Annotated in this window: 215 protein-coding genes, 1 other RNA gene, 1 pseudogene and 1 riboswitch (2 of these 218 running past the window's edge); of the genes and pseudogenes, 86 read left to right on the plus strand and 131 right to left on the minus strand. The window is 35.0% G+C overall.

From position 1 onward, the window contains the following. The 3 genes in view from P164_RS03425 to P164_RS03435 are tightly spaced (at most 2 nt apart) and all read right to left on the minus strand, a layout consistent with a single transcriptional unit that may run on beyond the window. Window positions 1–543, minus strand: partial view of a hypothetical protein gene (locus tag P164_RS03425; RefSeq protein ID WP_028375072.1) — the 5' end (the start) only. The gene continues 1,533 nt to the left of window position 1, outside the view; only the first 543 of its 2,076 coding nucleotides appear in the window; the start codon lies at window positions 541–543; its stop codon lies off the left edge, out of view. Window positions 544–545: 2 nt separating this feature from the next. Further along, window positions 546–4,583 (minus strand): DEAD/DEAH box helicase, encoded by a 4,038-nt coding sequence (locus P164_RS03430; RefSeq protein ID WP_028375073.1) that lies wholly within the window; start codon window positions 4,581–4,583, stop codon window positions 546–548. A gap of 2 nt (window positions 4,584–4,585) precedes the next feature. Continuing rightward, entirely contained in the window at window positions 4,586–4,828 is a 243-nt protein-coding gene (locus P164_RS03435; protein ID WP_028375074.1) for a hypothetical protein, read from the minus strand. Between the two features lie 765 nt (window positions 4,829–5,593). Here P164_RS03435 and P164_RS03440 point away from each other — a divergent pair. Next, window positions 5,594–6,565 (plus strand): IS110 family transposase, encoded by a 972-nt coding sequence (locus P164_RS03440; RefSeq protein ID WP_028375075.1) that lies wholly within the window; start codon window positions 5,594–5,596, stop codon window positions 6,563–6,565. Window positions 6,566–6,639: 74 nt separating this feature from the next. Here P164_RS03440 and P164_RS03445 read toward each other — a convergent pair whose 3' ends face one another. From P164_RS03445 to P164_RS03575, 27 genes are all read right to left on the minus strand, one after another. Further along, entirely contained in the window at window positions 6,640–7,101 is a 462-nt protein-coding gene (locus tag P164_RS03445) for a hypothetical protein (protein ID WP_028375076.1), read from the minus strand. Window positions 7,102–7,253: 152 nt separating this feature from the next. Continuing rightward, window positions 7,254–7,877, minus strand: a complete 624-nt coding sequence (locus tag P164_RS03450) for a hypothetical protein (protein WP_028375077.1) — start codon at window positions 7,875–7,877, stop codon at window positions 7,254–7,256. Between the two features lie 161 nt (window positions 7,878–8,038). After that, a complete protein-coding gene (locus P164_RS03455) occupies window positions 8,039–8,587 on the minus strand; it encodes a PH domain-containing protein (RefSeq protein WP_028375078.1) in 549 nt (182 codons plus the stop codon). Between the two features lie 507 nt (window positions 8,588–9,094). Next, window positions 9,095–9,394 carry a hypothetical protein gene (locus P164_RS03460; RefSeq protein WP_028374945.1) on the minus strand — a complete coding sequence of 100 codons (300 nt, stop codon included), beginning with the start codon at window positions 9,392–9,394 and terminating at the stop codon, window positions 9,095–9,097. Window positions 9,395–9,539: 145 nt separating this feature from the next. Next, entirely contained in the window at window positions 9,540–10,067 is a 528-nt protein-coding gene (locus P164_RS03465) for a DMP19 family protein (protein WP_051621177.1), read from the minus strand. 156 nt (window positions 10,068–10,223) lie between these two features. Continuing rightward, entirely contained in the window at window positions 10,224–11,009 is a 786-nt protein-coding gene (locus P164_RS03470) for a hypothetical protein (protein WP_028375080.1), read from the minus strand. Window positions 11,010–11,247: 238 nt separating this feature from the next. Continuing rightward, complete coding sequence (locus P164_RS03475; protein WP_125411740.1) at window positions 11,248–11,475, minus strand: hypothetical protein; 228 nt, start codon at window positions 11,473–11,475, stop codon at window positions 11,248–11,250. Between the two features lie 38 nt (window positions 11,476–11,513). After that, window positions 11,514–11,924 carry a hypothetical protein gene (locus P164_RS03480; protein ID WP_028375082.1) on the minus strand — a complete coding sequence of 137 codons (411 nt, stop codon included), beginning with the start codon at window positions 11,922–11,924 and terminating at the stop codon, window positions 11,514–11,516. A gap of 173 nt (window positions 11,925–12,097) precedes the next feature. Next, a complete protein-coding gene (locus tag P164_RS18560) occupies window positions 12,098–12,757 on the minus strand; it encodes a hypothetical protein (protein ID WP_028375083.1) in 660 nt (219 codons plus the stop codon). 215 nt (window positions 12,758–12,972) lie between these two features. Next, window positions 12,973–13,419 carry a hypothetical protein gene (locus tag P164_RS03490; protein ID WP_028375084.1) on the minus strand — a complete coding sequence of 149 codons (447 nt, stop codon included), beginning with the start codon at window positions 13,417–13,419 and terminating at the stop codon, window positions 12,973–12,975. Window positions 13,420–13,570: 151 nt separating this feature from the next. Next, window positions 13,571–13,984: a hypothetical protein gene (locus P164_RS03495; protein ID WP_125411741.1), complete on the minus strand. Its 414-nt coding sequence runs from the start codon at window positions 13,982–13,984 to the stop codon at window positions 13,571–13,573. A gap of 168 nt (window positions 13,985–14,152) precedes the next feature. Continuing rightward, a complete protein-coding gene (locus P164_RS03500) occupies window positions 14,153–14,950 on the minus strand; it encodes a hypothetical protein (protein ID WP_159106003.1) in 798 nt (265 codons plus the stop codon). A 160-nt stretch (window positions 14,951–15,110) separates the two neighbouring features. Beyond that, the gene (locus P164_RS03505) at window positions 15,111–15,716 is read right to left on the minus strand and encodes a tetratricopeptide repeat protein (RefSeq protein WP_028375087.1); all 606 of its coding nucleotides are present in this window, start codon (window positions 15,714–15,716) and stop codon (window positions 15,111–15,113) included. A gap of 165 nt (window positions 15,717–15,881) precedes the next feature. Continuing rightward, window positions 15,882–16,466, minus strand: a complete 585-nt coding sequence (locus P164_RS03510) for a hypothetical protein (RefSeq protein WP_125411743.1) — start codon at window positions 16,464–16,466, stop codon at window positions 15,882–15,884. Between the two features lie 146 nt (window positions 16,467–16,612). Further along, on the minus strand, window positions 16,613–17,218 hold the full coding sequence (locus P164_RS03515) for a hypothetical protein (RefSeq protein ID WP_028375089.1): 606 nt from the start codon (window positions 17,216–17,218) through the stop codon (window positions 16,613–16,615). A 127-nt stretch (window positions 17,219–17,345) separates the two neighbouring features. Further along, the gene (locus P164_RS03520; protein WP_028375090.1) at window positions 17,346–18,098 is read right to left on the minus strand and encodes a hypothetical protein; all 753 of its coding nucleotides are present in this window, start codon (window positions 18,096–18,098) and stop codon (window positions 17,346–17,348) included. A 153-nt stretch (window positions 18,099–18,251) separates the two neighbouring features. Then, entirely contained in the window at window positions 18,252–18,809 is a 558-nt protein-coding gene (locus P164_RS03525) for a hypothetical protein (protein ID WP_028375091.1), read from the minus strand. Between the two features lie 156 nt (window positions 18,810–18,965). Then, window positions 18,966–19,772 (minus strand): DUF4241 domain-containing protein, encoded by an 807-nt coding sequence (locus tag P164_RS03530; RefSeq protein WP_081817310.1) that lies wholly within the window; start codon window positions 19,770–19,772, stop codon window positions 18,966–18,968. Window positions 19,773–20,323: 551 nt separating this feature from the next. Beyond that, a complete protein-coding gene (locus P164_RS03535; protein ID WP_028375093.1) occupies window positions 20,324–20,791 on the minus strand; it encodes a hypothetical protein in 468 nt (155 codons plus the stop codon). A 138-nt stretch (window positions 20,792–20,929) separates the two neighbouring features. After that, window positions 20,930–21,541, minus strand: coding sequence for a hypothetical protein (locus P164_RS03540; protein ID WP_159106004.1), 612 nt, complete (start codon window positions 21,539–21,541; stop codon window positions 20,930–20,932). A 155-nt stretch (window positions 21,542–21,696) separates the two neighbouring features. After that, window positions 21,697–22,197: a hypothetical protein gene (locus P164_RS03545; RefSeq protein ID WP_028375095.1), complete on the minus strand. Its 501-nt coding sequence runs from the start codon at window positions 22,195–22,197 to the stop codon at window positions 21,697–21,699. A 535-nt stretch (window positions 22,198–22,732) separates the two neighbouring features. Then, a complete protein-coding gene (locus tag P164_RS03550) occupies window positions 22,733–23,518 on the minus strand; it encodes a tetratricopeptide repeat protein (protein WP_028374956.1) in 786 nt (261 codons plus the stop codon). A gap of 232 nt (window positions 23,519–23,750) precedes the next feature. Next, complete coding sequence (locus tag P164_RS03555) at window positions 23,751–24,137, minus strand: DUF695 domain-containing protein (protein ID WP_316930196.1); 387 nt, start codon at window positions 24,135–24,137, stop codon at window positions 23,751–23,753. Window positions 24,138–24,212: 75 nt separating this feature from the next. Beyond that, window positions 24,213–25,223 (minus strand): tyrosine-type recombinase/integrase, encoded by a 1,011-nt coding sequence (locus tag P164_RS03560; protein WP_051621179.1) that lies wholly within the window; start codon window positions 25,221–25,223, stop codon window positions 24,213–24,215. A gap of 258 nt (window positions 25,224–25,481) precedes the next feature. Then, complete coding sequence (locus P164_RS03565) at window positions 25,482–28,004, minus strand: M14 family metallopeptidase (RefSeq protein WP_028375098.1); 2,523 nt, start codon at window positions 28,002–28,004, stop codon at window positions 25,482–25,484. 281 nt (window positions 28,005–28,285) lie between these two features. Beyond that, window positions 28,286–28,660 (minus strand): PUR family DNA/RNA-binding protein, encoded by a 375-nt coding sequence (locus tag P164_RS03570; protein ID WP_028375099.1) that lies wholly within the window; start codon window positions 28,658–28,660, stop codon window positions 28,286–28,288. A gap of 68 nt (window positions 28,661–28,728) precedes the next feature. Continuing rightward, entirely contained in the window at window positions 28,729–30,486 is a 1,758-nt protein-coding gene (locus P164_RS03575) for an ABC transporter ATP-binding protein (protein WP_028375100.1), read from the minus strand. Window positions 30,487–30,732: 246 nt separating this feature from the next. Here P164_RS03575 and nusB point away from each other — a divergent pair, with 246 nt between their 5' ends. Genes nusB through yajC form a run of 3 tightly spaced genes read left to right on the plus strand, consistent with a single transcriptional unit; the run spans window position 30,733 to window position 32,501 of the window. Then, window positions 30,733–31,680 (plus strand): transcription antitermination factor NusB, encoded by a 948-nt coding sequence (gene nusB / locus P164_RS03580; RefSeq protein WP_199907767.1) that lies wholly within the window; start codon window positions 30,733–30,735, stop codon window positions 31,678–31,680. Between the two features lie 46 nt (window positions 31,681–31,726). Continuing rightward, window positions 31,727–32,191: a DUF1573 domain-containing protein gene (locus tag P164_RS03585; RefSeq protein ID WP_028375102.1), complete on the plus strand. Its 465-nt coding sequence runs from the start codon at window positions 31,727–31,729 to the stop codon at window positions 32,189–32,191. Window positions 32,192–32,201: 10 nt separating this feature from the next. After that, on the plus strand, window positions 32,202–32,501 hold the full coding sequence (gene yajC / locus P164_RS03590) for a preprotein translocase subunit YajC (RefSeq protein WP_028375103.1): 300 nt from the start codon (window positions 32,202–32,204) through the stop codon (window positions 32,499–32,501). A gap of 118 nt (window positions 32,502–32,619) precedes the next feature. On the opposite strand, the gene P164_RS03595 is transcribed toward yajC, so the two are convergent. The 5 genes from P164_RS03595 to P164_RS03615 form a co-directional block, all read right to left on the minus strand. After that, a complete protein-coding gene (locus P164_RS03595) occupies window positions 32,620–33,474 on the minus strand; it encodes a ferritin-like domain-containing protein (RefSeq protein ID WP_028375104.1) in 855 nt (284 codons plus the stop codon). 25 nt (window positions 33,475–33,499) lie between these two features. Beyond that, on the minus strand, window positions 33,500–34,222 hold the full coding sequence (locus P164_RS03600) for a ferritin-like domain-containing protein (protein ID WP_028375105.1): 723 nt from the start codon (window positions 34,220–34,222) through the stop codon (window positions 33,500–33,502). Window positions 34,223–34,544: 322 nt separating this feature from the next. Then, window positions 34,545–35,156: a M15 family metallopeptidase gene (locus tag P164_RS03605; protein WP_028375106.1), complete on the minus strand. Its 612-nt coding sequence runs from the start codon at window positions 35,154–35,156 to the stop codon at window positions 34,545–34,547. Window positions 35,157–35,217: 61 nt separating this feature from the next. Continuing rightward, entirely contained in the window at window positions 35,218–35,499 is a 282-nt protein-coding gene (locus P164_RS03610; protein WP_028375107.1) for a DUF3817 domain-containing protein, read from the minus strand. Beyond that, window positions 35,496–36,116 carry a YqaA family protein gene (locus P164_RS03615; protein ID WP_028375108.1) on the minus strand — a complete coding sequence of 207 codons (621 nt, stop codon included), beginning with the start codon at window positions 36,114–36,116 and terminating at the stop codon, window positions 35,496–35,498. Before P164_RS03615 ends, P164_RS03610 begins: the two co-directional genes overlap by 4 nt. A gap of 142 nt (window positions 36,117–36,258) precedes the next feature. Between P164_RS03615 and P164_RS03620 the strand changes: the two genes are divergently transcribed. Further along, the gene (locus P164_RS03620) at window positions 36,259–36,984 is read left to right on the plus strand and encodes an SDR family oxidoreductase (RefSeq protein ID WP_028375109.1); all 726 of its coding nucleotides are present in this window, start codon (window positions 36,259–36,261) and stop codon (window positions 36,982–36,984) included. Window positions 36,985–37,057: 73 nt separating this feature from the next. Here the strand turns inward: P164_RS03620 and P164_RS03625 are convergent, their stop codons facing one another. Next, window positions 37,058–37,438 carry a hypothetical protein gene (locus tag P164_RS03625; protein WP_028375110.1) on the minus strand — a complete coding sequence of 127 codons (381 nt, stop codon included), beginning with the start codon at window positions 37,436–37,438 and terminating at the stop codon, window positions 37,058–37,060. 250 nt (window positions 37,439–37,688) lie between these two features. Here P164_RS03625 and P164_RS03630 point away from each other — a divergent pair, with 250 nt between their 5' ends. The 5 genes from P164_RS03630 to P164_RS03650 all read left to right on the plus strand — a co-directional run bounded on the left by P164_RS03630 (window position 37,689) and on the right by P164_RS03650 (window position 43,535). Then, the gene (locus P164_RS03630) at window positions 37,689–39,221 is read left to right on the plus strand and encodes a DEAD/DEAH box helicase (protein WP_028375111.1); all 1,533 of its coding nucleotides are present in this window, start codon (window positions 37,689–37,691) and stop codon (window positions 39,219–39,221) included. 6 nt (window positions 39,222–39,227) lie between these two features. Further along, complete coding sequence (locus P164_RS03635) at window positions 39,228–39,929, plus strand: DUF2490 domain-containing protein (RefSeq protein WP_028375112.1); 702 nt, start codon at window positions 39,228–39,230, stop codon at window positions 39,927–39,929. 45 nt (window positions 39,930–39,974) lie between these two features. Then, a complete protein-coding gene (locus tag P164_RS03640; RefSeq protein ID WP_125411744.1) occupies window positions 39,975–40,292 on the plus strand; it encodes a hypothetical protein in 318 nt (105 codons plus the stop codon). A gap of 228 nt (window positions 40,293–40,520) precedes the next feature. Then, window positions 40,521–42,929, plus strand: coding sequence for a TonB-dependent receptor domain-containing protein (locus P164_RS03645; protein WP_028375114.1), 2,409 nt, complete (start codon window positions 40,521–40,523; stop codon window positions 42,927–42,929). An 18-nt stretch (window positions 42,930–42,947) separates the two neighbouring features. Continuing rightward, window positions 42,948–43,535, plus strand: a complete 588-nt coding sequence (locus P164_RS03650) for a hypothetical protein (protein ID WP_028375115.1) — start codon at window positions 42,948–42,950, stop codon at window positions 43,533–43,535. A 76-nt stretch (window positions 43,536–43,611) separates the two neighbouring features. Here P164_RS03650 and P164_RS03655 read toward each other — a convergent pair whose 3' ends face one another. From P164_RS03655 to P164_RS03665, 3 genes are all read right to left on the minus strand, one after another. After that, window positions 43,612–44,478, minus strand: a complete 867-nt coding sequence (locus P164_RS03655; protein WP_028375116.1) for an RNA polymerase sigma factor RpoD/SigA — start codon at window positions 44,476–44,478, stop codon at window positions 43,612–43,614. Between the two features lie 138 nt (window positions 44,479–44,616). Further along, window positions 44,617–47,031, minus strand: coding sequence for a transglycosylase domain-containing protein (locus tag P164_RS03660; RefSeq protein ID WP_234405814.1), 2,415 nt, complete (start codon window positions 47,029–47,031; stop codon window positions 44,617–44,619). Window positions 47,032–47,462: 431 nt separating this feature from the next. Next, window positions 47,463–49,301: an SLC13 family permease gene (locus tag P164_RS03665; RefSeq protein ID WP_028375118.1), complete on the minus strand. Its 1,839-nt coding sequence runs from the start codon at window positions 49,299–49,301 to the stop codon at window positions 47,463–47,465. Window positions 49,302–49,424: 123 nt separating this feature from the next. Between P164_RS03665 and P164_RS03670 the strand changes: the two genes are divergently transcribed. Continuing rightward, on the plus strand, window positions 49,425–50,012 hold the full coding sequence (locus P164_RS03670; protein WP_028375119.1) for a Crp/Fnr family transcriptional regulator: 588 nt from the start codon (window positions 49,425–49,427) through the stop codon (window positions 50,010–50,012). A 111-nt stretch (window positions 50,013–50,123) separates the two neighbouring features. Then, the gene (locus P164_RS03675) at window positions 50,124–50,867 is read left to right on the plus strand and encodes an SDR family oxidoreductase (RefSeq protein WP_028375120.1); all 744 of its coding nucleotides are present in this window, start codon (window positions 50,124–50,126) and stop codon (window positions 50,865–50,867) included. Window positions 50,868–50,993: 126 nt separating this feature from the next. Here P164_RS03675 and P164_RS03680 read toward each other — a convergent pair whose 3' ends face one another. The 8 genes from P164_RS03680 to P164_RS03715 all read right to left on the minus strand — a co-directional run bounded on the left by P164_RS03680 (window position 50,994) and on the right by P164_RS03715 (window position 57,724). After that, window positions 50,994–51,434, minus strand: coding sequence for a hypothetical protein (locus P164_RS03680; RefSeq protein ID WP_028375121.1), 441 nt, complete (start codon window positions 51,432–51,434; stop codon window positions 50,994–50,996). Between the two features lie 147 nt (window positions 51,435–51,581). Beyond that, on the minus strand, window positions 51,582–52,421 hold the full coding sequence (locus P164_RS03685; RefSeq protein ID WP_028375122.1) for a flagellar motor protein MotB: 840 nt from the start codon (window positions 52,419–52,421) through the stop codon (window positions 51,582–51,584). A 158-nt stretch (window positions 52,422–52,579) separates the two neighbouring features. Continuing rightward, window positions 52,580–53,032 carry a peptidylprolyl isomerase gene (locus tag P164_RS03690; RefSeq protein ID WP_028375123.1) on the minus strand — a complete coding sequence of 151 codons (453 nt, stop codon included), beginning with the start codon at window positions 53,030–53,032 and terminating at the stop codon, window positions 52,580–52,582. 131 nt (window positions 53,033–53,163) lie between these two features. Further along, window positions 53,164–54,735, minus strand: a complete 1,572-nt coding sequence (gene lepB, locus P164_RS03695; RefSeq protein WP_028375124.1) for a signal peptidase I — start codon at window positions 54,733–54,735, stop codon at window positions 53,164–53,166. 31 nt (window positions 54,736–54,766) lie between these two features. Beyond that, the gene (gene dapB / locus P164_RS03700) at window positions 54,767–55,468 is read right to left on the minus strand and encodes a 4-hydroxy-tetrahydrodipicolinate reductase (RefSeq protein ID WP_028375125.1); all 702 of its coding nucleotides are present in this window, start codon (window positions 55,466–55,468) and stop codon (window positions 54,767–54,769) included. Between the two features lie 3 nt (window positions 55,469–55,471). Beyond that, window positions 55,472–56,065: a DUF5683 domain-containing protein gene (locus P164_RS03705; protein ID WP_028375126.1), complete on the minus strand. Its 594-nt coding sequence runs from the start codon at window positions 56,063–56,065 to the stop codon at window positions 55,472–55,474. Continuing rightward, on the minus strand, window positions 56,055–56,954 hold the full coding sequence (locus tag P164_RS03710; RefSeq protein WP_028375127.1) for a ParB/RepB/Spo0J family partition protein: 900 nt from the start codon (window positions 56,952–56,954) through the stop codon (window positions 56,055–56,057). The genes P164_RS03705 and P164_RS03710 overlap by 11 nt, the downstream gene beginning before the upstream one ends. A 2-nt stretch (window positions 56,955–56,956) precedes the next feature. Continuing rightward, a complete protein-coding gene (locus P164_RS03715; protein ID WP_028375128.1) occupies window positions 56,957–57,724 on the minus strand; it encodes a ParA family protein in 768 nt (255 codons plus the stop codon). A 274-nt stretch (window positions 57,725–57,998) separates the two neighbouring features. On the opposite strand from P164_RS03715, the gene P164_RS18565 reads away from it, so the two are divergent. The 3 genes from P164_RS18565 (at window position 57,999) to P164_RS03725 (ending at window position 60,229) form a co-directional block, all read left to right on the plus strand. Then, window positions 57,999–58,178 (plus strand): hypothetical protein, encoded by a 180-nt coding sequence (locus tag P164_RS18565; RefSeq protein WP_125411745.1) that lies wholly within the window; start codon window positions 57,999–58,001, stop codon window positions 58,176–58,178. Between the two features lie 82 nt (window positions 58,179–58,260). Further along, the gene (locus tag P164_RS03720) at window positions 58,261–59,073 is read left to right on the plus strand and encodes a hypothetical protein (protein WP_028375129.1); all 813 of its coding nucleotides are present in this window, start codon (window positions 58,261–58,263) and stop codon (window positions 59,071–59,073) included. Window position 59,074: 1 nt separating this feature from the next. Next, the gene (locus tag P164_RS03725) at window positions 59,075–60,229 is read left to right on the plus strand and encodes a hypothetical protein (RefSeq protein WP_028375130.1); all 1,155 of its coding nucleotides are present in this window, start codon (window positions 59,075–59,077) and stop codon (window positions 60,227–60,229) included. Window positions 60,230–60,289: 60 nt separating this feature from the next. Here P164_RS03725 and P164_RS03730 read toward each other — a convergent pair whose 3' ends face one another. The 7 genes and pseudogenes from P164_RS03730 to P164_RS03760 form a co-directional block, all read right to left on the minus strand. Next, entirely contained in the window at window positions 60,290–61,171 is an 882-nt protein-coding gene (locus tag P164_RS03730; protein ID WP_028375131.1) for an SDR family oxidoreductase, read from the minus strand. A 99-nt stretch (window positions 61,172–61,270) separates the two neighbouring features. Beyond that, on the minus strand, window positions 61,271–63,403 hold the full coding sequence (scpA, locus tag P164_RS03735) for a methylmalonyl-CoA mutase (RefSeq protein ID WP_028375132.1): 2,133 nt from the start codon (window positions 63,401–63,403) through the stop codon (window positions 61,271–61,273). Next, window positions 63,396–64,757 carry a methylmalonyl-CoA mutase subunit beta gene (locus P164_RS03740; RefSeq protein ID WP_028375133.1) on the minus strand — a complete coding sequence of 454 codons (1,362 nt, stop codon included), beginning with the start codon at window positions 64,755–64,757 and terminating at the stop codon, window positions 63,396–63,398. The genes scpA and P164_RS03740 overlap by 8 nt, the downstream gene beginning before the upstream one ends. After that, entirely contained in the window at window positions 64,750–65,043 is a 294-nt protein-coding gene (locus tag P164_RS03745) for an FtsB family cell division protein (protein ID WP_051621281.1), read from the minus strand. The genes P164_RS03740 and P164_RS03745 overlap by 8 nt, the downstream gene beginning before the upstream one ends. A gap of 61 nt (window positions 65,044–65,104) precedes the next feature. Further along, on the minus strand, window positions 65,105–65,713 hold the full coding sequence (udk, locus tag P164_RS03750) for a uridine kinase (protein ID WP_028375135.1): 609 nt from the start codon (window positions 65,711–65,713) through the stop codon (window positions 65,105–65,107). A gap of 159 nt (window positions 65,714–65,872) precedes the next feature. After that, a pseudogene (locus P164_RS03755) lies at window positions 65,873–66,285 on the minus strand (DUF6691 family protein). Continuing rightward, window positions 66,285–66,842, minus strand: a complete 558-nt coding sequence (locus P164_RS03760) for a YeeE/YedE family protein (RefSeq protein ID WP_028375136.1) — start codon at window positions 66,840–66,842, stop codon at window positions 66,285–66,287. The pseudogene P164_RS03755 and the gene P164_RS03760 overlap by 1 nt, the downstream one beginning before the upstream one ends. Before the next feature lie 286 nt (window positions 66,843–67,128). Here P164_RS03760 and P164_RS03765 point away from each other — a divergent pair, with 286 nt between their 5' ends. After that, window positions 67,129–67,920, plus strand: a complete 792-nt coding sequence (locus P164_RS03765; RefSeq protein WP_028375137.1) for a transglutaminase-like domain-containing protein — start codon at window positions 67,129–67,131, stop codon at window positions 67,918–67,920. Window positions 67,921–67,999: 79 nt separating this feature from the next. Here P164_RS03765 and P164_RS03770 read toward each other — a convergent pair whose 3' ends face one another. The 9 genes from P164_RS03770 to P164_RS03810 form a co-directional block, all read right to left on the minus strand. Continuing rightward, on the minus strand, window positions 68,000–69,226 hold the full coding sequence (locus P164_RS03770) for an outer membrane beta-barrel protein (protein WP_028375138.1): 1,227 nt from the start codon (window positions 69,224–69,226) through the stop codon (window positions 68,000–68,002). Window positions 69,227–69,719: 493 nt separating this feature from the next. After that, on the minus strand, window positions 69,720–70,127 hold the full coding sequence (locus P164_RS03775) for a DoxX family protein (protein WP_028375139.1): 408 nt from the start codon (window positions 70,125–70,127) through the stop codon (window positions 69,720–69,722). An 87-nt stretch (window positions 70,128–70,214) separates the two neighbouring features. Next, window positions 70,215–70,733, minus strand: coding sequence for a Crp/Fnr family transcriptional regulator (locus P164_RS03780; RefSeq protein WP_051621180.1), 519 nt, complete (start codon window positions 70,731–70,733; stop codon window positions 70,215–70,217). Between the two features lie 201 nt (window positions 70,734–70,934). Then, on the minus strand, window positions 70,935–72,272 hold the full coding sequence (locus P164_RS03785; RefSeq protein WP_028375141.1) for an MBL fold metallo-hydrolase: 1,338 nt from the start codon (window positions 72,270–72,272) through the stop codon (window positions 70,935–70,937). 295 nt (window positions 72,273–72,567) lie between these two features. Further along, complete coding sequence (locus P164_RS03790) at window positions 72,568–73,437, minus strand: sterol desaturase family protein (RefSeq protein ID WP_028375142.1); 870 nt, start codon at window positions 73,435–73,437, stop codon at window positions 72,568–72,570. 52 nt (window positions 73,438–73,489) lie between these two features. Beyond that, window positions 73,490–74,245: a DUF3307 domain-containing protein gene (locus tag P164_RS03795; RefSeq protein ID WP_028375143.1), complete on the minus strand. Its 756-nt coding sequence runs from the start codon at window positions 74,243–74,245 to the stop codon at window positions 73,490–73,492. After that, a complete protein-coding gene (locus P164_RS03800; protein ID WP_028375144.1) occupies window positions 74,245–74,838 on the minus strand; it encodes a hypothetical protein in 594 nt (197 codons plus the stop codon). The genes P164_RS03795 and P164_RS03800 overlap by 1 nt, the downstream gene beginning before the upstream one ends. Before the next feature lie 158 nt (window positions 74,839–74,996). Beyond that, window positions 74,997–76,751: a gamma-glutamyltransferase gene (ggt, locus tag P164_RS03805; protein ID WP_051621182.1), complete on the minus strand. Its 1,755-nt coding sequence runs from the start codon at window positions 76,749–76,751 to the stop codon at window positions 74,997–74,999. Between the two features lie 8 nt (window positions 76,752–76,759). Continuing rightward, the gene (locus tag P164_RS03810) at window positions 76,760–77,368 is read right to left on the minus strand and encodes an ACP phosphodiesterase (protein ID WP_028375146.1); all 609 of its coding nucleotides are present in this window, start codon (window positions 77,366–77,368) and stop codon (window positions 76,760–76,762) included. A 127-nt stretch (window positions 77,369–77,495) separates the two neighbouring features. Here P164_RS03810 and glmM point away from each other — a divergent pair, with 127 nt between their 5' ends. Next, entirely contained in the window at window positions 77,496–78,884 is a 1,389-nt protein-coding gene (glmM, locus tag P164_RS03815; protein ID WP_028375147.1) for a phosphoglucosamine mutase, read from the plus strand. 60 nt (window positions 78,885–78,944) lie between these two features. Here glmM and P164_RS03820 read toward each other — a convergent pair whose 3' ends face one another. Then, on the minus strand, window positions 78,945–79,814 hold the full coding sequence (locus P164_RS03820) for a lysophospholipid acyltransferase family protein (protein WP_028375148.1): 870 nt from the start codon (window positions 79,812–79,814) through the stop codon (window positions 78,945–78,947). A gap of 54 nt (window positions 79,815–79,868) precedes the next feature. On the opposite strand from P164_RS03820, the gene P164_RS03825 reads away from it, so the two are divergent. Both P164_RS03825 and P164_RS03830 read left to right on the plus strand, forming a co-directional pair. Continuing rightward, entirely contained in the window at window positions 79,869–80,519 is a 651-nt protein-coding gene (locus P164_RS03825) for a rhomboid family intramembrane serine protease (protein WP_028375149.1), read from the plus strand. 47 nt (window positions 80,520–80,566) lie between these two features. Further along, entirely contained in the window at window positions 80,567–81,250 is a 684-nt protein-coding gene (locus P164_RS03830; protein WP_028375150.1) for an SIMPL domain-containing protein, read from the plus strand. Window positions 81,251–81,281: 31 nt separating this feature from the next. Here P164_RS03830 and P164_RS03835 read toward each other — a convergent pair whose 3' ends face one another. Both P164_RS03835 and P164_RS03840 read right to left on the minus strand, forming a co-directional pair. Further along, window positions 81,282–82,400 carry a GNAT family N-acetyltransferase gene (locus P164_RS03835; protein ID WP_028375151.1) on the minus strand — a complete coding sequence of 373 codons (1,119 nt, stop codon included), beginning with the start codon at window positions 82,398–82,400 and terminating at the stop codon, window positions 81,282–81,284. A gap of 37 nt (window positions 82,401–82,437) precedes the next feature. Continuing rightward, complete coding sequence (locus P164_RS03840; RefSeq protein ID WP_028375152.1) at window positions 82,438–83,328, minus strand: transporter; 891 nt, start codon at window positions 83,326–83,328, stop codon at window positions 82,438–82,440. 175 nt (window positions 83,329–83,503) lie between these two features. On the opposite strand from P164_RS03840, the gene P164_RS03845 reads away from it, so the two are divergent. The 4 genes from P164_RS03845 to P164_RS03860 are packed head-to-tail and all read left to right on the plus strand — an operon-like array spanning window position 83,504 to window position 89,038. Next, window positions 83,504–83,764, plus strand: coding sequence for a DUF4834 family protein (locus tag P164_RS03845; protein WP_028375153.1), 261 nt, complete (start codon window positions 83,504–83,506; stop codon window positions 83,762–83,764). A 29-nt stretch (window positions 83,765–83,793) separates the two neighbouring features. Beyond that, on the plus strand, window positions 83,794–86,241 hold the full coding sequence (locus P164_RS03850) for a YfhO family protein (RefSeq protein WP_028375154.1): 2,448 nt from the start codon (window positions 83,794–83,796) through the stop codon (window positions 86,239–86,241). Between the two features lie 31 nt (window positions 86,242–86,272). After that, on the plus strand, window positions 86,273–87,556 hold the full coding sequence (locus P164_RS03855) for a glycosyltransferase family 4 protein (RefSeq protein WP_028375155.1): 1,284 nt from the start codon (window positions 86,273–86,275) through the stop codon (window positions 87,554–87,556). Between the two features lie 12 nt (window positions 87,557–87,568). After that, complete coding sequence (locus P164_RS03860) at window positions 87,569–89,038, plus strand: lipopolysaccharide biosynthesis protein (RefSeq protein ID WP_028375156.1); 1,470 nt, start codon at window positions 87,569–87,571, stop codon at window positions 89,036–89,038. Window positions 89,039–89,075: 37 nt separating this feature from the next. On the opposite strand, the gene P164_RS03865 is transcribed toward P164_RS03860, so the two are convergent. After that, entirely contained in the window at window positions 89,076–90,383 is a 1,308-nt protein-coding gene (locus tag P164_RS03865; protein WP_028375157.1) for a hypothetical protein, read from the minus strand. Window positions 90,384–90,544: 161 nt separating this feature from the next. On the opposite strand from P164_RS03865, the gene P164_RS03870 reads away from it, so the two are divergent. Then, window positions 90,545–90,889, plus strand: a complete 345-nt coding sequence (locus tag P164_RS03870) for a DUF4870 domain-containing protein (protein WP_035899325.1) — start codon at window positions 90,545–90,547, stop codon at window positions 90,887–90,889. Window positions 90,890–90,949: 60 nt separating this feature from the next. On the opposite strand, the gene P164_RS03875 is transcribed toward P164_RS03870, so the two are convergent. The 3 genes from P164_RS03875 to P164_RS03885 are packed head-to-tail and all read right to left on the minus strand — an operon-like array spanning window position 90,950 to window position 93,706. Further along, window positions 90,950–92,188, minus strand: a complete 1,239-nt coding sequence (locus P164_RS03875) for an ammonium transporter (RefSeq protein ID WP_028375159.1) — start codon at window positions 92,186–92,188, stop codon at window positions 90,950–90,952. 31 nt (window positions 92,189–92,219) lie between these two features. Then, a complete protein-coding gene (locus P164_RS03880; RefSeq protein ID WP_028375160.1) occupies window positions 92,220–92,558 on the minus strand; it encodes a P-II family nitrogen regulator in 339 nt (112 codons plus the stop codon). A 20-nt stretch (window positions 92,559–92,578) separates the two neighbouring features. After that, window positions 92,579–93,706, minus strand: coding sequence for a porin (locus tag P164_RS03885; RefSeq protein ID WP_028375161.1), 1,128 nt, complete (start codon window positions 93,704–93,706; stop codon window positions 92,579–92,581). A gap of 472 nt (window positions 93,707–94,178) precedes the next feature. On the opposite strand from P164_RS03885, the gene gltB reads away from it, so the two are divergent. The 3 genes from gltB to P164_RS03900 all read left to right on the plus strand — a co-directional run bounded on the left by gltB (window position 94,179) and on the right by P164_RS03900 (window position 100,711). Then, window positions 94,179–98,687 (plus strand): glutamate synthase large subunit, encoded by a 4,509-nt coding sequence (gltB, locus tag P164_RS03890; RefSeq protein WP_028375162.1) that lies wholly within the window; start codon window positions 94,179–94,181, stop codon window positions 98,685–98,687. A 7-nt stretch (window positions 98,688–98,694) separates the two neighbouring features. Next, window positions 98,695–100,161, plus strand: a complete 1,467-nt coding sequence (locus P164_RS03895) for a glutamate synthase subunit beta (RefSeq protein ID WP_028375163.1) — start codon at window positions 98,695–98,697, stop codon at window positions 100,159–100,161. A gap of 109 nt (window positions 100,162–100,270) precedes the next feature. Continuing rightward, on the plus strand, window positions 100,271–100,711 hold the full coding sequence (locus P164_RS03900) for a hypothetical protein (RefSeq protein WP_028375164.1): 441 nt from the start codon (window positions 100,271–100,273) through the stop codon (window positions 100,709–100,711). A gap of 116 nt (window positions 100,712–100,827) precedes the next feature. Here the strand turns inward: P164_RS03900 and dnaN are convergent, their stop codons facing one another. From dnaN to P164_RS03920, 4 genes are all read right to left on the minus strand, one after another. After that, window positions 100,828–101,946, minus strand: a complete 1,119-nt coding sequence (gene dnaN, locus P164_RS03905; protein ID WP_028375165.1) for a DNA polymerase III subunit beta — start codon at window positions 101,944–101,946, stop codon at window positions 100,828–100,830. A 141-nt stretch (window positions 101,947–102,087) separates the two neighbouring features. Beyond that, window positions 102,088–103,761, minus strand: a complete 1,674-nt coding sequence (gene gldG, locus P164_RS03910; protein WP_028375166.1) for a gliding motility-associated ABC transporter substrate-binding protein GldG — start codon at window positions 103,759–103,761, stop codon at window positions 102,088–102,090. A 1-nt stretch (window position 103,762) separates the two neighbouring features. Beyond that, window positions 103,763–104,479: a gliding motility-associated ABC transporter permease subunit GldF gene (gene gldF / locus P164_RS03915; protein ID WP_028375167.1), complete on the minus strand. Its 717-nt coding sequence runs from the start codon at window positions 104,477–104,479 to the stop codon at window positions 103,763–103,765. Between the two features lie 27 nt (window positions 104,480–104,506). Beyond that, entirely contained in the window at window positions 104,507–105,466 is a 960-nt protein-coding gene (locus tag P164_RS03920; protein ID WP_028375168.1) for a Gfo/Idh/MocA family protein, read from the minus strand. Window positions 105,467–105,585: 119 nt separating this feature from the next. Between P164_RS03920 and P164_RS03925 the strand changes: the two genes are divergently transcribed. Next, window positions 105,586–106,227, plus strand: coding sequence for a protein-L-isoaspartate(D-aspartate) O-methyltransferase (locus tag P164_RS03925; RefSeq protein ID WP_028375169.1), 642 nt, complete (start codon window positions 105,586–105,588; stop codon window positions 106,225–106,227). Here the strand turns inward: P164_RS03925 and P164_RS03930 are convergent. From P164_RS03930 to P164_RS03940, 3 genes are all read right to left on the minus strand, one after another. After that, window positions 106,224–106,457, minus strand: a complete 234-nt coding sequence (locus P164_RS03930; RefSeq protein ID WP_028375170.1) for a hypothetical protein — start codon at window positions 106,455–106,457, stop codon at window positions 106,224–106,226. The two genes, P164_RS03925 and P164_RS03930, sit on opposite strands and share 4 nt — an antisense overlap. Window positions 106,458–106,619: 162 nt before the next feature. Continuing rightward, a complete protein-coding gene (locus P164_RS03935; protein WP_028375171.1) occupies window positions 106,620–109,667 on the minus strand; it encodes a WD40/YVTN/BNR-like repeat-containing protein in 3,048 nt (1,015 codons plus the stop codon). A 92-nt stretch (window positions 109,668–109,759) separates the two neighbouring features. Beyond that, the gene (locus P164_RS03940; RefSeq protein ID WP_028375172.1) at window positions 109,760–110,479 is read right to left on the minus strand and encodes a hypothetical protein; all 720 of its coding nucleotides are present in this window, start codon (window positions 110,477–110,479) and stop codon (window positions 109,760–109,762) included. Window positions 110,480–110,681: 202 nt separating this feature from the next. Here P164_RS03940 and P164_RS03945 point away from each other — a divergent pair, with 202 nt between their 5' ends. From P164_RS03945 to P164_RS03955, 3 genes are read left to right on the plus strand one after another with little or no spacing between them, the layout of a single operon-like run. Then, entirely contained in the window at window positions 110,682–111,575 is an 894-nt protein-coding gene (locus tag P164_RS03945; protein WP_028375173.1) for a DUF72 domain-containing protein, read from the plus strand. Beyond that, a complete protein-coding gene (locus P164_RS03950) occupies window positions 111,572–112,057 on the plus strand; it encodes a gluconokinase (protein WP_028375174.1) in 486 nt (161 codons plus the stop codon). The genes P164_RS03945 and P164_RS03950 overlap by 4 nt, the downstream gene beginning before the upstream one ends. A gap of 3 nt (window positions 112,058–112,060) precedes the next feature. Next, window positions 112,061–113,407, plus strand: a complete 1,347-nt coding sequence (locus P164_RS03955; protein WP_028375175.1) for a GntP family permease — start codon at window positions 112,061–112,063, stop codon at window positions 113,405–113,407. Here the strand turns inward: P164_RS03955 and P164_RS03960 are convergent. From P164_RS03960 to P164_RS03975, 4 genes are all read right to left on the minus strand, one after another. Then, on the minus strand, window positions 113,404–114,354 hold the full coding sequence (locus P164_RS03960) for a mechanosensitive ion channel family protein (protein WP_035899327.1): 951 nt from the start codon (window positions 114,352–114,354) through the stop codon (window positions 113,404–113,406). The two genes, P164_RS03955 and P164_RS03960, sit on opposite strands and share 4 nt — an antisense overlap. Window positions 114,355–114,377: 23 nt before the next feature. Continuing rightward, window positions 114,378–115,463, minus strand: a complete 1,086-nt coding sequence (locus tag P164_RS03965) for an endonuclease/exonuclease/phosphatase family protein (RefSeq protein WP_028375177.1) — start codon at window positions 115,461–115,463, stop codon at window positions 114,378–114,380. A 35-nt stretch (window positions 115,464–115,498) separates the two neighbouring features. Beyond that, window positions 115,499–116,776, minus strand: coding sequence for a mechanosensitive ion channel family protein (locus tag P164_RS03970; protein ID WP_028375178.1), 1,278 nt, complete (start codon window positions 116,774–116,776; stop codon window positions 115,499–115,501). 178 nt (window positions 116,777–116,954) lie between these two features. Then, the gene (locus P164_RS03975) at window positions 116,955–119,051 is read right to left on the minus strand and encodes a T9SS type A sorting domain-containing protein (RefSeq protein ID WP_028375179.1); all 2,097 of its coding nucleotides are present in this window, start codon (window positions 119,049–119,051) and stop codon (window positions 116,955–116,957) included. A 96-nt stretch (window positions 119,052–119,147) separates the two neighbouring features. On the opposite strand from P164_RS03975, the gene P164_RS03980 reads away from it, so the two are divergent. Then, a complete protein-coding gene (locus tag P164_RS03980) occupies window positions 119,148–119,690 on the plus strand; it encodes a Smr/MutS family protein (protein WP_028375180.1) in 543 nt (180 codons plus the stop codon). Between the two features lie 12 nt (window positions 119,691–119,702). Here P164_RS03980 and P164_RS03985 read toward each other — a convergent pair whose 3' ends face one another. Beyond that, entirely contained in the window at window positions 119,703–120,665 is a 963-nt protein-coding gene (locus tag P164_RS03985; protein ID WP_028375181.1) for a hypothetical protein, read from the minus strand. Between the two features lie 105 nt (window positions 120,666–120,770). Here P164_RS03985 and P164_RS03990 point away from each other — a divergent pair, with 105 nt between their 5' ends. Then, window positions 120,771–121,916, plus strand: a complete 1,146-nt coding sequence (locus P164_RS03990) for a cysteine desulfurase family protein (RefSeq protein ID WP_028375182.1) — start codon at window positions 120,771–120,773, stop codon at window positions 121,914–121,916. Here the strand turns inward: P164_RS03990 and P164_RS03995 are convergent, their stop codons facing one another. Together P164_RS03995 and P164_RS04000 are read right to left on the minus strand one after the other, a co-directional pair. Beyond that, window positions 121,917–124,373, minus strand: coding sequence for a carboxypeptidase-like regulatory domain-containing protein (locus P164_RS03995; RefSeq protein ID WP_028375183.1), 2,457 nt, complete (start codon window positions 124,371–124,373; stop codon window positions 121,917–121,919). 5 nt (window positions 124,374–124,378) lie between these two features. After that, window positions 124,379–126,070: a M23 family metallopeptidase gene (locus P164_RS04000; protein ID WP_028375184.1), complete on the minus strand. Its 1,692-nt coding sequence runs from the start codon at window positions 126,068–126,070 to the stop codon at window positions 124,379–124,381. A 283-nt stretch (window positions 126,071–126,353) separates the two neighbouring features. On the opposite strand from P164_RS04000, the gene P164_RS04005 reads away from it, so the two are divergent. The 4 genes from P164_RS04005 (at window position 126,354) to rny (ending at window position 128,719) form a co-directional block, all read left to right on the plus strand. After that, the gene (locus P164_RS04005) at window positions 126,354–126,644 is read left to right on the plus strand and encodes a hypothetical protein (RefSeq protein ID WP_028375185.1); all 291 of its coding nucleotides are present in this window, start codon (window positions 126,354–126,356) and stop codon (window positions 126,642–126,644) included. Window positions 126,645–126,652: 8 nt separating this feature from the next. Further along, window positions 126,653–126,943 carry a cell division protein ZapA gene (locus P164_RS04010; protein ID WP_028375186.1) on the plus strand — a complete coding sequence of 97 codons (291 nt, stop codon included), beginning with the start codon at window positions 126,653–126,655 and terminating at the stop codon, window positions 126,941–126,943. 51 nt (window positions 126,944–126,994) lie between these two features. After that, a non-coding RNA gene (ssrS, locus tag P164_RS04015) (6S RNA) lies at window positions 126,995–127,102 on the plus strand. Window positions 127,103–127,150: 48 nt separating this feature from the next. Next, entirely contained in the window at window positions 127,151–128,719 is a 1,569-nt protein-coding gene (rny, locus tag P164_RS04020; RefSeq protein WP_028375187.1) for a ribonuclease Y, read from the plus strand. A 140-nt stretch (window positions 128,720–128,859) separates the two neighbouring features. Here rny and P164_RS04025 read toward each other — a convergent pair whose 3' ends face one another. Both P164_RS04025 and P164_RS04030 read right to left on the minus strand, forming a co-directional pair. After that, the gene (locus P164_RS04025) at window positions 128,860–129,591 is read right to left on the minus strand and encodes a YebC/PmpR family DNA-binding transcriptional regulator (RefSeq protein WP_028375188.1); all 732 of its coding nucleotides are present in this window, start codon (window positions 129,589–129,591) and stop codon (window positions 128,860–128,862) included. Between the two features lie 100 nt (window positions 129,592–129,691). Beyond that, window positions 129,692–129,976: a 4a-hydroxytetrahydrobiopterin dehydratase gene (locus P164_RS04030; protein WP_028375189.1), complete on the minus strand. Its 285-nt coding sequence runs from the start codon at window positions 129,974–129,976 to the stop codon at window positions 129,692–129,694. Between the two features lie 134 nt (window positions 129,977–130,110). Here P164_RS04030 and P164_RS04035 point away from each other — a divergent pair, with 134 nt between their 5' ends. After that, window positions 130,111–131,574: an aminoacyl-histidine dipeptidase gene (locus P164_RS04035; RefSeq protein WP_028375190.1), complete on the plus strand. Its 1,464-nt coding sequence runs from the start codon at window positions 130,111–130,113 to the stop codon at window positions 131,572–131,574. 76 nt (window positions 131,575–131,650) lie between these two features. On the opposite strand, the gene P164_RS04040 is transcribed toward P164_RS04035, so the two are convergent. From P164_RS04040 to P164_RS04055, 4 genes are all read right to left on the minus strand, one after another. Beyond that, on the minus strand, window positions 131,651–132,151 hold the full coding sequence (locus tag P164_RS04040) for a DUF4168 domain-containing protein (RefSeq protein WP_051621183.1): 501 nt from the start codon (window positions 132,149–132,151) through the stop codon (window positions 131,651–131,653). Window positions 132,152–132,354: 203 nt separating this feature from the next. Beyond that, the gene (locus P164_RS04045) at window positions 132,355–133,530 is read right to left on the minus strand and encodes a peptidylprolyl isomerase (protein WP_028375191.1); all 1,176 of its coding nucleotides are present in this window, start codon (window positions 133,528–133,530) and stop codon (window positions 132,355–132,357) included. A gap of 2 nt (window positions 133,531–133,532) precedes the next feature. Then, window positions 133,533–134,087 carry a gliding motility-associated peptidyl-prolyl isomerase GldI gene (gldI, locus tag P164_RS04050; protein WP_028375192.1) on the minus strand — a complete coding sequence of 185 codons (555 nt, stop codon included), beginning with the start codon at window positions 134,085–134,087 and terminating at the stop codon, window positions 133,533–133,535. Beyond that, complete coding sequence (locus P164_RS04055) at window positions 134,080–135,096, minus strand: DHH family phosphoesterase (protein WP_028375193.1); 1,017 nt, start codon at window positions 135,094–135,096, stop codon at window positions 134,080–134,082. Before P164_RS04055 ends, gldI begins: the two co-directional genes overlap by 8 nt. A 76-nt stretch (window positions 135,097–135,172) precedes the next feature. Between P164_RS04055 and P164_RS04060 the strand changes: the two genes are divergently transcribed. Both P164_RS04060 and P164_RS04065 read left to right on the plus strand, forming a co-directional pair. Next, on the plus strand, window positions 135,173–136,198 hold the full coding sequence (locus tag P164_RS04060) for an alkaline phosphatase D family protein (RefSeq protein ID WP_051621185.1): 1,026 nt from the start codon (window positions 135,173–135,175) through the stop codon (window positions 136,196–136,198). A 112-nt stretch (window positions 136,199–136,310) separates the two neighbouring features. Further along, window positions 136,311–136,730: a nucleoside-diphosphate kinase gene (locus P164_RS04065; RefSeq protein ID WP_028375195.1), complete on the plus strand. Its 420-nt coding sequence runs from the start codon at window positions 136,311–136,313 to the stop codon at window positions 136,728–136,730. 69 nt (window positions 136,731–136,799) lie between these two features. On the opposite strand, the gene P164_RS04070 is transcribed toward P164_RS04065, so the two are convergent. The 3 genes from P164_RS04070 to recF are packed head-to-tail and all read right to left on the minus strand — an operon-like array spanning window position 136,800 to window position 138,594. After that, window positions 136,800–137,096, minus strand: a complete 297-nt coding sequence (locus P164_RS04070) for a DUF721 domain-containing protein (RefSeq protein WP_028375196.1) — start codon at window positions 137,094–137,096, stop codon at window positions 136,800–136,802. After that, a complete protein-coding gene (locus tag P164_RS04075; RefSeq protein ID WP_035899328.1) occupies window positions 137,096–137,518 on the minus strand; it encodes a lipocalin family protein in 423 nt (140 codons plus the stop codon). Before P164_RS04075 ends, P164_RS04070 begins: the two co-directional genes overlap by 1 nt. After that, window positions 137,515–138,594 carry a DNA replication/repair protein RecF gene (gene recF, locus P164_RS04080; protein ID WP_028375198.1) on the minus strand — a complete coding sequence of 360 codons (1,080 nt, stop codon included), beginning with the start codon at window positions 138,592–138,594 and terminating at the stop codon, window positions 137,515–137,517. The genes P164_RS04075 and recF overlap by 4 nt, the downstream gene beginning before the upstream one ends. Before the next feature lie 152 nt (window positions 138,595–138,746). Here recF and P164_RS04085 point away from each other — a divergent pair, with 152 nt between their 5' ends. From P164_RS04085 to P164_RS04115, 7 genes are all read left to right on the plus strand, one after another. After that, a complete protein-coding gene (locus P164_RS04085; RefSeq protein ID WP_028375199.1) occupies window positions 138,747–139,511 on the plus strand; it encodes a tetratricopeptide repeat protein in 765 nt (254 codons plus the stop codon). 12 nt (window positions 139,512–139,523) lie between these two features. Continuing rightward, window positions 139,524–140,015, plus strand: a complete 492-nt coding sequence (ribH, locus tag P164_RS04090; protein ID WP_028375200.1) for a 6,7-dimethyl-8-ribityllumazine synthase — start codon at window positions 139,524–139,526, stop codon at window positions 140,013–140,015. A gap of 192 nt (window positions 140,016–140,207) precedes the next feature. Further along, the gene (locus P164_RS04095) at window positions 140,208–140,489 is read left to right on the plus strand and encodes a hypothetical protein (protein WP_028375201.1); all 282 of its coding nucleotides are present in this window, start codon (window positions 140,208–140,210) and stop codon (window positions 140,487–140,489) included. A 3-nt stretch (window positions 140,490–140,492) separates the two neighbouring features. Continuing rightward, window positions 140,493–142,376, plus strand: a complete 1,884-nt coding sequence (gene mutL, locus P164_RS04100; protein ID WP_028375202.1) for a DNA mismatch repair endonuclease MutL — start codon at window positions 140,493–140,495, stop codon at window positions 142,374–142,376. Window positions 142,377–142,417: 41 nt separating this feature from the next. Next, entirely contained in the window at window positions 142,418–143,185 is a 768-nt protein-coding gene (locus tag P164_RS04105; protein ID WP_028375203.1) for a rhomboid family intramembrane serine protease, read from the plus strand. Between the two features lie 2 nt (window positions 143,186–143,187). Further along, window positions 143,188–144,078 (plus strand): rhomboid family protein, encoded by an 891-nt coding sequence (locus tag P164_RS04110; RefSeq protein WP_028375204.1) that lies wholly within the window; start codon window positions 143,188–143,190, stop codon window positions 144,076–144,078. After that, window positions 144,078–145,103 (plus strand): endonuclease/exonuclease/phosphatase family protein, encoded by a 1,026-nt coding sequence (locus P164_RS04115; protein WP_028375205.1) that lies wholly within the window; start codon window positions 144,078–144,080, stop codon window positions 145,101–145,103. Before P164_RS04110 ends, P164_RS04115 begins: the two co-directional genes overlap by 1 nt. Window positions 145,104–145,108: 5 nt before the next feature. Here the strand turns inward: P164_RS04115 and P164_RS04120 are convergent, their stop codons facing one another. Then, entirely contained in the window at window positions 145,109–145,735 is a 627-nt protein-coding gene (locus P164_RS04120) for a WbqC family protein (RefSeq protein ID WP_028375206.1), read from the minus strand. 223 nt (window positions 145,736–145,958) lie between these two features. Between P164_RS04120 and P164_RS04125 the strand changes: the two genes are divergently transcribed. After that, on the plus strand, window positions 145,959–148,229 hold the full coding sequence (locus P164_RS04125) for a response regulator (protein ID WP_028375207.1): 2,271 nt from the start codon (window positions 145,959–145,961) through the stop codon (window positions 148,227–148,229). 5 nt (window positions 148,230–148,234) lie between these two features. Here P164_RS04125 and P164_RS04130 read toward each other — a convergent pair whose 3' ends face one another. After that, window positions 148,235–149,521 (minus strand): carboxypeptidase-like regulatory domain-containing protein, encoded by a 1,287-nt coding sequence (locus P164_RS04130; RefSeq protein ID WP_028375208.1) that lies wholly within the window; start codon window positions 149,519–149,521, stop codon window positions 148,235–148,237. 165 nt (window positions 149,522–149,686) lie between these two features. Between P164_RS04130 and P164_RS04135 the strand changes: the two genes are divergently transcribed. Then, window positions 149,687–150,418 carry a hypothetical protein gene (locus tag P164_RS04135; protein ID WP_125411746.1) on the plus strand — a complete coding sequence of 244 codons (732 nt, stop codon included), beginning with the start codon at window positions 149,687–149,689 and terminating at the stop codon, window positions 150,416–150,418. A 57-nt stretch (window positions 150,419–150,475) separates the two neighbouring features. On the opposite strand, the gene P164_RS04140 is transcribed toward P164_RS04135, so the two are convergent. Further along, entirely contained in the window at window positions 150,476–150,754 is a 279-nt protein-coding gene (locus P164_RS04140) for a hypothetical protein (RefSeq protein ID WP_028375209.1), read from the minus strand. A 176-nt stretch (window positions 150,755–150,930) separates the two neighbouring features. Between P164_RS04140 and P164_RS04145 the strand changes: the two genes are divergently transcribed. After that, window positions 150,931–155,913: a translocation/assembly module TamB domain-containing protein gene (locus P164_RS04145; RefSeq protein ID WP_035899329.1), complete on the plus strand. Its 4,983-nt coding sequence runs from the start codon at window positions 150,931–150,933 to the stop codon at window positions 155,911–155,913. Beyond that, the gene (locus P164_RS04150) at window positions 155,906–158,203 is read left to right on the plus strand and encodes a BamA/TamA family outer membrane protein (RefSeq protein ID WP_035899330.1); all 2,298 of its coding nucleotides are present in this window, start codon (window positions 155,906–155,908) and stop codon (window positions 158,201–158,203) included. Before P164_RS04145 ends, P164_RS04150 begins: the two co-directional genes overlap by 8 nt. Before the next feature lie 19 nt (window positions 158,204–158,222). Here P164_RS04150 and P164_RS04155 read toward each other — a convergent pair whose 3' ends face one another. The 4 genes from P164_RS04155 to P164_RS18780 form a co-directional block, all read right to left on the minus strand. Beyond that, entirely contained in the window at window positions 158,223–158,951 is a 729-nt protein-coding gene (locus tag P164_RS04155; RefSeq protein ID WP_028375211.1) for a phosphatase PAP2 family protein, read from the minus strand. Window positions 158,952–159,061: 110 nt separating this feature from the next. After that, window positions 159,062–160,021: an ion channel gene (locus tag P164_RS04160; protein WP_028375212.1), complete on the minus strand. Its 960-nt coding sequence runs from the start codon at window positions 160,019–160,021 to the stop codon at window positions 159,062–159,064. Between the two features lie 158 nt (window positions 160,022–160,179). After that, on the minus strand, window positions 160,180–162,321 hold the full coding sequence (locus tag P164_RS04165; protein WP_035899331.1) for a cation:proton antiporter: 2,142 nt from the start codon (window positions 162,319–162,321) through the stop codon (window positions 160,180–160,182). A gap of 295 nt (window positions 162,322–162,616) precedes the next feature. Continuing rightward, a complete protein-coding gene (locus P164_RS18780; RefSeq protein WP_199907768.1) occupies window positions 162,617–162,754 on the minus strand; it encodes a hypothetical protein in 138 nt (45 codons plus the stop codon). Window positions 162,755–162,940: 186 nt separating this feature from the next. On the opposite strand from P164_RS18780, the gene P164_RS04170 reads away from it, so the two are divergent. The 3 genes from P164_RS04170 to P164_RS04180 all read left to right on the plus strand — a co-directional run bounded on the left by P164_RS04170 (window position 162,941) and on the right by P164_RS04180 (window position 167,632). After that, on the plus strand, window positions 162,941–163,888 hold the full coding sequence (locus P164_RS04170) for an aldo/keto reductase (RefSeq protein WP_028375214.1): 948 nt from the start codon (window positions 162,941–162,943) through the stop codon (window positions 163,886–163,888). Window positions 163,889–163,912: 24 nt separating this feature from the next. Next, complete coding sequence (locus tag P164_RS04175) at window positions 163,913–164,911, plus strand: MBL fold metallo-hydrolase (RefSeq protein WP_051621189.1); 999 nt, start codon at window positions 163,913–163,915, stop codon at window positions 164,909–164,911. A gap of 261 nt (window positions 164,912–165,172) precedes the next feature. Further along, a complete protein-coding gene (locus tag P164_RS04180; protein ID WP_035899332.1) occupies window positions 165,173–167,632 on the plus strand; it encodes a zinc-dependent metalloprotease in 2,460 nt (819 codons plus the stop codon). A gap of 144 nt (window positions 167,633–167,776) precedes the next feature. Here P164_RS04180 and P164_RS04185 read toward each other — a convergent pair whose 3' ends face one another. From P164_RS04185 to P164_RS04195, 3 genes are all read right to left on the minus strand, one after another. Then, window positions 167,777–168,928: a hypothetical protein gene (locus P164_RS04185; protein ID WP_028375216.1), complete on the minus strand. Its 1,152-nt coding sequence runs from the start codon at window positions 168,926–168,928 to the stop codon at window positions 167,777–167,779. 1 nt (window position 168,929) lies between these two features. Next, complete coding sequence (locus tag P164_RS04190) at window positions 168,930–170,120, minus strand: pyridoxal phosphate-dependent aminotransferase (protein WP_028375217.1); 1,191 nt, start codon at window positions 170,118–170,120, stop codon at window positions 168,930–168,932. 271 nt (window positions 170,121–170,391) lie between these two features. After that, a complete protein-coding gene (locus P164_RS04195; protein WP_035899335.1) occupies window positions 170,392–170,862 on the minus strand; it encodes a ferritin-like domain-containing protein in 471 nt (156 codons plus the stop codon). Window positions 170,863–171,039: 177 nt separating this feature from the next. On the opposite strand from P164_RS04195, the gene P164_RS04200 reads away from it, so the two are divergent. The 4 genes from P164_RS04200 (at window position 171,040) to P164_RS04215 (ending at window position 173,822) form a co-directional block, all read left to right on the plus strand. Then, on the plus strand, window positions 171,040–171,375 hold the full coding sequence (locus P164_RS04200; RefSeq protein ID WP_028375219.1) for an ArsR/SmtB family transcription factor: 336 nt from the start codon (window positions 171,040–171,042) through the stop codon (window positions 171,373–171,375). Window positions 171,376–171,385: 10 nt separating this feature from the next. Then, the gene (locus tag P164_RS04205; protein ID WP_028375220.1) at window positions 171,386–171,847 is read left to right on the plus strand and encodes a DUF6428 family protein; all 462 of its coding nucleotides are present in this window, start codon (window positions 171,386–171,388) and stop codon (window positions 171,845–171,847) included. A gap of 4 nt (window positions 171,848–171,851) precedes the next feature. Continuing rightward, a complete protein-coding gene (locus tag P164_RS04210; protein ID WP_051621282.1) occupies window positions 171,852–172,457 on the plus strand; it encodes a protein-tyrosine-phosphatase in 606 nt (201 codons plus the stop codon). Window positions 172,458–172,553: 96 nt separating this feature from the next. Next, window positions 172,554–173,822, plus strand: coding sequence for an MFS transporter (locus P164_RS04215; protein ID WP_028375222.1), 1,269 nt, complete (start codon window positions 172,554–172,556; stop codon window positions 173,820–173,822). Between the two features lie 2 nt (window positions 173,823–173,824). Here P164_RS04215 and P164_RS04220 read toward each other — a convergent pair whose 3' ends face one another. From P164_RS04220 to P164_RS04230, 3 genes are read right to left on the minus strand one after another with little or no spacing between them, the layout of a single operon-like run. Continuing rightward, window positions 173,825–174,481 (minus strand): hypothetical protein, encoded by a 657-nt coding sequence (locus P164_RS04220; RefSeq protein WP_028375223.1) that lies wholly within the window; start codon window positions 174,479–174,481, stop codon window positions 173,825–173,827. Then, window positions 174,482–175,117, minus strand: a complete 636-nt coding sequence (locus P164_RS04225) for a hypothetical protein (protein ID WP_028375224.1) — start codon at window positions 175,115–175,117, stop codon at window positions 174,482–174,484. A 6-nt stretch (window positions 175,118–175,123) separates the two neighbouring features. After that, on the minus strand, window positions 175,124–175,741 hold the full coding sequence (locus P164_RS04230) for a hypothetical protein (protein ID WP_125411747.1): 618 nt from the start codon (window positions 175,739–175,741) through the stop codon (window positions 175,124–175,126). Between the two features lie 409 nt (window positions 175,742–176,150). Here P164_RS04230 and P164_RS04235 point away from each other — a divergent pair, with 409 nt between their 5' ends. Then, a complete protein-coding gene (locus P164_RS04235) occupies window positions 176,151–176,615 on the plus strand; it encodes a cold-shock protein (RefSeq protein ID WP_028375226.1) in 465 nt (154 codons plus the stop codon). Here P164_RS04235 and P164_RS04240 read toward each other — a convergent pair whose 3' ends face one another. The 3 genes from P164_RS04240 to epsC are packed head-to-tail and all read right to left on the minus strand — an operon-like array spanning window position 176,616 to window position 179,145. Next, a complete protein-coding gene (locus P164_RS04240; RefSeq protein WP_051621190.1) occupies window positions 176,616–177,443 on the minus strand; it encodes a DUF1853 family protein in 828 nt (275 codons plus the stop codon). Further along, complete coding sequence (cysM, locus tag P164_RS04245) at window positions 177,443–178,327, minus strand: cysteine synthase CysM (protein WP_028375227.1); 885 nt, start codon at window positions 178,325–178,327, stop codon at window positions 177,443–177,445. Before cysM ends, P164_RS04240 begins: the two co-directional genes overlap by 1 nt. 23 nt (window positions 178,328–178,350) lie before the next feature. After that, a complete protein-coding gene (gene epsC, locus P164_RS04250; RefSeq protein ID WP_028375228.1) occupies window positions 178,351–179,145 on the minus strand; it encodes a serine O-acetyltransferase EpsC in 795 nt (264 codons plus the stop codon). Window positions 179,146–179,266: 121 nt separating this feature from the next. On the opposite strand from epsC, the gene P164_RS04255 reads away from it, so the two are divergent. From P164_RS04255 to P164_RS04290, 8 genes are all read left to right on the plus strand, one after another. After that, window positions 179,267–180,052: a pseudouridine synthase gene (locus P164_RS04255; protein ID WP_028375229.1), complete on the plus strand. Its 786-nt coding sequence runs from the start codon at window positions 179,267–179,269 to the stop codon at window positions 180,050–180,052. A gap of 146 nt (window positions 180,053–180,198) precedes the next feature. Next, the gene (locus P164_RS04260) at window positions 180,199–180,744 is read left to right on the plus strand and encodes a type 1 glutamine amidotransferase domain-containing protein (RefSeq protein ID WP_051621193.1); all 546 of its coding nucleotides are present in this window, start codon (window positions 180,199–180,201) and stop codon (window positions 180,742–180,744) included. Between the two features lie 81 nt (window positions 180,745–180,825). Continuing rightward, the gene (gene corA, locus P164_RS04265; protein ID WP_028375231.1) at window positions 180,826–181,932 is read left to right on the plus strand and encodes a magnesium/cobalt transporter CorA; all 1,107 of its coding nucleotides are present in this window, start codon (window positions 180,826–180,828) and stop codon (window positions 181,930–181,932) included. A 158-nt stretch (window positions 181,933–182,090) separates the two neighbouring features. Next, window positions 182,091–182,768 (plus strand): DUF2461 domain-containing protein, encoded by a 678-nt coding sequence (locus P164_RS04270; protein WP_028375232.1) that lies wholly within the window; start codon window positions 182,091–182,093, stop codon window positions 182,766–182,768. Window positions 182,769–182,883: 115 nt separating this feature from the next. Beyond that, window positions 182,884–184,740, plus strand: coding sequence for a DNA topoisomerase IV subunit B (locus tag P164_RS04275; protein ID WP_028375233.1), 1,857 nt, complete (start codon window positions 182,884–182,886; stop codon window positions 184,738–184,740). A gap of 50 nt (window positions 184,741–184,790) precedes the next feature. Next, window positions 184,791–187,415 carry a DNA gyrase/topoisomerase IV subunit A gene (locus tag P164_RS04280; RefSeq protein ID WP_028375234.1) on the plus strand — a complete coding sequence of 875 codons (2,625 nt, stop codon included), beginning with the start codon at window positions 184,791–184,793 and terminating at the stop codon, window positions 187,413–187,415. Between the two features lie 3 nt (window positions 187,416–187,418). Continuing rightward, window positions 187,419–187,871 carry a large conductance mechanosensitive channel protein MscL gene (mscL, locus tag P164_RS04285; protein WP_028375235.1) on the plus strand — a complete coding sequence of 151 codons (453 nt, stop codon included), beginning with the start codon at window positions 187,419–187,421 and terminating at the stop codon, window positions 187,869–187,871. A 134-nt stretch (window positions 187,872–188,005) separates the two neighbouring features. After that, window positions 188,006–188,440 (plus strand): response regulator, encoded by a 435-nt coding sequence (locus tag P164_RS04290; protein WP_081817311.1) that lies wholly within the window; start codon window positions 188,006–188,008, stop codon window positions 188,438–188,440. On the opposite strand, the gene P164_RS04295 is transcribed toward P164_RS04290, so the two are convergent. The 3 genes from P164_RS04295 to P164_RS04305 all read right to left on the minus strand — a co-directional run bounded on the left by P164_RS04295 (window position 188,437) and on the right by P164_RS04305 (window position 191,398). Then, window positions 188,437–190,377, minus strand: coding sequence for a tetratricopeptide repeat protein (locus P164_RS04295; RefSeq protein ID WP_035899337.1), 1,941 nt, complete (start codon window positions 190,375–190,377; stop codon window positions 188,437–188,439). The genes P164_RS04290 and P164_RS04295 overlap by 4 nt on opposite strands. Before the next feature lie 157 nt (window positions 190,378–190,534). Continuing rightward, window positions 190,535–190,912 carry a hypothetical protein gene (locus P164_RS04300; RefSeq protein WP_028375237.1) on the minus strand — a complete coding sequence of 126 codons (378 nt, stop codon included), beginning with the start codon at window positions 190,910–190,912 and terminating at the stop codon, window positions 190,535–190,537. A 42-nt stretch (window positions 190,913–190,954) separates the two neighbouring features. After that, a complete protein-coding gene (locus P164_RS04305; protein ID WP_028375238.1) occupies window positions 190,955–191,398 on the minus strand; it encodes a helix-turn-helix domain-containing protein in 444 nt (147 codons plus the stop codon). A 288-nt stretch (window positions 191,399–191,686) separates the two neighbouring features. Here P164_RS04305 and P164_RS04310 point away from each other — a divergent pair, with 288 nt between their 5' ends. The 5 genes from P164_RS04310 (at window position 191,687) to P164_RS04330 (ending at window position 197,412) form a co-directional block, all read left to right on the plus strand. Beyond that, window positions 191,687–192,865 (plus strand): M14 family zinc carboxypeptidase, encoded by a 1,179-nt coding sequence (locus P164_RS04310; RefSeq protein ID WP_234405815.1) that lies wholly within the window; start codon window positions 191,687–191,689, stop codon window positions 192,863–192,865. A gap of 55 nt (window positions 192,866–192,920) precedes the next feature. After that, window positions 192,921–193,400 (plus strand): Lrp/AsnC family transcriptional regulator, encoded by a 480-nt coding sequence (locus tag P164_RS04315; protein WP_028375239.1) that lies wholly within the window; start codon window positions 192,921–192,923, stop codon window positions 193,398–193,400. A gap of 79 nt (window positions 193,401–193,479) precedes the next feature. Then, window positions 193,480–196,065: a phosphoenolpyruvate carboxylase gene (locus tag P164_RS04320; RefSeq protein WP_028375240.1), complete on the plus strand. Its 2,586-nt coding sequence runs from the start codon at window positions 193,480–193,482 to the stop codon at window positions 196,063–196,065. Between the two features lie 2 nt (window positions 196,066–196,067). Further along, window positions 196,068–196,589 carry a DinB family protein gene (locus P164_RS04325; RefSeq protein WP_028375241.1) on the plus strand — a complete coding sequence of 174 codons (522 nt, stop codon included), beginning with the start codon at window positions 196,068–196,070 and terminating at the stop codon, window positions 196,587–196,589. Between the two features lie 181 nt (window positions 196,590–196,770). Continuing rightward, window positions 196,771–197,412 (plus strand): DUF1801 domain-containing protein, encoded by a 642-nt coding sequence (locus tag P164_RS04330; protein WP_081817312.1) that lies wholly within the window; start codon window positions 196,771–196,773, stop codon window positions 197,410–197,412. A gap of 73 nt (window positions 197,413–197,485) precedes the next feature. On the opposite strand, the gene P164_RS04335 is transcribed toward P164_RS04330, so the two are convergent. Together P164_RS04335 and P164_RS04340 are read right to left on the minus strand one after the other, a co-directional pair. Further along, complete coding sequence (locus P164_RS04335; protein WP_028375242.1) at window positions 197,486–198,019, minus strand: KdsC family phosphatase; 534 nt, start codon at window positions 198,017–198,019, stop codon at window positions 197,486–197,488. Beyond that, window positions 198,009–198,767 carry a Rossmann-like and DUF2520 domain-containing protein gene (locus P164_RS04340; RefSeq protein WP_028375243.1) on the minus strand — a complete coding sequence of 253 codons (759 nt, stop codon included), beginning with the start codon at window positions 198,765–198,767 and terminating at the stop codon, window positions 198,009–198,011. The genes P164_RS04335 and P164_RS04340 overlap by 11 nt, the downstream gene beginning before the upstream one ends. A gap of 113 nt (window positions 198,768–198,880) precedes the next feature. On the opposite strand from P164_RS04340, the gene ccsA reads away from it, so the two are divergent. Next, window positions 198,881–202,123 (plus strand): cytochrome c biogenesis protein CcsA, encoded by a 3,243-nt coding sequence (gene ccsA, locus P164_RS04345; RefSeq protein ID WP_028375244.1) that lies wholly within the window; start codon window positions 198,881–198,883, stop codon window positions 202,121–202,123. Window positions 202,124–202,225: 102 nt separating this feature from the next. Here ccsA and fumC read toward each other — a convergent pair whose 3' ends face one another. Beyond that, the gene (gene fumC / locus P164_RS04350; RefSeq protein WP_028375245.1) at window positions 202,226–203,620 is read right to left on the minus strand and encodes a class II fumarate hydratase; all 1,395 of its coding nucleotides are present in this window, start codon (window positions 203,618–203,620) and stop codon (window positions 202,226–202,228) included. Between the two features lie 147 nt (window positions 203,621–203,767). Here fumC and P164_RS18785 point away from each other — a divergent pair, with 147 nt between their 5' ends. Continuing rightward, window positions 203,768–203,938, plus strand: a complete 171-nt coding sequence (locus tag P164_RS18785) for a hypothetical protein (protein ID WP_028375246.1) — start codon at window positions 203,768–203,770, stop codon at window positions 203,936–203,938. A gap of 76 nt (window positions 203,939–204,014) precedes the next feature. Here P164_RS18785 and P164_RS04355 read toward each other — a convergent pair whose 3' ends face one another. The 7 genes from P164_RS04355 to P164_RS04385 form a co-directional block, all read right to left on the minus strand. Beyond that, window positions 204,015–204,929 (minus strand): hypothetical protein, encoded by a 915-nt coding sequence (locus tag P164_RS04355; RefSeq protein WP_028375247.1) that lies wholly within the window; start codon window positions 204,927–204,929, stop codon window positions 204,015–204,017. Between the two features lie 116 nt (window positions 204,930–205,045). After that, window positions 205,046–207,553 (minus strand): outer membrane beta-barrel family protein, encoded by a 2,508-nt coding sequence (locus tag P164_RS04360; RefSeq protein ID WP_028375248.1) that lies wholly within the window; start codon window positions 207,551–207,553, stop codon window positions 205,046–205,048. Window positions 207,554–207,641: 88 nt separating this feature from the next. After that, window positions 207,642–207,986 carry an arsenate reductase (glutaredoxin) gene (gene arsC / locus P164_RS04365; protein ID WP_028375249.1) on the minus strand — a complete coding sequence of 115 codons (345 nt, stop codon included), beginning with the start codon at window positions 207,984–207,986 and terminating at the stop codon, window positions 207,642–207,644. Between the two features lies 1 nt (window position 207,987). After that, a complete protein-coding gene (gene prfB, locus P164_RS04370; protein ID WP_028375250.1) occupies window positions 207,988–209,094 on the minus strand; it encodes a peptide chain release factor 2 in 1,107 nt (368 codons plus the stop codon). Between the two features lie 57 nt (window positions 209,095–209,151). Beyond that, window positions 209,152–210,141: a transglutaminase-like domain-containing protein gene (locus P164_RS04375; RefSeq protein ID WP_028375251.1), complete on the minus strand. Its 990-nt coding sequence runs from the start codon at window positions 210,139–210,141 to the stop codon at window positions 209,152–209,154. Between the two features lie 60 nt (window positions 210,142–210,201). Then, the gene (locus P164_RS04380; RefSeq protein WP_028375252.1) at window positions 210,202–211,146 is read right to left on the minus strand and encodes an alpha-E domain-containing protein; all 945 of its coding nucleotides are present in this window, start codon (window positions 211,144–211,146) and stop codon (window positions 210,202–210,204) included. Between the two features lie 53 nt (window positions 211,147–211,199). Further along, window positions 211,200–212,663 carry a circularly permuted type 2 ATP-grasp protein gene (locus P164_RS04385; protein ID WP_028375253.1) on the minus strand — a complete coding sequence of 488 codons (1,464 nt, stop codon included), beginning with the start codon at window positions 212,661–212,663 and terminating at the stop codon, window positions 211,200–211,202. A 192-nt stretch (window positions 212,664–212,855) separates the two neighbouring features. Between P164_RS04385 and P164_RS04390 the strand changes: the two genes are divergently transcribed. The 5 genes from P164_RS04390 (at window position 212,856) to P164_RS04410 (ending at window position 217,938) form a co-directional block, all read left to right on the plus strand. Next, on the plus strand, window positions 212,856–215,258 hold the full coding sequence (locus tag P164_RS04390; RefSeq protein WP_028375254.1) for a zinc-dependent metalloprotease: 2,403 nt from the start codon (window positions 212,856–212,858) through the stop codon (window positions 215,256–215,258). Window positions 215,259–215,262: 4 nt separating this feature from the next. After that, window positions 215,263–215,706, plus strand: coding sequence for a 3-hydroxyacyl-ACP dehydratase FabZ family protein (locus tag P164_RS04395; RefSeq protein WP_028375255.1), 444 nt, complete (start codon window positions 215,263–215,265; stop codon window positions 215,704–215,706). Beyond that, window positions 215,706–216,974, plus strand: coding sequence for a beta-ketoacyl-[acyl-carrier-protein] synthase family protein (locus P164_RS04400; protein WP_028375256.1), 1,269 nt, complete (start codon window positions 215,706–215,708; stop codon window positions 216,972–216,974). Before P164_RS04395 ends, P164_RS04400 begins: the two co-directional genes overlap by 1 nt. Window positions 216,975–217,002: 28 nt before the next feature. Further along, window positions 217,003–217,254 (plus strand): acyl carrier protein, encoded by a 252-nt coding sequence (locus P164_RS04405; RefSeq protein WP_028375257.1) that lies wholly within the window; start codon window positions 217,003–217,005, stop codon window positions 217,252–217,254. A gap of 81 nt (window positions 217,255–217,335) precedes the next feature. Further along, the gene (locus P164_RS04410) at window positions 217,336–217,938 is read left to right on the plus strand and encodes a nitroreductase family protein (RefSeq protein ID WP_028375258.1); all 603 of its coding nucleotides are present in this window, start codon (window positions 217,336–217,338) and stop codon (window positions 217,936–217,938) included. Window positions 217,939–218,013: 75 nt separating this feature from the next. Here the strand turns inward: P164_RS04410 and P164_RS04415 are convergent, their stop codons facing one another. From P164_RS04415 to P164_RS04425, 3 genes are all read right to left on the minus strand, one after another. Then, on the minus strand, window positions 218,014–218,496 hold the full coding sequence (locus P164_RS04415; RefSeq protein WP_051621195.1) for an arsenate reductase family protein: 483 nt from the start codon (window positions 218,494–218,496) through the stop codon (window positions 218,014–218,016). 11 nt (window positions 218,497–218,507) lie between these two features. Next, window positions 218,508–218,810, minus strand: coding sequence for a ribosome hibernation-promoting factor, HPF/YfiA family (gene hpf / locus P164_RS04420; protein ID WP_028375259.1), 303 nt, complete (start codon window positions 218,808–218,810; stop codon window positions 218,508–218,510). A gap of 121 nt (window positions 218,811–218,931) precedes the next feature. Beyond that, a complete protein-coding gene (locus P164_RS04425) occupies window positions 218,932–219,885 on the minus strand; it encodes a TerC family protein (RefSeq protein WP_028375260.1) in 954 nt (317 codons plus the stop codon). A 302-nt stretch (window positions 219,886–220,187) separates the two neighbouring features. On the opposite strand from P164_RS04425, the gene P164_RS04430 reads away from it, so the two are divergent. The 3 genes from P164_RS04430 to P164_RS04440 are packed head-to-tail and all read left to right on the plus strand — an operon-like array spanning window position 220,188 to window position 222,078. Beyond that, window positions 220,188–220,637: a nucleoside deaminase gene (locus P164_RS04430; protein ID WP_028375261.1), complete on the plus strand. Its 450-nt coding sequence runs from the start codon at window positions 220,188–220,190 to the stop codon at window positions 220,635–220,637. 3 nt (window positions 220,638–220,640) lie between these two features. Continuing rightward, window positions 220,641–221,489: a formate/nitrite transporter family protein gene (locus P164_RS04435; protein WP_028375262.1), complete on the plus strand. Its 849-nt coding sequence runs from the start codon at window positions 220,641–220,643 to the stop codon at window positions 221,487–221,489. A gap of 34 nt (window positions 221,490–221,523) precedes the next feature. After that, entirely contained in the window at window positions 221,524–222,078 is a 555-nt protein-coding gene (locus tag P164_RS04440) for a DUF4251 domain-containing protein (protein WP_028375263.1), read from the plus strand. Window positions 222,079–222,602: 524 nt separating this feature from the next. Here the strand turns inward: P164_RS04440 and P164_RS04445 are convergent. Further along, the gene (locus tag P164_RS04445) at window positions 222,603–223,073 is read right to left on the minus strand and encodes a nucleoside deaminase (protein WP_028375264.1); all 471 of its coding nucleotides are present in this window, start codon (window positions 223,071–223,073) and stop codon (window positions 222,603–222,605) included. A gap of 234 nt (window positions 223,074–223,307) precedes the next feature. Next, window positions 223,308–223,406: riboswitch (SAM-I-IV-variant riboswitch) on the plus strand. Between the two features lie 48 nt (window positions 223,407–223,454). Here P164_RS04445 and P164_RS04450 point away from each other — a divergent pair. Next, window positions 223,455–224,759 carry a Na+/H+ antiporter NhaC family protein gene (locus P164_RS04450; protein ID WP_028375265.1) on the plus strand — a complete coding sequence of 435 codons (1,305 nt, stop codon included), beginning with the start codon at window positions 223,455–223,457 and terminating at the stop codon, window positions 224,757–224,759. Window positions 224,760–224,876: 117 nt separating this feature from the next. Here P164_RS04450 and P164_RS04455 read toward each other — a convergent pair whose 3' ends face one another. Then, entirely contained in the window at window positions 224,877–225,476 is a 600-nt protein-coding gene (locus tag P164_RS04455) for a DUF6642 family protein (protein ID WP_028375266.1), read from the minus strand. A 218-nt stretch (window positions 225,477–225,694) separates the two neighbouring features. Between P164_RS04455 and P164_RS04460 the strand changes: the two genes are divergently transcribed. Further along, window positions 225,695–226,255, plus strand: coding sequence for a DUF4494 domain-containing protein (locus tag P164_RS04460; protein WP_028375267.1), 561 nt, complete (start codon window positions 225,695–225,697; stop codon window positions 226,253–226,255). A gap of 342 nt (window positions 226,256–226,597) precedes the next feature. Further along, entirely contained in the window at window positions 226,598–227,245 is a 648-nt protein-coding gene (locus P164_RS04465) for a thiamine phosphate synthase (protein WP_035899339.1), read from the plus strand. An 82-nt stretch (window positions 227,246–227,327) separates the two neighbouring features. Here the strand turns inward: P164_RS04465 and P164_RS04470 are convergent, their stop codons facing one another. Further along, window positions 227,328–227,519 (minus strand): cold-shock protein, encoded by a 192-nt coding sequence (locus P164_RS04470; RefSeq protein ID WP_028375269.1) that lies wholly within the window; start codon window positions 227,517–227,519, stop codon window positions 227,328–227,330. A gap of 166 nt (window positions 227,520–227,685) precedes the next feature. On the opposite strand from P164_RS04470, the gene P164_RS04475 reads away from it, so the two are divergent. Continuing rightward, window positions 227,686–228,585, plus strand: coding sequence for an EamA family transporter (locus P164_RS04475; protein ID WP_028375270.1), 900 nt, complete (start codon window positions 227,686–227,688; stop codon window positions 228,583–228,585). A 114-nt stretch (window positions 228,586–228,699) separates the two neighbouring features. Here the strand turns inward: P164_RS04475 and P164_RS04480 are convergent, their stop codons facing one another. From P164_RS04480 to P164_RS04490, 3 genes are all read right to left on the minus strand, one after another. Then, complete coding sequence (locus tag P164_RS04480) at window positions 228,700–229,536, minus strand: hypothetical protein (protein WP_028375271.1); 837 nt, start codon at window positions 229,534–229,536, stop codon at window positions 228,700–228,702. 58 nt (window positions 229,537–229,594) lie between these two features. Next, window positions 229,595–230,518 (minus strand): EamA family transporter, encoded by a 924-nt coding sequence (locus tag P164_RS04485; RefSeq protein ID WP_028375272.1) that lies wholly within the window; start codon window positions 230,516–230,518, stop codon window positions 229,595–229,597. Window positions 230,519–230,670: 152 nt separating this feature from the next. Further along, on the minus strand, window positions 230,671–230,686 hold the end of the coding sequence (locus tag P164_RS04490; protein WP_028375273.1) for a membrane protein. Its footprint extends 500 nt past the window's final position; the window shows 16 of its 516 coding nt (coding positions 501–516); the start codon falls outside the window, past its right edge — the gene reads right to left on this strand; its stop codon occupies window positions 230,671–230,673.

Consider the following 230,686-nt stretch of genomic DNA (forward strand, 5'->3'; position numbering starts at 1 on the left):
ATCTCCGTCAAGCATTTTGTCAGCTTTCAAATCTTTAATTGCCTTTAAAAGAATATCATTTTCTGCAGGGTCTTTTTCAATGTCAAAACCAAGAATGTTTCCAATTTTTTCAGCCGACATTTGTTCTGTTAAAAGCAAATCGCAAAGCACTTCATCAAACAAATTGAAATCAACAGGCTGTGAGCAAGTACCTTTAAATTTTGCAATAGTGTAATGCCAATCAAACTCTGTAAAACCAATAATTCGCTCAATCAGTTTTTTTTCTTTGCTAGCAGAATCAATAATCTTTAATTCCAAAGGAACCTGTTCGCTTGGAATAGTATCGGTGTTTTTTTCTTTCTTTTTCGGTACTTGACTTAGATTTTCTTTGTAACGTTCAGAAAGAAATGCAGGGAAGTTGTTTTCAATAAATTCAGCTACTTCACTTGAAAATTCTACTTCGGGGTCTTCCTCACATTCGTAGCCATTTACACGTAAAAATTCAACAACTTCCGAAATGTGGCTTTTAAAATCTCTTGCTATTTTTGATAATCGTGTCTTCACTACTATGTAAGATTTTGAATTTGTGCAATGTCAATTCTGTGCATTTTTTGAATTGCTTGTTGGTATTCGGGTTTATGCGAAAAATGTTTTTCATTTCCGACTACAATCAGCAATCTTTTTGCCCTTGAAAAACCAACATTGATACGTTGTAATTCCCTTGCAAAACCTAATGCAAAAGGATATTTATTATTATCAATAGGGATTTTCTTTCCCCTTTCTTCTCTGTATTGTTTGTTACTTCTTACCGTTGAAACGATAATAATATTTCGTTCCATTCCTTGAAAACGGTCAACTGTGTTTATTCTAAATGGAAGTTGAAATTCATTTTCAAATTTATGTTGCTCAAAATTTCGCCACTCATTTTTTGAAAATTGTGGATACATTGCTTTTCTTATGTTTTGCATTTGTGGCATATAGTAAGTTATGATTCCAATTTCTTTGTCCTCGTCTTTTTTGAAATGATTTTGATATTGTTCAAATCCTTCGGCTTTGGTTAATGCTCTCAAAACAGTCTGAATGGCTTTAATTTCGCCTTCATTTTTGTAAGATGTACCAACTTTATCTTCTGGTGTTTCAACGTTTACCCAAATAGCGTGGTGTTTTTGCTCAATGAAAGGAACTGATGAAAGTCCGTGCCAGCGACTTGCTTTTACATTGAAGTCACGAATATTCATTTCGCCTTTAATTCCACAAATCAAACCGTTTTCCAATTCTTCTTGGTCTGAATAGAATTCAGAAATACAATTCATAATTTGTTCGTGCATTCTGAATTGAGTGTCCAAACTTGCAACAAAGTTTTTCGGTGCATTTTTGAATAATTTTTCAAATTGTGAAACTTTGTAATCGTCTTTTGTCCAATCTTCAATCAGTCTTTTTGCTCCAACGGCTTCTAAGGCTTCGCCAAATTCTTTTTCGTCAATCATTGGTGGCAACTGTTTGTGGTCGCCAATTATCACAACTTTTTTTCCTAACGTTAAAGGCAAAACCAATTCGGGCGGTGTGGCTTTACTCGCCTCATCCATTATTACCAAATCAAATTCAGGTTCGCTTTTTCTTTCTGAATTTTGGTTGAATGTCATTTGATAGGTTTCGCCAAAATTACGACTGCCACATTCGCTACACGTTGCGGCAAATACGTTTACATATTCGTAGTAGGCACGTGAAAAAGTTGATTTAATCAATACATCTTTTTCATCTAAACCTTTTTTCCATTTAGAAACTGCCTTTGCGTATTTTTCTTCTTTACTGCATTTGTCTTTTACATTTTCAATCCATTGGCAAACGGCATTATCAGAATATTGCTTTTCTTCCTTTGAGCCTGTTTTTGCTTGAATCCAACTTTTAATTCTATCGTTGGAATATACTTTTCCTTCATCTTCAAACTTGTCAATGTTTCCAACACGAATTGGTCGAACTAATTTTTTACCTTTAATACGTTCCAAAGCATTATCAACAGCAAGGTTCGTTTGCGATGTAATCAACAATTTTGCTTTTGGTTCTCGCAAAAGTGTTTGCCAAATTATTTCTGCAATTACGGTTGTTTTTCCCGTTCCGGGCGGTCCTTGAATAAGTGCCAAATCTTTTGCTATAAGCGTTTTTGCAACCGCTTCAAGTTGTTTTTGTTGGTCTTTGAGCAAGGGTTCGTTCAGGTTCTGAACAACTTTTTGTTTTTCACCTTCAAGGTCGGTTATTGATTGCCTTGCTTCGTTCGGGTCAAACAAAAAGTTGGGCAAATTTTGATTGATAGGAAAACCATTTCGGGTATTTGGTTCGGTAACTTTTTTCATTGCCCGAATCATTCTACCAATGTTTGTTAGTTCGCCTGGAAAAATAGGTTTTAAAAAGCCTTTTCGAATTTCGCTTAATTCAATACGGTCTTGTTCTCTTCCGTTAATGATTTCATCAAAAGCATCAGTTATTTTGAATTTTAATCTGTCTTTTTCCTTTTTTACCAATCTGCCTATTTGTATTCCTTCTCGAAATACCGCTTCTTCTCCGTACTGTTCAATTTTCTCGGCTAAATTTTTTCTTTGTTCAGGATTTAGATAAATAAAAGTAGCTTGACTAATGTTTCGTCTTACTTTTTTTTCCTTTTCAAGTTCAAGTGTTTCATTTTTAATAAGTTCGTAGGTTGTTCTTCCTAAGGGGTTTTCAAAAGTACAATTCAAAATATGACGATGTTCTGAACAAGCTGTGCTAACCGCTTGTTTAAAAATATCTCTGTCGTCATCTGTTTTGAATTTATAAGAAAATAAAATTCTTCTATGATTTTTTATAGCGTCAAAATCGACTGATTTGCCAATTTCTTTTCTGATTTCGTTTTGAATTTTGTTGATTATGTTTTGTCGTTTTGATTCAACATCTGTGTCGAACAAAATTTGAAATACTGGGTGAAACGGCTTTTCTTCAACAGTTGCACTTGGAAACTGTTGTTTGATACGTTTTAATTGGTTTTCGTAATCTGTATTGTTTTCTGCTGAAATTTTAAGCATAGAACTTGCTAAAACAAATTCCGTTTTTCCTTGTAAATCACTTTGTGTTTTAAAATTACGAAGCGTTTCAGTGTTTATTTTTTCGATTGCTTTGAAATAGTATTGAGTTGGCAACCTGCGAAAAGAAGAACCCGAAAAATTTTGTTTAATCAATGAAAGTGTATTGTCAATATCTTTTTTACTTGCGTTTTTAATTTGATAAACATTCCCGACAAGCTCAATTCCTTTTATTGGTTTTACTTTAATCGGTTTCATAGCTTGAAATCTTGATACAGATTCAACGAAACCTAACCCCTCTGAATTGAATTTATTATTTGGAATAAATGCACCAACTTTTATAAGTAAATTGTTGTCTTGCGTTATTAAAATTCTTGCCCTGTCTAATCCTTCCGAATTTAGTTTCTGCTTAATCGGTTGAATTAGTTGTTGCAATCCATTGTCCGTTCTGAATTTAACTTTTAGCTGTACAATATTATCTTTGTGAACCGAAAGAATATGCGAATAATTGTCAGCAACGATTTTTTGCAAATGCAGAATATCATTTTCGTTTAGGTCAATGTAACCGTCATTGCTGATTGAACATTCAAGTTCATATTCGGTTTGCAATTTGTCTTGTATTTCGGAATAAATATCTTCTTTTGAAACATTGTCGGTATACTTGAAATCAATTTTTCCAGAAATGGTATGAAATGGGGAACTATTTGAAATTTCGTAAAACAATTCATCTCCCAATTCTTTGAGTTGACTCAATTCTTCTTGACCTAATTCTCTGTAATTTTTGAACTCAACAAACGCTTTGTTTTCACCCACGCCATAATCTTCTAATTCACTTTCATTGAACAAACCTAAAATATCATTTTCTAATTGTTCTCTTAGTTCTGTTTCATTGATGTAAATATCAATGTAAGTTGCTCTTTCCGCTTCGCCTTGTCGTGCTTCCGCATAAGGCATTTTAATGTTTTGGATTTTCCAAACTTGTTCTTTTTGCTTAACCAACTTCTTCAAAGCATCAACGTAACTTTGCCAAATTTTTTTGTCTTTTTCTTTGTTGATGTCAATTAATGGAATTTCGCTTGATTCAACTGCCGAGTATAGTTCTTTAAAACTATGGGCGTTTGTGCCGTCTTTTTTATCAATTTCGATAAATCGAAATTGGCAATTTCGTATAATTGTGTTTTTTGTAGGTTCGTTGAAAAAGCCAACTTCTTTAAATTTTGCAACTCGGTATGAGTACAGTTCTGTGAAAGTATCAATTTTGACTGTCGATAAACTCGCAACAAATTCAACTGCTCTCTCATTACCAACAGGAACAATAATTTTATGTCGAGAACGATTATTATAGTTGTCTGCTTTTTGCTTTTGAAAGTAGCAGACTCTGTTTTCATTTATGAGAAGTTCTCTTAGCTGCTCTGCTCTTAGTTTGTTTTCAGGATTGCGATTATAGCGGCCATTGAAGTCGTCTTTAACTTTCAAAAAGACGTCAATGACTTCATCAGAAGTTCCTTCAAATAGGTTGTTTGTTTCTGGTCTTCGATTAAATTCTGCCATAGTTAAACTCCTGAATTAGTATGGTGAAAATTAATTGCGTTGGCAAAAAATGGCTCTTTTGGTTTTGCGAAGGGTTGCCTTGTGTGTCGGGCAAAACAAAATGTGCCATTTGTGCGGCTGGCTAAAATTGTTTTTAAAAAATGTACGGTGGGAAAAAATAAAAATACAGAAGCTTTGGCTTTTAGGTCGGCTGTCTGATGTTTCATTTGTCCCTTCACTATTTTATCTTTTATTCTGTCGTTCATTTAATGCTTTGTCGTTTTTTTAGGCTTGCAGGTAACGGTCCCGTATAAAAGCTTTAACGGGTTTCCGGCTTTTTTTGTGTTTTGGTTTTATTAGCGTTGGCAGAAAAAAGCCGAGTTACTTACTTTTCACCAACAGCACTAAAATACTATAATCCATTAATAAACGAACAACAAAAGCGCCCTTATTGCTTTTATGCATTGTTGTTAAATGTATTATCGGTCTTAGATCGACTAAAACAGAAAAATGATTTTTTCTTTAGGGTAGCTTTTGCGAACTGCTTAGATACAGTTTTGAAAATCATTTTTTTCATCCGTGATCTTAGCAAAAAAAGCGACACTAGGGAAGGAGTAAGACTGGTAAGTTTAGTAGAAAGTGAGGTATGAAACTCAATATATTTTATTCATTATAGATCTGAACAAATTTTATATTTTACAACGGTCTAGTATAACCGTCAGTTACGGGTTAATATGCGTTAATTTTCGGTTTAGCACTGACTTTAGCAATTCCGAGTGGATTCGGACGTAGTCGAATCCGCCGTAATTGCGGTTATACATCTTAAGTTTGATTCTCTTTAAATTGATAGTATAAATCAGAAAGAACAAAGAGAAGATTAAGGTTATGTTATACGCTGAAGCGTTAGACTTCGTCAACATTGATAATCCCCTCTCTTTTACTACTTCAACCACGTTCAGTTCTGTGAGGCTCGACCTCGTTTTCAAGTTGTTGTGATTAAGGTAGTATGCTCTTTCATAAAATCAGTTCTTATGAATAAATATAAAGAAACTTTTGGAGTTGATATCAGTAAGGATGTCTTTGATGTTTATGGTAGTGAAAGCAGTCATTCTCAATATAAGAATGATGAGCAGGGTTTTAAATTATTTGTCAAAACACTAGCCTCAGATTCTTTGGTAGTTATGGAAGCTACCGGCTATTACCATTATCGGCTTGCACATTTTCTTTACAAAAAAGATTTTACAGTATCTGTAGTAAACCCATTGTCAGTCAAGCGCTTTATTCAGATGAAACTTTCAAAGATAAAGACAGATAAGAGCGATGCCAAAGCTATTTGTGAGTATGCTTTATTCAACGAGGTTACTGTTTACAATGCCCTTAGTGATGTACAGGCAGAATGCCTACAGCTCTTTAGGTTAATGGATAGTTATTTAAAGAAGCGTACGGCAACTAAAAACAAACTTCACGGGGAAGAAGTGCTGGGCACGCCATCTAAATATGTTTACAGGTCTTTAAAGCGTGATCTTAAACATTTAAATAAAGAAGTGAAAGGTATCGAAGATCGTTTGTTAGAGCTTGTTAAACAAGATCAACAGCAACAACTAACTTTATTAACTAGTATACCTGGTATCGGTATTAAAACGGCCTTATTTCTAGTTGTGATAACAGATGGCTTCTCTAAGTTTGAGAAGGCCTCTCAACTGTGCAGTTATGTAGGGGTCACCCCGACAATACGGGAATCTGGGAGTAGTGTAAGAGGTAGAAGCAGGATCAGTAAGATGGGAAACAAAAAGCTAAGGAACCTATTGTTTTTATGCGCGTTCAATGCATGTAAATACAACAAAGGTTGCAAGGAAATTTATGATCGAATCGTAGCTAAGGGTAAGAGTAAAAAACTGGCATTGATTGCAGTGGCTAATAAACTTTTAAAGCAGGCTTTTGCTATCGCTAAATCAGGATTACCCTACGATGAAAATTATGTTTCTGTTCTACATAAAGGATAGCTACAAGATGAAATAAGTGAAACAGTTAAGATCTGTAGTTACAGATTTTAGCAAAGGATACTTATGTCTCAAATTTAATATAGAAAAGAGTTGTTTTTTACCTCAGTTCTTCTTAAGGAATCATAATCTTTCGACAATAAGTATTCTTTGTTTCTCCATTCAAATATTTGATAATCAGTATTTATTTTTAAAGAATCAGCTCCATATTCCAATATTTCCTTTCTATCTTTTTCTTCTGGAAAACTTGAATAAACAATTAGCTCAACCTTATTAGGATTTAGTTGAAGAGTAGAATCAGTCATTGTGTATTTTCCGAAATGCTTTTCAATTCTAGCATCTCCAAAACAACTCGCTACACTTTCAAACCTGATAAACTCCTTGTTGCTTAATAAATCTAATTTCCGATGATGATTAAATCCGTGATAAGAGTATAAAATAGTATCAATTTTTATCGCACTTTCTTTTGTTTCCGATGATTGTTTGTTAGAACAACTGAAAATTAAAAGTAGAATTAATGTTTTTAGTACGATTTTCATCTAATGTTTGCTAACTGTTTTGTGTATGATTAGTGGCGTGTTTAAGTACCTAATTTGGCAAATAAAAACAGAATAGGAAATCCGCGAGGATTTTCGTAAACAAGCTAAAACTAGCCATTAATTATACACGGTGTTGGCACACGTATTTTTTTTTATTTTCCAGTTCTATAATCAGTATTCGCATAGTCAAAATCGGAAAAGTCCTTAAAGAGTAAAATCCGTTTTTCACTAGTCAAATAGTTTTTTATTATTTCATAATTTCCTTTCGGAAAACTAATTCGGTCGCCTTTTGTTAAATAAGTGTCGCCACCAAATTCGCACTCACATAATTTTCCTCGAACTGTTGTTGCGTAAACAGTTACTTTTTCTTTGTATCCGTCTTTCCATTCTTTTTTGATTACTTGGATTTTCTGTCTGTTGTCTTTAACTAATTCACGCAATTCAGTCAGATATTCGCTATAATTTTCAGGGAAATTAAATTCCGTTCCGGTTGTCATTGCGTAAGGATAAGATACCTTTCCTAAACAACAAGATTCTAATTGTTCGCTACCATAAAATTCGTGTAAAAAAAGAGAATAGATTTTCGGTTCTTTATATTCATCTACTTTGTCATATTTTTTTAATTCCGCAACCCAATAGTAAATAAAAGTTCCGTGAGAATCTTTATTTCTTTCCATTTCAAAAGTCAGAATTACGAACTCTTTTTCAGTCAGATTTTGAGTAAATCCGCTGAATGAAATTAGAAGTAGAATTATTAAAATTACCTTATTTTTCAATTTAGAAACGTGTTTTTTATATGTGTGCCAACGGTTTTGTATAAGAATAGTTGCGTGTTTGCGTGCGAGGAATTTCCGAAGGAAATTCAGATGTAGCAAACACGCAACGACCTTTATTTAAGCACAAAATAGCAATTATTTTTATACGTTGTTACCACACGTTATTTTTGCTTTTGTAATTCTATTATTTGATTATAAACCTTTCTAACATTAGATATCAAATCGAGTTGCGGGTTGGCTTTCATTCCAGGCCACCAATTCATTCCATTTCCCCATATCATCATAGGGTTTTTAGGTCCGATTGAAATAGTTCCGCTTCCATCATTTTTTTCATTGTATTCGATATCAGATAAAGTCCTAATATTTAAAGATTTCACATTTTTAGAAAATATTCCACTTTTTATAATTATTCTATCCTCTGTTAATCCGTAATAAGTATTTTCTCGTTGTTTTGAGTCAATTATAAATCTGCCGAACACAAATATCAGCCCTATGATTACAAAAGGAATTCCGAATAAAGCAAAAATTCCGCCACCTTGCGAAGCCATAAACATCCAAAATATTGCAAATCCGCACCATAATAGACTGAAAGGTATTAGGAAAATATCTGCTGTTCTAAATACAATACCTTTTTTTGGTTGACCTGTCCAAAGCAAAGTTTCTTTATTGTCTAAATGTTGTCTTAATTCCGATTGTATATCTCCTCTCATTCAGTTTTTTAATGTGTGGTAACGGTTTGTGTATGTTTAGTTGCGTGGTTAAGCACTTAATTTAGCAAATAAATCACAGATAAAATATTCCGCAGGAATGTTCGTAAGTCGGCAGTGACCAAGCAATTAATTATACACGGTGTTACCACACGTTTTTATTATTCATTTCAGAAAATCAGTCTTTCAATTTAACTTCTGATTGAGAATAGAAAAATCAAAATCAAAAGTGTAATTAAATTCGTTTTGAATTTCACATATTCTTGTTTTCTATTTTTTTTATTATTATTTAAATTAAAAATCCACCAACAATTAAAATCGGCAAATAATTTAAAATTATGTCAACATGCCATAATTCCGAAATTCGACTCGCAGTTGCTCCTTCTCCATAAATTCCCCAAAAAGCAAATATCTCAATCAAAATAAGAAGTAATAGAATTCCGAAAAACAGAACTGACCTAATTCCAATTCAGATATAATTGGTTTTAATTTTAAAAAATTCAGACGTATTCATCCAGAAAAAGTTTCAGTTGTTAAGTTCAAACAGACAATTGCTAAAATTATATGAATTCCAATTAAGTAAAATTTCCATTTCGGTTTTTTAGTCAGAATTAGAGCATAGATTGGAATTTGTACAATCGCAATTATGGTCGGCAAAATTCCAATTCCGTTTTTTGTTAAAATAGCAATCATCATTGTAATTGGATAAACAACTTTTGCAAGCAAATAAGTTCCGTGTCCACCACCCATTGAAAATACGACAATGACTAATAAAATTAATGTTATAAAAATGGTAGTTCCGATTTTCATCAAATGTGTGGTAACGTGTTTGTGTATGATTTCGTTGCGTATTTCAGCAACTAATTTAGCAAATACAAACCGAATAGAAAATCCGCGAGGATTTTCGTAAGTAGGCAGTGAACTAGCAATTAATTATACACGGTGTTGTAACACGTTATTTTTTAAATTCCGATTTGTTCTTAATTACGAATGCAATTAATAATTCGGTCAAATTATCTTGATATTCATAAAATTCCGAATCGCATTTGTTCCAGTTTTCCTCCGCTTTTTCTTCAATTAATTCCAGTTCATTTTGTCTTTCAGTTCTTTCTTTGGGAACAGTTCCGTTTTTAAATTCAGAGTTTGCCTTTTTTACAATTTCCGCTGTTTTTTCCGCTCCAATTTCCAAAAGAGCATTTACAGTTTCTTGACTAAAATCTCCACTTGAATTAAAATAGAATTGGTTAAATCCGCCGTTATTTATTTCACGCTCTAAATTTTCCACAAAGAGAAAAGTCCTTTGGGTAGAATTCAGTTTCTCGATATTCTCGCCATATTCAGATTTTGAATTCAGATATGTGTCAATTTTCATAACAATCATATCTCGTCTTTCGATTTTCAAAACTTTTTCTAAATCAAATTCAGTTTGCGCATTTGTGTTGGAAAAGAATAATGACGATATAAATACTAAAATTTTCTTCAATGCACGATTTTTTAATGTGTTACAACGTGTTTGTGTATGATTTCGTTGCGTATTTCAGCAACTAATTTAGCAAATACAAACCGAATAGAAAATCCGCGAGGATTTTCGTAAGTAGGCAGTGAACTAGCAATTAATTATACACGGTGTTGCCACCAGTTATTTTTTCACTAACCATTCATAATTCGGTTTATATTTAAATTCAGATATTTTTAAAATTCCTCTTCTCATTGCTATGTAAATATCATTCGAATCAACAACTGCTGAAGAAGGATAAAACATTCCCCAATAAAAAGGTGCGTTTAAAATTTCGGTCAGTTTCTCGTTTTTGTCAAAACTTAATATATGTTCTGAAGTAAGAATTAAAATATTGTCTTCTTCGTGTAAAACGAAGTTTGGCGCTCCTGGTAATTTAAAAGACTTTGAAACTTTCCATTTCTTCTCTTTTTTCAGTTCAAATATGCTTCCATAACTTGAGCCTAAATGCGCAAGTCCTCTGATGACATATAATTTGTTGTTATAAAGAAATATATCTTTAACTCTGATGTAAGATGTAATTTCATAAGATTTCTTTCCATTTGTAGATAAAAACCACAGTCCACCTCCAAATTCTCCACTATTGAAACCTATAATATATCCATCACTCACCTTTTTAACTGCTCTAATTGAATAGTGATTCTTTATTTTTTTTGCAATTTGTTTTTGACTAAATGGAAGTGAGTCACCTTTGAAATAGTTGTAATCATTTTGACGAATTTTTATAGAATCGCTTATTTTCTCAATAATCCAATGAGTCTTTGAGTTTTTACCTTTCCAATTGTTTTGTTGTGTTGGGATTGAATCTGTTTCAAAATCTTCCAATCCATAATCTTGTCCGAATAACAGAACTGTAGAGAATAGAAATATCAAATTCAATAGTTTTCGATTAATCAGATATTTTGTCATATTTCTTTCAGTTTTCTCAAAACTATACTTTAAAATCAAATTCAGAAACACTGAATGAGTGAACGAACCATTTGGTTGAGGAAATGCGTTTTTTTAATTGGTGGCAACGGTTTGTGTATGATTAGTGGCGTGTTTAAGCACCTAATTTAGCAAATAAAAACCAAATAGAAAATCCGCGAGGATTTTCGTAAGTAGGCGAGAACCAGCCATTATTTTTACACGGTGTTGTGTGCAGTTTTTATTCGCGAGTTCCATAGGAAATTCGCTCTGTTTCTAAATTGTAAATATTAAAATCTCTTGTGCCATTCATAATCCCGTATGATATGCGTTTTCCATTCAAATCATAGATTGAGAAATTTTCATTGCTGTTAAAAATCCCATAAGCAATATAAATTCCGTCATTATTGTAAACAGAAAATCGTTCAGAATCAGTCATATTCCCGTAAGAAATACGTTCTCCATTCAAATTGTATATATTAAATCTGTCGTTTTCTTTCATAAGTATTATATTCTCCTACGTTGTCCTTTGTCTGAAAAAATGGTCAATTCAAAAATCTTATAGATTATTTCTGTTGTTCCATATCCACTCCATTCGTCAAATTCCAAATTTTTATTTTCGTGAAAATATTTTAAATAAAGTGTTGGCATTCCTTTGTAAAAGTCCAGAAAAAGATAAGAGGTGTAATCATAAATTCCTAAATCAGCAAATTCATTCAATACAGAGGTGTTCCAAACAGTACATTGTCCTGTTTTAGATTCGTAGCCAGACATATCAAATCTTTTATGCTGTTTGTCAACTTGTTCAGATTCCAAATATCTCATTGAACTTGATATTCCTTCATCAAAGTTTAATCTTTTTCTAATAAAGTTCATTACTTCTTCTTTAGACCTGTTTTGTAGCTCTTCTGCTGTCATATTTTGGTTTTTTGTAGTTAGTTTGTCAAATTGCACACAACGGTCTCGGCTATGAGTAGTTGCGTGGTTTAGCGGTTAACTTTGCAAGTACACACCAAACTGAAAATCCAGGAGGATTTTCAGAAGTAGGCGAGAAAAAGCAATTACTTATAGCCAATGTTGTGCATAGTTTTTTATTCATTCCAAAGTCGATTCATATAATCTTTGTCAGAATCATTTGTTATAAAATACGTCCAATTCGATTCGTCCGCGATTAAAAAATTAAATGTAACAAACTCTTTCTTGTTTCCGTTTTCGAATACTTTTAATTTATACTGATAAGTCGGGTGAAATATTGAGTCCAAAATTCCATCTCGATAATCAGAAACTTTGCTTTTGTTCCAGTCTTTTATAAATCGTTCAGTTTTAATTCGGTTGAGTTTTTTCCTTTTGTTTAGGTTAATTCCAGAAATCATTATAATTGAATCAACTTTTTGTATATCAATTTTAGTCTTTTGAGATTTTAATTTCGCTATTTTTTTATCACAGATATTAATTATCAAATATTGCCCATTTTTAGGCTCAAATCGAATGCTACAAGAGTCAAATTTATAACCGCTACTGGCAATATATTCTCCGTTCTTTTTCAAGTCAAGAGGGTAATAGTGTGGTCCAGCCCAACCAAGACACTTATTTTCAATTATTTCATATTCGTTGATTGTCCAAGTATTACTTACCTCGCAGTCAGCTCCAAAAGCCTCTCCGATTGTTTTTAAAGCAAAATATCCTCCACCAATAATTAGGACTATCAAAATTGAAATTATTATTAAGGCTATTTTTAATCCTTTGCTCATTTCTCAAATTATGCACAACGGTTTGGCTATGAACAGTACGGGAGCAAACTAGCATTTGCTTTCCACCACGCACATAGCAAAATCTTTTTGTTTTGTTTTTTCTTTTACTTGTTTAAAGCAAAATCCCAAAGATTTTGCGGACTTCATAAATATACACAAACCCAGCAATTAAGCCCGAAGCCCGTATTGTTTATAGGTTGTGTTGTACACAGTTTTTACTGCGCTTCGTTGTTCCATAATTCTTGAAACACATACTTTTTAAGTTTCTGCATAATGGATTCAAATGATTCAGATTCTGATATTTCTTTTTTTAAATCATCCGATTCAATGAATTGTGTTAAAATGTCATCATCATCGTCAATACAATCAGAAATTTCTTTTTTTAATTCCTCAAGAGTATACCTGTCCATTAGTGTCCAATGAGTTTTTATATCAACAATTGGATTGTAAAAAGTATTAGCCAATAACCTAGTCAGAAACTTGTCACTCACTTTATCAGAAGTAAACTCATAAGTCCATTTTTGTCCATTTCCGTCAAACGCATAAGTATTTTCACTTCCATTTAGAACAGCTAGGGCAGTAGCTTTTGTCAAATTAGCATCTGAAGGAATAATGTCTAATCCTTTATTATAAATAGATATGATTGGAAAGTGAGGCTTCATTTAAATTGTGTACAACGTTAATGTATATGGAAAGTTGCGGTTTTGTGTGCGAGGATTTTCCGAAGGAAAATCAGACGTAACAAAACAAGCAACGACCTTTATTTAAGCACAACACCAGCAATTTTTTATATACTGTGTTGTAAACAGTTTTTTATTCAGTTTTTTTCATTTCAAGCGTTATTCCGCTTTCATCAAGATGAAATATTTTCTTGCCATTATTTTCTTTAACTGAAATTCCCATTATTGAATATCCGTCTTCTTGATTTCCAATTTTAACATACTGTTTATTTTGTTCCACTTTCCATTTAGTTCCGTTGGTCATTTCGGTTATCATTCCGAACAATTCAGATTTGGAAGTAGTTGTCAGTTTAAAATTCCCATTCTGATTAAAAAAGAAAGTAGCGTTCTCAAATCCATCTATTAGGGTTTCGAATTGAGGGTTTGTCGGTTTTTTTATGATTTTTTCCACCTTCCATTTTCCATAAATTTCCTTTTCGGATAGTGTTTGTCCAAATACAGTCGAACTTATAGTCAATAGAAATATCAGTGTAAATATCTTCTTCATTTTTTGTATGTTTCTTGGTTTTCGTAAATTGTTTACAACGTTAATGTATATGAGCTGTGGCGTGTTTCGGTACAGACCTTTCTTGATAAAAACTGGCATTGGAAAATCCGTAGGATTTTCCAAGTGAGGACTGACCAAGCCATAGCTTATATACTGTGTTAGCAATAGTTATTTCTTCCGAATTGGTTTTATTTTTTGCGTAATAAATAGGCTTTCAAAATTTGAAATTGTTAGTTTTTCAACGTAATCTACATCTTCTTGGTCAACACCTCCAACAAAAATCATTGTACTTCCGTCAACTTGATAATCTAAAATACTATCAAGTTTAATATTTAATATTCCATTTTCTTTTTCGGTTATAATTAACGAAAGATTAATTTCGGCTTTCTTTTCAGGGATTTCCAACTTGGACAAATACTTGTTATTTTTTAGAGAAAGATAATACAAATTTGATTTTTTAATAATTTCGTGTGTTGTTTGTATATCTATTTGATAATCCGCTTTTTGATTAATTACTCCAGCTTTGCTCGGAACTGAAGTTGCAACAAAAGCAAAACAGCAAATTCCAATTATGACAGGTTTAAAGGCTTTATTTGGACTAATAAATTGCTTAAAGTTTGATTTCCAGTAAATGAAAGAAATTGGTAAAATCGTAAGAGAAATTAAATCTGAATAATCAATTGTTCGGTCAATTCCAATTCCGTAAGAGTGAGCAAAATCAAACATAGGTTGCGAAAATTCCGATTTCCAAAACACAAACAAAAGTCCGCTCAATATATAAATTGGTTTTCCTTTCTTTGGCAATAAACAACTGAAAAAATATGGAAAAGCAAATAGCCCAGCAAAATCCGATAATTTTCCAGTCAGATAGTTATGATATTCATATTTTAGGTATAAATCATTAGTCAGCAATAGGAATATCGAGGCAAGAAATAAAATCCTATATAAGTGTTTTTCTTTCGTCACGATTTTTTTATAATTATTGCTAACGTTTATGTGTAAGGAACGTTGCGTGTTTGTGTGCGAGGATTTTCCGAAGGAAAATCAGATGCTAGCAAACAAAGCAACGACCAAACGGCTTAACTAAAATAAGCAATGTTTTTTACACGGTGTTGTGGTTAGTGTTTTATTCAACGATAAGGTTTTTCCAGTTTTCGATTTGTCCTTTTCTTGTCAAAGTGTCATTTTTAATGTAGTAATCTAGAATTTGCATTTGATTTTTAGTTTTATAGTCCGTTTGCATTTTTTTTAAAATACTATCAGCACTTTTATTTTTATTCACTGTCCTTAAGGCTGTGACAAATTCCAATTTTAAATTAAAATCAGTAGAGTCCACTTTAAGGATGTTTTTGTATTGATTTACACTTTCTTTGTAAAGTTTTAGTGCATTTATACTGTCTTTTTTTAAGTCAAAAACAAATCCTTTAATTAATTTCCAATAAGGTTGGTTTGGTCTAAGTTCGACCATTTTGTTAACGCAACTAAACATTCCATTTATGTCTTTTTTTTGGCTTAATAAACCATATTTGTTTTCATAAGCCTTGAAGTTATTTTTATCTAATTCGATAGCTAAGTTTAGAAGAGTTAGTGAACTATCAATACGAGTTTCATTGTCCAACTTATATTCCGTAAAGACTGCCATAGCTTGTTTAGTAAGTTCGGTAGATTTTTCTTTTTTATTACAGCTTGTTGCTGTGAATATCAGAATTATAATGAGTAAAATTTTATTCATTTAGTAGGTTTTTTGGACATTAACCACAACGTTTATGTGTAAGGAACGTTGCGTGTTTGAGTGCGAGGATTTTTCGAAGGAAAATCAGAAGCTAGCAAACAAAGCAACGACCAAACGATTGAACTAAAATAAGCAATGTTTTTTACACGGTGTTAGCCACTGTATTTATTTTTTAATAATTGTAATTATAGTATCGGTTTCTATATTTCGTTCAGTTCCGTAAATATTTTTTTTATACTTAATTTTTAATTCCGTCTTTTCGTTAATTGATTTAATCGAAACATTTTCAAAACCGATTACTTCTTCGAGATTTATTTCCGCTATTTTTTTTTCCAGCAACAAGTATTTTTTTTCAGTCACATTATATGTACAACAGCGTCCCAAAAATCCTTGATGTTTTGTGTGAATAACAATTTTTCCATTCTCCGCTTTTATTTCATTAGGATAAATTGGGTAGAGAACTATCGAAGCCAAAATAGCAAGAAATATTCCGCCAAACAACCAAAAAAGCAAAGTAAAAATTGGTGTGATTATATAGATTGAAAAATAAATCGCTATTTTTTTAAAAGGTCGTAAACTCAAGAAAAACATTAAAAATCCACTAATATAAATCAGAATAGTTATGAAATAAGCTAAACTGTAATTTAGACTTATTTCAATTATGCTTTTCAGTGCGAAATTCAACAGACCAAAACCCAAAAGGTAGAAATGAATTTTCTTAGTTAAATTTATCATTTGGGTTTTGGTCATATTGTGGCTAACGGTTTTGTGTATGATTAGTGGCGTGTTCCACACACCTAACTTAGCAAATAAAAACCGAATAGAAAATCCGCGAGGATTTTCGTAAGTAGGCGTGAACCAACCATTAATTATACACGTTGTTGGCAAATCGTTTTTTATTTCCAGTAATAATATAATCGGATTCTATATGTTGATGCTCCGAAAATCATATTTAATTTCATAAATCTTTTGTCCGATTCCCATATTGTATTCCGAGACAAATAATCTGGTCCACCATAATCAGATTTCGTTTCTTGTGGTCCATTGTCTTGTTTAATCGGTTGATTGAATTCTTTAATCAGTTGCTTTTTAATTCGTTCATATTCCGAATTATATTCAATCAGTTTAGTACTTTGTTTTTCCCAATCTTTTTTCTTGTCGTTGTAGTTCCCGTAACGATTATTTTCCCAATCGTAACTAATATATCTCAAGATTGAGTCAGATTTTGAGTAAAAATATTCCGCATAAATTGGTAGTAAACTTGTTTTTTCTCTGCGAACAATTAGGGGTTTTGACATATCAAACTCCTTTACTCTCGGAAATATACTTTCCGACAGACTAACGTTCATTTCTATAAATTCTAAATCGGGATTTAATTCAGATTCAAACTTTTTTACTTCTCCGATTTTAGATTGTTTTGTCCATAAGTTCAGTTTTTTCGAACTTGAACATCCTATTAGAACAAAAGTGAATAAAATCAGAAGTGTAAATTGTCTTGTCATAGGTTTTTCTCAAATGTTTGCCAACGTGTTTGTGTATGATTTGTGGCGTGTATCAGCACCTGATTTAGCAAATAAAAACCGAATAGAAAATCCGCAAGGATTTTCGTAATTAGTCGAGAACCAGCCATTAATTATACACGGTGTTGGCAGTAGGCTTTATTTTTCTCACAAAATCGTATTCAAAATGTCCCTTTTGTAATTCTAATAAAACTCTATCTCCAACTTTTAATTTATTCCACAAGTTCGGTTTTATTTCAAACCTTCTTTCAGATTCTTTTATTTTAATAAAAATCCAATGTGACCTATTCTTTTTTCCACCAGTACTTTTTCGATTAATAGTAAATTCAGTAAGCACTGTTTGTTTTTCGGCATTTTTTTTATTCAGAAAACTTGTAGTTGAAATAGTTAATCCTGTTAAGCCAAAAACAAAACCAAAAATGACCGAATATCTCCTTCCGCTTTCACTAAATACTGAAGGTTGAAATTTATAAAGAAAAAACAAGCCAATTAAACTGAAACTAAATCCTAAAAAGCCAAAATTTTTCCAAAAACTTGACTCCTCAATTATATTTTCAATATTGCCCATTTGAAATATTAAAAATACTAGCCCGGAAAAAAATAAAACCATTGATAGGTGACTCCAAATTTTATCTTTTAGTTTTGGTTTTTTCTCACGAATTGTTTTCGTTGGAAAAATATAAAATAGGATTTCTTCAGAGTTAGAAATAAACCAAATTAAACTTCTCAATATTATTAAGATAGCTAAAATGTTAAAATATCTCAACCAAGAAGTTTCATTTCCAAATACTATGATAATTAAAATTCCAATTAAAATAATTATGGAATGATTCCGAATTTGTCTTTTATGCGTTTCGTTCATTTCAGCTTACTGCCAACGGTCTCGGCTATGTGTCCGTAGCGTGGTTTTATAAACTAAGATAATAAAAAGAAACTGGCTAGAGAAAATCCGTAGGATTTTCCAAAAGTTCAGGGAAGCAGCTATGGCATATAGCCAATGTTGTGCAACATTGTTTTATTCAAGGAACATTTTAGCAAACTTCCCACTTAACTTATAAGTAGAACACTGATTAGTATGAATAACATAATTTCTATCTGCTATTTTATTCCATTTTTTCAAAGTTCGTTTATCCGACGAAAAACAGTCCATTATAGAATTATGAATTTCATTTGAGGGCGGTGGTTGCAAATGTTCACTGTCTGATTTGTCAGATTTATTTTGAGCTTTCAAAGCCTTAAATCCCTTTATGTGAATACCAAGCACTAAATATTCTTTGTCAAGTTCAAATAATTCTTGGCAATTTCCAGTAGAAAATTGATTTATAACAAGATTTTCAAGATCGTTCGGCCCTTTTATAATTGAATCAATTTTGAAATATCCGTTCAAATTCGATTCTTGATCGTATCTGTCAACTGGTATTCGTTGAGTGAATTTTCCGATTACAATTACGTCACTATTTTTTTTCATTTCCGCTACATTTTTATTATCCAATTTTGAACAAACACAGAAATTTGGTGAAGAAGATTTAAAAGGGAGAAATAACAGGATTACAATTGCAATTATAAGTTTCATCGCGGTTTGTTAATGTTGCACAACGTTGATGTGTATGATTAGTGGCGTGTTTAAGCAACTAATTTAGCAAATAAACACCAGATAGAAAATCCGCGAGGATTTTCGCAAGTAGGCGAGAACTAGCTATTAATTATACACGGTGTTGCCATTAGTTTTTTATTCATCGTCTTCTGGTAAAAGCACAACAAAAAAATCAATTACCAATGAAGTTATTTCTCCGTTTTTATCAATTCCCCAAAATGCAGGATACATTCCATCTCCGTAACCTGATTGAAACATTGTAATATTTAAGTTAGAATTCGGAAGTTTAAAGTTTATCCAATTACCATAATCCTTTGGGTCATTTTGGTCTTTTGCACTTTTCTTAAATTCCATTGCAAAAATTTCGTCATAAATATTCCCATTTGGGTTTGACTTCATAAAGTCGTCTTGAAATTTCAAATATTCCACTCCAGCTTGAATGTCAAAAAATCCACCTAATCCAGCGTCAACAGGAAATCCAAAAAAATCTCCTTCGTCAATCAATTCGTTAATGTCTTCTCCGTCTCTTAAGGCTAAAACCCATTTTATTGCTTTTTTTTGATTAAATTCCAACTTTGCGATGGCATATCTGTCTCCAGATTTTTCTGTTTTAACTTCATAAATCTTTATAGGAAATTCCCCTGTTTTAACCTCTCTAGTTAGTGGTTTCATATCAGGTGTAACAAGTGGGTCGCACACTACTATTTTACCTGTTGGGACTTTTAATTTCCCAATTTCAATTACTGAAATCGGCATTCCTTCGATTGTGTCATTTTCAAAAATCTGGTTGTAATCTGCGTGCGAGAGAACTTCTGATTTCTTTTGGCTTTTCTTTTTAAATATGTTGAACATTTCTTGGTCTTTTTCCGAGTTATTTTTCTGTTGTGAATTACAAGCTGAAAAGCTTAAAATCAAAAGATAAATTATTATTAGGTTTTTCATTCTCAAATTAATGGCAACGGTCCCGTATAAAAGCTTTAACGGGTTTCCGGCTTTTTATGTGTTTTGGCTTTATTAGCGTTGGCAGAAAAAGCCGAGTTACTTACTTTTCATCAACAGCACTAAAATACTATAATCCTTTAACAAACGAACAACAAAAGCGCCGTTATTGCTTTTATGCATTGTTGTTAAATGTATTATCGGTCTAAGATCGACTAAAACAGAAAAATGATTTTTTCCTTTAGGGTTGCTTTTGCGAACTGCTTAGATACAGTTTTGAAAATCATTTTTTCCATCCGCAACCTTAGCAAAAAAGCGACACTAGGGAAGGAGTAAGACTTGTAAGTTTAGTAGAAAGTGAGGTATGAAACTCAATATATTTCGTTCATTATAGATCTAAACAAAATTTATATTTTACAACGTTGATGTATAAGGAAAGTTGCGTGTTTGTGTGCGAGGATTTTCCGAAGGAAAATCAGAAGCTAGCAAACGAGCAACTAACTTTGGTTTGGCTAAAACTAGCAATTTTTTTTATACGGTGTTAGCCATAGTTTTTATTCGGTTCTTAATTCAGTTTTAAATTCCAACCAAATAGTCAAAATATTTTCCGCATTATCAATTTCGATATCGTCAGTTGTATTTATAATTGTTAGCGATAAATTATCTGTCAGCTTTATTTCCGCTCGTTTTGTATTCCGCCAAATCGGTCCAGAGTTTTCTCGGTCCAATTCTTTTTCATTCAAGTATGATTTTCCGATAACATAATATGGAATCACGTATAAATGGTGATTGTCATAATCGTGAGGCATTAATTCGTCCATTCCTTGTCCGACAGCTTTAGTCAAATCAATTCCTAGTTTTTTGTCAAGACCATTTAATTCAGATTGAACATCGGAAATTTTACTTACATAATCCACGCAATCAGGACAATCGCAAATAAATCCATTTTGAGTTGCATAGAATTTTTCCGTTTCTATTCGGTTAATTTCTAATTTTATATTTCCTAATTCTATGGTTGTCATAAATTATGGCTAACGTGTTTGGCTATGGTTTCGTTGCGGAATGGTTCGGCAGAACTATTCCGCCGTAAACCAAAGTTAGTAAATACGCAGGAATTTCCGAGAGGAAATTCGGCCGCAATGAACTATAGCCGGTGTTAGCTACTGTGCTTTTTTTCTTTTTGACTCAATAAATATTTTTCCGTTCAAAGGTGTCCAAATTCCAATAGCATTGTCATTTTCAGTTCGGATTTTTTGTAATTCGTACACTTTGTCGCTTGTCAAGTCTCCCCAATATTTGAGAGGTATTTCTTTTATGATTCCAAATAGTAACTTGTCTCCGCCTTCACAGGTTGTGTCAATATGAAGTTCAGTCGGTTCAAAATTCAGTTCATATTTCAATTGACCCTCGTCATCATAAATTTTCCAAATTCCAGTTCGGTAATAATGAAAAGCACGAAACGCTCCTCCTGCACCACAGCCTATATAAGAGCCCAATTTGTAGTTCCCTTCCATTTTTAAGGTTCCGCTTTTAGAGTATTCTTTCCAATATCCAACTTTTAGGTCACTAACTCCGTATTTGCTAACAGCGAGAGCTCCTTTCCCTGAAATTATTCCGTTATTTTTTAATTCAATGATTGTATCTTTTTCAGGAATTCCATTTTCTAATTCTCCATATAGCTTATTATCAGAAATATAAATTCCTAAATCTTCCTGTCCAATTATTGTTTGATACTGAAATAATGTAACTAATATTATAATTGTGATTCTCATTTTCGGCATTGTAGCTAACGGTCTTGGCTATGGTTTCGTTACGGAATGGTACGCGAGTATCATTCCGCTGTAACCATAAATTTAGCAAAAAGGCTTGAAATTCCGATTAGGAATTTCAGCCGTAATGAACTATAGCCGTTGTTGTGTGTAGTGTTTTATTCGTTATTAAATAATTCGATTTCACTTTTATTGTTGTCAAACTTTTCTTTGGCCTTAAAGATAAATCCAAGGATAAAAATTGCCACAAAATTTATATTTATGTATGTCAAATCAGGGTCAGAATTCCAATTCATTTTCCAAGTTGTCACATTAAAATTCAGACCAATTATAAAATCATTTGTCAAGTCAACTTTAAGTCCAGCGAGTATTCCAGATGTATATTTAAATCCATAACCTAAAACTCCAAATCCTATTACTTGCAATGCTTGGTTTATCATTGAAAAGTTTATTCCCTTTTCATATTGCTTTTTGATTAGTAAAAATCCACAATAGATTGTATATATCATTAAACCTATGGCAATTAAATATATAACCATTAACGGTCCATTCAGAACAGGTTGATTCATTAGAATATATAAAGTAAATAACAGTCCGATTATTCCACCAATTAATTGATAGTATCCGAGTATATTCAGCTTTTTTAGGGTGCTATTCATTCGTTATTTTGGTTTTGGACATTACACACAACGGTCCCGCATAAAAGCTTTAACGGGTTTTCGGCTTTTTATGTGTTTTGGCTTTATTAGCGTTGGCAGAAAAAAGCCGAGTTATTTACTTTTCACCAACAGCACTAAAATACTATAATCCTTTAATAAACGAACAACAAAAGCTCCGTTATTGCTTTTATGCATTGTTGTTAAATGTATAATCGGTCTTAGATCGACTAAAACAGAAAAATGATTTTTTCCTTTAGGGTAGCTTTTGCGAACGGCTTATATACAGTTTTGAAAATCATTTTTTTCATCCGTGACCTTAGTAAAAAATCCACACTAGGGAAGGAGTAAGACTGGTAAGTTTAATAGAAAGTGAGGTATGAAACTCAATATATTTCGTTCATTAGAGATCTGAATAAATTTTATATTTTACAACGGTCTCGGCTATGAGTAGTTGCGTGGGTTAGCGGTTAACTTTGCAAGTACACACCAAACTGAAAATCCGCGAGGATTTTCAGAAGTAGGCGAGAACAAGCAATTACTTATAGCCATTGTTAGGGTGCGTTTTTATATTCAGTTTATTTATTCCAGTTCGATATTTTTCCGATAAATAAATTTCGGTTGTATCATTTCCATTACTCGAACTACTTCCCGAAATGTTTATATGATTTTTTCTTAAAACTAATTCAAGACTATCTGAATTTGTTGTTTTTATTATAATATCTCTTTTTGGGTCAAATTCTAAAGTTCCGTTTCCTTGATAAAATTCAAATTCGTTTCTGAAAGTTTTGAGATATTCTTTATTGCTTTCAGTTAGCCAATCCAAGTCTAAAGTTTCATTTAGTCTACTTACGGCTTGCTCTTTTTTTCCAGCTAAGGTTTCGAGCATTGCGTAGTTGACCAAAGGACTTAAATCCATTTCATCTTTAACTTTTGGATTATCCGTTAATTCAAGAGCTTTTTTATAGTTTTCAATTGCTTGTTCTTTTTGTCCATTAAATTCATAAAGTCCGCCTTTTACTTGGTAGTAATATTCGGTTTCTTTTTGTTCAGCTGGTATTTTTTCTAAAAGTTCGAATGCTTTTTCCAGACTATCTTGCTCAACATAAACTCCAATTAGTTCATATCGGATAAAAGTATTGGATTGGTCAATTTCGATAGCTTTTGAATAATTTCTTTTTGCGTTTTCCAAATCTCCATTCATTCTGTATTCAACTGCTTTTTCGTTTAATTCAGTCACACGTTTTTTGTCCGCTTCCGAAATCGAATTTTTGCAACTACTTACAATGAAAAGCAATAATATGATGTATGTGATTTTTTTCATTTCAAATGCACCCTAACGTTGATGTGTATGGTTAGTTGCGTGGTTAAGCAACTAATTTAACAAATAAATCACAGATAGAATATTCCGCAGGAATGTTCGTAAGTCGGCAGTGACCTAGCAATTAATTATACACGGTGTTGGCGTTAGTTTTTTTATTTAAACGATTTATAAGTATTCCAATTTTGGTCAGTTTTGTTATAAGTCGTTAGCTCATATTTCGGATATTTCTTTTTTAATTTTCCAATCTCACATTAAATTCCGCTAAATCTTTTGTGTAAATCACAAATTCTCGAAATCCAGAAGTCGTAATAGTGATTGGAACAATTGAATTAAAGTCGGATTCTAAAAAGTCAAATATATCGTCTTCGAGATTATCCAATTCAGGTTCGTTTTCAATGTCAGGTAATCCGTCAGCATTTGGCGATAACATTTTGAAAGCAATTCCGCAATTCGTTGAATAATTTTTATTTCCAGCAATTTTGTCGCACGCAACGTTTTTCCGCACAAACATTGGTTTTCCATTATTTTCTCCAGTCGAAACACTCCAACTTTCGGGAATTTCAGTTATTAATTCCGATGAATTTGATTCGTTTTTTTTCTTAAATATATTGTCAAAAATCCCATAATTTTAATTTCTGTTCGGTTTTCTCAAATTAACGCCAACTGGTTATATCAAAACTAAATATACGCTTTATCAGTGTAAGTTGCGTGATAACAGTATATTTTCATTGCTTTTAGCAGTTTCAGATAATCGCTTAACTACAAGGTCAAGAGGGCTGGCAATTGACTGTAAATCTTTTTTACCTACGTGTGTATATATCATTGTGGTTTCCGTTCTACTATGTCCCAGAAGTTCTTGTATATAACGTATGTCTACTCCGTTTTCTAGTAAATGAGTGGCGTAACTGTGTCTTAAAGTATGTGGCGTGACGTGTTTTGTTATTTTGGCCAGCTTGCAAGAACGCTTTAAAAATGCCCGAATGCTTTCTGGACTATATTTTTCGCCGTGTACTCCTTCTACAAAGTATCGTTTAGGAGTGTATGAGGTAAGATAATTATAAAGAAGGGGTTTAAAGCTTTCTGCCATCCCTACATACCGGTCTTTACGACCTTTTCCCTGGCGTATATGAAGTTGGTTTCGGTCTATGTCTAGATCACGCAATTCAAGATTTAAAAGCTCTCCTATACGTAAGCCACAGGAGTATATGAGTGCCAGAAGTGCGCGATGTTTAAGATTGCGTGTGGCTCTCAATAAATCAAGTATTTCTTGTGCACTTAAAACTTCAGGAAGCTTTTTTGACTTCTTAGGTTGTTGTAATGCTAAGTCTTCAATGCTTAGCTTTGGCGTAAAATGTATGAGGTGCTTAAATGCGCTTGTCATTTGACGGTGTGTACTTACAGAATAGTTATAGTTTTTTACACAGCTTCGTATATATAAACTTAGATCATCAAGCTGTGCATCTGCTAGTGATTTCTTAGATAAGTAAATGGCAAAGCCCAAAACAAAACTATAATACGTACGTAATGTACTTTCACTAAAACGCTTCCCTCTCAAATACGTCACATATTTTTTAAGAATAGGAATATTTATAGGTTCTACATGATCTTTACTTAAATTCTGGCGTTTCGTTTTTACAATATCTTTTGGTATAGGCTTCGATATATTAAATGCGGAATAGTCTACAAAAAAGTCAAAGTCACGCAAATTTTTATATAAGGTATGTAAAGAGGTAAAACGCTCAAATATGTAAAAACAACTGTGAGTTTTACTATAGCTAACGTGGACTATACGTTTTATCTTACTGCGATTAATATAGTTGTTTTCAAATTGAAGACTATATGCGGCTTCGTTTCTATGTATAAGAGGTTCTCAAACTACAGTATTCATAAAAAATGGCTTTACAGGTATGTAAAGCCATTAAATTAATGAAATTGAATTATATACGTGTTTTTTTAACTAATACTACATAGCCTTACTGAAAAATAACGCGTTCATCATCAGTTTATTAGTACCGTACCAGAAGGCTCTAAAGTTGGTATTATCTGTAAAGATGAGAACATCACCACGACCTGCAGACTGGTATACAAATGGGCGGGATTCTTTAAGAGCATCTAGATTTATAGAACTTATATAGCCACTTACCAATGGGTCATCAGTATATTGTATTGGGTTTTTGTAACTGGTTTCATCAGCTTCAATAAATAGTGTGGTATCTCTAAATAGATTAATATAATCAGACTCATAACCAAAGGCAATAGGGTGAGAGCGATCTAACTTAGCTTTAAAAATAGCACCACCTATTACCTGCGCACCGTTAAAATCGCTACGCTGTTCAAAAGATATACCCTCAGCAGGATTTTCGGTTTCTTTAGTGCTAAAATCAATAAGTCCTTGTCTTTTAATCCATTTTGCTGAATTTTTAAAACCGACTAATGTACCACCATTGCGAACCCAGGTTGATATTTTTTCAGATTCTTCATCGCTTATAGTTGACCCCCACGAGCTGGGCATAATGAGGGTTGTATAGCTGCTCAAATCTGTGCTGCCTAAATTACGGGTGTCTATCTTTGTTACTGAGATAGCGAAGCGGGTATCTAATACGTGCCAGATTTCACCGGCATCAAGTGAACTTATTCCTTCGCCTACCAGCAAAGCAATCTTTAAAGGTTTTAACGCTTCAAACTGGCGGCTTCCTAAGTCTATTCCCTGAGTTGAACCGGTCTTTACAGGATCTATATGTAAATGAGATGCTTTAGCAATTCCATCTAAAAAAGCATTCAACTCTTCATTTGTCAACTCTTGATTTTGTACCGGTATTAAAATGGTACCATAGTCATAGCGTTTACTGTTTAAAGTAAATGGTTGCATTGCCACTTTTGCGCGTATTCCTTTATTTAAAATACTATTAAGTGCCTTAGGTGCATAATAATTTGACCAGGGTAATAAATAGGCATAGTCACTGGTTGCTAGTGTAAGAGCAGCTTCAAATTGTACCGAATCTATTTTAGAGCCGGCAAGTGCTGCCGGCGCGGTCTCACTAAAATCAAGATTAAAAGCAAGGGGTAAACTCCACGCAGAAATATCATAAAACAAGCTGTCTTCAAAAGTGGTGCGCTTTTCAAACATCGCATTCAACAAGCGGCTGTGTTTTTGATTTTTAGGAACTACATAGCTGGTTTCGGTAGTAAAAGAAAGTTCTTTAGCAGTGTAATTTTCTTTTGCCTTATATATGGCAATGTGATGACGTTCTAATAATTGTGCGAGAAGTGTTGCGCGTGCAGGATCTGTTTTACTGCCAAATATATAGGCATCTCCTGCTACTTCAGCTCTAGACTTAGCATAAAAATCGCGTTGATAATCTAGCAGTTTTGTACGCATTGCCTGTGCTGCCTCTAGCGTAGATAAGAATGCTGTAAACTGGTTACGTACTGTAAACGGAAACGTTAATATTCCATTTTCAGTTTCCTGTAAATGACCCCGAGAACTGGCCTGTTCAAATAAAATACCTATGCTTCCATTTATATCTGGGAAGGTAGAACCTTTTCCGTAGTAAAAGTCGTCATAGTCTTCTTCAGTATAATAAAGCGATCCTATTTTATCAAAAGCTTTAGCGTGGTAGGTTCCTATTTCTGCAGTTAATTCCTGATTCAATTTTGGGGTTAGCGGGTGTGTTCTACTGGGTATTCCCGGTTGAAAGAAAAATGAAGAATTGCTGCCCATCTCGTGATGATCTGTTAAGATATTAGGATGCCAGTCGTGAAAGGTTTGAATACGGGCCTGAGATTCGGGCAATTGTGCCGGTAACCAGTCGCGGTTAAGGTCAAACCAGTAATGATTAGAACGCGCGCCAGGCCATACTTCGTCATATTCTCGGTCTTGAGGGTCTGCGGTAAGCGTTACATTTTTATTAGTGTTTGCCCAGTAAGAGAAGCGCTGCAACCCATCAGGATTAAAAGAAGGATCAAATAAAATAACGGTATTTTTTAAAAGCGCATCTATTTTAGGGCCTTGTGCAGCCGCTAAATAGTAAACAGCAAGTAATCCCGCATTAGAACCACTGGCCTCGTTACCATGTATGCTCATACCTTGATAAGTCACTATGGGCATCTTCTCAGTATCTAAATTTTTTGCATCAGCTTCTGTAAGCGCAAGATGTTGTTGTTTTATGCTTTCTATATTGGCGTGATTTTCTGGCGAAGTGATGGTCAAAAGTAGTAGCGGTCTGCCTTCAAAAGTGACACCGCGACGCGCTAATGTGATGCGGGGAGAGGCAGCTGCCATTTTCTCCATATAATTTACAAGTAAGTCGTGACTCACGTGCCAGGTACCCGGTACATAACCTAAGATATCCTGAGGTTTAGGTATCGCTGCATCGTAAGTAACATCATTAGGAAGGTAATAGTCGAGCGTAGGCGAAGTTACCTGAGCACTGCAAAAAGGGAAAATAACTAAAAGGAGCACTAATCTGAGTACATATTGCTGCATAAAGAGAGAGTTTTTTAATATCGCTTCCGCGGAAAATTTTAAGATTAAACGTCGTGTTTAAATATATTAATTAAAATACAATTACATCGTGAGTAGCTTTAAATGCTTGGGTTTAAATGGAGTTGTTAGGAATAAAATCTAAATTGTAATAACGGAAGCATTGATTTTAATTTAATAAATGAGCATATATAAGTTATTGGGATTAAAGAATTAGTTCAGGGTATGACATAAAAAAAGCCGCAAATAATGCGGCTTTAAACTGTTTTAGATTAGGCTATGCTTTAAATATCATCAAAACTTACATCTGTAAAAGCTTTGGCTGACTGTGCTTCTACAAGAATTTCTAAATCTTCATCTTTAGTGTAATCGCTTTGGTGACGCTCACTTATTACTTCTTCTCCTTTTTCATTAAGAATGTAACCGGTCATCTCATTTAAAATTTCTGAAAACCCTTCAAAATCTTCTTTATATAAATAGATTTTGTGTTTTTTGTAGTGAAAAGAGCCATCGTCATTTGTAAACTTTTTACTTTCGGTAATGGTCAGGTAATAATCTCCTGCACGTGTAGATCGCACGTCAAAAAAGTACGTGCGTCTTCCTGCTCTTAATACTTTCGAGAATATCTCATCATTCCCCTTCATTTCATTATTGCTCATAATCTTGGTTTAATTGATACGCTTTATGCACTCAAAAATGGAAAAAAATTAAATGGTGTACAAAATTTTTATTCCATTTCTTTTTCGTCAAGTTGTTTTCGGTAAAGTTCTTGATAATATCCCGGTTGTTTTACAAGGTCATTATGAGTCCCTCGCTGTATAATTTCACCTTCTTCAAGAATAATTATTTTGTCTGCATTTTTTGCAGAAGAGATTCTGTGGCTTACTAAAATAGTGGTCTTTTGAGAAGAGATGCGTTTTAGGTTTGCTAAAATTTCTTCTTCGGTTTCTGTATCTACAGCAGATAAACTATCATCAAATAGCAATATCTGTGGATCTTTTATAATCGCTCGGGCAATAGATACACGTTGTTTTTGACCACCACTTAAGGTAATTCCACGTTCGCCTAAAATAGTATCATAGCCTTTAGAAAATTCGACAATGTTTTTATCTACCACGGCATTTTTTGCGGCTTCAACTACCTCGGCATCGGTCGCTTTACTGTTACCAAATTTTATATTTTCTTTGATACTATCACTAAATAAAAAGGCTTCCTGCGGCACATAGCCTATACTGGTGCGCAGGTCTTTTAGATTAAATGATTCTATAGGTTTTTGATCTATTAGAATTACACCGCCATTAGTATCGTATAAGCGGGCTATAAGCTCAAGAATGGTAGATTTACCAGAGCCTGTTTTACCTATTATTGCAAGTGTTTCACCTTCTTCTACTTCAAAAGATACATTTTTTAAAGCCGTAATATTAGTATCATCATAAGTGAACGTTACATTATCAAATGTAATTCTTCCGGTAACGGGGGTATGTTCTTTTGTATTATTTACAATTTCAGGTTGCTCTTTTAAAAACTCGTTAATTCGTTTTTGAGAAGCTTCCGCTTGTTGCACCAGAGAAGTGATCCACCCTACAGATGCCACAGGCCAGGTTAGCATATTTACGTAGATTAAAAACTCTACAATTACGCCCAGATCAGGTATTGTTCCGTCTATATATTGTTTGCCACCTATATAAAGCACCAGTAAATTACTTGCGCCGATAAGGGCAATCATTAGCGGGAAGAAAAACGCCTGTACTTTTACGAGATCCAGGTTTTTCTGTTTGCTGGTTTCAGATAACTCTGTAAAATTTTCAAAAGTTTGAGATTCGAGTCCGTAGGCTTTAATTACACCTATTCCACTAAAAGATTCCTGAGTAAACGTGCTCAAATGGGATAAATATTGCTGAACCACAGTACTGCGTGCGTGAATTAATTTACTCAATTGATAAATTGCCACAGATAATATAGGTAACGGTATAATTACATAAAGCGTTAGGGTAGGAGCGGTATAGTACATATAGGGGATTACCGTCGCAAATAAAATTACGGTGGTAACACCGTACATAATCGCGGGGCCTAAATACATACGTACTTTGCTCACATCCTCACTTATACGGTTCATAAGATCCCCGGTTCGGTTTTTCTTATAAAAATTTAAAGATAAATTCTGGTATTGGTTATACACCTCATTTTTTAAATCGGCTTCCATGTATCTGGAAACCACAATAAACATCTGTCGCATTAAAAAAGTAAAAAATGCAGAAAGTAATGCAGCTCCAAGCAACATCAGCAAAGTCATCATTAATTGATGTTTTAATTCGCTGATTTGGCCTCCGTTAGTCATATAATTTTCGACATATTTTACCATATCGCCAGAAAATTTAGGCGTAAGTATGGCAAAAATGCGGGCTATAACAACAATGAAAAAGCCTAATATGAGCTTCCATTTATATTTATTAAAATATTTATTAAGGTGTTGCAGTTCTTTCATAGCGTATTTTAATCTGCTGCGTACAATCTATTTTTTAATGTTAAAAATAAGGTGCAATCAACAGCGGCGCAAAGATAAACGATTAGACTGTATTTGAGGGCTTGAGTTTTTTGAGATAAAAAACAAAATACCTTGCTAAGAACTCTTAGATATCATGTATTTTTGCAGCGTTTTTGAAGAGAACCATCCTATTGATGCTCATCTTCAAAAAATTGATATATCAAACATCAAAAGTTCTTTAAAGCTATGCTCAATAGACGGCACATTCGCATAAAGGTAATGCAAGCGCTTTACGCCTTAAGTCAATCTGAAAACCAAGATTTGATTAAAGAAGAAAAATTTATGAATGCGAGTACGGCACAGATGTACGACTTGTATCTTGTAATGGTAGATTTACTGGTAGAAATTCACGCTCACGCGAAAGATTTTTTAGAGAAATCTCAACAAAAAATGTTAGCGACAGAGTCTGACAAAAATCCCAATCTAAAGTTTGTAAACAATAAGGTACTCGTAAGCCTTGCCGAAAATGAACTTCTTCAAAAAGAACTTAAAAAAGCAAAACTTAACAACTGGCGTTTAGATAGCGAGTATGTAGTTCTTATTTATGAGAGTCTTATAGAAAGTGAGTTCTTTGAAGAATATATGCTGAAGCCTGAAACCGACTTTAAAGAAGATCGGGATTTCGTTATTCAATTTTTTACAGAACTGGTAGCGCCTAACGATAAGTTATACGAGTATCTTGAAGATTACAGAATCACATGGATAGATGATTTACCAGTGGTAAATACGACGATCATTAAGCGACTTTCAAAATTAAAACCAAACTCTCCCGAATCTACTATCTTACCTAAATTGTATAAAGATGAAGAAGATCGCCAGTACGCAAAAGATTTGTTGCTGCGTACCTCTCGTAATGATGCGGAGTTTGAAGCAGAGATTTTAGGAAATACCCCAAACTGGGATCAGGATCGTATCGCAACACTGGATAAGATTTTAATAAAAATGGCATTGTGTGAATTTTTAAAATTTGCCTCAATACCGGTAAAGGTTACAATTAATGAATATTTAGAGCTTTCTAAAGAATATTCAACCCCTAAGAGTAGTATATTTATTAACGGTGTTTTAGATCGTCTTGTAAAAAAATACAAATTAGAAGGAAGGCTTAACAAAGCTGGCCGCGGGCTAATTGAGTAATAAATAAAATCGTATTTTTGAGACCCTTTTAAAAAATGATATCAATATGAAAAAAGTATTTCTGGCAGCTGGTTTAATAGCTGCATTAGCATTTACAGGTTGTAAAGACAACGCATCTGAAAAAGTTAAAGGCGAAAACGTAGAAATGGCAGCTAATCGTGATGCTAATGCTACTGCATTTCCTAAAATGGAATTTGAAGAGAGTGAGTATGATTTTGGTAATATAGAACGTGGTACGGGTGTAGAACATGTTTTTAAATTTAAAAACACAGGTGATGCACCTTTGGTAATAGTTGACGCTACAAGTACTTGTGGGTGTACTGTTCCTAGTTTTCCTGAAGAGCCTATCGCTCCCGGTGAAACAGGAGAACTTCTAGTTAAGTATAATGGAAGTGGTATGAACGCAGTAACTAAAATTGTAACTGTAAAATCTAATACTCAAAAAGGAACTGAAACTGTAAAAATTACCGCATTTGTTAAGTCTGAACAAGGACCTACAAACAACGGATAAGCACCACTAAATGGAACAAATAACAAGTTTTTTACCTATACTCCTTATGATTGCCGTCGTGTATCTTTTTATGATACGCCCGCAAATGAAACGTCAAAAAGATGAAAAGAAATTTGGCGAAGCATTAAAAAGGGGAGACCGGGTAATTACAAAAAGTGGTCTTCACGGAAAGATATTAGAACTTAATGAAAGTACAGTAGTACTGGAGAGCGGAGCCGGCAAAATGATTTTTGAACGTTCTGCACTCTCATTAGAATTAACTAAAAAACTTAATGAGCCTGCTAAACCTGCGGTTGTTAAGAAAAAGTAATTTTACAAACTTCTTTATAAAAAAAATCCCGATGCATTTGCATCGGGATTTTTTGTTTTATTCAGATTAACAATGACCCTAAATACTTAAAATTTAGAACCATTAATTATTTTCGATATTATTGTACGATAAATAAGCTTGCAATTGCAACAGCATCATCACCAGTTAGAATCTCATCATAAGCTTCTGTAGCAGATGCCATTGAAAATGGGCGGGTATCGTTGTTATTTTTAGGATCAGGACCTATATCTGTCATAACATTTACACCTCCCTGATTAAGATTATCTTCACCGTTATATACTGCCTGAGTAGCTTCTGGCATACCTGCACCTCTTTGATTTCCGGTGATCCAACCATTTAGACCGCGTAATCTGCGAATTTCAGAAGCATGTCTTGCCTCAACAGAATGAATCTGTAATGCTGCCGTTAAAACACCAGGATTGCCTATTAAGTTAGCAGCCTGCCCTTTATAAGCACGTACTCCTGTATCTTCAAAGGCTTGAGCTAAGGCTAATAATTGAGCATATGCTGTAGCATTACCAGAATTATTATCATTAAATGGATCAAATGCACCACCTACAGTAAAATCAAAAGTTGGTTTAGTTACTGGTGTTGCACCCTGAGCCTCTATTGCTCCTCTTAAAAAGTCTACATGCTGAGACTCATGCTTAGAAATTTGCATATATATAGCTTCAGCTTTTGCATTTCCAGATAAAACTCCAGAATCTAAAGCTTTTGCATAGAATTCATCTTCTAAATATTCTAGGGTTAAAGCCAAGTTTAAAACTCCGGTAACATCACCAGTAGCCTGAGCATATGATTTATTTCCTACGGTAGCTAAACCAAAAGGTACAGCTAACATTGCAGCTTTCTTACTTATACTTCCTAATTGACCAAAAATTGCACGTCTTGATGACATTGGAGCTTGAAGTTGATCAGTTGTAAATTCGTCTAAAAATTTTATAATATTCATTTTAAATGTCTTTGATAGTTAGTAATTAGGCTTGTGGATTTTTATATGTAAATGGTGTCACGAAAAATCCTCCGGCTGCTGTGATAACTTCAGCAGGACTTTTAGCTAAGTCAAGACCGTTTGAATCTATGATGTCATCTCCAGCAAAAGCAGTATAATCTGCAGATCCACTAATTAATGACCGTATTGCTGCAGCATGACGCGCTTCTACAGATACGATTTTTCCTGCAAGGGTTAGATAGGCGGCAGTTTGTATATATTGCCCTGCGCCATTATATGCGCTAACGCCCGTATCTTCTAAAACTTTTGCAGTACCAAGAACAGAATCTCTATCTGAAAAATCTACTGTACTAAAATCAAATTCTAAATTTGCAGTTAATCGAGCATTTGGATCTGGCACATTTGCATCAATTGCAGCTTTAAACCACTCTCTATGATTAACCTCATGATTATATAAAGCTAATAGAATTGCTTTTTCATCTTCATTTGCACTTGCATAGAATGAGCCATTTACAACATTAGTATAAAATGCTGCTTCTAATTGTTCTAATGCGTAAGCATAATTTAATACACCAACATCTCCTGTACCTAAGTCAAAAGTACCTCCCATCATATTGCCATTATCATCATCATCACTACAAGATGCGAGTAATAGTCCAGAACCTACAACAGCTAGGCCGCTCACTTTTAAAAAGTTTCTGCGGTTTCTACCTACAGTTTGAGTTTTTACCTCAATCGATTTTTTCATTTTCATAACGTTTGAATTTCTTTGGTTATTAATACTTATAGAAACCTACGATGAAAATGTAATTAGGGTTTTGAGAGAAGTCTGTTTAACAAATGTTTAAGATATAATGACATTTTAGGTCATTATTTAACAGTAATTATCAAAAATAGTTAATGATAATATGATAAAATATTTAGAAATAAATTTTTAGAATGCGTTTATTATTCTTTAATAAATGAGATTTTTCTAATAAAAAACCCTAATTTGTCTCAAAAGGGTAATTTGTGAACACAAAAACCTGTCAACACGATTGGAAAAAAGTAGAATTTATTATTGTGAATGATTAATCACAGGTAAAATTGAAATCGATTATTTTATAAGAATAATTTTTCTTGTAATTAAAATGCCACCATTCTGTACGTATGGTTTCAAAGCCAAAAAGCGTCATCCCATCTTGTAGAATCCGTCTGTTCTCAAGAACTTTTTTTGGCAAATTTGTATTATCTATATGAGCTTCTCTTCCAAAAAAATCGTGATCTGTTCCCATATTTACCGGCGTACCATCTAATTTTTCAAGACTTATATCTACTGCGGCACCTCTATTATGTACAGAACCACTTTTGTAGGGATTAGCAACATACTGCGCATTGGGAAAAGCAGCCCACATTTTTTTCTGAGCACTTACGGGTCTGTAGCAATCAAAGAGTACAATACGATAACCCTTCTCACAAAAGTAATGATTAGCAGCTTTTAAAGCTTTTGCAACCTCGGGACGTAAATAACAGGCTGCACAGTCATAGAAAGCTTCTTTTAAAAAATTATTACTACTAGCGTAGCGTATATCATAAGTGAAACCGTCTTTTAGCGTATCTAAAAGAATTAGTTGGGTTTTAGTCTCTTGTGCTTTTGTAAAGCTGAAAATAAATAAGCTAACGCAGAGGAAGTAGAATTTCATTTATTAAAATTGAATTGCTTCAGCTTCAAAAAACTGAAATTTAAAGATAAAAATAAACCGGTTATGCCTTGCCTGCCAGGTATTTTTTATCCATCCAGAAAGTCCCAAATGGGATAATTGAACACGCCAAAACTATTAGTAATGTTTTAAAATTCCAGTTTAATTCGGTTTTAAATACTATAGCCATAACCACGTAAACTAAAAATAAAACACCGTGAGCCATTCCTATAATTTGATTAGGCATACCCATTTCAAAAATATACTTAAGAGGCATGGTTACAAATAAAATAAGCAATAGCGATATTCCTTCAAGTATGCTTATAATCTGAAAAGCTTTAATCATGAAACTAAATTAAAAATTGCTGCACCATAAATTGCAAAACGCACAAAGCGTAATAAACCAAAAAGGAGGTAGTTTACAAATGGATATTTAATCATTCCTGCTGCCAAACTACTTACTGCAAAAGGAACCGGTAAAATTGCACCCACAACAATTAGGAAACCACCCCATTTACGGGCATTTTTTAAGTGTTTAGCCATTTTTACCTCCAGATATTCATGTACTGCATGAATACGTGTAGATGCGCGCCCTGTGAAATAACTAATAATTCCGCCGGCGTAAGATAAAATTGCTATAAGTGACAGGTACAAAATAGGATCTGGCATTTTATCACTCCACGCAATAAAAATTTCAGGTGGTATAAGTCCCAATATACTTTCCGAAACAAAGAAAACAAACAGCACCCAAAAAGGAGGGAAGGTGTCTGTCATTTTAATTAATAAATCATTTATATCAATTACAAAATAATGAATACATACGAGTGCTATTACAAATACTAAAAGGGGGGTAAGGGCTTTTTTGAGACTACTGCCCACAAATGAATAGAACCCCGTATACTTGTAATACTGGTGTAACAATTGAAGTCTGGACTTTTTCTCTTTTTTATGTTCTGAAGTCATCCAATTAATTTTTTGCAAAGATACTTCTTGAAATACAGGATAACAACGTTGTTCGCCTTTATATTATTTTCTTAATACAGTTTTGGGAAAACTTTAAAATATGAGTTTTTCTTCTGCGTATATTTAAAGTTAATTTTAGCCTATGGATAAATTTAAAGACAAAGTAGCTCTAATTACAGGAGGTACAAAAGGAATAGGTAGAGGAGTTGCTGAAGCACTTCTTGAACTGGGAATGAATGTAGCGATTACGAGTAGAACACTTAGTAGTGCTGAAGAAGTTGCCGCAGATTTAAATGAAAAGTTTAAAGGTAAAGGCAGAGCATTAGGATTGAAAGCCGATGTACGAAATTTTGAAAGTCAGGTGCAGGCCGTAAACAATTTAATTGCAGAATTTGGTAAGCTAGATGTTCTGGTTGCTAACGCCGGTTTAGGTCATTTTGGTAATATTAAAGACTTAACTGTTGAGGAGTGGCAAGAGACTATAGATACTAATTTGACAGGTGTTTTCTATAGTGTTAAAGCTTCGTTAGCACATTTAAAACAAGCTAAAGGGTATATATTTACCATATCAAGCCTTGCAGGAACTAATTTCTTTGCAGGTGGTACTGCTTATAACGCCAGCAAATTTGGTTTAACCGGTTTTACACAGGCGATGATGTTAGATCTTAGGGACGATGATATAAAAGTCTCTACGATTATGCCGGGTTCGGTAGCCACTCATTTTAATGATCACGAGCCTTCTGAAAAAGATAGCTGGAAAATTCAGAGTGAAGATATAGGGGAGCTTGTAGTTGATTTGATAAAGATGAATCCGCGTACATTGCCAAGTAAAATTGAAGTACGACCATCTAAGCCACCTAAAAGTTAGAGACTTTAGCTTTAAGCATAAAAAAACACCCATTAAAATGGGTGTTTTTTTATGTAATATTATAGTAGAACTTTTAGTTCTCTTCAGCGTAGATCTGCATCGCTTCAACGTAAGCTCTTAAATCTAGTCGGTTTGTTTTATTTTCAGGTTCAGCTAATAGGTTTAAAAGGTATAAAAGACTTTCAGCAGGTTCTGAATTATTATCCTGCTCATCTAATAACTCTTCATAACCTTCAATAGGCTCTTCTTCAGGAATAGGAATATCAAAAGTCTGGTAAGCCTCAATATGTTCAAAAACTAATCGTATAGTTTTAGCTATTAACGGGCGTTCTTCTTCAACAGCATACGGTCTTAGATTTTGTAAATCTTCAACAACAGTATTGGTAATGATACCATTTTGCTCAACATCTGAAATGAGCTTGTTTAATAGTTTTATCGCTTTTTGATTCTTCAAAATGAATTTTTTAATGTTGTTACAAAGGTAACAGATTAGGTATTTTTTTGTTATCTCGAGAGCTACTTTTTTTATGTTTTAATGAACATTATTTTTTTTAGTGGTAACCGCTTGAAAATAGAGCAATTCTATTTTTTTTATTTTAGAAAAATATTTAACCCTTATAAATAATTTAATTCCTTATTTAAACTTGTGAGAAGCCCTTTAAATGCCTTATTTTTGCAAGATTCATTACAAAACAAAGCTACTTTTGAGCGATAAGGCAATAGGACAGGACACAGACAGCGGCAAAGAACTATACAGTTATCAAGAAAATGATCTTGATCGAATTTTTACTTGTATAGAAGAATCTCCAGATGATTTTAATCTTTTATATCAACTTCCTACGGGTGGAGGTAAAACTGTTATTTTTTCGGAAATAGTACGTAGATACATTAGGGAAAAACAGAAAAAGGTGGTTATTCTAACACACCGGATAGAACTTTCTGCGCAAACTTCTAAGATGCTTAAAACATTTAATGTACCTAATATGGTCATTAATAGTAAAGTTAAAACCTTAGAAGGTAATGAAGATTATATGTGTTACGTTGCGATGGTTGAGACGTTAAATAACCGTTTGCAAGATGAACAAATAGACATAAAAGATATAGGTCTTGTCATTATAGATGAGGCGCATTACAATTCATTTAGAAAACTGTTTAGTTATTTTAAAGATGCATTTATATTAGGTGTTACGGCAACTCCTTTAAGTTCTAATGTGAAGTTACCTATGAAAGATAACTACCGCAAACTTATTATAGGAGAAAGCATAGGATCTTTAATAGAAAAAGGTTTTTTAGCGAAAGCTAACATGCATACCTATGATGTAGGACTTAAAACACTACAGGTAGGTATAAATGGAGATTATACCGTAAAATCTTCTGAAATTTTATATACCAATCAAAGCATGCAGGAAAAATTACTTGCAGCTTATGAAGAACAGGCAAAAGGTACTAAAACCCTAATCTTTAATAATGGTATTAATACCTCACGCTATGTCTATGAGACGTTTAAGGAAGCAGGGTATGATGTGAGGCATCTTGACAATACGCATACTAATAAAGAGCGAAAACAAATTTTAAAGTGGTTTAAGCATACACCAGATGCTATATTAACTTCTGTAAGTATATTAACGACCGGCTTTGATGAGCCATCTGTAGAAACGATTATCTTAAACAGAGCAACACGATCGCTTACCCTATATTTTCAAATGATAGGTAGGGGTTCACGTGTTCTACCCGATAAAAAGAAGTTTGAAGTTATTGATTTAGGAAATAATATGGCGCGTTTTGGTCTATGGGATGCACCTATGGACTGGAATGATATTTTCTTATATCCAGATTTTTATTTAGAAAATTTAGTAAGTGACGAAGAAATAGAGCGCAATTTTGAATATGTAATGCCTCCTGAGTTACGTGCAGAATTTAGTAAAAGTGCTGATATTTCTTTCGATATAAAGAAAGAATACGAAGATGTTTTTGCAAAAGGCTTAAAATCTAAGGAAGCTTTAGAACGTTCTATAGATCAACATGCAAAAATTGTTTTTGAGAATTCTGAAGACATTTTTGATGCTCGTATTCTGGCTCGTGAGCTTAAAGACGAAATACAATATAGAATACGCCTGTATTCTTACTGTATTATGAAAAATACAAAAAACTATAAAAATTGGTTAGAAGAAGATTACAACCGCAAGTTACGTTTGAAATTAAGTCAAATGTATGCCAGTGTTACAGCTACTAACTAACTTTTTATGAGCAAATTTAAAATCGCCTTATTAGCAATTCTGTTTTATTCATTTTCTAACAGTGCTGCATTATATGCCCAGGTTGGTAATAGTGAACTTGGAGCCTGGTATAGTTATTTTTTTAGTACTGGCTTTGGTGAAAGTGGTTTTGGTGTGATGGGTGATGTACAGCATCGAAATTATAAGGTAGCTAGTGACTTTCAGCAATTAATATTAAGAGCGGGACTTACTTATAAGATCAAAGAAACACCTTTAAAACTTGTTGCCGGTTACTCGTATTTTAATTCTGGAACCCCGGGTGAAGATAATTCTCAAACAATAGAAAATAGATATTATCAAGACGTATTGTGGAGCCAAAAAATAGGAACTCGTATTTCCTTTAATCATCGTATTCGGTTTGAAGAGCGTTTTATTCAAAATCAAGATTTTAGAACGCGCTATCGTTACGCTTTGAATGTAAGAGCACCCTTAAATAATAAGGAGCTTGTGCCTAATACGCTCTATTTGTGGGCTGCCGGAGAGGTTTTTATAAATGGTCAAAAACAGACGGGTTCTGGCACTGTAAATCTATATGACCGAACCTGGTTGTTTAGCGGTTTAGGGTATGAAATAAATAAGCCTTTACGTTTAGAGCTCGCTTATATGCGTGAAGTTACTAATACAGCTACTAAGGGTCAGTTAATTATGAGTTTATTCCATAATTTTTAATTTTTTTAACAACTAGTCCTGTTCATTTATAAGTAAATTTGAAGCGTGATTAAGAAAAGTAACATATTAAAATCGGGCATCAGTTTAATGCTGGTTTTGGCGTTCTTTTCATTTAAGATTCTTGATCTTCATAAGTATTCTCATACAAATGATTCAGCTAAAGGTAGCCACTGTGAACTTTGTTTGCTCACGCAGCATTCTAAAAAAAGCTTAGATTTAGATTTACCGGTTGTATTTGAGTTTAATGCTCACGAGCCTATTTTAGTAGATAAAGTTTCCGTTTTTTATACTGAATTTATTAAAGTTACCCGATTTCCGTTCGGAAGATCACTCAACAAAGCACCACCCGTTTTATCAGTTTAATCCCTTCTCGGGGTTTTTAGAAGTTTCTGACTTCATTTGAGGTATTAGATTAGACTTTAATGTTTACAATCTAATTGCCTACTATTTATTTGATTTTAAGAATATACTGAATTATTCAGCCTATTGAAACTAGGAATTAAAATCAAGTAAAAGCTTCGTAAACTCTGGTTTATGGTAGCTAATTTAAACTGATAACAATCCTTTACTAGGGTTATTCAATTCCAAAATATGAAATTATTCTGTCTTGGGTTATTGCTGATTTGTACATTAAATCTGCAAGCTCAAAAATGCAACTATAGCATTAGCGGAGCCGTACGTGATTTTCACGATGGTAATGTATTAGTAAACGCTACTCTTAGTGTAAATGGTTATGATATTTATTCGGTTTCTGATTTTGATGGTAATTATAAATTAAATGGCCTTTGTGCAGGATCCTACACGATTACCATTACACATCCTGAGTGTGAAGTTGCAGAATTTACAATTCGGCTTTCGGGTGATGTAAAACGCGATTTTAAATTGGAGCATCATACCGAAGAGCTCAATGCTGTTACGGTAAGAGGCGAGAATATAAATAAAGGGTCTGCGTCTGCAACAGAAGCTGTTTTACATACTGAAACACTAGAAAATTATAGTAATGCCAGTTTAGGAGATGCGCTGCGCGAAATTCCCGGTGTATCCTCGCTCAATACAGGTAGTACTGTGGTAAAGCCAGTAATACAAGGTTTACACAGTAGTCGTGTGCTTATTATTAATAACGGTACCCGTATGGAAGATCAGGAGTGGGGCGTAGAACACGCACCTAATCTTGATTTAAATACAGCTTCATCGATTACAGTAGTTAAAGGTGCAGGTGCACTGCGATATGGTGGTGATGCCGTAGGTGGTGTAATTGTTACTGACGTTCCTAAAGCTCCTGTTAAAGACACGCTTTTTGGAAAAACTATTCTTAGTGGGGCTACAAATGGTCGGAGCTTAGGGGTTACTACAAGCTTATTAAAAGCTTTTAAATCTGGATTTTATATTTTGGGTCAGGGGACTACAAAATTTGCCGGGGATTTAGAAAGTCCTGATTATGTTTTGTCTAATACCGGTTTGCGGGAACATGACTTTTCGGTTGGTTTTGGGCTTAATAAGTTTACCTATGGTTTTGATGCTTACTATAGCTTTTATAATTCTGAAGTTGGAATTTTACGAGCCAGTCATATAGGAAATGTAAGTGATCTGGTACGGGCTATAAATAGTGGTGTGCCTAATTTAGTTTCTGAATTCACCTATGGCATAAATGCTCCTAAGCAAGATGTGCAGCATCACCTGGCTAAATTTAGTTTCTTTAAGCGATTTGAAAATGCAGGGAAATTGAGTCTAGATTATTCTTTTCAGCAGAATAACAGAAAGGAATTTGATATTCGACGAGGAGATGATAGAGATAAAGCATCACTAGATTTGCAGCTAACTACACATACACTTGCAACAAATTTTCTGTACGATGCTATAACCGGCTTTAAAGCTAATCTAGGGGCAGAGGGTTCGTATCAGGAGAATTATCCCAATCCTAATACCGGAATCCGTAGGTTAATTCCAGATTATGAGATGTATACCTTTGGGGCATATATTTCAGCAGATTTTGATGTAACAGACCAGTTGCGTATAGACGGTGGTGTGCGGTATGACTATAGTGAGGTAGATGCTCAAAAATACTATCAAAACAGTAGGTGGGAGGAGCGCGGTTATGAGACAGATTTTGGTAATCTGGTAGTTGACCGCTTAGATAACCAGTTGTTAGTTAACCCTGTTTTTGATTATAATAATTTTTCAGGAACCCTGGGAGTGCGATATAATCTAGCTACAAATTGGGATCTAAAACTTAATCTAAGCACAGCTTCTAGAGCTCCTAATCCTGCAGAACTATTTAGTGATGGGTTACATCATTCTGCGGCAATTATCGAATTAGGAGATCTAAGATTAGAGAAAGAGCAGTCGTATAAGGCGAGCTTAGAGCTTAATGGTCAAACAGGTGGCTTTTCCTTCGGAATAAATCCGTTTTACAACCGTATCAATGATTTTATAATTTTGGAGCCAAACGGACTTCAGTTTACAAATCGTGGTGCTTTTCCTGTTTATCAATATGCTCAGGTAGACGCGCGTCTTTATGGTATTGATATTCAAGCTGGCTATGCTATAAGTTCTAATTTTAATTTAACCTCGGCATTTGCTTATGTGAATGGTCAGGATTTAAAGCGAAATCGCGCATTGATAGATATGCCTGCTCCGAATTTGAATACGACGCTTTCTTTTACAAAACCTGAATGGAATAATTTAAATCTATCTATAAGAAATCAAGGTGTCTTTAAACAAACGCGCTTTCCAGATAATGATTTTGAGGTGACCTATATAAATGATGGAGGCCAACAAACAACTGAAACGGTTGCAGTAAGTAAACCTCCCGCCGGCTATAGTTTATTTCATTTTGCATCTTCAGTAGATTTAAATGTGTTTAAACAATCCCAATTGACCTTAGGTTTATACGTGGATAATGTTTTAAATATAGCGTACCGAGATTACCTGAATCGTCAGCGTTATTTTGCTGATGATCTGGGTAGAAATTTTAGAATACAATTAAAACTCAACTATTAAATTAAATACAAACATTTTATGAAAACCATTAAATATTCAATCTTAGCTTTAGTCGCGTTAATCAACTTAAACTCTTGCTCGTCTGATGATGACACAATACCTGCGGTTATTAATGAAGAGGAAGTAATTACGACGCTTAACGTAACACTGGTTCCTCAAACCGGAGAAACCATTGTTTTAACTTCTAGAGATCTTGATGGCGATGGGCCTAATGCTCCTGTATTAACTGTTTCAGGACCTTTACAGGCGGGAATGCGTTACAGTGGGTCACTTACTTTACAAAATGAAACCGTATCACCTGCAGAATTAATTAATGAAGAAATTGAAGAGGAAGCAGATGAGCATCAATTCTTCTACCGTTTAACTGGTGGTCTTGATGCTACCGTTACTTATACTGATTCTGAAAATGATTATTTATCTAACGGTAGTACTAATCCTGTAGGACTTCAATTTTCTTTACAGGCGAATACAGCATCTTCAGGAGGATTAACTATTACCTTAATTCACGAACCTGCAAAAGATGCAACTGGTGTGGTGAATGGCGATATAACAAATGCAGCCGGAGAAACAGATGTTGAGCAAACCTTCAATTTAAGTATTGAATAGTTACAAAGTAAGGTTAACAAAAAACGGGCTTCGATTATATCGAAGCCCGTTTTTTATTTTAACAGTAAGCTATCGCTTATCCCAAGTAAGTCTTAAGCACTTTACTTCTTGAGGTATGACGTAATCTACGAATTCCTTTTTCACGAATTTGACGTACGCGTTCACGGCTTAAATCAAACATTTCTCCAATTTCCTGAAGCGTATGTGGTTGCTCGCCACCTAAACCATAATTTAATTTAATAACATCAGACTCACGAGGAGAAAGTGTTTCTAAAGCACGTTCGATTTCTGTTCCTAATGATTCCTGCATTAAGTCTGCATCAGGATTAGGTGATTCACCAGATTTCAATACATCATATAGGTTTGAGTCGTTCTCACCTTCTTTAAAAGGTGCATCCATTGAAAGATTACGACCTGAGTTCTTCATAGCTAATTTTACTTTAGCTACAGTCATATCAAGTTCTTTTGCAATCTCATCTGCAGATGGTGGGCGCTCTAAACTTTGCTCTAAGTAAGAAAACGCTTTGTTAATCTTACTAATAGTACCAATTTTGTTAAGAGGTAAACGCACAGTTCTTGAGTGTTCTGAAATGGCCTGTAAAATAGACTGGCGAATCCACCAAACCGCGTAGGAGATAAATTTAAATCCACGGGTTTCGTCAAATCGTTTAGCTGCTTTTACAAGTCCTACATTACCTTCGTTAATTAAATCTGGTAATTTTAAACCCTGGTTTTGGTATTGTTTAGCAACAGATACCACAAAACGCAAATTAGCCTTCGTCAATCGTTCTAAAGCTATCTGATCGCCTTCCCGAATGCGTTGTGCCAACTCGACCTCCTCATCAGCTGTAATCATATCGAGCTTACTTACATCTTGTAAATAGGTATTTAAAGATTTTGATTCCCGATTGGTTACCTGCTTGGTGATTTTGAGTTGTCTCATATTAAAAATTTAGTTTTTAAATGTAAATAGGATGTAGTATAACATGGATTATTGTCAAATCAAAATTATAAGGCAATTTTATGATGTAATTAGCATTATTGTTTGATTTTCTTCTTATCACTTACAATGAGAATCATCCTAATTATCCTCATTCTTGTTTTTTCTTTTTAAAAACGAAAAGAATCCTTTTTTAGTGTCATCTTTTCCTGATTCCGGTTTATTGTTATCTTCTGTAAATTCTAGATCTTCATCTGGGTTTACAGATTCATTTTCGGTTCTAATTATTGTACCATTACCATCTAGGTAAACCTGTTTCTTAGTATTTACTTCTTCCTTTCCGCCGCCAAAAATGTTTGCAAGAAAAGATTGAACCTGAGAAGTACTGTCTCTAACAATAGGCGGGCAACTTAAAGCTTCAGAAACCGAACCTGAAGGAGCCGCAAAACGTTGCTTTGTAAGTTTAGTATAGGTGGTGTCTGCGTTCATACGCTGCATAAACTTCGCATAAATGGGTAATGCGGAATTTGCTCCTGCACCTATTCCCGTGCTGCTAAAACCTATTCTATAATCATCGTTACCTACCCAGGTTACTGCAACCATATAGGGTGTAAGTCCTACAAACCACCCATCTTTATTATCTTGAGTTGTTCCTGTCTTACCTGCAATGTCATTTTTTAATTTATACTTATACCTTAGTCGGGATGCAGTACCTTCACTTACAGTACCGCGCATCATTTGTACCATAGCTTCTCTGGTAAAGTTGCGCATAACCGACTTTTCTGGAGTAACGGGTTTAAAATCAGCAATAGTCTTACCGGCTTTATCTGTAATTTTAGTGATATAATAAGTTTTCATGGGTTTTCCTTTATTTAAAAAGGATGTATACGCCGAAGCCAGATCTCGTATTTTTATCTGCGCAGTACCTAAAGCTAACGAAGGTACGCGAGGTAGTTTTGAGGTAATACCCATTCTTTTTGCCTGTGCAATTACATTGTCTATACCAACATCTAATAAAACTTTTACAGCAACCGTATTTACAGAGTTACTCAAAGCTCCTTTTAGAGAATAGGACACACTCGTACTATCAGATCCTCCTGAGTTTGCAGGAGACCAACTTTTATTATTAAAATAATACACTTCCTGATCTGCACTATAATATGTGCAGGGAGCAATATCTTTTTCTAATGCAGTTGTGTAAACAAAGGGTTTAAAAGTAGACCCCACCATACGTTCACTTTGACTTACGTGATCGTATTTAAAATTATTAAAATCTATACCACCTATGTAAGCTAATACACCACCGGTTTCTGGTTCTAATGCCAGAAAACCACAATTTAAAAGTGATAAATAATGAGCAATACTGTCTCTTGTAGATATATTTTGAGTAGTTTTCTTAAGATCCCAGTCAAAAACAGTGCGTTCTGACTTAACACTTAGAGAATCATAAATTTGATCTTCAGTAAGTCCCGCTTTTTCAAGACGCTTATAAATGTCTAATTTCTTTAAATTAGGCTCCAGAATGGCATCTTTTTTCCAGGGAGCATAATTACCATAAGCTTTCTCGTATTGTGCCTGCAGCTCGGCCATATGCTCTTTCATAGCTTCTTCTGCATATACCTGTAAATTTTTATCTAAGGTAGTATGTATTGTAAGACCATCCTGATACAAATCATATGGAGAACCATCTTCTTTCTTGTAATTTTTAAGAATTTCACGAGCTTCTTTACGTATAAGTTCTCTAAAGTAGGGGGCTATTCCTAAATCTGAATGTTTTTGATAATTAAGACGAATGGTGTCACGTTCCATTCCCACAGTATCCTGAGGTTTTAAGTAGTTATAACGTAACATTTGTTTTAAAACTACATCCCTTCTGCGTTTTGCATTTTCTGGATACAGTCTTGGATTGTAGCTATTATTTGCCTTCAGCGTACCCACGAGAATTGCAGATTCGCTTAAAGTCAATTCTTCGGTACTTTTATTAAAGAATTTTTGACTGGCGCTTTCTATTCCGAATGTATTATCAGGAAAGGGTACTGTATTGAGATATAGATTTAGAATTTCATTCTTACTATAGACGTCTTCGAGACGCTGCGCTAATATAAATTCTTTAAACTTAGAAACCACAAGGCTCAAAGCACCACCTTCGCGGCGGTCATAAATATTCTTAACTAGCTGTTGAGTTAAAGTACTACCGCCACCTGCAGAATCATCCTGCATTAATAGGGTTTTAAAAAAAACTCTAAATAGGCTCCGCTTATCTATACCGTCGTGCTTGTAAAAACGTACATCCTCTGTAGCGACAAGAGCGTCTTTAAGATGTTTAGGAATTTCATTAAAAGCAATAGGTCTTCTATCAAAGATGTAATACTTTCCTATTTCTTCACCATTACGGTCAACTAGTTGAGTAGCCAATGATTGCTCTAAGTGAGTTAACTCATACCTTGAAGGAAGAGAGCCCCAGGCACCTAGATAAATGCTAAAGAAAAATAGTGAGAATACAAGGAATAAACCACTAACAGCGATTGCAGGGTAACGCACCCATTTAATCTTCATTAACGAATTAAACTTTATAGATAAGAACCGGGAAAAAACTAATGCCTTTTTTACCGATTTCTTTTCAGACAATTTTAAAACAAGTTCTTTAAAATTGTTATTTAACCTATTTAGTAGCGGGGTCTTCATACAGACCGCAAAGGTACATGTATTATTTTCTTACAGGCTAATAGCTTTACATTTGTTTAACAACAATTTTAAATTATTTAAGCTACTAAAATTTCTTATCTATAAGAGTAAAATCTAGACTGTTGCATTTATAAGATGCTGAAAAACAGATGTCAATAAGAAAACAGTAATAATAATTCGAAATTTAATTTACAAGCTCTGTGATTGTGTAGCTTCAATTTAATGCAAGTGAGACCTTAATGGTAGAGCGTAAATGTGATATTTAGGCGCAATTTTCAGCATAAATTTTAATAATTATTAAGTTAAAAGAGTGTTGAAAGTAAAAGAGTTCCCAACACGCAAAGTACTATAGATAAAATACCTCCTATAAAGAGAAAATGCTTGAATCTGTAAATGCCTAAATTATAAATAAGGGTATTGGTTTGATAACCTACAGGAGTAAAAAAGCTGAAATTTGCAGCAAACATTACTGCAAGTAAAAACGGTTTTGCAGGTAACTCTAAGCCGGCTGCAACAGAAATTGCAATAGGCGCCATAATAACAGCCGTGGCGTTATTAGAAACACTACCACTCATTATCATGGTTATTAAAAAAATAGCTCCTAAAATAAAAAGTTTATCTTTTCCTTCAAATAAAATAAGTAACTGGTCTGATAACCATATATCTGCACCACTATTTGTCATGGCAACTCCTAACGGAATCATACCTGCAAGTAAGAAGAATATCTGCCAATCTACTTTAGTGTAAATTTTATTCATTTCTAGACAGTTTGTGGCGAGTAACAGCGCCATACCCGTTAGTGAACTGGCTAAAATACTTAATACGCCACTAGCTGCTAATCCTATAACAGCGAGTAAGACTGCAGTTGCAATATATTTTTTAGTTTTATTTTTTGGCTGAAAAGGTTCGTGTGTTTTTAGAATTACAACTCCTTCAAGATTATTGAGTTCATTAATACTCGATTTATCAGTTTCTAGAAGTATACGATCTCCCGGTTTTATACGTATTTGATCAAGATTTTTACGTATGAGACGTTCTTTAGTATTTCTAAGGTTTTTTCTTTTTTTTATTGCAATGGGTAAAATACCCTGTAGATTAAATCTTTTAAGATCACTAAGTGTACTTCCTAAAAATACAGATCCCGGCAAAATTAGGATTTCTAATAATTGAATGGCAATGGGTTCTTTTTTATCTTTTTCAGATTCTATCTTAATGTCTTTAGGTAAACCTGCAAGTTGATCTGATGTTTCTGCAGGTTTCTCTTCTTTATGCGCTCCATCAGTCATTATGCGTTCTAGATTATCAATATCTGCCATAACAACAAGTTCGTCTCCAGATTGTAGAGTAATATATTTTCCCGGGGCGTTTGTTGTTACACCATTACGTACTAATTTTAGTAAGGTTACATCACTGGCTTCTTTTAAAAAAGTATCGTTTATGGTTTTGCCTACTAATGGTGAAGAGGGCTTTATGTTTATAGTAGTTATGAGTTCGTCAATTTCATAAGCCAACTCTAAACTTTCAGAAGGATCTTTTTTAGGTAAGAAACGTGAAGCTATAGTCACTATGATAATACCTGCAACTAGAAATATACCACCCATCCAGGCAAACTCAAAAAAGCCCAATTTATCAACGCCCCGATTCTGAGCAATTGAATTAACGATTAGGTTTGTAGAGGTTCCCATAAGTGTGCAGCTTCCGCCTAAAATACCTGCAAAAGAAACCGGTAAGAGTAACTTTCCGGCAGGAATACCAAAACGTTCAGAAAGTTGAAAAATAATTTTAATGAAAACAATTACAACTGCAGTCGTGCTTATAAATGCAGAAATACCTGCGGTAATAAACATAAATGTAGGTATCAATATCAGTAACGGCAAGATACTGAGACGTTGCAGACCCTGAGCAAACCAGGCAATTACTCCATTATCTTCTAGCGCAATGGCTATTATCATTAAGGAGAGTACGGTAATAGTTGCCGAGTTAGAAAAACCGCTTATAGCCTCTTCTGGTGTCACCAGTCCTAGCAAGACCAGTGAGACAATAATAAAAATAGCAATCTTATCTACTGGAAATAATTCTGTGACAAAAAAGAAGATGGTTAAACCAAGTATGATAAAAACTTCTAATATTGCTATATCCATAAATTGAGCTCTTAAAAAGTTTAAATTTATATTGAAACTCCTTACGTAGTTCATAAATATTACTTAATAATAAATATACGTTAGCTAATTATTCAACTAACATTTTAGTAAATTTTTCTTCAGATGTATACTGCTATCAGAGAACATATCGAAAAAATAGTCCCACTTACAGATCTCGAATTTGAAGAGTTTAAGAGCATACTCAGTATTCATAAACTGCGGAAAAAGGAAACACTTATAATTCCGGGAAATCGGGTAGATACTGAATTTTATGTCGTAAAAGGTTGTTTAAAAGCCTATCATACTTCTGAGAGCGGTGATCGATCTATTGTTCAATTTGCTATTGAAGACTGGTGGATTAGTGACTTTAAGGCATTTTTTAACGAGACTACGGCAAAATTAACTGTAGAGTGTATTGAAGATTCTGTAGTATTAGGTTTAAAAAAAGCGGCCTTAGAAGAACTGTATATGCGCATTCCTAAGTTTGAACGTTTTTTTAGAATTAAGACAACCCGAGCGTTTATAAGTTTAACTGGTCGCATTCAGAATGCATTAGAAAAGGAAAGTAGTGATTTGTATATTGATTTTTGTAAATCGTATCCTAATATTGAGCAGCGCGTTCCTAATTATGAGATAGCAAGTTATCTGGGCATAAAGCCAGAATCGCTTAGTCGTATTCGCAAAGAGATTACATTAAATAGTTTGCAATAGCTATTTAACAAGGCTTAACAGTATTTTGCGCAACTTAACATTTAGCACTAACATACCTCAATTAGATTCGTTACTTACCGTAATACCTTTGTAACTTAAAATATACAAATTATGAGTTTACAAAATAAAACAGTTATAGTTACAGGTGCTTCAAGTGGAATAGGTGAGGCTACAGCAAAAACATTAGCAAAAGCAGGCGCAAATGTAGTACTGTCTGCAAGACGTACAGATCGCTTAAAAGATTTAAAAGAGACTATTGAAAAAGAGGGTGGGAAAGCACATGTTATTACAGCAGATGTAACCAGCAAAGAGGATTGGAAAAGGGTTATTGAAGAAACTCACAAAACTTATGGCAAAGTTGATATTCTTGTAAATAATGCCGGTTTAATGCCTTTATCCTTTATTGAAAATCTAAAAGTAGATGAATGGGATAAAATGGTTGATGTAAACATTAAGGGTGTTCTTAATGGTGTTGCTAGTGTTGTACCCGATATGAAAGAAAGTAAATCTGGACATATTATTAATATTTCTTCTGTAGCAGGTAGAAAAATTATGCCAGCGGGAGCAGTGTATTGTGCAACTAAATATGCCGTACGCGCCTTAAGTGAAGGAATACGTTTAGAAATGGGACCTAAGTACAATACTAAAGTAACTTCTATTGAACCAGGTTTTGTGGCTACCGAGTTAACCAACACGATTACTGATGATGATGTTAAAGATATGATGTCTCAATATGAAGATTTAACTATGTTACAATCACAGGATATTGCAGATTCTATTTACTATGCCTTGACACAACCAGGTCACAGTAGTGTAAATGAAATTTTAATACGCCCTACTAATCAGGAGTTGTAATAAAAACCAATATATGTATATAAAAAACAGAGCCTTGCTAATGCATGGCTCTGTTTTTTTTTTGATTTGAAATTTTCTAGAATTTCTAATTAATTACCTTATTAAAGGTATTGATAAATATAAATCTTAACCCGTTTGTCGGTTTTCAATAGCAATATTTAAATTTTCCTGGAGATTTAAATACATAAATGCCTCGGTTAAACTCTCATAACATTTAATAGAATTTTTATAAAAGAATTGTTCAATTTCAACATTTGTAGTTGCTGTTTCTCTATATGTAACGATTATATAAGCTTTAAAACATTGATAAGTTTGTTGAAATCGTATCCAGTCTTGTGGCATAAGTGCATAATTATTGACTCTGTTTGAAATAAAGTAGAGATTTTCATTTGATTTACCATAAAAGTGTTCTTTACAAGTAATCATCGTAGCTACCATATCCCAGTTGAAAAGAACACCTTCATTAATTTCTGAAATAATAATGTTCTCTAAAAAATATAGCTTTCCAAAACTGAAACTATGTTCCTCGATTACATACTTCATTAAATGGGTATCCTTGATTTTCATAATTAGGGGAGTGGTTTATTTGAACTTTGGGTATACTTAAATATACATAATAAGAATTCGTTTGCTGCTTTTTAAATTTGGTTATTCGTTTTACTAAAACAAAAAACCCACCATTATGGTGGGTTTTGACTTGTATATTATAAAATGCTAGTCGTTACTACCTACAAGTGATAAAAATTTATCAAGATTGGGAAGTATTACAATACGCGTACGTCTGTTTTTCGCTCTGTCTTCCTTTGAAGCGTTATCCACAAGGGGAAGGTAGCTACTACGACCTGCGGCAATTAATTTTTTAGGATCTACACCATAATTGTCCTGTAATTCTCTAATAATTGCAGTAGAACGCTCTACACTTAATTCCCAGTTATCTTTAATATATGCACCCGGTTTTACAGTTTGATCATCTGTGTGACCTTCAACCATAACTTCAATAGCCGGTTCTGAGTTAATCACATCTGCAAGACGTTTTAGTAAATTATCTGCTTTATTACTTACGCGGTAGCTTCCGCTGTTAAACAATAATTTGTCAGATACATTAATCATAACCACAGTCTCATCAATATCTACCTGAATGTCATCGTCTGATGATACCGTCATATCCAGGTTTTTCTTTAAATTATAAGAGATTGCAAGGTTCATAGAATCTTCAAGAGTTTTAGCTCCTGATAATTCTTGTTGATTAGTATTCTTAAGTGTTGCACGCATTTTGTCTTTTGTGCTTTCTGATATAGCCGCGATATTCTCTACAAGATCAAGCTTGTTGTAATTCTCATCTCTAAGTGAATTAATCTTAGTATTATAATCTGCTACACGATTTTCTATTGCGCTATACTTAGCCTCAAGTTCTTCTTTTTCGACCTGAGTTTTAGTTAATGTAGATACGGTATTATCGTATTGTCCTTGTAATTCTGTGTATTTCTTTTTTGATACACACGATACGGTAAGTAGTGTAGCTCCCACAAGAGCGACGGTATTAAATATTCTCATAGTTATTAATTTAGTTAGACAGACATAACCACCGATAATTCAATTTATTTTTTTGGAATCTTATAATTGTGTTAAAAACAACTATTGCGATTTTTTCTAAAATGATAAAAGCCCGTAAACAAAGGGCTTACGGGCTTTTTAAAAATTTTATAAAATAATTACTTAATCTCTACTAACTCTAAGTCAAATGTCAAATCCTGACCTGCAAGAGGGTGATTTGCATCTATTACAATGCTCTCATTGCGTACTTCTGCAACACGCAATTGGCGCTCAGTACCATCAGGGTTCTTTGCAACTAATCCCATCCCTACCTGAGGATCAATTTCTGGTGGTAAATCTGCCTTAGGCACTTCCTGAAATAAGTCTTTGCGTACTTCACCGTAAGCTTCAGCTTCGGGTATTGTTACACTTTTCTTCTCATTTACAGTCATATCAATTAATCCCTTTTCAAAACCTGGAATTATTTGACCCTGACCCATTTGAAATTCTAAAGGTTCTTTATCTACAGAGCTGTCAAATATCTGACCATTAGCCAGTTTACCTGTATAATGCACAGCTACAGTATCGTTATCTTTTACTTTACGTTCTATATTTCTATCTGTTGTTTCCATAGGTGACAAGCTAAAAAACACAACAAGCAATACCGAAGAAAAAGTGTTAAAATCTGAATTTTTACAGTATTAAAAATAAAAAGCATCAGATCCCGAAAGATTGATGCTTTTATATCTTAAATAGATGAAGATTATGATTTTAACTTCCTATTCTTTACAATTTTTGAAATAACGATGTATGCTACCAGAGCGATAACAAAATATAGGAAATAGGATACCGGTTTACCATTACCACCTACAGTTGTAAATAGGCGGTCAAAACGTATTTTTTCCATTATACCGTTACCATTGCTATCCCAACTAAACCAAATGAATACCGGCTTTCCTACAACGTGGTTTTCAGGTACAAAACCCCAGAACCTGCTGTCTTCACTATTATGACGGTTATCACCCATCATCCAGTAATAATCCTGTTTAAACGTATACTCCGTTAAAGGTTGATTGTCTAATAGTACCTGATTTCCAGAAATGGTTATAGTCTGAGGGTGCCCCATTTCAATACCTTCATACACTTCGATTAAGCGTTTGTAGAGTGGGATGTTCTCTGTGGTAATAGGAGTTGATGTTCCTTTCTTCGGAATATATAGCGTAGAAATTTGGTCGCGGTTTCCTAAACTTGCAGTTCCTTTAGGAAAAATAGAAGGATCTTTTTGATCTGCCGGAGCGATGATCTTTTCTAAAGAAGCTACATTGGGATGATTTCTAAAGCGTTCTGCATTCTCATCGGTTATAGATTGAGTAGCAAATTGTGTACTATTAAAAAACTGAAGGTTTGTTATCTTATAACTATCATACAGGTTTTTAGCATTAAATCCACTTCCTTTTGATAGACCTTGATAACTGTATTGCAGTTGGGCACGATCTGGTAATTCGAGAGGTTTATTGTTAACATAAACCTTTCCATCTACAACTTTAAGGCTATCGCCGGGAATACCCACCGCACGCTTAACGTAGTTTGATTTTTTATCTATCGGTTTTTGATAGTATTTACCATCATCTAAGCCATAAAAACGGTTTACAGTATCTACAGGCCAACTAAAAACAACAATATCACTACGCTCTATTTTCTGAAAACCGGGCAATCTAAAATAGGGGAGTTGTGGTTTATCTAAATAGGATTTTATACCAAGACCGGGAATTGTGTCGTGTACCATAGGAAAACTCACAGTAGTCATAGGAGTTCTGGCACCATAATGAAATTTGCTAACAAACAGAAAGTCACCTATGAGAAGAGTGCGTTCTAGCGAACCTGTAGGTATCGTAAAAGGTTGCATTACATAAGTATGAACTATGGTAGCAGCAACTACAGCAAAAAGTATAGAACTCGTCCATTCACCAGAAGCACTTTTAGGTACGAGCGATCGCTCAGTCTTGTAAGTTACCGGCGCAACATAATTAAGATAATACAGGTAAAACCCTAAGGTTACGATAACCAGAGCGGTATCTGTAGTTGTATTTTTGCCAAAGCTGCGTGCGGTTTCTACCCAGATAACCGGAAACATTATCAGGTTTACAATGGGTATAAAAAGTAAAATCGACCACCACCAGGGGCGACCAATTATTTTCATCAAAATTACCGCGTTATAAACCGGAACGATTGCTTCCCAGGGTTGGCGTCCTGCCTTTTTGTAAAGTTTCCAGGTGCCCAAAAAATGAATTACCTGAACAGCCAGAAAAAATATAAACCACTGCATCATAGTCATAGGTTTCTCGTTTTAAAATTTTTAGATACGTTTATTCAGAAAGATTTAAAACATCTTTCATGGTATGTACACCTTTTTTATCTTTTAACCATTCTGCTGCTATGATTGCTCCTAAAGCAAAACCATGACGGTTATGTGCTTTGTGTTCTATCACAAGTTCGTCTACCTGGCTTTTGTAGGTAATCGTGTGCGTGCCGGGTACTTCTCCTTCACGTAAGGCTTTAATGGTTATTTTATGTTCTTCTTCGGCATCTAGAATCCAGTCAGTATTATCTGTTTCCTTGATAATACCCTCGGCAAGTGTGATTGCAGTACCGCTGGGTGCATCTAACTTGTGTATATGATGCACTTCAGTCATACTTACCTGGTAATCTTTAAGTGTTTTCATCATTTTAGCTAATTTTTTATTCAGCTCAAAAAAGATGTTTACACCTACACTAAAATTAGAAGCATAGATAAAGGCTCCGTTTTCTTTTTCGCAAAGTGCAACCATTTCAGAATAATTATCTAACCAGCCGGTAGTACCTGAAACAACGGGAACACCAGATTTAATTGCAGAACTTATGTTTGCTACGGCAGCGTCAGGAACACTAAAATCAATGGCAACGTCTGCAGCATTAAAATCATAGCTGTCATTTTGGTCTATTTTAGCAACAATTGTGTGACCACGTTCAATGGCTAGTTTTTCTATGGTTTTTCCCATGCGGCCGTAACCAAGAAGGGCAATTTTCATAATTTAAAATGTATAAGTTATGCGCATACCTACGGTATTTGAAAAGTCAAAATCACTGCGCTGTAAAAATGGGGTAAAACTGAGACGGTCTTCAACCTCATATTGAGAAAGATGCGAATCTACGTTTGCTTCAATAATCTGCAGAACATAAATACCCGCAGTAATTAGTATAGAAAGCTCTTTATTTCTTCTGTAGAAATCCTGAGCACTTATAAGTTGATCTTCGGTAAAAATTTGTGTGGCATTACCATTTTCATCAATAACCGTAAACTCATCAATGCGTCCTGCAATTCGATCTTTGTAAGCCGTTCTGTATTGCTGAAAAAGGTCGTGATTGTAAATTGCAATACCTACACCGGTACCTACAGCGCCGTAAACTAGTGGTATTTTCCAGTAATCACCGTTGTACGCCTGACCCAAACCTGGTAAAATACCCGAATAAAAAGCTGCTTTAGCTGGTCTTAAGGGGTCATATTCTTCAAATACAGGATCTATTTCCTGAGCTGTAATTTCGGGTTCATCTTTTTCTTCTACAGTTTGAGCAAAACCAAAGCTGTAGAGGAATAGAAATAAAATTAGGACAGGTTTATTGTGCACCGGAAATTAGTTTTTTTAATCGCTCAAAGTCTTCTTGTGATGAAAACGGAATAATAAGTTTTCCATTGCCCTTTTGTGCAACTTTTACATCTACTTTAGCGCCAAAATAGGATGCAAACTGCTCTTTTCCTTCTTTAATAAATTCTGGAACACTAGTTTTTACAGGTGTTGCTTTTCCTTTACCCTCTTTGTAGTTTTTTACTAAACTTTCAGTAGCACGTACAGACAGTGCATTTTCAATAATCTTCTCGTAAATATCAAGTTGATCTGAGGTACTTTCAATATTTATTAATGCTCTTCCGTGGCCCATAGAGAGAAACCCATCGCGCATTCCTGTTTGAATAATAGGATCTAATTTTAATAGACGCAGGTAATTGGCAATGGTAGATCTGTTTTTACCTACGCGATCGCTCATTTGCTCTTGCGTAAGGTTAATCTCTTCAATTAAACGCTGATAGGATAATGCAATTTCGATAGGGTCAAGATCTTCTCGCTGAATATTTTCAACAAGAGCCATCTCTAATGATTCCTGATCATTTGCAATACGTATATATGCAGGAATGGTCTCTAAGCCTACTAATTTTGAAGCTCTAAATCGACGTTCACCAGATACCAGTTGATATTGACCAAAACTTATTTTACGTACAGTTATGGGTTGTATTACGCCTAGCTCACGTATAGAAGAGGCTAACTCTTTTAATGCATCTTCATTAAAACTACTTCTGGGCTGAAAGGGGTTAACCTCAATTTGCTCCAGTTCTAATTCTACAATATTCCCTACAACTTTATCTGCTCCTTTATCTCCGGCAGTCTTTATATCATTGTCAGGATCTTTAAGCAATGCAGAAAGACCGCGACCTAATGCTTGTTTTTTTACTGCTTTAGCCATTATTATGCGTCATTTTTTGTGATTATCTCCTGGGCTAAACTTAAGTAATTTGCCGCACCTTTACTGCCTGCATCATAATTAATAATGCTTTCGCCATAACTAGGAGCTTCACTTAATCGCACATTACGTTGTATAATGGTGTCAAAAACCATCTCGTCAAAATGCTTCTGAACCTCCTCAACAACTTGATTAGATAGTCGCAGTCGAGAATCAAACATCGTCAATAAAAGACCTTCAATATCTAAAGCCGAATTATGTATTTTTTGAACACTTTTTATCGTGTTTAATAGTTTTCCTAAACCTTCTAGCGCAAAATATTCACACTGTATAGGTATTATGACAGAATCTGCTGCGGTAAGTGCATTTAAGGTTAATAAACCTAGAGAAGGAGCACAGTCTATTATAACATAATCATAACTGTCTTTAAGATGACGTATGGCTTTGCGCATCATATACTCGCGTTCTTCCATATCTACCAGTTCTATTTCTATAGCGACCAAATCTATATGAGCTGGTATGATGTCGAGATTGGGAGATTCTGTCTTCATTATAGCATCTTCAGCAGGGCTGGAATGCTCTAATAATTGATAAGTACCTAGTTCAATACTTTCTACATCAAGCCCTAATCCCGAAGTAGCATTTGCCTGAGGATCTGCATCAATGAGAAGTACTTTCTTATCTAAAACACCCAGGGATGCGGCAAGGTTTACCGATGTAGTTGTTTTTCCTACACCTCCTTTTTGATTAGCAACAGCTATTATTTTACCCATAGAAATCTTAAAAATTGAAGTGCGAAAGTACGATTTATAACCCGCAATTAAAATGCTTTTTGTTAACAGCTTTTAATCGTTCTCGACAATTGCTCTATCCCAATCATAAACATTAAATAGGCAATTAATAAAATATATTGTAAACCGTAATAAGTATTAATGGAGAGAGATAATTTTAATCTATGAATACCATACTTTGACCGAAAATTATTTTTTGGTAGCTATTGAAACTGTAAGTTCGAAAGATAATTAAACAAACTTAATTTTATTAGTTATGAAGAATTTTACCAATCAATTAGAAGCTTTCTCTTTTGAAAAATTAGAGGAGCGTAAAGAGTTTACATTTTATTTCCACAGTCACTACAGAGGTTGTGGCCATAACACACACAGCTGTAACCCATGTGACCCTTGTGCACCAAAATCTTGTCCTAACACAGGAGGTACTCCAGTTTAATTTTTTAACTTAGAATTTTCTAAGTTTTTAATAATAAAAAAGCTCAAATTTTATGGTTTGAGCTTTTTTTTATTTTTAAAGTATGTCAAAACCTTCTGTATCTGCTTTATTCTTTGAGCAATTAGTACCTTATTTAAGTCCGCTTTTTAGCATTGATAATGAGGAAAAATTTAGTTCTTTTCAAAAATCTGTGAATAAATACATCTTTTATGTCTTTACGTTAGATCGTATTATAGATCAGGAAATTAATTGGGTTGAAGATTTTGACACAGCGACAGAAACACTTAAACGTGCACAAGACTATAGCACAACTGCTATTTTAGGCCTGGGACAGCTCTTTGAACCTGAGAATAATTTCTGGAAGCACTTTAATAGTTATATGAATAGCTATTATGAAGGCCTGGTGCTCGAAATGAAAAATTCTGCCCTGCAAATTAACCATACTATAGAATCTTTTGAAGCTTATAGTTTTAGCAAGCATGCACCTGCTTTTATACCGGTTGAAGGTCTTTTTATTCTTTTTAAAAGTGATGTAGATTCTAAAAAAGTAATAGAACTGTTCAATCAATTATTTTATGGTATGCAAATGCTAGACGATATTGAAGATTTTAATGAAGATGTTCTTAAAAATCAACATACTTACTGTATAAGTGCTGTTAATGAATTTATATTAGAACATAAAATTGAAGAAAAGCCTGGTTTAGATCGTTTTAAAGAACGAGTTTTCTACGTTTCTGGTCTAGCTGAAAAATGCAATTCTTATGCGACACGTCAATTTAAAATAGCTCAGGGTACTGCACGGAAACTTAATTTAAACGAACTTGTAATTTGGATTGATACTATGCTTCAAATGCTTGAGCACAACAGAAATATTATAAACGAGCTTACAAAATAAAATGGCTGTTATCGTAAAACCATATGAACTCTCGAGTTATAATGCTAATACCTGGGTTCTGGAAACTCCTGAAGGACATTTTAATATAAATCAACAGTCTAAACAATTATTAGATCTTTTATCGCGCTCCCATTCTTTTGAAGATGCGCACAACAGGTTTATATCAGAATTTGATATAGAGCTAACTAAAGAAAATTTTGATGCTTTTATTAATTCTCAGCTCGCTTCAACTGGTCTTCTAGGAGACCTACAACAGGAAGATAAAAAAAAGGAAAAGAGTTTTATAAAACTTGAATTTACCATTTTTAAAGAAGCGACAGCAAAGAAGCTGGCGACACCTTTAAAACCTTTATTTCAACCTGTATTTTTTTGGATAGCATTTACATCATTATTCGTACTGGCATTATATACCGTGTTTTTTAGGAGTTTTGAAGAAACAGAAGTTTCTGCTCTGGCAGTAGCTGTACTATATTTTGTAACCATAATTTTTCACGAGTTAGGACACATCGCTGCCTGTTCAAGATTTACGGGACGTAATGGTGAAATAGGAGGCGGGTTTTACGTTATTTTCCCAGTATTATATTCTAGTATCTCTTCGATGTGGCATGCTACTAAAGGCGAGCGTGTAATAGGTAATCTTGCCGGGGTTTATATGCAATTATGGTGTTTACTCATAAGTTTAGTGCTATTTTCTCTGTTTCCAGATCAGGGAATATTTGCAGAAATCGCTTTTATGGTGGGTATTTATAGCCTAATTCAATTGGTTCCTTTCATTCGTTCTGATGGGTATTGGTTACTATCAGATCTTACAGACACACCTAATTTACTCAGCAAATCTTCTCAGGCAATTAAAGATTTATTTACAAAGCCACAAACCTTATTTGTAAAACAAGAACGTTTAAAAAATACAGGTCTTATTCTTTACGGAAGTTTTAATACCCTTATTGTAATCTATTTTGTAGGATATCAATTGTTTTATAATTGGGAAGAGATTATTCATTTTCCGTTACACCTATGGGATATGCTCAAACAAATACTACAATTACAAATCCCAGATTTTGAAGCGGAATTTATTATCGTGATTCTATTTTATGTTATTCTGTTCAATTATTTAAAACGAGGATATACAGCTATTTTTAAACCGAAACTTAATTAATTAATTAAAAAATCCCTTTAAGCAGACTTAAAGGGATTTTTTAGTTTCTATTGAAGAAAACTAACTTTTACGTTTTGCTCTTACAGCAGCTTCAAGTTGGTCCCAAAGCTCTTCAGGGATGTCTTTTAATAAATTGAATTGTCCTGCGCCTTCAAGCCACTCACCACCATCAATAGTTACAACTTCACCATTTACATAAGCAGAAAAGTCTGAAACTAAGTAAGCTGCCAGATTTGCCAATTCCTGATGATTACCTACGCGGCGCAAGGGTACTTTTTTAGAAAGATCAAATTTTTCGGCCAGATCACCGGGCAATAAACGTTCCCAGGCACCTTTAGTAGGAAATGGTCCCGGTGCAATGGCATTAGAACGTATGCCGTATTTAGCCCATTCTACAGCCAGAGACCGCGTCATTGCCAGTACTCCGGCTTTTGCTGTTGCACTGGGTACAACGTATGAAGAACCCGTCCAAGCGTAGGTTGTTACTATGTTTAAAATAGTTTTGTTTTTTTCGCCAGCATCAATCCAATGTTTTCCGAAGGCAAGCGTGCAGTTTTTGCTTCCTTTTAAAACAATATCAATTACTACATCAAAAGCATTTGCCGAAAGCCGCTCTGTTGGAGAGATAAAGTTTCCTGCTGCATTATTGAGTAAAACATCTACACTACCAAATTTCTCAACAACAGCATCGCGCATTGCTTCTACCTGCTCATAATCACGTACATCACATTGCACTGCAAAGCAGTTTCCGCCGGTTTCTTCTTCTAGTGCTGAAGCTGTAGTTTTTAATTTATCAAGGTCACGCGAACTAATAGCTACGTTGGCACCTAATTCAAGAAAATATTTAGTCATAGATTTACCCAAACCGCTTCCGCCGCCTGTAACTACTACTGTTTTTCCTTTAAGCGCATCGTCGCGCAACATTTTATCGGTATAGCTCATTTTATAGTATTTAATTCTTTATGCCTGTTTAAAAGGCTTAGATTGAATAGTTAAGTTCAATTAATTTTAATTTTCGCACAGAAACCCTATATCTATAACTTAGTCTTCAAAACTTTGCATCAAAACTTCTAAGATAGAAATGGCGGCTTCACTTATTTTTGAGCCGGGACCAAAAATAGCTACAGCACCGGCATCAAATAAAAATTGATAATCTTTCCGCGGAATAACACCACCTACAATGACCATAATATCTTCACGATCTAATCGCTTTAATTCCTGAATTACTTGCGGCACTAATGTTTTATGACCTGCCGCGAGCGAACTTATGCCCAGAATATGTACATCATTTTCTACAGCTTGTTTTGCTGCTTCTTTTGGTGTTTGGAATAAAGGACCAATATCAACGTCAAAACCTACATCTGCATAGCCGGTTGCAACCACTTTAGCACCACGATCGTGACCATCCTGACCCATTTTTGCAATCATAATACGCGGGCGTCTTCCCTCTAATTCGGCAAAACGATTTGCGAGTTCACGGGCTTTTGCAAAAGCAGGGTCCTTTTTAACTTCTTTACTATACACGCCTGTAAATGATTTTATTTCTGCTTTATATCTCCCAAATACCGATTCTAAGGCTGTCGAAATTTCACCTAAAGTCGCTCTGTTACGAGCAGCCTCTACGGCTAAATTTAATAAATTACCGCTTCCTTTTTCTGCAGATTCAGTTAAAGCTGCTAAAGCCTGAGTAACTAATTGTGTATTCCGATCTTCTTTTACCTGAGCCAGACGTTCTAGTTGTGATTTACGCACGGCATCGTTATCTACTTCAAGAGTGACAATATCATCTTCAGTCTCGAGTTGGTATTTATTAATTCCCACAATTACATCACGACCACTATCTATGCGCGCTTGTTTGCGTGCTGCAGCTTCTTCAATTCGTAATTTTGGTATTCCTTTTTCTATTGCTTTAGTCATTCCGCCCAGTGCTTCAACCTCTTCAATAAGTTTCCAGGCTTTTTCTGCTATTTCATGTGTCAGTGATTCTACATAATAACTACCGGCCCAAGGGTCTACGGTGCGGGTGATTTCGGTTTCTTTTTGTAGATAGATTTGTGTATTACGTGCAATACGTGCAGAAAAATCTGTAGGTAATGCGATCGCCTCATCTAGTGCATTTGTATGTAAACTTTGAGTACCGCCAAAAACAGCGGCAGCAGCTTCAATTGTCGTGCGCGCAACATTATTAAATGGGTCCTGTTCGGTTAAACTCCATCCACTAGTTTGGCAGTGGGTACGTAGCGAAAGAGATTTTTCATTTTTAGGATTGAATTGCTTCACGATTTTTGCCCAAAGCATTCGGGCAGCACGCATTTTTGCAATTTCCATAAAGTGATTCATCCCAATACCCCAAAAGAAGGATAAGCGAGGTGCAAAACTGTCTATAGTCATTCCCGCAGCTAAGCCAGTTTTTAAATATTCGAGACCGTCTGCAAGCGTATAGGCCAGTTCAATATCTGCGGTAGCACCGGCTTCCTGCATGTGGTAACCCGAAATAGAAATCGTATTAAATTTGGGCATTTTTGCCGAAGCATATTCAAAAATATCTGAAATGATACGCATTGAAGGAGTAGGTGGGTAGATGTAGGTATTTCTAACCATAAACTCCTTTAAAATATCATTTTGTATGGTGCCTTGAAGTTGTTCGGGTTTAATGCCCTGCTCTTCTGCGGCAACAATGTAAAACGCCATTATAGGTAGCACCGCACCGTTCATCGTCATCGATACGCTCATTTTATCTAACGGAATCTGATCGAAGAGAATCTTCATATCTTCAACCGTATCAATAGCTACACCGGCCTTACCTACATCACCTTCTACACGCTCGTGATCACTATCATAACCACGATGTGTAGCAAGGTCAAAAGCCACCGAAAGTCCTTTTTGACCGGCCTTTAAATTACGTCTATAAAAGGCATTGCTTTCTTCGGCAGTAGAGAATCCTGCATATTGTCTAATTGTCCACGGTTTACGCACATACATGGTGCTGTAAGGGCCCCGTAAAAAAGGTGGTATTCCTGCAGCAAAATCAAGATGCTTTAAATCACTAATGTCGTTAGAAGTATAGCGCTTTTTAATGTGTATTTCTTCTGCAGTAACATTTGATTCTGCAGTAACAGATATGGTTTTATGGTCTGTTTTTAGTTTAAGATGTTGAAGGTTTTTTCTACTCATCCTTTAATCGTTTTTGCTCAACTTCTTCTGCAAGACGTTTTGTAATAACCGGTTCAATTAATGTTTTACGCGGGTTCATTTTTAGAAAAGGATAAAGATCAAGATCGTGCTTCATACGATCATCAGGGTTTTGGTACGTATTTGTACCTACTAAAAGTTTTTCGCCTTTATCAAAAGCTTCTTGCTCTTTAGCTGCAGAAGTTTTTATCTTTTTCTGAATTTTTCCTTCTATTAACTGGGTTACAAAACCACCACCGGCTTCAATATCTTTAAATAGACTTAAGGCTTGTTCAGCAAATTGCTGCGTGAGATTTTCTATATAATAAGTACCGTCTGCAGGATTTGAGACCAGGTCAAAATAACTCTCGTGCTTTAGGAGCAATAATTGATTGCGTGCAATACGCTGCCCAAAATCATTAGTTTTATGGTAAATCGCATCGTAAGCGAGATTGCAAATACTGTCTGCACCTCCCAAAACGGCACTCATACATTCGGTGGTTGTGCGTAACATATTGGTATTATAATCATACAAAACCTTATTACGTAATGCCGGTTTAGCAATAATGTGACAGGTTTCGGGTAAACCATATTCGCTTGCCAGTGTTGCATAAAGCAAGCGTAGCGCTCTTATTTTTGCAATCTCAAAGAAATAATTAGAACCTATTGCAACTCTAAATGTGAAGCGTTGACTTTGTAATAAATCTCCATAATGATTAAAGTACTCATTTGTTTGGGCAAGAATATAAGCCAATTCCTGAACAATAGTAGCCCCGGCGTTATGGTATACAGAAGAATCTATACCTACAACTTTATCGTTTTTTGCGTTTAAAAGAAGTTCTTTAAGCTGGTAGCGATCTTGTTTTAAATCTGAAAACCAATTGCCATTAGCAGCGAGATTTCCTATAATATCAATATTTAGAAAACAAGTAAATCCTTTATCTTGGGTTTTTTCTGAAAGTGCTGTAAAAAAAGAAACATCTAAAAAAGAAAAAATAAAATAGAGGTTCAGGTTTTGCTGCGGAAGATTTTCTAGTAATTGATCAATGTTGAACTTATGATCTGCCTTAAACTGAAACGCTTCAACTCCTTTTGAAAGCAGTTCTAGTACCTTAAGAGCTGCAGTTTCTGGCTTCTTAATGTAAATTTCTTCTGCAATAGACCAGCTTGTAGGATGACCGGGAATCGATAAGGAATTCAAATCTTCACGGTGGTAAAAGGGTTTAATATGTATCCCTTCTGGACTTGACCACAACAGCGTTTCATTATAATCTGCACCAGCCAGATCATATTGTATTTTCTGTTTAAAGGCTTTAGCCGTAACCGGATTAAATTCTGAAAATAAAGCGTTATCCATCGTTCTCTTCTGTTTTTAGGCTGTCTTCATATTCAATGATAAAAATCTCTTCCTTATCTTTTTTCATATAATATTCTTCACGCGCAAATCGCTCAAGTTCTTCGCTGTCTTTGAGTTTGTTAATTTGCTCGCGATCATTTTTTATTTCTTGTTTAAAATAGGCGCGGTTGCCCTCAAGCTTATCTATCTCATCATTTAATTCTTTATGAATAAACCATGAATTGGTGTCAAAAAACACCATCCAGATTGTAAAAATCAATAAAATAAGCACGTATTTGTTTCCCAAAATACGGAACCACTTTTGTTGACGGAGTTTTTTTAATAAAGACACGTTACAGCTAATTTAATTAAACCAATCGTTGATTTATAATACTGCGAACGATATCTATCGCCACGTTGTTGTATCGGTTATAAGGTATGATAATATCTGCATACTCTTTAGTAGGTTCTATAAATTGCTGATGCATAGGTTTTAATGTAGTCTGATAACGGGTAAGCACTTCTTCTAAATCTCTGCCACGCTCAGCAATATCACGCTTTAAACGACGTATTAATCGCTCATCTGAGTCTGCGTGAACATATATTTTTATATCAAAAAGGTCGCGTATTTCGGGGTGGGTAAGTATAAGAATACCTTCTACGATAACTACTTTACGCGGGTGTGTGATAACCTTGTCACTGGTACGATTATGTTTTACAAAAGAATAAACAGGTTGTTCTATTGTTTCACCTTGTTTCAACTGTTCAAGATGCTGACATAGCAATTCAAAATCAATAGACTTAGGGTGGTCAAAATTTATTTTTACACGCTCATCATAGCTTAAATGAGACGTATCTCTATAATACGAATCCTGAGAGATTACGGTTACCTCGCCTTCCGGTAGTTCCTGAACAATTTGATTTACCACGGTTGTTTTACCGCTACCGGTACCGCCGGCTATTCCTATAATAAGCATAAAAAATAATTTAGCGCAAAAATAGGAAACTTAACGCACTAAGTGCATCATAGTATTTACCGCTTATTCACAAAATAAAAAAGCACCTTCAAATAGGGATTAGAAGATGCTTAATACTTTATATTTAGATTAATATCGCTTGAGGATCTATTATAAATATTAATGCGGAAGTTTATGTTTTACAATTCCGTAGATAAAGGTGCCCAGAAGGGCTCCTAAAATCACAATTAAAATCGATAGATAACCTGCGCCGGCAAGTACATACATTGGTCCGGGCAGGCACCTGCCAATGCCCATCCTAAACCAAATAATATTCCGCCAATAGCATAGCGAGCAACACTTTTATTTTTGGGCTTCAGGTGCATATCCTGTCCTTTAATTGCTTTTATGTCAAAGCGTTTTATGATTTGTACTCCTATTACGCCCAGAACTAATGCAGATCCTATAATACCATACATATGGAAAGAACCAAATTCAAACATTTCAAAAATGCGAAACCAGGACGCCGCCTCAGATTTATACATTACGATACCAAAAAAAGTACCTATTATTAGATAAACTATTGTTTTCATTATGCGAAAATTAGGGGATAAATAAAATGAATCATTATAAGGCCGCCTGTAAAAAAACCTATAACTGCAATAAGCGAGGGTAATTGTAAATTACTCAATCCTGAAATGGCATGACCACTGGTACAGCCTCCTGCATAGCGGGCTCCAAAGCCCACAAGAAACCCACCAATGATTAAAATAAACCAGTTCACAGGATTACTTAATGCTTCTAGACTAAAAATTTCGGTAGGGAGGTAGGCTTCCCCTGCGCTGTTGATCCCGTATCCCTTTAAAGTAGTGATAACATCTGGAGCAAGTTCAACCGTGTTGTTAGACATAAATTGTGAAGCAAGAAAGCCACCTAGAACAGCACCTACCATTACGGTAAGATTCCATTTTTCATTTTTCCAATTAAACTTAAAAAAGTCTGATGCTTTACCTGCACCTGTAGCAGAACATAAGGTTCTAAGATTTGAAGACATCCCAAATTGTTTACCTGCATAAAGAAGTATAAACATTGTAAGGGCGATTAAAGGGCCGGCAACATACCAGGGCCAGGGATTATAAATCCAATTCATATTTAGGGTTTAATAGGGTTTATTATATAACTGTCTATAAGTCGAGCAAAGAACTACAAACTTGCATGAGATGTACGTAACCTGAGTTACACAGATTGATTAAAATGAAGAATTAGAGTACTCTATTTTGCAAAAAGTTCAATTAAAATACTTCTAATTGCTAATGCGCTAATTGTGTTAAACAAATCTGATTTTTAGGTATTAACCTATTAAATTAATCGAAATTGGACTAAGCAAATACTTAAGTAAACAGTTGTTAATCATTAATGCATTTATAATTTAAACTATGCGACTACGTATTACCTGTAATTTGAAGTTTGAAATTGTAGTACCTACCCCATTTATTCTCATGCTCAGACCACGCAGCGGAAGTCAGCAGTGGGTAGAACGTCAGGAGTATGAATTAACGCCTAGCACTGCTGTAAGCGAGTTTACAGATAATTATGGTAATTTGTGTCAGCGATTAACAGCTCAAGAGGGTTTGTTTTCTATAGCTACAACCTCAGACGTTGTCACTTCAGAATATAGTGACCAAAATTTTGGAGCTCCTTTTGTTGAAATTCAAAATTTACCAGATTCAATATTGAGTTATTTATTACCCAGTAGGTATTGCGAGTCTGATTATTTTAACGATCTCGCTGTTACAATCACTCAAGGTCAATTACCTGGTTATAATCAAGTGGCAGCAATAACAGAATGGGTGCGTACTACTATAAGTTATATACCCGGCAGTAATAATGAACCCTTATCTGCGGTACAGGTAAACAATAAACGCTATGGTGTATGTAGAGATCTTGCACATTTAGGAATTGCACTATGCCGCAGTTTAAGCATTCCTGCACGTATTGTAGTGGGGTATTTATACAATTTACAACCTATGGATATGCACGCCTGGTTTGAAGCCTATATAGGGAACAGATGGTACACCTTTGATGCTACACAGCGAGGAGCACAAGGAGGTTACGTTATTCTGGGTTTAGGACGCGATGCCGCAGATGTGGCTGTTTTTAACCAATTTGGACCATCTGTATTTCCCTATGAACAGCTTGTAAAAGTTGAGCGTATTGCTGAATTTTAATGAGATAAGTTTACTTACCATATAGATTGAGCATACGCTGAACTCCATTCATTTTTTGTCTAAAAATTGTCAATATTTATTAATTAAATATAGAATAGCCAAATATTAGAGAAGTACCTCTAAAGTTGGAATCCCAATTTGGATAAATACCTAAAAGGTTTCGTTTTAAATCATGTCTTAATTCTATACTGTATCTATCTCTAAATTTATAACCTAATCCCAAAGCTAAATTGGGATTACTTCTAATATCTAACGATGTTTTATTTCTACCTTCACTTCGTTCAAAATCTACTGAAGAACCAAAATCTATACTAAACTGATACAGTACGTTTACAAATAATTTTGAATTATTATTTATAAATAAATAATGTCTTAAACCTAAAGGTATTTCAATACTTTGATAATCGACAGTACTTGTCAACTCTGTATTAAAACCTTCATTGGGATCAAAATATTTAGTTTTATAAGATTGATAGGTAGGCTCTAGCGTTAATGCCCATTTATTATTATTGAATGGAAGAATAAATTCGGCTTCAATACCTAGTCTTAATGAGAGTTCACTTTCAAAATCGGTATCTCTGTCATTTCTAGAAGAATTTTCAATAGATAACGCGCTCGATTTTAATCCCGGTCTAAAGGTTAAATTAAATATATCGCGCTCAGGCTCCAGTTCTGCAACTTGAAAATCTGGGTTTATACATTTATTGTAATCAACAAAGTAATTTATAAGATCACGCTTGCCATACTCTATACTTTCTAAATCTGAATTCTTTTTGTTATCACAATTTACCTCGTTAAAGAGTTGTTGTAAATAATAGTTGTTTGATCCTAATTTACTATTTGAGGTTAGGTATTGCTTATAAATTAACTGCTTGATTTCTGAATTCTTGGTACTGAAAAAATAACGACTTAGTTGTCCCTCACGATAAAAGTAAAGATTCGCATCACCTTCAACCAGTATTTTTAATAATACGGTCTCATTAATAAATTCAGGTTCGCGGTTTTCATCAAGATCTTTAATTTTATTACTTGTTTTATCAATATCTACAGTGGCTTTGACATATTTAGATTTATTAATAACTGAAAATTCTTGGATATTAGCAATTACAGCCTTTTGAATATCACCATTATCGGTAAGCATATATTCAATTTCTGTAGGATTATTGTTCCAATCATAGTTCTTGATTAAGCATTCAATTTTATTTCCAGAATTATTTATAAAGTATCCTTTTTCAAACGACGTTTGAGCAAAACATTGGACTCCTATAGTCATTAAAATAAATACGAAAAAAGTAATTTTTGACATGTGTTGTTAATTTACAGTTGATTATTAGAAATAATAATTACGAAAATAGAATTAATTATAATTTAATATTTACTGAATTCTGTAAAATTTAAAATTTATGGAGTTATACAAATCGTATTGTTATTTATTATAATTCTAATAATTACTCTGAAAATCTATTAAACCTTATCTTCTCTACAAATAATAGAGTACACAGAGTCTTTTAAACTTAAAAAGGCAACGGAAAAATGAAATATCAATTTCCGTTGCCTAAGCTCATAAATAGATTGCTTAATGATTTTACTTTAGCATTAAGAGTATCTAACTTTTCTAATTATAGGGATATATTAAAGTAAGTAATTACTTTTTATGAACTGTTTCTGCATGTGTTGCAGTATTCATTATGAATTTTTTTAGCTCAAAGCAGGAGATTAATCAAGCTTTTTAAAACATTACTAAATGAAAATATTAATTTTCAAAATTTAGCGTAGTGTGAGCTAATGATAATAGTACTTTAGTTCTTTACGAGAACGGATGATTTTTTTCTTCTACCCCAAATAATAAATAAAGCGATGCCCAATAAAAAAATATTCATTCCTATAGCTGTAAATTCACCTCTTGATGCGTGAAATATTGCGGCAAAAACCATCACCAGCGCTAAGCCCATAGCTGCCCAGATAGTAAGAACAGGTTTTAACTTAAATACCGCAGGTAGAACTAAACCAAGACCTCCTAAAATCTCCGTGAAGCCTATAAACCTTACTAAACTGAGTGGAGTAGAAGTAACCCAGGGTAACGAATCTGCTAAGACTTCAACAGGTTGTGAGATTTTCATCATTCCTGCCATAATAAACATTGCGGCTAATAGCCCTTGCGCTATCCATAATATAATGTTTAATGCTTTGTTTTTTTGATTTGCCATTTTAAAATTCTTTTAGATTAGTAGCGCACAAAATTGAAGCAGAAAAGATTATCTAAACTTAAGATATCTTAAGAAATGGAAATTGCATTATTTTTTAGCCAGTTTACGTCTTATTTCGCTTAAATATTCTGGAGTAATTCCTATATAAGAAGCTATTAATTTTAGAGGAAGTCGTTGAATTAATGTAGGATACGTATTTGTAAAATCAAGATAGCGCTGTTCTGCAGTAGAACTTAATAAGCCTATAACCCTTTTATTAGTAGCAATTAGATTATTGCGCAATTTAGTAGCCATCTCTACAATACTGTCTTTGTCTAAATCGCTAAATTCTTTAAAATCAGATTTGTTCATTTCTGAAATTTCAGAATCTTCTACAGCCTCGATACACACAATCGCTGGTATTTGATTTGTAAAACTATCTAAATCTGTAATTAACCAGGATTCCGGTGCAAATTGTAGAATGTGCTCTTTTCCGGTATTATCAAGTGTGTAACTTTTTAGACAGCCTTTTTTTACCAAATATCCTTGAGTTGCTATAGACCCTTGCTTTAGCAATATTGTTCCCTTAGAAACGAGAATATGATTTTCACTTTCTAAATTTTTCATTTTGAATATTTCATATCGATACAATCGCTAAAACTAAAAGAAAAAAATAAATAAGAAGATATTTACGATTTTCAAAGCTGACAGTTTTTGTATGCTGTTACATCTTCTATTTCAACTAATTTATTTACCATAAATGCTGCTGTTTATTTACCCACAACTTTACTGCTAACCGTAGAACATATTAGGCTTTCTGTAGCTAAATTATTTAAAGTCATTAACAGCATCACCTAAATCGTAAACCAAAACCTCTCTTATATGATTAGCGACAATACTACTTCCGGCAGCGCTGCGATATCCGCCCGCACAATGTACTACAATAGGTTTATCTGTAGGTATTTCAGCAATACGCTCTCTTAACTCGTGTAGCGGTATGGTAAGTGCTTTATCAAAAAATTTACCAGCTTCCGTTTCGCTTTGATTTCTAATATCAATAATTGTATATGCTTCTAAATTTTCTTGGAATTTATTCAAATCTAATACTGAAGATTTTATCCAACTCTGCTCTCCAAGTGTATAAATTTGTTTGACCTGACTTTCGTAGCCAATTTTAGCAACTCGACTTAGTAATTCTTCAGCGTGATTGTAATCTTTAGCAACCATACTAAATTCTTCTTCAGGTTTTACAATAGAGCCCAACCACGTCTCAAATTTGTGGTTTTCTTCTAATGCCATAATATTAAAACTATTTCGTTTATGACCATTTTTAAAATCCTGTTCATTGCGTGTATCTATTACTAAACCATCACCGTTTAGATGTTCGTCCTTAAGTTTTAGCGGAATATCAGCAATGCTGCCTTTTAGATTAGCTGCACCATTTTTATTGATGTCTACATTATAACCAAAGTAATGCGGAATAAAGGGCTGTGAGTCGAGTAAGTGGTCTACAAACGCACTTTCGGTATGTGTATTAAATGCCCAGTTTGTCTCACGTTGTTCTCCTAATTTACTACTCCCTTCGCTACTCATGTTTTTTCCGCATAAAGAGCCCGCTCCATGAGCAGGATACACGATAGCATCATTAGGTAAGGAATTAAATACTTGAGTAATGGTCTTGAACATTGATTTTGCAAGATCAAGGCGTTTTGCTTTTGTGTTTCCGGCATTTTCCCGTAAATCGGGTCTGCCAACATCTCCTATAAATAAGGTGTCACCTGTAAATAGTGCGGTATTTTCATCTTCTGTAGCTACAATTGTAATACTATCTGGGGAGTGACCCGGTGTATTCAAGGCTGTAAAAGTTACGTTTCCTATTTTAACAACATCGCCGTCATCAAAGGTTTTATGGGTATAATCTGCACCAACGAGTTTACTTGCATAAAGTATAGCGCCGGTTTCTTTATGTATTTGTAAATGCGAACTCACAAAATCTGCGTGAGGATGTGTTTCAAAAACGGCAACTATAGTCGCATTATGTTCTTCTGCAAACGTATAATACTGAGCAGGATCGCGCTCGGGATCAACTAAGGCAATTTTATTACCGCATAGTATCGCATAAGAAAAGTGAGAAAGGGGCTTATATTCAAATTGTTTAATAGTCATGAGTCATTAATTTTTGGTAAAAATAATTTAGAAGTTATTAGGAGGCTGTAACCTAGGATACATAACATATAGGCTTATAGAAATTTTAAAAATATACTTAGCTTAATTTGTACAGCGATTAGGCTTGTAAAAATTTAATTAAAGAACGGTTCTAATTTTAAGGAAAAGCTATTTTTAGAGATTACGCGAGAAGGATTAACAAGGCGATGCTATAGGTACTCAGGATTTATTTATAGTTTATTAAACTATAATGAAAATTATTATAAATGGTTCTTTTGATTAAATATAATGCACACTAATTCTTAAAAGGATAGAGGGTTTGATCTTTAAAGTTAGAAGGAAAATGCTCATCTCCCTTAAAACCTATTTCCAGATTTTTTCCGCTCTTCGGAACATATGCAGTACCAAAAAGATAATCCCAGATGCTTAACGTTAGACCAAAGTTCATACCGTACCGGTGCTGAGGTGGTAGTTGTTTTGCGTGGTGCCAGATGTGCATACGCGGATTGTTGAAGATATATCCAAGCTTGCCATAACTCCAATCTAAATTTGCATGGTTGAGGTGACCTACAAATACTGAAAACATGTGCACAATAAAAAACTGTTCAATACCAAAACCTATCATCGCCAGCGGAATGTATTGGACGCTTTTGTAAACTAATGTTTCCATAAAATGAAAGCGAAACTGTGCTGCAAAACCCATCTCTTTTACACTATGATGTATTTGATGAAACTTCCAGAGCCAGGGAACACGGTGTAGCATACGATGCACATTCCACTGTATAAAATCTGCTATTATAAACATAATGAGCAATTGTGCCCATACGGGAAGATTATCTACCTCAACAGCCACTAAATTTTCAATATTAAAAATGCCCAGAAAGTCATTAAAGAGTTCAACACCTACATTAGATAGTGCATTGTAGCCTATTAAGGAAAACAGAAAAAAATTGAAAAGAATATAAAACGCATCGAGCCAAAACCCTTTTCTAATAATGGGTTGCTTTTTACGCCAGGGTATACTAATCTCTAATGCAAAGACGAGAAGAGATAAACCTATTAGCCAATAGAAATAATTGGTCCATCCTGGGTTTGTTATCTCTTGTATGAGATAATCAAAGTAACCTACAAAAGAATCTTCTATTATTTTAAGGTACTTATTCACGTTAGGGATTATGTGTTTTACAGTATATTCTGTCGGTATTTTATTGAATTTCTTACGCAGGCTTAATAATATTAGCCTCTAAATAGTTAAAAATTAGGCCTGCACCTATTGCAATACCAAAGCTCAGGAGAGTGCCTATTAAAACATATTCGGTGAGCTGTCTGTTTTTACCTTCTGTGAGATCACCAAAACGAAACACTGATTTTGCTGCAATTAGAAAGCCTATCGCAGACCAGGCATTAAGGAGTATAAAACCAAAAACAAATAAGCGTTCTAGCATTCCTATTATTTTACCGGCTCCTGCAAGAGATGTACTTTTTGTTTTGCCGGTTTTTGATTTTGCGTTCGGCTCTATGGCGTCTTGCCACGGCTGTAAAAATAAGCGCATTAAAATACTCGTTACAAAAGTCACGAAAAAGCCCAGTGTAAGTAGTAATAAGAGTTTAGGCTGATAAATTAGATCGATGTCAATGTTAAATGGAGCGTAGCAATACACTACAAAACTGATTACAATAAGATGAGCGAGTTGATCTGCAATAAATAGTTTGCTGCCATTCTTTTTTGTCGTGTATTTAATTTTTAGAATGTCTATACCATAATGTGTTATGATAATGCCTAGAATACCCGCAAAATAAGTAGGGTTAAATTGTAATACAACAAGAAGTGCCGCAAGGTGTACAGCAATATGTGCAATTAGATATTTTGATTTATACCCGTTTTTTAATTTATGGTTTACCCACTTTGTGGGCTGTAGTACAAAATCACCAATAATATGCGCGAGAATGAGTTTTATAGCGAGCGTTAACATTAGTATTTTTTTAAAGTTTCTATGTAATACTGAATGAGTCTGGTAATTTCTGCGTAGCCTGCCCTGTTAAGCGCTTTGCTAATTGCGCTTTGCGCTTTACCTAGTATTTCACTTAATTCGGTTTGATTGAGCTGAGGGTGTTCTAGCTGTGTTTTAATTATAGCTGCAGTCACGGGTGGCCATAAATCCATAGTTAAAGTAGCGAGATTTAACATTAGGTTTATAGTGGTATCAAATTCTGCTTGATCTGACTGTAAAACCAGCGTATTTTTTTTAATGGTATCAAAGGCAGTACCCGAATGTACAAAGGCACTCCCATTTGATTGCGTTACTTTAGATGCATTATAATTTTTATCTCCCAGGCCTATTGCTATACGTACATCAAGTTTAGAAAAAGTCTTAATCGCGGCTTTAATATGTATGGCAGCAGCTAGTGCCTGTTCTGCCTGGAGTTCTAATTGGAAACTGTCTCCTCTAAATAATTCCCATTCCTTAGGCTCTGAACCGTATATATTTAATACACGTATAAGTTCTTGCTGCCAGTCATTGCCAGATTGAGAACTAATAATATCTCCTGTTAATACTGCTTGCATATTGATTATAATAAGTATTCTTAATTAGTATTTAAATATACATTAAAAAGGGTATAAATTTAAATATATACTAAATAGAATATAATATATTTTTATACACTATATAGGTTATAAATCATAATATATACTTTAAACGGAATAGTTCCTAAATCAAAAAATTAAAAACCTACAGCCGTATCATCACCGCGACGGTCTGCACCACCTTCAAGAGTTCCGTCTGGTAACACAAGTACGCCATCTACTTTACCTAAAATAACACTATTTTCTTGCTGAATATTATATCCTTTTAAACTCAAACTATCTAGCAAAATTTTACCAAAGGCATTTGGCTCAAAGGTAACTACATCTGGTAACCACTGGTGGTGAAAGCGTGGTGCATCTACAGCTTCCTGCATACCCATACCAAAATCGCTAACATTTAAAATGGTTTGCAACACCGATGTAATGATTGTAGAACCGCCGGGTGTACCCACAGTCATCCACAATTTGCCGTCTTTTTCTACAATAGTGGGTGTCATCGAACTTAACATTCGTTTTTGAGGTTCTATTTTATTTGCTTCTGCACCTATAAGGCCAAACATATTAGGAACACCCGGCTTGGCGCTAAAATCATCCATTTCATTATTCAAGAAAAAACCCAATTCATCTACATATAATTTAGATCCGTAGGCACCATTTAGGGTAGTGGTAAGGGCTACCGCATTCCCAAATTGATCAACCAGTGAAAAATGCGTAGTTTCCATAGACTCATAACCTGCAACTTCCCCATGTTTTATTTCTGAAGAAAGGGTTGCTTTATCAAAACTAAAGTTCTGCATACGTCTATGAGCATAAATTTCACTTGTAAGACTATCAACAGGAATATCATTAAAATCAGGATCTCCCAGATAAAAACTACGATCTGCGTAAGCACGACGTTCTGCTTCGGTTATAAGTTGAATACTTTTTAAAGAGTTATGACCGTATTGTTTAAGATTATAAGGCTCAAGCATTTTAAAAATCTGAGCTAATGATATACCACCACTAGAAGGTGGTGGCATTCCTATTAATTTTAAATCTTTATAAGTAGATACGATAGGCTCACGCCATACAGCATTATAATTTCTAAGGTCTTCAAGCGTTATAATACCACTGTGTTTTTGAATAAAGGCTACCAGTTTTTGAGCTGTTTCACCTTTATAAAATTCATCCTCACCATTTGCAGCAATACGCTTTAATGTTTCGGCTAAAACCTGATTTTTTATTAGCGTTCCTGCTTTTATTTTAACCGTATCGCTTTCGCGGAAGCCGATAGAATACAATGTTTCTTTACCGTTAACCTGATCAAATACAGGAGCATAATTTTTAAAACGTGCCAATTGGTTTTCAGTAATCATATAACCATTTTCAGCTAGTTCAATAACCGGTTTTAAAATATCTGCCATAGGCATAGATCCCAGTTTTTTATGAATGGCAAACATACCGGCCATACCTCCGGGAACACCTACTGCTAATGAACCCTGTCTACTTAGTGAATCTATAGGATTGCCTTCTTTATCCAGGTACATATCGTGTGTGGCTGCGATGGGAGCTTTTTCACGATAATCTATACTGCCGGTCTCGCCATTTGCTTTTCTATACACCATAAAACCACCACCACCTAAGCTTCCTGCAAATGGATAGGCCACATTAAGCGCCATATCTACGGCAATTAATGCATCAAAAGCGTTACCACCTTTTTTAAGAATTTCTGCACCAATACGAGAAGCTTCTTCCCGGGCAGAAACGACCATAATACTATCTGCAAGTTGACCTCGATTGATTAATCTTGTTTCTGTTTTTTCTGTTTTGCAACTGGTAAGAATTAAAGAACAAAGAAATCCTACAACTAAGGTTTGATTGATTTTTATAAATGATACATAGCGTTTAACCATACAAGCAATTATTTTTTTATACTGAATTTTAGGTCGAGTTCTTCCCGTTTTAACTGGCAAAAGTGCCTCAATTCTTCAAAAAAGCGCGTGAATTCGTTCTCAAAATCGTGATAATGTAGTTGTAGATCTTCAACGGCACGGTCCATACCGCTTATGTTACGAGTACGTCTGTTCATATTGTACAAAACTGTGCCTATGCCACTTATTTCAGAATAACTCAGTAACCAGTTATCTGCAATCATATGAGGTATCATTCGCTGAATGCCAGGGGTAAGTAACTCGTAATTTTCATCAAGGCTGTCATAAAATTTTTCTATATATGCAGCGAGCGGTTCATCTGAATAAATACGCCAGTTTTTAGCAAGAAAGTGATCGTATAATATGTCTACAATAACACCACTATAGTGACTGTATTTGCTATGTAAACGCTTAGTGCTTTGCTTTACAATAGGGTGTGAGTCTGTGAAGGTGTCTATACCGCGATGCAGTAAAATTCCTTTTTGCAATTGAGGTAAAAATTCTTTGTATTGTTTTCCTTTTATGCCGTCTGCCATAAAATTACCAAGTGTTACGAGCGTGTCGTCACCAGAAAGATAGATATGCGCTAAATAATTCACAGGCTTAAATTACAAATTATCAACTTAGGGTAGTGGTGTGATTGGCTATATTTGTCCAGAATTAATTCAATTTAGTTACAGAATTAATTTTTAAAAATGATTCAATAATTTAGAATGCTATATAACTATGACCCTAATAAAATCTATATCAGGAATACGCGGAACAATAGGCGGCCAGCCGGGAGAAAATTTAACACCAATTGATGCTGTTAAATTTGCTGCTGCTTATGGGACCTATATAAAAAATCAGCGCAATAAAGAAACGCATCGCGTTGTAGTAGGTCGTGATGCCCGTTTGAGTGGGGAGATGTTGCAGCAGCTTGTTATGCAAACTTTAGTAGGTATGGGGATTCACGTTATAGATTTAGATCTTTCTACAACACCTACCGTTGAGATAGCTGTACAATTAGAGCACGCAGATGGTGGCATCATACTAACTGCCTCACACAATCCTAAGCAATGGAACGCGCTAAAACTTTTAGATAGTAATGGAGAGTTTTTAAATGCTGAAGCGGGAGCAGAAATCCTAAAACTATCTGAATCTGTAGATTTACAATTTGCAGAAGTAGATGATCTGGGCGAGATACATAAAAACGATGCATATATAGATATTCATATAGATGAGGTACTCGATTTAGAGCTTGTAGATGAAGACGCTATTAAGGCAGCAAAGTTTAAGATTGTCGTTGATAGTGTAAATTCTACAGGAGGTATCGCTATACCTATGCTTTTAAATCGTTTAGGCGTACACACGGTTAAGTTGTATTGTGATCCCACAGGACATTTTCCGCACAATCCAGAACCTTTAAAAGAGCATTTAGGGGATATCTGTGCATTAGTTAAAGAAGAAGACGCAGATCTTGGTATTGTGGTAGATCCTGATGTTGATCGTCTGGCGTTTATAGATGAGACCGGCGAAATGTTTGGAGAAGAATACACACTTGTAGCCTGTGCAGATTATGTTTTAGGCGAAAATCCGGGAGATACCGTATCTAATTTAAGTTCGTCAAGAGCTCTACGTGATGTTACCTTAAAACACGGCGGCAAGTATCACGCTTCGGCAGTAGGTGAAGTTAATGTGGTGACAAAAATGAAAGAAGTAAACGCAGTGATAGGTGGAGAAGGCAATGGTGGAATTATTTACCCAAAATCACATTACGGTCGTGATGCGCTGGTAGGTGTTGCGTTATTTTTGACCCATTTGGCTAAAAAGAAGATTAAGGTAAGTGAACTTCGTGCGAGTTACCCGTCTTACTTTATGAGTAAGAAGAAGATTGAATTGACTCCGACTCTTGACGTTGATAAAATTTTAGATACAGTAGCAACCCGCTATAAAAACGAAGAAGTAAATGCGATAGATGGTGTAAAAATTGATTTTGAAAAACACTGGGTTCACTTAAGAAAGTCAAATACAGAGCCCATAATTCGTATTTATACCGAAGCATTTACACAAGCTGAGGCAGATCAAGTTGCTGATGCCATGATTGCTGAAATTAAAGAACTAGCAGGTATCTAAAAGTAGTAAACAGTTAGTTGTTAAACCTCGATGGATGTTTAATAAATATACTGTATACGATTACTCCGCGTGCTTAAAACGTTTATGCGTCCACAAGTAATATTGTGGCGCATTGCGTATTTGAGCTTCTAGATTTGATATAAATGCATCTGTGATTGCATATTCGGGTAGTGATGTTGGTTCTTCTGTAATCACTTTAAAAATGGCTTTATAGTGGCCTCGTTTTACCTTATCTACAGCAAGATATAATACCGGCATATTTTCGGCTATTGCTAAACGCTCTATTCCTGTAAAGAAGGGTACATTTTGTCCTAAAAAATCTGTGCAATATTGATTTTTTCGGGTTTTAGGCGATTGATCTGCAATAAAAGCATACGTCGCCATTTTACCTGCACGTTGCTGTTTTTTTATAATAAATGTGGCTTCTTTGTTATTTATCAATTCAGAATTCCACTTTCCTCGTATATCTCGTATAAGTTTATCAAAATATGGATTCTTAATACGTTTATAAATACCATAACCGCTATGGTCAAAATAAAATTGCAAAGCCGTAAGCCACTCGTAGCTGGCATAATGCCCCATAACGATAAGAGAACTCCTGCGCTCTTCTGCTAGTTTGTGTATGATATCTAAATCTGGCAGTTCAAATCGTTTCTTTAATTCTTCCGCAGAAATGGAGATTGATTTGATCATCTCAAGAAACATATCGCACATATGGCTGTAAAACTCCTTTTCAATCTTTAATAACTCGGCATCAGATTTTTCAGGAAAAGCAGTTTTAAGATTAAATCTCACAGTTTTTTTACGGTAACCTACAAGGTAGTAGACCAGTATGTAAACCAGATCAGAAACTTTATAAAATAACCAAAACGGAAGACGCGATATAAGCCACAAAAGCGGGTAAACAAGCCAGAATATAAGCCATTGCATGAGCGGTAAATTTTGGGTAAATATAGGTATATTTGAGGCTAAATTAGTGTAAGTATGGGCGATTTGAACTTGGTTACCGTTATTGTTATAGCAGTAAATGTGTTAATCTCAATGAAGGGTTTTAAAGACTATTCATTTTTTGAGAAATACAAATTTAATACAGGAGCCATACGCAGAGGTGAACATGTACGGATTCTTTCTTCGGGCTTTTTACATGTGACCAATTCGCACTTATTTTTTAATATGCTAACCCTGTATTTTTTTGCTCCTATAGTGATTGGCTTTTTAGGTAATTGGGAATTTATCGTTATTTATCTAGGAAGTCTTGTTTTAGGTAATTTACTTTCCTATTATTTTCACAAAGATGAATATCACTATACAGCTGTAGGAGCGAGTGGTGCTGTTTCTGGGATATTATATTCTGCAATTTTGCTAAACCCAGATATGAGTTTATATATGTTCTTTATTCCTGTGCCTATTCCAGCATATATCTTCGGTATTGGGTACTTACTGTACTCGATTTATGGAATGCGGGCAAATAATGATAATATAGGTCACGATGCGCATTTTGGTGGGGCAGTAGGGGGTTATGTTATTACTTTGTTAATGGTTCCTATATTGCTCCAGGTTAACTCCTTGATGGTAGGACTTTTAGCAATTCCTATTATTATTCTCTTTATTCTCAACAAGACCGGGAAGATATAATGGCACAGGTCTTGCCTATAGTTAAGCAAACAATAAAACAATCTTATATGAAAACTATTTTAATTTTAGCTATTACAGCTATGACTACATTGGCAAACGCTCAACAAATACAACCATCTGTAAGTGTAACTGGCGAAGGAAAAGTAATTGCTGTACCAGACGAGGTTACTATAAGCCTGGGTGTGCAAACACAAGGTAAAGTCGCAGAAACTGTAAAATCTGAAAATGATACTTCAGTAGATAAAGTGCTGGCTTTTTTAATGAAAATGAATATCCCGCAAAATCAGGTCCAGACTGAATATGTAAGCTTAAACAAAAATTATGATTACAATACCAAAACTTACAACTATAACGCCAGCCAGACTATTTCTGTAAAACTGAAAGATTTATCGCGTTATGACGAGGTAATGTCTGGTCTTGTAGCTTCAGGGATTAACACAATTAATGGTGTTGATTTTGGTTCTTCAAAGATGGAAACTTATGAGGCAGAGGCACGTAAAAAAGCTGTAGCTGATGCAAAGATGAAAGCACAGGAATATGCAGGTGTTCTTAATCAAAAAATAGGTAAAGCTCTGATGATTGCAGAACAAGGTACAAATGCACCACAACCACAGCCTATGTATAAAGTAGCGATGATGTCTGAGTCTATGGATTCTTCTCAGCGAACTTTAGCTCCGGGAGAAATAACCATAACTTCAAAAATTCAAATTTCTTTTGAGCTTTTAAATTAGAAGAAACTACTTTAAATAAATCTTGAAGGATCTATAAATCACGTTTATAGGTCCTTCTTTTTTTATGCATTACATGCTCGTAATTCTTCCACAGTTGCTGTATAGCTTTATTTTCTTCCAGTTCAGGATTGGTTTCTACTTCTGTAATTCCGTTAGCAGAAAATAAATCTTGCATCGCCTGAAAGATTACTGCAGTAAGACCTTTTCCTTGATATTCAGGATCTATACCTATTAAGTAAAAAGCCGCAGTATCATTCTTTGAACGGGCGCGTAGCATATGAATAAAGCCAAAAGGCCAAAGGCTACCGTTAGCTTTTTTAAGGGCATTACTAAAGGAAGGCATCGTGATGGCAAACGAAATCAATTTACCGTTTGCATCTTCAATACATTTTATATAATTAGGATTTATATACTTAATGTACTTCTCTTTGTAGTGATCTATTTGATATTGCTGAATAGGCACAAAGGTGCTTAACTCACTATAGGTTTTATTAAGAAGGCCAAACATATCATCTACGTAAGGTATAATCTCTTTTGTATTCTTAAAATGAATCATTTTAAGCTTGTAGCGTTGTTGGACGATACGCGCAAATTTTTCAACTTTTTCGGGAGATTTTTTTGGGATTTGAATTTTAAATTCAACCCATTCTGAAGCTTTTTCAAAATTCAGTTTTTCAAAATGCTCTTTATAATACGGATAGTTATACCATGTAATCATGGTATTTAAATACTCAAAACCTTCAATAAGCAATCCGGCTTTTTCCATATTACTAAAACCTACCGGACCTTCAATCCACTTTAAGTTATTGGCAATACCTATTTTTTCAACTTCAGCAATTAAGGCTTTTGTAACCTCAACATCGTCAATTGCATCAAACCAACCGAAACGCATTTTAGGTTTTCCCTGCTCATCTATTTCAATACGATTAATGATTGCAGCTATACGTCCTACAGGCTTATCATTTTTATAAGCCAGAAAAAAGCGAGCTTCAGCATTCTTAAAAACAGGATTCGTATTTGAGTCCATACTTTCAAGCTCATCATTAATTAATGGTGGAACCCAGTTACTGTCTTTCTTGTATAGCGAAAATGGGAATTTGACAAACTGCGTCAATTCCTTTTTCGTTTTCATTTCTTTAATCGTAATCATTGTAATTTTTAAATAGCGTGTAAAGGTAACCGTATTTTTATTTCTGCGGAAGTAACTCGTCTTTACTATGAAAATCTAGTCTATACGACACTCCTAATCCCAATTGTCTGCGCTTAGGAGTTTCTTTAAAGTTTACTAATGCACTTAAATCTACCTGAAAGTTTTTACTAATTAGATAAGCACCACCAAAACGTAGCAAATCATCAGAATATATATCACTTGAGATAATTTGAATTTCTGCAAAAGCTGCAATTTTAGGATTAAAAGAGTGGGTCATTGTGGTGATCCAGGCTTTTGTAGGATAGTCTGTTAAAAACTGGTCATAGATAAAATTATTTACCCATACCCAGGGTCCCCAGTTGTGTTGTGTAATTATAACTGCTTTAGGTGTAAACCCAGCCTGACTGTCTGGTAAAAACGGATTGTTATCTTCATACACATAATTTGCACCAGAATAGATAGAAACAGCCGGGATTAATGTATTCCATTTAAACCTGCGATTTGCCCAGTAACTATACAGGTTTATTTTATCTTCTCTATTTTTGTAGGGGTCGTAGATAAGGTATTTAGCACCCGCTGTTACAATAGGAAATCCACTTTGTGTATACGGCTCAGCATTGCCTGCTGTGGGGGTAATATCTTCATAAAGAAAATTACCGTTTACTATAAATTCTAATTGCTCTCGTATGGCACCAAAACGTATGGCAAATTCTGCTCCTATATTGTCTGTTTCAGTAAATCTTAGATTGTGTGATTCTCTTCCTAAAGTAGTACCTAGTTCTGCCTGCAGAACACCTCGCCCAGGAGCAAAAGCACCTTGCGATTGTCCCGGTCTGTTAGAATTAATAGTTTCAGTGTATTGAGCGTTAGCTTCTTGCGTGATAATACCTAGAAGCAAAATACTACTAAAAATTAATCTCCCTAGCATAATACATTTTAATTTTTGAGGTTTACACTAGATATATTCTTGTGTAATCTCACAAACATAGTTTAAATATAAGAGATAGCCTAAAGATCAATTGATAAGAGCAGGGTGTTGTTTTATTCTTTTTTTAGGTATAAAGAATTAGCGAATAGTTAATTTTACAACAAATAGTACAAAGATGAAATTGTTACAAACCATACTTATAATTCTGCTTATATTTTTTGGGTTGCGCATACTTTTTAGATTGGCAGCACCTTATTTAATGCGTTACATCGCTAAAAAAGCGGGAGAACGTTTTCAAAATATGGCCGGTGGTTTTAAAAACCAGAATACGCAAACAAAACCAGAGGGTGAGATCGTTATTGAAAAAATACCGAATCAAGACAGGACTTCAAATAAAAAGGTAGGTGAATATATCGATTACGAAGAAATTGAGTAATTTCAACCCTTTAGTTACAGTTACATTCTATGAGTTTTTCGTTTAAAAAAATAGGACCACACGTTGCTGTGGTATTTGTATTTATAGTTACTGCACTTCTTTATTTTAGTCCGGTACTTTCGGGTAAAAAAATGTTTCAAAGTGATATACAGCAATATCGCGGAATGGCTAAGGAGCAAATGGACTTTAGAGCGCAAACCGGGGAGGAGCCTTATTGGACAGACGCTGCATTTGGCGGAATGCCAACTTATCAATTAGGTGCTAAATATCCTAATAACTGGATTAAAAGTCTTGATTTAGGAATTCGGTTTTTACCGAGACCTGCAGATTATTTATTTCTCTATTTCATAGGTTTTTATATTTTATTACTCGTTTTAAAACTAGACTGGCGTTACGCTGCACTGGGTGCGTTAGCTTTTGGGTTCTCGAGTTATTTGATTATCATATTAGGAGTGGGGCATAACGCTAAAGCCCATGCTATTGCGTATATGCCGCTGGTATTAAGTGGTATTTTACTCACATTTAGGCGCAACTATATCTGGGGCTTTATACTTACTACGTTGGCAATGGCACTGGAGATCGTGGCTAACCATGTGCAGATGACCTACTACCTTATGCTTCTTGTAGTTGTTTTAGGTATTGCTTACCTCATAGATGCGATACGTAAAAAAGAACTTGCGCATTACTTTAAAAGCGTAGGTATTCTAATACTTGCTGTGGTTCTTGCTGTTGGGACTAACGCAGCGAGTTTAATGGCTACTTCAGAATACAGCTCATTTAGTACCCGTGGAAAAAGTGAATTGACAATTACTCCAGATGGTTCTCCTAAAGAAGATATAGTAGGTCTTGATAAAGCTTACATAAACCAGTATAGTTATGGTATTTCTGAAACTTTAGATTTATTTATTGCCGGTCTTTACGGCGGTTCAAATTCTGAACCTTATAATAAAGATAGTGCCTTTGCTAACTTTTTACTGAAACAAGGCGTGCCACCGGCTCAGATAGAATCTGTTTACGGGCAATTTGGTCTTTATTATTGGGGAAGCCAACCGGGAGTTTCGGGACCTGCCTATTTAGGCGCAGTAATTGTATTTCTGTTTGTTTTGGGATTATTTCTGGTACGAGGCAGATTAAAATGGTGGCTTGTAGGAGGTACGGTTTTATCATTGCTTCTTAGCTATGGGAGTAATCTAGCCTGGTTTACAGATTTATTTATTGATTACTTCCCACTATACAATAAATTTAGAGCAGTAACCTCTATACAGGTGATAGCAGAATTGTGTGTTCCCGTTTTGGCATTATTCGGATTATTTAAAATACTTCAGCTAACAGAACCGGTAGAACGCAAGTTATTAGCTTTAAAATGGAGTACCGGCATCACCGCAGGATTGGCTCTAATAATTTTACTTTTTAAAGGAAGTCTGTTTTCATTTGCCGGCGGAAACGACGCGTATTTCATTCAGAATTTTGGGATGGAATTCATGAATGCCGTAAAGGAAGATCGTAAAGCACTTTTAGTAAGCGACAGCATTAAAACGTTTGTGCTCGTTCTTATCGCAGCTGCGGTTCTTTGGTTTTATTTAAAAAAGAAAGTTTCAGAAAATCAGGCGCTAATTGTTCTTACATTACTAATTGTGTTTGATTTGGTTCAGGTTGACAGGCGTTATGTAAATTCAGAAAATTTTATGGCCGCACGGTTAGTTGAGCAACCCTTTCAACAATCTGCGGCAGATCAACAAATATTACAGGATACAACGCGCTATCGTGTTTATGAGCAAAGTATAGGGCTTAATGGTGCGCGTACCAGTTATTTTCACAGTTCTATAGGTGGGTATCACGGTGCTAAGCCGGGAAGACTGGCAGATCTTGCTGACTTTTATTTATATCAAGGTAAAATGGCCCCGCTTAATATTCTAAATGTAAAATATGTAATTACTCAAAATGAAGAAGGAGAGGAGCAGGTACAAATTAACCCCAATGCAAATGGCAATGTGTGGTTTGTTCAAAATGTAAAACTTGTACCTAATGCAGATGCCGAGATTTTAGCTCTTGATAATCTAAATACGCTTCAAACTGCCGTTGTAAATGAGAGATATAAAAACGAACTGGGAAGTTTAATTTTTCCTGAAGATAGTCTTGCTAGTGTAAAACTAATTGAGCATCAACCTAATTATTTAAAGTATAAAGCTACAACAGGAGCAGAGCGTCTTGCTGTCTTTAGTGAAGTGTATTATCCTAATGGATGGAATGCTTATATAGACGGAAACCAGGTTGATTATATAAAAGCAGATTATATTCTAAGAGCATTAATGGTACCCGAAGGAACTCATACAATAGAATTTAGGTTTGAGCCTGAGGTAATAGAAACCGGAAGCAAAATAAGTCTTGCAAGTAATATAATTGTAATCTTGATTCTTCTGGGATCCTTGTTTTTAAGTTTTAGAAAGAACAAACAAAAAGTTGAAACTGAAGCTTAAAATTTTTAGTTAGAAATTAGAACCGTGTTTTGTGAAAAAAGCCCTGATTATTTGTTATTATTGGCCTCCTGCGGGTGGTCCCGGGGTGCAGCGCTGGCTCAAATTTGTAAAATACCTACGAGACTTTGATATAGAGCCGGTAGTTTATGTGCCTGAAAATCCACATTATCCAATAGTTGATGCAAGCTTAGAAGCAGAAATCCCGCAGGGGATTACTGTTTTAAAACATCCTATTAAAGAACCCTATGGCTTAGCACAATTGTTTTCTAAAAAACAAACAGATCAAATAAGCAGCGGTATTATTAAAGATAAGGAAAAGCAGGGTCTACTTCAACGTCTGATGCTTTTTGTACGCGGAAATCTATTTATTCCTGATGCCCGCAAATGGTGGATAAAACCTTCGGTCAATTATTTGTTATCTTACCTAAAGTCAACAAATATTGATGTTATTATAACTACAGGACCGCCACACAGTTTACATCTTATAGGACTTCAGTTAAAAAAACAAACACAGCTTCCCTGGGTTGCAGACTTTAGAGATCCCTGGACGACTATAGGCTATCAGAAAAAGTTAAAACTTACTCAGAAATCACGTCAAAAACATGTAGATCTCGAGTTTGAGGTATTAAATAAAGCAGATCATATTATAGTTACCAGTCCTACTACTAAAAGTGATTTTAGTAAAACGACGACAACGCCAATAACCTGTATTACAAATGGTTTTGATACCAGCTACAATATAACCGCAAGTTTAGATAGTAAATTCACATTAGCACATATAGGTTCGCTTCTTGAAGATCGTAATCCAGATATTTTGTGGCAGGTTTTGAGTGAACTTAAGCAAGAGCATAATGATTTTTCTCAAGATTTGCGTATTCAGCTAACCGGTAAAGTAAGTGCTACTGTAGTTCAAAATATAACGCACTATCAATTATCCCAAAATCTAGAATTACCGGGTTATGTTTCGCATCAAGAAGCAGTTAGCAGACAACAGAGCGCGCAACTGTTACTTTTAATTGAAATAGATTCTTACGATACCCAGGCGATAATTCCCGGTAAATTATTTGAGTATTTAGCCTCTAAAAGGCCTATAATAGCAATAGGTCCAAAAGATTCTGATATTATAGAAATACTGGAACAGGCAAAAAGTGGTTCTTATTTTTCGTATGGAAATAAAGTTCAACTAAAAAACACCATTTTAGATTTTTATAATAGGTATAAAACGGGCGGTATTTCTCAAAATACTTCAGATTTGACAGCCTTTACCCGCAAAGAATTAACCAGACAACTTTCAGAAATACTTCATCAATTTTAGATTAAAGCCTTTATGGGAATTGTCTCTTCACAATCTTTTAAAAACCTCATAACCACCTATCTTGGTTTTGGAATAGGTGCCTTAAACACATTGGTACTTTATGTTCATTTCTTTAAAGATGAGTATTATGGTTTGGTAGGTTTTTTATTGAGTAGCGCAACACTAGCAATGCCTTTTATCGCTGTGGGTGCTCAAAACACACTTATTAAGTTCTACTCCATATATAGTGGTAGAAATCAAGATGTATTTTTAAGTTTTATGTTGCTTTTGCCGTTACTTGTATTAATACCAAGCTCTATTCTCATTGGGATTTTCTATGATGAACTTGTAACTTTTTTAGCTTCAAAAAATGAAATTGTACGCCCTTATGTTTTTCTCATAGGAATAATTGCTTTTGCAATGGCATATTTTGAGATTGCCTATGCATATTCAAAAGCACAGTTGCGTAGTGTCTTTGGGAATATAATGAATGAGGTTTTTCACCGCTTAGGAGTAATGATTCTTCTTCTGTTTTTTGCATTAAAAATTATAACTACTCAAGATTTTTTATATGGGGTGGGTGTAGTTTATATGTTACGTATGGGTATTATGATGGGGTATGCTTTTTATTTAAAAAAGCCAAGGTTGAGACTGGCAATCCCTTATGAATGGGTTGCAATACTTAAATATAGTGTGCTTATAATCATAGCAGGTTCTGTAGCGGTAATGATTTTAGAAATTGACATGTTTATGCTGGGGAAGCTGGTGCCAATTGAGAATGTTGCTTATTATTCAGTAGGAATTTATATCGCCGCTGTAATTGCTGTACCGGCCAGAGCGATGCATCAGATTATGTATCCGTTGACAGCTAATTATCTTAATGAAAGACGTTTTTTAGAGCTCAAAGATCTCTATAAAAAAAGTTCACTAACACTCTATATAATTTCTGGTCTTCTTCTGTTGTTAATTGTATGCAATATAAAAAGTCTGTATTTAATTTTAGATCCTGCATACAGTAAGGGACTTTACGTGGTGCTTTTGATTTCGCTTGCAAAATTAGTAGACAACATTTTAGGAAATAATAACGCAATATTATACAACAGCGATTATTATAGACTGGTGCTTGTATTGGGCGTTTTCTTAGTTGTCGTAGCGGTAGCTCTTAATCTTATTTTTATACCAAAACTAGGAATAAATGGTGCCGCTATAGCAACCTTTATAGCTTCAGTAGGTTATGCATTTGCTAAAATTGTAGTGGTGTTTAAAAAATTTAAGATGCACCCCTTTACTCGAGAAACGCTATACACAACATTCTTACTCGTGCTACTAGGTTTAGCTTTTTATTTTTGGGATTTTACTATAAATCCGTTGTTAGCGATTGCATTAAAATCATTGATAATAAGTTTTAGCTATTTAAGTGTAGTTTATGTCTTTAAACTCTCTCCCGAGATATATAAATGGATAAATGATTATATTTTGAAACGAAAATCCCGCTTTGAATAAATCAAAAACGGGATCTTCCAACTAACCAACCAATATTTTAATTACCTCTTCCTCTTGAGCTTCTTTGAGATGAGCTTTCTCTATTTGAACTTTTACTTGTTCTGGCAGCACTGCTGCTACGTGAATTTTGAGAACTTAGAACAGTACGCTTAGGTGCAGCAGAACGTTGTTGTGACGTATTTCTCTGCGCTACCTGTCGTTGCGAACTATTATTTGATTTAGTTACACTGCGACTTTGAGGTGCGCGTTGTGTTACTGCTCGTTGTGTTTTTGAAGTATTTCTTTCTGGGGAAGCACTTCGTTGATTTCTCACAGGTGCTGCTGCACGTTGTTGTGGAGCTCGTTGAGCAGCCTGTGATGACCTTGCAGAAGAGCTACGTGAATTTGTAGTTCTATAAACTTCAGGGCTTGCATTTCTAGAACCTCGTGAATCAATTATAGCTGGTGATTTACTATTGCGTGATGGAGTAGAGGATCTTGCTGAATTACTTCTTGAATTGCTAGAACGACTCTGCACCTGATTTGACTTACTATACTGTCTAGAATTTGTATTTCTCTTAGCTTCCTGAGAACGACTTGTATTAGATCTATTATTAGCAGCACTTCTAGAGTTAGTAGCATAACGTCTATCGTTATTTACTTGAGTCCTAGCTGTAACATAACTACCTCTTCTTGCGTTATTATGTGCCACACGTCCTTTAGGTCTTTTAAAGTCGTGATATGCATTTGCATACCCATTGCGGTAACCTTGATTGTAATGGCTTCTGTGATATGCGTAATCATAACGTACAGGACGATAATATCTTCTATACGGTGTATTATACACTAAACATCTATCAAAAAACGGGCGGTAGAAAAAATTATGGTAGGGATGGTACACATAACCTCTGTTGTATATATTTATATAACCGGTTACGTGCGAAAATCTTGATCCGTTATAAAAAACATTCAACCCACCTACATTTACAATACGATCATTGCGGTAGTTTATATATACATTACCTGCCTGTGTAATTCTACCCCAGTTATCGTAGTAAATAGGAACATCTTCTATTTGTAATACAGCACCATAATCATCGTATTGAACATAAGGATCGTAATTGTAACCCGAGTTATAGCTAATATTTACAGGGCCCGCATTTACATTTACGTTAACTGCTCTTTGAGCTATTTGAGGTAGAACAAAATCGAATTCACCATCTGGGTAAACCGAAAATTCAACACCGCCTTCAACAAAAATATAACGACTGCCATCATACCGGGTCGAAGTAGCATCCAGGGACTCCGCTTGTATTGGAGTAAGGCCAGACATAAGGCCTATAAAAAGAAAGAATAAGTTTTTCATGATTTCTAAATTTTAATGGTTTGTACTCTTTGAACTTTTTGGATGGTACATTTAATACTTTACAAGGAGCGTGCCATAATTTAAAAACACAGGTTTTGGATTGTGTAACAAATGGAATGATTTGGGTACTTATATAGTAATCAATCAAATATCAAAAAATCATGAACTTAAGAGAAGATAGAAGTTTAGTTGCACTCGCACATTTAAGTCAATTAATAAATTTTGTTACAGGTTTTGGAGGCTTCGTAATACCATTGGTATTGTGGTTAACCCAAAAGGATAAAGTTTTTGACATGGATTCTCAAGGAAAGCAAATCTTGAACTTTCAAATCAGCACGTTTATCCTAACGTTGTTTTGTGTGCCAGCAATTTTGCTTTTTGGGCTTGGTGTTCTCGGCCTTCTTATTCTCGCTGTGCTTATTTTTATTTTCCCCATTATTAATGCTATAAAAGCAATAAATGGAGAACATACGTATTACCCGTTATCGTATCAATTCTTAACGTAATTAAATAAAAAAACCCCGCATCAGAAGATGCGGGGTTTTTAAAAAGTAATAACCGAAATTTTAATGTTCGTTTAATCCAAAATCAGGATAAGCGCTCATACCGTGCTCGTGCTCGTCTAAACCTTCGAGTTCTTCTTTTTCAGAAACTCGAAGACCCATAGTCTTTTTCAGTACAAACAAGATTATAAAAGCTGTTGTACAACAGAATGCACCTACAATACCTACACCCGTTAATTGGGTAACAAACTGCTCCATACTAGCCATTGCACCAAATATACCTACAGCTAAAGTACCCCAGATACCACATATTAAGTGTACTGCTACAGCACCTACAGGATCGTCTAATTTTAATTTGTCTACTAAAGCAACACCAAAAACAATAATTGCACCGGCTATAACCCCTATAATAACTGCGTCATTAGGAGACATTTGATCTGCACCTGCTGTGATACCTACCAGACCTCCTAAAATTCCGTTTAGGAACATGGTTAAATCGTAGTTTTTATACATAATAGTAGAAACTATAAATGCACTTACACCACCTGCTGCTGCAGCTAAAGAGGTTGTCACCAGTGTTAAAGATGTTAAAGCAGGATCTGCAGATAGTACAGAACCTCCGTTAAAGCCAAACCAGCCTAACCAAAGAATTAATACTCCTGCTACAGCAAAAGGAATATTGTGTCCCGGTATAGCATTTGCTTTACCATTTTCATCAAATTTACCTATACGTGCTCCCAGTAAGTAGATTGCAATAAGCGCAGCCCAGCCACCTACAGAGTGTACAAGAGTAGAACCTGCAAAGTCATAAAAACCCATTGCATCTAAGAAACCGCCACCCCATTTCCAGGAACCTACTATAGGGTATACTAAGCCTACATAGATAACTGTAAAAATCATAAAGGCGCCTAGTTTAATACGCTCTGCTACTGCACCAGAAACTATAGTTGCAGCTGTAGCGGCAAACATTCCCTGAAATAAGAAATCTGTCCACCACGTGTAACCACCATCTGCATATTCTGGGGTCATACCATTTTCTGGAGGGGCAATACCAAAACCGGCAAAGCTAAAAATCCCTGAAGAATCTTCTGCAAAGCCAGGATACATTAGGTTAAAACCTCCTATATAATAAACTAATAGACCTACACAGATGATAAACACATTTTTAAATAAAATGTTTATCGTGTTTTTCTCGCGAGTAAGTCCTATTTCAAGTAATGAGAATCCAAGGTGCATAAAGAACACAAGCCCTGTACAGATCATCATCCATACGTTGTTTGCTGTAAATAATCCTGCTTCCATATATTAATTTGTTTTGTTAGGGTTGATTAGTTTAGTTTAAAGTGTCGCCACCTTTTTTACCTGTTCGTATTCTGTAGGCTTCTTTAATGTCAGAAACAAAAATTTTCCCGTCACCTACTTCTCCTGTAGATCCTGCTTCAAGAATAGCTGCAATGGTTATTTGCTCAAAGTCATCGTTTACTACTATTGATAAGTATCTACGCTGTATGTCACTTGTGCTGTATGAAACACCACGATAAACGTGACCGTGTTTTTCATTACCCAGCCCGGTAACATCCCAATAAGAGAAAAAGTTTACTCCTTTTTCATGTAAAGCCTTCTTTACGGCTGAAAATTTTGATTTTCTAATAATCGCTTCGATTTTTTTCATTGTGTAATTTGTGTTTTAGATTAAAAAGAATATACGGCAGCAAGCAGGAAGGACCCTAAGCTTCCTTGTGGTGTTAAATCACCATCCAAGAATACATCTTCGCTAGCAGAATCTAATCTAAATTCGGGAATAAAAGTAAGAGGGCCAACTTTTGCGTTACCAGATAAGGTTAAAGCAAATACATTTCCGTCTCCGTTAGCGTCATTTCCACCTATTGCATCAAAACCACCAAACTGGCTAAAATACTCTGGGCGTAGACCTACAGAAAAGGTTTCGCTTGCTGCGATTTGTGCGTATAACGCAACACCGTAAAAACCGAAGGAATCACCACCTAAATCTCCTGCTTCGGTAGTGTTATACGTTGTATTAAGACCTAAGTAAAAAGAATCTGAAAGGTCTAATCCAGCTGTAAGATCTACTTGAAAAGTAGCACCTACACCTTCGCCTAAGCCCATATCTGTATAGTCACCATCCTGATCACCATATAAGAAGTTTAAGTAAGCACTGCCTGCATCTGCAGAATACCCCAGTTGCGCACCGGCAGTGTAACCACCAAAAGGATTATAGTCTGTGTAATCTGTAGAGTTCATAACAGCAAGCATTGCGCTCCAATTATCGTCAAGGGCAAAATCTGCTTTAAGTCCAGAGTGAGAGAAAGGACCGTAAGAGAACATATAAGAGGTAGAGTAGTTGAAATTTGCTGCAGGCGAAATCACTTCATAACCTAAATAGGTATTCCAGTTACCAAAGGTTAATTTTACTTTTTCACTCACATTCCAGTACACATATAATTGGTTAACAATACTAGAACTTGCTGTAGTAGAGCCAAAAACAGCATCTGTACCACGAGGACCGTAGACAAGATCTGCAACAACTCCTACATTTCCTTTTTCATAACCAATAATAAGATTGGCCATACCTAAAGCAAAACCAGGTTGGTTTGCAAAAGAAGAGCCGGGAGCGACATAACTATCTACTTCCCCGTCTGCATCTGTATCAATTAATTTATTTGGAGCATTAAGATTTTGTCTAAAATAGGCATCAACAGAACCCGAAAGTGTAAAACCATCAGACCAGGATGTTTCTTCTTCTTGAGCTATTGCAGAAATGCTCAAGCAAATCATTAAAGGTAGTAGTAATTTTTTCATTCTAAATTTGATTAATTGGTGAGTTGCTAAACTAGATAATATTTAAGACCACCCCCAATATTTTAGGGGTTACTGTTTAATTTTTATTATTTAATCAAAATTTACCCCCTATTTTTTAGGGTATAACATTATTTAAGGCTTAATAAAGTTGTGTTTTGTGAAATTGATTGTGTGTTATGTCCATTTTTTGTGATTTTTTAAGGTTTATGTGGTTAAAAAAGCATCGAAAACGTCAAATGTTAACATGTGTTTAAGAAAATGCTATTTTTTATTTTCTGCCAAAAAACCCTTAAAACTGAAAAAGTGCGTTTCATTTTTTATAAAATCTGTTAACTTATTTTGATTTGTTTGCATTTTAAGTCGGTTTTATTGCTAATTATGGAATAATAAAAATCTTATTCTTTAAAATTATTAGCATAAAAGTTTATTGAATAGCTTTATGATTCAGTCTTTAAATAAGAGGAGAAATTTTATGGAAAAACAGGGTTTATATTCACCAGAATGGGAACACGAAAATTGCGGCGCAGGGTTCATTTGTAGTCTTGAAGGAAACAAGTCAAATGATATTATTCATAAGGCTCTAGAAATTCTAGAAAAACTAGAACATCGTGGTGCAGTTAGTAGTGATGGTAAAACAGGAGATGGTGCAGGTATTCTTATAGATATACCGTACGACTTCTTTGAAGAGAATTGTGATTTTGATCTTCCGGCACCTAGAGAGTATGCGATGGGTAATGTCTTTTTACCTAAAAAGGAAAATCAACGTGCATATTGTAAAGAGGTTTTTGAAAAACAAATTAAAGATAAAGGGCTTGTACTCCTAGGTTGGAGAAAAGTACCGGTAGATGCAGGTTATCTTGGGTCTATTGCAGCCAGCGTTGAACCTCATATAGAACAGATCTTTATAGGTAAGCCTAATGCAGATATGCAGGAGCAGGAGTTTATGATTAAACTTTATACGGCACGTAAAATTACAGAGCATACCATATTAAGTAGTAAGCTTTCTGAGCACTCTTATTTTTATTTACCAAGTTTATCTAACAAAACTTTAATATTTAAAGGGCTTTTAATGCCTGAGGATATTAAATTTTATTATACAGATTTATTAGATCCTAAGTTAACTACACGTCTGGCTCTGGTACATCAGCGTTTCTCTACAAATACGTTTCCTACCTGGGATTTAGCACAGCCATTTAGATATATGTGTCACAATGGCGAAATCAATACCCTGCGTGGTAATGTATCTCGTATGCGCAGTAGAGAAGAACTTTTAGAAAGTGAGTGGTTTGGCGAAGAGATCAAAGAGCTTTTTCCAATTATTCTAAAAGGAAAATCTGATTCTGCATCAATGGATATGGTTGTAGAGTTGTTATTAATGTCTGGTAGATCATTACCAGAGATTATGATGATGTTAGTTCCTGAAGCCTGGGAGAAGCATCAGGATATGAGCGAGGCTAAAAAAGCATTTTACGAGTTTAACAGCTGTATTATGGAGCCTTGGGATGGTCCTGCATCTATTCCTTTTACCGATGGTGATTATATAGGAGCAGTTTTAGATCGTAATGGTTTAAGACCTTCACGTTATTCTGTAACTAAAACAGGATATGTAATCATGTCTTCAGAAACAGGTGTTCTCGATTTAGAACCAAAAAATATAGCTTTTCACGGCAGATTAGAGCCGGGAAAAATGTTTTTAGTAGATATGAAGGCTGGTCGAATCATTAACGATGAAGAGATTAAAGAAAGCATCGTATCTAAAAAGCCCTATGGAGAATGGCTAAATAAAAACCGAGTTAACTTAAAAGATATCCCGTATCGCGATGTAGATCTAAAAGTAGAAGAGACCATTTTTGATCTACGTAAAAATGCGTTTGGTTATACTGCGGAAGATATACGTACTATTATTCTGCCTATGGCGGGAAAAGGAAAAGAGCCTATAGGATCTATGGGATCTGATACGCCATTAGCAGTATTATCTGAAAGACCCCAGCTTTTATATAACTATTTTAAACAGCTATTTGCTCAGGTAACAAATCCACCGCTTGATGGTATTCGCGAAGAGCTTATTACAGATTTGAGTTTAACACTTGGACCTGACACTAATTTGATGGAGATTACTCCAGATTATTGTAAAAAAATTAGAATACAGAATCCGGTAATTTCAAAAGAAGATTTAGATAAGATTAAAAACTTTGATCATCCAGATTTTAAGGTTACTGAAATACCTATGCTTTATGATGCAAACAGAGGATTAAATGGCCTTGAAGATGCATTAGAGTCTATGGTAGCTCAGGCTTCTGAAGCTATTGATGCTGGTCACACTATACTTATACTTTCAGACAGAGGAGTTAATGAGAAAATGGCGCCTATTCCTGCACTGTTAGGTTGTTCTTATATGAACAGCGGACTTTTTAGAAGTGGGCAGCGTTCAAAAATGAGTATTATCATAGAATCTGCAGAACCACGTGAGGTGCATCACTTCGCTTTATTATTTGGTTATGGTGCCAGTGCGATTAACCCATACATGGTTAACGAGATTATTAGAGAAGAGATAGATGAGAAAAATCTTGAAAATATAGAGTTTCAGGATGCTGTCGAAAATTACAATAAGGCCGTAGGTAAAGGAGTAATTAAGGTAATGAATAAAATAGGTATCTCTACCTTAAATTCATACCGGGGTTCTCGTTTATTTGAGGCACTGGGATTAAATTCTAAATTAATAGAAAAGTATTTCCCAAATACGCCCAGTCGTATTGAAGGTATAGGTCTATATGAAGTAGAGCAGGAGGTTGCAAAACGACACAGCCGTACATTTAAGCGTCAGGATATTTCAGGAAACCTTGAGATGGAAATAGGTGGTGATTACCGCTGGCGTCGTAACGGAGAAAAACATATGTTTAATCCGTTAACTATAGCAAAACTTCAGGATTCTGTGCGTCAAAACAATCCGAAGACATATAAAGAATATGCGAGTTTAGTAAACGAGCAGTCAAAACAATTAATGACCATACGCGGTCTTTTTGAATTTTCAAATTACGACCCTATTCCATTAGAAGAAGTAGAACCCTGGACGGAAATCGTAAAACGATTTAAAACCGGAGCCATGTCTTATGGTTCTATTAGCAAAGAAGCGCATGAGAATCTTGCTGTTGCGATGAACCGTATTGGCGGAAAAAGTAACAGTGGAGAAGGTGGGGAAGATGCAGAACGTTTTTACAAAAGCCCTAACGGAGACTGGCGCAATTCTGCGATCAAGCAGGTAGCTTCAGGTCGTTTTGGAGTAACCAGTAATTACCTTACCAGTGCTGCAGAGATTCAGATTAAAATGGCACAGGGAGCTAAACCGGGAGAAGGTGGTCAATTACCGGGAGAGAAAGTAAATAAATTTATTGCTAAAACCCGTAAGAGTACACCTTACGTAGGTCTAATCTCACCGCCACCGCATCATGATATTTATTCAATTGAAGATTTAGCACAATTAATATATGACCTTAAATCTGCAAACCGCGAAGCACGTATTAATGTGAAGCTGGTTTCTGAAGTAGGAGTAGGTACGGTTGCGGCCGGTGTTGCAAAAGCAATGGCAGACGTAATTTTAATTTCAGGTTATGATGGGGGTACAGGAGCTTCTCCATTAACATCTCTAAGACATTGCGGTTTACCCTGGGAATTAGGTATTGCTGAAGCACAACAAACCTTAGTGCTTAACAATCTACGTAGCAGAATACGTCTGGAATGTGATGGTCAGTTAAAAACAGGACGTGATGTAGCGGTAGCTTGTCTGCTGGGTGCAGAAGAATTTGGTTTTGCAACAGCTCCATTAGTAGCATCAGGTTGTATTATGATGCGTGTGTGTCATCTAAACACTTGCCCGGTGGGTATAGCAACGCAAAACCCAGACCTTCGCAAGAAGTTTAAAGGGAAGCCAGAACACGTAGTAAACTTCATGTATTTTGTGGCAGAAGAGTTACGTGAGATAATGGCACAACTTGGTTTCCGAACTATAGATGAGATGGTAGGACAGGTTCAAAAGTTAGATCGCAGTAAAGCAGTAGAGCATTATAAAGCTGCGGGAGTAGATCTTTCTCCTATATTACACAATATAGCTGTTCCTCAAGGCGTAAAAGTTTATAATACGGAAACTCAAAATCATCACTTAGAAAAATCTATCGATTTTGAAATTATAGAGTTAGCACACACCGCTTTATTTAGAAAAGAGAAAACAACTTTAGATCTTGACATTACTAATTTAGATCGTGCAGTAGGTGCAATCTTAAGTAACGAGATTTCAAAAATTTATGGCGAGCAAGGATTACCTGACAATACGTTGAAAGTAAACTTTAAAGGTTCAGCAGGTCAAAGTTTTGGAGCTTTTGCTACTCGAGGCTTAACCCTAAAGGTAGATGGTAACGCAAATGATTATGTGGGTAAAGGTCTTTCCGGAGCTCGCTTAATTGTAAAAGTACCAGAAGAAGCAACCTTTGAAGCTAGTGAGAATGTGATTATAGGTAATGTTGCGTTATATGGTGCAACAAGTGGTGAAGCGTATTTTAACGGTACAGCCGGAGAACGTTTCTGTGTACGTAATAGTGGAGCCGTGGCTGTCGTTGAAGGTATTGGAGATCACGGGTGTGAATATATGACCGGTGGCTTAGCAGTAATTCTGGGTAAAACAGGACGTAATTTTGGAGCAGGTATGAGCGGTGGTGTAGCCTATGTTTTAGATGCAGACAGCACATTTAGATCAAAATGTAATGCTACAGATTTAAATCTCGATCCGGTTACAGAGTCAGAAGATGTAACGCAACTTCACGAGCTAGTAACTAATCATTACAATTATACGCAAAGTACTTTAGCACAACGTATATTAGAAAACTGGGATTCTTATCTGCCTAAGTTTGTAAAAGTACTTCCAGAAGAATACCGTAAGGCTCTTATACGATTAGAAGAAGAAGAAAAATTAACAGATTTAACGGAATAATAGAATCATGGGAAAAATAACCGGATTTTTAGAATACGAAAGAAAAATAGAACCGTACAAACCTGTTGAAGAACGGGTGAAGAAGTATGAAGAATTTACAATACCCTTAGAGAAATCTGAACTTAAGAATCAAGGAGCCCGCTGTATGGATTGTGGGATTCCATTTTGTCATAGTGGTTGTCCATTGGGTAATTTAATACCAGATTTTAACGACGCAGTTTACCGTGAGCGTTGGGAAGAGGCAGCACATATACTGCACGGCACAAATAATTTTCCTGAATTTACAGGTAGATTATGTCCTGCACCATGTGAAGAAGCATGTGTTTTGGGTATAAATGAAGACCCGGTTACTATTGAGAATATTGAAAAAAATATAGCTGAAGAAGCTTTTAAAAACGGATGGATAAAGGCGAACCCGCCTCATAAACGCACCGGTAAAAAAGTGGCTGTAATTGGATCTGGTCCCGCTGGTCTTGCCACTGCGCAGCAGTTAAATCGTGCAGGACATTTGGTTACTGTTTATGAACGAGATGAAAAACCAGGAGGTTTATTACGTTACGGTATTCCTGATTTTAAGATGGAAAAGCACGTCATAGACCGTAGACTGGTAATTCTTGAAGAAGAAGGGATTACTTTCAAATGCGGAGTTCACGTTGGCGTAGATATTACGGCAGATGCATTAAAGGAAGAGTATGATGCAGTAGTGCTTTGTAGTGGTGCAACCGTGCGCAGAACATTACCTATTGAAGGAGCAGACTTAAAAGGTATTTATCAGGCTATGGATTTCTTACCTCAAAATAACCGTCGCGTTGATGGCATAAAATGGAAAGGTGAAGAAATAAATGCAAACGGTAAAGATGTCATCGTAATAGGCGGTGGAGACACCGGTAGTGACTGTATAGGTACATCTATACGACAAGGTGCTACCAGTGTAAATAATTTTGAGATAATGAGTAAGGGAACTCCTGAGCGTCCTGAAAATCAGCCTTGGCCTTATTGGCCTATGCGATTACGTACCAGTAGTTCTCATAAAGAAGGTGCAGAACGCTTTTTCTCAATCTCTACAAAAAAGTTTGTAAGTGATAAAGATGGAAATTTAACCGGTTTGGTAACCTCTGAGGTAGAGTGGACCCATAAACCCGGAGAGCGACCTAATCTTTCTGAGGTACCGGGTACTGAAAAAGAATGGAAAGCAGATATGGTTTTTCTTGCTTTAGGTTTTACCGGAAGTGAAGCTACAATAGCTGAGCAATTAGGTGTAAAATTAGATCCAAGAACAAATATTCAGGCTTCTGTAGATGATTATATGACTAATGTACCGGGTGTTTTTGCAGCAGGAGATACGCGTAGAGGACAATCTTTAATTGTATGGGCGATTTCTGAAGGTAGACAAGCGGCACACTATGTTGATAAATATTTAATGGGGAAATCAGATTTACCTCTTAAAGGAGATGGTGATTTACCTCGAGTATAATTATACATAAACTTTAGTTTTTTAAAACGACCGGAGCAATCCAGTCGTTTTTTTTTGTTTTTAGACGCAACCCTTCTTAAAGTTTTTCATCTACTCAAAAAACATATTTATGAAGTTTAGATTCTCCTATTTATTTTTGAGTTTGATAATCCTGGGGTCGTGTTCAGATACCTCAGAGCAGCCCATAGAAGTACAAGAAAATCAATCAATTAAATTATCTCTTGTAAAAATGTCTGGTAATACGCTTAATTCTGAACGCAGCGGTTCAGAAATGGAATGGCAGGAATATTATGAATTAGGCAGTGAGATGCGATTTACTAAAGTGCAGATTCGGGATGGAGATACCTTAAGCTCTCAGGGCGAATTTGATATTGTAATGATTGAAAGTGATAAATATTTAAAATTCACACACGATACAGACAATGTGCTGGTAGGAAATTGTACGGGAACAACTGAAGAATTTTTAGAGTATATAGACTCGAGTAGCCTAAAGAGTAACTGGGAACAGTGCGATGGCCCTGGTTTGTTTTATAGTTTTGGAGATAAATAATTTAACTGGTTTAATAGCTTACTAATCTACAGAACATTACTTTGATTAATATAGAAAAAGCCCTGTTGAATTATCAACAGGGCTTTTTCACGTAATAAAAGGTATTTTTAAACTGTCTAGTTGTTAAGCATTACCGGCATAACCAGCATGGTTACTTTTTCACCTTCATCTAAGCCATCTACGGGAGTTAAAATTCCCGCACGATTAGGAAGTGACATTTCAAGAGAAACGTCATTAGCATTCAGGTTATTAAGCATTTCTACCAGAAAACGACTGTTAAATCCTATTTGCATGTCGTCACCTTGATAATCACAGGTTAAACGCTCTTCTGCTTTATTACTGTAATCTATATCTTCTGCAGAAATATTTAATTCTGCACCCGCAATTTTAAGTCTGATTTGGTGTGTGGTTTTATTTGAGAAAATAGAAACACGACGTACCGAATTTAAAAACTGATTACGGTCTATAATTAATTTATTAGGATTCTCTTTAGGAATTACCGCTTCGTAATTTGGATATTTACCATCTATAAGACGACACAACAATTGTACATTGTCAAAACTAAATTTTGCATTAGAATCATTGTATTCTACCGTAATATCATCGTCGCTAGAAGCTAAAATACCTTTTAAAAGATTCAGCGGCTTTTTAGGCATAATAAATTCTGCCGTTTGTGTAGCTTTTACATCTGTGCGACCGTATTTAACCAGTTTATGAGCGTCTGTTGCAACAAACGTCAAACCTTCGGTATCAAATTGAAAGAATACACCACTCATCACCGGTCTCAAATCGTCATTTCCGGTAGCAAAAATAGTGTTGCTCACTGCTGTTGCTAAAACTGCAGCAGGTATAGTTACTTTACTAGGGTCGTCTAATTCAACTGCATTTGGAAATTCTTCACCAGAAGCATAGGCTAGAGCATATTTACCGTGGTTAGAGCTTATTTCTATAGTGTGGTTATCACCTACAACAAAAGTTAAAGGCTGCTCAGGAAACGTTTTTAACGTATCTAATAAAAGACGTGCAGGTACCGCAATATTTCCCGTATCTTCAGACTCTACATCAAGAACGGCAATCATTGTAGTTTCTAAATCTGAAGCAGAAACTTTAAGAACATTATCTTCTAACTCAAATAGGAAATTATCTAAAATAGGAAGCGTGTTACTGTTGTTAATTACCCCACCTAAAACTTGTAGTTGTTTTAAAAGGTAAGAACTTGATACAATAAATTTCATAAGAAGGTGCTATTTATAAAGTTTGGTTCATCAGTTGAACCAGAATATAATTGGTTGTAAGTTTAAAAATACAGCTGGTTTAACAGCCTAACAAAGATATCGTAATAGCTTTTTTTGCCGAAACAAACTTATTAACATCTATTAATGATAGCTGCGACGTCTAAGATAGATATATACACCTGCAAAAAGAACTAAAAATAGTAATGAAGTCGCTAAAATAAAGGCTTGCCAGCTTGAGCGATCGTTAATAGTTTTCTCAATATCTAATGCCGGGAGGAGAATACTTTTACTTCGAATGTTAATAAGACCGGTATCGTCAAGGAGGTAGTTCACCGTATTGAGTAAAAATTCTTTATTACCGTATTCCTTGAACGTAAATTTATCGAAACCTAATTCAAGAGGTCTGCCATTTTGATCTAAATCATTACGTATTATATCACCGTCTGCGATTACAACAATTGCTGTTTCTTTATTTGATTTTTCTAAAAATTTAAGACTTGAAGATTCGACAGGAAGTATTCTGTTTTTAAAGGCTGAAGTAAAGTTTCCTTCTAATAAAACAGCTAGAGTTTGAGCTCCGCCTGCATAGCGTTCGGGTTTAGGTTCTGTAGTTATTGTTTCTAGCGAAATAGGAAGAGGAACACCACTTAACTTTGTGAGTAGTGAACTTTTTAAAAGTACTGTTTTGCGCGTTTCTGTTTCTAGTAAGTCAATCTGATTGGCATATCTTAAAAAAACAGGATTGTCAATATTTGTATTAATTGGGTGGTTTTCTTCCGTAGTAATTAATGGATAGTAAAACCATGGTAACTGTGTGTATTGAGAATTAGTGGTCTCACCACTAGCTAATACGAGCGGAGCGGCATATAAATCTTCTACTAAAACTGGATTTATACGTATGCCGTATTTAAAGAAAAAATCATTAAGGTTGAGCATGCGCGCGGTTGCCAGTGCCATACCATCATTTGCATAGAGGCTATCTGTTTCCATGGCAACCTCATCTATAAGATATATTGCTTTACCACCTTGAATCGTGAATTGATCTAAGGCATACTTTTCTACATCTGTAAAAGCTTTTGTAGGTTTTGCAGCAACTACAAGATCAAAACTGTTAAGTGCCTGCATAACCTGATCTGTATTTCCATTAACAGAATCTAGCGGAAAAGGTGCTATAAAATAGCTTTCTCTTAATGTTTTAAAAAAGTCTGCAATGTATTTGTCATCCAGTTCACCATTACCCTTTAGTACAGCAATACGTTTACTTTTAGGATTTAAAAGTTTATATAGACCATTAGAAAAAGCATATTCAAGATTTTGAACAGAACGGCTTACGAGTTCATCTGGGCTTGCCCCTAAAGTCTTTTTTAATAATGGTATAGGTACTGTTTTACCTTTGTAGGATGCTATTGCCCACGGAAATATAAATTCTTGTGTAACCTTACCATTATTACGTAGCTGTACCTGTTCTGGTCGCATACCACGATTGTTAAAATCCTGTGCTATAGTTTCTACTATAGCACCCTCGGGTACAGGATTTACAAAAGCAAACTTAATATTAGGGTTTTCTGAAGCATATTCCTCAAGCAGCTGGCGGGTTTCTAGTTGCAGTTTATGAAACGCGTCAGGCACGTTTCCTTCTAATAAAACATCAATTATTAAAGGCTCTGTTGCTTTAGCGAGAATCGTTTCTGAAGATTCTGACAGGGTATATCTGGCATCTGCTGTAAGATCTATTCTAAAGCTATAAAGCTGTGATAAATAACCAACGACTATAAGCAAGGCAAGAACTATAGGATATTTAGAATTTAACTTCATATTACCTTTTCTTTTCAAGCTTAAAAGTGGTCATTGCTATAAACGCTGTGGCTACACTTAAAAAATAAATCAAATCCCTACTGTCTAAAACGCCGCGACTAATACTTTCAAAATGGCGTTGCAAACTGAGCGTTTTCAAAAATTCGATATTAGAAACATCTGCTAAACCATCAAAACCAAAATAGAAAAGGAAGCATAAAAAAACTGCTATTATAAATGCGACAATCTGATTTTCAGATAAGGTTGAGGCAAAAATTCCAATTGCTGTATAGGCGAGCGCTAAAAAAAGAAGGCCCAGATACGAACCTATTAAAATACCAGAATCGTAATTACCCTGAGGATTTCCCAATTGATCTATAGCATAAATGTAAACTAGCGTAGGAATGAGCGTTAAAACAATTAATAGAAACGCGCCAAAAAATTTTCCCAGAACTAATTTTAACGTGGTTATGGGTTGTGTTAAGAGAAGCTCTAATGTACCCAGTCGTAATTCGTCACTAAAACTGCGCATAGTTACGGCGGGAATTAAAAAAATAAAAATCCACGGTGCAAGCTGAAAAAACGGTGTTAGATCTGCAAACCCATAATCAAATTGATTGAAGTCATTATCAAATACCCAAAGAAAAAGCCAATTGAGAATCAGAAACAGGCCTATCACGAGATAACCTACCGGAGATGCAAAAAATGAATGAAATTCTTTTTTTAGTATGGCAATCATATTAAAACGAGCAGTTTTGAGCAGTATTTATAAATCTGCAATAATTTTCATAGCAATACGTAATGCTTCGGTGCCCTGCGCTAAACTAACGACAGGAGTAGTATCTTGTTGTATAGATTGAGCAAAAGCTTCTAGCTCATCTAAGATGGCATTATTATCCTGTACTTCAGGATTGTCAAAATAGATTTGCTTTTTAATTCCTTCAGCATTCTGTAAAATCATCGCAAAATCATCTGCTTTTTCAGGAGCATCTTTCATACGTACGATTTCACATTTCTTCTCTAAAAAGTCAACAGAGATATAGGCGTCTTTTTGAAAAAACCTGGCTTTTCTCATCTTTTTCATAGAGATACGACTTGCGGTGAGATTTGCAACACAACCATTTTCAAATTCAATACGAGCATTTGCAATATCTGGAGTATCACTAATTACTGAAACTCCTGAGGCCGATACTTTTTTAACCTTACTTTTTACGACACTTAATATCGCATCGATATCGTGAATCATTAAATCTAAGACTACAGGAACATCTGTACCGCGAGGATTAAATTCAGCAAGGCGATGTGCCTCAATAAACATGGGATTGTCTATAAAATCCTTTACTGCGCTAAATGCAGGATTAAAGCGTTCTACATGACCTACCTGACCACGTACTCCGTGCTTTTTTGCAAGTTCACGTATGGCGACCGCTTGTTCTACAGTTTGAGTAATGGGTTTTTCAATAAATAAATGTTTGCCAGCTTTTATAACTTCTTCTGCACAGTCAAAATGATGTGTAGTAGGTGTAACCACGTCAACTATATCACAAGCTTCAATTAAAGCAGCCCTAGAAGGGAAACGGGTGTACCCAAATTCTTTTACGACAGCCTCGGCTACCGCATCAGAATCATCGTAAAAGCCTACTAATTCGTATGCTTCAGATTGTTGTAAAAGTTTTAAATGTATTTTTCCTAAGTGACCTGCACCCAGAACGCCGGCTTTTAGCATAATCTATTTTGTTTTACACAAAAATAGGCTTTCTAAGCCATAAATTATCTAATGGGCATTGTTGAAAAAATGAATGTGTTTTCTTAGCAAAGGCGGTCGTAGATTTTTAATTTAGCGTTATGAAAGATACTACGCGTCATCAGGGCAAACGCCGTCTGTTAGCTCAGATTCTCGAAAAAAAAGGAATAACAAATAAAGACGTGCTTGATGCCGTACGCAAAATACCGCGTCACTTTTTTATGGATAGCAGTTTTGAAGATCACGCCTATCAAGACAAGGCTTTTCCTATTGCTGCAGACCAAACCATTTCACAACCTTATACGGTTGCATTTCAAACTGAACTACTTGAATTAAAAAAAGGCGCTATAGTCTTAGAAATAGGAACGGGGAGTGGTTATCAAACAGCTGTACTTTGTGAAGTAGGCGCAAAAGTATATAGCATAGAACGCCAGCAAGAATTGTTTAGAAAAACAAAGAATTTTTTAGCAAAATTAGGATACCGTCCCAAGCGTTTAACCTTTGGAGATGGTTATTTGGGAATGCCTGAATTTGCTCCTTTTGATGGAATTATTGTAACTGCAGGAGCTCCTTTTATTCCTAAACCACTACTTGCCCAATTAAAAATAGGAGGTAAGCTTGTGATTCCTGTAGGTGACGAGGTACAAACCATGACCCGCATAATTCGCAAAAGTGAAACCGACTTTGAAAAGAAAGAGTATGGGGAGTTTAGATTTGTTCCGCTATTAGAGGATAAAAATTAAATGGAACTATTCTTTTGCCAGGATGTATAGTGAAACCATACCAAACCGGCAGCAGATACTAAAGTAATAATATAAACAGGTATGTACTTAAGCTGACCCAATTGAGAAATTGAATGTATATCTGATAAAGCCCAAAGTATAAATATTAATCCTACAAGCCATACAAGGCTTGCCGCACGCAATTGTTTTATAAACGTTTTATTTTTTTTAAAGTGTTTTGAAGATTGCATAATCTCTATGATTTTTAGTAAAAATTGGTAATAACTTACAAAAATCAAGACGAAAATCCAAAAACAATTGGGGTTTAAAATAAAAATCCGGATGTGTACTTGTTAGTAGTTAGCACATCCGGAGTATCAATTTTGTGATTTATCAACAGCGATAAATCCTATTTATTTTGCTAAGAATACCTCTTTAGAATCTAAAACAAGTTCTTCTTTACCATTTTTTATACGCTCAGCATTAATTTTAGAAACGTATTTCTTTTTAAGATTTGTATACATCTTCCAGGCATCTGCAATTTGTTGCTCATATGTTTCTGTATTTGCGTAACGTACCGGCGCAGGTTTTTCAAACGTACCGGCGACCTCATTATAAAGCAAATTCAGTTTTTCTCTTAATTCTGGTTCTGCTTCCTGTACATAGCGATCCCCTGTGGTTATCACCAGTTTTGCTTTTAACGCTGTTAATTCTTCTACTGCTTTAGTTGCATTTTTTGTAGCATCTTCTTTTAACAATTCTACTGTAGAATCTATGCGATATCCCAAATACGCCAGATCTTCTATTGCGTTAAAAAGACGAAGGGTTAATGCTTTATTTGCCGTACGGTCTGCATCTGTTACTATAGAATTAGGATCATTCTTAACACTTATACGATGTTCATAGATTTCTTTGCCTTTGGTGATAACGACGTTGTAGTCACCGGCGTCTACCTTAGGAGCTATTACAAATGAGGGTATTTTACCTACAGCAACTTTAGGGGCTTTCTTTAAATAATCCCAATAAACTATATTAATACCTTTAGATTTTCCAGGAACAGGTTCTGCAATGAGATTTCCTTCTAAATCTTTTATCTGCATACTCATTTTACCAAATGTATGGCGCTTTTTCATATAGTACATGATTTTAGCCATACTGCTGGGATTCTCCCCTACAAACTCGGTTTCTGTACTTGTACCACCAAAACCACTTTCTTCTTTTATAATACCTGCTGAAGTTTTAAAGAAGTGCAAATCTTCTTCTAAAACAGCATCATTAATTTGTCGTAGCGGTGAAATATCATCTAGTATAATAATTCCTCTTCCGTGTGTACCTAAAACCAGATCTGAAGTTCTTTTTTGAAGTTCTATATAATGTATTGCAACTTCAGGAAGGTTGTTTGTAAAATGAGACCAGTTTTTGCCACCGTTTGTTGTTATAAAAAGACCGAATTCAGTACCTAAAAAAAATAGATCTTTTTGCTCATAATCCTCTTGAATATTACGTGCAAATCCTTTAATATCTGAAGTTACAATAGACTCCCAGGTTTGACCATAATCTGAGGTTTTATAAGCATAGGTATTCATATCTCCTGTAGCATGTCCATCAAAAACAGCATAGGCAGTACCGGGATTATGTACACTTGCTTCTATGTGATACACCCATGTATTTGCCGGTAAACCGGTAATATTTTTAACTACATTATTCCATGATTTACCTCCATCACGTGTGATTTGTACATTGCCATCATCTGTACCCACCCAGATAACTTTTTCGTCTATAGAAGATTCGGCAATGGTAAAAATTGTAGTGTGGGTCTCTGCACCCGATTTATCTGCAGACAAACCACCTGAATTTAAATCTTGCTTTTTAGGGTCATTTGTTGTTAAATCTGGAGAGATTTTAGTCCAGGTATCACCCATATCTTCAGACTTATGAAGATACTGGCTCCCCATATAAAAACGATCTGGAGCGTGAACACTGAGTGCCATAGGTGCATTCCAATTAAATCGTAGCTTCTCATCGTTTTCTGCAGGCGGAGCAACATTTTTTGCCTGATTTAGCTCCGTATTAAAACGCCATACATTTTGAGCGCCTTGCATTTCTGAATAAATAATAGGTTTTGTAGCGTGTTTAAGCACTCTAAAACCGTCACCAGCTCCTATGAGATTCCAATCTCTGGCTTCAACGCCACCAGGAGATGAGGAAGGTCCATACCACGATTGATTATCCTGAAGTCCGCCATAAACATTATAAGGTGTCGCGTCATCTACGGAAACATGATAAAATTGAGAAACCGGTAAATCCTGTACCATTTCAAAATTAGAACCGGCATCCCAGCTGCGATACACACCACCATCTGTTGCTGTATACAGACGATTACTATCGTGAAGATCAAAAACAATATCATGTATGTCTGAATGCTGTGGACCTAAATCCTGAAATGTTTTACCACCATCTCTAGATAATGATCCAAAAAGGCCGCCTTTTACAAGGATATCTGGATTTTTAGGATCAACTACAAGTCTTGCAAAATAAAAGGGACGTACAGTAAGACCAAAATCATTATTAAGCTGTTTCCAGCTAGTTCCTGCATCTGTACTTTTATACAGGCCATTTGTTTTTTCTGATTCTGTTTCTACTGCAGCATAAAGAATAGAGGAGTCTGAAGGTGCAAGCGCTAACGCAATACGACCAAGTTTGCCATCAGGGAATCCATCATGAATTTTATTCCAGGTTTTACCAGCATCTTTACTTTTGTAGATAGCACTGGTGTTTCCGCCCGATTCAAAACCCCAAGGCGTTCTGCGGAATTTCCACATGGAAGCGTAGAGCACATTGGGATTTTTAGGATCAATTATGAGTTCTGCCGCACCAGTAGATTCATCTGTGTACAGTACTTTCTCCCAGGTTTCTCCTGCATCATTACTTTTATAAATACCACGCTCTTCACTATCTCCCCAGAGTGCACCCATTACAGCAACATACATCTCTTTATTATTTGTAGGATTAATAGCTATAGCACTAATACGCTCTGAGTTTTCAAAGCCTTTCTTTGTCCAGTTTATACCACCATCTGTAGATTTATATAAGCCATCACCCACACTAACCGAGTTGCGTGTCCAGATTTCTCCTGTGCCCACCCATACAGTTTTATCAGGATCTGTAGGATCTATTTTAATAGCACCTATACTTTGAGCGTGCTCGTCAAAAACAGGATTAAATGTTGCGCCACCATTAATAGTTTTCCAAACACCACCACCCGCAGCTCCTGCAAATAATATGCGGTTGTTTGTGGGATGCGCCTCAAGGTCGATAAAACGACCACTCATAAGAGCAGGACCTATGTGACGCGCTTGTATGTCACTAAATAGTTCTTTTCCTCCAGGTGTATTTTCTTGTGCTTCATTACTTGTGACAAAAAGTAATAAAGCACTAAATGTGAGTATTAATTTTTTCATTTTTTGTTAGTTTTAATTAAATAAAAAAGGGTGTCTATTATAAAAATTGACACCCTTGAAAAATTCCCATTACGGGTAATTAATGCTGAAAATTATTCACCGGGATATGCAAAAATTGTTTCGTCAACTTCAGGGTTTACGATGATTTCGCTCATTTCAAAAGGTTGTCCTGCCTGGCTCATGGCAAAAGGAAAGTATAGACCTTCTACTTCCTGATAATCGCTCATTACGATATTTACATCTTGTCCCATTTGAGAAGTCTCGATTACAATAGGAACAAAATTTTCTGTATCAAAATAGTAATAGCTTATACTTGGAGTTTCTACACCATTAACCATTACCGGCTCTTGTGTAATTTTTACTTTGTAAGTTTCTGCACCTTCTTTAGTTTCGGTACCTACATATTCTACAGCATAACCATTCTCTTTATAGTTAAGTAGTGGAGAAGGAAAATCATTCTTATTAAGTGCCATATTCTGGGTCATTTCTTCAGAAGACTTTTCTGGTTTCATAGACATAAAATTTGTGGTCCAAAGATTTGTACCATCATACGCCATTTGCGTTATTTTCTGACCATTAAACTCAATTACCACGGCTTGTTTACCATCTTTAGTGTTGTACACGGTTACCGGAATAGACATCCCACCTTGATTGACTGTAGCAGACATCTTAGTGGCATTTACTTCAGCCCAGGCTTCAGCACCACCGGTGTTTTCTACATAGTTCGCAATAATTTCTTCTGCAGTTTGTGCAGAAACCGTATTTACAATTAGCACAAGTGCTAGCGTAAAAAGAGATTTAAATACTTTCATAATACTGTAATTAGTTTTTTTGCTTTATCGTTAGACAATAAGTGCGCCATTATGTTACACAGATAATATCTAAAAATAGAAATTTATTTATAATGATTTGTTTTAATAAATACTTGTCTTGTTTTAAATATGGGATTTATATATTTAAAGCATAGCTGTATAAAGGGATAAATTTTTATACGCCTATACTTAAAACATCACTATGCAATTCGGTAAGGTAGAAAATCCTGAACATATTGACTTCACATTGCCAGCAGATCATCCGGATACTGAGGTTTTACTAAAAATGAAAGCCGTTTCAAAAAAGGCTGTACTCTATGTAGGATGTGCAAAATGGAACAAGCAGGAATTAAAGAACTTCTATCCTAAGGGAATACGTGATGAATTGGATTATTATTCGCGTCAATTTAATTCTATTGAGTTAAATGCGACGTTTTTAAGGCTTTTTCCGAAAGAGCAGTTTGAAAAATGGTATGCGCAAGTTCCGGCAGATTTTCGGTTTTTTCCTAAAATCACGAGAAACATAAGTCATTTAAAACGACTTGTTGATGTTTCTGAATTGATCCCTGAATATCTTGAGCACACTTTATTATTAAAAGAAAAGCTAGGTTGCATTTTTTTACAGATGCATAATAATTTTCAGCCTAAAAACTGGGATAGAGTAGGACAATTTATAGATTCCTGGCCAGGTGAAGTACCTTTAGCTATAGAGTTTAGGCATACAGACTGGTTTAGCGAACCTACAGTTTCTAAAAAGTTATATCGTCTTCTTGAAGAGAATAATATCTCTAATATACTGGTTGATACAGCAGGGCAACGTGATATTATGCATATGCGTTTAACAACTAACGAGGCATTCATTCGTTTTGTAGCGACTAATCATCCCTGTGATTATTATAGGCTTGATGCCTGGATAGATCGTTTAGAACATTGGCTTAAAATAGGTTTGTATCGAATAAATTTTTTTATTCATCAAAATCATGAAAAAGATTCTCCTTTACTCGCAACATATTTTATTAAAGAAATGAATAATAGACTTGGTTTTGACCTAACTATTCCCAATCAATATAAAAATAACCCTACTCTAGATTTATGAAAAAATTAATTGTTATCGCCGGCGTGTCTGGATCTGGCAAAACTACAATAGGCTTACTTTTAAGCGAAAAATTAAATATTCCTTTTAAGGATGCAGATGATTATCACCCACAGGCTAATGTAGATAAAATGAAAAGTGGTGTGCCACTTAATGACGACGATCGTAAGCCCTGGTTAGAAATTTTAGATCAGAAATTACAGGAGTGGGATGATAAGGAAGGAGCAATCCTTGCGTGTTCTGCATTAAAAGAATCCTACAGGAAAATTTTAGCAAAGCACGTAGATCTTTTCTGGGTATTTCTGGACGGCTCTTTTGAAGTATTAAAGTCTAGATTAGATGATCGTAAAGATCATTTTTTCGATCCATTATTATTACAATCGCAGTTAGATACGCTTGAAAGTCCAGACTATGGTATACACGTTTCAATAAATCAAACGGTAGAAGAAATTGTAGATGAAATACTCAAGAAATTAGATTTTTAAGTTATGGATTATCAATTACTATTTGCGGTAGTGTTTGGAGTTGCCTTACTGCTAGTTCTCATTTTAAGGCTAAAACTGCAGGCGTTTCTCGCATTATTAATTGTTTGTGTTTTTGTAGGTTCGTTTAGTGGTTTAGCGCCTGATTTTATTTTAGATGCGATCACTAAGGGAATGGGTGGCACGTTAGGATTTGTAGCTACTGTGGTAGGTTTAGGTTCGCTGTTTGGAGCTGTATTAGAACATTCTGGCGGTGCAAAGCAAATAGCACATTATCTCATACAAAAATTCGGAATAAAAAAAGCTCCCTGGTCAATTATGCTTACCGGGTTTCTAGTAGCGATACCGGTATTCTTTGATGTTGCTTTTATAATCCTCATACCTTTAATTTACGCCCTGCAGCGTAAAACTAAAAAATCACTGTTATTGTATGCATTGCCCTTGTTAAGCGGTCTCGCAGTAACCCACGCTTTTATACCCCCTACACCTGGGCCTATTGCAGTGGCAGATATATTGAATGCAAATTTAGGTTGGGTAATTGTTTTTGGATTTATTACAGGTATTCCCACTGCTGCTGTTGCGGGACCATTTTTCGCTAGATACATTTCAAAAAAAATACATATAGAAGCCCCTTATGAATCTTTAGAAGATGAAGATTCTAGTATTAATTTACCACCTACAGGGTTGGTTTTATCTATAATTTTTCTTCCTATAGTATTAATTGTAATCAATACCTTGATAAATAGCCCTTTAGCAGCTAACTGGAATCTTCCTGAGCAGGTATTATTTATTTCAACATTACTAGGTCATCCTTTTACCGCTTTAATTTTAGCAAACTTAATAGCGTGGTATTTTTTGGGAGTTCGTCGTAATGTAAGTAAAGATGAACTTCTAACGATTTCTACAAAAGCACTTTATCCCGCCGGAGTCATCATATTACTTACGGGAGCCGGTGGTGCGTTTAAGCAAATACTTATAGATACGGGTGCGGGATTAATGATTGCCGAATCATTAACGAGTGATTATTTTCCTCCCGTAATATTTGGGTTTATTATAGCCGCTATCGTACGTATTATGCAAGGTTCATCTACAGTAGCGATGATTACAGCGGCCGGTATTACAGCACCATTGTTAGGTATATCTAATTATAGCGAAATGCAATTAGCAATTCTTGTAATAGCAATAGCGGCCGGAGCATCTGTATTTTCACATGTAAATGATAGTGGGTTTTGGCTTGTAAAACAATACCTAGGATTATCTGAAAAGCAAACTTTTAAAACCTGGTCAATATTAACAACCCTTATTGCTTTTATGGGATTATTTGTATCTACGGTACTCTGGTATTTAGTTTAATTCTTGGGATCTGTATTTGAAGATTTAGATTCTTGTAAATCGGGTTGCTTTTGAGATTGTTCAATACGTAATGGGGAGTCTTTAGCAGCACCGTAAAGTTTAATTTCCTGAATATCTGCAGGCATATAGTAACCATTTTTTTCAAGAGCTTCTTTCACCGTACGCACAACATTTCCTTTGGTTATTAATGCCATACGACGAAAATCTTTTGTGTCTACCCAGAAAAACACTTTTAAATTTACCGTACTGGTAGCTAATTCATCTTCAATTACAAAATTCTCGTGCTCTTCATCTTCGATAACATTGGGTTCACGTTTTAGCGTTTCTAATATCACTTGCTTTGCACCATCAATAGTATCTTCATAAGCAATCCCAATAATAAAACTCCATCTGTAAAAGCCATCTTCGGTATAATTAGTTACCGGTGTAGTCAATACATCACTATTAGGTATGTAAACATCTTTACCATCAAAGGTTTTTAGTTTTGTGTATCTAAATTCAAGGGCTTTTACCTTTCCGAAGTTATTACCTATCTCTACAGTATCGTTAACGTTAAAAGGGCGATTAAAGGCCAGAATGATACCTGCTATAAAGTTTTCACCTATATCTTTAAAAGCAAACCCAAGTACTACGGCACTGGCTCCTGCAGCTGTTAAAATACCTGTAGCTATACCACCAAGACCCGCTGCTCTTAGGGCGAGCATAATTGCGATAATGAAAAACGTAATTTTGATTGCCTTACCTAAAAAGCGACTCATAAGAGGATCTGCAGTTTTTGCAGAAATACGTCTTCTCGCAAAATTACCAATCCAGGCACCTAAGAGTAATCCCAGAATAATTATTAAAACCCCCCAGGCAATACCCGGCAACTGATTTATAAAATTGTTATAATAATTAATAAAAGCATCAGATACCGTTTGTAAATCCTGAATTAAGAGTAATATCATAACAATTTCTAGTATTTATAACGTTAATTTTCTTTACGGGTATCTTTTTGGCCAGCTTCTTTTTTTATAATATCAAGAGCTCTTTTTAATTGATTTTCTGATGGTGGTTCAGGCACTTGCTCCTGAGCAATTTCTGATTCTAAACTCAATTTTGCATACGACGGAAAGTGATCAGAATTTATATCTTCACCCCTTTGAACATCAATAACTCTAAAATGTTCTGAAACAAATATATGGTCTAGAGGCCACCTCATAATTTGACTTTTTGCACTAAAGGTATTAAACAACCCACGGCCAATGCGAAGATCTAACAACTCACTAACATTTTTAAAAAGAGCCGTTGATTCTGACCAGGCGACATCATTAAAATCACCAATAACTAGCACAGGTAGTTTTGAATCTCTGCTTTTAAATGCAGTTTTCATCATCTCAGCATCACGATCTGTAGACATGGGGTTATGCTGGGGCATAGGCGGTGTAGGATGAATCGCAAATAACTGTATGGTATCTCCTGAAGCCAATTTAACCTTACTATCTATTGATGGAATACTGTCGTCTATAAGAAAATGAACTTCAGGATTTATTAATGGAATTTTAGAATAGAGGAGCATTCCGTAAGTATTATCAATAGGAGCTCCCTTGTAAAATTTATATTTTTTTGAAAGTGAAGGATCTACAAATCTGTGCCATTCTGTATTTGCTTCAAGAAGTAAAAGAATATCAGGGTTTTTTGCAGCAACCTCTTTTAAAAGCGATTGTTTGTCCTCATTTTTCTGAAGGACATTAGCTACCAAGATACTCAATTGTTTATTAGGATTATTTTGCTCACTTGTATTTACTTCAAATTGAGCTAATGGTGTATAGGGATATATTTTTGAGATTTGATATACAAAACATGCAATCATAACACTCATAAAAACATAGTCTTTAACCCATTTTATATCAAACTTTAAAAGATAAGCTAATATTGCTGTAGCCGTTAAAATGGTAAGCTGCGTATGTGGAAAATCAAAAACCCGAATCCACCAATAATCAGCAGCTATAAGTGGAACTAAAGTGAGCAATATAGCTATCGCTCCAAAAATGTGGAGAATATTTTTAAATCTCATAAATGATTGGTTAGTTGACCTGCAACCTACCTATTTTAGAGATTTCTATGCGTTAAGAAATTGGTAATATCTCGCGACGAAGGTTCTTCAAATATCTCAAGGTCAAAATATTTTACTGCAGCTATAATATGGTCAAAAATATCTGCCTGTATGTGCTCATAATTTTCCCAGCGTTTATCGTGACTAAAACAAAAAATTTCTAAAGGAATACCTTGAGAAGTAGGAGCGAGGTGCCTTACCATAAGAAAGAGATCTTTATTTATTGCAGGATTCTCATATAAATACGCATCTATATACTTTCTAAAAACACCAAGATTTGTTTGGTTAAGACCATTTATAGGTAGGCTGTCATCTACCTCGTGACGTCGGTTTGTGCGTATTACCTCTTTCTCCATATGTTCTATATAAGGAGCGACAAGCTGAATTTTTTTTAGTTGTACCAGATCTTCAGAAGTAAGAAAGCGTACAGAATTTTGTTTGATAAAAACCGATCGTTTGATACGTCTTCCGCCACTTTCCTGCATTCCTCTCCAGTTTTGAAACGAATCTGAAATAAGACTGTAAGTAGGAATCGTAGTGTAGGTCATATCCCAATTCTGAACACGTACCGTAGCAAGATTGATTTCGGTTACATTACCATCTGCACCGTATTTACTAAAGGTAATCCAGTCTCCTATACGCACGATATCATTAATAGATACTTGTATTGAGGCTACAAAACCAAGTATTGTATCTTTAAATATTAATAGTAAAACTGCAGATGCGGCTCCTAATTGGAGCACAAAATTCATTGCATTTTTGTCAAATAATTCAAGAATAAAAAAGAAAATCCCAATTCCCCATAAAAAGAGCATGGTTACTTGTAAGTAACTTTGTAATGGCTTGTCAAAATACTGCTCTTTAGTCTGAAAATAATTTCGGGCGGTACGCAGAAGGCTACGTATGATTTTTAAAATTAGAAGTATTACATAGGTATTAAAGGCCTTTAAAAGCCAATAGGTAGTATCAGGATAATCCTTTAATAACTCTAAGAAAAACCATCTAAAAACTAATAGCGGTATTATATGACCTATGTACCGCGGAAAGTTGGTTAAGATTAGAAAATCATCAAACGAACTTTTCGTTTTATTACTGAAGATTTTAAAGACTTCTATTATAAATCTTTTCAGAATCTTATCTACCAGGGTAAGTACAAGAATAAATATAAAAGCATTTATAAAAATCGTCACCAATTCTGCATATACCGGTGAAACGCCGAAATCTATAATATTTCTGGAAAAATCTTTTAAATAGCTATCTAGTCTGTAAGCCATAGTCTGGGTTTGAACGAGCAAAAGTAGTGATTAACTGCAAAGATCAAGGTTAATGATAAACCAACTTTTTAATTTGTTTTTTAGGCAATTTAAAAGAGAATTTTAGAATAAGACATAAAACCAGAAACAGCCCTAAATTAGGGCTGTTTCTGGTTTTATATAATTTTGCTTTACTGTTTTATTTCATATTAATAACAGAAACCTTTTTAGCAAATTCTACATTATCACGGGTGATAACTTTAATGATATAAATGCCGTCACTCCAGTTACCAGACGGAATTACAATTTTAGATTTTGAACCTTCGTTTAGTTTTGAAACTAAAAGTTTTCCAGAGATATCAAATACATTAATTTCTTTTAAATCTGTTTCTAAAGGGTTTAAAACTGTTAATTCAGCGCGATTGTTATTTTGGTAAACAGCGAATGATTTTTTTACTTCTTCTGCTACTTCTAAAGTTGCTGCTTTTGCATCTTTAAAAACAATCTCAAATCTTTCTTTGTACGTACCCTGAGGTAATTTAATCTCATAGGGTCTGTTTAAAATATCATGGTATTCATCTGTTTCCTTGTCGTGCAGGAAAATGCTTTCGTCTGGCACAAAATTAAGTTCTAAAACCTGCATTTTAAAAGTATTAGTCTCTTTGTTTCCAGATATTTTTAAAGGTAAGACAGCATCTATATCATAAGGAAAGAGATTGATGATAACATCTCTAGGAGATTTTTCTACAATAAAACTAACATCAGAAGGTAAAGCATTTACATTGTCGCCATCACCTGCGATATCAAATCCCATGGTAGCATCATCATAAAGTACTCCACTTATTTTTCTATAATATGTGTCATTAATATGTGTAGTAATTCTAAATTTTGGCATAACCAATAAACCTTCCTCATCATAAGTTAATTGATTTGGCTTTAATGAAGCAGTCGACTTTTCAGAAGATTTTTTAGACACTTTCTTAGGTTCATATTTGCTTTTGAATTGAGAGTTTGCACTTTGAGATTCCTTAATAAAATATCTAAATTCATTTTTAGCAGTTACCACTCCGTTTGCAATTGCCTCAACAAAAAATCCCTGGCCTACAGGAGCCCAGTATCTTGGTATATTTTCTCCCTCTAGACCGGTAGGCACAGGGTCCATAACATAAACAACGTTACCATCACTATCAAAAACTACATTACCATCAGTGTCACGTTCTGGGAAAAATGGATAAGGATTACCATCAGGGTCATTTATAGGCCCCCCGTTTTCCACTGTGTTAGGCCGCTCAGTTAAAACTCGCTCTCCATCATTGTCATAGGTTATAAAAACAGCCGGAGAGTATTCTCCTGCAGAATTACAAGCTAATAAAGGCGAAAAGGTGCCATAGCCACCTTGATAATCTTGTATGTAATGTGATTTTACATTAGGGTCTGATTCCCAAAAGTATGCAAGACCAGTAATTGAATTATTTACAGCCGTGGGTGCTGTTGCCGGATCAAAAGTACCTATACAGTCTGCCAACATAGCACTACTAGCGCCAGAATTAGATAATAAGTAAAAACTCAAGTTCATAGCAGAAGGATAAGGGTTTCCAACAAGAGATAAATTACTTGCTACTACGTCAACATTTATGGTACCATTGTTTGGGCGACCTCTAAAATCTATAGGTACAATTCCTGAAGGGCTTGTACCATTACCCAGTCCTTTCATAGTAAATCCTTCGCCCGCACGAGTAGGGTTAGTTGAAGAAACCTTGCTCCAACTACCATAACCATTACTTGCGACAAATTTGTATAACCAATAGGAGGATAAGCTAAAATCATTAATACTAGCTACACTACTATTATAATTTGTTGTGAATATAACTTCTGAAGCCCCTAAAGGATCTGATGCGTCAGTTTGATAAAGACCTCCATTATTATCACCGCCCATATAAAAATCAACATTGCCTGTATTTCCGTTACCAGAGGCTGATTTTGTAGGATCGCCCACAGGAGAAGTCCAGTAGTGGTAATCCCATAAATTTCTTGTATTAGTTTGTAGCAAGGAGATAACCCCATTTCCTGCATTTGGGCTAGCATCATTACCTTGTATTAATTGCCCTTCATCTCGCATATATAAATTACCGCCATCTTGAATAGGAGATCCTTCTAACTGAATATTTTGAGTTACATAGATAATTTCACCCTTGTTGTAAACATAGGATGAAGCCGTGTTATCACCTATATATAATTGACCCGAAGCCAAAATGGGTAACATCAAAAAGAAAAAATAAGAGTATAGTTTTCCCATAATAGAATATTTTTGTAAATATATGAAAATTAAGATATCTACAATACACTTAAAAGATATTTTTGCGCTTTTAAACGATTGCTTTTCAACGGTTTTATGAAAATAAATTTAAAGATAGGACAACGTATTTCCCTTATAGATGATAATTTATCTGGTGTTGTTACAAAAATAGTGGCTGATGAGATTTATTTCAGTACAGATGATGGTTTTGAACTTTCAGCGAACAGATCTCAGGTTATTAAGGATGAGGCTTTTGATGTTGCTATCCCGGAAGACATAGAATTATTATTAACCGAGAAAGAAAAAGTATATCAAAACAGGAAAATTCCTACTAAAAAATTAAAAGGGATTGTCCCTCCTATGGAAGTTGATTTGCACATACATCAACTTACATCTTCAGAGCGTGGGCTTAGTGCTCACGATAAACTCAATCTACAAATAGATACGGCAAGACATAAATTAGAGTTTGCCATAAGAAAACGTATTCAACGTATCGTTTTTATACACGGTGTGGGTGAGGGGGTGTTACGTGCCGAGCTTGAATATCTTTTTTCAAGATATGATAACATCAAGTTTTACGATGCTAATTACCAACAATACGGTTTAGGTGCAACCGAGGTTTATATTTTTCAGAATTAATGGCATTAAAATTTAATTAGAAAATACTGGAGTTATAGTTATTGTTTGATTGGGAGCACTATATTCACCAAAGAATAAATTCTGTTGACGTATAGTTTCTTCACAGTTATCTTTAATAAAAACAGCGTTAGTAATATTTATAGTTAGTGTAATCGTTTCTAAATAATAAGTGTGAATTCTATAAGAATTCACGTTATAATCTACAGCTACATTATTATTTAAATAATCCTGACCTATAGAAATATCTGTAGTGTCATTGTTTGGGTTTAAATCTTGATCTTTATCTTCATTTATCGTGAGAACTCCATCACCATCATCATCATTATCTATAAAATTAGGTCTGCCATCACCATCGGTGTCTAAAGAGGCTTCATAATTTATAGATCCATCTGTATTTAGAACGACACCCTCCTGATTTGTAGGCACGTTATCACCATCATCATCAAAGTCGTAAATATTAGGAATTCCATCACCATCAAGATCTTCAGTAAGATTGCCTTCTGCATCTTCTAAAAGTATTTCAAATTCGGCATCTATGCCATCACGATCATTATAATCTCCCTGAGTTACTATTGTAAGGGTTCCTTCATCACTTATATATTGTTCGTTAACTGTAGGGGTGGCAGGCGGTATTTTAGAGCAAAAATAGTCTGCGTCAACGGCTCCATTGTAAATTCGATAGGAAATAAATGAATCTGCACTGCTTCCCAAATTATAAGTGTAAGCACCACTGCTGTTAGGAGCTTCTAATATGGGGTCACTGGTACTTAATGTAAATGCTAAAGACTCGTTAGTATCGCTATTTATTTTATAAAAAATATAATTTGTAATTGCAGTATCGTTGTTATCTAGAGTAACTGTACTACAATAATTAATAGCTAAATCTGTAAAATCAAATGAAGTAACAATAAGATCTCCGTCATCACAAGATTCAAAAAATAAAACAGAGCATACTAAAAATAGGTACTTCTTCATAACAAAATCACTTTAGCGCAAAAATAGGAGAATTGCACATTACTAACGGTTGTAGGTGGTAAATAATTTTATTGTGGTTAATTTTGCAGTCTCTAAAACATACGAATGACTCAAGTTTATTTTGATAATGCTGCCACAACAGCTATACGTCCCGAAGTAATTACGCGCATGATGCAGGTAATGAGTGAGATACCGGGAAATCCTTCTTCAACTCATGCAGTAGGCCGTAAAGCTAAAACAGTAATTGAGCAGGCGCGTAAAACCATCGCCGCCTACTTAAATGTTACTCCAGCCGAAATTATTTTTACTTCAGGCGGTACAGAGGCAGATAATCTGATCATAAATAGTGCTGTTCGGGATTTAGAGGTGAGGCATATCATAACAAGCCCTATAGAGCACCACGCAGTTTTGCACGTAGTAGAACATTTACAATTAGCATATGATATAAAAATATCTATGGTGGCTATTAAAGACTGCGGAAGCGTAGATTTAAGTCATCTTGAAGAGTTGTTAGCTTCAAATTCTGAAAAAACGCTTATAAGTCTGATGCATATTAATAATGAGATAGGCAATATGCTCGACTTAAATGCTGTTTGTGCTCTTGCTAAAAAATACAGCGCACTTTTTCATAGTGACATGGTGCAGTCTGTGGGACATTTTGATTTAAACCTTAGTGAAGTTCCGGTAGATTTTATAGCTGCTGCTGCGCATAAGTTTCACGGACCCAAAGGCGTTGGTTTTGCTTATTTACGTAAAAACAGCAAAATTCGGCCGCTTATTTTTGGAGGAGGGCAGGAGCGCGGTAGTCGCGCAGGAACTGAACCTGTGCACAATATAGCAGGTATGGAAGAAGCACTTATTCTAGCGCAATCTAATCTTGTCGCAGAGCGGAAACATATAGAAGACATTAAATGGTATTTTAAAGAGCAATTACAAGCGCACATACCTGGGGTTCATTTTAATGGAAATTGTCATGACGGAACAAAAAGCACATATACCTTGCTAAATGTGTGTTTACCCGTTCCTGCTGATAAAGCTTTAATGCTTTTATTTCAACTCGATTTAAAGGGGATTGCGTGTTCAAAAGGAAGTGCCTGTCAAAGCGGAAGCGATCAGGGAAGCCACGTTTTAAATGCATTTTTATCTAAAGATAAATTAGATAAGCCTTCTATTCGGTTTTCATTTTCACACGAGAATACTAAAGAAGAAGTTGATTATGTAATTGAGACGTTAAAACAGTTTATTGCTTAATTAAAAGCGTGCACTCAGGCGTACGTTAAATACTCTGGGCGAAAGATAATTAGGGACAGCGTATTGTTGTTGAGACGCGGCATCGCGCACAAATGTATTGGTGATGCTGTTTTGGCGATCAAAAATATTGAAGATTTCAATTCCAATATTTAATTCTTCAATTATAGATTTTTCAGCTTTTAATGATTCTCGAGTTAGTATCGAGTACGCAAACCCTACATCTGACCTGAAATAAAATGGTAAACGTGTCTGGTAATCATAGGTATCAACATAGGAAGGAGAGCCACCAGGCAGGCCGCTTTGATATACCATTTTTATATAAAGTTTTAAATCTGGTATTGTAGGTACATAATCTTGAAACAAGACTCCTAATTTTAAACGTTGGTCTGTAGGTCTTGCTTTATAACCTCTATTATTTATGTTTTCTTCAGTTTTTAAAATTCCAAGACTAATCCAGCTGTCTGTACCCGGTACAAACTCACCAGAAAGTCTAAAGTCAACTCCATATGCATATGCTTTTGCATCATTAGCTGCCTTATAACGTATTCTAACGTTCTCTAATGTATAGGAATTAACGTTAGATAAATCTTTATAATACACTTCGCTGATTAATTTAAATGGTCGTTCCCACAGCTTAAAGCTCCAGTCAATTGCGGCTACAAAATGAATACTTTTTTGTGCTTTTACATTAGGTAGTACTGTACCCTGAGCATTTCGCAATTCTCTATAAAATGGGGGTTGGTAATAAATCCCCGAGGCAATTCTAAAAACCATATCGGCTCTCCAGTTTGGTTTAAGGCTAAATTGTGCTCTTGGGCTAATTACGTGTTGGGTATTTGAAGTAAGATTTGTACCGCTAACATTCCACACTTGAGAGCGTAATCCTAAATTATACCAGGCTTTTGTAGTATTCAGTTCTAAACGTTTACTGTATTGTACAAAGGCAGAAATGCGATTTATTTGAGCGTCATTTTGAGCGCGTACAGTCGTAAAAGCTTCTAATGGTGCATCAAAGGGTGTATAGGGTTGCTGGTTTTGAATACGATCTAAAGGTGGTCGTAAAGAAAATCCGGCAGAATCTACGATTTCATACTCCTGAACCCGATCGCGAATGGATTCGTGAGCAAATTTTAATCCCCAGTCTAATTGATTTGTACCTTTTGAAAACTGTCCCTTATGCTGAATATTAACAATTAAAGCATCAAGATTATTACGAGCATGGGTAAGTTGAGACCCTATGGCTTCAGTAAAATCAACTTCACCGGTATCGTTTCCACCTATATTGGAGTTCGGACTTCCTAATGCATATTGGGCAAATATGTCGTAATATTCCTGTTCTTTCGTATGATAAGCAGCACTTATAATCTTTAAATTTAAATTTTCAGTGGGTTTATAAGTTGCAGTGAGGGCTCCAAAATACGTCTCATACCGGTCAGATTCCTGCCCTTCATAATCTATAATTAAGGCAATAGGATTTGCTAAGGTGCCAAAATTAGTTTGTCTCGTAAAGGGTTTATAATCATAACGGTTTACAGCTAGATTTCCCAAAAATGCTAGTTCAAACTTAGGGTTAAACGTATAGATAAGGTTGCTTTGAAGATCTGTAAATCTTGGTTTGTAATTGGTTTCAGTCTGCTTAGCATCTACCAGTAAACTATTGTCTCTGTATCGCGCACCTACTAAGGCTGTAAATTTCTTATTTATACTTAGTCCTTCGGCGGAAAGACTAACACCTAATAAGCTTAAATCTGCTGAAGCCGCAAATTCTACCGGCCGTCTGTAGGTTATATCGAGTACAGACGAAAGTTTATCACCATACTTAGCCTGAAACCCTCCGGCACTAAAACTTACATCGCGCACAAGATCACTATTTACAATACTCAAACCTTCTTGCTGGCCAGAGCGTATAAGAAATGGTCTGTAGACTTCAATATCATTAATATAAATTAGATTTTCGTCATAATTACCACCGCGTACAGCATATTGCGTGCTCAGTTCATTATTGGCGCTAACTCCCGGTAGAATCTTGAGTAAATTTTCTACTCCGGGATTTGCTCCCGGTATTTTTCTAACAGTTTCGGGATTTAAATTCACGATACCTTCTATGCGATTCTGATTCTCTGCAGAAATTATAACCGTATTTATTTGTTGAATACGTGTACTTAAAACAGGGTTAAACTCAAGGAGTTCATCGAGTTTAAGTGAGAATGAAGCTGTGGTAGTTTTAAATCCCACATACGAAAACTTGATTTCTACTATAGAATTTGCCGGTATTTCTAAATAATAATAACCCGTATCATCTGTTTGTGTACCCAGATTATCGCTACTAATATTTACACCAGATAATGGTTTATTAGATTCATCAAATACAATCCCACTTAGTGCGGAACTTTGGGCATTTAATACCGAAAAATTTCCAAGGCTAACAAGAACTATAATTAAAGAAAGTATTTTCAAAAGCTCTATTTTCTAAAGAATGTGGTCTTAAATGTAGTACTATTTCCTACATTATCTGTTACAATAAGCTGAAGTTGGTTTTCTCCGGAAACACTTATACCATCATCAAAATTATAGGTTAGTAAGTTTTTCTTATACTCATATTCAAGCAATATAAAGTTACCGTTAATGGTAGCTCTGTAACTCTTTATGCCAGTATCCTCGTCAGTTATTTTAAAATTTAGCGTTTTATAATCTGAAATCCATTTACCATCTGTAAGGTCTATAGCTTCAATTTTGGGTGGTTTAGTGTCTAAGCCAAGTTTAAAATCGCCTAATGCATTTACGCTTGCAGATATGTGATCACCTTCTAAGGTAGCTCCTTCATAACGCAATAGTCCTCTGTAATTAACTCTTCCTATATATAATCGTTCTCGATCACCGGGCTGAAATGCAGAAACATTGTAACTCAATTTAATATATTTCTGAACCGGTATTAAATCCTGATCAAGATGCAGTGCGTCTGTATTTGCAGAAACATCTAAATAATAATCATCATAAAACGAACCTTCAGGAATAAACAAATCCCAATCACCTACTTTGAAGTTTTGATTTGCATCTGCCTGTACAAAATACGGAGTGACTTTTTTTACAGTTGGGGATAAAATAGGTTCTTTAGCAATAGTTATAGGTACAACAACTACAGTTTCATTACCCTTAATATCCGATACTTTTATAGTATAAATTCCGCTGGTGCCGTCTTGATTAAGTTGAAGTACACCTTTATTTTTTTCATACTTAAAAATGCTCAGCGGATTGTTACGCTCTATAAACAATTTTTGAACCCGATCCCGTTTCTCTTCAAAATAGGAGTAATCAATCATTCGGTTTATGTAGCGTGTTTCTGCAAACGAAAATTTATCCATTTCCAGATTTAATAATATTTCACCATTTAAACTGGTTTCAATTTTGTAGATACCATTATTGTTATTAGCAGCATCCTGCATATCTACCGTTCCTACAGCAAAACCTATAGCACCATAAGCTGTAAGGTTTTCACTTAAATATGTTCCATCAGGTTGCTTTGTAATGGTTAGTTTTTGACGTGCTTGCGATTGATTTACAGCGCTACTGTCTGAGAGTGTATACACAAGCAGGTCGTTTATAATGGGAGCTCTATGGTCTGCGACTTCTATTCCAAAAAGTTGGGCATTCATAGGTCGTTCATTTTTATCCCGTATTTCAAAATGAACGTGAGGGCCACCGCTACCGCCGGTGTTTCCGCTGTAAGCGACTAATTGACCTTGTGTGACAGCTAATTCATTTGGAGCCGGAAAAAGTTCAATCTCGTAGCTTTCGGCTTCATATTGTTTTGCTTTTACGTATGCCTCTAAATCAGGAGAAAATTTATCAAGATGACCATAAACGGTTGTATAGCCATTAGGGTGGTCTATATAGAGCGCCTTACCATACCCATAATGCGAAATTTTAATACGACTCACAAAACCCGAAGCGCTGGCGACTACATCAAGACCGGTACGCTGTTGTGTTTTAATATCAAGCCCACTATGAAAGTGATTACTGCGCAGTTCACCAAAACTACCTGCAAGAACGGTGGTGATACGCAACGGTGGTATAAAATCTTTTTTAGGAATATCTGATTGGCCGTTTACAAGAAGAGTACAACTTGTAAAAAGAGTAATAAGTAGTTTTTTCATAGAATCGCTAAGATAAAAAAAATGGTAATCATCGCACATTTGTAGGGAGCCAAGAACTTGATTATTTTTTAGTGTAATATGTCTTTTTTAAATTGAAAATATTATAAAAAGCTTCGCTTAAAATTTAAATAATAAATATTTTCAGAACTCTTTGATAGTTAATGTGGTTAAGATTAAATTATTGTAGCGTTACAATGACTTGTTTAAAAATAAAATAGAATGTATTGCGATATTAACCATCGAATGTTAACTTTGTGTGACTAAGCATTGTTAAAATAAGGTTATGAGTGAAATGTTGGAGCGTATAGATGCGTTGCAAAATGTAATTAGCAAACTAGTGCATCGTTATCAGAAACTTCAACGTGAAAACGAGGTCTTACAGACCGCAAATCATAATTTGAAGCAAGAGCAGGAAGAGCTGGTAACTTTACTAAGTAATTGGGAAGCTAAATACAGTACACTTAAAACTGCAAATGCAATGCTGGGCAGTAACGAATACAAACGGGAAACCAAGCTAAAAATAAATACTATGATGCGTGAGATTGATGCGTGTATTGCTCAATTAGCAGATTAGTTTAGGATATGTCTGATCATTTAAAAATAAAATTGTCTATTGCAGACCGGGTATATCCGCTAACTATAAAACCTCAGCAGGAAGAAGGATTGCGTAAAGCAGCGAAAGAGATTGAGGAAATGATTAAGAAATTTGAGCAAAGTTATGCCGTTAGAGATAAGCAAGATGTATTAGCGATGTGCGCTTTGCAATTTGCGTCTAAAACAATACAAAGGGATATTGAGGGAAGTGGTGAGAGTGCCGAAGCAATACAACAACTGCGAGACCTCGAGTTACTGGTTAAAAGCCAGTTGTCCTAACGTTCTTTAAAATAGAAATTTACTGCCTACATTGGTTATTTTTTTTGGTAAACTCAACACTATATTCTTTAAAAAGGATGAGTCTGAGTTGTAAAAGCGCGCCGTCTTTGAACGGATTCTTGATCAGCTCGTTAGTCCTATGATTTATTTAAGGAGTTTACGCAAAACCCGATCAATGTAGGCTTTTTTTATATATACACTAACTAAATGGGAAATACTGTACTTATAATCGTAGGCGTCATCTTAATCGCTGGCACACTGGGATTTTTACTGGCAAAATTGCTAGAAAAGAATAACGCATCGCAAATCGTAAGCAATGCAAAAAAAGAAGCCGCTAATATTATTAAAGAAGCAAAAAGCGAGGGAGAATCAATTAAGAAAGATAAAATTCTTCAGGCAAAAGAAAAATTTATTGAGCTTAAATCAGAACACGAGAAAGTTATTCTTTCTAGAGACAAGAAAATTAATGAAGCTGAGAAACGTACCCGTGATAAAGAATCGCAGGTAAGTAGCGAAATAGCTAAAAACAAAAAGCTTAATAAAGAAATTGAAGAGAAAGTTAAAGACTATGATGAGCGTTTAGAATATGTTGAAAAACGCCAGGTAGAGATTGATAAAATGCATTTTAATAAAGTGCAACAACTCGAAGTAATTTCTGGGCTCTCTGCAGAGGAGGCAAGGCAACAATTGGTTGAGTCTTTAAAAGATCAGGCAAAAAGTGATGCTATGGCGTACATACAAACCGCTATGGAAGAAGCAAAACTTACCGCTGAGCAAGATGCTAAGAAAGTTATTATTAATACCATTCAGCGTATAGGTACAGAAGAAGCAGTAGAAAATTGTGTATCTGTATTTAATCTTGAAAGTGATGATGTAAAAGGTAGAATTATAGGTCGTGAAGGTCGAAACATTAGAGCTATAGAAGCTGCTACCGGTGTTGAGATTATCGTAGATGATACGCCCGAAGCTATTATTTTATCTTGTTTTGATAGTGTACGTAGAGAGATTGCGCGTCTGTCATTACATAAACTGGTAACTGACGGACGAATTCACCCGGCTCGTATTGAAGAAGTTGTTCAAAAGACAACTAAGCAGATAGAGCAGGAAATTGTTGACATAGGTAAGCGTACCGTAATAGATTTAGGAATTCACGGCTTGCACCCAGAACTTATTAAAGCTGTAGGTCGTATGAAGTATCGTTCTTCTTATGGTCAAAATCTACTTCAACACAGTAGGGAAGTGGCAAAACTTTGTGCAACTATGGCAGCAGAGTTAGGCGTTAATCCTAAACTTGCTAAACGTGCAGGTCTTTTACATGATATAGGTAAAGTGCCAGATACAGAAAGCGAATTACCGCACGCTTTATTAGGTATGGAGTGGGCTGAAAAATATGGAGAGAAACCAGATGTTTGTAATGCTATAGGAGCTCACCACGACGAGATCGAGATGAAAACTCTATTAGCTCCTATTGTTCAGGTTTGCGATGCAATTAGCGGTGCAAGACCAGGTGCGAGAAGACAAGTATTAGATTCTTATATACAACGTTTAAAAGATCTTGAGGACATTGCATTCGGTTTTCAGGGGGTTAAGAAGGCATACGCTATCCAGGCGGGTAGAGAGTTGCGTGTGATTGTAGAAAGTGACAAGGTTAATGATGAGAAAGCATCTTCATTATCTTTTGAAATTTCTCAAAAAATACAAACAGATATGACCTATCCGGGTCAGGTTAAAATAACAGTTATTAGAGAAACCAGAGCGGTGAATATCGCGAAGTAGTAACTACATAGAGATATTATAACTAAGAAAGCCGGCACTGCCGGCTTTTTTAGTATTAAAAAGTTTTAAAGGAAAGTTGAATTTTAAGCTAAAAAAAACAGAAGCGCTAGCTTCTGTTTTTTTTATTATAAGGATGTTAATTATTCTTCCGTACTGCTTGAAGATTCATCCATAGAGTGATACACATTTTGTACGTCTTCATCTTCTTCAATTTTCTCAAGAAGTTTTTCAACATCTTCAGCCTCTTCAGGAGTAAGCTCTTTAGTTACTTGAGGAATGCGTTCAAAGCCACTAGATAATATCTCGTGACCTGCTCCTTCTAAGTAATTCTGAATTGCTCCAAAACTCTCAAAAGGACCGTAAATTAAAATTCCGTCTTCGTCTTCAAAAACTTCCTCTGCCCCAAAATCAATCAATTCTAATTCTAATTCTTCAGGATCTAAGCCTTCCGCGGGAATTCTAAAGTTACAAGTATGATCAAACATAAATTCAACTGAACCTGAAGTACCTAAATTTCCGTTACATTTATTAAAATAAGACCTAATATTTGCTACGGTACGGTTATTATTATCTGTAGCGGTCTCAATTAAGATTGCGATACCGTGCGGTGCATACCCCTCAAATAAGACTTCTTTAAAATCACCAAGACTTTTATCACTAGCACGCTTAATAGCACGTTCTACATTGTCTTTAGGCATGTTAACGCTTTTCGCGTTTTGAATAACAGCACGTAAGCGAGAGTTAGAATCAGGATCTGGGCCGCCTTCTTTAACAGCCATTACAATATCTTTACCAATACGCGTAAATGCTTTTGACATTGCGCTCCAGCGCTTCATTTTACGTGCCTTTCTAAACTCAAATGCTCTTCCCATAGTTTATTTTTTAACGGGTGTAAATTTAACAAAATTCAACATTAAGAATGTGCGTTTTTTAGATTAAATATTACCCTTAAAAAAGTGAATTATTTATGTTTTAACCTCCTATTATTTCTTCAATTGTATGTGCTAATTTAAAATCTTTAGCTGTCACACCATTGGCATCATGAGTAGAAAGACTTATGTTTAGCGTATTGTACACATTGGTCCAATCTGGGTGATGTTGTTGTAGTTCTGCTTCAAAAGCAATACGAGTCATTGTTGCAAATGCCTCTTTGAAGTTTTCAAATTCTAAAGACGTATGAATGGCGTTTTCTTTAAATTCCCATCCAGCTAAATCTTGTAATTGCTCTAGTATTGCAGCTTCTTCTAGTTTTTTCATCATTTTAGTTTTAGAATATGAATATAATAATAGGTTTAATGCCAGAATAAGGCTTAACCCAAGATTAACGTTTACAGGAATACCAGTTGTTTACTTACCAAAAGATATCCTGTACCTTTGTATAAACTGAATTTATGACAAATATGGAAATACGAGAGCTAGAACCCAAAGCGATATGGAAAAATTTTGCAAACCTTAATGCTGTACCCAGACCTTCTAAACAAGAAGAGCAGGTAATTGCTTTTATGAAAGCTTTTGGCGAGGGGTTGAATCTAGAAACTTTTGTAGATGAAGTAGGTAATGTGATTATTAGAAAACCTGCTACTCAAGGTCTCGAAGACCGAAAGATGGTTGTTTTACAATCCCATCTGGATATGGTACATCAGAAAAATAATGCAACTGAATTTGATTTTGCCACTCAGGGGATTAAAATGAAAGTTGAAGGTGACTGGGTGAAAGCAGAAGGTACGACCCTGGGAGCCGATAATGGATTGGGCGTTGCAACTATAATGGCGCTTTTAGAAAGCGATGCGATACCACACCCTGCTTTAGAAGCTTTATTTACTATAGATGAAGAGACCGGTATGACCGGAGCAATGGGATTAAAAGGAGGTGTTTTAAAAGGAGATATCTTATTAAATTTAGATACCGAAGAGGATGATGAAATAGGAGTGGGCTGTGCAGGGGGTGTAGATATTACTGCAACTCGTTCGTACAATCTAGAAGATGTTGAAGAAGGTAAAACAGGTTTTAAATTAACCGTAAACGGACTCCAGGGTGGTCATTCTGGAATGGAAATCATAAAGGGATTAGGTAACGCTAATAAATTTATGAATAGATTTTTGCTTGACGGTTTTGAAAATTATGGTTTACGTATTGAAGAAATAACTGGCGGTGGTTTGCGTAATGCAATACCCAGAGAGAGTGTATCAAAATTCTGTATCGACAGCATACATAGTGAAGCATTTAAAAGTGATATAGCAGAATTTGCTGAAATACTTAAAGAAGAGTACAAGACTTTAGAGCCCAATTTACAAGTTGAATTAGAAGAGATTGCTTTGCCTAAAAAGGTTATGAGTCTGGGAGTTCAGGAAGGCTTCTTAAAAGCGATACAGGCTGCCTGGAATGGTGTATATCGTATGAGTCCAGATATTGAAAACCTGGTTGAAACTTCAAATAATGTGGCACGTGTAAGCGTTAAAGATGGTCAAATTGAAGTATTATGTCTTACACGATCATCTGTAGAATCGTCACGTACAGATCTCGCTAATACACTTAGAAGTGTTTTTGAATTAATAGGTTGTGAAGTGGTGACTTCTGGAGAGTATCCCGGTTGGAAACCTAATATGGATAGTCCTATTCTCAAAGTACTAGTAGATAAATATAAAAAGATAAATAACGAAGAACCTCACGTAGCAGCTTGTCATGCAGGTTTAGAATGTGGTATCCTTGGTCAAAACTACCCAGATATGGATATGATTTCTTTTGGGCCTACAATTCGTGGAGCGCACTCTCCAGATGAGCGCGTAAGTATAGCTTCAGTTCAAAAGTTTTGGATTTTTATTCAGGATATATTAAAAGATATTCCGGTGAAATAATAACACTAATTAAATGGTAGTATAAAAAAAAGGAGATGCGCGAGCATCTCCTTTTTTATTTATACTATTAGAAAATTTAGCCTTTAGTTTGACTTTTCATCATTATTTCCTGAAATTTTTGTTGAAGTGCTTTATCATTTTGAAGAGCTATAGCAACCGCTTTGTAGGTTTCCATAGTTAGGCCGTGATCCTTTATAATCGCAAACATTTTAGATTCTAATTTTGGTTGCATACTCTTAATCTCGGTAATTACTGCTGCGTGCTGTTTTAATTCTTCTTTAGATGCATCTACCGTAGTTTTAGGATCCAATTTAGATTTTTGAATTTCATTAAAACGGTCTACTTCTAAACCATTATTTTTAATGATTACCATCATCTCTTGTTGGGCTACTTTGTTTTCTTCCTGTACTTCTATAAAGGCATCAGCAAACTTAGTAAGTTCTGCATTAGTTATTTCTGATTGAGTTTGCGTGGTTGACTGGCTAGGTGCTACTTGCGCTCTTGCAGTAAAGTTTACACCACCTATTAAAGCACCCGTGAGTGCTAACGCAATTATATCTTTTTTAAATGTAATCATTATGTTTCTTTTTTAAATGAAGTTTAATGTTAGGAAAGAAACATACCATAGCCGTTATTTTAAGAAAGAGATTGTTATTTTTTACAACAGCTTAACATAATATCGGGCAAATGTTAATACTATCTTTAAAGAATAAAAAAAAATGTCTGTTGTGATATCACAACAGACATTAATAATACTTCAATTCAGTATAAAATTAGAATTTAGTCTTCTTGCTCTCGGTCATCTAGAAGCTCAACTTCAAAAACCAGATTTGTACGCGGCGGTATAATACGATACCCGCGCTCGCCATATCCTAAATGATAGGGAATAAACAGCGTTGCTTTATCTCCATAGTTTAATTGCTGAATCCCTTCTTTAAACCCTGCAATCATTTGTGCTTCGGGACCGTATGGGATTTCTACAGGAACATACATATTTTCTTTGGGTCGCGTTTGAATGTCCCACTCATCTGCACACGCCTGAATATTACTGTCAAAAAGTTCGCCATCAGAAAAATATCCTGCGTAATTTACTTTTACTTTTTGAGAACGTTTTGGTTTTTCTTCAGAACCTTTTTCGGTTATGACTAGCGCAAGACCACTTTCTAATGTGTCTGCTTTTTTACGTAATTCTTCAAATAAGGCTTTCTGGTCATCTTTTAATTTTTGTTTGGCAGCCAAAGCATTTTCTTTTTCTTGAGCCTTTTTCTCAATCTCTTCAGTAAAAACTTCGGGTGCTTCAAAGTGACGGGCTTCTGCACCTTTTCTAATGATTTTTACAGATTGTATGGTAACCTTACTTTTTGGTTTTCCAGTACGCGCGTCAAGCATTTCGGTTTCAGTTATTTTCTTTAAAACATCAAAACCAGAAACCAATTGACCAAAAACCGTATGACAACCAATTTGTGGATTTTTACAATTTTTGAGATTATCTTCAGCATCGTAGCCATCTAAGTGTGGAGTAGGAGCATCTGTGATAAAAAACTGACTACCATTTGTACCATAGCCAGAATTTGCCATAGAAAGCACACCTATAGTGTCGTGCTTTAACTCTGGGCTAAATTCATCGTGAAATTTATAGCCAGGGCCACCACTACCATTACCTTTAGGGTCACCACCCTGTATTATAAAACCTTTCATTATGCGGTGAAAGGTAAGGTTGTCATAAAAGGGTTTGCCTTTGTAAATAGAATCTGCAAGCGGATTATTACCTTCTGCTAAGGAAACAAAATTGGCAACTGTAGCCGGCGCTTCTTTATAAAATAAGTTTATGATCATGGTGCCTTTGTTGGTTAGAACTTCAGCATAAAGACCATTATCTAAATCAGGGTATTTATCATCTGCGCAGGACACAAACGCAAATAAAATCATGAATGCAAGAACAGATGCTTTTTTCATAATTAATTTTCAGTATTATTTCTTTTTACTTGTATGAGATAAACCTTAGTTTGAATAGGCAAGTTAGAGCCTATTATATCTTCAAAACCGTAATATCCAAAGGCTTTATGTGAGGGAAGTAAAAAAGTGACTACATCACCTTCCTGCATTAATTTTAAGCCGTCTTTGAGTCCTGAAATAAGATCTTGATTGCTTTGTTCTATCTGATAGGTCTGCTCTCCTAAATCTTCCTTAGAAATTAAAAGATTACCATCGAGTGCATTTATTTCATAATTAAACGTTACAAGATCTCCCGTTTTCGGTTTGATGAGACTTGTAGTGTCTTTTACATTGTAATAATACCAAAAGCCTTTATCTGAAGAAAAATACTCGTGCTCCGGGTTAGCTTCCATAATTAGCTTAATGGCTTCTTCCTGAGCTTTATTCATTTTTTTATTGCGCTCAATAGACAGGTCTACATAAGAGCCGGATGATTGGCTAACCGGTCTTCTTGCTTCTGGAGTTTTACAAGCTGAAACAAGGACTAACAGTACAACGAGCAGGTTGAATTTATTCATGTAGCGCTTCTTTATATTGAGGTAATATACTAATAAAATAGGCAACTGTATCGGCTAAGGAAAGATCACTTTTACCACCTGCTGCATTTGTGTGACCACCTCCCTGAAAATGAGAACGTGACATCTCGTTAACTGAAAAACTTCCTTTAGAACGCAATGAGATTTTAATTATTCCTTCCTGTTTATTCTCTATGAAAATAAGAGCAATTTTGATAGAATCTAATGATAACCCGTAATTTACAAAACCTTCGGTATCTCCTTTTTGATAATTATGTTCATCAAGTTCTTCCTGAGACAAGGTGATATAGGCCGCATTATATTCTGGTAATACACGTAAATTAGTAAGAGCGGTGCCTAGTAACTGCATTCTTGAGTAACTGTTGGCATCGTAAATTTGCTCGTGTATAAAAGCATTGTCAGCACCTTTTTCTATTAAACCGGCAATTACTTTGTGAGTTAATGCAGAAGTAGATCTAAATCTAAAAGAACCGGTATCGGTCATAATTCCGGTATAAAGACATGTGGCAATATCAGCATCTATAAGATCTAGACCATCAAGCATTTCTATGGTGTGATAAACCATCTGGCATGTAGCGCAAACAGTAACATCACTATAGGTTACTACAGCATAATCATCAGGTTGTTGATGATGATCTATCATTACAAACTGAGCGCTGGCACTACGCAACGAATTTTCCATATCGCCTACTCTGGATAATGAATTAAAATCTAGAGTAAAAATTAAATCTGCTTCAGCAATTAAGCGGGTAGCTTGTTGATTCTGAAGATCAAATTTAACTACTGTATTTTCAAATGGCAGCCATTTTAAAAATTTAGGATAATCGTTAGGACTTACCACAGTTGCGTTGTGACCTTTTTTTATAAGAAATTGGTATAGACCTAAAGTTGATCCCATTGCATCGCCATCTGGATTTTTATGTGGTATGATTACAATTTTTTTTGGGGTAGCTAAAAGATCTTTGAGAAGTAGTATTTCAGAATTTTTCATAGAAGGCGAATATACGATTTCATGATATAGTGTTAATATGGGAACGTGTAATTTTGAACTTCAAATTTTAGTAAAAATGATATCAAGTATTCAAAAAAGACTTTTAATCGGTTTTTGTTTAGGTTTAGTGACATTCTTTACAAACGCTCAGGAAACTACCTACACATCAGATTTCACGATTGCATTTGGTTCTTGCAATAGGGTTGATTTACCTAATCCATTTTGGAATGATATAGCTTCTAAAAATGCAGATGTGTTCATATGGGGAGGAGATGTTATTTATGCAGATACAGAAGATATGACGGTTATGGAGGCTATGTATAAACAACAAAAAGCAAATCCTGATTATAAAGCATTTGCCGAAAAGACCGAGATTTTAGGAACCTGGGATGATCACGATTATGGAATTAATGATGGTGGAGCAGAATATAGTAAAAAGCATACAAGTCAAAACCTTTTTTTAGACTTTTTAAATGTTCCTAAAGATGCTAAAGTTAGGGACCAGGAAGGCGTTTATACTTCTAAGAATTATTATAAAGATGGAAAATGGATTAAGATTATTATTCTTGATACTCGTTATTTTAGAAGTGATCTTACAGATTCTGAAATAGCCGGGAAACGTTATGAGCCCAATACGACTGAGGCCGGAACAATTTTAGGAGCTGAGCAGTGGAGTTGGTTAGAAAAGCAATTTGAAGAGAAATCAGACTATTGCGTGGTAATGAGCAGTATTCAGTTTTTAAGTGCCGAGCACGGCTTTGAAACCTGGGGAAATTTTCCTTCAGAAATTGAACGTTTTGAAAATTTAGTGAAAAATGCGAATGCTCAACGTGTTGTTCTTTTAAGCGGGGATAGGCATATTTCAGAATTTTCTAGAAAAAATATTGAAGGAATAGATTACCCCTTAATCGATTTTACTTCAAGTGGTCTAACGCATTCTTATTCTTCATACAGTGGAGAACCTAATCAATATAGGGTAGGTGATGTAATTAGTGTACGCAGTTATGGTTTACTTAATATTGATCTTGATAAACACATCATAAATTTTAAAATTATGGGAGTAAATGATCAGATTTTAAGCGAATTAAGTCAGCACTATTAATTCTTAATTAAGGAACTAAAATTTCTAATTAAAAGAATTACTTTTGCAGCGATTTTAAAAACAAAAAAATCAATTGGCTCTTATTATGCTGATTGAAACAAAACAAAACAAAATGGCAACAAACAGAACGTTTACCATGATTAAGCCAGATGGCGTAGAGAATGGACACATTGGTGCAATATTAGAAAAAATTACAGCTTCAGGTTTTCGCATAGTAGCGCTTAAAATGACGCAAATGACTACTGCAGATGCAGAGGCTTTTTATGCAGTACATAACGAGCGTCCGTTTTTTGGAGAGCTTGTAGAATTTATGACAAGAGGTCCTATTGTTGCTGCTATCTTAGAAAAAGAAAATGCAGTTGAAGACTTTAGAACACTTATAGGAGCAACAAACCCTGCAGATGCTGCAGAAGGTACTATTAGAAAATTATATGCTACCTCTATGGGAGAAAATGCTGTTCACGGTAGTGACAGTGATGAGAACGCAGCTATTGAAGGTGCTTTTCACTTTTCAGGTAGAGAAAAATTCTAGTCAGTTAATGACTTTATATTAAAAGAGCGGCAATTGCCGCTCTTTTTTTGTTTTAATTAAATTTAAATTTTATCTCAAAACAATAGATTTAATAACTTCTTTACCTAATTCTTCATTGAGGTTACGTATTATTTTCTCTTTCCCGTAACATAATTCTTCTCGTAAAACAGACGAACTTAATTGTACAAATAACCTATCATTATCAAGTTTTATTTGGGTGGTGTATTTTGAAATAGCTGGCCCCATTATATCGCGCCAGGCATCTGCCACATTAACTTTATCAATACCGGTTTGCAAATTGTTTTTTTCAACAAATGATCCCAATACATCTCGTATTGATTTAGGATCTGCGTCTCGTTTTGCCATTAGTCTGTAATATCTATTTTTTCAAATTTATGATACGTATAAATCAATCCCCGATCATTTTTGAGTTGTAATTCATTACCATCTGCTATTAAAACAGTTTCTGACCAGGAGTCAAAAGGAGTAGTGTAATTGAGATACAAAGAATCATTCTTTATTATAGCAACAATATTTTCTTTAGAATCTGTGGTGACAAAGGTACCATCTATACGCGGCAAAACCTTAGTTCTAAATCCTAATGTATCTCTTAATTCTATAAAATCTACTTGCTCATTAAATTTATAGTCGGTGGTTTTTCCATTGGGGTTTTCAACCTGTTTGATTTCCCAATATCCGTTTAGATTTTTAAGTTGCTCCTCAGGATTGTTTTCGGCGCAGCCTAAAAGAACAAAGAAAATGCTAAGCGATGCTAGATAAGTCTTCAAAGTTTAAAAATTTTATAGGTTTGGTGAATTTCTTTAATAATGTCTTCGGTGCGATCTGCGTGCGTATCGCTAATAAACAACTGCCCAAAGTTATCATCATTTACAAGATCTATAATCTGGGTTACCCGGTTTTCATCTAATTTATCAAATATATCATCTAGCAATAATAAGGGTGTTGTATTGCTTTGTGATTTTATAAAGTCAAATTGTGCCAGTTTGAGAGCTATGAGATACGATTTTTGCTGACCCTGGCTGCCAAATTTTTTAATAGGATGCCCTTCAATTTTAAAACTTAAGTCATCGCGATGTGTGCCTACCGTTGTGTATTGAAGCGCACGGTCTTTTGCAAGATTTTCTTCAAAAAGAGTTTCTAATGAAGCATCTATTAATTGACTTTTATATTTAAGTTTTACTTCTTCTTTACCACCGCTAATGGCTGCATAGCGTTCTTTGAAAATAGGCGTAAAGGCTTCCAGAAATGCACTTCTTTTTTCAAAAAGAATAGCTCCGAGACTGTTCATCTGCTCATTATAAATACTTAGCGTGTCTTTGTTAAACGTATGATTGGCGTTAAAGTATTTGAGAAGGGCATTGCGTTGTGCTAATGTTTTATTGTATTTAATTAAGGTGTCTAGATATGTTCTGTCGCTTTGGGCAATAACACCATCCATAAACTTACGGCGCGTCTCACTACCTTCAATAATTAAATCTCGGTCTGCAGGAGATATAATAACAAGTGGTAAAAAACCTATGTGATCAGAAAAGCGCTCGTAAATTTTGCCATTACGTTTAATTACTTTTTTTTGACCGCGCTTTGCGCTTACGATTACTTTCTCTTCCCGCTCTTGTTTTTCATAGCTGCCATCAATTACAAAGAAATCTGCAGCGTGATTAATGTTTTGAGTGGTAATGGGGTTAAAGTAGCTCTTGCCAAAGGATAAATGGTAGATAGCATCGAGCACATTTGTTTTTCCCACACCGTTATTTCCCACAAAACAGTTAATTTTTTTGTCGAGTGTAAAAGACGCAGTTTCAAAATTTTTATAGTTAATAAGCGAAAGTGCTTTTAGAATCATAGCGTACAAGCCAATTTTTTAAACCCTAATTCCTTGATAAATAGCATATTGAATTAAAGTGTATTCATATGCAAATTATTGAAAAATAACAAAACAATACCCTGTTAATATTGAATAAAAATTTTATTTTTGCGCCCAACAAAAGTTTAAGAATGGCCACATATCAAAAAAGGGGTTACAAACCTAAGACCAAGGAAGAAGTAGAAGAAGTTGTGCAAGAAGAAAGTACAACGGCTGAAGTATTCTCATCATTAGACGAGGGAGCATCGCGTACTGAAGCCTGGGTTGAAAAGAATCAAAAACCTATTTTCGTAGGGATAGCTGTTATCGTTATCGCTGTTTTAGGTTATTTAGGTTATGAAAAATTTATACAAGAGCCTAAAGAGTTAGAAGCGTCTAATGAGATGTATCAAGCTCAGAATTATTTTAATGAGGCTGTTTCGGGTAGCGTTGCTAAAGATTCTCTTTTTACGCTTTCTCTTAACGGAGGTGAAGGTAAATATGGTTTCTTAGATATTATAGACAATTACTCAGGTACTAAAGCCGGTAATCTGGCGCATTACTACGCTGGTATGGCATATCTAAATACAAATAAGTATCAAGAGGCAATAGATCAACTTGAAGATTTTGATAGTGATGATATGATGCTTGGTCCTTTAGCAAAAGGATCTATAGGAGATGCATTTATGCAATTAGATCAACCGGAAGAGGCGCTTTCTTTTTACAAAAAGGCAGCAGATTTAAAAGCAAATGATTTTACAACTCCACGTTTCTTATTAAAAGCGGCAACGGTGGCTCTAGCTTTAGGCAAGAATGACGATGCGGTAACGTATTTAAACAGAATTAAAGAAGATTATAGTGAGTCTGCAGCGGCTCAGGAAGTACCTTTATATTTAGGTATGGCTAAGGCAGAATAAAAAATTTAAAGTATGGCTACAACAGACTTGTCTGTTTACGATAAAGCAACAATCCCAAATTCGAAAAACTTTCGGTTTGGGATTGTTGTTTCTGAATGGAATCGTGATATAACACAGGGTTTATTTCAAGGTGCTTTTGATACCTTTTTAGACTGTGGTGTACTCAAAGAAAATATTGTACGCTGGGATGTTCCTGGTAGTTTTGAGCTTATTTACGGATGTAAAAAAATGCAACAAAGCTATGATATGTTAGACGCTGTGATCGCTATAGGTAGTGTGATACAGGGACAAACAAAACATTTTGATTTTGTTTGTGACGGGGTAACTCAGGGAATAAAAGATCTTAACATACAAAGCGATATTCCTGTTATATTTTGTGTGCTTACAGATAACACAATGCAACAAGCTATAGATCGTAGTGGCGGTCAACACGGTAATAAGGGTGTTGAGGCTGCGGTTGCTGCTATAAAAATGGCTCAACTACGCAAAGATGCTACGTTCTAAACTGAATATATAATTCTCTTTTAATTTCTACATTCTACGGTATTAAATTGCTGTCTGTGTAATCTCTGAGAAGATATTGTAGTTTATAAAATTACAATATCTTCTCAGCTGTTGGAATACTTTTTGCTTTCATTAAGAAGCAGGTGGCTATCGCCTTTACTTCATTTATTGTAAATTTGAATTTTAGAAATTATGGGAATTTTAAAAGCACGCAAAAACAAAAAATATAGTTACAGTCCTCGTTATTACGAAGGCAGTTCAACTCCATTTAAGCTAGAGTCAAAGTTTGATAAATACCGTAAGGCTACTTTAGAAACTAAAGGTCTTAAAGGTAAGTTTACCACGGCCTGGGACGACTTTAGATATAATAATGATAAACGCGCAAACAGAACAACTATTCTAATTTTAGCAGTTCTTGTAATGTTGTTTTTATTTATTATAGACTTTGATCTAAGCATCTTTACGCAATTTTAATAAATGTCTGATATCATTAAGCTTTTACCAGATCACGTAGCAAATCAAATTGCTGCGGGTGAAGTCGTACAACGGCCGGCTTCTGTAGTAAAAGAATTATTAGAAAATGCCATCGATGCAGGTGCCAATCAAATTAAATTACTCCTTAAAGACGCCGGTAGAACGCTTGTTCAGGTAATAGATGACGGTAAAGGGATGAGCACTACAGATGCACGCCTTAGTTTTGAACGTCACGCGACATCAAAAATTAATTCTGCAGATGATCTATTTACATTAAGCACAAAAGGTTTTAGAGGTGAAGCACTTGCTTCTATTGCTGCCGTAGCTCACGTTGAGCTCAAGACAAAAACCGAAAATGAGGAAGTAGGTACGCGCATAGAAATGGAAGGAAGTACCTTAAAAGTACAGGAGGTTTGTGCTACCGTAAAAGGAACTTCAATTGCCGTTAAAAACTTATTCTATAATATTCCCGCAAGGCGCAATTTTTTAAAATCTGATAATGTTGAGCTTCGTCATGTTATTGACGAATTTCAGCGCGTAGCACTCGCTCATGAAGGCATAGGTTTTATTATGTATCACAATGAGAACGAACTTTTTAATCTTCCGAAAGCCAATAAACGCCAACGTATCGTTGCAATTTTTGGCGGAAAAACAAATGAGAAGCTTGTTCCGGTTGTTGAAGATACTGAGATCGTAGAAATAGATGGTTTTATCATTAAACCCGAATTTTCAAAAAAAACAAAAGGAGAGCAGTTCTTCTTTGTAAACGATCGTTTTATTAAACATCCCTATTTAAATCATTCGGTAAATGCTGCCTTTGATGGTTTATTGCCAGACCGTTCCCGTGCGAGTTATTTTATCTATCTACAGGTAGATCCTAAAACAATAGATATTAATATTCACCCCACTAAGACTGAGGTAAAATTTGAAGATGAGCATGCCATCTATAACCTATTGCGCGCTGCTGTAAAGCATAGTTTAGGGCAATTTAATATTGCACCCGTTTTAGATTTTAACAGAGAGTCTAATATGGATACGCCTTATTCCTATAAAGATAAGGCAGTACAGGCACCACGAGTAGAAGTAGACCGCAATTTTAATCCCTTTGAAACCGTTACTTCTAATCGTAGTTATGCTGGGACTGCAAATAATTATGAAAAACCCAATACTAAGGGTTGGGAAAATATGTATGCCGGTCTAGATAAGCGCAATTCTGAATCCTCATTTAGTTCTTTGCAAATTGAAGATGAACCTGAGATAGAATCTTTATTTGTAGAGCACGAGAGTAAAGGCTTCGGAGAGACTAAGCAGACCGATAAGGATGCTGCAAACACCTACCAGATACACAATAAATATGTCGTTAGTGCTATTAAAAGTGGAATGCTTGTTATAGATCAACACCGTGCACATCAACGGGTTTTATATGAAGAATTTCTTCGGAATATTACCGTTAAAGAATCTGTGAGCCAACAATTGTTGTTTCCACTTAGACTTGATTATTCAAATGCAGAATTAGTAATTTTTAGTTCGTTGAAAGAATCCTTAGAGAATACAGGTTTTGTATTGGATTTCCCGGAAGAAGGTTTTTTAGAAGTTTCCGGAATCCCGGCAAGTATTCAGGAAAGTGAAGTTTCTATAGTATTAGAGCAGTTACTGAGTGATGTCGAACAAGAAATACCAGATGCGGGTTTCAGTCAGACCGATGTTCTGGCTAAAAGTATGGCAAAGAGTATGGCGGTTAAAACCGGTGAAAAATTAGATGATTTATCGAGAGAACATCTCGTAAATAAGCTTTTTGCCTGTACAGAACCTACATTATCACCATTTTATAAAAAAACCTTTATTACGCTTACTGTCGATGAACTCGATCGTAAATTTAATGCATAATTAAAAACGCTTAGTAGCGTTACTAAAACAAACCTGATTAGATGGGTAAAATCACCGAAACTGTAAAAGTCCTTTTAATAATAAATGTAATCTTCTTCTTAGGAACAAAATTTCTGTTTCCTCAGGCTTTAGATCTTTTTGCGTTATGGTTTCCCGCAAATTCAAATTTTGAATATTGGCAGCCGCTTACGCATATGTTTATGCACGATCAAAGCAGTATTTTTCACATATTATTCAATATGTATGCGTTGTATGCTTTTGGAGGACCGGTAGAACAAGCTTTGGGAAAATCTAAATTTATATTTTTCTATTTTTCAGCAGGACTAGGTGCGGCCTTAATTCATACGTTGGTAGGGTATTATCATTACCAGTCTGGATATAATGCCTTGCTAGATGCAGGTGTAAGCCCTTCAGATATATCTCAAATACTTGAAAAAGCTTTTGCAAGTATTCAGCAAACTGGGCAGTACTCGTATCCAGATATTGGAGAGCCTGATAAAATACGCGGTATGATTGAGGCATTTTCTACCTCTGCAGTAGGTGCTTCTGGTGCTATTTATGGGGTTCTGGTGGCTTTTGGTATGTTATTTCCTAATGCTGAATTATTCCTAATCTTTTTACCTATTCCTATTAAAGCCAAGTTTTTTATACCAGCTCTTATTTTACTCGATTTATTTTCTGGTGTAACCGGGTTTTCATTATTTGGTCAGAATATTGCAAACTTTGCACACATAGGAGGAGCGTTATTTGGGTTTATAATGATGTGGTATTGGAAAAAGAACAGTTTTAATGACAAACGCTGGTATTAATTATGTCTGGAACTAGCTTAAGTTATCAGTTTAAAACGGCTTCAATAGTCGTTAAGCTTATCGTAATTAATGTTTTAATCTGGGTAGGCTTTATGCTTCTTGAATGGATTTTAAATTCAGGAAACATAATTACACAATGGTTAAGCTTGCCTACAGATTTAAGTAGGTTAATTATTCAACCGTGGTCTTTATTAACGTATGCTTTTCTACACGGAGGATTCTGGCATATTTTCTGGAATATGCTTATTCTGTATTGGTTTGGACAGATTGTTTTGAATCTATTTACTGAAAAACGATTTCTTACCGTTTATCTTTTAGGGGCTTTAGCCGGGGGTGTTTTCTTTGTTATTTCTTATAATCTGTTTCCGGTTCTTATTCAATCTACTGCTTTTCTGGTAGGAGCGAGTGCAGCCGTGCGAGCAATTATGATTTTTATAGCTACCTATACTCCTAATACAGAAGTGCGCATCATTTTTTTTAATGTAAAGCTTTGGCACATAGGTGTCTTTGTAATTCTTACAGATCTTATTCAAATTCCCTCATCTGATAATGCCGGAGGTTTGCTGGCTCATGTGGGTGGTGCTCTATTTGGTTTCGTCTATGCACAGCAACTGGGTAAAGGTAATGACATAGGCCTCTGGTGGGAGCGTTTTGCAGATACTGTAGTCGGTTTTTTTAAACCAAGGCCAAAGAGTGAGAAGAAAGCTAAAATGAAAACCGTCTATCGCAATACCAAGGCACACGCTACTGCTTCAACGGTTTCAAAATCTATGTCAAAAACCGAAAAACAAATACGTATTGATACCATTCTAGATAAAATAAGTAAAAGTGGTTACGATAGCTTATCTAAAGAAGATAAAGACTTTTTATTTAAAGCCGGAAAGGATACTTAATGAAAAAACTCGGACTTTGGAATAAGATTGTTTTTTTTATAAATAGTCTTTTTGCGATCGCGCTTTTAATAGGATATGCACTACCTTATTTTCCACCAAAAATTTTTCCACCGGTATCTGTTCTTACGCTTATCATTCCGGTTCTATTAGCAATTAATGCGTTATTTGTAATCTACTGGCTGCTGCTTTTCAAACGCCAATTTTTACTTTCAGGATCAATACTGGTGTTGTGGCTTTTTATAGGTACATCGCTTTTTAACTTTGGTTCTGGTGTGAAAATTAATGAGATCGTAAAAGCTGAAAATCAACTTAGTTTTTTTAGCTATAATGTTCACGTGTTTAGCAGTGATAACTATACAAAAGAAGAAATTAAGGAAGGATTAAGGGCACTTATAGAAAAGAATACACCAGATATTATCACGTTTCAAGAATTTTCAAAACATAGAGATCCTGAATTTAAAGGATATCCATATTCCTATTTTGGAGAGAATGGTACACGTAATTATGGTCAAAAAATCTATTCTAAATATCCTATAGTTAATGAGGGTTCTCTAAATTTTACCAGTACTTTTAATAATGCAATTTTTGTAGATATCGTTAAGGCAAAAGATACTATACGTATTTATAATATGCATATGCAGACGCTAACACTTACTCCAGAGTTAAATGCCTTAGAACAGGAAAATACAAAATCACTTGTAGGCAGGTTAGGCAGAGCATTTAAGAAACAACAAGAACAAACAAATTTATTTCTGGAACATCAGCGCAGTTGTAACTATAAAACCATTGTTGCCGGTGATTTTAATAATACCGCTTTTTCTTATACCTATAATAAAATACGGGGTTCTCGATTAGATGCTTTTGAAGAAAAAGGAAGTGGTTTTGGGCGTACGTTTATTTTTGATATTATTCCGTTACGTATAGATTTTATACTGCCCGATACCAGCTTTGAGGTATTGGCATTTGAAAATTTTAATGTTGATTATTCCGATCATTTTCCTATAATGGCTATTATGAAGTTATAATAATATTACAATTTTAAATCTAGTTTTTGTAAATAGGTGAGTGCCTCGGGGCCGAGATTAAATAGGAGATCTAAAACAGTTAAATACGGAATAAAACCATTTTTCTCTTCAAAAACCTGTCTATACTGCGGTAAATCAATTTTATTTTTTCGTTTTCCGTTTGCAAAGAATCTCAAATCAATTTTATGTGCATACGATTCTTTGTATTCTTCAGTATAAGAAATACTAAAATCTAAATCTAATAATCCCATTAAGCACTTAATTGTTTCGAGATTAAAGGCTAATAAAGAATTGTGTTCTTTATGGAATAAGGGGTAAATATCATCTTCATAAAACTCAAAAAACGGAGAGGTTCTATAGGCAATTACAAGTGATCTCCAATGCTGTCGTTGCCATAAGAAACTATTTTCAATTAAAGTGTCTTCTATTTTTTTTCTGCCTTTTCCTTTGTTATGGAGTATAGGAATATTTAACAGCAGTAAACCGTTAGACGTAGCAATGTACATTCTGGTTCTATAACTTTGTTTTTGATAATTTTCAGAAATTTCAAATGTTATTGATTCTGCCTGAACCATGGCAGCAAAAGATATGATGTCTGGAAAGTAAGTAGGACTTATAATAATATTACTCATATTGTAAAAGGTGTAAAGATACTTTAATTGAGCTTTTTGGGTGAATAAATACAATACTACATAAGTAAGAAAAAACTGATAAAACTAATTTTTAATTAAATTTAATATATTGATAATCAGATGATAATCTTTTTTAACATCTAAGTTTTTGTTATTTCATAGTTTATATTTGTTTTTAATCGGTTATTATTCGTAATATTACGGCGTCCAAATCCCCACTTAAGTGAAATTTAGTTACTTATTTTTTTTTATTGGCGTTAGCTTGCTTATAGGTAACTATTCCATTACTTACGGTAAATCATATTTACCTGCCGGAGACCTCTTTCCTATACTTCAGGATCAAACTTTAGAGCAACATCTCGATGCTATTTATGAATTTAGAGAAGAGAAGAAATATGATGTTGCTATAGAAAATCTTTCAGATTTAATTATAGATGCTAAAAATTTGAATGATTATACCTATGTATTTCACGGGTATAATTTGTTGAGTGTAATTTATGATGAAATTAATGACACCATACCTGCGTTAGCGTATGCAAAATCTGCTTTAGAGTTTGCAAAACAATCAAAAAATGATACTTTAATTTCCTGGGGCTATAATAACCTCGCAGCTAGTTTAGCAGATAATCCTGCTACACGTATGCAAGCTCTTGAGTATTATAAACAATCGTTAGAAATTCAACAGCGTTTGAATACGGGTGTTTTTTTAGATGCTGCGCTTAATATTGCAGAGCTTTATGGAAAAGAGGGCAACTATGTAATGATGTACCCATACTTAAAAAAGGCTACTGCGAGTTATGATCATTCATATGAGTATTATAATGATCCTATAATATATCTCGATATGACCTGGGGTGACTATTATAAAGGTCTTCACGTACCCAGTAAAGCTTTAGAACATTATGCTGAAGCTTATGAGCGAATTGAACGTGATAATAAGACTTCATTAGCATTAGAGTTTTATGAGAACTATGCACTTTTCCTTAAAGAACAAAATTATAACGATCGTGCATTTGAAGTACAACAACAGTATTTAAAGCATTATAAGCTTAGAGAAAAAACGTTAGAGACAGAAACTCTAAAACTAGCCCTTGCACGCGCAGAAACCGAAGAATTGCGAAGACAGCGTAATGATGCTGAAATGAAGCAGCAGCTGCTTGATCATGATCTACAACGCAAAAAAATTCAATTTATATTACTGGGATCTATACTCGGTTTATTGAGTTTATTTCTAGCCTATTTGTTCTATAGTGAAAAACTGAGATTAGGTCTTATAAATAATTTAAAGCGCAATAATAAAAATCTTTTAAAAGCTAAAAATCTTGCTGAAAAAAGTGAGCGTGCAAAATCTAAATTCTTTTCTACACTAAGTCATGAGATGCGAACTCCATTGTATGGTGTTACCGGCATTATTTCTCTTTTGGAAAAACGGAAAGAATTTGAAGCTTTTAAAGAAGAGATAGGGTCTTTAAAGTTTAGTGCAGATCATTTATTAGATATCATAAATGACCTCTTAGATTTATCAAAATTAGAAGATGAGTCGTTTAGTTTAATAAATAAACGATTTAATGTAAAATTATTAGCTGAAGATTTAATTTCAAGCTTTGATCAAAATAGTCTAAAAAATGCAGCTTGTACATTAAAATGCGTAATTGATTCTTCTGTACCCGATTATATTATAGGTGATGCCCGCAGAATATCACAGGTGCTTGTCAATATCTTAGGTAATGCATTAAAATTTACGCCTAAGGGCAATATTATTTTACGCTTACGAAGCGAGGACCTAGGTGCTAATAGATGCAGAATTCATTTTGAAGTTCAGGATGATGGTATCGGAATTCCTAAAGAGCGTCAAGAATTAATCTTTGATGAGTTTAGCCAATTAGAACAGTTGCAAAACGAAGAAACAGCTACAGACTTAAAAGGAACCGGCTTAGGATTGCCCATTGTACGTAAAATTCTAGAAAAAATGGATTCAGAAATTTATCTAAAAAGCGCTGTAGGTAAAGGTTCTACATTTATGTTTAGTATTGATTTTGAAAAGACACTTAGCACATCTAAAACATCAACAAACGAAATTTCTGGAAATTCATTGAAAGTTAAAAGTCTTAAGGGACTTCGCTGTTTAATAGTAGATGATAATAAAATTAATAGACTGGTAACTAAACGTGTATTAGAAAATTTAGAAATAATCACTTTTGAAGCTCAAAATGGGGAAGAGGCTTTAGAGCGTGCCAAAAAGCATCATTTTGATTTTATATTAATGGATATTAATATGCCAGGAATGAATGGTTATGAGACTACTCAGGCTATTCGTATTTTTGATAAACATATTCCTATAATAGCATTAACCGCTGCAGAGGCTTCCTTTATTACGAAAACTGCTCAGAACAGCGGTATGAATGATATAGTTACAAAGCCGTATAATGTAGATGATTTGTCTTCGACAATTTCTAAACACGTACAAATACGCAATCTTATTGCGAGCTTCTAAATGAGTTACTCTTTTTTGATTTGCTTTTGAATTTTTTCAATTGCTTGTTGTATAGACTTTTCAGGTTCGATTACGTTGTATGCTCCCCAAAACTCAGGATCTGCAAAACCAGAAACTTCATCTGCTAAAACGGTATTTTCTTTAAACTTTGATCTTCGGTTAATTCCTTCTTTACCTTGTAACTCTGTTTCCCAGTCTGTAATAAGCATCTCACTGTTAATGCGGTATTTACTATTAAATAGTTTTCGTTTCCAGTTTACTACAAATTCAAGTTGTACGTTGCTGTAGCTGTAATACCATTTCCCGTCTTTATTGCGGTAATCAACCCGGTAACTAATTTCGGTAGGATATACTTTAACCTGATTTGGTTTTTTCTTTACAAACAAGTCAGAAGCCGCTTTTCGGTTTTCAACATTTAAATTATATAATGCATTGGTAAGAGCACTTGTTTTTGAATCGATGTAGAGCTTACCGTAATATAAGGGTTCTAAAATGCTGCTCTTTTGTTTAAAATTAACCACATAAACAATGTTTCCATCATTAACTAAAGGCTCACCAAAAGAAAAGTCATAGTCTGAAAGTGTCTCTCTAGTAATAAAATACTTTTGATATTTAACTAAATCAGCATATAAAGCATTTAGAGGCCCTCCCTGTAATTTAATGGCAACAGTATCAAGGCGATCATAATTAGTGCTTTTGCGAGCTTTATACAATGCAATTAAGTCATTGCCAGCGTTTGTATAAGGTGTTTTTTGAATGGTAACTACGGCTTCAGCTAGAGAAGCGCTGCGGTTACGCTTATTAATAGTTTCCCGATAGAAGGCAGTCATAAAATTCTCTTGATCTGAATAGTTGTTTTCAATATTCGAGAAAACCTGTTCTACTAAAGTAAGAGCATTTTTAGGTCTTGAAATGTTTATTTCATCAAGTTCATATGCTTGCGGACTTAGACTTATAACAGATTTGTTTTGATCTAAATCTTTCAAAATAATGATTAGCTTTTCATAACCGGGATACGTCAAGGTCACTTTAGCATTAGGCATAGCTTCTTCTACCTTTAAAGAAAAATTCCCTTCAGAATTAGTTACTGTAGCAATGTTGGTACCTTCAATAAGTAAATTAACAAATGGCAGCGGGTTTTCTGAAGTTTTTGAAATTACGGTACCTTTGTATTCAAGATACTTTTGAGATTCCTGAGCGCTTAAAACGCCTGTACAACATAAAACAATTAAAGAAAAACGAATAAACCAGTTAGCTTTCGTGTTTAAAATGGAGATGTAATACTTTTTCATAGTATAATTTTATTTTTTCTATACAATTTACGATATTTTTGAGAATTCTGTATTACAAATTTTATTAGAATGCGTGTTGGCACGATTCCTGTTTGTAAGGATTAGGTTAAATTTGTTTTGCGATTTTGCAACACTTATTATGCTTTAACGTTATTAATAGAAAAATTGAAAACAATCGAAAGCACATATTTATACTGTACATCAAAACTCACCTTATTCTTGAGTCTTTGTATATTAGTATTGCCACTTCTAGCTACGGCCCAAATAGATAATACATCAGGGTCATTTAAAATACCGGCTGCCGAAAATCCTTTGGGAACTCCCACACCAGTTCCTGATAATGCAGTTTCTAAACCCGATATACCTAAATCGAGTGGTGGTTTAATGCTTGACGCTAACGGTAAATTAATAGAGCGCCCGCAACTTAGAGCTCCTGAGTCTCCCACATTCTATATGCTGAAACATGAATCATATGCTGATGCAGGACAGCGTTATACTGAAATGATGAATCAACGCGAGGCAAATCGTGATAGTGATAAATCTGACAAGCCAGCACATCAGTCTGATCAGGATTTGGGTACGTTTAAAAATGGGGGACAACAAGTAAAAATTGTATGTAGAGATTATGCTTATGTAGATGGTGACCGTGTTGCTGTTCTTGTTAATGACGAAATTGTAGTACCTAGTATTTGGTTAACTGAAGCCTATACGAGTTTTTATCTTCCATTAAAGAAAGGATTTAATAAAATATCATTTAAAGCGCTTAATCAAGGCTCTAGCGGTCCTAATACCGCAGCTTTTGTAGTTTACGACGATACGGGTAATGTAATAAGCTCTAATGAATGGAATTTACTCACCGGCGTAAAAGCAAATATTATTATTGTTAAAGAAAATTAGGTATAAAAAAAATCCATCACAAATGATGGATTTTTTTATGTGGACTATTTAATACATTTATAATTCCCCCTTTTGTTCTTCCAGATTGTTGTTACGAGAACCTCCCTGGCTGTATAGTTTATTTTCTTCATCTTTAAGCCCTGTAGTTTGCTTATTTGTTTGCTCTCCCGTCGGGATGTCTAAATCCTTTCCTGTAAAGTCAACTGCTCTTTCGCGATCGCGCAATTGCTCATCTGCACCACCATCTTTATGAAGATTTTTTTGATTGAGAATATCTAAGTCCTCTTTTGTTAAATCAGAGTTATACGTGTTTTCTTGTGTTTTATCAGTTTTCATAATTTTAATTTTCTACAATTTATTTAATTCGGCTCTCGGCCTTAATCTATTTAACTGCTTTTATAGAAAATTATAACAAGGTTTTAATAATTAGCATATTAACTACAACTGTCAATTATAGTACTTTTAACAACTTCAAAACGTGAACTAATTGTTACAGTTTTGAGCTATTGACTATGAAGAAAACTCCTAAACAAAAGTTCCTTAAAGTATTAAAGATTTTAGGTAAAATAGTAGGTGTTATTTTTATTCTACTATTGCTTTTAATTCTATTTGTTCGCAGTCCGTGGGGACAGGGTATTATTGTTGACAAAGCCATAAATTATATTGAAGGTAAAACCCAGACCGAGGTTCAAATAAGCAAACTGTTTATAACCTTTGACGGCGACATTGCACTAGACGGTCTTTACCTTGAAGATAAAAAAGGAGATACCCTTGTTTATAGTAAGCATCTTGAGGCTGCAGTACCACTGTGGTCAATAATTACTGGTGGCGCTATAAGTATAGATGATGTTGATTGGGAAGGTGTAAAGGCAAATGTTATTAGAAAGGATTCTATCACTGGTTTTAATTACCAATTTTTGATTGATGCTTTTGCAGCTTCAGATACCACAGTTGTGACAACTACTCCACAAGATACCACTGCACTTCAGCTAAATCTTGGTGATTTTAGTTTTAAAGATTTTGACCTGCACTTTAAAGATGATGTTGCCGGTATGGATGCTAAGCTCAATTTGTCTGAATTAGAGCTCAATATGAAAAAAACAGACCTTGAAGCGATGCGCTTTGAAGTAGGTAATGTTTATCTGGCAAATACAAAAGTTTATTATAAGCAAACGAAACCTTTACAACCATCTACTGATACTGCGGCAGTACCTATGCCTTTCTTAAAGGTTAAAAACCTTAAAATGAAACAGGTTACGGTTGATTATCAATCTATACCAGACGGGATTAGTGCATTTGCACTTATAGGTGATTTTGAAACTGAAATACCTTTAGTTGATTTAAAGACAAGTAAAGCAATAGTAGATCGTGTACTTCTTAATAATTCGGAAATTAAAGTAGCGATGCAAACGGTTGTAAAAGAAGGTATCTTAGAAACTAATGAGCCTTCTCCTGCATTTACCTGGCCTTCTTTTCTGGTAAATATAGGAGCTATATCACTTAATAATAATACAGTTGCATATACTCTTGATGGCGCAAAAGCTTCAAAAGGATTGTTTAACCCCAATGCTCTTTTTGTAGATAATCTTACTCTAAATCTTAAAGATATATTACTTGAAAATCAGCAATTTTCAGCAGAATTGGCGAATGCATCTTTTGTAGAAGCTTCCGGATTAGAGTTGAAAAAGCTGAATTTAAACCTTAAAGTAACCGATGAGTCTTTAGATGTTAACAACTTAGTTTTCAGTTTAAACGATAATTATTTAGAAGGAAATGCTAAAGTGGCTTATCCTAGTTTAGCAGCTTTTATTGAAAATCCAGGGGATGCAAAAATGAATTTAAACGTACCGCAGGTTATTGCAGATTTAGGTACTGTTTTTAAATTTCAGCCACAATTAAAAAACAATGAATACTTAGCTAAATTAAGTCAGCGTCTATTAACGGGTAGTTTAGCTGTTGAAGGAAAACTAGACGACTTAACTATAAGTCCCACACGATTTAATTGGGGTAGAAGTACCTATCTAAGTTTGCAAGGCACTGTTTATAATGCTACAAACCCCGATAACCTTTCTTACAATTTCCCAACGTATCGTATTCAAAGTACACGTACAGATTTAAGCAGATTTTTAAATGAAAAAGATTTAGGCGTACAATTTCCAGAATTGGTAAGAATGTCTGGTTCTTTGAAAGGAACGACCACACGCGCACTAACTAAAACAACATTAGAAACAACAGATGGTACCGTCGTTCTTAATGGAAATGCAGCTTTTGGCAATCGTATAAATTTTGAAGGCGTTGTAACCGCTACCGAAATACGATTGGGCAAATTACTTCAAAATGAAATGCTGGGAGTTCTAGATTTAAATCTTATCGCTAAAGGTTCTGGTGCTACTATAAATGATCTTGATGCAGAAGTTAATGCAACAATTAAGCGTCTTGATTTTAATGAATACACATTTAAAGATTTAAAATTAGATGGTTCTTTTAATAACGGGAAAGGAAATCTGGTCTCAGCTTACAGGGATGATAATTTAAATATGAAGTTAGATGCAGATATAACTTTAGATTCTGTAGCTTCTTCAGCGAATGTAAATCTAGTTCTTATTGGAGCAGACTTACAAGCCTTAGGTCTTGTTAAACAGAACATAAAAGCAGCATTTAATCTTACAGGTTACTTTAAAGGTACTCCCGAAGATTATGAAGTTAATACAGATATAAAAAGAGGTGTAGCAGTATATGATGATCAGGCATATCAATTAGGAGATTTAAAAATAAATGCATTTGTTAAGCCAGATACTACTTCATTAGATATTCGCAATCGCATTTTGCAGTTAGATTTAGAATCTAATGCGAGTCCGCAAGACTTTATTGCCGCATTGCAACGTCACGTGCAAACCTATTTAACAGAAGATCCACAGCTAGATACGATTGTAAAACCCGTGCTTATGAAGATACGCGGCTCTGTAGTGCAAGCGCCTATCTTAAGTGAAGTTTTTGTCCCCAATTTAAGAGAACTTGATACGGTAAACATTGCTGTTGATTTTGATGAATACAAACGTGCTCTTACTGCAGATGTTAATTTACCCTATATAAACTATAGTGGTTATACCATAGACAGCCTGGCATTTAAGCTTATTTCTAATAAAGATAATATGGATTTTGGCTTTGGGCTTAAAGAACTCATAGCCGGTCCTGTAAATATTAAAGATACGAGAATAGGTGGGCGAGTTACTAATAATATGATGTATTTAGATTTTCTGTCTTTAGATAAGGGTGAAAAATTAATGCACGTACTTTCTGTAATTACTCAGGAGGAGAATAGTATTAAAATTCATATAGACGACAAAGACCTTATTTTAAATAGAAATAAATGGAAGGTAAATCCCAATAATAGTATTGTCTTTAAAGAATTCAATACCGTATTTGAAGATTTTAAATTGTCTTATCAGGATCAGATAGTAGAGGTGAGTAATGATTTACCGGGAATTACTAAAGAACATCTAGGTGTTAACTTTCAGAATTTTAAGCTCTCCAGTATTTTAAATCTGCTAAATCCTGATGAATCATTAGTAAAGGGAATCTTAAACGGAGATTTTGTCGTTGAAGATCCTTTCACATCACCGGGAATGCTGGCAGACCTAAACATTACAAATTTTGAAGTACTGCAAACTAATATGGGTATTCTTGATATAAGCGGAAAATCGAAAGGTAGCGGTGGTTATGATTTTGATCTAAGCTTAAAAGAAGGGGTTGCAGATCTTGATCTCACAGGAGATTATATAGATAATCCTGAAGCAGCACAAATAGATTTAAATCTTGATATTAAACGTATTGATGTCAAAGCGCTTGAGAATTTTTCGCAAGGCGAAATAACAAATGCGAGTGGCTCTGTAAACGGAAATATTAAAGTAACAGGAAGCACATTAGCACCTGAATATGAAGGGACTTTAAATTTTAATAAGGCTAATTTTGAAATAGCCAAGCTTAATGCACCATTTTTACTAGCTAATGAAGCCGTACGCTTAGATAATAAAGGAATTTATTTTGACGGGTTTAAAATACAGGATGCAAGTTCAAATGCAATTACCGTTTCTGGTAATGTAGGTACAGAAAGTTTTATCAATCCCACATTTGATCTTAAACTGAAAGCCAAAAACTTTAAAGCTCTTAATTCTACAAAAGAAGATTTTGATCTGGTGTATGGTACTGTAGTTTTTGATGCAGATGCGACCGTTACAGGAGATCTCGATTTACCTGACGTTGACTTGAGTCTCAACGTAAATGCTGCTACAGATGTCACCTATGTTTTACCACCTTCAGAAGTACAAATAGAATCTAAAGATGGTGTTGTCATATTTGTAAATAAAGAGAATCCAGATGCCATACTCACAAATTCTGAAGAGGAGTCCTATACCGTTTCGGGATTTGCGATAGATGCAGATTTAAGTATAGCTAAAGGAGCGTTGTTTAAATTAATTATAGATGAGCAAACGGGTGATAACTTTCAGGTAACCGGTACAGGTGATTTTAAATATAATATGTATCCTAATGGAAGAATGACGTTAAGCGGCCGTTACAATGTGAACGACGGTCATTATGAGATGAGTTTATACAACCTGGTTAAACGCAGGTTTAATCTTGCTCCAGAAAGTCGTATAACCTGGTCTGGCGATCCTTTTGATGCAAATTTAAATATCAAAGCTTCCTATGAGGTAGAAACATCGGCAAGTGGTTTAATGGCGTCATCAACCAGTGGTACAGATATTAGCACGCAATCGCAGTTTAGACAGGAAGTTCCGTTCTTAGTGTATATAAATATAGATGGTGAACTTATGAAGCCAATAATAAGTTTCAATCTAGATATACCTGAAGCAAGTAGAGGAGCTGTGGGTGGGCAGGTTTATAGTCAGGTGCAACAATTAAATCAGCAAGAAAATGAGCTGAATAAACAAGTGTTTTCATTACTGGTACTCAACCGCTTTTTTCCTTCCTCAAGTAGTGATGGTAGTGGTGGTGGTACAGCTACAATTGCGAGAGATAACTTAAACGATGCGATTTCAGATCAATTAAATGTATTTTCAGATAAGTTATTAGGTAATACAGGCTTCGATCTAAATTTTGGTTTAGACAGTTATACAGATTATCAGGGAAGCGCACCTACAGATCGTACCACGTTAGATATCGCAGCACAGAAAAAGTTGTTTGACGACCGTGTGGTTGTGAGTGTAGGTAGTGCTGTAGATTTACAAGGAAGTGGTAATTCTGAAAATGGTACCGCTCCGGTTGTAGGTAATGTAAGTATTGAGTACTTACTAACGGAAGATGGTAGATATAGAATGAGAGGATATAGACGCAGTCAATATGAGAATATTATTGATGGTCAAATTATTGTAAATGGGATTTCGCTTCTATTTACAAGAGAGTTTAACAAGTTTACAGAGCTGTGGCAATCTATGTTTCCGGCTAAAACTGAAGAAGAAGAGATTAATGAATAAATCTGCAAAACATAAAAAAAATCTCAGATTTGCAATTTTGCTGGTTGCAATTAGTTTAATAAGCTATAGCTGTTCTGTAGATCGTTTTATACCCGAAGGCGAATTTCTATATACTAAGGAAACGGTGGTACTCACTCCAGATTCTATCGTAGATGATATAGATTTGATAGAACTAGATTTGAAAGCAGCTTTGCGACCCGAACCTGTATCTTCCTTGTTAGGTGGATATCCGGGTTTGTATTTTCATTACAAAGCAACGCGCGAAAAACCGGGATTCATAAACAAATTTCTCAATAAAAAATTTGGTCAGGAACCGGTTTATGCATCAGACATTAGAGAATATGAGATGGAGCAGATTTTACTGAATCGTCTTGAAAACAAAGGGTTTTTTTACAGTACAGTAGCTTCAGAAATAATAGAGGATACCACGAGCAAAGAGGCCGAAGCAATTTACAAATTACGTCTTTCTAAACCCTATAGATTACAAAAATACCAACTCGATTCAGACAGTTTGCTGGTATATCAAAGCATAAAAAATCAGCTTGATAAATCAAGTTTACAGCCGGGAATGCGATTTGATCTAAGTGCTATGAAGGCAGAGCGGGAGCGTATAGATCTTCAACTTAAAAGCGAAGGATTTTATAATTTCAATTCAGGATTCTTAATATTTGAATCAGATACCAATCAATATAAAAACAAGAAATTTGATCTATATCTGAGACTAAAAAAGGAAGTTCCCGAAAAATCAATTATTCCGTATAAGGTGGCTCGTGTTAATGTATATCCTAATTATACAGTAGAGCTGGATAGTACCGGTGTTGATACCGTTAAATTTGCCAATAAAAATTTTCTACAGGAGGAAGTTTATTTCAAGCCAAAACGTCTGGATCCCTTTATTTTACTGGAAGAAGGTAATTTATATAGCCCTGAGCAGTCTAAAGCTACAAGCCGTCGTTTAGGCTCTATAGGTGCTTATAAATTTGTAAATATTAGATATAACGAACTTGATACTGAAGCTTCTGGAGATAGTTTAGGACTGTTAGAAGCTAATATTTTCTTATCACCTTTAAATAAAAGAGCGGTACGTGCAGAAGTGAAAGCGGTAACAAAGTCGAACGGATTTTCGGGTCCGGGATTGGGGCTTACATTTGCTAACCGTAATCTTTTTCAGGGAGGAGAAACGCTTAATATTTCTCTTGACGGAAGTTATGAGTTTCAAGCCGGTGGTGGCACAGGTAATACAGCAGGTTCTACCAGTGTACAACTGGGTTTAAGTGGTGAACTCATATTTCCGCGTATGTTGTTTCCCTATAAATTTTCTAAAGATTATTTTAAGTACGACATACCTAAAACCCGTGTTAAACTGGGAGTCGCCTATTTAAACAGGTCTCAATTATTTACTTTAGGTTCTCTTGAAGCTAATTTTGGCTATGTATGGCAAGCCAATAAATACATTACACACGAGATAAATCCTATTGCCATTAATTATGTTTCATTAGCTAATACCACCCCAGAGTTTGATGCAATATTAGAGGCAAACCCTTTTTTGCAAACAAGTTTTAATCAGCAATTTATTTCGGGTTTAACCTATTCTTTTACCTATAACGGTATGGTAGATACGGGTGCCACACATCAGTTGTTTTTAAATGCAAATTTTGAAACCGCTGGGAATAGTCTAAGTTTATTTGCAGGTGGTGAGAAACCACAAAGTATTCTGGGATTAGAATATGCGCAGTTTGCACGTATAGATGCAGATTTTAGATATCATTTTAACTTTGCAAAAAACCACACACTGGCAACCCGCCTTTTTGCAGGGATTGGTGTCCCTTACGGAAATTCTGAAGTCGTACCCTACACAAAGCAATATTTTGCAGGAGGACCGTATAGTGTACGTGCTTTTAGAACCCGATCACTAGGGCCAGGCACTTTTGTGGCCGATGATAACACGGCTTCTAACTACTACGATCAAACCGGTAATGTACGCCTGGAGGCAAATCTAGAATATCGTTTTCCGCTTATAAATATTCTTCAGGGTGCGTTATTTGTAGATGCAGGAAATATCTGGAATACCACAGACAATTTAGCCTTAGAGGGGGATACTTTTGGTAGTGACTTTATTAATCAATTAGGTATTGGCGGTGGTTTTGGGATGCGCGTAGATATACAAAGCTTTGTAATACGGTTAGATCTTGCCGCACCTTTTCATGACCCTAGTTTAGAAGAAGGCAAGCGCTGGACGTATGACTTTGCAAATCCTATTTTAAACTTTGCAATAGGATATCCTTTCTAAATGTAACAGACTTAAAATCCTAAGTTTTAGGGTCTCTTCTAAAAAGTTCGATAATATTAAAAATAAGAATACAAAACACAACCCAGATAAAGCCGGCAATGTAACCACCAGCGATATCTGACGGAAAGTGAACCCCTAAATAAATACGACTTATTCCTATACTTAAAATTAGAACTGCCAGAAGCAAAATTAAACCGGCTTTTAGAAACGTATTTATACTGAATCGAAATACGAGGTAAATAAGAAAACCATAAAAGGCCATTGCGCTCATTGCATGACCACTAGGATAGCTTAACGTTTCTACCGAAACTAAATGCTCTATCCCCGGGCGAGCACGATCTATAAATCGCTTTAGAATTACGTTAGAGACCGAAGCTAATATTAAAACAGCGATAGTTTGTAAAACATACTTCCAGCGTTTAAAGAAGAAATAAGAGATTATTGTTGCAAGTCCTACCACGGTGAGATAACCATAGAGGTCACCCACATTAGTTACAAAAACAAAATACTGAGTGAGTAGTGGTGTTCTAAAGGAGATTACATAATCTGTAATTTGTGTATCGTAAGTCGCAAGAATTTCAGTTTTAAGTGTTTCTGTAAGTTCTATAAATGTATTTATGCAGAACACCACAATTATTAAGGCCAAAATTACAGTAATAAAATAGGGTAGTTTACTGTCGTACTGCTTGAATTTACGCTGTAAAAAGTTTTTCAGGTTTTTAATAAATTCAAATAAAGATTGTCTCATAATATGTGTAAAAACCGCCAAAAAATACTTGTGCAAGAATAAAGATTCAAAATAAAGAATTTGAAATTAGAATTTTCTTTCTTTTTCCTTAAAATGTATAATTCTGTAAACTAAATCTCGCCATTAAGTTTAGCAGGTTCGGTGTTATCAATACCACTAACGTCTACAGAAACTCTTCCATCTTTTTGAGAAATTAGATACGTAAATTTTTCACCCCATTTTATTTCATTGAATTTATAAGAAGAGCGGGAGTAAACAGATTGAGAAAAACTTTCATCAAAAGCTTTAATAACAATTATAATTTCGGCATCCCGTTTAAAAAGAGCTTCGGGTTTAATCTGGTGAAACGGACTCTCACGGGTAATAGGATGAACCAGCGTCCAGGTGGCCGGTAAAAAAGCAACTTTAGATCGCTCAAGGTCAAGAGGAAAAAAACTGCGTAATTGAGAATTTTCACGAAGTATAGAAAGCGACACTGAAGCTTCTAACTCTAGAAGTTGATTTCCGTGTGGATTAACTACTCTAAACATAAAGCCATTTATATCCTGATAGGGCGCAATGACAGCAAATTTGCTATATTTTAATTTTGCGGCGGGTTTTGAAAATCTTCCGTAGACCATACCGGTTGCCAGAGCAAAACCCAGTAAACCCATCATAGACTCTGTGGCAGCTAGAATATTAGTTAAAATTCCTATAGGAGCGACCTGCCCGTAACCCAACGTGGTAATTGTTTGAGCGCTAAAGAAAAATGCTTCAGTAAATTGTTCTAAAAAGGTGGTGCCATAAATCCCTGTAAGGTGCTCAATACCTACCAGCATATATAATGAGGCAAATAACAGATTTATACAAAAATAAGTACCCAAAATTATTAATAAAAACTGCAGCCAGGACATAGAAACCAGAACATGAAAGAAATTAATACGTTCTAATACCCCTACATTATCTTTCTTAATATTAAAAGAGCCGTTTTTATTTAAAACCCGATAATTACCGGCAGTGGCTTTTTCTCCCAGACCAAAGTCATTAAAGTTTTTCTGACTGTATTTTGAGGAAGATTCTTTGAGACTCATTATAGACTACGCTATTTATAAATGTTTTCTACCAACTTGAAAATATAATAAAATACGCTGTTAGTCGAACTAATATTCTATTTCTGACATTCAATAGTTGCTTTACTCATTATAGCTTCTTTCATTTAGATTAATATCTATAATAAACACAAGTGTATTTATTTTGATTTTTTTCTAAAAAGTCTGGCGATGCTTTTACCCAGTTGATCTAGCTTTTCTAAGGGTGCATTGAGTGTTGGGTTTTTAAAGTCTATTTTAGAACTGTTAAGCGCACCTGCCTGCATAGGATAGATAAGCATATAACTTGTTTCTTTAAAGTATTTATTGAGGTAAGTAGGTATTTTAGACATTGTATTATTATAGGACGGTTTATCTATTCGACTTAAAACAAGAATTAAATTATCATCCTGTTTAAAATTTTTAGCCAGAATTAAAAAGTCCTCCCAGTTGCTAAATTCTTCAAAAGTACAATCAAGTGATTGCTTAGATTGTAGTTGTGTTATAAAGCGAAGGGTTTCTTTATTTGCGTAAAAAACCAGTTGAGCTCCAGTGTTTTTAGCAATGTTCCAGATCTTGACAATCCAAAAGGGGAAACCCATATCTTTTTCTGAATTTTCTGGCACAATGATCAGGTGTCTTTTAATAGTATTTAAAGGTTGAGCAGGTTTGTAAACCAGCGTAGTGGTGTTACACTTTGTAAGAATACCTTCGGTTAGGTTGCCTAAAAAAGAATCAGAAATACCTTTGCTTATGTGAAGGCCTAATATTAAATCGGTTATTTTTTGTTCTTTAACTACGCTTGTAATTCCGTTAACAATACTGGAGTCGTAGCGCAAAATCTCCTGAAGTCTGTTATCTGTGGCAGAAGCGGTAATTGTAGCTTTATTTAAAATTTTCTGGGCCTGTTTGTCACTGGTATTATCTATTATGCTGTTATCAACAATACTTAAGGCATACAAGCCATCTTTATTGGTTTTTGATTTAACAGTAATTCCTAAATTAATGAGTTCGTCTATAGTGTCAATATTGCTAATAGGTATTAATACTCTTTCGTTGTTTTCAAGAATATCAGATTCAGCATTTAAACTTTCAGAAAGGGCTATATTTTTAGCACCCCGCTGCGCAACAAACGAAGCGATAGTACAGGTAAACAAAATCATTAAAATTGTTCCGTTTAAAATGTTTTCGCTGAGTAAGCGTATGGGCTCACCAGCTGGCGTTTCACCAGTAATAATATTATAACCTACTAAGACGGCTGCCAGTGTAGCAGCTGCCTGAGCATTACTTAAACCAAAAATTAACCGACGTTGATCTGCAGAAAATTGAAACGTTTTTTGAGTAAACCAGGCAGCTAAAAATTTTGCTGAAGTCGCAACAATAATCATAACTAGCGCCACTTTTATGGTAACAAGATCATTAAAGAATACGCGGTAATCTATAAGCATTCCTACCCCAATAAGAAAAAACGGAATAAATATGGCATTGCCCACAAACTCGATGCGATTCATTAAAGGAGAGGTATGTGGTATTAAGCGGTTAAGCGCTAAACCAGATAAGAATGCTCCTATAATGGCTTCTACTCCTGCCAGTTCTGCTAAAACAGCTCCAAGAAACACCATAACCAGAACAAAAATATATTGAGATACACTATCGTCAAATCGCTTAAAAAACCATCGGCCAATGATAGGGAAGAGTATCATTACTGTTAAACCAAATAACAAGATATATATGGTAAGTCTAATCCAAAATAATGTATTTACTTCTCCCGTTGTCATACCTACAATAACGGCCAAGACGAGTAGAGCTAAAGTATCTGTAATTAAGGTACCGCCTACAGTTATATTAACAGCTATATTTTTTGCAACCCCCATTTTACTAACTAACGGGTATGCTATTAAGGTATGAGAGGCAAACATACTGGCTAATAAAACAGATGTAGGAATTGAAAGTTTAAGAAGATACAGACCGGCGAGTGTTCCTAATAGCATAGGAATACAAAATGTATATAGTCCAAAAATGATACTCTTTTTACTATTCTTTTTAAAGTCTGCCAGATCTATCTCTAATCCTGCCAAAAACATTATATATAAAAGCCCGGCAGTACCCGAAAGAATAATACCATTATCCCGTTCTATAAGATTGATGCCTTTGGGACCTACCAGTGCTCCGGCAATAATTAATCCCAATAGATACGGTATTTTTATCTTATTCAGAATAATAGGAGCAAAGAGAATAATTACCAGTATTAAAAGAAATTTCAATACAGGATTGGTAAGCGGTAAGGCCAATTCTAGAAGCATCAAAATAAGAAAATGTTAGTTTTTAATACCTATTTATCAAGCCTGCAGCTCAATAGTCTCAGGAAGTAAATCTAATCTTATAATTGATTCAGAAATCTTAAAAAATGAGATAGCGTGAAATAATTTTCAGCCAAAATTTTTAACTAAACTTTTAATTTAGTCTGTATCATTTTAAGCCTTTTACAATCTTTTTAATACGGAAAAAGGCATTATCTAATTTTAAATAATGCCTTTTTTTTAATAAACGCATTTACTGGTAGATTCTATTATTAATCTCGTGCAACGGAGAAAACTATTAGATTACGTTAAATACAAATCCTAATAGCCAATATAAAATAGCAAACACGACTATAGTTCCTATACAGCCACAACGGCCACCACCTATTTTTTTTGCGCCATATCCGGCAATTAATGCTCTAAATAAATTTTTCATTGTATTGCTTAGTTTGTTCTGTTGCTAAATTACTTTTTTCTTTTTAGCCAAGTGTTTTTTACTACAGATTAACAATACTTTATACTCTCAAGCTAGAATCTGCAAGAGCACCTTTGTAATTTTAATCTAATCAAGTTGATGGCTAGACGTTGTTGAATGCTTACATAATAAATGAATTAAATACCTATGAAAAATAAACAATTAGGAAAGACAGATTTAAAAATACCACCTATCACTTTTGGCGGCAATGTTTTTGGATGGACAGCAGATAAGAAAACCTCTTTCTATTTGTTAGATGCACTGTTAGATAGAGGATTCAACTTTATAGACTCTGCTAATGTATATTCATATTGGGCAGCGGGGAATTCTGGTGGTGAAAGTGAAACAATATTAGGAGAGTGGATGCAAGCGCGTAAAAATCGAGATAAAATTATACTTGCAACAAAAGTAGGTAGCCCTATGGGGGCTGGTGCACCTAATCTATCTGCATCTTATATAAACGAGCAAATAGAATTGAGTTTAAAACGTTTACAAACTGAATATGTAGATGTTTATTTTAGTCATAAATATGATGACAGCACCCCACAACGGGAGACCTTATCTGTTTATAAGAATTTAATAAATGCGGGTAAAGTGCGTCATATAGGTGCTTCTAATTTTCCTTTAGCAATTTTAAGGGAGGCAATAGCACTTTCTAAAGAAGATAGTTTACCGCGATATGAGGTGATTCAACCTGAATATAATCTTATGGAACGCTCAGGTTTTGAAGGTGAATATCAACGTTTTTGTGTAGAAAATGAACTGAGTGTAACTAGTTATTTTACATTGGCCAGCGGTTTTCTTACCGGTAAATATGATTCAAAAGATGCGGCTGCTGGTAAAGATCGTGAACCTTTTTTAAAAAAGTATTTTAATGACAAAGGCGAGGCGGTTTTAAAAGCTTTAAAAAAAATTGCTCATAAACACCAGGTATCTGAAGCTGCAGTAACACTTGCATGGACGATGGCCCAACCTGGTATAACGTCTCCTATAGCCAGTGCAACGAAGAAAGAACATTTGCAGGCATTTGATGAGGCGCTTCTCTTAAATCTAGATCAGGAAGATCAAGATCGTTTAAATGCAGCTAGTAAATAATTATATAACCCTAACCTACAACCAATGAAATCTATATTTTTAAAATCTACAGCAATTCTGCTATTAATTACTTTTAGTAGTTGCCAGAATAGCACAAATAATAAGGAAAACACGGAAGTTTTAAACCTTGAAAAAAGTACTTCAGACTCACTTACTGAAAAAGCCAAAGAGCGACTAGAAAAAGTTCCTCAGGGAATGCGCAACAGCGATCTTTTTAGCACAGAAATTTTAAAACCAACACAACTTTTTGATAATGTCTATTACATAGGTTATGTGGGTGTGGGTGTGTTTTTAATTAATACAACAGATGGTCTTATTTTAATAGACAGTATGTGGAATCAAAATGATGCAGAAACTGTGATTGTTCCGGGTATTAAGGAGTTGGGTTTTGATCCTGCACAGGTGAAAAAGATTCTAATAACCCATGAGCATTCAGACCATTATGGGGGAGCACGCTTCTTTGAAAAAAACTACGGTTCTGAAGTCCTAATGAGTAAAACAGCCTGGGAGGGTTTGCATAGTAACGATGCTGAAGTATTAACTGATCCTTTTGGAAATTTATCTAGTGAACTTGAAGTTCCTAAACAATATACTGAAGTTAAAAATGGTGAGAACATTAGTTTAGGTGATAAATCGATAACCGTTTATCTTACTCCAGGTCACGCACCCGGTGGACTGTCGTTACTATTTTCGGTAGAAGAGCAGGGAGAGAAACATACAGTTGCATTATGGGGAGGCACAGGTTTACCTAAAACCTTAGAGGCTAACCAGAATTACCTTAACTCCCTTAATATGTTTCAGGACGCAGCCAACAAAGCTCAAGCAGATGTAAATTTATCAAACCATCCTTTTACCATAGGACTTGTACAAGACATGGAAACTTTAAGATCAAATGCTACTGGTGATACAAATCCCCTTATTAAGGGTAATGAAAATCTGAACCAATATTTTAATACCAATTTAAAACCCAAAGTCCTTGAAAAAATACAAGAATTAAAATCAGAAAAAGAAAAAAACAATTAAGGTAAATTAACATGCCTAAAGTTTTTTTTACCAAAATATGCACTTTATAGCCTTGATTTTAATGTAAACTGATGCTATTTTTTTATATAATCAGTAACAAATATTAAAAAAGGAAAAGAATTAGATAATTTATTAGGAGCCTAACAGCTTGTAATTACTATATTTTAGACGTTTTATTAAATTTTAACAAACGCTGTTAAGAACTTCTTAACAGCGTTTTTGTTTTAGGAGTTTTAAATTGTCGCAACTAAAAAATTAACTATGAAGATAAAACTTTACCCTATTGCAGCCTTTACGTTTGCAATGATGACGGTAGTTTCTTGCGCAAGTACTAAACAGACAAAAAAGGGAGCTGCAGCTGCAGCCTCAGAAAAGTCTGAAAAACCAAAAGGAGGCCTCAAACCGTATGACAAAGTCATTACAAAAGATGCTATTTCAGATGCAGGTCTTTTTACAGTTCACAAAGTAGATGATGATTATTTCTACGAGATCGCAGACAGTCTTTTTAATCGCGAGATGCTTATGGTAAGCCGAATCGCTAAAACCGCTTCAGGTATTGGTTTTGGTGGTGGAAAGGCAAATACTGAAGTCTTACGCTGGGAGAAAAAAGATAAGAAAGTATTGGTACGCGTAGTTTCTCATCAGATTTTTGCTGCAGATTCCTTACCAATTCACGAAGCTGTAACCAATTCAAATTTTGAACCGGTTCTTTTCTCATTTGATATTAAAGCAATTAGTAAAGATTCTACTAAAACTGTAATTCAGGTAAATGATTTGTACAATACAGATGTACAGGCATTAGGGATGCCGGGATATTATAGAGAACAGTTTAAGGTCTCTAATGTAGACAAAGACCGAAGCTATATCGAAAGTCTTAAAAGTTATCCGCTTAATATTGAAGCAAGACACGTAAAGACTTACAATGCAAAAAATGCACCTAGTAATGGTAGCTTAGGTTCTATTACCGTTGAGATGAATAACAGTATGGTTCTTCTACCTAAAGTACCTATGGAAAGACGCTATTTTGATGAGCGCGTAGGCTGGTTTGCCAGAGGCCAGGTAGATTATGGTCTTGATGCTCAAGAGAGTAAAACGGTACGTTATTTAGACCGTTGGAGATTAGAAGTAAAGCCAGAAGATGTTGCTAAGTTTAATGCAGGCGAACTGGTTGAACCAAAAAAACAAATTGTTTATTATGTAGACCGTGCAACTCCAAAACAATGGGTTCCTTATATTAAACAAGGTATTGAAGATTGGCAGGTTGCTTTTGAAGCAGCAGGTTTTAAAAATGCAATTATAGCTAAAGAAGCCCCTAGTGTAGAAGAAGATCCAGAATGGTCTCCAGAAGATATTCGTTTTTCTGTAGTGCGCTATTTAGCTTCTCCTATTCCTAATGCAAACGGTCCTCACGTAAGTGATCCGCGTAGTGGAGAGATTTTAGAATCTGATATCAACTGGTACCATAACGTAATGACTTTATTGCGTAACTGGTATTTTGTACAAACAGCGGCAATTAATCCTGATGCACGTGGCGTAGCATTTAAAGATGAGATAATGGGACGTTTAATTCGTTTTGTATCTTCTCACGAAGTAGGACATACCTTAGGTTTACCACACAATATGGGAAGCAGTGTAGCATATCCTGTAGATTCATTAAGATCAAAAAGTTTTACTGAAAAATATGGTACCGCTCCGTCAATTATGGATTATGCACGATTTAATTATATAGCACAACCAGGTGATGAAGGCGTTTCTATGATGCCTAACATAGGTATTTATGATAAATATGCGATTAACTGGGGTTACAGACCTATTTTAGATAAAAAAGAAAAGGCAGAAAAACCTATTCTTGATCAGTGGATTTTAGAGCACGCAGGTGATCCTATGTACCGTTTTGGTTCTCAGCAACGCGAAGTTGTCGACCCTAGCTCTCAAACTGAAGATCTAGGCGATGATGCTGTAAAAGCAAGTAATTATGGTATTGCAAATCTAAAACGTATTATTCCTAATCTAATAGAGTGGACTGCAGAAGACGGTAAAACTTATGAAGATTTAGGTACGTTATACGGGCAGGTTTTAGCACAATACAACCGCTATATGGGGCACGTTTCTAATAATATAGGTGGTGTTTATGAATACTATAAGACTTATGATCAGGATGGTGTTGTATATATGCCAGTTCCTAAAGAGCGTCAAAAGGAAAGTCTACAGTTTTTACAGGATCAATTATTTACAACTCCGGAGTGGATGATAGATACTGAGATTTTAAATCGAATTGAACACGACGGAAATATTGAGCGTATACGAGCGACTCAGGTACGTACTTTAGACAATGTTCTTGATTTTGGTCGTATGGGACGTATGATTGAAAATGAAGCGCTTAATGGTAAAGATGCGTATACATTAACGCAAATGATGACAGACTTACGTACCGGTATCTTCAGTGAACTTACAAATGGCAAGAAAATAGATACTTACCGTCGTAATTTACAGCGTGCTTATGTAGAGCGTTTAGAATATTTATTAACTAAAGATCAGAGTGGCCGTAATGCTACAGATGTTAAAGTGAGCCAGTCAGATATTAGAGCTGTTTCCCGTGCAGAGTTAAATACTTTAAAACGTCTTGTTACAACTGCAGCAACACGTTCTGGAGATACTTTAAGCAGATATCACTTGCAAGATTTAAAAGAGCGTATCGATTTAATTTTAGATCCTCGATAGCATCATATATGTTTTAATTAAAAAGACCGGCTTTATAGCCGGTCTTTTTTGTATTATAAACTTTTTAATCTAAATTATTAATTGATAAATAAGAAACACTTTAATTTTTGCTGAGTTGAGTAGTAGATAGATTTAAATGAAATACTATGAGTTGTCTGATACTTGCCTTAGCGTATAAGAACCTTCTATTTGGTGAATTATTTCTTCTTTCTGATTACGATTTACTTTTGAAAATTTTAAAATTAAGGGATAGATAAAACCCAACAGTAAAAGTAAAGATGCCAGCAAAACCAGCGTTGTTATATCTGCAAATTGATTTCCCGCAGTTAAAATGCCTAATATTAAAACGACTGACAGTGGAAACGAAATGGCTAGTATGCTAATAGCATAATTCTGATTGAAGGTTTTGCTGCCCTCAGCAACTTTTTTCTCATATTTATCAACGGCTGCAATATGCGCAAATGGCCAGAAACTACAGGCGCTCAATCCAAATGCAAGTAATAAAAGGCGATCTTGAGACAATGTTATTTCAGTAATCAAAATTATTCCTACACATAGAATAATAACTACACCCGCTCGTACTAAAAGTAAAGAAGCAATTTCAAAAAACTGACTTCGTTTTACATTCACAGAAAGTCCTATAAATAGTAATACTAAAGGAGTCATTAAGATACTTAATCTACTAAAGCTTTCACTTATTAAATAGGGTAGACTGGTTAAATTAAATCCTGTAAAAAGCAAAATTAAAGCGGCAACGATTAAAATATTTACAGGTTCTGAAATCATTGCAAGGCATAGATTTTTAAATTTTGAAACTTTTGACTTACCGGTAATGCCTTGTGTTTTGTAATGCCAACGCATAGCTACTAAATATAAAATAAGTAGAACAAATAACTTATTCCCTAAATCTGCCATAGCTGCCTTAGCTAAATATTCTTCACCCAGATACTCTAATATAAATGGAAAACAACTTAAGCCAGGTGCTAATGATGGTAGTAAGAGGTGTGCACTGCGGTAATTAGGGGAGTTCTTTCTAATCCCCAAAACCGGTAATACGAGTGGAGTAATAAAAAGTAATACTACATTTATTAGTAAAGCAATTATGGGTAAAAGCAGCAAAGAGGCTTCAACCTGTATACTTAATAGAGCAATAAATATGGTTGCCGGTAAGGCGAGATTAAGAATAATCATTTTTATACCTGCCAACTCTTGCTTTCCTTTAATTTTAAACTTCAGTAGTAAACCTAAAGCTATAAAAACCAAGAACAGAAATGTTTTCTGAAGGTTAACATCCATTTTAAACTAATATTTCATCTATAGCATTGGTGAAGTATTCCATTTCTTCCATTGTGCCCATACTCACGCGACACCAGTTTTGATTCCAAAATTTAAAAGCTCTAACAACAACTTTACGTTCATAGATTTGTTCTAAAAAAGCATCACCATCCATTTCTATAGGAAAAATTATAAAGTTTGTTGATGAGGGCATGTACTCAAATCCTCTTTTGTCAAGATAGGCAGTTGTGTAATCGCGCGCTTCTTTAATTTTAGTTTTACACATGTTTAGATATTCGGTATCATCCATGCTGGCAGAAGCAGCTGCAATTGTAGGTCCTGCGATTCCCATACCTCCACGTGTGATTTCATTTATTGCTGCCAGAGATTCTTTTTTGCCCAGCATATAGCCCATACGTAACCCGGCCATACCGTGAATCTTAGAAAAAGTACGGGTAACAAATACATTTTTACCTGCTGCAACAAGCGATGACATACTCGCATCTAATCCCTCAGGAGCCAGTTCTAAATAAGCTTCATCTACAAAAACAGGGACTTTCTCAGACACTCTACTGCAAAAATCTTTTAGCTTGACAGTATCTGTTAATGTTGCGGTAGGATTGTTTGGGTTTGTGATGTAAACAAGTTTTGTATCTTCATCAATAGCTGCTTCCATAGCCGCTAAGTCGTGTTGATAATCAGCGGTAAGCTTAATAGGTTTCCAGGAGCCGCCGGCAGCTTTGGCAACGCTTACTAAAGACATATAGCTAGGATCTGCGCTTACAACATTGCCGCCATTTTGAAATAATACCAAGGCCGTTTTCTCTAATAAATCTGAAGAACCCGGCCCCATCATAATTTGGTCTGTACTAACGCCTTCATACGTAGCAATTTTATTTACTAGATTATTTAGCGAAGACCACGAGTAATGATTACCATCCCAAACAGCATCCTGAAAAGCTTTTGCCGCTAGCTTTGAAGGCCCATATGGATTTTCATTCCATACTAAGCGTGCATTTACTGTGCTTAAGTCAGGAAATTTAGGAGGTGTAAATTCATCAAAAACCGGATTCTGATAAATAAATTTTTGATTATTAGCCTGGGCATTTTCCACTGCATTTGCCCATAGGGCTGTAGGAGCAAAGGCTAATGCTCCCATAGAAAATGTAATTTTTTTAAGCCAATCGCGTCTTGGAAGATCTGAAGAATTCATATAAATTTTTTTATTTATAAGTAATTCTTTAAAATTAGAAAAACACCAAAACGGACACTAAGATAAATTCGTAAAAATCGAATTATATTTATTGTTTATGCTATAAAATTAACATTATATTGAGAATATGATAATGTAATCTCAGTATTATAGACATCATAGTGCTATTTCTTCAACATGATTGTAGTAATATCACGATTTCGGAATGTATAAACAAACAAATGCCTTTAATTATCTGAATTAAAGGCATTTGTTTAAATAGGGAACTAATTTACTGCAGTTTTGTAATATCTTCCAACTGCTGTAAATCTTCGATTGTTCGGTAAATTTTTGAGAGTTGATTGTTAATTACAGTGCGTAAATGCTGAGGGAATTCATGAGATTGTAAAACAGTCTCATACTCGTGTGCACTATTTTTTTCACCTCTTAAGCATTCTTCGAGAACTGTAGAAACGTCAGCTTCCAGTATAGAGTTTTTTAATTCAATCCAGGTACGGTGTAAATCTGCTACGATAGTACCGCTGGTTTTTGGAGTTTCATTAAGGTTATGTAATTCGTGATCTAATTCAGTTGCAAAACTACTTCGTTTAGCTGCCTGACGTTGCATAAACCCTCTTAGAGCCGGGTGTTCTAAATGCTGCATAGCTCTAATAAAATCCTTTTCAGCATCATAATTTTTAACTAATAAACTTTGTAAACTTTCGGTTAGTTCGTTGTGAGTTATTTGCTTGTCAGATTCCATAGGTATACTTTATTAATGCAACTAGCTTGTAAAAGCTGGCATTGTTTTAATTGATTACTTTGTAAAGTTACCCTTAACATCTCTAAGTTTTATAGATTTTACAATAGGTTAACATAGAAATATGATCAAATAAGAAGTTGTAATTCTTATTTATCGTAATATTACGATAAATAGTATATGGGACTTACAAAAGAAATTTTATTTACTGAATATCAAAATGAGATGGCGCTGTATGCAAAAGCGCTTGCGCACCCGGCACGTATTGCCATTCTTCAGGAACTTTTTAAATCTAAGACCTGTATTTGTGGTGATCTGGTAAATCAATTAGGACTTGCCCAACCTACTATATCACAACATTTAAAAGAACTTAAAAAGGTAAATCTTATTAAAGGAACAATAGAAGGGGTGCGTGTTTGTTACTGTTTAAATCAAGAAACTTTACAATTATTCTCTGAAAAGTTTAAAGGTTTATTTGAACTGAATGAAATTAATGAGCAATCTGATTGCTGCTAAATCACTAATTATGTTATTATCTGAACTTAAAAAAAATGCATCTAAAGCCTTAAAAATAGGTTTTGAATTGCCTAACGGAAAACTTGTGCCCAGTCATTTTCATGTTACCGAAGTAGGATTAAGTACTAAACGTTTTATTGACTGTGGGGGTCAAAAACGAATTAAAGAGACCATTGTATTACAGTTATGGTCTGCTAATGATTACAATCACAGGTTACATCCTGAAAAATTAGTTGAAATATTAACGCTTTCTGAACGCGAATTGCAACTGCCCGATCTTGAGGTGGAAGTTGAGTATCAAGGCGAAACCATAAATATTTATAATCTAGGACATAACGGTAAGTATTTTACATTGACAGCTCAACTAACAGATTGCCTGGCAAAGGATGCCTGTGGTATTGATGAGCGTCAAACCACTCCGCTTATTAAAGCGGCTTCAGACCCTTGTATTCCCGGAAATGGATGTTGTTAGTATTATGAATAGTTCACTTAATAAATACATAAAGGATCTCGACATTTCTACACTAAGCAATGAACGTAGATCGACTTTAGATACAGTAAAAAATAACATTCAATCAAAAATTGAAAGAAGCACGCCTGTAAAACTTCATTTTATTTGCACCCACAATTCAAGACGTAGTCAACTGGCTCAAATTTGGGCGCAAACTATAAGTGTTTATTATGGCGTTTATTTAGAGGCATTTTCTGGTGGAGTAGAGGTGACAGCATTTAATGAGACGGCCGTTCACTCGTTGAAAAAGGCTGGTTTTGAAGTGGTAAAAGAAGGAATTTTAAATCCAGTATATACCTTTACTTTTGATTCAGATAAGCCATCAATTAAAGCATGGTCAAAGTTATTTGATGATGCTACAAATCCACAAACTGGATTTGCGGCGTTGATGACATGCGCTGACGCAGATGAAAACTGTCCCTTTATTCCGGGTGCAGAAAAACGTTTACCATTGCGATATGATGATCCAAAGATTTCTGATGGTACAACGCAAGAAGAAGAGGTATATGCCGCTAGAAGCAAACAAATTGCTACAGAAATGAAGTACATATTTAGTACTTTAAATAGCTGATAAAATTTATATTTTCATACAAAAAGCTGATTTTACAATCAGCTTTTTTACATTGAGGAGCTACTTAAAAGTATATTTGCGGCATAAAATAGGTTTATGGCTAAAAATGATCCCTACGCGGCATTACACTACAAAGAGTTCAATATTTTTTTACTCGTTCGCTTTGCTATGGTATTTGCCTGGTCTATGCAATTTGTAGTGATCGAGTGGGAAGTATATAGTATTACTAAAAATCCGTTATCTCTAGGTATTATAGGTTTAATGGAAGTTATTCCTGCTGTTTCTTTAGCTTTATTTGCAGGACATATTGTAGATCAAAATGAAAAAAGAAATCTACTTTTTAAATGCCTATTAGGTTTTTCGGTAATAAGTATTGGTCTGTTTTTATTAACCTGGCCACAATTTACAGCTTCGATTTCTACTAATGTAACCTTAAACTGTATCTATTTTTTAGTTTTTTTAGGTGGTGTAGTACGTGCCTTTCTGGGACCCACTATTTTCTCGCTGTTTTCTCTGGTAGTTCCTAAAAAAGTTTACCCTAATGCAGCCACGTGGAGTAGTAGTGTCTGGCAAATGGGGGCTGTTTTGGGCCCTGCTTTGGGAGGTTTTGCGATTAACTGGTTAGGGGTTCACTGGTCTATGTGTTTGATATTTGGTTTTTCTTTATTCGCTCTAATCTGTTTGTCTCAGATTAAGCGAAAACCCATATTAAATCCTAACATTGGTGAGCCTATTTTAAAAAGCTTAAAAGAGGGAATTCAATTTGTACGCAATAGCAAAGCGGTTTTAGGAGCGTTAAGTTTAGATATGGTGGCCGTACTTTTTGGAGGGGCAGTTGCTTTACTTCCTATTTATGCGCAGGATGTTTTAAAAGTGGGTCCAGAAGGTTTTGGAATTTTACGTGCGGCTCCTGCCGTGGGAGCACTTATAACTATGTTTACTTCGGCATATTTTCCATTGTATAAAAAAGCTGGCTTAAAATTATTAGCTGCGATTTTTGGTTTTGGGGTTTGTATAATCGTATTTGGTTTATCTACAACATTCTGGCTCTCTGTGGCTGCCTTATTTATGAGTGGTGTTACCGATGGTATTTCTATGATTATACGGCAAACCATTTTACAACTTAGAACTCCAGACTCGATGCGGGGACGGGTAGCTTCAGTAAACTCTATGTTTGTGGGTAGTTCTAATGAACTGGGAGCTTTTGAAAGCGGTCTTACGGCAAAACTAATGGGAACGGTAACTGCTGTAGTCTTTGGAGGAAGTATGACGCTAATTACAGTTGTTTTTACAGGGATTATTTCACCTAAATTTAGAAAATTAGACCTTCGGAAAGATCTGCAAGAACACGATACCCAAAATTAAATTTAAAATCCGGCAGGCTTCGGTAAAGTACCCACTGTATTTTTATTTACATTAACCGTAAAGCCGGGCACTTCCTTGGCTAGTAAACCTTTTCTGAATATGATTATATTCATATGTAAATCTATAGTAGTAACGGGGTTTGCTGAAGTTCTAAATATTCCCCCATTATTTATAAAGCATTTAATATACCATTTTTTATCTAACGCATTTTTATAGGCATAAACCTGATAGCCTTCAACAATATTATTTACGGTTCCGCTTGCGGTAATCACGCTAGTAGAACCGGTACCGTGTTCTACAAAATAATATCCCTGTACCGAAAGTATATAATCGTCTGTACTTATTTTTGTATTATAATCTGTAATACCAAATCGAGAAGTATTGCTAAAAACCAATTCAGCATAATTAATAGGACCATATTTACTTACTGATATATCATACTGAACAATTGAATTATCTGTTCTCTCAATTATAAGCTTAGATCCGCGTATTTGTGTTGAGTTTCCCGGGTTTTCTAAATAGAGCTTTTCATCTATAATCGCTGTACCATCTACATCTAATAATGCCGTAGGAGTATCTGTATTTATTCCTACCTGAGCCTGAATGCTAAAGAGGTTTATAAATACAATAAAAATAGTATGTAAAACGTATTTGATCATTTAGTAAAGGTCTGGTATTGTTATCGCTGTACCTGTGTTACTGCCATTAAGATCTGTGCGAATAACTGGCAATTTGCGATAAAATGAAGTGTCATAAACAATTAAGGTAAATTCATAAGCCACAGCATTAGTTTCTACAATAGTGTCTAAATATCTGTTTCTAATTTCCAAGTGCCAGGTTCCATTACTTTCAAAGACGCGTACTACAAACGCTCCTATAGAATCAAGATTCGTATTAATAGGTAGTTTTATGACAGGAGCACCTATATATCTAAAGTCTGCAATACCTACAATGTATTTATCGGTTTCAAAACTTATATCTATATCTATTAAGTTATCGTAACTCAGATTTTCAAACCGGTATTTAAAGATATTCATAGGAGCCACCGTAAGTTCATCTACATTAAGCCGGGTGATCTCACCTGTTACAGGTGTTGAATTAGTACGGCGTGTAAGTAGTTTAAAATCTTCGTCTGTTGCGGTTACAGTAGGGAGAACATTAGTTTTAAAATTTTCCTGTACAACGACAGAACCTGCAACATGCAAGTCTGCCAGGGGTGTAGTAGTACCAATACCTACCTGTGCAAACGTTTTGCCTAGTATGAAAAGAAGAATCAAAAAGTATTTTTCTTTCATAGTTAACTAGTTTATAAAAGGATTAGCAGCAGTTTGTGTTGTACCGCCTGCCATTGAAACATTTATGGTACCAAACTGTTTTGACAAATCATTAGAATAAATAAGAGTTGTAATCGTCCACGTTCCTTTTTCTGCGGGATATCTGTTATTAGCCGCAGGGAAATCTGCCTTAATATGCCATGTACCATTTTGAATAAATGCAGAATAGAAGGGAATAGTTGCATTTCGGTTTATATCTAATTCACGATCATAAGAAGCCGAAATTGCGTTCAATACAAAATCTGTAGCATTAACCTGCGTATCAAAATCGTAAACCCAATCTTCGTTAGGATTAAATATCTCATAAACTTGAATGTAACCTAATGCAGCACCTGTAGGATTACTTACATCTAAAGATTTTATACGTGCGTTTCCTTCCTGAACTAAAAAAGTAGAGGTGTCTTCATCCTGTAAATTATCAATTACACCGATAGTAACACCAGTTTGTATGCGCGCATCACCTGCTACTTCGAGTTTCATTCTTGGATTTACGGTTCCTATTCCTATAGCTGTTTGTTGAGCAAATACAGGATGTAACATTGTGGAGAATATAATAAAGAGAATTAAAAAAGTAAAAGCTCTCATTTGTAGTTAGTTAAGATCTAAGTAAAACTAACCAATATTTTTCAATTTATAATTAAAAACTATCGTTTAAAAGCAAATAAATACGTTTTTTAACTTTAAATAATCACATTTAACTTGTATTATAATAAATTTTGTAGGAATATTCTTTAATTTATTAATTTTAAATTGAATTTTATAACCGTGTAAATTTGATTTAGTTAAACATTTAATTGAGACTTAGCAGAATTATAAAATATGACTTTAAATTTGTATCTTTACCGAAGTTTAGATTTTTTGGCATTCCTGCTAAAGAAGTTACTTGATAACGACAGATATATAAAAAGGTAAAATAAATTACCATTCTTCATATCATACGTATCATTACCTCACAAAACAATCTAAGCTAGTATATATTCACCTAAAACAGATAATGGCTAAATCACAACAAACTTATAGCAAGACAGAAAGAGAGAAAAAGCGTATTAAAAAACGCGAAGAAAAATTAAAACGTAAAGAAGAGCGTAAAGCAAATGCAGTAGGCGGTAACTTTGAAGATATGATCGCTTATGTTGATCATAATGGAAACTTAACTGATACCCCACCAGATCCTTCATTACGAGTAGAAGTAGAATTAGAAGACATACAAATAAGTGTTCCTAAAACTACTGAAGAAGATAAGATAGCTGCTGAAGAAGCAAAATTTAGAAAAGGTAAAGTATCCTTTTTTGATCATTCTAAAGGTTTCGGATTTATTATTGATACCGAAAATCAAGAAAAATATTTTGTTCACGTAAGTGGTATTCTAGATGGCGAACTTAATGAAAATGACAAAGTTGCTTATGAATTAGAGCGCGGTCAAAAAGGTATGAATGCTGTAAGAGTTAGTAAAATTTAATTACCACCAGGTTGCAAAATGTCTATTACAGACTTTAGTATTGCAATCTTTTACCCAAAACATACACGAGCGTTGTTCTTCTAGAACAGCGCTTATTTTTTTGTAAAAATTTCTGTGCTTTAAAAATTCTTCGGTTTCAGAAGGTTTACTTACCCAGTCATTTTTAGGTGGAATATAAAAAGTAAACTCTTTATTTGATAAAAAGCTTAATTGCTCTTGTGTGAAATAATTTCCTTCTATGCAGTTCTGAATTTGAGAATCACCTTGTTCTAACTGAAATTCAAATGGTGTAAATATTTGTGCTTTAAAATATACTTGTTGATCTATTTTGCGATTTATTAAGTTTAAATCCTTCAAATAGAGCTGTGTATTGATGTTTTTTAAAATAGGGAACTGATGCTGAACCAATTTATCAAGTTTATAAACTAATTGATCTTTAGCATTAGGCCCTATAAGTTTAGCTCGCCAATCTCCAGCAATTTCTGGTCTGTAGAAATAAAATTTATACACCATTTCTAGATGTATCAATTTTTTCTGAATAGGGTCTTCTAATATAAAATCAAGTTCTCCCAGCGTTTGCTTGTTTGCAATAATCTGTAAATTTTTAGAATGTATTGTATAATCCTCATTTTTCAAGGCAGCATTCATAAAAACTTCCATACGCTGGCCTAAACGTATGTTCTCGGGCATTCTAAAATTAATAGGAAGTGTTTTTGAAAAATTTTTTAATTGAAAATTTGAAAACGGAAAATCAATCGGAGTAAACAAGAGTTGACCCGTATTTAAAAATCCGTTGTATTGAAGTTGTAGCTTATTTAATTCAGGCATCAATCAAATAAGTCTGAAGAAAGATAACGATCACCGCGGTCACAAATAATAGAAACCACAATACCTTCTTCTAACTGCTCGCAAAGTCTTAGTGCTGCAACAGTTGCGCCGCCGCTGCTCATTCCGCTAAAAATACCTTCTTCTTCAGCAAGACGTTTTGCCATGATTCGGGCATCTGCTTCACTTACTTCTAGTACCTGATCAACTTTTGTGGCATCAAATATCTTAGGAAGATATTCTTGCGGCCATTTACGTATACCGGGAATGCTGGAGTCATCTGTAGGTTGTACACCCACGATTTTAATGTTTTTATTTTGTTCTTTTAAATAGGTCGAAGTGCCCATAATAGTACCTGTGGTTCCCATTGAAGAAACAAAGTGCGTTACTTTACCCTGGGTATCCTTATAAATTTCTGGTCCTGTGGTGTTATAATGTGCTTTCCAATTATCAGGATTTGCAAACTGATCGAACATATAGTAGCCTTCGTTTTTCACTTTAGCTTCAGCAAAATCGCGAGCACCTTCAATACCTATTTCTTTAGGTGTTAAAATAACTTTAGTACCGTAGGCATGCATCGTTTGTACACGTTCTTTAGTGGCATTTTCGGGCATTACAATTTCTAAATGTAAGCCGTATATAGAGGCTATCATAGCAAGTGCAATGCCGGTATTGCCACTGGTAGCCTCTATAAGTTTTGTGTCTTTATTAATGTCACCCCGTTGCATTGCGCTCGTAATCATATTAAAAGCAGCTCTGTCTTTTACGCTGCCGCCGGGATTCTGACCTTCAAGTTTAAAAAGTAATTTAACCTTAGGATTTGTTTGTAAAACACGAGATTCTACAAGGGGAGTATTGCCAATAAGGCGTTCAATTGAATAATTCATAATTTATTTTTGAAATACCGCATTTATTTCTTTTCGAGTTCTCTAATCAGAATTTCGGGTTTATGAGAAACTAGAGAATATGGAGGTACAGATTTAGTCAACCAGACGTTTCCACCTATTAAACTATGTTCTCCAATTATGGTCTCACCGCCCAGAATAGTTGCATTAGCATAAATGGTTACAAAGTTTTCTATGGTAGGATGACGTTTTACTGCTTGCAGTTCTTTAGAAACGCTGAGTGCTCCTAAGGTTACCCCTTGATACAGTTTAACATGATCTTTAATTACAGCTGTTTCGCCAATAACGATACCTGTTGCATGATCCATAAAAAAATGTTCTCCTATAGTAGCACCCGGATTAATATCTACACCAGTTACTTGATGTGCATATTCTGTCATTAAGCGCGGCACAATAGGAAAGCCTTTTTTATAAAGTGCGTGACTCAATCTATAGATTGCTATTGCATAAAAACCGGGATAAGCAAGGTATACTTCTTCAATAGTTTCTGCGGCTGGGTCATTAGTAAAAATCGCTTTAGCATCAAGGTTAAGTTTTCTTAGTATTTCGGGAAGTTCGCTCACATAATCATCCCAGACTTTACTGCATTTTTTATCGAGTTCCCAACAGGCAAGTTCTACAAGGTCTTCAAATAATCGCTCCAGACGATCTAAATCTTCTTCCAGATTATTAGGAAAATTGAATAACGTCGCAAATAATTCTTTTGTAAAACGCTGTGCATCTTCCTTTAATTTAAAATTAAGGTTGGCGTTTTGTTTATGCGACCGTATTTGATTTACAATTTCTTTCTTGTTTACCATTGCTTATGTGTTACTGTCAAATTTAGAGAATACTATTTGCACAGTTTGATGTTCGTGTCAGGAATTTTCTCCTAAAATAAAAAGAAAATGCCCTTCTGGATAATAGTTTTATTTTTACAGCATGTTTGATAAAGAATATTACTACCTTCTCAAAATTCAATATCTGGGTTTTAGATACCACGGATGGCAAAAACAACCAGATCTTTTAACCATTCAACGAATGATGCAACGCACGTTACGTTATGTATTAGGTCGCAATAACTTTAAATTCATTGCAGCCGGGCGTACAGATTCTAAAGTTTCAGTAAATGAAACCTATGTCGAGTTAATTTTAAAAGAAGCACCATTAAATCTTGACACATTTCTATCAGAATTTAACGAGAACCTTCCGCAGGATATTAAACTGCTTGGTATCGAAAAAAAGGAACAAGGCGTGAATATCATTCAGGCTCCAAAATTGAAGGAATATATCTACCTATTTTCGTTCGGTTCAAAAAATCATCCATTTTGTGCACCTTTTATGATTAATGTAAAGGGAAGTCTTGATATAGACTTAATGCAGCAAGGTGCTTTAATGATGCAAGGGGAGCACGACTATCGCAATTATGCCTATAAATCTACGCCTGAAACACAAACTCTAATGCATATCAACACTTCATCAATTGAAGTAAATACCTTGTATTCTGCTAATTTTTTTCCGGAGACATCTTATGTATTTAAAGTCGTAGGTGCCGGATTTAAAAGACATCAGGTACGACTCATGATGGGGTCTCTTTTTGATTTAGGTAGTGGTAAAATGACTCTAGATGAATTTAAACTTAGTCTTGACGGGTCAAAACCTTTTACGCTAACGCATATAGCACAGGCATCAGGACTAATTCTACAAGGTGTAAAACTCTTAGAATAATCTTCACTTAAATTAACTTAAAGCTAGGCTGTCTTAACAAAGCTTAACCCTTTTACCGTAGGCTTTAACGGCGTATTAACCCGGGCTAATTGAATGCCTGTCTAAATTTGCTAGGAATAATTTAATGAACCAAAAAAACATATATTATGAAAAAGGTAGCAATTTTAGCAACAAACGGATTTGAAGAAAGTGAATTAAAGTCGCCTCTTGAAGCAATGAAAAAAGAAGGCTTTGAAGTTCATATAATAAGTGAAGAAGCTGGTACCATTAAGGCCTGGGATACAGACCACTGGTCTAATGATTATGACGTAGATAAAACTTTGAGTGAAGTATCAGCAAAAGATTATAATGCACTGGTGTTACCGGGTGGAGTAATTAATCCAGATAAATTGAGAAGAAATGAAGATGCCTTAATTTTTATCAGAGATTTCTTTAAGCAGAAAAAACCGGTTGCAGCAATCTGCCATGCTCCACAACTTTTAATTAGTGCTGATGTGGTAGAGGGGCGTACAATGACCTCCTTTAGTTCTATTAAAAAAGATCTAGAAAATGCAGGTGCACTATGGGTTGACCAGGAAGTGGTGGTAGATGAAGCATTAGTTACAAGTCGTAATCCTGATGATTTACCGGCATTTAATGCAAAAGTAATTGAAGAGATAAACGAAGGTAAGCACGATTTACAACACGCTTAATTAATAGTAGTATATAGAATTTTTAAAAGTCCATCATTTTGATGGACTTTTTCTATTTTTAAATTTCCTTAATCATGCATAATGTCTAAACGCGTAAAGTTAAAAAAGCCCAAATTTCCTAAACTGCCAAAAATAAGAGGCGCTCACCGGAAAATACAAAATGATATACCGGGAACACTTACTTATACCGGTATTAAAGATCAAAAGCACGTTACTATTGAATTGATTGATTATTCTCCGGAAACACATCGTTATGAGGTTTATAATGATGTTTCCAAGGCATTTAACAAGCACGTCGCAGGAGAAATATCCTGGATTAATGTAAATGGACTGAGTCAGATAGATCAAATAGAAATACTGGGAAAGCATTATAATTTGCACCCATTAATACTTGAAGATATTGTAGATACCCACCAGCGTCCTAAAATTGATGAATATCCCGATTATCTATTTATTGTGTTTAAAATGCTGTATTACAATGAGCAGGGCGTATTTATGAACGAGCATATAAGCCTTGTTCTAGGTGAAAATTACCTAATAACCTTTCAGGAAGCAGATGGTGATGTATTTGACTCCCTGAGGCAACGTATTGCCAACTCAAAAGGTCGCGTGCGTAATGCGGGTTCAGATTATTTGATGTTTGCAATAATGGATGCAGTGGTTGATCATTATTTTACGCTTATAGAAGCGATGAGTGACCGCATAGAAGATCTTGAAGATATTTTATTTTCTAATACCGCAGAGCAAGATATTACGCAGGATATTCAGGAATTAAAGCGCGAAGTACTGCGTATACGTAAAGCCGTGTTTCCATTTAGGGAAGTGGTAAACAGACTTGAAAAAATAGACAGCACCTTAATTGATGAAAAAACAATCAGCTATATACGCGATCTTTATGATCATGTAACTCAAGTGACAGATAGTATAGATATCTACCGCGAGATGACCTGGGGACTTATGGATATGTATATGACTACCATAAGCAATAAAATGAATGAAGTGATGAAAGTACTTACCATAATGGCGAGTATTTTTATTCCGCTAACCTTTATGGCAGGTATTTATGGGATGAATTTTGAATATATACCAGAACTCCATTTAGAGTATGGCTATTTCTATTTGTGGGGCGCGATGATTCTCGTGTTTCTAGGACTTCTTTATTATTTCAAAAGGAAAAAGTGGTTGTAAATACTATTAGTTTCATACCATTAGAATGCAAATTAATCGCAGTATCGCTTTTAAAATAACATTTAAAACCGCTTGAAATACTGTAATTTTGAAGCATTAATTTATGTTCCAAATTTGAACTTAAATGAAAATCTTCAGAATAAAAATCAAAAAACTTAATGTCAAAAACAGTACCCGAAGCTTATTTTAATTTTCTTAAAGAATTAAAAGAAAACAACAATAAGGAGTGGATGGATGCTCACAAAAACACGTACTTAAAACTTGAAAAAGAGTTTAAAGCATTTTGCGCTTCTACAAAAGATAGATTAAATACATTGGATCAAATAGAACGTGCAAAAGTCTTTAGAATTAATAGAGACGTACGTTTTAGTAAAAATAAAATGCCTTATAAGACAAATCGAAGTGTTATTTTCAGTAGGGAAGGAGTGCAACGTCGAGGCAGTTATTATTTTCAAATGGCACCCGGAAATAGTTTTATGGGAGGCGGTTTTTTTAGTCCGGAATCTCCAGATTTATTGCGCATACGCAAAGAGTTTGAATTAGATGCAGCGCCCATACGTACAATTTTAAAACAGCCTCATTTCAATAAAGCATTTAATGGTTTTAATACCGAAGATCAGGTTAAAACGGCTCCAAAAGGTTTTAGTAAAGAAGATCCTAATATCGACCTAATTCGCAATAAAAATTTCTTTGTGAATCATGCATTCACAGATGAAGAAGTTTTAGCCGAAGATTTTCAGGAAAACCTAATTATTCATTTCAAATTATTGCTTCCGTTTTTTGATTATATGAGTGAAGTATTAACCACAGATTTAAATGGAGAAAGTGTGTTGTAAGGTTATGGTAATCAATAGAATATTAAATTCTTAAAAACTTTGTTGATTACTTTGACTTTTTCACCTTTTATATACGTTTTTGAAGTCCTATATTAGCAAACATCCCTTCATTTTTATGGCAGAAGAAACTAAATATACCGAAGATAATATTAGATCCCTCGACTGGAAAGAGCATATACGTATGCGTCCCGGTATGTACATAGGTAAACTGGGAGACGGTTCTAGTGCAGATGACGGGATATACATTCTTCTAAAAGAGGTTTTAGACAACTCTATTGATGAGTTTGTTATGGGATCTGGTAAAACTATTGAAGTAAGTATTCAAAATAACCGGGTAATTATACGCGATTACGGTAGAGGTATTCCGTTAGGTAAGGTCGTAGATGTAGTGTCTAAAATGAATACCGGTGGTAAATACGACTCAAGAGCTTTTAAAAAATCGGTGGGTTTAAATGGTGTAGGTACTAAAGCCGTAAATGCACTATCAGAATATTTTAGAGTAGAATCTTCACGTGATGGTAAATCTGCTGCCGCAGAGTTTTCTCAGGGAAATTTAGTTAACGAGGAGTTTCTAGAAGAAACATCGCGCAGAAGAGGTACTAAAATGACATTTGTACCTGATGAAACAATCTTTAAAAATTATAAATACCGAAACGAATACGTTTCGCGTATGCTTAAAAATTATGTATATCTAAATCCGGGGTTAACCATTGTTTTTAACGGTGAAAAATTTTATTCAGAAAACGGTCTTAAAGATTTATTAGGCGATCGCATTGCAGAAAGCGACACCTTATATCCTATAATTCACCTTAAAGGTGATGATATTGAAGTTGCAATAACGCACAGCCGTACGCAGTATTCAGAGGAATATCACTCTTTTGTAAACGGTCAAAATACAACTCAGGGTGGTACGCATTTGGCCGCTTTTAGAGAGGCTGTAGTTAAAACCATACGAGAGTTTTACAATAAAAATTATGACGCTTCAGATATTAGAAAATCTATTGTTTCTGCGGTAAGTATTAAGGTGATGGAGCCGGTTTTTGAATCACAAACAAAAACCAAATTAGGTTCTACAGATATGGGTGGCGAATTACCCACAGTACGTACCTACATCAATGATTTCTTAAAAACAAAACTTGATAATTATCTGCACAAACATCCTGAAGCAGCAGATAAAATTCAACGAAAAATATTACAGGCAGAGCGCGAGCGTACTGAGCTTTCAGGAATTAGAAAACTCGCAAAAGATCGGGCTAAAAAGGCAAGCTTACACAATAAAAAACTAAGGGATTGCAGAGTACATTTAACAGATAGCAAAAAAGAACGCAATCTTGAAAGTACGTTGTTTATTACAGAGGGTGATTCTGCATCTGGTTCTATTACAAAGTCACGTGATGTAAATACGCAGGCCGTTTTTAGTTTACGCGGGAAGCCTTTAAATTCTTATAACATGAGTAAAAAAATTGTGTATGAGAATGAAGAATTTAACCTGCTTCAGGCAGCATTAAATATTGAAGAGTCTATGGAAGACCTTCGGTATAATAATATTGTAATTGCTACAGATGCAGATGTTGACGGTATGCACATACGATTGTTACTTATAACGTTCTTTCTTCAGTTTTTTCCCGAGTTGATTAAAGAAGGGCATTTGTATATTTTAGAGACACCCTTATTTAGAGTGCGTAATAAAAAGAAAACATTCTATTGTTACAGTGAGCAGGAGCGTAGAGATGCAATAGAAGAATTAACGGGCAAACCTGAAATCACCCGATTTAAAGGTCTTGGAGAGATTTCTCCAGATGAGTTTAAACATTTTATAGGTGAGAATATACGATTAGCACCGGTTATGCTTGACGAAGCGGTATCTATAGAACAGTTACTTGAGTTTTATATGGGTAAAAATACCCCAGACCGTCAAAAATTTATAATCAATAACTTAAAAGTAGAATTAGATCCGGTTTTAGAGAATTAAATTTCCAGGTTCTAATGAAGATTAAATACTAAACCTTTCCGAAGGCAACAATGAGCGAAAACTACGAAGATCCTAATTTAGAAGAGCAACCCGAAGAAGTAAATGCAGGAGAGACCATCACTCGGGTAACCGGGATGTTTAAAGACTGGTTTCTTGACTATGCATCTTACGTTATTTTAGAGCGTGCTGTACCCGCAATTGAAGACGGTTTTAAACCGGTACAGCGCCGTATTATGCATTCTATGAAAGATCTGGACGATGGGCGCTATAATAAAGTAGCAAACATTGTAGGTCATACTATGCAATATCACCCACACGGTGATGCAAGTATTGCAGATGCTATGGTGCAAATGGGCCAAAAGGATTTACTCATAGATACGCAGGGTAACTGGGGTAATACGCTTACGGGAGACAGAGCTGCAGCTTCTCGTTATATTGAAGCACGCCTTTCTAAATTTGCTTTAGAAGTATTATTTAGTCCTAAAATCACAGATTGGCAGGCATCGTATGATGGCAGACGTAAAGAGCCTATAAATCTTCCTGTAAAATTTCCATTGCTACTTGCTCAAGGAGCCGAAGGTATTGCGGTAGGATTAAGCACAAAAGTTTTACCTCATAATTTTATTGAACTCATAGACGGTTCTATAAAACATTTACAAGGAAAGAAATTTACACTATTACCAGATTTTCCTTCTGCTGGAGAAGCAGATTTTAGCGATTACCGAGATGGTAAGCGTGGCGGAAGAATACGTGTTCGCGCTAAAATTAATCAGCTTGATAAAAATACGTTAGTAATTACTGAAATCCCTTTTAGCACTACAACTACTTCATTGATTGATAGTATTTTAAAGGCAAATGATAAAGGAAAGATTAAAGTAAAGAAAATTGAAGATAACACCTCGTCTGAGGTAGAAATCTTAGTGCACTTACCACCCGGTTTATCACCAGATAAAACTATAGGTGCCTTGTTTGCATTTACAAATTGTGAAGTAGCGATATCTCCCTTAGGCTGTGTTATTGAAGACAATAAACCGCTTTTTGTAGGAGTTACACAAATGCTTCGTATTTCTACTGAACGTACTAAAGATTTATTACGCCAGGAGTTAGAAATACAACTTCAGGAATTAGAAAATCAATGGCACTACGCTTCTCTGGAGCGTATTTTTATTGAAAACAGAATCTACCGCGATATTGAAGAGCAAGAGACCTGGGAAGGTGTTCTTCAAGCAATTGATGAAGGTTTAAAGCCTCACATTGCACACCTTAAAAGACCGGTGATAGAAGAAGATCTTGTAAGACTTACCGAAATACGCATTAAACGTATTTCTAAATTTGATATAGATAAAGCCCAACAAAAAATTGAAGCTCTAGAGGGTGAAATTGCTCAGGTAAAATTTCATTTAGCAAATCTTAATGATTTTGCTATAGATTATTTTAAGCGTCTTAAAAAGGAATACGGGGCAGGTAAAGAGCGTAAAACTGTTATCAGACTCTTTGATGACATAGAAGCCTCAAAAGTTATTATACGTAATACTAAGCTTTATGTAAATCGAAAAGAAGGATTTATAGGTACTTCGCTCAAGAAAGATGAATACGTTACAGATTGTTCTGATATCGACGATATTATTGTATTTACCAAAGATGGGAATATGATGGTTACAAAAGTAGATTCTAAGACATTTGTAGGTAAAGATATCATTCACGTAGCGGTGTATAAGAAAAAAGACAAGCGCACGATTTACAATATGATTTACAAAGATGGGCCGGGAGGTGCCACCTATGTAAAGCGTTTCAATGTGACAAGCACAACTCGCGATAAAATATACCCAATGACTAAGGGTAAAAAAGGATCTCAAGTATTGTATTTTTCTGCTAATCCTAATGGAGAGGCAGAGCTAGTTACCGTGTATTTACGATCTATAGGCAATGTTAAAAAACTCAAATTTGATCTTGATTTTTCTGATGTTCTTATAAAGGGTAGAAATGCTAACGGAAATATTGTTACTAAGCATTCGGTGCGAATTATAGATCTAAAGGAAAAAGGGATTTCAACTCTGAGACCGCGTAAAATATGGTTTGATGATAGTGTTAATCGTCTTAACGTAGATGATCGTGGTGAATTGTTAGGGGAGTTTAAAGGCGAAGATCGCCTGTTAATTATAACTCAGGATGGTGTTGCCAAAACAATTGTTCCGGAACTAACGACACGTTTTGATGATAAAATTATCGTATTAGAAAAATGGATTCCCGAAAAGCCTATTTCAGCAGTTTACTGGGATGGTAACCGCGAGCGTTATTATTTAAAACGTTTTCTCATAGATAATCCTGAAAAAGAGGAAAAGTTTGTTTCTGAACACCCCAATACACAGCTAGAAATCGTCTCAACAGATTATAGACCGGTGTTAGAAATGGGATTTTATAAAGACCGTAATAAAGAACAAAAACCGAATGAGACGGTTAATGTAGAAGAATTTATTTCGGTGAAGGGAATTACTGCGTTGGGTAATCAATTATACCCAGAAAAACTAAAACAATTAAATTTACTAGAGTCATTGCCTTATGAATTACCAGAGCCAGAAATAGCAAATCCTGATGATTCTGAAATCGATTCATCAGAAAATTTTAATGATGATGAGGAACATGATGGCGATTTTTCACAAGGCAGTTTATTTTAAGTTATGGGTTTATTACAGGAATTTAAAAATTTTGCGGTAAAAGGCAATATGGTTGATATTGCTATAGGTGTTATTATAGGTGCAGCCTTTCAAAATGTAATAGATGTAATTGTAAAAAAAGTAATGTTACCACCACTTTCTTTATTGACTGATGGCGTAAACTTTTCAGATAAAAAAATAGTACTTAGGGAAACAATTATAGGAACTGATGGAAAATCTATTGAAGAAGTTGCTATAGGTTATGGCGATTTAATAACGGTAATGATAGATTTTTTGATAATCTCTATTGTAGTTTTTATAGTTGTGAAAGTTATGAATACGTTAAGGTCTAAAAGTGAAGATCATACAGATAAGACTGTAGAAACACCGAAAAATATTCAGCTTCTTACACGTTTAGGTGACTTAATAGAGGAGCAAAACAAAATCTTATCAGAAAGTAAGAATAAATTAAATTAGATTTTAAGACTGAATTATGTACTAGTATAAATTATATAGTTTCTGATAATTTATAATTAATTGTACAGATTTCTATATTTTAAGTTAATACTAACAATTGTAACTTTTTTTTATAGTTCCTTTGAGCCTTATATATGAGCAAGATATATTTCTTGCTTAACTTTCTACAAATGCCAGAAAACTTGACAACGCTAAACGTATTAGCAGTTGATGATAATAAATTAAATCTACTAGTACTCTCTCAACTTTTAAAATTATTGGGGTTATCTTCAGACTTAGCTTATGGCGGTGCACAAGCTATCGAGATGGCAAACCATAAAAAATACGATCTCATTTTTATGGATATTCATATGCCTGATGTTGACGGTTTTATGGCTACCGAAGAAATACGTAAAAATAATAAGGACACGGTTATATTTGCCTTATCAGCAGATACTACAAAACCTACTATAAAAAAAGGATTCTTGGTAGGTATGAATGATTATTTAACTAAACCTATAGGAAGAGAAGGCCTGCTTTCAATCCTTGTCGCTTACTTTGGCGATCGTATTACCGTTTCTAAAAACTAATGTAGCGGTAAAATTAATTTTACCTGAGTTCCTATAGCTTCATTATTATCGCTATATAAATCAATCACATCTAATTTATAGGAGTATTTTAAGTTTTTAGAGAAGTTCTCTAATCGCTTTAACGTTAAATTTATACCTATAGATTTTTTCTGAGTATTTAATTTTTCAGAATCTAAATGCATCGTTTTTGATCTTCCTATTCCGTTATCGGTGATTGTAATATTTACATAATTAATGTGGTGTTTATCAATCGCAATGCTTAATTTTTTATCGCCGTTTTTAGCCTGCAATCCGTGCCAGAGTGCATTTTCGACAAAGGGTTGTAATATAAGAGAGGGGATTTTTATTCTTTTTAGATTAAGATTTGGGTCTATTGTTATAGAATAATTAATTTCATTACAGAATCTTATGTTTTCAATGTTAATATAAAGGCGCATAGTCTCTAATTCTTCCTCTAATGAAATCTCTTTTTCAAGTGAACTTGATAATATAGATCGTATTAATTTAGAAAATTGATTTAAATACTCCATCGCCTCAGTAACGTTATGGTTTTGAAGATAGATGCGTATTGATAATAGAGCATTAAATATAAAATGCGGATTCATTTGAGAACGCATTAATTTTTGTTCTGCACTTAAAGTGCGTTTTTGACTTTTAAGACGATATTGTCGATACAGGATAAATAGAAGAACAAGAATTAAAAAAAATACAGCCAAAACGAGTATAAAACTCTTTCTGCTTTGTTCTAATTCAACAGCAGCAAAATTGTTCTGTTGTTCCAGTAGTTTAATAGTGTTTTTTTTCTGTTCACTATCATATTTCATTATTAAATCTGAAACGTATTTATGATTTGCTTCATTTAGATACTCTTCCTGTACTTTTTGAGATAAGCGCTGGTATTCTAAAGCTTTTTTATAATTACCGGTAGCATCTTTTAAATCTGACAGATGAAGATAGGCCATACTTAAAAACTGTTTCAAGTCATTTTCTTTAGCCATATTAATTGCCATTAAAAGGTATTTTTCTCCTAATGCATAATTGCCTAATTCACTATGAGCCCACCCCATATTGACGTATGCAAATGATATATAAAATTTATCTCCTATTGCTTCAGCAGTCTTTAAGGTAGGTTCAATAAGATCTAAAGCTATTTTTGATTTATTTTGTTTTAGATAAACCTGCCCTAAACTATTGTTACAAATAACACGTCCTAAATCACTGTCTATGATATTATTATACTCAAGTGACTTTTTGTAATTCCAAATAGCTTCATCAAATTTTCCGCGTTCTTCATAGGTAATTCCTAAATTTGCATAGTTAATAGCAAGGCCTAAATCACTTTTTAAAGTCCTCTCATAATTTATAGCTCTTTTAAAATATTTTTCTGCTGCAGTATAGTCGCGTAGTAATAAATAAATATTACCAATACTATTCAACGAAATCGATATACCCTTAGTTAAAGATAACGTCTGCACGCGTTGACTTTCGGCAAGTTGAAGTGCGGCATTATGTTTATCAAGCGCAGAGCGTACCGCATCTATACGCCTATAAACAACACCTGTCATGTTTAATGCAGATACCTGCATCTCAATATTATTTATATTGTTTGCGATTTGTAAGCTTTTATTGTGATGCTCTAGCGCTTCTTTATAATTAGAGATGTCTCGTAAATAAATTCCAAGCATATTCTCGCCAAAGGACTCGCCTAATCGATATGATTTACTGCGGCTATCTAGAATCAATTTTTTAATAAGAAGTGTATCTCTTTTAAAAGAACCAGAATATTTTTGAACAGAGTCGTGCGCGTTATACTGTTTTTTAAGAATATAACTCAAACTTTCATTGGGAGTCATTTGCGCATTGCTTGAGAATATGCTTCCTAGATAGAAGAAAAATACAAGAAGAGCTTTAACTTCTTTAAAGAAACACAACCCCATAGATGAAACATTTATGCTTAAATATAAACAACTTAAACTTAGGTCGCTAATCTAAGGGGTGTTAGCAATAGAGAAAATTTGTTAGCTTAGAATTATTTATAATTACTAATACCTAAGCTTTTTGAATGAAAAGAATAGGTATAACTGTGGAAGTAAGTTATTTAATTTTCTTAGCAGTACCTTTTTGCTTGTTGCTTTCACCCACGAGTGCATACTCAAATGTATATACATCGTCTTTTGTGGTGAGGATTTTAAAATGTAAAGCTTTACGATCACGCATTGAAGTAGGGTTTATTTTTTCTGCGATATACTCACAATCATTAATCCATCGTATACTAGAAGAATCAGCCTTACCTTCAAAAAAATCAATTTCAAGCGTATCATTACGCACAAATGTTGTTTTTACAACCTCACCGTTTAAATACGTTTCAAACTCAAATTTACCGGTCTTAAAATCGGTACAGTTGCGTTCTGGATTATAACAACCCGTAAGCATAAGAGCAGTTAGTAGAGACAGTGAAACTATTTTTATCATTGTGAAGGGAAAATTCGTTATTTCAAATTTACACCAGAAAGTTTAAGGCACGAAATTCTTAAAGGTACCATCTTTATAAAAAATCACAATTCGTTCTATAGCTTCTTCTTTAACCGATGCTAAGGTTTCTGTTACAGGATCTGTATGTGGCATTTGCGAGTTCTGTTGAGAACTTTCAGAATTGGAGGGTGAAATTGATTCAAAATCTGCCTGTAATTGATTTGACGATAATTTAGGCGCTGCAGAAAGTCCTCCGGTTTTTTTAGGAAAACTACCTTTACCATTTAATAGCCAATAGAGTTCTACTTCAGGAAAAGCTGAAACAATTTTCATGACAAATTCTAAGCTAGGCTTATTTCTACCCGAAAGAATATGTGAGATAGAAGAGCGACCTACTTCAATCTCATCTGCAAAAGAAGTCGCATTCAAATCATACTCATCCATTATACGTTGGAGTCGTTTACCAAATTGATCACTGTTTACCATTGTAACACCACTATCTTTTTTTAAGTGTTACAAATGTAAATAAACTAATTACATTAATCACATTACATTTGTAAACAATTTCAATTACATCTAAACTTTTTATTTAATTAAATGCTTTTAAATATCTAAAAAGCAAGTTTTTAAGTATTATATAATAGACGATAGGAATGTTTCCAATTTATAGATTTTACTAAGGCTATTAACGATTTACACTTGTAAACAGACGTACAGAAATTTGCTGTTTACATTTGTAAAATAAGTATTGTTTACATTTGTAATTCAATAAAAATGATGAATTATTCTGCTTTAAAATCCTGGCACAAAAGCCACAAAGTTGCTGCTCTAAAAGGACGTTATATTACTATTAATGACATTCAGCCACTTCTTGATGAACTTCCCACTCTTTTTACTGTAGAGGTATTGGGTTATTCTGTTGAGAACAGACCCATCTCAAAAGTAACATTTGGTACAGGTCCTATTACTGTTCTAGGTTGGTCTCAAATGCACGGAAATGAGAGTACCACCACAAAGGCGCTGTTTGATATTTTTAAATGGTTTGAAACTAATAATGCTACAGATGCTGCCAATAATCTTTTAAATGCCTGTACTTTTATTATGGTTCCTATGCTTAATCCTGATGGTGCAGCGGCATATACACGAGTAAATGCTAATCAAATTGACCTTAATAGAGATGCACAGGACTTAACCCAGCCAGAAAGTGTCATTTTAAAAGATTTATATACTAATCTAAAACCAGATTATTGCCTTAACCTACATGGTCAACGAACCATTTTTGGAGTAGGTGATCCTGCAAAGAGTGCAATAGTTTCATTTTTATCTCCATCCCAGGACGAATTACGTACGGTAACGCAATCCAGAAAGATAGGAATGGCATTAATATCCGATATGAATGAAATGCTACAGGAGTTTATACCTAACTGTGTAGGACGTTATGATGACGGATTTAATATAAATTGTGTGGGAGATACGCTTCAGCATAAGAATATACCCACGGTACTTTTTGAGGCTGGGCATTATCCAGAAGATTACGATAGGGAGGAGACCAGGAGTTATATGTTTTTGTCACTTATTCGCATTTTTGAATCTATAATTTTGCTTAAATCGAAAAAAAGTGCCTCCAGTAATCCTTATTTTACTATTCCGGAGAACAAAAAATGCTTTTTTGACTACTTAATTCGCTCAATTGAGCTTCCTGGTTTTGGAGTTGTAGATATGGCAATTCAATTTGAAGAAAAACTAGAAATTGGAGTACTCAATTTTATTCCTAAAATACATCAAATAGGTGATCTAAAGGAGTTTAAGGGTCATTTAGAAATAGACTTTGATGGAAAATCACCTCTAAATAAAGATGATTTTAACTGGAAAGAAGGAGTGATTATTGAGGAAATCCAAACAAATTCCGGTTTACCTACAACGTTTTCGCTAAAAAGGAACAATTTGTTGTGAATTATTCAGTGATTTTGTATTATTTTTGATTTATATATAATTTAATTAACTAATAATGGCAAAATTCAAATTAGACGAAGTAGATCATCAGATTTTAGATATGCTGATTGAGAATACAAGAACTCCGTTTACAGATATAGCAAAGAAATTACTGATATCGGCTGGTACTGTTCATGTACGAGTTAAAAAGATGGAGGAGGCCGGCATTATTGTAGGTTCTTCATTAACTCTTGACTACGCTAAACTGGGATATTCCTTTATTGCCTATGTAGGCATATATATTAATAAAACAAGTCAAACTACATTTGTTTTGGAGCGTATCAATCAAATTCCTTATGTTACGGTAGCTCATGTTACTACAGGGAAATTCAATATTTTTTGTAAAGTAAGAGCAAAAAATACAGAACACGCTAAGAATATAATTTTTCAACTTGATGATATTGAAGGCGTTTATCGTACTGAAACTATGATTTCTTTAGATGAAAGTATCAACGATAAAAAACGTTTAATGCACAGTATTTTTCAAGACCTGTAAAGTAAACCAAAGAAGTATTTTATATATACCCTTTGGCTCTTTTGGCAAAGGGTATTTTTATTTTAATCAAAACTAACTTATGTCCAGACAACCCAAGCTAGAACGTTTTAACAATCTTGTAAAATCAAAGTATCAGGTTTATAATAGTCTTTTTATGACTTTGCCGTTTCACGGCATTACAGACACCGGTGTGCTGTTACCGCTTTTTGATAGAATCTGCACACGTGGTTATGATAACAAATACAATCCTGAGAAAATAGTCAACTACTTTTTTGATAAATACCAACGAGATGTTTCTGAAGATGATCGTTACGATCTATTATTTCGTTTTATACAATATATAGAGCGGCAGGTGGTTCTTTTTGATGCAATTGAAGATGCTGCGTACCGTACTGTCAATAATATGGATGGGCGCGGTACTTTACGAAACATAAAAGAGGAGGCAGAAGCACAATCAAAAACAGGAGAACTGCAGGAGTATCTACAGGATTTTAAAATACGTCCAGTACTTACCGCACACCCTACACAATTTTATCCGGGAGCAGTATTAGGCATTATCAATGATTTAAGTAAAGCGCTTAATGATAATGACCTTGAGATGATAAAAAATCTTTTATCTCAATTAGGTAAAACACCATTTTTTAAGAAAGAAAAACCAACGCCTTATGATGAGGCGGTAAGTTTAATCTGGTATTTAGAAAATGTATTCTATAAAGCTGCAAGTCATATATATAACTACTTACAGCAAAATGTATTTAAAGGTGAATTTTTTGACAATCAAGTTATTGATTTAGGCTTTTGGCCGGGTGGTGACCGTGATGGAAACCCTTTTGTAACTACAGAAATTACACTTAAAGTTGCCTCTCGCTTAAGGAATACCATTATTAAAAATTACTATCGTGATGTACGTAATCTAAGACGTAGAATAACTTTTAATGGTACTGAAGCTCCATTGGCAGATATAGAACGTAGACTTTACGACAGTATCTTTTTGCCGGGTGATCAATTAAAAATAACTGTTGATGAATTAAACAGCACGCTAATACGCATACGTCAAATAGTTATTGAGCGTCATGAAGGTTTATTTGTTGAGCAAATAGACGATTTACTGAATAAGATAAAGATGTTTGGTTTCCATTTTGCAGTATTAGATATTCGTCAGGATAGTCGGGTACATATGCACGTAATGGAGGAAATTGTTAAGCAAAGTGCTAAAGACAATTTGGGGATTTTTCCAGATAATTTTGCAGAACTTTCAGAAGCTGAGCAAATAACTATTTTGCAAGATGTAAAAGGTACAATAGATCCTGCTACTTTAGAAGATGAGATTGCCCGCAAAACGCTAGAAAGCATTTATGCGATGCGCGAAATTCAAAAACACAATGGCGAGCGTAGTTGTAATAGATACATTATAAGTAACAATCAAACGGGACTTAATGTGATGCACGCATTTTCTATGTTTCATCTAACCGGTTGGGAAAATCCATTTGTTGATATCGTTCCGTTATTTGAGACGGTGCCAGATTTAAAAATTGCTCACGAGGTTATGCGTAAGTTGTATACAAATCCTGCATATGCAAAACATCTAAAGCAGCGTAATATGAAGCAGACCATTATGTTAGGTTTTAGTGATGGTACTAAAGATGGTGGATATTTAATGGCAAACTGGAGTATTTTTAAAGCTAAAGAAGAGCTTACCAAGGTTTCTCGCGAATTTGGAATTAAAGTAATTTTCTTTGATGGTAGAGGAGGACCTCCAGCTCGTGGTGGTGGTAAAACACACCAGTTCTACGCTTCATTAGGAGAAACTATTGAAGATGAAGAAATACAATTAACAGTACAGGGTCAAACCATTAGTTCAAACTTTGGTACACCAGACTCCTGCCAGTATAACTTAGAGCAATTATTAAGTTCAGGTATATTTAACGGTGTGTTTTCAGAAAAAGGAAAAGCATTCCCTGAAGAAGATCGTTCTACAATGGAAGAATTGGCTGAATTGAGTTATAAAGCCTATTCAGACTTTAAGGAGCATCCTAACTTTTTAGGATATCTAGAGCGTATGAGTACCTTAAAATATTATGCAAAAACGAATATAGGTAGTCGCCCTAGTAAACGAGGAAAAAGCGAGAAGCTTAATTTTTCAGATTTAAGAGCGATACCATTTGTGGGATCTTGGTCTCAACTAAAACAGAATGTTCCCGGTTTTTATGGTGTAGGTACTGCTATTGAAGTTTTTGAAAAACGTGGTGACTTTGAAAAAGTACAAGATTTATACAAAAACAGCTTGTTTTTTAGAACGCTTTTAGAAAACAGTATGATGTCGTTAACCAAGTCTTTCTTTGGTCTTACAGCTTATATGCACGATGATCCTGAATTTGGTTCTTTTTGGGATATCATTCACGATGAGTACGAGCGTACAAAGCGATTATTGTTAAAGGTAAGTGGTTATTCTGAATTAATGGAAGAAGAACAGGCAGGTAAAGCATCTATTCAAGAGCGGGAGCGTATCGTATTGCCACTCTTAACGATACAACAATTTGCGTTGAAAAAAATTCAGGAAATGCAACGGGAAGAAAATCCTGATCAGGCGAAATTAGAAATGTTTGAGAAGATGGTGACTCGTTCTTTATTTGGGAATATTAATGCTAGTCGTAATTCGGCTTAATTATGAATGTGACCGCACTTGAGGAGAATGAATACAATGCTTTTTACAACACTTATATTAGTAAGGTAAATCCCGAATATAACTTAGTGGAAGCTTTAGAATATGGTTATGAAAATTATTGTTTGTTTTATGAACGTATTCCTGAAGAAAAATGGACTTATGCATATGACACCGGTAAATGGTCTATTTTAGAGTCGCTATTACACGTGATTGACACTGAGCGCATTTTTGCGTATAGAGCATTGCGAATCGGTAGGGGTGACAAAACTCCATTATCAGGTTTTGAGCAGGATGATTATATTTTACCTTCAGGAGCTAACTTTCGTACGATGCCAAGTTTGCTCGAAGAATATCGTCAGGTAAGATTATGCACTATTAACCTGTTTAAAAATTTGTCTGCTCAGCCACTTCGTGAAATAGGAACCGCTAGTAATAGTGCACTATCAGGACGTGCAGCAGGCTTTATAATTTGTGGTCACGAGATACACCATGCTCATATTATTAGAACCAGATATTTAGAATAAAGTTAAAGTGATTATTTAAATCAGAAAGCTGTAATGAATTAGTATTACAGCTTTTTTTATTGAATATCATTTAAGAGTAATACGTTTTTAGAATTACATATAATTAAAGATGTTTAGGGTTTAATTATACATAACTCTAAATAATTCTCACTAACTTTAATAAGACCTGGTAACTATTCTTATGAATCGGCAAGTAGATGAATTTATTGCAGACGCTAAACCCTTTAGTACTATTTTACAGTTACTAAGAACATTAATTCTTAATTGTAATTTGGTTGAAGATTTTAAGTGGCGGAATCCTTGTTATACGTACAATTCAAAAAATGTTATTTTATTAAGTGTTTTTAAATCTTATTGCGCAATTACTTTTATAAAAGGAGAGTTGCTTAACGATTCACAACACCTGTTACTTAGTGCAGGGCCTAATACAAAAGCCGCCCGGGTGATTAAATTTACTTCAGATAAAGACGTTTTGAATTTAAGTGAGATAATTAAGTCATACATATGTGAAGCAAGAGAAATAGAAAAATTAGGGATTAAAGTCAGCCATAATAAGCCGATAGATTCTATTTTTCCCATTGAATTAGAACAAGCATTTAACCTTGATTTTTCTTTTAAAAGTGCTTTTTACAAACTTACTCCAGGAAGACAACGCGGATATCTGATCTATTTTAGTGGGGCTAAACAAGTCAAGACCCGTATTTCAAGAATAGATAGCTATAAGATTAAGATATTAGATGGTTTTGGATTAAATGATTGCATTTGTGGTTTATCAAAGAAGATGCCTGCCTGTGATGGGGCACATAAAATATTAAATAAATAAATACGTCTAATTAGTGGGTAAATGCCATAATTAGAATGATAAACAAAACCTGCAATTTTGCAGGTTGCTTAATTTAATCTTTTAATGCGGCATCAAAATCCTGCATCCATTTGCCGTGTACTTTGAGAACTTGCTCAATTACATCGCGAACACAGCCTTTGCCGCCTTTTTTGTGTGAAACATATTTAGAAACCTCTTTAATTTCTTTTACTGCATCCTGTGGACAGCAAGGTAAGCCCACTTTTTGCATTACAGGGAAATCAGGAATGTCATCGCCCATATACAAGATGTTTTCCGGGTTAATTTTATGTTCTGTAATAAAATCATTGAAAAAATCTATTTTAGAATGGGCTCCCAAATGAATATCTGTAACTCCTAGTGCTTGAAGTCTGCTGCGTACGCCTTCATTAGTACCGCCACTAATTATACAAATTTTAAAATTATGATTGAGAGCTGTTTTCAATGCATAACCGTCTTTTACATTCATACTCCGCATCATCTCACCCTGGGTATTAATTAAAAGACTACCATCTGTCATTACGCCATCTACGTCAAAAATAAATGTGGTAATGTCTTTTAAATGTTCTTTATAACTCTTATCGCTCATAATACTTTAAAATTGATTGGGTTAGTGTTTTGTAAATAGCTTTTTGTGCGTCATTGGTTAGCGCCTCAGACTGTTTATTTATTGTAATTGTGTCACCGCGTTTTGCTGGTCCTGTTTGTGAATTTTCGGGTCCTAATTCAAAGGCTTTTGCGATGGTCTCTTCCATTAATGGTTTTAATAAATTAAAAGAAACCCCGTTGTCTTTACATAACTGTTTTGCTTCAGTAAGAATATGATTGCTAAAATTATTACTGAATACAGCAGCTAGATGTAATGCGGCACGTTGTGTTGAATTTATAGTATAACTTTCCGCAGATAGACAAGCTGAAAGATATTGTAAAGTAGAAAAATCATCTTCAAGCTTTACTTCAATACAAAATGGTATTTTACTGTAATTCAGTATTTTTGACTTTGTAAATGTTTGTAAAGGATAAAATACACCACAACGCTTAAGTGTTACTAAAACTTCTAGTGAAGTGCTTCCTGAAGTGTGTACTACGAGTGACTTAACTCCTTCAAGTGTATTTACTATTTCTGAAATGGCACTATCACTTACTGCAATAATTATTACGTCAGATAGGTAGGTATTAGATAGTGAAGTAGTAGTCGTGGCAAACGGAATAAAGTCTATCAACGATTCTTCACTTCTCCCTACAATAAATTGCAGATTAACGTCTTGCGCTAAACTAAAAGCCTGTGCAAGGTGAAAAGCAACATTACCGGTACCTATTATAGAAAGGGTTATCACATTTCAAAAGTACATAAAATAGACGTAAAGTATTAGTAATAGCAAGCGTTAAACCTTTATTAATGCTCTTTTGTTTTGTACCTTTGCGCCATCAAAAAAATGGCTTTTTTACCATGCAAAAACGTATCGCAGATTTCCTGTTTTCTACTCGATTAATGGCTCTTTTATTTATTGTTTACGCGGTGGCTATGGCTACAGGAACAATATTAGATGCTGGCCAAGAAACCTCACCAACTCCCTACACTAGAGAGCTTGTTTATGAAGCCTGGTGGTTTGAGCTTATTCACCTTATGTTTATTATAAACTTTGTGGGTAACATTGCACGCTTCAAGCTGTGGCGCAGATCAAAATGGTCTACATTAGTATTTCACTTATCTTTTATTTTAATCATTTTTGGAGCAGCCTGGACACGATATGTGGGCTTTGAGGGTGTTATGCCTATACGAGAAGGAGAAACTGAAAACACATTTCTAAGTGACCGCACGTATTTAAGTGTATTTATAGATGGAGAAAGAGATGGCCAGCCTATGCGTCGTAAACTGGAGCCAAAACGTTTGAATTTATCTACCCGGCTTAATAATGACTTTAATTGGGAAACAGATTTTGCCGGTAAGCCAGTAAATATTTCATTTTCAAAATTTATAGATGGGGCAGAAGAAGGTCTTATAGAAGACACCGATGGTCTCAATCAATTGAAAATTGTTGAAGCAGGCGACGGGCAAAGACACGAGCATTATCTTGAGGAAGGTCAGGTTGCAAGCATACACAATGTGCTTTTTGCATTAAACACGCCTACTGAAGGTGCTATTAATATAGGTTTTGACGGTGAGAAATATACCATACAAACACCTTATGGTGGGAGTACACGAGTTATGGCTACTCAAACGGATTATGAGGTTGTTAAAGACTCTGTGCAGGAATTAAAATTGAGATCTCTTTACCAGTTAGGCGGAATGCAGTTTGTTATACCTGAGCCGGTGATGAAAGGTAAAAACGGTATTGTAGAAGCCTTCCCAAAACAAAAAGGACAGGCAGATGCTCTTTTTGTAACCATTAAAACAAAAGATGGAGAGGAGACTCTGGGTCTTTTAGGTGGTAAAGGTTATAATAATGAAATGGAATCTGTAAAAATAGGAGATCTTACCTTTCATATGAATTACGGAAGTCAGGCTGTTGAACTTCCTTTTGGTATTACTTTAAACGATTTTATTGCAGAACGCTACCCGGGTACTACCAATGTGTATTCTTCTTATAAAAGTAAAATTACAGTTGTTGAAGGTGATGACTCTACATTTGATTACGACATATTTATGAATCACGTTTTAGATTACAAAGGCTATCGCTTTTTTCAGGCGAGTTTTAGTCCAGATGAATTGGGTACTGTTTTATCTGTAAATCACGATGCTGTAGGTACGTGGATCACCTATATAGGGTATTTCTTATTATATCTGGGACTTATGATTATTCTTTTTGATAAAGGAAGCCGTTTTGGTGATTTAAAGGTGAGACTAGACAAAGTAAAAGCCCGCAAAGCAAAACTTTCTGTTGTGGTTATTCTTTTCGCCCTTGGCGGAAATATTCTTACAGCACAGGAAGAGCAGGTGGTTGTAGAGAATGGTAATACCGAAGTTGTACAGGAACAACCTCAGGATTTCATTCCCGGTACTGCAGTTGTAGATGAGGAAAATCATACGCTTCCTAAACAAGCAGAAATAGATTCCATTTTAAAACAAAATACCATCCCTGCAGCAGAAGCTGCCAAATTTGGTAAAATGGTTATTCAGGATGATAAAGGTCGTATGATGCCGGTAAACTCATTTGCCAGTAAATTACTGCGCAAATTAAGCCGAAGTGATTCTTACCAGGGAATGACTGCAGATCAGGTTTTTCTTTCTATGGTAGAATCTCCTTTTTTCTGGTATAATGTTGATTTTATTTACTTAAAACCTGCTAATGACAGCTTGCGAGGTATAATAGGTATTCCTAAAGACCAGAAGTACGCAAGTGCACTTGATTTTTTAGATAGTCAGGGGCGCAATAAACTAGATGTATATATTACAAATGCCTATCAAGCTGAAGTTAAAAATAGTTTCGATAAAGATTTTATAGATATAGCAGAGCGTTTAGGTCTGTTAAGTCGTGCCGTAAGTGGTGAGATTTTAAAGATTTTTCCGTTAATAGATGACGAGAACAATAAATGGGTTTCCTATCCTGAGCTGAATGAAGCAGGTTATAAAGGGATGGATTCTTTATACACGAAGCAAATTCTTCCTCTTTATTTTTCCGCTTTGCGTGAAGGGAAAGACACGGGCGATTTTTCTAAAGCAGATACGTTTTTAAAAAGCATTCGTAGTTTTCAAGAAAAACATGGTGGTGAGATTATGCCTTCTCAGGATAAAATAGATGCTGAAGTTTACTACAACAAGCACGATATTTTTACAAAGCTGTATTGGATGTATTTACTTGCCAGCGTATTTATGTTCGTGTTTGTAATCATACGCATATTTAAAGAAACCCGTTTTGTTAAATGGATGGTTTATGCCGGTGGTGGAGCAGTTACTATACTTTTTGCATTGCACACGCTCGGTTTAATCTGGCGTTGGTATATCTCTGGTCACGCACCGTGGAGTGATGCGTATGAGTCAATTTTATATGTAGGTTGGGCAACTATGTTTTTTGGTTTGGCCTTCGGCCGAAAAAGTTCGCTTACTATCGCCAGTACAGCTTTTGTAGCCGGTTTCATATTATGGGGAGCTAGTATGAACTGGTTAAATCCGGAAATTGCAAATCTACAACCTGTTTTAGATAGTTATTGGCTAATGATACACGTAGCAGTAATTGTTGCGAGTTATGGGCCATTTACTTTAGGGATGATTTTAGGGCTGGTTTCATTATTACTTATGCTACTTACAAACAGTAAGAATAAATTAAAAATGGAACTCAACATTAAAGAGCTCACCATCATTAATGAGATGGCATTGACCGTAGGTCTTGTTATGTTAACAATAGGAAACTTCTTAGGTGGACAATGGGCTAATGAGAGTTGGGGTCGCTACTGGGGATGGGATCCTAAAGAAACCTGGGCGCTTATAAGTATAATGGTTTATGCATTTGTTATACATATGCGCTTAGTACCTGGTTTACGTGGTAGATGGTTTTTTAATCTAATGTCTATTTTAGCATATGGTAGCATTATGATGACCTATTTTGGGGTTAATTTCTGGCTTTCAGGATTGCACAGTTATGCGAGTGGAGAGAATATTTTAAATTTAAATAGAGCACTTGGTATTATGGGTGGTGTGATTGTATTTGCATTGATCGCTTATCCTAAATACAAGAAATTTTATAAAAAGTAAAATTGTAGTTGTTGATACTATAAAATTGAATTTTGAGATATAAAAAAAGGGAGATCGCGTAAGCTTTCTCCCTTTTTTCTATTAATATGTTTGCTAACTTATTTAAAGTTCTCCTACCATATCTTCAGGTTTAACCCATTCATCAAATTCTTCGGCAGTAACATAACCTAGATTTACGGCTTCTTCTTTAAGCGTAGTGCCATTATCGTGTGCTGTATTTGCAATTTCCGCAGCTTTATAATAGCCAATTTTAGTGTTTAAAGCGGTTACAAGCATTAATGAGTTATCAAGCATCGTTTTAATGCGAGCGTGATTTGGTTCAATACCTGCAGCGCAATGTTCTTCAAAAGAAATACATGCATCCCCTATAAGTTGAGCACTGTGTAAAAAGTTTGCAGCCATTACAGGTTTAAAAACATTTAACTCATATTGACCTTGCATACCACCTACAGCGATTGCCATATCATTTCCTATTACCTGAGCGCAAACCATTGTCATAGCTTCACATTGGGTAGGGTTTACCTTACCCGGCATAATTGAAGAACCTGGTTCATTTGCAGGAATCTTGATTTCACCAATTCCTGAGCGTGGACCACTGGCAAGCATTCTTATATCATTTGCAATTTTATTTAAAGACACCGCAAGTTGCTTAAGCGCACCATGAGATTCTACAATTGCATCGTGTGCTGCAAGAGCCTCAAACTTATTGTCTGCCGTTTTAAAGGGCTGTTCAGTAAATTTAGCAATATAGTCTGCTACTAGTTTGTCATACCCTTTAGGAGTGTTTAATCCCGTACCTACTGCGGTACCACCCAGAGCCAACTCAGAAAGGTGATCTAGTGTATGTTCAAGAGCTTTTATACCGTGATCTAATTGAGATACATATCCCGAAAATTCCTGACCCAGAGTTAGGGGAGTAGCATCCATTAAATGTGTACGACCTATTTTAACCACTTCGCGGAAATCATCTGACTTTAGCTTAAGCGTATTTCTAAGTTTAATAACACCCGGAAGGGTGACTTCCATCACTTTTTTATAGGCGGCAATATGCATTCCTGTTGGGAAGGTATCGTTTGAAGACTGAGATTTATTTACATCATCATTTGCCTGAAGAGTTTTCTCACCATCTCCTAAAGTCTTACCGGCAAGTATATGAGCACGGTTAGCGATAACCTCATTCACATTCATATTACTTTGAGTCCCAGAACCCGTTTGCCAGATTACCAGCGGAAATTGGTCATCGTGCTTACCTTCAAGAATCTCATCGCAAACTTGAGCAATAAGGTCTCTTTTTTCTTCAGATAAAACTCCTAATTCTGCATTAGTATAAGCAGCTGCTTTTTTTAGATAAGCAAAGCCGTAAATGATTTCAATAGGCATCGACGCCGGATTTCCTATTTTAAAATTATTGCGAGAACGCTCAGTTTGTGCGCCCCAGATTTTTTCTGCTGGTACTTTAACTTCGCCCAGCGTATCTTTCTCTATTCTGAATTCCATAAGGTTATTTTAGTAGTCTTACAAAAATAATGGTTTGTCGTTAAATACCGCAGTTTAGGTTAGTTATAAATCTCTTTATAAAATCAAATTTGAGTTGCATATTATGTAAGATAATCGCTAAATTTGCAACAAGACAAAAACCATATTATGTTCGAATTTGATCAATACTTAGGCTTCTTAGCGTTTTTAACCATTTTAACTATAGGTTTCTGGTTAATGATATTTTTAGTTTCTATTCTTCCATACTGGATAGGTGGAGCTTTCGTAGAGCGTATGAAAGAAATACGTGAAAAGAAAAAAGCAGAACGTGTGAATTAAACTTACACCTTTATCATACTAAAAGCCCTGATTTTAATTAATCAGGGCTTTTTTATTTGAAATAATATTAAAGTAACTATTTGGTCTTTAAAAAAATCAACCCATGAGTTCCTAAAGTACCGTATAATACGTTAAGAGCATCCTCTTTTTTTAATAGCTGAAATTTTTCAACCTCTGCATTTGTATATAAATTTAAATCTTTAATCTTTGCTGGTTTACCATTAATAACAACTCCAGGATATTCCCAATGATTAGTAGCTTCAGTTATAGAAAATTCTTTTCTTATCTCTTCCTCAGCATTTGTATAAAAATCAGTTTTTTTAATTTCTGAACCAAGAAATCGGTCAATTTGTATACCAGACATTCCCCAGCCATAAGCTCCCGGTTTCAAAGAGTTTAAATACTCATTTCTTAGTTTCTTAGCATCAATTGTTTTGTTGATCATTTCAAGTAATGTATTGAGCGTATAACACTTCTCACAATTACGATAATATGGAGACCAGTAACTTACCATTCTATAAGTTGTGGGAGTAGCTAATTCTACATAAACAAAACTTCCATCAATGCCCCGATAGGAATCGCCGGTTATTTGATTCAAATCTTTTTCAAGAATTTTATCATAAATCTCTTTTGATAAGTCTGAAGAAAAAATTGTGGTTCCAATTGCTGCATCATTTCCTTGTGTAACTATTTTATAACTGGAAGAAGCCGTGTCAGCATAGTTTAGCGTGTAAACTTGATGATTTCTCCAAATCCTAATATTGAAAGAATCAGTCGTTTTTCGCAAATCTTTTAAATCAAATCGAATTAGTTTATCAGATAATTGTTTTTCATAATTAACTGTTATCTGATTTTCAGATTGTTCTATCTTCTTTTGACTAAATACTAAATTGCAAAAAAGCAGAACTAAAATATATGGATAACTTCTCATATTTAATTTTACAAAAAAAATACGAGCCGTGTTCAAAGACTCCTTTTTTTTTAATTTCATTGTAAATCAAAATTCCTTTTTTAAAGTTTTATAATTTTTACCTAAAATCTCCATTAAAAAAGCCATCTTGAAAAAGATGGCTTTTAGTAAATAGGAATGAAAGGTATTGTCTTAAATTATCCTTGAAAATCACCTTCATCGTCACCAGTATTTTGTGGGCGAGAAGGTTTTTCATTTTTACGTTGATTAAAACGGTAAACAAACGATAAGTTTATTTGACGCTGTCTCCATTGAAATTCACTATCTCTGGTGAAGAAGTCGTTAGTTGTAAATTGATTACGTTTTCTGCCGTTAAACAAGTCGCTTACGTTCATAGATACCGTACCGTTATCACCAAAAACATCTTTGCTAAATGCTAAATCTACAGATAGAATACCATCGGTATCAGATTGTGCGTTTTGAGAAGCACCTCTGTAATTAGCATTGGTTTGCCAATCGATTTTGAAAGGCAATGATACTTTTGAACTGAAACGCGCAAAATAGCTTGTGTTTTTAGCGCTGTAATCAACTTCGTTAAAAAACCCTTCCGTATTAAACTGGAAAAAGTTGAAGCTACCATTTAATCGCAACCATTTAGCAGGATTGTACAACAGGCCTAATTCGGCACCTATACGCTCGTTACTTGATAGATTAATAGGAATAGTACGTATTACCGTATTGCCATTTGTATTAGTTCCCTGACCTTGTAATTCAATAATCTCATCTACGCGCTCAAATGAAGCTTTTTCTTTTTGGTAGTAAATAGAAGAAGTTAATGTCACTTTATCCCAACGTTTTAAATATCCTACATCATAGGCGTTAGAGAATGCAGGTTGTAAATTAGGATTTCCCTGAAATACGTTATTTCTACTACTTCTATCTGGGAATGGATTTAAAAACCAACCACGAGGGCGATTGATACGACGGTTATATCCTAAAGTGATATTCTCGCGCTCTGCAATTTCTAAAGTAACATTTAGGGTAGGGAATAGACCTAAATAATTATTGTCAAAGTCTGTATCAATTGGGAAACCAAAAATACCCTGTAGTTGTTCTTCATTTAAAGAAGAACCTATTTTACCTTTTAACTGTGTGTTTTCTAAGCGCAAACCGGCCAATACTGATACTTTCCCAAATTTACTACCTAATTGGGTATAGACAGCATTTACATTCTCTGTGTAATCAAATATATTACTTAGGGTGTCATTGCGCACAAAATTATTTGTGTTTGCAATTTGTTCTTGATTTACAGCAAAATCTGTGATTTCATTTTGAAAACTTCCGCGATATCCTGCTTCAAATTGCCATTCTTCAGCGAAGGGTAAAACATAATCAGCCTGTACTAAATATTCTTTTTGCTGCTCATCAGTAAATAATCGTTCACCTATGATGGGCGTTGTATTTTCAGTATCTAAAGTAATATCTTCATTAATCCTGGTATTCTGTTTTTCTTTAGAATTTTCATATTGAAAATCTGCTGTTAGTTGATGACCTTCATCATTAAATTTATTGATATAGTTTAATGAAAATTGGTAGCTGTTATCTTTTTCTTTTTGATTTTCTACACGTGTCGTCTCAAGCACTTTTGCAGCGTCTCTAAAACTTTGAGTAAGGTTTGTCGTCTCATCTACATCATTACCATTTCTATAAAATACAGAAGCAGTTAAAGAGGATTTATCATTAAGATAATATTCAATGCCCAGATTGGTATTAAAACCTCTGTTTAAACGCTGTATATCACGGTCTTCAATTATGCGATCATAAGTAGGGTTTATGTCTGCAGAAGATAAATAGTTAGTATCAAAAAAACCATTACCAGGAGAGCTTGAATATCGATAACCTGTAGTATTAAAAATATTATATTTTTCGGTACGTAAATTTAAGTTAGCAGAAACACTTGCTAAATCAGGGTTTCCAATGCTTGTATTTACTGAACCATTAAATCCTAACGTTTTTTCTTTACGTAGAATGATGTTTAATATACCCGCCGTACCTTCTGCATCATATCTTGCGGAAGGAGATGTAATAACTTCAACACGTTCAATAGCATCTGCCGGAAGCTGACGTAGAACATCTGTGTTTCCAAAACCTGCTATTGCCGAAGGTTTACCGTTAATAAGAATACGTACATTCTCATTTCCTCTCAGACTTATGCCACCTTCAACATCTACAGTAACCGAAGGTACATTATTTAAGGCGTCACTTACTGTACCACCTGCGGTGGTTAAGTCTTTACCTATGTTGTAGATTTTTTTATCTAACCGAATATCTACAGTAGTCGTTTCTGCAATTACAGTTACTTCATCAAGATTTGAAGCTGCAAATTCTAACTGAATTGTACCTAGATTAAGATTTTCGGTAATGGTTTTGTTTAAAATTAAAGGTTGAAAGGAAATGTACTCAATTTTAATCGTGTACTTTCCGGGAGCAACTTCAATTTTAAAAGAACCAGATGTATCTGTGATTCCTCCTTCAACATCTGTTGAATTATTAGCATCTGTTACAGTAACAGTAGCATACTCGAGAGGTATACCGGCATCTTTATCTACTACTGTACCCGAAATGGTAAATTTAGAAGAAGAGGATTGTGCAAATGTGAATGCTGTAAAAAGCAACAGCATGCATAGCGTAAGCGTATTTTTCATAATCAATTTTTGGTTTCGCAAATTAGACTATGATGACGCAATAGGTTTAAAGTGATAGTGGTTAAACTTCTGTTAAAAGAAAAACGTTTTATCTTAACAAGTTCTTAATGTTTTCTAGGGGTCTGCCTACAACAGCTTCATTGTCAAGTATAACAATAGGACGTTCAATTAGCTTTGGGTTTTCTACCATAATTTGAATTAATTCTTTTTCAGAATATTCTTTCCCTTTAAACTTTTCTTTCCACACGGCTTCACCCTTTCTTATGAGTTCAATGGGTTGTATACCTAATTTGCCTATGACTGCAGCAAGTTCTATATAAGAAGGTGTGTCTTCTAAATATTTTACAACATCAAATTCTTTTCCTGATTCTTCTAGTAAGGCAAGACCCTGTCTGCTTTTTGAACAACGCGGATTGTGGTATATTTTTAACATATTATAATTCGTTACTGGTTTCTTTTTGACCGCTCATCATTAAGAACGCTTTTAAAAATAGATCAATGTCACCATCTAATACGGCATCTGTATTTCCGGTTTCTGCGCCTGTACGTACATCTTTTACAAGTTTATACGGGTGTAAAACATAGTTGCGTATTTGTGAACCCCACTCAATACTTTTCTTTTCAGATTCTATCTCATCACGAGCCGCTTGTCTTTTCTTCAGTTCTATCTCATACAACTGTGATTTAAGCATTTGCATCGCTTTCTCGCGGTTTTCTAACTGAGAACGAGTCTCACTGTTGTGAATGATAATTCCGGTAGGGTGGTGGGTAAGTATAGCTTTAGTTTCTACTTTGTTCACATTTTGACCACCGGCACCAGAAGATCTTGCAAAGTCCCAACTAATATCGGCAGGATTTATCTCAATCTGTATTGTATCATCTACTAAAGGATAAATATATACCGAAGCAAAGGAGGTGTGGCGTTTGCCATTACTGTCAAACGGAGATATACGTACCAGTCTGTGTACACCATTATCTCCTTTTAACCATCCAAAAGCAAATGGTCCATCAATTTCAAGTGTTACGGTCTTTACACCGGCAACATCACCTTCCTGATAATTGAGTTCTTTAATTTTGAATCCATTTTTCTCACTCCACATAAGATACATACGCATAAGCATTGCTGCCCAGTCACAACTTTCGGTACCACCGGCACCTGCAGTAATTTGTAGAACGGCACTTAGATCATCACCTTCTTCAGAAAGCATGTTCTTAAACTCCATACCCTCTATAAGTTTAACTACCGTATCGTATTGCTTTACTACTTCAGTCTCTGTTGCGTCGCCTTCTTTGTAGAATTCCAGTAAAACACCTAAATCTTCTATTAAGGATAATGACTTTTCAAAATCTTCTACCCATTTTTTCTTTTCGCGTAACGCGCGCATAAGGAGTTCGGCTTCTTTAGGATCGTTCCAGAAATTAGGGTCAAATGTTTTTTCTTCTTCGTTTTGTATTTCTATTCGTTTCTGATCTATACCTAAATGTAATTTTAGCGCATCAGTGCGCTGCACAAGATATTTGATCTGATCGCTAGTTACCATGATTAACCTGTTTGTGGGAAAGTTACTATTTTATTGTCAAAATAAAATGACCTGTAACTAGTAAGGCTTCTGTATTTGCTGCTGTTTTTGTTGTTGCTGCTGCTGTTGCTGTTGTTGCTGCCACTGCAATTGCATATCCTTTTGCTGAGTAAAAGGTAGGGGATCAATATCTTGTGACTGTGGGATGACATCTGGTTCACTTTCATTATGTGAAATAACTTCTACAGTATAAACGGTTTCATTTTTAGCAGAACTGCTAAAAATAATTCCTTTAATAGGAGCACAGTCATTATAATCTTTCCCGTGAGCAACTTTAATATGATTTTCTAAAGCAATTAAATCATTAGTAGGGTCAAAACCAAGCCAGCCTTTTTCAGGAATGTAGCATTCTGCCCAGGCGTGCATTTGAGAATCTCCTATGTAGCCATTACCCTGATGTAAATACCCCGAAGTATATCGTGCAGGAATATTATTAGCACGAGCAATAGCAATAAATAAATGTGTAAAATCCTGACAAACACCTTCTGAACGTTGCAAAAATTCATTTAATGTTGTCGTAACAGATGTAACTTTTTGTTTGAATGTAAAATTGGTAAATATGTAGTTATTTAAATTTTGAAGATTGTCAAAAATTGATTGCTCTTTTGAAAATTTAAATGGCAGATTTCCTGCGGAAAGTAATGTTAAGTCTGTTGAACCTAAAAAACGTTCATGTTTAATTTTAAAATCCAGATTTTCTATAGTTGTATAATGCTCCTGATTTACAAAACTATCTAATGCAGAAAATGGATTGACAACAGTTTTACTTACGATATAGTTTGCCTCAAAAGTAATTTCTGAAAAGGGTTTTTTAGGATGTATACGTACAATTTCAAAACCGTAAGTATTTGTAGTTTCTTCTAATGCCGCTCCCAGAGAATTTTTAAATTCTGCAATGCGAATGCTTTGTTCTTCAGATTCTTCCGGTTTAATAAGAAATTGCCAAAGGGCCTCATTTACCTGAGCTTCATACTTATTTTCAGCTCTATATTTAATTATATAATCCAAAATGTCTGGGGTTTTAGTAACGGGTAAAATTAGCTATTTAAAACTTAGAAAAATATTTATTTAATATTTAAAGTACTCGTTTTCAATCTTTTTTGCAATTTCTATAAGTGTATCCTGTATTTCTTCAATAAACAATTCTACGTTTTCTTCAATCTTATCTACAGTCTTATAACAGTATTCACCATGTGTTTTGCCAATTAAAAATGCAGCAGAATCACTTTTAGGGTGTTTCTCTTGATTTAATAAACTAATATGATTATTAACCTGTACGAGACTATTCATTACAGAACGTGGACAATCGCGATTAAGTATTAAAAACTCTAATGTACTTATGCTGGTAGGTGTCTTTTTATAATATCTACGCATCATATCATACGATTCAATACATTTTAGAAGCGTTACCCATTCATAACTTTTACTAAACTTGTCGCCATAACTTCCTTGTGATTTTAAAGCATCATAATATTTTGATTGTATAATACGTACAACCTGCGTTGCACGCTCGATATTAACACCAAGCATAATTATCGCATACACTTCATCGTGTAGCAAGGTTCCTCTTATTTTACCACGTATAACTGCTGTAGATTCTGCTACCTGAGTTGAAAAATCATACAAACCCTTTTTTACAAAAAAGTCTGCATTGTAGTTTAAAACGAAGTGATAAAATTTATTCAGAGATTCATAGAGCTCTGTAGAGATCAAATCCCGGGCTCCATTGGCATTTTCACGTGCAAACTTAACACAGTTAAGAATAGAGTAGGGAGCATCTTTATTGAGGCCCATATCATAAAATACATTCTGTTCGGTAAGTTCATAGCCATCGGGAACAGGACCATTTGCCATAAACAACAACGAATGAAGTACGAGTTCACGAGATTGAGACTTTTCATTAGGTGCGTCTAAAGAAGAGAAGTAATTAACATTGAGGTATCGTGCAAGGTGTTCGGCACGCTCAATATATCGTCCCATCCAGAATAAGTTATTTGCTACTCGTGCAAGCATAAGTTTGGTTTTTTCTTAATTATGATTAGTTGGCGTATAGGTGTGTGGGTATTCTAACCTTTTAAAACCCAGGTATCTTTAGAACCGCCTCCCTGTGAGGAGTTCACAATTAGATTTCCTTTTTTCAGAGCTACACGCGTAAGACCGCCTTTGAGAACAAAATCTTTATTGGCTCCCAGCAAACAATAAGTTCTTAAATCTACATGTCTGGATTCAAACGACTGGCTATCTTCAATATAGGTAGCGTGCACCGAAAGACTCATAATAGGTTGGGCTATGTATTTTCTTGGTGCAGCAATTATGGTTTTCTTTACCTTTTCGATCTCCTCTTTAGTAAGTGTATTTCCTATAGATATACCATAACCGCCGGCTTCATCAACTGGTTTAATAACTAGCTTGTCTATGTTTTCTAAAACATATTTCATCTCATCGGGTCTGCTGCAATGATATGTATGTACATTATTCAATATAGGTTCTTCGCCTAAATAGTACTTGATAATTTCAGGCATATAGGTATAAACAGCCTTATCATCTGCAACGCCGGTTCCCGGAGCATTTACTAAACATACATTGCCATTTTTATAAGCCGAAAATAAACCCGGAACGCCCAACATAGATTTAGGGTTAAACTCCAGAGGATCTAAAAATTGATCATCTACGCGACGGTAAATTACATCTACTCGTTGTGGGCCGCGAATGGTTTGCATATACACAAAATCATTTTCTACAAATAGATCACGACCTTCTACAAGTTCTACACCCATAGCTTTTGCCAAATACGAATGCTCGTAATAAGCAGAATTATAAACTCCCGGAGTGATTACTACACAATTAGGCTCATCTACACCACGGGGTTTAACAGACTCCATCATTTCTAACAAATTCTGAGCATAATCTGTAACAGTGTGTGCATTGTAATGATTAAATACACCAAAGAGTGCACGCTTTAGAGCTGTACGATTACATATAACGTAACTTACCCCTGAGGGGCAGCGAATGTTATCTTCAAGAACATAATACTTACCATCAGAATGTTTGATTAAATCGGTTCCCGATACGTGATTGTAAATTCCGCCCGGAGGATCTACACCTATCATTTGATGCAGATAGTTTGCAGACGAACTTATAAGATCTAAGGGTACAATACCCTGTTTAATTATTTTTTTATCGTGGTAAATATCCCAAATGAAATGATTTAACGCTTTGCTGCGCTGTAAAACACCACGTTCTATGACATCCCACTCTTTTTGGTCTATAATACGAGGAAACAAATCAAAAGGAAATATTTTTTCCTTGGCTTCTTTATCATTATATACCTGAAAGGTAATTCCTTGATTAAAAAAAGAGGCTTTTGCTTTTTCATTTAATTTTGCGAAGTCCTGACTAGAATGGCCACTGTATAAATCAAACAAGGTTTGATATACCTTTTTTACATTGCCTTTTTCATCAAATATCTCATCGTAAAATTTGGTATCTTTTTCATAAGAAGCAAAAATAGATTGTTGGGTTTCTGACATAGGTTGATTTCTTTGATGTTAAAATAGCAATTATATAGTAAATCGCTTATAATTAAATCTTAATTATTCCGGTTTTAATTCATATAAAAACAGTTTTTAATTAAATTTTTAGGAATCTTTCAATAGGCTTTATTATACCGATACAGACTTGTTTTTGATTTATTTGGCTAATTTTAGAGTTCAATACTTTTTATGAAAAATATAATTACTCTCGCACTCCTGGTCTTTGTTTCGGTGTCTCATGCGCAGTTCTTAGAAAAACTAAAAAACGTACAAACTCAAAAGGGCTTATTCACATTTCATAACGATGAGAAATCAGATAATATCTATTTGGAAGTAAGCAATGTAGGGGAAGAATTTATCTATGTTCACGCACTTAAAAGCGGTTTAGGATCTAATGATATTGGTTTAGACCGGGGTCAACTGGGAGGTACAGCGATCGTAAAATTTATTAAAGCAGGTAATAAATTATTATTAATTCAGCCCAATCAGGATTACAGAGCGATTACAGCTAATGTGGCAGAGCGGGAATCTGTAGAAGAAGCCTTTGCTAAATCGGTTCTGTTTGGTTTTGAAATTAAAGAAACCAAAGGTGACACCTATATAATAGATTTAACACCCTTTTTAATGGAAGATGCACACGGCGTAGCACAACGTTTAAAATCAAATAACGAGGGCACCTATAAATATGATAATGAGCGTAGCGCTCTTGCGATGAGAAATACTAAGGCATTTCCTAAAAATAATGAATTTGAAGCCTTGCTTACTTTTAAAGGAGAACCTCAGGGAAGAAACCTGCGATCTGTTGCACCTGATGCTTCATCAATATCAGTTATTCAGCATCATTCGTTTGTAGCCTTGCCCGAAGCTGGTTATCAAACCCGCAAATTCGATCCGCGATCGGGAGCGATTCACATTTCGTTTAAAGATTATGCATCTCCGGTGCAAGAGTCTATAGATAAGAAACTTATCATAAGACATCGCCTCCAAAAGAAAAATCCTGAATTGGAGATTAGCGAACCTGTAGAACCTATTATTTATTACCTGGACCCCGGTACTCCAGAGCCGGTTAGGTCTGCTTTATTAGAAGGAGCTTCTTGGTGGGATCAGGCTTTTGCAAGTATTGGGTATAAAAATGCATTTCAAGTAAAAATGCTTCCCGAAGATGCAGATCCTCAAGATTTAAGATACAATGTAATTCAATGGGTACATCGCAGTACCCGAGGATGGAGCTACGGCGCCAGTGTAGTTGATCCGCGTACCGGTGAAATCTTAAAAGGTCACGTAAGTCTGGGAAGCTTACGTATTAGACAGGATTTTATGATTGCTCAGGCTCTTATGAATAAACCCTTTGCAGATTCTGATGCGAATTATGAACCTATGCTAGAAATGGCAATTGCCAGAATTAGACAACTTGCTGCGCACGAGGTAGGACATACGCTGGGCTTTGCGCATAATTTTGCCGCCAGTGTAACCCATAGATCTTCAGTGATGGATTATCCGCATCCTACAATACGTTTAAATGGAGATAAAATAGATTTTAGCGATGCATATGCAACAGGCATTGGCCGTTGGGATAAAGTAACTGTGGCATATAGCTATAGTGATATTTCTAAAGGAATGACAGAATCGTGGTATTTAAATTCGCTATTAGAAAATGCAGAACGTGATGGCTTACGATTCATTACAGATAGTGACTCAAGATCTGCAACCGGCTCACATCCTGATGCGCATTTATGGGATAATGGTGCTAATGCTTCCACAGAATTACGTGAGGTATTAGCACTTCGGAAAAAAGCGATTGAAAACTTCGGAATTGATAATATACGTACCGGAGAACCCTTATCTGTTTTAGAAGATGTGTTTGTACCTCTGTATTTTTATCATAGATATCAGACTGAAGCGGCAATTAAAAGCATTGGCGGTTTGCGTTATAACTATGCTGTAAAGGGTGATGCCAAGCAAGAAGTACTAAAACTTGTGTCAAAAGAAGAACAGGAAGCTGCGTTAGAAACTGTTCTTATAACCTTAGATGCTAAAAATCTTGCAATACCTAAAGACAAACTAGATTTATTTCCGCCCAGAGCATATGGTTTTGGTAGAGATCGAGAAAGTTTTAAAGGCAATACCGGGATAACCTTTGATCCGCTTGGCGCTCCCGAAACCGCTGCAGATATGACCTTAGATTTTTTATTGAATGCAGAACGTGCAAACCGAATCGTAGCTCAACACGCCTGGGATTCTAAGCAAGCTTCTTATCAGGATATTTTAGAAGATTTAGTGAAAGCTACCTTTAAAAACGTACAACGAGATTCCTATCTTTCCGAAGTACAACAAACAATCAATTACCGAGTGCTTGAGCATTTAAAACAACTTGCCGTGAATACAAATGCAATACCGCAGGTAAAGGCAGAAACTATGGCCATTTTAGCAGATTTAGCCTTAAAAATGGCAGATGCTGGCGATGCGAACGAGCGCTATATGAGTCAGGAAATTACACGCTTTATAAAATATCCTGAAGAATTTAAGCCGGTTTCAGCCCCTAAAATTCCTGATGGTTCACCCATAGGAAGCTATCAATGCACAAACAATTAAAATCGTGACATACCAAGAACTCGTAGAAAAACTACCGTACTCAAAACCTTTTTTATTTGTAGATGCGATAACTGAAGTTTCAGATAATCACATAAAAGGTATCTATACATTTCCAGAAGATTCTGATTTTTATAAAGGTCATTTCCCAAATTATCCCGTTACACCGGGCGTTATTCTTTTAGAATGTATGATGCAAATAGGCTTAGTAAGCCTCGGCATTTATAAACTAAGAGATCAAAATATTGATCTTAACAATAACGCTACGGTGGCAATGACCGAGAATAACGCCCAATTTTTTAAACCTGTTTTTCCTAATGACAAAGTTACGGTAGAGTCTGAACTGGAGTATTTTAGGTTTCATAAACTAAAGGCAAAGGTTAAGATGCTTAATGCAGCCGGTGATGTTGTATGTAGCGGTGTATTTTCAGGAATTTTAAAATCAAATTAATGCAGACTCCCAGAGTAGTAGTTACCGGTTTAGGCGTTTGCGCTCCTAACGGCGTAGGTGTCCCGGCTTTTAAAGAAGCTATAGAGCATGGTAAAAGCGGAATTCGGTTTTACAGCGAATTAGAAAAGCTCAATTTTTCTTGTCAAATAGGAGGGATGCCTCTCATTTCTGAGGCTGTAAAATCTAAATACTTCACACCGTTGCAACTGCGTAATTTTAACGCAGCAGGTATTTTATATGGTGTTGCTGCCGGTATGGAAGCCTGGCACGATGCCGGTCTTAAAATAGATGAAGAACACTGTGATTTTGATAGCGGAACCATCTTTGGAGTAGGCACACTGGGAGTAGATAAATACAGAGAAAGTATTTATAAAGTTGATGAAGGCAATACCCGTAGACTGGGTAGTACAAGCGTTCAGCAAACCATGAGTAGTGGCGTAAGTGCTTATTTAGGAGGTATGCTTGGCCTTGGAAATTTGGTAACATCAAATTCGTCTGCCTGTTCAACAGGCACCGAAGCGATTCTATTAGCATACGAACGCATAAAAAGTGGAAAAGCAACTCGTATGCTTGCAGGAAGTACCAGTGATGGCGGTCCTTATGTGTGGTGTGGTTTTGATGCGTTACGTATTTTACCTTCTAAATACAATGCTAATCCTGCACAGGCATCACGACCTATGGCTGCAGACGCCAGTGGTTTTGTGCCTGGCAGTGGGGCAGGAGCGCTAGTTCTGGAAACCTTAGAAAGTGCACAAAAACGCGGAGCAAAAATTTATGCAGAGATTCTGGGAGGAAACAGTAACAGCGGCGGTCAGCGTCAGGAAGGTTCTATGACAGCACCCAATCCTATTGCAGTTAAACGCTGTATTTCTGAAGCTTTAAAAGATGCTGATATTACCGGCGACCAGGTTGATGTAATTAATGGTCACTTGACGGCTACGTCAAAAGATGATTTAGAAATTAGAAACTGGAGCGAAGCTTTAGATCGTAGCGGGGCAGATTTTCCTTATATAAACTCTTTAAAAGGAATGACGGGCCATTGTCTGGCAGCTTCCGGAAGTATAGAATGCGTTGCTTCGGTTCTGGAGTTGAAGCATCAGTTTTTGTTTCCGAATATAAATCTGCAACAGGTTAACCCAGAAATTCTTAAAACAATTTCTGAAACCCGCATTCCAAAAACCCGAATAAATCTTGAGTTTAATATTTTGGCAAAAGCGAGTTTCGGCTTTGGGGATGTGAACTGTTGTCTTATTTTTAAAAAAATATAATTTCGCTTAAGCGGAAAAAACAACCTATATGAATCAAGAAATTTACGAAAAACTAACTCAAATTATTAAGCCTTATTTACCTGAGGATGTTGAAGCTTCAAGCATTTCTGAAGACAGTCATCTGGTAAGCGACCTCAATATAAACTCTACACATCTGGTTGACATTGTACTGGATGTAGAAGATGCATTTGATATTACAATTGAAGATGACGAACTTGATAAAATGGAAACGGTAAAAGCTTCTATAACACTTATCGAACAAAAGTTAGCAGCGAAGTAAAAGCGATTTAATTGCGTTAACAAGCGTTAAAAATGCTTCTGTTTTAATTATAACTTTTAACTTTCTTTCAAAAATTAAATTATGGAAGAGATTAAGAAAATTACACCTACAGATTTTGAAATTATGGACGAGATTAAAACACGCTGGAGTCCGCGTGCGTTTGATGATGTGCCACTTTCTGTTTCTGAAGTTAAACAACTACTAGAAGCCGGTCGCTGGGCATCCAGCTCGTACAATCAACAACCCTGGAGAATTATTTACGGTATAAAAGGGGATGCTGTGTATGATCGTATTTTATCCTGTCTGGTTGAATTTAATCAGAGTTGGGCAAAAAATGCTCAGGCACTTTTAATTACAGCTTACAAGAAAACCACTAAAGATGGTGACGAGTACACACATGCCATGCACGATTTAGGTCTTTTTATGGGAAATGTCGTTATACAGGCTAATCATAAGGGTATTGCAGCCCATCAAATGGCTGGTTTAGAGCCAGAAAAAGCGCATAGCGAATTTAATTTTACTAATGAGTATGGTATTGCCACAGCAGTCGCATTAGGACGTTACGGTGGTGACTTAGATACTTTACCAGAAGATTTAAGAGATGACGAGCGCAAAGAAAAACGCGAGCGTAATACAGTGGATCAATTTGCTTTTAATGGTAATTTTGAAAATAAAATAGAGTAAACTTTTAAACTTATAAAACTAAAAAAGCGGATCATTTTAAAATGATCCGCTTTTTTTAGTTAAAAACATTTGCGTTTAATTATGATCGCCATTATCTGGCTTATCTATAAAACGTTCACTCTTGGTTGTACTGCTAATAGTTGGCTCTTCATGCATCATCTTTTTATCAAGACCGGCACTATCTACGCCTAGAAACTCCTGAGCCTGTGTAGGATTATTTATTTGTTTAACCGTATCCTGATGTATAATTACAGGATGTGCAAATAACTCGGGTCTATTTTTGAGGATGTTTACATAGTCATTCTCATCAAAATCGCCATTTTTTATTTCGTCATCATCGCTAACATCTTCAAAACTTAACAACTCCCGCATAGGTTTATTAAGTTCTTCAGCAAGCTCTGCCCACTGCGTACCTGTTAAAGGGTTTTTAGCAATATCTACGGTTTGTAATTCTTTATCTTTTACTGCAGAAATATGACCATAAGTACGCTCACCTATACGGCTCGTACTGCTATAGATCAATGTTATCTGATTTTCATTTCTGGCTATAGATTTCATAAGTTATCTAATTAATGAGATTTCATTTTATCCTTACGCTTAGCAAGTTGAATATTTAATTCGCGAATTGCTTCTTTGACAGACTCGTGAAAACTCTTTGAACTGTGATCTGCATACAGACGAGGTCCCGGTGCACTTAAACGGATTCCTGCAATTTTACCGGTATCGTCACTAGATGTATTTTCAGTTTTAAAGAAAATATCGGCACGTACGATAAAATCATATTTATGCACTAATTTATCTAATTGCTCTTTTGTAAATTCTTCTAATGCCGCACTAGCAGCTACATCGTTATACTCAAAGTTATAATTCATAATCTGTATTTTTTATTAGTTTCCTAAAATTACGCAAAGCCTAACAGCATACCACATACTTTAGGCTTTCTTTGACAACTAAGCGTTAAATAAACTTAATTTTAAAGTATCTATTTAGAATTTAAGCTTCGTCTTCAGGAGTATTTGGGCCAGCGATATAAATAGAAGCTAAAATTCCGCCGGCAAGAGAAAGTACAATAACCGCTAGTGACATCCATTCGGGCACTTCTATCATATGCGAAAAAATCATCTTAAGACCTACAAACGCAAGAATCACTACCAGACTATAATTAATATAACGGAATTTCTGAAGCATTCTCGAAATTAGAAAATACATAGAACGCAAACCTAAAATCGCTAATATATTAGAGGTAAATACTATAAATGGATCTGCGGTAATCGCAAGAATTGCAGGGATGCTATCTAAGGCAAAAAGAATATCGGTAAGCTCAATAACAATCAAGGCAAGAAAAAGGGGAGTGGCAGCGCGTTTTCCTTGTTCAACCAGAAAAAAGGCGTGACCTTCAATGGTTGTGGTAACGGGAAATAATTTTTTAACGGCTTTATACACGGTAGAACCCTGCGGATCGTAATCGTCATCAGATTTAAGCATTTTGAATGCTGTAAATAATAAGAAAGCACCAAAAACATAAATAATCCATTCAAACTTATTAATAAGAGCCACACCAAAAACTATCATCAATGCTCTAAAAACAATAGCTCCCAGAATTCCCCAGAATAAAACACGGTGTTGAAACTTTGGTGGGATAGCAAAAGATGAAAAGATCACTGCAATCACAAAGACGTTATCTATACTTAAAGACAATTCTATAAGATAACCCGTTATGTATTTTAGTACTGCCGTATTTGCAGTAATATTAGTAGGATTTTCAATAAGCTCTGCGCTAAAAAGCCAGTATATTATTCCGCTAAACGCCATTGCGATACTAAACCAAACTGCGGTCCAGATACCGGCTTCCTTACTTTTGATAACGTGGTCTTCTTTATTAAAAACACCAAGATCTAATGCTAAGCATATTAATATAAAAACGATAAATAAACCCCAAATAAGCATAGCTATTATATTAAATTGAATGAAACTAAAGGAAATTTTGGCTTATGTTTTTCCTATTAAATTTTACGCATTAATCTTCTAAGGCACAAATATACTATAGATTACATGCCCTAATAATCTAGAGATTCTAAATTGCTGTTAAATAATTGTGGTCTCTTTTCTTTCTATATAAATTCTATTTTGATAAGGGAATATTTAGAACTAAAAGATTATTTTCCAATAGAAATTTAAGTATTCTAAATGGGTTCTCATTTTTTGGTCTAATAAATAGAAAAACGTTTACAAGAATAATTCTAAAAGCTATGGAAACGAGTACTCACGAAGATTTTATGCGGAAAGCCATTGCCTGGGCTCAAAAAGGTAAAGAAACCAATGGAGGAGGAGCCTTTGGAGCTGTTATTGTTAAAGATGGTGCTATTATCGCAGAAGGCCACAACCAGGTAGGGAAGTCTACTGATTGTACGCAACACGCAGAATTAGCAATGATTCAAGAAGCTTGCAAAAAATTAGCTACCAAAAGTCTTGAGGGTTGTATCTTGTACACGAGCTGCGAACCCTGTTTAATGTGCCTGGGAGCAACGAGATGGGCAGAACTTGAGATGGTTTACTATGGGGCATCTGCATCAGATGCTAACGAGGCAGGATATATTTACAGCGAACTCTTTTACAATTCGCACACTGGTAAAAGACATGTAGAATTTAATTTAAAACAACTATTACGCGAAGAAGCTGTAGCAGTTTGGAACAACTAGAGTATGAGCGAGGAAGAAGAAGAAAAGCAGAAAAATATAGATAAGGAACTAGAAAAGTCTGAAGTTTCTGAAGAATCACAGGCAAAAAGTCACGGTGAGATATTAAAAGAACAAATCTGCGAGGGTAAAAAAATATACAGTCTTAGTACCAGCAGTATCATCATGAGCTCATTAACGGCTGGTCTTGAGATTGGTTTTAGCTACATGATGTTATGTAGCGTATTCTATTTCTTTTCAGACAGTTTACCGGAAGAAAGTCTGTTCAAAATAATTGCTCTGGTATATCCATTGGGATTTATTTTAGTGGTTCTAGGCCAATCAATATTATTTACAGAACAAACTTCGTTACTCACCTTGCCCGTATTAAACAGACAACATAGCGTAGTAAGTTTATTGCGTTTGTGGGGTCTGGTAATTTTTGGAAACTTACTTGGCGGTACTTTGATAGGCTTGGTTTTAGTTTGGATAGGTCCCAAACTAGGTATTTTTGATGCTGAGACGGTAATAACTATAGGAACCCATGTCGCTGGTTTTGGTCTTCCTACCATTTTAGTTAGTGCGATTCTAGCTGGGTGGATGATGGGATTATTATCCTGGTTAGTGACTTCGTCTAAAGACACGGTAAGCCGTATTATCATAATCTTTTTAATTACCGCAACCATGGCATTTACTGGGTTGCACCACAGTATTATAGGCAATATTGAGGTTTTTGCAGCCTACATAAGCGGTTCTGAAATTACTATAGGGCAGTATATAAGTGTGCAAAGTACGGCTTTAATAGGTAACGCAATAGGAGGTGCCTTTTTTGTAGCTTTATTAAAATACCGGGCTTTTGTAAATAACGTCAACTAAAATAGTAGTTGTTAGAATTTAATTTACTAGAATTATGAAGACAATTTATCTAATCGTTTTGAGTATTCTATTCGTTAACTGCGGAAGCTCAAAAAATACTGATGCTACTACAAATGCAGATTTAAATACGTGGCTTGAAGCAAGAGAATATCAGATTGAAGCGACCTATGCAATGCCTATGAATACTGCAGCTGTAAACGCTGTTTTAAACAGTAATATATTAGGACCCGGTAACAATTCTGCTCAGGTAAGTTTAATAGGTAATCCCAATTTTGTAAAGATTGATGGCGATAGCATTCACGCAAGACTACCTTATTTTGGCGAACGCCGAATGGGTGGCGCATATAGTACCCGAGATGCAGGAATAACGGTAAACGGATTGATACGTGATTATGAACAGGAAATTAAGAAAGGAATGTATGTTATCACATTTTCGGCACGTGATACTGAAGGAACCGAAAGCTATGATTTTATACTCAATTTAAGATCTAATCTGGTTGCAGATCTTTCTGTACAAAGTACACAACGCACAACAATACATTATCGCGGAACTGTAGATCAATTAAAACCTGAGGAATCTAAGAAGTAGGGTTAATAGAATATTAGGTCTAAATATAATTTCCTTGAAAACGTAATGTGAAGCAACTCTTGCTTGAAAAAGAGGCTTCAACATATTCTATTTTACATAATGTAAATTATAGAACAAATATATAGATTAGTATATTAGTGTTAAGAACTCATTTTTCTTAGTTTTTCCTTTTAGCTATATTTAATATATCGTTTTAAACTAACTGTCATTACGAACGCAGTCGTGCAAGATTTCAATAATCTTAATGTTCCCTTTAAAGCATTAGAAAAATTAAAACAACCTTGATGTCATTTTGAGCACAGTCGAGAAATCACAAATCCTAATGATTACTAACTCATTATATAGAAAAACTATAATTCTCAAAATTCGCGTATTCCGTACAAAGACTTAGAAATTTTCAAATACGCGATTCTTAGAGCTTGGGATTTTTAAAATCTCTGCAAATTTTCATCAGTAATTAAAACTAATTTTTTAGTTAATGATATAGGTGAAATCTTTTTTTTGTTTAACTAACTATATATTTTCTAATACTCTGTCTTATCCATTTTCTTCGTCCATTCTTGAAATGGTTTAATGGCGACTTCGGGAGACAATTGCTCAAAAGGGATGCTGCGTTTCTCATACGGCAGAGGAATTTCCTCATAAATAAACGCATCATCAAACCCTATATTTGCTGCATCGGTCTGGCTGCTTCCATAGTACACTTTATCGGGTCTGGCCCAGTAAATGGCTCCCAGACACATTGGGCAAGGTTCGCACGAAGTGTATATAGTACAACCATCAAGTTGAAACGAATACAGATTTTTACAAGCATCACGTATCGCCGTAACTTCAGCGTGTGCAGTGGGATCATTTGTAGAAGTAACTTTATTATTTCCTTTACCTATAATTTTTCCGTCTTTAACAATCACACAACCAAAGGGTCCGCCTTCATTGTTTTGCATTCCTTTTATAGCTGCATTTACAGCTTCTAACATAAATTCTTCGTTGCTCATTATTTTTTGTGTTTGCTGTAAATATAGGAGTTTATGTTACTTTGAGAATATTTAATTTTTCAGGTAGTAAGCAGTATTTGTGTATTTTTCCGTTAGAAATAGTACAAACTTTTTAAATAAATACCACTTCCCTCCCACCGGTTTATACAACATCAAGCGAATACCCACATTATAGAAATATTAACTTTTAAAGTAGGATATATTGTAATTGCTAGAGTAATTTTGCGCCCTTAAATTAATTATCCAGAATCTCATAAGGGAGATAGCAACCTGCAATAACGAGCAAGGTGCTAAAATAGATAAGCCAATTACTTGGAAACCTTGTTAACACATACATCTATGTAATTACTGCTATTGCCTTTTTGAGTATAAAATTATAAAATGGCAGAACTTAAGATTACTCCAAAATTCTCAGCACTCATTCCTTTATTGGTTTTTGTAGTTACCTTTCTCGGTGTAGGAATTTATCAAGATGACTTTTATGCACTTCCCGCACCTATTGCGGTTATTGTAGGGATTGTAGTCGCATTTCTAATGTTTAGACAGTCTATTAATACTAAGATAGACACGCTTTTAAAAGGCTGCGGTGATGATAAAATCCTCACGATGTGCTTAATTTACTTGCTTGCCGGAGCTTTTGCCGCTGTAACTAATGCCACGGGAAGTGTTGACGCTATTGTAAATATGGGTTTAGACTTTATTGCGATTGAGTACATCTACGTAGGTATTTTTGTTATTGCTGGTTTCTTATCTGTTTCTACGGGAACTTCGGTAGGAGCGATTGTTGCGCTGGCTCCCATTGTTGTGGGTTTTGCAGCTAATAGCAGTGCAGACCTGGCGATACTTTGCGGTGCGCTTTTAGGTGGTAGTATGTTTGGAGATAACTTATCGGTTATTTCAGATACGACTATTGCGGCGACTCAATCACTGGGCACCAAAATGAGTGATAAATTTAAACAGAACATAAAAATTGCCGTACCTGCAGCTATAGGCACAATCGCTATATTAGTTTTTCAAGGGACAGATCTTACAGCTACTGAAGCTACAGCTGTAAGTTATAACTATGATGTACTCAAAATTACACCGTATATTTTGGTGATTTTACTTTCTATTCTTGGGCTTAATGTTTTTATAACCCTGTTTGTTGGCGTGTTGGCAGCAGGTATTTTGGGAATTAGCTACGGCGATTTTACGCTTATAGAATCTACTAAAATTGCCTATGAAGGTTTTACAAATATGACCGAAATCTTCTTACTATCCTTACTCACCGGCGGACTCGCAGCTCTGGTTGCCCGTAATGGCGGGATTGAATATATTCTAGTAAATATCAAAAAGCTAATTAAAAATAAAAAGACTGCAGAACTGGGCGTTGCAACCTTAGTAAGTACGATTAATATGGCTATTGCAAATAATACGGTATCTATAATCATTGCGGGTCCTATTGCAAAAACAATCAATGATGAGTACCAATTAGACAACAAAAAAACAGCATCTATTTTAGATATTTTTGCTTGTATTGTTCAGGGCTTATTGCCGTATGGAGCGCAAGTGCTTATGATTTTGAGTTTTTCTAACGGAAAGATTAATTACTTAGATTTAATGGGCAATACCTGGTATTTACTTTTGTTGCTGGTTTACACGCTTCTTTTTATTACGTTCAACCCGATGCATAAAGCAAAATCATAATCTGTTTATGCAGAAGACTTCTTTTAAAACGAAAATCAAATGGAATTTAAATATTGAGGTATTAATTTTTTTTGAAACAAGTAAAACAACCTTCAGTAGCTCATAGAAGGCAACATACTAGTAATACATTCTAAAATCTAAAAGTTTGCATATTGCATAGTGTTTCTCATGTAAGGTCTCTACGACATTAAAAAGATCATCATCTTCATTAAATAAATTGAAGTACACTTTATCAAGATTAGAACTACTTATCCCGTCAACGGCATTTCCATAGCCAGAAACTGCTTTTGCGTTTGTAATATCTAAAAAATATTGCGCTTCTTCTTCGTCAAGATCCAGTACTTTAGCATTCGAAAAATGAACGATTTTCCCTCTCAACTTTCCTTCAAATAACTCTGCAATTTCCTGAAAACTGTAATAGTAATCATTTAAACATATACTATTAGCTTCCCCGGTCATCACTAGATAGATAATCTCGTATTCCTTAAAATAATGATCGTCCATAACCAGCGCATTTAAGCTCGCTTCGAGTCCTTCAATAGTATCACAAGTTTGATATATGCTTGCCACACCGTATTGAAGCGCCAACTCCTCCAGGCTTTTTTGAACTTCAGTAATTTGATCTACATCTATATCGGGAACACCTTCTAAACAATAAATAAATTTATCAGGATCTAAATCATGTTTCTGCGGTACTTGCGTTCTTTTTTCCAGCACTTTTAAAATAGTATAAGTAGTCAGCAAATTTAAAGACTGTTATAACATTTACAGGTATTGCCTTTGTTAATTTAAACCAACATATGTTTTCAAAACAGGTAACCTGCTACCATCTAGCGGAATAAAAAATAGGTTTTTAAATTGTGAATATCTATCTCTTTTTTTGCGAATTTCCATAGAGCCTATACCCTATTTTTGAATTTTTAAAACAATATATTATGAGTGCAACCTGGTACGAATGCAAGGTAAAATATAGAAAATTTGATGAAGCGTCTGGTACGCAAAAGGTTAAAACCGAACCTTTTTTAGTAGATGCAATCTCGTACACTGAAGCAGAAAGTAGAATTACCGAAGAAATGGCTTCGTATTTAATGGAAGGTGAAGAAATTAAAATCACCAACATTAAAGTTGCTAATTATGCAGAGATTCATCCTTTTGAAAATTGCGATCGCTGGTTTAAATCAAAAATCTCGTTAATCGCTTTTGACGAAGAAAGCGGTAAAGAACGTAAAACCAATATGTATCTGTTGGTACAGGCAAATGATGTCAAAGAAGCCTTTGAAAACACTGTAAGTACAATGCAGGATACAATGGGCGAATACACTATTCCGGCAGTTTCTGAATCTCCTATTATGGATGTCTTTCCATATTTTTCAGGTGATGAGGAGGAAACAGAGCGTCTGGAAGAGTTTAATCGCTTAAAAGAATCTACACCTAGCTATAACGACGATAACGAAGAATTGGCAATGGCAGATTCGCTCACTGCTGAAGCTGAATAATATAATATTGTAGACCTTAAAGTTTACCTTTTTAAGGAATCTTTACTCAAAAAGCTACATTATTAATCAAAAAAAGTCTCGAAAAATCGGGACTTTTTTTTATTATAATAAATAGTGATTCTTTCAGTACAAAAGATTTTAATTCAGTGCAATTCATTAGAAGTAATCTTACTGTAAATTGCAAACCTATTGAGAAATCAGAAATCGATTATACAACCAGGCTCAAGATCTTCCGAAGAAAACCTTTAAAAACTTTAACCACCAACTTATTGCAACATCAAATCGCTTAAGCACGCTTCAAGCCTATATTTGCAAACGCATCGGCTCATTAAATAATTATATATGATAATACCTAAACTACATTACAGATCTCAGGGTAATTCTTCAGAAGAGCATTTAGAAAATATTCAAAAGGCCTGTACATCAGGTATAGAATTAGTGCAATTAGATTTTGAAAAGGCTACCGAAAAACAATTGCTTAAATTGGCAAAACAGGTACGCGAAATCACTTCGCATTTTCAAACCCGGTTATTCTTAACTGATCATCACAAAATAGCGAGGGAGATCAAAGCAGATGGTGTGTATTTAGAAAAAACAGATCTTTCTCTCCTACTTTCAGTACGCAATCACCTGTATACCTGGCAAATAATAGGTGCCGGTGCGCATACGTTGCAAGAATGTGAGGCGTTAATCGCTAAAGATATCGATTATATTAATCTAAATCCGTTTAAAACAAATACCAAACTAGTTACCGCAAAAACAGGTTTGGGTTTAAATGGGTATAGCCTCATTACTGAAGCTTTAACTACTGAAACTCCTATATTGGGTGCAGGTGGAATAACCCCTGAAGATGTGAAGGACTTGATGACTGCCGGAATTTCAGGAATAGTAGTTTCAGATTATATTACTCAAGATTTCAATTCAATTAAAACATTTAATCAGTTATTAAAAGCATCTTCGACTGAAGAGCAACGTCACACTTTTGAGTAAACATAAATACGGATAACCGAATAAAAAACAAAAAGCCCGTCAATTTATTGACGGGCTTTTTTAAAACTTTAAGATATATGTATTAGATAACCTTTACGTTTACTGCATTTAATCCTTTGTTACCTTCCTGAAGATCGAATTCAACTTCATCGCCTTCGCGAATCTCGTCGATTAATCCTGAAATGTGTACAAAGTGGTCTTTTTCAACACCTTCTTCTGTAATAAATCCAAATCCTTTGGTTTCGTTGAAAAATTTTACTGTTCCGTTACTCATAATAATATTTAAAAAATTTAATAATTACTTAATAGTAAGCAATTACGGTGCCAAAGATACACCTTACTTCAGCTAAAGTCTAATAAAACAGCATTTTAAATAATTTAAGTGCTAATTAACTGAGTTTAGCGGCGTACTTACAGACCTAAAAAATTATTTTTGCGCAATGTGGATGTATTTAGGGCTACTGGCCGCACTTTTTTTAGGATTACACAACTTATGTAAAAAACACGCTGTACGTGGCAACGAGGTTCTTCCTGTTCTTTTAGGTACCCTTTGTTCAGGATTTTTAATGTTTTTGCCCTTTTATTTGGGATCTATTTACTATCCTGAATTTACTAAAGAATTGGACTTTTATATTACCGAGATTCCCTGGGAAGTTCACGGTTTTATTTTCATCAAATCAATGATTATGGCAGCATCGTGGATTTTAGCCTATCAGGCTTTAAAGCACTTACCCATCACCATTGTTACACCTATACGGTCTGCGGGTCCTTTTTTTACTTTTATTGGAGCTATTTTTATTTATAAAGAACAACCCAATTCTCTGCAATGGATTGGTTTCTTTGTGATTATTCTTTCGGTGGTGTTGTATTCGCGCATTGGCAAACAAGAAGGAATCATTTTTAAAAAGAATAAATGGATTTTAGCCATTATTGCCGCAACCTTTCTGGGTGCTTCCAGCGGTTTGTATGATAAGTTTTTAATTCAGAATCTTTCCTTAAATCCGCAGACATTACAATTTTGGTTCTGCTGGTATACTATTCTAATTTTAATATTCATACTCGCCATACTCTGGTTTCCGAAGGCCGAAAAACGAAAAGCCTTCACCTTTAGATGGTCTATAATCGCAGTGGGTGTGCTTTTGCAAACCGCAGATTATTTTTACTTTAAGGCGCTACAAGATCCTGAAGCCCTGATTATGCTACTTTCTGCCATTAAACGCAGTCAGCTAATTATTGCGGTTGTAATAGGAGGTTTAGTTTTTAAAGAAAAGAATAAACGTAAAAAACTTATACCCCTAACCGGAATTCTAGTAGGTGTTTTTTTGATTTTGTATTCGTAGAATTTAGGGTTTGTGATGAGATAAAGCGTTACTAATATAGTCACGGTTTTTTTTGAATTTAACTCTCCAATTCTCAATAGCTAAAAAAATCACTTGCTAAAATTTCAGTTTACTTTATTCCTCTTCGCACGTATAATACAAGAGGGGAGTTTCGTTTTTAGTGAACTCAGGTCTGGGAAGTACACGTGCTTCTAAACGTATAAAAGGTATTGTATCAGTTGATTTAGGTTCGTGATATTCTGGAAAAAAACGATCGTCAGGGGTTAGTTTATCAGGAAATAAATTTGTGTTTAAGTAGTTTTCAATAAAGAGTTTATCTTCTTCGGAAAGATCAGAAACTGGTTTTCTGGAACTCGCTGACAAATCAAATAGTAATTGGCCGTTTATAAATGGAAAAGAAAATTGTTGACTCGTAGTATATTCTTCTCTCAGATTAATTATCAAAAATTGATTAAACTCCTGATTATTTGAAAAATGATATAATGGAGAGTCCGGCAGGTATTCTGAACTTTGCAGCAAATAAAGCGCTGTTGGCTGTTCCTCAAATACAACATCATAAGGTCTTAAAAAACAATTAGCTCCTTCGTTAAATAGCGGTTTCATTTCAGTATCTAACGTATTAAATTGAATTAAAGTTTCATTTGTTTCTTCTACATTAAACCGAATTTGTATTCCCTCTAAATCTGGAATATATCGCCCATAACACACATAATGCGGAGAATTATCTGTCGTTAAGTTGATGTTTTCACCCTGTTGCTGCCACGTTCCTTTTAAAATTCCTCCAAAGAATGTAATTACAAATTGATGATTGTCATTTAAAATATACGTGGTTCCTCCCTCAGGACTTGTTCCTTTTTGATGATAAATACCTGCTATTTGATCTACCGGTGTTTGTTGTGCCGTAATTTGAGTAAAACAACTAAGAATCAAAACTAGAAGTGCGCTTTTCATAATACGTGTTTAACAGCTTAATTGCGGCACAATACTAATAAAAAAAGAAAGCCGAAGGCTAGTTTTTAGTTTTTAATTTAGCTTCTTTATCTCCTTTTCCTTTCCCTACATTGATAAAGTAAACACCGGTTAGCAAAATCGCCGCTGCGATTATAGATTGTAGCGTAATCGTTTCATCTAGAAAATACCAACCTAAAAACATAGCGATTATAGGATTTACGTAAGCAGATGTAGAGACTTTTTCGGTATCTACATTTTTTAGTAAATAATTAAATGCGGAAAATGCTGCGATACTTCCGAATAAAATAAGACAGGTTAATGCGATTTGAGTGCGACCAGACCAGCTTAGCGGACTGCTCCACTCCTCGCCTATAAATAAGCTTGCCAGAAGTAAAACCACGCCGGCTGCGGTCATTTGATATGCGGTAGATACAAAATGATTTTTAGGCGTTTCTACATGAGCAACTATTAAACTTCCCGAACTCCAACTCAATATAGCAGTAAGAGCCAGACCTACGCCTAACCAAAAATTAGGTTCTATGCTTAGTTGACGCTGGGTAACGAGCAATAACATACCTATTAAGCCCAGAAATACTCCCGCAATGGTCATTTTTTTGAGTTTTCGTTTTTGAATAACCATCATCATTAGAATAATAAATAATGGGTACATCGAGGCGATTAATGCTCCAAAACCACTATCTATATATTTTAAAGCCCAGACAAAAACCCCGTTTCCTACCGAAAGAAATAACACACCGGCAAGAATAGAATTACCCAGTTGCTTACGGCTTATGCGTAAAGAATGCCCTAAAGATGCAGCAATACCAAAAATAATAAGACCTGCTGTACAAAAGCGAAAACCTCCTAACATAAACGGCGGCAGCTCTGTAACGGCCATTTTATTCCATAAATAAGTAGATCCCCAAAACACATATATCGCAAAAAAAGCAAGGAAAATAACAGTAGGATTCTTTTGTGACATAGTAAAAAGTCGTTTAAAATAGAGCTAAAAAAAACCGACAATATAATCTATTGTCGGTTTCTAAATTGAAAAAAATGCTATTAGAAATTTTATAAATAAGCTGTTTTTACAGGCGCTTACATTTAAATACTTTTTTTTCTTTATAAAGTGCTTTATACAAATAGTAAA

The sequence above is a fragment of the Leeuwenhoekiella sp. MAR_2009_132 genome (assembly GCF_000687915.1).
Classification (GTDB): Bacteria; Bacteroidota; Bacteroidia; order Flavobacteriales; family Flavobacteriaceae; genus Leeuwenhoekiella.

Coding starts and splice junctions, on each gene's coding strand:
- P164_RS04410 (WP_028375258.1), top strand. CDS start 217,336: ATGGAAGAGATTAAGAAAATTACACCTACAGATTTTGAAATTATGGAC.
- P164_RS03550 (WP_028374956.1), bottom strand. CDS start 23,518: ATGAAAAAAATCACATACATCATATTATTGCTTTTCATTGTAAGTAGT.
- P164_RS04480 (WP_028375271.1), bottom strand. CDS start 229,536: ATGAAAAGCGCACTTCTAGTTTTGATTCTTAGTTGTTTTACTCAAATT.
- scpA (WP_028375132.1), bottom strand. CDS start 63,403: ATGAGTAGAAAAAACCTTCAACATCTTAAACTAAAAACAGACCATAAA.
- P164_RS03445 (WP_028375076.1), bottom strand. CDS start 7,101: ATGAAAATCGTACTAAAAACATTAATTCTACTTTTAATTTTCAGTTGT.
- P164_RS03970 (WP_028375178.1), bottom strand. CDS start 116,776: ATGGCTTACAGACTAGATAGCTATTTAAAAGATTTTTCCAGAAATATT.
- P164_RS03720 (WP_028375129.1), top strand. CDS start 58,261: ATGTCAAAACCTTCTGTATCTGCTTTATTCTTTGAGCAATTAGTACCT.
- P164_RS04190 (WP_028375217.1), bottom strand. CDS start 170,120: ATGAATTCTTCAGATCTTCCAAGACGCGATTGGCTTAAAAAAATTACA.
- fumC (WP_028375245.1), bottom strand. CDS start 203,620: ATGGAATTCAGAATAGAGAAAGATACGCTGGGCGAAGTTAAAGTACCA.
- P164_RS03675 (WP_028375120.1), top strand. CDS start 50,124: ATGAGTTTACAAAATAAAACAGTTATAGTTACAGGTGCTTCAAGTGGA.
- P164_RS03950 (WP_028375174.1), top strand. CDS start 111,572: ATGAAAAAATTAATTGTTATCGCCGGCGTGTCTGGATCTGGCAAAACT.
- P164_RS03780 (WP_051621180.1), bottom strand. CDS start 70,733: ATGAAAAATTTAGAAAGTGAAAATCATATTCTCGTTTCTAAGGGAACA.
- P164_RS03670 (WP_028375119.1), top strand. CDS start 49,425: ATGTATACTGCTATCAGAGAACATATCGAAAAAATAGTCCCACTTACA.
- P164_RS04435 (WP_028375262.1), top strand. CDS start 220,641: ATGAGCGAGGAAGAAGAAGAAAAGCAGAAAAATATAGATAAGGAACTA.
- P164_RS04035 (WP_028375190.1), top strand. CDS start 130,111: ATGACAAATATGGAAATACGAGAGCTAGAACCCAAAGCGATATGGAAA.
- P164_RS03655 (WP_028375116.1), bottom strand. CDS start 44,478: ATGAGACAACTCAAAATCACCAAGCAGGTAACCAATCGGGAATCAAAA.
- P164_RS03510 (WP_125411743.1), bottom strand. CDS start 16,466: ATGACCAAAACCCAAATGATAAATTTAACTAAGAAAATTCATTTCTAC.
- P164_RS03920 (WP_028375168.1), bottom strand. CDS start 105,466: ATGCTAAAAGCCGGCGTTCTGGGTGCAGGTCACTTAGGAAAAATACAT.
- yajC (WP_028375103.1), top strand. CDS start 32,202: ATGGAACAAATAACAAGTTTTTTACCTATACTCCTTATGATTGCCGTC.
- P164_RS03980 (WP_028375180.1), top strand. CDS start 119,148: ATGAAAATAAATTTAAAGATAGGACAACGTATTTCCCTTATAGATGAT.
- ribH (WP_028375200.1), top strand. CDS start 139,524: ATGGCTACAACAGACTTGTCTGTTTACGATAAAGCAACAATCCCAAAT.
- P164_RS03870 (WP_035899325.1), top strand. CDS start 90,545: ATGAACTTAAGAGAAGATAGAAGTTTAGTTGCACTCGCACATTTAAGT.
- corA (WP_028375231.1), top strand. CDS start 180,826: ATGTCTAAACGCGTAAAGTTAAAAAAGCCCAAATTTCCTAAACTGCCA.
- P164_RS03985 (WP_028375181.1), bottom strand. CDS start 120,665: ATGAAGAAGTACCTATTTTTAGTATGCTCTGTTTTATTTTTTGAATCT.
- P164_RS03565 (WP_028375098.1), bottom strand. CDS start 28,004: ATGCAGCAATATGTACTCAGATTAGTGCTCCTTTTAGTTATTTTCCCT.
- rny (WP_028375187.1), top strand. CDS start 127,151: ATGGGAAATACTGTACTTATAATCGTAGGCGTCATCTTAATCGCTGGC.
- prfB (WP_028375250.1), bottom strand. CDS start 209,094: ATGGTAACTAGCGATCAGATCAAATATCTTGTGCAGCGCACTGATGCG.
- P164_RS03770 (WP_028375138.1), bottom strand. CDS start 69,226: ATGTCAAAAATTACTTTTTTCGTATTTATTTTAATGACTATAGGAGTC.
- P164_RS04225 (WP_028375224.1), bottom strand. CDS start 175,117: ATGAAAGAAAAATACTTTTTGATTCTTCTTTTCATACTAGGCAAAACG.
- P164_RS04275 (WP_028375233.1), top strand. CDS start 182,884: ATGGCAGAAGAAACTAAATATACCGAAGATAATATTAGATCCCTCGAC.
- P164_RS03840 (WP_028375152.1), bottom strand. CDS start 83,328: ATGCTAGGGAGATTAATTTTTAGTAGTATTTTGCTTCTAGGTATTATC.
- P164_RS03860 (WP_028375156.1), top strand. CDS start 87,569: ATGGGAATTGTCTCTTCACAATCTTTTAAAAACCTCATAACCACCTAT.
- P164_RS03865 (WP_028375157.1), bottom strand. CDS start 90,383: ATGAAAAACTTATTCTTTCTTTTTATAGGCCTTATGTCTGGCCTTACT.
- P164_RS03690 (WP_028375123.1), bottom strand. CDS start 53,032: ATGGAAACAACAGATAGAAATATAGAACGTAAAGTAAAAGATAACGAT.
- P164_RS03775 (WP_028375139.1), bottom strand. CDS start 70,127: ATGGCAAATCAAAAAAACAAAGCATTAAACATTATATTATGGATAGCG.
- P164_RS03535 (WP_028375093.1), bottom strand. CDS start 20,791: ATGACAACCATAGAATTAGGAAATATAAAATTAGAAATTAACCGAATA.
- P164_RS03730 (WP_028375131.1), bottom strand. CDS start 61,171: ATGAGCTATACCGATAAAATGTTGCGCGACGATGCGCTTAAAGGAAAA.
- epsC (WP_028375228.1), bottom strand. CDS start 179,145: ATGGTAAACAAGAAAGAAATTGTAAATCAAATACGGTCGCATAAACAA.
- P164_RS03440 (WP_028375075.1), top strand. CDS start 5,594: ATGAATAAATATAAAGAAACTTTTGGAGTTGATATCAGTAAGGATGTC.
- P164_RS04320 (WP_028375240.1), top strand. CDS start 193,480: ATGTCCAGACAACCCAAGCTAGAACGTTTTAACAATCTTGTAAAATCA.
- P164_RS04385 (WP_028375253.1), bottom strand. CDS start 212,663: ATGTCAGAAACCCAACAATCTATTTTTGCTTCTTATGAAAAAGATACC.
- P164_RS04295 (WP_035899337.1), bottom strand. CDS start 190,377: ATGGGGTTGTGTTTCTTTAAAGAAGTTAAAGCTCTTCTTGTATTTTTC.
- P164_RS04025 (WP_028375188.1), bottom strand. CDS start 129,591: ATGGGAAGAGCATTTGAGTTTAGAAAGGCACGTAAAATGAAGCGCTGG.
- ccsA (WP_028375244.1), top strand. CDS start 198,881: ATGCAAAAACGTATCGCAGATTTCCTGTTTTCTACTCGATTAATGGCT.
- P164_RS04335 (WP_028375242.1), bottom strand. CDS start 198,019: ATGAGCGATAAGAGTTATAAAGAACATTTAAAAGACATTACCACATTT.
- P164_RS03710 (WP_028375127.1), bottom strand. CDS start 56,954: ATGGCTAAAGCAGTAAAAAAACAAGCATTAGGTCGCGGTCTTTCTGCA.
- P164_RS04095 (WP_028375201.1), top strand. CDS start 140,208: ATGGGAATTTTAAAAGCACGCAAAAACAAAAAATATAGTTACAGTCCT.
- hpf (WP_028375259.1), bottom strand. CDS start 218,810: ATGAATTATAACTTTGAGTATAACGATGTAGCTGCTAGTGCGGCATTA.
- P164_RS04465 (WP_035899339.1), top strand. CDS start 226,598: ATGATAATACCTAAACTACATTACAGATCTCAGGGTAATTCTTCAGAA.
- P164_RS03715 (WP_028375128.1), bottom strand. CDS start 57,724: ATGGGTAAAATAATAGCTGTTGCTAATCAAAAAGGAGGTGTAGGAAAA.
- P164_RS04170 (WP_028375214.1), top strand. CDS start 162,941: ATGAAAAATAAACAATTAGGAAAGACAGATTTAAAAATACCACCTATC.
- P164_RS04475 (WP_028375270.1), top strand. CDS start 227,686: ATGTGGATGTATTTAGGGCTACTGGCCGCACTTTTTTTAGGATTACAC.
- recF (WP_028375198.1), bottom strand. CDS start 138,594: ATGATTCTAAAAGCACTTTCGCTTATTAACTATAAAAATTTTGAAACT.
- P164_RS03845 (WP_028375153.1), top strand. CDS start 83,504: ATGAAATTGTTACAAACCATACTTATAATTCTGCTTATATTTTTTGGG.
- P164_RS03945 (WP_028375173.1), top strand. CDS start 110,682: ATGCAATTCGGTAAGGTAGAAAATCCTGAACATATTGACTTCACATTG.
- P164_RS03530 (WP_081817310.1), bottom strand. CDS start 19,772: ATGAAAAACCTAATAATAATTTATCTTTTGATTTTAAGCTTTTCAGCT.
- mutL (WP_028375202.1), top strand. CDS start 140,493: ATGTCTGATATCATTAAGCTTTTACCAGATCACGTAGCAAATCAAATT.
- gltB (WP_028375162.1), top strand. CDS start 94,179: ATGGAAAAACAGGGTTTATATTCACCAGAATGGGAACACGAAAATTGC.
- P164_RS03490 (WP_028375084.1), bottom strand. CDS start 13,419: ATGAAGCCTCACTTTCCAATCATATCTATTTATAATAAAGGATTAGAC.
- P164_RS04065 (WP_028375195.1), top strand. CDS start 136,311: ATGGCAACAAACAGAACGTTTACCATGATTAAGCCAGATGGCGTAGAG.
- ggt (WP_051621182.1), bottom strand. CDS start 76,751: ATGGTTAAACGCTATGTATCATTTATAAAAATCAATCAAACCTTAGTT.
- P164_RS04440 (WP_028375263.1), top strand. CDS start 221,524: ATGAAGACAATTTATCTAATCGTTTTGAGTATTCTATTCGTTAACTGC.
- P164_RS04060 (WP_051621185.1), top strand. CDS start 135,173: ATGATATCAAGTATTCAAAAAAGACTTTTAATCGGTTTTTGTTTAGGT.
- P164_RS03525 (WP_028375091.1), bottom strand. CDS start 18,809: ATGAAACTTATAATTGCAATTGTAATCCTGTTATTTCTCCCTTTTAAA.
- glmM (WP_028375147.1), top strand. CDS start 77,496: ATGACCCTAATAAAATCTATATCAGGAATACGCGGAACAATAGGCGGC.
- P164_RS03895 (WP_028375163.1), top strand. CDS start 98,695: ATGGGAAAAATAACCGGATTTTTAGAATACGAAAGAAAAATAGAACCG.
- lepB (WP_028375124.1), bottom strand. CDS start 54,735: ATGACTATGATGCAGTGGTTTATATTTTTTCTGGCTGTTCAGGTAATT.
- P164_RS03600 (WP_028375105.1), bottom strand. CDS start 34,222: ATGAAAAAATCGATTGAGGTAAAAACTCAAACTGTAGGTAGAAACCGC.
- P164_RS04315 (WP_028375239.1), top strand. CDS start 192,921: ATGGCAAAATTCAAATTAGACGAAGTAGATCATCAGATTTTAGATATG.
- P164_RS03740 (WP_028375133.1), bottom strand. CDS start 64,757: ATGGATAACGCTTTATTTTCAGAATTTAATCCGGTTACGGCTAAAGCC.
- P164_RS03665 (WP_028375118.1), bottom strand. CDS start 49,301: ATGGATATAGCAATATTAGAAGTTTTTATCATACTTGGTTTAACCATC.
- P164_RS03660 (WP_234405814.1), bottom strand. CDS start 47,031: ATGAAGATTAAATGGGTGCGTTACCCTGCAATCGCTGTTAGTGGTTTA.
- cysM (WP_028375227.1), bottom strand. CDS start 178,327: ATGAATTATTCAATTGAACGCCTTATTGGCAATACTCCCCTTGTAGAA.
- P164_RS03990 (WP_028375182.1), top strand. CDS start 120,771: ATGACTCAAGTTTATTTTGATAATGCTGCCACAACAGCTATACGTCCC.
- P164_RS04055 (WP_028375193.1), bottom strand. CDS start 135,096: ATGAAAAATTCTGAAATACTACTTCTCAAAGATCTTTTAGCTACCCCA.
- P164_RS04200 (WP_028375219.1), top strand. CDS start 171,040: ATGGGACTTACAAAAGAAATTTTATTTACTGAATATCAAAATGAGATG.
- P164_RS04425 (WP_028375260.1), bottom strand. CDS start 219,885: ATGCTTATTTGGGGTTTATTTATCGTTTTTATATTAATATGCTTAGCA.
- P164_RS03540 (WP_159106004.1), bottom strand. CDS start 21,541: ATGAGAATCACAATTATAATATTAGTTACATTATTTCAGTATCAAACA.
- P164_RS04255 (WP_028375229.1), top strand. CDS start 179,267: ATGTTTGATAAAGAATATTACTACCTTCTCAAAATTCAATATCTGGGT.
- P164_RS03480 (WP_028375082.1), bottom strand. CDS start 11,924: ATGACAGCAGAAGAGCTACAAAACAGGTCTAAAGAAGAAGTAATGAAC.
- P164_RS04210 (WP_051621282.1), top strand. CDS start 171,852: ATGAATAGTTCACTTAATAAATACATAAAGGATCTCGACATTTCTACA.
- P164_RS18560 (WP_028375083.1), bottom strand. CDS start 12,757: ATGAGCAAAGGATTAAAAATAGCCTTAATAATAATTTCAATTTTGATA.
- P164_RS03820 (WP_028375148.1), bottom strand. CDS start 79,814: ATGCAATGGCTTATATTCTGGCTTGTTTACCCGCTTTTGTGGCTTATA.
- mscL (WP_028375235.1), top strand. CDS start 187,419: ATGGGTTTATTACAGGAATTTAAAAATTTTGCGGTAAAAGGCAATATG.
- P164_RS04380 (WP_028375252.1), bottom strand. CDS start 211,146: ATGCTTGCACGAGTAGCAAATAACTTATTCTGGATGGGACGATATATT.
- nusB (WP_199907767.1), top strand. CDS start 30,733: ATGCTCAATAGACGGCACATTCGCATAAAGGTAATGCAAGCGCTTTAC.
- P164_RS04175 (WP_051621189.1), top strand. CDS start 163,913: ATGAAATCTATATTTTTAAAATCTACAGCAATTCTGCTATTAATTACT.
- P164_RS04070 (WP_028375196.1), bottom strand. CDS start 137,096: ATGGCAAAACGAGACGCAGATCCTAAATCAATACGAGATGTATTGGGA.
- P164_RS04235 (WP_028375226.1), top strand. CDS start 176,151: ATGGCTAAATCACAACAAACTTATAGCAAGACAGAAAGAGAGAAAAAG.
- P164_RS04300 (WP_028375237.1), bottom strand. CDS start 190,912: ATGATAAAAATAGTTTCACTGTCTCTACTAACTGCTCTTATGCTTACG.
- P164_RS04405 (WP_028375257.1), top strand. CDS start 217,003: ATGAATCAAGAAATTTACGAAAAACTAACTCAAATTATTAAGCCTTAT.
- P164_RS03975 (WP_028375179.1), bottom strand. CDS start 119,051: ATGGGAAAACTATACTCTTATTTTTTCTTTTTGATGTTACCCATTTTG.
- P164_RS04140 (WP_028375209.1), bottom strand. CDS start 150,754: ATGAAAACTGATAAAACACAAGAAAACACGTATAACTCTGATTTAACA.
- P164_RS03435 (WP_028375074.1), bottom strand. CDS start 4,828: ATGAACGACAGAATAAAAGATAAAATAGTGAAGGGACAAATGAAACAT.
- P164_RS03830 (WP_028375150.1), top strand. CDS start 80,567: ATGAAAACTATTTTAATTTTAGCTATTACAGCTATGACTACATTGGCA.
- P164_RS04460 (WP_028375267.1), top strand. CDS start 225,695: ATGAGTGCAACCTGGTACGAATGCAAGGTAAAATATAGAAAATTTGAT.
- P164_RS03650 (WP_028375115.1), top strand. CDS start 42,948: ATGAAAACCATTAAATATTCAATCTTAGCTTTAGTCGCGTTAATCAAC.
- P164_RS03515 (WP_028375089.1), bottom strand. CDS start 17,218: ATGACAAGACAATTTACACTTCTGATTTTATTCACTTTTGTTCTAATA.
- P164_RS04270 (WP_028375232.1), top strand. CDS start 182,091: ATGTCAAAAACAGTACCCGAAGCTTATTTTAATTTTCTTAAAGAATTA.
- P164_RS04220 (WP_028375223.1), bottom strand. CDS start 174,481: ATGATCAAATACGTTTTACATACTATTTTTATTGTATTTATAAACCTC.
- P164_RS04105 (WP_028375203.1), top strand. CDS start 142,418: ATGGGTAAAATCACCGAAACTGTAAAAGTCCTTTTAATAATAAATGTA.
- P164_RS04045 (WP_028375191.1), bottom strand. CDS start 133,530: ATGAAAAAAGCATCTGTTCTTGCATTCATGATTTTATTTGCGTTTGTG.
- P164_RS04000 (WP_028375184.1), bottom strand. CDS start 126,070: ATGAAAAAACTACTTATTACTCTTTTTACAAGTTGTACTCTTCTTGTA.
- arsC (WP_028375249.1), bottom strand. CDS start 207,986: ATGTTAAAAATATACCACAATCCGCGTTGTTCAAAAAGCAGACAGGGT.
- P164_RS03680 (WP_028375121.1), bottom strand. CDS start 51,434: ATGAAAATCAAGGATACCCATTTAATGAAGTATGTAATCGAGGAACAT.
- P164_RS03520 (WP_028375090.1), bottom strand. CDS start 18,098: ATGAACGAAACGCATAAAAGACAAATTCGGAATCATTCCATAATTATT.
- P164_RS18785 (WP_028375246.1), top strand. CDS start 203,768: ATGTTCGAATTTGATCAATACTTAGGCTTCTTAGCGTTTTTAACCATT.
- P164_RS04485 (WP_028375272.1), bottom strand. CDS start 230,518: ATGTCACAAAAGAATCCTACTGTTATTTTCCTTGCTTTTTTTGCGATA.
- P164_RS03925 (WP_028375169.1), top strand. CDS start 105,586: ATGAAAGATACTACGCGTCATCAGGGCAAACGCCGTCTGTTAGCTCAG.
- P164_RS04150 (WP_035899330.1), top strand. CDS start 155,906: ATGAATAAATCTGCAAAACATAAAAAAAATCTCAGATTTGCAATTTTG.
- P164_RS04160 (WP_028375212.1), bottom strand. CDS start 160,021: ATGAGTCTCAAAGAATCTTCCTCAAAATACAGTCAGAAAAACTTTAAT.
- P164_RS04145 (WP_035899329.1), top strand. CDS start 150,931: ATGAAGAAAACTCCTAAACAAAAGTTCCTTAAAGTATTAAAGATTTTA.
- P164_RS04130 (WP_028375208.1), bottom strand. CDS start 149,521: ATGAAAAAGTATTACATCTCCATTTTAAACACGAAAGCTAACTGGTTT.
- P164_RS03965 (WP_028375177.1), bottom strand. CDS start 115,463: ATGAGATTTAAAAATATTCTCCACATTTTTGGAGCGATAGCTATATTG.
- P164_RS03605 (WP_028375106.1), bottom strand. CDS start 35,156: ATGAAATTCTACTTCCTCTGCGTTAGCTTATTTATTTTCAGCTTTACA.
- P164_RS04290 (WP_081817311.1), top strand. CDS start 188,006: ATGAGCAAGATATATTTCTTGCTTAACTTTCTACAAATGCCAGAAAAC.
- P164_RS03850 (WP_028375154.1), top strand. CDS start 83,794: ATGAGTTTTTCGTTTAAAAAAATAGGACCACACGTTGCTGTGGTATTT.
- dapB (WP_028375125.1), bottom strand. CDS start 55,468: ATGAAAATTGCCCTTCTTGGTTACGGCCGCATGGGAAAAACCATAGAA.
- P164_RS04195 (WP_035899335.1), bottom strand. CDS start 170,862: ATGGAATCTGACAAGCAAATAACTCACAACGAACTAACCGAAAGTTTA.
- P164_RS04430 (WP_028375261.1), top strand. CDS start 220,188: ATGGAAACGAGTACTCACGAAGATTTTATGCGGAAAGCCATTGCCTGG.
- P164_RS18565 (WP_125411745.1), top strand. CDS start 57,999: ATGAAGAATTTTACCAATCAATTAGAAGCTTTCTCTTTTGAAAAATTA.
- P164_RS04445 (WP_028375264.1), bottom strand. CDS start 223,073: ATGAGCAACGAAGAATTTATGTTAGAAGCTGTAAATGCAGCTATAAAA.
- P164_RS03955 (WP_028375175.1), top strand. CDS start 112,061: ATGGATTATCAATTACTATTTGCGGTAGTGTTTGGAGTTGCCTTACTG.
- P164_RS03800 (WP_028375144.1), bottom strand. CDS start 74,838: ATGCAAGCAGTATTAACAGGAGATATTATTAGTTCTCAATCTGGCAAT.
- P164_RS04390 (WP_028375254.1), top strand. CDS start 212,856: ATGAAAAATATAATTACTCTCGCACTCCTGGTCTTTGTTTCGGTGTCT.
- P164_RS03760 (WP_028375136.1), bottom strand. CDS start 66,842: ATGAATTGGATTTATAATCCCTGGCCCTGGTATGTTGCCGGCCCTTTA.
- P164_RS03570 (WP_028375099.1), bottom strand. CDS start 28,660: ATGAGCAATAATGAAATGAAGGGGAATGATGAGATATTCTCGAAAGTA.
- P164_RS04330 (WP_081817312.1), top strand. CDS start 196,771: ATGAATCGGCAAGTAGATGAATTTATTGCAGACGCTAAACCCTTTAGT.
- P164_RS03685 (WP_028375122.1), bottom strand. CDS start 52,421: ATGAGAATATTTAATACCGTCGCTCTTGTGGGAGCTACACTACTTACC.
- P164_RS03620 (WP_028375109.1), top strand. CDS start 36,259: ATGGATAAATTTAAAGACAAAGTAGCTCTAATTACAGGAGGTACAAAA.
- P164_RS04180 (WP_035899332.1), top strand. CDS start 165,173: ATGAAGATAAAACTTTACCCTATTGCAGCCTTTACGTTTGCAATGATG.
- P164_RS03595 (WP_028375104.1), bottom strand. CDS start 33,474: ATGAATATTATAAAATTTTTAGACGAATTTACAACTGATCAACTTCAA.
- P164_RS04110 (WP_028375204.1), top strand. CDS start 143,188: ATGTCTGGAACTAGCTTAAGTTATCAGTTTAAAACGGCTTCAATAGTC.
- P164_RS03645 (WP_028375114.1), top strand. CDS start 40,521: ATGAAATTATTCTGTCTTGGGTTATTGCTGATTTGTACATTAAATCTG.
- P164_RS03835 (WP_028375151.1), bottom strand. CDS start 82,400: ATGATTACGATTAAAGAAATGAAAACGAAAAAGGAATTGACGCAGTTT.
- P164_RS04005 (WP_028375185.1), top strand. CDS start 126,354: ATGAGTGAAATGTTGGAGCGTATAGATGCGTTGCAAAATGTAATTAGC.
- P164_RS04115 (WP_028375205.1), top strand. CDS start 144,078: ATGAAAAAACTCGGACTTTGGAATAAGATTGTTTTTTTTATAAATAGT.
- P164_RS04450 (WP_028375265.1), top strand. CDS start 223,455: ATGGCAGAACTTAAGATTACTCCAAAATTCTCAGCACTCATTCCTTTA.
- P164_RS03470 (WP_028375080.1), bottom strand. CDS start 11,009: ATGACAAAATATCTGATTAATCGAAAACTATTGAATTTGATATTTCTA.
- P164_RS04260 (WP_051621193.1), top strand. CDS start 180,199: ATGAAAAAGGTAGCAATTTTAGCAACAAACGGATTTGAAGAAAGTGAA.
- P164_RS03575 (WP_028375100.1), bottom strand. CDS start 30,486: ATGAAAGAACTGCAACACCTTAATAAATATTTTAATAAATATAAATGG.
- P164_RS04360 (WP_028375248.1), bottom strand. CDS start 207,553: ATGAAAAATACGCTTACGCTATGCATGCTGTTGCTTTTTACAGCATTC.
- P164_RS03880 (WP_028375160.1), bottom strand. CDS start 92,558: ATGAAAAAAATCGAAGCGATTATTAGAAAATCAAAATTTTCAGCCGTA.
- P164_RS04030 (WP_028375189.1), bottom strand. CDS start 129,976: ATGAAAAAACTAGAAGAAGCTGCAATACTAGAGCAATTACAAGATTTA.
- P164_RS04355 (WP_028375247.1), bottom strand. CDS start 204,929: ATGAAATTAAAAAAAAAGGAGTCTTTGAACACGGCTCGTATTTTTTTT.
- P164_RS04280 (WP_028375234.1), top strand. CDS start 184,791: ATGAGCGAAAACTACGAAGATCCTAATTTAGAAGAGCAACCCGAAGAA.
- P164_RS03460 (WP_028374945.1), bottom strand. CDS start 9,394: ATGAAAATCGGAACTACCATTTTTATAACATTAATTTTATTAGTCATT.
- P164_RS03585 (WP_028375102.1), top strand. CDS start 31,727: ATGAAAAAAGTATTTCTGGCAGCTGGTTTAATAGCTGCATTAGCATTT.
- gldF (WP_028375167.1), bottom strand. CDS start 104,479: ATGATTGCCATACTAAAAAAAGAATTTCATTCATTTTTTGCATCTCCG.
- dnaN (WP_028375165.1), bottom strand. CDS start 101,946: ATGAAATTTATTGTATCAAGTTCTTACCTTTTAAAACAACTACAAGTT.
- P164_RS04400 (WP_028375256.1), top strand. CDS start 215,706: ATGCAGACTCCCAGAGTAGTAGTTACCGGTTTAGGCGTTTGCGCTCCT.
- P164_RS04010 (WP_028375186.1), top strand. CDS start 126,653: ATGTCTGATCATTTAAAAATAAAATTGTCTATTGCAGACCGGGTATAT.
- P164_RS03545 (WP_028375095.1), bottom strand. CDS start 22,197: ATGAATAGCACCCTAAAAAAGCTGAATATACTCGGATACTATCAATTA.
- P164_RS04165 (WP_035899331.1), bottom strand. CDS start 162,321: ATGCTTCTAGAATTGGCCTTACCGCTTACCAATCCTGTATTGAAATTT.
- P164_RS03795 (WP_028375143.1), bottom strand. CDS start 74,245: ATGTTAACGCTCGCTATAAAACTCATTCTCGCGCATATTATTGGTGAT.
- P164_RS03875 (WP_028375159.1), bottom strand. CDS start 92,188: ATGGAAGCAGGATTATTTACAGCAAACAACGTATGGATGATGATCTGT.
- P164_RS03935 (WP_028375171.1), bottom strand. CDS start 109,667: ATGAAAAAATTAATACTCACATTTAGTGCTTTATTACTTTTTGTCACA.
- P164_RS04305 (WP_028375238.1), bottom strand. CDS start 191,398: ATGGTAAACAGTGATCAATTTGGTAAACGACTCCAACGTATAATGGAT.
- P164_RS03635 (WP_028375112.1), top strand. CDS start 39,228: ATGAGCAAATTTAAAATCGCCTTATTAGCAATTCTGTTTTATTCATTT.
- P164_RS03505 (WP_028375087.1), bottom strand. CDS start 15,716: ATGAATAAAATTTTACTCATTATAATTCTGATATTCACAGCAACAAGC.
- P164_RS03610 (WP_028375107.1), bottom strand. CDS start 35,499: ATGATTAAAGCTTTTCAGATTATAAGCATACTTGAAGGAATATCGCTA.
- P164_RS03725 (WP_028375130.1), top strand. CDS start 59,075: ATGGCTGTTATCGTAAAACCATATGAACTCTCGAGTTATAATGCTAAT.
- P164_RS03765 (WP_028375137.1), top strand. CDS start 67,129: ATGCGACTACGTATTACCTGTAATTTGAAGTTTGAAATTGTAGTACCT.
- P164_RS03900 (WP_028375164.1), top strand. CDS start 100,271: ATGAAGTTTAGATTCTCCTATTTATTTTTGAGTTTGATAATCCTGGGG.
- P164_RS04310 (WP_234405815.1), top strand. CDS start 191,687: ATGATGAATTATTCTGCTTTAAAATCCTGGCACAAAAGCCACAAAGTT.
- P164_RS04215 (WP_028375222.1), top strand. CDS start 172,554: ATGGCTAAAAATGATCCCTACGCGGCATTACACTACAAAGAGTTCAAT.
- P164_RS04040 (WP_051621183.1), bottom strand. CDS start 132,151: ATGATTACATTTAAAAAAGATATAATTGCGTTAGCACTCACGGGTGCT.
- P164_RS03885 (WP_028375161.1), bottom strand. CDS start 93,706: ATGAAAAAATTACTACTACCTTTAATGATTTGCTTGAGCATTTCTGCA.
- P164_RS04085 (WP_028375199.1), top strand. CDS start 138,747: ATGGCCACATATCAAAAAAGGGGTTACAAACCTAAGACCAAGGAAGAA.
- P164_RS04415 (WP_051621195.1), bottom strand. CDS start 218,496: ATGAAATCTATAGCCAGAAATGAAAATCAGATAACATTGATCTATAGC.
- P164_RS03825 (WP_028375149.1), top strand. CDS start 79,869: ATGGGCGATTTGAACTTGGTTACCGTTATTGTTATAGCAGTAAATGTG.
- P164_RS03940 (WP_028375172.1), bottom strand. CDS start 110,479: ATGAAAGTATTTAAATCTCTTTTTACGCTAGCACTTGTGCTAATTGTA.
- P164_RS04120 (WP_028375206.1), bottom strand. CDS start 145,735: ATGAGTAATATTATTATAAGTCCTACTTACTTTCCAGACATCATATCT.
- P164_RS03615 (WP_028375108.1), bottom strand. CDS start 36,116: ATGACTTCAGAACATAAAAAAGAGAAAAAGTCCAGACTTCAATTGTTA.
- gldG (WP_028375166.1), bottom strand. CDS start 103,761: ATGAAGTTAAATTCTAAATATCCTATAGTTCTTGCCTTGCTTATAGTC.
- P164_RS04155 (WP_028375211.1), bottom strand. CDS start 158,951: ATGAGACAATCTTTATTTGAATTTATTAAAAACCTGAAAAACTTTTTA.
- P164_RS04205 (WP_028375220.1), top strand. CDS start 171,386: ATGTTATTATCTGAACTTAAAAAAAATGCATCTAAAGCCTTAAAAATA.
- udk (WP_028375135.1), bottom strand. CDS start 65,713: ATGCTTATTATAGGAATAGCCGGCGGTACCGGTAGCGGTAAAACAACC.
- P164_RS04230 (WP_125411747.1), bottom strand. CDS start 175,741: ATGAGAGCTTTTACTTTTTTAATTCTCTTTATTATATTCTCCACAATG.
- P164_RS03455 (WP_028375078.1), bottom strand. CDS start 8,587: ATGAGAGGAGATATACAATCGGAATTAAGACAACATTTAGACAATAAA.
- P164_RS04325 (WP_028375241.1), top strand. CDS start 196,068: ATGAATGTGACCGCACTTGAGGAGAATGAATACAATGCTTTTTACAAC.
- P164_RS04470 (WP_028375269.1), bottom strand. CDS start 227,519: ATGAGTAACGGAACAGTAAAATTTTTCAACGAAACCAAAGGATTTGGA.
- gldI (WP_028375192.1), bottom strand. CDS start 134,087: ATGAATAAATTCAACCTGCTCGTTGTACTGTTAGTCCTTGTTTCAGCT.
- P164_RS18780 (WP_199907768.1), bottom strand. CDS start 162,754: ATGAAAAATTTATTTAGAGCATTAATTGCCGGATATGGCGCAAAAAAA.
- P164_RS03430 (WP_028375073.1), bottom strand. CDS start 4,583: ATGGCAGAATTTAATCGAAGACCAGAAACAAACAACCTATTTGAAGGA.
- P164_RS03785 (WP_028375141.1), bottom strand. CDS start 72,272: ATGACTATTAAACAATTTGAATATAAGCCCCTTTCTCACTTTTCTTAT.
- P164_RS04240 (WP_051621190.1), bottom strand. CDS start 177,443: ATGCCTGAATTAAATAAGCTACAACTTCAATACAACGGATTTTTAAAT.
- P164_RS03495 (WP_125411741.1), bottom strand. CDS start 13,984: ATGAAGAAGATATTTACACTGATATTTCTATTGACTATAAGTTCGACT.
- P164_RS03960 (WP_035899327.1), bottom strand. CDS start 114,354: ATGATATTACTCTTAATTCAGGATTTACAAACGGTATCTGATGCTTTT.
- P164_RS04185 (WP_028375216.1), bottom strand. CDS start 168,928: ATGGATGTTAACCTTCAGAAAACATTTCTGTTCTTGGTTTTTATAGCT.
- P164_RS03930 (WP_028375170.1), bottom strand. CDS start 106,457: ATGCAATCTTCAAAACACTTTAAAAAAAATAAAACGTTTATAAAACAA.